Raw genomic sequence first — 228,521 nt, 5'->3', positions numbered from 1 at the left:
GGCCGGCCTCGACGCGGCGACCTTCGTCTTCATGCTGGGAGGCCTGCTGATCACCAATCCGCGGCGGCCGCTCAGGGCCCTGGTCACGGCGGGTGCGGCCACCGTTGTCCTGCACCTGGCCTTCATCAGCTTTCTGGACATCTGGTTTCCGGAACCGACCGCCTGGTCGTGGCTGTCGGGAGACTGACCCGTGGACACCGTTCTCGCCGGCTTCTCCGCCGCCTTCGCGCTGGACAACCTCGTCGCCCTCGTCATCGGCTCCGTGGTGGGCATCATCGTCGGCGTGCTGCCGGGGCTGGGGCCGATGGTCGGCATGGTGGTGCTCTTACCCTTCACCTTCCAGCTGGCTCCGGACGTGGCGCTGTCGCTGCTTCTCGGCGTCTTCTGCGGCGGCTATTTCGGCGGCGCGGTGCCGGCCGTCCTGATCCGTGTCCCGGGCGTGCCGTCCTCCATCGTGACGAGCTTCGACGGCTTCCCGCTGACGGAACGCGGCCAGGCGCAGACGGCGCTGTCCGCCGCGCTCGTCGGCTCGCTCGGCGGCGGCCTCGTCTCCATCCTCATCCTTGTCGTGCTGGCACCGCTGCTGTCGCGGGTCGCCGCCAATTTCGGACCGCCGGAATATTTCGCCGTCGCCGTGTTCGGCATCGCGCTGGTCGCCGTCTCCTTCCGCGAACGGCTCGGCCAGGCCGTGCTGCTGATCGGGCTGGGCTTCTGGCTGTCGACCGTGGGCATCGACGGGCCGACGCTGAGCCCGCGCTTCACCTTCGGCAGCTGGGAGATGCAGAACGGCCTCGATCTGGTGGCGGTCGTGCTCGGCCTGTTCGGCATCGGCCAGGCGCTCCTGCTCCTGGAACAGGGCATCCTCAAGACCGACAGGCTGAGCCTGTCGCGCGGCAGCCTGGACTTCAGCGAGATCGTCAGGGTGCTGCGCTACTGGCGCACGCTGATCCGCTCCGGCGTGGTCGGCACCTTCATCGGCCTCCTGCCGGGACCGGGCTCGGTGCTTGCCTCGTTCGTCACCTACGACCTCGCCAAGCGGCGCTCGAAGCACCCGGAGGAGTTCGGGCGCGGCACACCGGAGGGCTGCGTCGCGGCGGAGGCCGGCAACAACGCCGTACCGGCCGGCGCCCTGATCCCGCTCCTGACGCTGGGCATTCCCGGCGAGGCGCTGAGCGCGCTGCTTCTCGGCGTCTTCACCCTGAACGGCATCTATCCGGGGCCGCTGCTGCTCATCAAGGAGCCCGAGCTGATCTCGACCCTCTACTGGTCGATGCTGCTCATCAACCTCGTCTCCTTCGCCGTGCTGGCCATCTGGCTGCGGCCGTTCGCGCTCATCGTGAAGGTGCCGAAGGAGATCATCGCGGTGGGCGTCATCGCCCTGTCCATGGTCGGCATCTACGCCGTCAACACCCGCTTCTTCGACTGTGGGGTGGCGCTCGCGGCGGGCGTCGTCGGCTATGTGCTGCTGCGCCTCAACTGGCCGCTGGTGGCCCTCGTCATGGGCGTGGTCATCGGCCCGATCATCGAGAACCGGCTGCGGGAGACGCTGAGCCTCGGCGACGGCAGCCCGATGATCCTCCTGGAGCGGCCCATCATCGTCGGCATTCTCCTGCTCTGCGCGGTCATGGTGCTCGCTCCGCTGCGCAAGCGGCTGACCAAACGCGCGGCACCGCGGTCCGGCTGACGCCCCGCGCGGTTCTGCGCACGATCGCGCAGGACTGCGCAATTCTGCGCACGCCCTCCTCTGCGCAGTTTTCGCGCGCGGTTTTGGCCCACCGCCGACGAAAACGACGCCGCTCAACCCGTTGAGCGTTAACCACTTCTTTACCGATTGCTTGGTCGGCCACCCTCCCCGCCCATATTATCTGCTGTCCGCTATCCGTTCGGAGTGCGCGGCGTCGGCGAGGCCCAGACCGCTCCCGGCGAGACCGACTGGAGGCTTTCATGACCCGACTTCTGGCGATCTGCACGGCGTTCATGCTGGCCGGCGGGGTGCAGTCCGCGATGGCGGAGTACGCCCTGAAGCCGCCGGTCGACACCGACAACCGGATGTATCCCGCAGGGTCGTCCCAGCCGGTGCAGAACGCCGCGCCCTGGGGTTATTCGGCCATGGCCGTCGGCGCGGGCGGCCGCAGCTGGATCATCGCGGCCCGCACCGAAGCCGAGGCACGCAGCACCGCTCAGGCCGAATGCCGCCAGTTCGACGACACCTGCAGCACCGTGGTCACCGGCACCGACAGCGGCTTCTTCGTCGGAGGCTATTGCGGCGACACGCCGAAGGTCGCCTACTCGCCCACCGATTTCATGGACGCCCAGGCCCGCTTCTACGGCAATACGGTTCCGGCGGCCTCCGGCCTGATCGAGGAAAGCGGCGACTGCAAGCTGCTCTGGCTCGGTCACCGGGTATCGCCCTCCTGGGGCGATCGCCCCACCTCGCTCGCCCAGCGCTAGAGCCTGCCCCGGGAACCGGACGCCGCATCGCCGGCAGAAGTCCTGACGAAACAGAGGGTTGGAGCTGGCGTCAGGCCTCGCTGGCACGCGCGCGCGCCGGCTTCGGCGCTTCGCCGAGACCGTCGAGGATCAGCAATCCGGCGAACGCGACAAGCGTGAGACTGCCGGCCACCGTCATCGACAAGCCCCAGCCGCCGACGGCATAGGTCCATGCGCCCAGCGCGGCCGATACCGCCCCGGACAGGAAGAAGGCGGTCATGTAGATGCCGTTGAGCCGGGCCCGCACCTCCGGCTGCAGTCCGAAGATGACGCGCTGGCCCATGACCATGGTCCCCGTCATGCCGAAGTCGAGCAGGACCGCGGCGGCGACCAGAATTACGAGCCCGGTCGTCGTTCCGTCAGCGCCCAGATAGGCCATCACGACTGCCAGCCCGCCAATCAGCGTCATGACCGCCGTCGCCTGCCGCGCGAGACCGCGATCGGCCAGGCGCCCGGCCAGCGGCGCCGCGATTACACCGGCCACGCCGGCCAGCGCGAACAGTGCGATTCCGACCTGTGTCAAACCGAAGCGATCCGCCAGGAGCAGCGGCACGGTGGTCCAGAACAGGGTGAAGGCACCGAACATGCAGGCCTGGTAGAGGCTGCGACGCTGCAAGGCAGGCGTCTTCAGGATCAGCCCGCCCATGGAGGCGATCAGCCGGCCATAGGACAGCCGCGCCTCCGGCCTGCGGGTCGGCAGAACGAGACGCAGCACGACGACCAGCACGCTCAAAAGGATGGCGGAAAACAGGAAAACCGCGTGCCACGAGAATGCGCTGGTGATGAGGCTTGCTGTCGGTCTCGACAGCATGATGCCGAGCATCAGCCCTCCCATCACGTCACCGACGACCCGTCCCTGCTGGTGGGGCGGGGCGAGATGCGCGGCATAGGGCACGATGACCTGGACGGCGACGGATGCCACGCCGATCAGAAGCGCGAAGACGAGGAACGGGGCGATGGCAGTGGAGAGCGAGGCGCCGAGCAGCGCCGCGATGGCGGCGAGCAGAAGCACAACCACCAGCCGCCGGTTTTCAAGCAGATCGGCCAACGGAACGACGAAGAACAGGCCGATGCCGTAGCCCACCTGGGTGAGCGACACGATGAAGCCGGCAAGCGCTGTCGGCATGTCGAGCGACGCGCTGATGACGCCCACCAGCGGCTGCGAATAATAGATGTTGGCGGCGCCGAGACCGCAGGTGGTCGCAAGCAGCAGGGTGAGCCAGCGCGGGAAGGTTTCGAGCTCCACGGGCTCATGACCGGCGATGCTGGTGTCCTGGTCCAAGGCAAACTCCAAACGGGAAGCGGGCGGATTGCCCCGGTCTCAGGAAGGATGCGTTCTGGTCTCGGGCCGCAACGCTATCAGCGCGTGGTCCACAGCGGCCAGGAAGGCGTCACGGGAGCGGCCGAGCTTTCCGATCACGCGGAAACCCTGGAGCACGCTCAGGAGATGGAGGGCGGCGGCGTCCGGATCGACCGAAGAATCGATCGTGCCGTCTGCCATGCCCTCCCGGATCAGCGAACCGAGAAGCCTCTCGATTCGATCGATCGCAGCGCCAACGCCGTCCGCCATTTCCGCATCGAAGGTGGAAATCTCGACGGCACTGCCGGTGACGAGGCAGCCGAATCGCCCCTCCCGACCCGCGGAGATGTCGGCGTAGGAGCGCAGCAGCGCCTCGACCTTGCCAAACCCCGTCTCCGCCGGCTCGATGGCCGCCCGGATCTCAGCGTCGCGCACCGCCCTGTAGCGCTCGAACGCCGCCAGGAAGACAGCCCGCTTGCCGGAGAACGCCTTGTAGATGCTGCCGGGCGTCAGCCCGGTCGCCCCGCACAGGTCCGAGAGCGACGCGCCGTGGTAGCCGCGCTGGCGGAACACCACCAATGCGCCGTCGAGGGCGGTGTCCAGATCAAAGGCCCGGGGACGGCCCGGCGCACGGCGCGCGTTCTGAGGACGAGGCATCTGCATGATGCCGCTTTAGAGAATGACCGTTTCCGAATCAAGCAAATGAAATCGATTGCAGGAGGTGGTCGCGACGCGCCGCGGCGCCGCGGAACGACGATAGAGGCAGCGGCGGCCTCACCCCCGGCTGCGCCGTCTCACGCCTGGCTGGGCGGCGCGTCCGACAGCCGGGACATGGCATCGCTCCACATCTGGAAGTAGCGATCGATCTGGACTTCGGAGAGACCGAGGTCGGTCAGGGCCTCCAGATAAGCCTCGTCGATGAGCCAGAGGCGAGCCTGCTCCCCCTCCAGGGACGCATCCAGTCGCGTCTGATCTGCCATTTTCCTCTCCCTACTCACCGTCGGAACCGACCGGCGCGTGCCGTTTCCGTCACTATTCCGACCGCTCGCCGCGAACCCGGTGGGCCAGCTTCCTGCGCCGATTGTGGGATAACGCGATCCCTGCGGTCCGCGCAGTGATCAGCATCACCTTTTGCGTTCTTAGGTAGTGTAACGGTGCCGAAAAAAAGCGGCCGTTTTCCGTCAAAGCGCGGAACGGCCTTCCGGTTCCCACCCGATCATCCGAAAACACGGGGCCGTCTTGTCCGGCGGCGGCCGCTCAGAACCGCAGTCGACCGACGACTTCCATTCCGCCAGGGGCGGTGCGCAGCACCACCGCCTCGCCTTCGCGCGGGTACACGCCGGTCAGCGCCGTGACGTTCACCTGGTGCGAAACGAGAACCAGAGCGCCTGGACCCCGCCACGCCTCGACGAGCTCCCGCGCCGCTGCCGTCTGGGTGCCGCGGGTCGACCGGTTCTGGAAGAAGGAATCCAGGGCAGGCTCGGGTTCCGCCTTGCCGGGAAAGGCCAACTCGGCAGTGTCCCGGGCCCGGCACCAGCGCGAATGCAGCACCCGCTGCACCTCGACGCCCTCGCCGGCAAAGCGCTGGCCGATCGCACGGGATTGGTCCCGACCTGTCTCGGACAGGTTGCGCTGAGTGCTGCAATCGCCCAGCCGGAAGTCGGACGGATCACCGGTACCGGGCGCGCGGGCATGGCGCATCACCGCAACGCCGCCCTCGCGCAGGGCCGCCCAGGCATCGGCCTCGGATGCTGCCGCCGGGGACAGGCCGGTCGCGAAGAAGATGACGGCGAGGGCTAGAAGGCGCAGGCGCATGACGACGATCCTCCAGGCAGCAGGGTTCGTCGTCAGTACGCGGCAAGGCCGCACACGGATCGGCACGCGCCGGTGCAACAGTGTCGGAGAAATCGGTCGGTTGGCTAGCTTCCAGGCGGGCTTCGGGTCAGAATGCGATGCCGCGATCCGAACCCCGTCCGCACAGCCCCCGACTGTCTGGCGGGCTTCGCGCAAGGATCGCGCCGTACACTCGCTCCCTTCCGAAGGCTTCCTCCCAAGAGCCGCAGATTTCGAGCAGTCATGACCGATCATCAGACCGAAGCCGACGTTGCGGTCGATTCCGCCACGGACACCGAAGCCCATCCGAACCGCCGCGCCGGCGACGACCCGATGAAGCCGGACTTCTGGCGCACCCGGATCGTTGCCAAGCTGGTCTACCAGGTGGGCAAGGATCCCGAGCACGCCGAACCGCATGACTGGTACATGGCCACCGCGATGGCCGTGCGCGATCGCATCGTCGACGAGTGGATCCCCTCCACCCGCCAGACCTACGCCCAGTCCTCCAAGCGGGTCTATTATCTGTCGCTGGAATTCCTGATCGGACGCCAGTTGTTCGAGGCGGCCTACAATCTCGGTTTCGACGAGGCAATCGCCGAAGCTCTCGTGACGCTGGGAACCGACCTGGACACCGTGCGCAAGCTGGAACCGGACGCGGCACTCGGAAACGGCGGCCTCGGTCGACTGGCAGCCTGCTTCATCGAGAGCATGGCTTCGCTCGGCATCGCCGGCTTCGGCTACGGCATCCGCTACGATCACGGCCTGTTCCGCCAGGCACTGCCGGACGGCTTCCAGCGCGAGCTGCCGGAAGACTGGCTGGCCAACGGCTCGCCCTGGGAGTTCAAGCGGCCCGAAGTGGCCTACGAGGTTGGGTTCGGCGGCACCGTCGAGGCGCCGCACGACGCCCACCATCTCGGCGCCCGGACCTGGAAGCCGGCCGAGACCGTGCGCGCCGTCGCCTACGACAACCCGATCGTCGGCTGGAGGGGACGCTACGTGGCGACCCTGCGGCTCTGGTCGGCACGCTCCATCGACCCGATCAGCCTCGAGGAGTTCAACCGCGGCGACCACGTCGGCGCCCTGTCGGAACGCGCCAAGGCCGAGGCGATCTCGAAGGTGCTCTATCCGTCGGACTCCACCGACGCCGGCCTGGAGCTTCGGCTGCGCCAGGAATATTTCTTCACCTCCGCCTCGCTGCAGGACCTGATCCGCCGCCACATCCAGCAGGGCCTCACCATCGAGACCCTGGCGGATCACGCGGCGATCCAGATGAACGACACGCATCCGGCCATTGCCGTGCCGGAGCTGATGCGTCTTCTCGTCGACGTGCACGAGGTGCCGTGGGCCAAGGCCTGGGACATCACCCGCGCGACACTCTCCTACACCAACCACACGCTGCTGCCGGAAGCGCTGGAGACCTGGCCGGTACCGCTCATCGAGCGGATGCTGCCGCGCCACATGCAGATCATCTACCTGATCAACGCCTTCGAGCTGGACCACATCCGGGCGACCTTCGGCGACGACGGGGCGCTTCTGTCGGAAGCCTCGCTGATTGCGGAAAATCACGGCCGCGCGGTGCGCATGGGCAACCTTGCCTTTGTTGGCTCCCACAAGATCAACGGCGTGTCGGCGCTGCACACCGATCTCGTCGGTCAGACCATCTTCAACGGTCTCAACCGGCTTTATCCGGACCGGCTCACCAACAAGACCAACGGCATCACCGTGCGCCGCTGGCTGTTCCAGGCGAACCCGGGCCTCACCCGCCTGATCCGCGACGCCATCGGCGACCGGTTCATGGACGAACACGAGGCCCTCGTCGATCTCGTGCCGTTCGCCGACGATGCCGGCTTCCGCGAGGAAGCCCAGCGGATCCGACGCGAGAACAAGGTCGCGCTGGCGAAGATCGTCAAGGAGCGCGTCGGCATCACGCTCGACCCGGACGCCCTCTTCGACGTTCACATCAAACGGATCCACGAATACAAGCGCCAGCTGCTCAACATCCTGGACGCCGTGGCGCTCTATGACGCGATCCGCTCCAACCCGATGCACGACTGGCGACCCCGGGTGAAGATCTTCGCGGGCAAGGCGGCGGCGAGCTACGGCGTCGCGAAGCTGATCATCAAGCTCGCCTGCGACGTCGCCAAGATGGTGAACGCCGATCCGACGGTGCGCGGTCACCTGAAGATCGTGTTCCTGGAGAACTACAATGTGAGCCTCGCCGAGGCGATCATCCCGGCCACCGATCTCTCCGAGCAGATCTCCACCGCGGGCATGGAAGCCTCCGGCACAGGCAACATGAAGTTCGCCCTCAACGGCGCGCTGACCATCGGCACGCTGGACGGCGCCAACGTGGAAATCCGCGACCATGTCGGGGCGGAGAACATCTACATCTTCGGCATGACGGCGGAGGAAGTGGCGGAGCGCCGCTCCCAGGGGATCGACATGGTGGAGACGATCCGTGCGTCCCGCCACCTGTCAGAAGCGCTCGACCAGATCACCACCGGCGTCTTCTCGCCCGACCAGCCGGACCGTTATCGCGATCTGGTCAACGCCATCACCCACCACGACTACTTCCTCGTCAACGCCGACTTCGAGGCCTACCGGGCCATGCAGGTCCATGTCGGCAACGAGTGGAAGGACAAGAACCTGTGGTGGCGCAAATCGGTGCTGAACACAGCCCACATGGGCTGGTTCTCCGCCGACCGCACGATCCGCGAGTACGCCAGCGAGATCTGGAACGCCAACCCCGTGCGCCCGGAGTAGGGCCCGTCATCCGGGCGACATACCGGCACGTTTCGATCGCAGGGGATCCGCGACCCACCGGCCGCGGGTCCGGCAGCGGCCGGCCGCAGCGTCGACGGGGCCCTCACGGGCGGTCCCTGAGCGCTGCATCGTGTGTTTCCCGGCATTTGCGCGGGAACAATGCGGCTGCCATGGTTCTTGGTATCCCGGACCGCACGAGCGGCCGCACTTCAAAACGGGCGTGGCGCCGCGTGCAGGGCGCGGACGCGTGGCCCTAAGGGGGGACGATGTCGGGTTTCGGAGCCAATGCGCCGCTGGCGCGCTCGGCCATGGCCTACGTGCTGGCGGGGGGGCGCGGCAGCCGCCTTCTGGAGCTGACCGACCGGCGCGCCAAGCCGGCGGTCTATTTCGGCGGCAAGTCGCGGATCATCGATTTCGCGCTCTCCAATGCCCTGAATTCCGGCGTGCGCCGCATCGCGGTCGCCACCCAGTACAAGGCGCACAGCCTGATCCGGCACATGAATCGCGGCTGGAATTTCCTGCGGCCGGAGCGCAACGAGGGCTTCGACATCCTGCCCGCCAGCCAGCGCGTGTCTGAGGACAAGTGGTATGCCGGCACCGCCGACGCGGTCTACCAGAACCTCGACATCATCGAATCCTACGCCCCGGATTACCTGATCATCCTGGCCGGCGACCATGTCTACAAGATGGACTACGAGCTGATGCTCGCCCAGCACGTGGAGCTCGGCGCCGACGTGACCGTCGGCTGCGTGGAGATCGCCAGCACCGAGGGTTCGGCCTTCGGCATCATGCACGTGGACGAGCGCGACCGGGTCGTGTCCTTCGTGGAGAAGCCGGCACAGCCGCCGGAAATCCCCGGCCAGCCTGGCCGGTCGCTCGCCTCCATGGGCATCTACGTGTTCAATCGGGAACGGCTGTTCGAATTGCTGCGGGAGGACGCCGCCGACCCGGACTCCAGCCACGACTTCGGCAAGGACGTGATCCCGAAGCTGGTCTCGGGAGGCGGCTGCTGGGCCCACCGGTTCGAGGCAAGCTGCGTGCGCTCCGGCGCCGAGCGCTCCGCCTACTGGCGCGATGTCGGCACCATCGACGCCTACTGGGAGGCCAACATCGACCTCACCGAGATTGTCCCGGAGCTCGACCTGTTCGACCGCGACTGGCCGATCTGGACCTACTCGGAGCTGACCCCGCCGGCGAAGTTCGTGCACGACGCCGGCGAACGGCGCGGCACGGCGATCTCCTCACTGGTCTCCGGCGGCTGCATCGTGTCGGGCGGCTCGGTGCAGCGCTCGCTGCTGTCGTCCAACTGCCACGTCCATTCCTACGCCAACGTCACCTTCTCAGTGGTGCTTCCGGAAGTGGAGATCGGCCGCGGCGCGCGGATCGACCGGTGCGTGGTGGACCGGGGCGTGCGCATACCCGACGGGCTCGTGATCGGCGAGGATCCGGAAGAGGACGCCCAGCGCTTCCGGCGCACCGACCGCGGCATCTGTCTCGTCACGCAGACCATGATCGATGCCTGCGAAGGCTGAGGCCGGCAAGGCCGCGAAGAAGGCCAGGCCGGTGAAGGCGAAGCGCGCGGCTGCGCCATCCGTTGCGCCCCTGCCTGTTCCATCGGGACCGCCGCTGCAGCTTCTCTCCGTCGCCTCGGAGGTGTTCCCGCTGGTCAAGACCGGCGGGCTCGCCGACGTGGTGGGAGCACTGCCGGCAGCGCTTGCCGAGGAAGGTGTCCAGGCCCTGACGTTCGTGCCGGGATATCCGGCCGTGATGGAGGCGCTGGAAGACGGCGAGACGGTGGCCGACCTTGACCCGATCCTCGGCGGCGAGGCCCGGGTGCTGCGCGGCCGGGCCGCCGGGCTCGACCTAGCGGTCCTCGACGCACCGTCGCTCTTCGCGCGTCCCGGTGGTCCTTATTCCATGCCGGGCGGCGGCGAATGGTCCGACAACGGGGTGCGCTTCGGAACCCTGTGCCGGGCCGCTGCGCTGGTGGCGCGGGGCGCCATCGACGGCTACCGGCCGGACGTGGTGCACTGCCACGACTGGCAGGCGGGGCTGACGCCGGCCTACCTGCACTTCTCGCCGGACCCGGCACCGCCCTCGGTGGCGACGATCCACAACATCGCCTTCCAGGGCCAGATGCCGCCGGACATCCTCGGCGAGCTCGGCCTGCCGCCCGAAGCCTACTCCATCGAAGGCGTCGAATATTATGGCAGCGTCGGCTATCTGAAGTCGGCCGTGCGCCTCGCCGACCGGGTGACGACCGTCTCGCCCACCTACGCACGCGAGATCCGCTCCTCGGAATTCGGCATGGGGCTGGAAGGACTGATCGCGGCGCGCGGGGCCGACGTGTCCGGCATCCTGAACGGCATCGATCTTTCCGTCTGGAATCCGGAAACGGATCCATCGCTTGCGGCGCGCTTTTCCCGCACCACGCTGGGACGGCGGTCGGCCAACAAGCCGGCGCTCCTGTCGCGCCTCGGGCTCGATCCGGACAGCAACCGGCCGCTCTTCGGTGTCGTCAGCCGGCTGACCTGGCAGAAGGGCATCGACCTCCTGGTCGAGGCACTCGGCACCCTGCTCGGCCAGGACGCGGACCTCGTGGTGCTCGGCTCCGGCGAACCGGCACTTGAATCGGCGCTGTCGGCGGCAGCAAGCCGGCATCCGGACCGGATCGGCGTCCAGCTCGGCTACGACGAGGCGCTGGCCCACCTGATCCAGGCCGGCGCCGACGCCCTGCTGATCCCGTCGCGCTTCGAGCCGTGCGGACTGACCCAACTCTGTGCGCTGCGCTACGGCGCCATCCCCGTCGCCGCCAGGGTCGGCGGGCTGTCCGACACCATCGTCGACACCAACGAGATGGCGCGCCGGGCGGGCGTCGGCACCGGCGTCCTGTTCTCGCCGGTGGGCCGGGAACCCTTCGAGCAGGCGCTCGTTCGCACCTGCGAGCTCTATCGTTCTCCTGCAACGTGGCGCAGGATGCAGACGAACGCTCTGCGAACCGACGTGGGCTGGGCCGGACCGGCCCGGACCTACGCCGATCTCTTTCGCCAGCTAGCCACGCCCGCGGTGACACAGGCCTGATGACGCTTCGCTTTTCCGTGCAGTCCGGACGGCCCGAGCCGCTCGGCGTGACCGTCGAGCCCGGCGGCCTCAACGTCGCCGTCGTCGCCCCCGACGCCGAGGCGATCGAGATCGTCCTCTACGACGCCAGCGGAGAGACCCAGACCGGATCGGCCATCCTCCCCGCGCAGCGCGCGGGCATCCACCACGGCTTTCTGAAAGGCCTGGGCGCCGGCACCCGCTACGGCCTGCGCGCCTATGGCCGGCACGCGCCGGAGGAGGGCCTGCGCTTCAACCCGGCCAAGCTCCTGGTCGATCCCTACGCGCGCAACCTGGATCGGCCGTTCGTCCACGATCCGATCCTTTGCGGCACCACGGCCGACGGAACACCCGATCCGCGCGACACTTCCGACCTCGTGCCGAAAGCCATCGCCACCGCTCCGGTGCGCGCCACCAGCCGGCCGCTGACCACCAATCGCGCCGAGAAGCCGCCGCTGGTCTACGAACTGCACGTGAAAGGTTTCACGAAGACCCATCCGGCCATTCCGGAGGAGGAGCGCGGCACGATCGCAGCACTGGCGCACCCGGCGGCAATCGAGCACCTGACGAGGCTCGGCGTCACCATCGTCGAGCTGATGCCGATCATGGCCTGGATCGACGAGCGCCACCTCCCCGATCTCGGCCTCACCGACTACTGGGGCTACAACACCATGGCCTTCATGGCGCCGGATCCGCGCCTCGCACCCGGCGGCATCGACGACGTGCGCAAGGCAGTGGCCGCGCTGCACGCGGCGGGCATGGAAGTCATCCTCGACATCGTGCTCAACCACACCGGCGAGAGCGACGAGTTGGGTGCCACGCTGTCCTTCCGCGGGCTCGACAACGCCGGCTACTACCGGCTCGACCCGTCCGACCGCGCCTACTACGTCAACGACACCGGCTGCGGAAACACTGTGGCGCTGGATCGCCCCTTCGCCCTGCGCTTCGCCATGGACACGATGCGTTACTGGGCGATCGCCACCGGCGTCGACGGGTTCCGGTTCGATCTGGCCACCACGCTCGGCCGGCGCATGGGTGGCTATGACCCGGAGGCGCCGCTGTTCCAAGCGATCGAACAGGACCCGATCCTGCGCGGTCTGCGGATGATCGCCGAGCCGTGGGATGTGGGCCCCGGCGGCCACCGGCTGGGCCAGATGCCGGCGCGATGGTCGGAGTGGAGCGACCGCTACCGCGACACCGTTCGCCGCTTCTGGCGCGGCGACGACAGCATTGTCGGCGATCTCGCCACCCGGCTCACCGGCTCCGCCGACATCTTCGCCGGCGCCAGACGACCGCCATCCGCCAGCGTCAACTTCATCGCCGCCCATGACGGCTTTCCGCTCGCCGACGTCGTTGCCTACACCCAGAAACACAACCACGCCAACGGCGAGGGCAACCGCGACGGCCATGGTACCAATCACTCATGGAACCACGGCATCGAGGGTCCGAGCGAGGATCGCGACATCCGCGCCATGCGCGATCGTGACGTCGCCAACATGCTTGTTACCCTGTTCGTTTCACGCGGCCTGCCGATGCTGGCGATGGGTGACGAACTTGGCCGCACCCAGCACGGCAACAACAATGCCTACGCCCAGGACAACGCCACTGCCTGGATCGACTGGTCGACTGCCGACGCAAGCCGCATGGCGCTGGTGGGCATGCTGTCCGAGATTCGCCGCAAGCACCCGGCGCTCGGCACCGATGCCTACCTGACCGGACAACCGCTGGACGCCAGCGGCCTGCCCGACATCGAGTGGCGCACCCTCGCCGGCCACGCGATGACGCCAGCGGACTGGGACAACCCGGCCACCCGCGGCCTGTTGCTGATCGCATATGCCCCGACCGGAGGAGCGACCGGCGACCGTGTCGCGGTGGCCTTCAACGCAAGCGACCGGGAAGATGCGGTGACGTTGCCCACGCCGCGCGACGGCTATGGTTGGCGCGTGCTGGTCGATACCGGTGCGGAAGACCGTATCGCAACGCGCGATGTTGACGGATCGACCCTGACGCTAGTGCCACATACCTCTGCGATTGTTGCCGAGGTGACCCAGCGTGGCAGCCGAGCGGCACCGACCGGGGGCCCGAAGGCCGCGGAAGGTCCGGTTCTTGACCGGTTGTCGGCGGCGGCCGGCATCGCGCCGGAGTGGTTCGGTGTGGAGGGCGACCGCCATGTCGTCACGCCCGAAACCAAGCGGGCACTTCTGGAATCCATGGGGCTTCCTGCGGCAAGCAGCGAAGCGGCCCGGGCCAGCCTGCACACGCTTTCGCGAGCCGGCGCACGCCGACCGCTTCCACCACTGGTGACGGCGCAGCCGGGCGAGCGCGCCGTCGTCGCCATTCCGCGCGAACCGGGCACCCGCCCCCCCGGTGCCCTGCACCTGCGGCTGGAGGACGGGGCGGAAGAAATCGTCCCGATTCCGCTCGACGCCGACGAGGACACGGTGACGGCACCGGACGGTGGAACGGTCCGTCGGATCCTGGTGCGGTTGCCGAAACTGCCCTTCGGCGACCATCGCATCCGCCTCGACGAACGCGAGGAGCGCGACGCGACGGCGCGCCTGATCGTGACGCCAAGGGCATGCTACCGACCGCCGCTTCTGGACGAAGGGCCGCGCTTCGGCCTGCAGGCGAACCTCTACAGCCTCGCGCGTGACGGCGACCAGGGCGTCGGCGACTTCACCACACTGGCGGAACTCGGCGCCAATGCCGGCACGCTGGGGGCGGCAGCCGTCGGCATCAACCCTCTGCACATGCTGTTTCCCGGCGACCGGGAGAGGGCAAGCCCCTATCACCCGTCGGACCGGCGCTTCCTCGATCCGATCTATCTCGACTTGGATGCCCTTGCCGACATCCCGCCCGAGACGCGCGGCAGCGTGCCGCCTGCCGACCTGATCGACTATCCCGCGGTCTGGGCGGCCAAGCGCAGCGCGCTGGAGGCCGGGTTCGAGCGATTCCGCCACCGACCGACCGACGATGCAGAACGCCGCGCCTTCGAGACCTTCCTCACCCGGCGCGGGCGCGGGTTGATCGTGTTCGCAACCTACCAGGTCATCGCCGAAGACCGGCCGGACGCGCCCTGGACGCGCTGGCCCTCGCCGCTGCGCCGGCCGAGCGCACCGGGCGTTTCGGAGGTGCAGTCGCGCAATCCGGGGCGGGTGTTGTTTCATTGTTGGCTGCAATGGTTGTGCGAGCGCCAGTTCGAAGCGGCGGCTCGCCAGGCGGAGGCCGGGGGGCTCGCCATCGGCATCTACCGCGATCTCGCCGTCGGCAGTGCTCCGGACGGGGCCGAGGCCTGGGCCGACCAGGATCACCTCGCGGAGAACGTCTCCATCGGTGCCCCGCCCGATCCCTTTTCCGCGGCCGGACAGATCTGGGTGGCACGTCCGCCCGCGCCGCACCGACTGAGGGCGCTCGGTTACCGGCCGCTTACGGCGCTGCTGTCCGCCAACATGCGCCACGCGGGCCTCTTGCGCCTCGACCACGTGATGGGCCTGTCGCGCCTCTACTGCGTGCCAGACGGCGCACCGGCTGCAGACGGCGCTTACGTGAACTACGCGCTCGACGAGCAGCTCGCCGTCCTCTCGCTCGCCAGTCATCGCCACCGCTGCGGCGTCGTCGGCGAAGACCTGGGCACGGTGCAGGAAGGCCTCGGCGAGCGGCTCGCGGAGGCGGAGGTCCTGTCAACGCGGGTGTTCTTCTTCGAGCGCGAGGCGGGCGGCAGTTTCAGGCCTGCGTCGGCCTACAAGAAGCGCGCGGCGACCTGCGCGGCCACCCACGACCTGCCGCCGATTGCCGGCTGGTGGTCCGGCCGCGACATCGACATCGCGGTGGATCTTGGACGCACGGCGGACCGCGACGGTGCCAAAGCAGCACGGCAGGCGGAGCGCGCGGCGCTGCTGGCGGCGATAGAGGCCGCCGGAATCGATAGGAGCGCCCTGCCCGCGGCTGACGAGGCCGAGCCCGGCATGGCCGCCCTTCAGGCCCTGGTGGATGCTGTCCATGCCTTCCTGGCGGACTGCCCGTCGGACCTTGTGCTCTTGCAGACCAAAGACCTCCTTGCCGAGACCGAGCCGGTCAACGTGCCGGGCACCGACAAAGAGTGGCCGAACTGGCGCCAGCGCCTCGGTCCGGCATTTACCCGCGCCGCGCTGGCGGAGCGTCTGCCTGAGGCGTTTCAGTCGCGGGGTCTGAAGACAGCACCGCGCGAGCCCGGCTCCGACTGAAACGCTTTATTTCCGCCCACAAAGCCAGACGGGAAACCGGTTCCCACTTTTCCTGGCTTTGCTTTGTGTGCGAAGCCAGCGCGCGACCGCGCGCCGGCCGAGATCAACGGACATTCGGTCGAGACCGAATGTCCAAGAAGTTGATCGCTCTCAAGAACGAGCAGCTTGTCTGCGGCCAAAGGGCCGCAGGCTGCTCTCAGGCCGCCCACCCGGAGCCGGTGCGCGAAGCGCACTCGGCGTGAGGAGATTCCTTTAGCCGCAATCCCGGACGGAAAACCGCAAGTGCACTTTTCCTGGGATTGGCTTCTTTCCACCGCAATCCCGGACGGAAAACCGCAAGTGCACTTTTCCTGGGATTGCTCTCGCGCCTACTTGAGCGCCTGCAGGATCGAGACGTAGTTGGCCACGGCGGCGCCGCCCATATTGAAGACGCCGCCCATCTCAGCGCCCTTCACCTGCATGTCGCCCGCCTCGCCGGCGAGCTGCATGGCGGAGACCACGTGCATGGAGACGCCGGTGGCGCCGATCGGATGGCCCTTGGCCTTGAGGCCGCCGGACGGGTTTACCGGCAGCTTGCCGTCCATGTAGGTGGTGCCTTCCTCAAGCACCCGGGCCCCCTGGCCCTGGGGGGCCAACCCCATCGCCTCGTACTCGATCAACTCGGCAATGGTGAAGCAGTCGTGGGTCTCCACGAAGGAGAGATCGTCCAGCGTCAGGTTGGCGCCGGCCAGCGCCCTGCGCCAGGCTTCCGCGCAGCCCTCGAACTGGACGATGTCGCGCTTCGACATGGGCAGGAAGTCCTGCACGTGGGCCCCGCCGCGCACGGCGACCGCCTTCTTCATGCCCAGCGCCGTGGTGGTGTCGGCGAGCACCAGTGCCGCCGCACCGTCAGATACCAGCGAGCAATCGGTGCGCTTCAGCGGTCCGGCGACGAACGGGTTCTTGTCGCTCTCCGCCCGGCAGAACTCGTAGCCGAGATCCTTGCGCATCTGCGCGAACGGGTTGGCGACGCCGTTCTGATGGTTCTTGGCGGCGATCTTCGCCAGCGCGTCGGACTGGTCGCCGTGGCGCTGGAAATAGAGGTCGGCAATCTTGCCGAAGACGCCCGCGAAGCCGGCCGGGGTCTCGCCGTCCTCCGGCAGGTAGGACGCCTTCAGGAGGTTCTGGCCGATCTCGGGAACGGGTGTCTTCGTCATCTGCTCCACGCCGACCACAAGGACGATGCGGGCGGCCTTGGCGGCGATGGACTTCAGGCCCTGATGAACCGCCGCCGAACCGGTCGCGCAGGCATTCTCGACGCGCGTTGTCGGCTTGAAGCGCAGGCCGGAATCGGCCTGGAGCACCAGCGAGGCGGTGAAGTCCTGCGGTGAGAAGCCGGCGTTGAAGTGGCCCAGCACGATCTCGTCGACGTCCTTCGCCTCGATGCCGGCGTCAGCCATGGCACGGCTGGCGACATCGACGACGAGGCTCTCGACGGTCTCGTCGGCAAGCTTGCCGAACTTCGAATGGGCCCACCCCACGATTGCAGAACACATGGTCGACGCTCCTCACGCACTTGTCGCGGCCGGCGGACACGGCCGGCGCGGATCGGTCAGCACCCGGCGGATGGATCTGCATCCGATCGCCGGCTGGCCGTGTTGGGTCAAGATCAGACCAGACCATGGCCCCGCCGCGGAGAAAGAGCAATCCGCCGGGCTCGCCGCTCGGTCATCCGGGCCCATTGGCAGCGGGACCGAGGCCTGGGTTCGCGCCCGCTCAGACGCCGCCAGTAGTCACCGTCGGACTGGTCGGCGCCGTCGTCGGTGTCGTGTCGGGCGCGGTGGGCGGCGTGACGTCGTCCATCTCGATCTGTTCCGGATCCGGCGTGGGTTCCGGAGTTGGTGTCGGCTCCGGGATCGGCTCCGGCTGGGGCGTGGGCTCCGGAATCGGCTCGGGTTCCGGCGTGGGCTCGGGTTCCGGCGTCGGCTCCGGCTGAGGCTCCACGTAGTTGTTGATCGCGTCGCGCCGGTCGATCTGGTCCACATCGTCACGGGAGGGGTCGCGGACGTAGCGTGGCAAATCGTCGAGCTGCAGGTGCCAGCCATAGAGCGGGAAGGACACAGGGCCGATGATCCGCCGCAAGCTACCATCCCAGCGCTTCGGCCCCTCGATGCGGCCGCCGGCGTGGACCAGGAGGTAGGTGCCCGGCCGGACGATGCCGACGCAGCGCGAGCCCACACAGACGTCGCTCGCACCTTCTTCCAGCAGCACGACGGCCATGCCCTGCCGCGCGAAGATGTCGAGGATGGTGCCGCGCACGCCGATCGTCGCGACGGGAGTCTTGATGGAATAGGACTGCGGCCGCGACGAGCCGGAGACGAAGCGCAGCGCGCCGCGCGCCAGCTCAACCGTCATCTCGCTGGCGCGGCCGCCTCCGGCATAGACGAAGCTGTCGAGCACCACGGCCGAGCTGGGCCCGATGTTGAGGCTTGTCTCGTCGAGAAACAGGACCTGGGTGTTGGATTTCGCACCGGTGGTGATCGTCTCGTCGCGGAAGATCCCGTCGCCCACGCCGAGTGCCCGGGTGCGGCCACCGGCATTGCCGCTGACGTCGCGCACGACGGTGGCGGTAACGCCAATCCCTTCCTGCGCCGTGGCGGGACCGGCACCGCCGGCGGCAAGCAGCGCGGCGACGGCCAGCGCCCGAACACGGCCCCCGCGCCAAGGCGAACGATTCGGATTCGGCATCGCTGGCAGCGCTCCCTGATATTTCGCGGGCGGACCCGATGCAAAAGCCGCCTCGTCGCATCACTATTGCAAGGGATCGCACGAAAGTCGTGTGATTATCATCACAATGACCGGCTTTTTTGTCTCATTGACCTGTCGAGCGGGGTGCACCCGCGCGCGAAACCCAGTAGTCTGCATGCGTTCAAGGGAGTTCGCGGCGCTGACGCCTGTCGCGGATTCGGTTTTCAAGACCGGAAGCGCCGATGACGCGTCGATTGGGTCGGATAGTCGTTCGCGTTGCTTCGGCAATGACCTTGACGCTCGCCGTCTCCGGGCTTGCCGCAACGAGCCCGGCGGCCGCCAACGCCCCTTCCGATGAGATGGCCGTGCTGTTCCGCCAGGTGCTGGCCAACCCGGCCGATACCCAGGCGAACCTTGCCTATGCGCGCGCCGCAGAACGCGCCGGCGAACGACGCAAGGCGCTGGCGACCTACGAGCGCATCCTTCTGAACGATCCTGGCAACGCCGAGGCCAGGGAGGGTCTCGCCAGGGTACGCCGGGCGATCGAACCGTCCTGGACCAACATCACGCTCTCCACCGGCGCCGGCTACAACTCCAATCCGTTGCAACGCGCCGACGGGGCGCCTCAGCCCGGCAGCGCCTTCGCCATGATCGATGCGCGGTTCCGGGACGAGCGACCGCTCGGCTGGTGGCGCTGGCGCTCAGAGTTCGCTGCGGGTGGCTGGTACTACGACCGCACCGAGGCAATGAACTCCGGCTACGTGCTCGGCAACATCGGACCGCTCATCCCGGTGCCCGGCAGCCTGGCGCTGCGCCCGGTCGCCATCGCCGGCTATCGCTGGCTCGACCAGACCGACCTCTATGGCGAGATCGGCGGCGGGCTGGAGCTGGAGGGGCGGTTCCAGGGCGCGGTGCAGGCGTTGAAGCTCGCCGCGGTCTACCGCGACTATGGAGAGGACTGGTCGTCGGATTCCGGACCGGTGGTCGACCTGGAAGGCCGGTTCTCCTTCCCAGCCCTGTTCTTCAACTCAGACGCCCTGTTCCTGCGCCCGCGCGTGCGCTGGTCGGATGTCGGATCCGATCCGGTGCCGTTCCTGCCGACCCAGTTCCAGGTGGGCAAATACTGGGAGGTGGGCGGCCGGATCGACTACCGCGTGGCGCTGTCCAACTACATAACCGCCGGTGCTGGGGTCGCGATCTACCAGCGCTGGTTCGCCGATCCGTCGACCGTCGGCGGCGACGACCGCGAGGACACCTATTTCGCGCCGGGCGCCAACGTCACGCTGACGAACCTTCTGACCGACAGCGTCGATCTGAGGGCCGACTACATCTACCAGGTCCAGACCTCCAACGACGCCTCGCGGGAGTTCGACGCCCACCTCGTCATGGGGCGCCTCGTCGGGCGCTTTTAAAGAATGCAGGCGCCCTCCTCCGCGAAGCCGCTGCGGCGCCGGAGGCTGAGGCGAACCGACCGGCGGGCGCGCATTGCCGTCGCGCTGGTGGCGATCGCCATCATGGCGGGAGCGCTGGTGCTGCGGTTCGCCGATCCGTCGCTGCTGACCCATCTGCGCAATCTCGCCTTCGACGAGTATCAGCGCCTGGCGCCGCGCACCTACGACCCGACGCTTCCGGTGCGGATCGTCGCCATCGACGAAGTCTCTCTCGGCACGCTTGGCCAGTGGCCCTGGCCGCGCGAGCGGTTGGCGGAGATCGCCGCCCGCCTCACTGATGCCGGAGCGGCGGCAATCGCATTCGACTTGGCACTGTCGGAACCCGACCGGAGCAGCCCGGCCGTCGTCCTGCGCCGCATGCCGGAAAGCGCCGAGCGCAACCGTCTGCTCGCCGACCTGCCGCCGGAGGGCGACGGTGACCGGCTCCTGGCGGACACGTTGGCAAGCACCCCCACGGTGCTGGGGCTGATCCTCACCAACGCCGAAACCGATAGTCAGGTGCCGGCCAAGAGCGGCTTCGCCAGTGCTGGCGACGATCCCAAACCGTTCCTGCCACACTTCTCCGCCGTGACGGCGCCGCTCGAGCCACTGGCCGACAACGCCGCCGGGCTCGGCGCCATGAACTGGATCCCCGATCGCGACCAGATCATCCGCACGGTGCCGCTTCTGTTCGTGGTGGATGACACGGTGGTGCCGGGGCTGGCGGCTGAGGCGCTGCGCGTGGCCCAGGGCGCGTCGACCTTCCTCGCCCGCGCCTCCAACGCCAGCGGCGAGACGGCCTTCGGCCAGGCAACCGGCGTCAACGCCATCCGGATCGGCGGCATCACCGTGCCCACCGGCCCGCAGGGCACAGTCCGCATCCACTACACGCCCACCACGCCGGAGCGCCTGATCTCCGCCGCCGCCATCGTCGACGGCTCGTTCGATCCCGATGCGGTGGCGGGCCGGATCGTGCTGGTGGGCGCCACCGCGCCTGGCCTGCTCGACCTGCGCTCGACCCCGATCGATGTCGCGGTTCCGGGCGTGGAAGTGCACGCCCAGTTGCTGGAACACGTGATCGGCGGCGGAATGCTGCACCGCCCCGACTGGGCAAGCGGGCTGGAGACGGTGGTGTTCGTGGTGCTCGCCATCGTCATCGCCCTCTCCGCCGCCTACCTGCCGGTCCGGGTCAGTTCCGCGATCGGCGTCGTCGGCATCGCGGGCTGGTGCACTGCGAGCTGGCTTGCCTATACGAATGCCCACCTGCTGCTCGATCCGACCTTTCCGGCGCTCGCAGCAGCGGCGGTGCTGTTCGCCACGGTCGGCTTCGTCGCGTTCCGGGAAGAACGCGGCAGGCGCGAAATACGCTCCGCCTTCGGCCGCTACGTGGCGCCGGGGTTGGTGGAGGAACTGGCACGCGATCCGGAGCGGCTGCGCCTGGGCGGCGAGATCCGGGACATGACCATCCTGTTCACCGACATGCGCGGCTTCACCACGGTGTCGGAAGGCATGGACGCGGAACGGCTGACGGCCTTCGTCAACGCCTTCCTGACGCCGCTGACGGACACCATCCTCGCCAATCGCGGCACCATCGACAAATATATCGGCGACGCGGTGATGGCCTTCTGGAACGCGCCGCTCGACGACCCGGACCATGCCCGCCATGCCTGCAAGGCGGCGCTCGGCATGCTCAAGGCCATCGAACGCTTCAACGCGGCCGACCACACCTACCCGCCCGTCGCCATCGGCATCGGCCTCAACACCGGCGCCTGCTGTGTCGGCAATCTGGGCTCGGAACGGCGCTTCGACTATTCGGTGATCGGCGACGACGTGAACGTCGCCTCGCGCCTGGAGGGCCAGACCAAGGCCTACGGGGTGCCGATCATCGTCGGCGAACAGACGGCCCGCGCCGTACCGGACTTCGCGCTCGTCGAGTTTGACCGGGTGCGGGTGAAGGGCAAGACGGTGCCGATCAGCCTGTTCGCGCTCATGGGCGACGCGACGGAGGCGACGTCCCCCGCGTTCGAGAGCCTCCGCGACGCCATCGCCCGCCTGACGGCGGCCTACCGGGCGGGCGACATCGACGGAGCTGACAAGGCGGTCGCCGATGCGGAGGCAGCAAACGGTAACGGACGCTTCGCCACCATCGTGGCGCTGTATCGGGAGCGTCTCGACACGCTTCGGGGCCACCCCCTTCCGCAGGGCTGGACCGGCATCCACGATCTCGACAAGAAGTAGCGGCTTCGCTTGCTGCCGGCACGGCCGGGAGAGGGGTCAGTCCTCCACGGGGACGACGCCGGCAAGCGGCAGGCGACCGCCATCGGCGTAGACGGTCTGACCGGTGATGTAGCTGGCCTCGTCGGAGGCGAGGAAAGCGACAACCGCGGCAATCTCTGACGGATCGCCGATGCGGCCGAGGGGTGTCCGCGACAGGATTGCCCGACGGCCGTCCGGATCGTCTGACAGTTCCTTCAGCATGTCGGTGGCGATGGAACCCGGACCGACCGCGTTGACCCGGATCCCGTAGGGTGCGAGCGCCAGCGCCGTGGAACGGGTAAGCTGGTTGAGGCCGCCCTTGGAGACCGAATAGGGCACATGCGCGCCGTGCGCCACGACCGCGTTTACGCTGGACATGTTAACGATCGAACCCGGCGATCCGCCCGCCTCAATCTGCTCGACCATCTGCCGCGCAACGGCCTGAGACACCAGGAATGCGCCCTTCAGGTTGACGCACAGGACCCGGTCGAACTCCTCTTCCTCGAGCTCGAGGAAGGATCCACTGCCGAGCACACCGGCATTGTTGACGAGAACGTCAATGTGGCCGAAGGCATCGAGCGTCGCGGCGATCAGGTTGCGCACGTCCAGGCGCTCTCCGACATTGCACTCGATAGGCAGGATTTCGCCGCGCCCGCCAAGATCCTCGGCAGCGGCCTCGACGCTTGCGTCTTCCAGATCGGCGATCACGACGCGCGCGCCTTCCCTGAGGAAACGTCTGGCGACGGCGTAACCGATTCCGCCCGCTCCGCCAGTGACGATCGCGACCTTGTTCTCAAGAAGCATGATCCGACGCGCCCCTTCCTGGCGAGACCGTTGCCCATGCGCCGGGTCGGCGTAGGCGGGGTCGTTCCATCCTAAACCGGAACGCCTGCCGCCGGTTCCCGGACAGGCGGGTGGAAGGTCTCGTCAACAGGACGGCAGGTCAAGCCTTGCCAGCACGGCCTACCCCGCGATGGCGGATTGCGTCCTCGATCTCGTGGATGATGGCCGGGTCGTCGATGGTCGCCGGCATCCGGTAGCTTTCGCCGTCGGCGACGGACCGCATCGTGGCACGCAAGATCTTGCCGGACCGGGTCTTCGGCAGGCGCTCGACTGTCACGACGCGCTTGAACGCGGCCACCGGACCGATCTGGTCGCGGACCCTCTGGACGAGTTCCCGCTCGATTTCTTCCGGGTCCTGCTCGATGCCGGACTTCAGCACGATGAAGCCGCACGGTACCTGCCCCTTCAGCGAGTCCGTCACGCCGATGACGGCGCACTCGGCGACCGCCGGATGCGCCGACAGCACCTCTTCCATCGCCCCGGTGGACAGGCGGTGGCCAGCCACGTTGATGATGTCATCGGTGCGGGCCATGATGAACAGGTAGCCATCCTCGTCAACATAGCCGGCGTCCGACGTCTGGTAGGTGCCCGGAAAGGCGTCGAGATAGGCCTTGCGGAACCGCGCGTCATCCCCCCACAGCGTCGGCAGACAGCCTGGCGGCAGCGGCAGCTTTACCACGATGTTGCCGAGCGTGCCGGCCGGCACAGGCTGGCCGCTCTCGTCCACCACCTGAATGTCGTAGCCGGGCATGGCCACGGTGGGCGAGCCAAGCTTTACCGGAAGCCGCTCGATGCCCATTGGGTTGGCAGCGATCGCCCAGCCCGTTTCCGTCTGCCACCAGTGATCGATGACCGGCACGCCGAGCGCCCTCTCGGCCCACTGGATCGTATCGGGATCGGCACGCTCTCCGGCCAGGAACAGCGTCCGGAACCCGGAAAGATCATAGTCTCCGACGAGCTTCGCCTCCGGATCGTCCTTCTTGATGGCGCGCAACGCGGTCGGCGCGGTGAACAGCGCCGAGACCCGGTTCTCCGAGATTACCCGCCAGAACGCGCCCGCATCAGGCGTGCCGACCGGCTTGCCCTCGAAGACGACGGTCGTGCAGCCGTAGAGCAGTGGCGCGTAGACGATGTAGGAGTGGCCCACCACCCAGCCGACGTCCGAAGCGGCCCAGAAGACCTCTCCTGGCTCCACGCCGTAGACGTTCTCCATCGACCAGGTCAGCGCAACCATGTGGCCGCCATTGTCGCGCACGACGCCCTTGGGCTGGCCGGTGGTTCCGGACGTGTAGAGGATATAGAGCGGATCGGTCGCGGCCACCGGAACGCACGGAACGGCGCGGCCGGCCGTCCTGGCGGCCTCCACGAGCGCGGTCAGGTCGAGATCCCCGGGCCGGTCGAGGGACGCCGCCTGCTGCTCGCGCTGGTGAACGAGGACATTTTCCGGCTTGTGGCGAGCTTCGTCGATGGCCGCTTCGACGAGGGGCTTATAGGCGACGACACGCCCGGGCTCGATGCCGCAGGAGGCGCAGACGATGGCTTTCGGCGTGCAGTCGTCGATGCGGGTGGCGAGTTCGTGGGCGGCAAAGCCGCCGAAGACGACGGAATGAACCGCCCCGAGCCGGGCGCAGGCCAGCATGGCGACCAGCGCCTCGGGGATCATCGGCATGTAGATGATGACCCGGTCGCCCTTGGCCACGCCCTGATCCATGAGCACCGCCGCGGTGGCCTCCACCTCACGCAGGAGTTCCGCGTAGGTGATGGTCCGGCTGTGGCCGGTGATCGGCGATTCGTAGATGATCGCCGCCTGGCCGGGCCTGCCGCGTGCCACATGCCGATCGACACAGTTGTAGCAGGTGTTGCAGGTGCCGTCGGGAAACCAGCGGCCATAGGTGCCGAGGGACGCGTCGAACGCCGTCTCCGGCGGCCGAATCCAATCGATGGCATCGGCCTCCCTCAGCCAAAACCCCTCAGGGTCGGCCATCCAGGAATCGTAGACCGCGCGATAGGCGTTTTTTGCCATGGCTTTTCCTCCCGCACCATTCCGCGGTCAGCGAGAATGGGTTAGACCCTATCCTCCTGACAAGGACTTCCGGCGCCCGCCGGACAATCGTGACGTCTGCCTGGCGCCGTCCGCATCGCACGCGCGAGGTCCGGACCGGGCACCGGCGGAACGCCGATGAAGGCGAAGCTTCCTTGCGCCGGCCTGTCTGGCGCGCGGTTACCCATCAGGGGCGTGCCCGAAACCCGGTTCGCGCGCCTTGCCAAAAATCAAACGCGGCGGCTGCCGGCGCGTCCCTCTCTTCAGATCCCAGTCGCTTCCCCCGCTTCATGATCCTCGACCCCGTCTTCTATCTCGCCGCGATTCCGGCCGTCCTGATCGTCGGGATCTCCAAGGGTGGTTTCGGCGGCTCCATCGGGATCCTGGGCGTTCCGCTGATGTCGCTGGTGACCTCGCCGATCCACGCGGCGGGGATCATGCTGCCAATCCTCATCCTGATGGATTTCATCGCGGTCGCCTCCTACTGGAGCGTCTTCGACCGCAAGGTTCTCATGATGACGATACCGGGGGCGCTGGTGGGTGTTTCGCTCGGCTACCTGATGGCCACCAGCGTGGACGAGGCAATGGTCCTCCTCATCGTCGGCATGGTCGCTGTGGCCTTCACCCTGGACCACTGGCGCAAGGTCTACCTGAGTGGTCGCGCGCCGAAGAAGGCGGGGCACAACTTGATCAAGGGCACATGCTGGGGGCTCGTTTCGGGCTTCACCAGCTTCGTCTCCCACGCCGGCGGACCGCCCTACCAGATGTACACGGTCCCGCTGGGACTGCAGAAACGCATCTTCGCCGGCACGGCGGTCATCTTCTTCTTCGCCATGAACGTCGCCAAGCTGGTCCCCTATTTCCTGCTTGGACAGTTCTCGGCGGAGAATCTGTGGACGTCGGCCGCACTGTTTCCGGTGGCGGCGCTGGCCACGCTTCTGGGTGTGTGGCTGGTGAAGATCGTGCCGCAGGAGCTGTTCTACCGCATCCTGTACATCGTCGTTCTGCTGGTCGGCGTGAAGCTGATCGTTGACGGAATATCCGGCCTTCTGGCCTGACCCTGCGCGCATTCTTCAAGAGGCAGACACGCGCTCGACCCGGCTGGCGATCAGAACCGCCAGCCGAGATTTTGCGCGAGATCAACGCGACGCACCGCGTCGGCGGCTGACGGCCGATGGCCGCCCGCCAGCGCCATGCTCAATGCTTGGTGGGCTGCAGAACCGTCAGGCGGTGGCGTGAATCCCCTCGGGACTCTTGAGACGGTTGATCTCGTCCTTGAGTGCAAGCTTGCGACGCTTGATGGAAGCGATGGCGAGGTCGTCGGTTGCGGGCTGCGTCATCGCGGTGTGCAGCTCCTCCTCCAGCGCGGCATGGCGGCGTTCCAGTTCGGCCACATGCGATTCCATCGTCATCGTCTACCTCCCGAAAGAGCGTTGTCGATCAGTTCAGCGGTTCACGAGCCCATCAGGCCCGTCTCTTAGACTTGGGCTTTTAATCGGGCGAGGGAAGGGTAGCCGGAGAAGAAAAAAGTCCAAATCGACATGCACGTTCTGGCTGCAGTCGACGCCCCTCCCAAGCGGTGCGCCATCCGTGGTATAAAACGCCAGCGCCCGTGCGGCCTCGTCCGCGACGGGCGTTTCGATGCCCGGGCCGTCTTGTGGAGTGTGTCGGTCATGAGTGACGAGGAGGCGGAAGCCGCGCGCGACGAGCTGGTGCGCCTGAAAACGGAGCACCAGGATCTCGATGCGGCGATCGCGGCGATGGCCGGAAGCGGGGTCGGCGACCAGATCCAGATCCAGCGCCTGAAGAAGCGCAAGCTGCAGCTCAAGGACCGCATCTACCAGCTCGAGGACCTGCTCTACCCCGACATAATTGCCTGACCGAAAGCGGGTCGTACCTTGCGCGGACCGCTCCGCTTCGTTAAATCGCGCGCTTCCCGACGGGCCAAGCGCCCCAGCCCCCGTTCGCGACGATCCGACGTCGCCCGTCCTGCAAGAGGAGCCGGCCTCCATGGCATCCGAAACGCCGCCGGTGGCGGTCATCATGGGCAGCCAGTCCGACTGGTCCACCATGCGCCACTGCGTCGAAACGCTGGAGGCGCTGGGCGTCGGCCACGACACGCGCATCGTGTCCGCTCATCGGACGCCCGATCGGATGTATGCGTTCGCCAAGGATGCCAAGGCGCGCGGCGTGAAGGTCATCATTGCGGGTGCGGGCGGCGCCGCCCACCTGCCCGGCATGACCGCCGCGCTCACCACCCTGCCCGTCTTCGGCGTGCCCGTGGAAAGCCGGGCGCTCTCCGGCGAGGACAGCCTGCTCTCCATCGTTCAGATGCCGGCCGGCGTGCCGGTCGGCACCCTGGCCATCGGCCGAGCGGGCGCGGTCAACGCTGCGCTGCTGGCCGCCTCGGTGCTGGCCCTCTCGGACGCCGGCGTGGCCGAGCGGCTGGAAGCCTGGCGGGCGGAACGCTCGGAGGCCGTTGCGGAGGTGCCTGACCGTGACGCGTAACACCGACGACGCGCGCGTGCTCGCCCCCGGCGACACGATCGGCATCCTGGGCGGCGGCCAGCTCGGCCGGATGATCGCCCTGGCGGCGGCCCGGCTCGGCCTCGACTGCCACATCTTCTGCCCGGATCCCGACAGCCCGGCCTTCCGTGTCGCGAAGGACGCGACGGTGGCGGACTACGTGGACGCCGCCGGACTGAAAACGTTCGGCGAGAGCGTCGACGTGGTCACCTACGAGTTCGAGAACGTCCCCGCGGAGACGCTTGCGCATCTGGCGCCGCACACCCCGATCCGGCCGGGCGCACGCTCGCTCGCCGTGTCGCAGGACCGGTTCGACGAAAAGACGTTCCTCTCCGATGCCGGCGTTCCCATTGCAGACTTCCGCCGCATCGACAGCGAGGCCGACATCGCCCCAGCCCTGGCCGAGCTCGGCTCTCCGGCGATCTTGAAGACCCGCCGCTTCGGCTATGACGGCAAGGGTCAGACCACGGTAACCGATGCGACCGACGCGGCCCGTGCCTGGGAGGCCATCGGCGGCGCGCCCGCCGTCCTGGAAGCCCGTGTGCCGTTTCGCATCGAATGCTCGGTGATCGTGGCGCGCGGCCTCGATGGCCATGCCGTCACTTACGACATCGCCGAAAACGCCCACGAGAACCACATCCTCAAATACAGCCGCGTGCCCGCCGGCGTTGCTCCGGCGACCGCCGAGGCAGCCCGCGCAATGGGTCTACGAGTCGCCGAGGCCCTCGGCCACGTGGGTGTCATCACGGTCGAGCTATTCGTGGTGGGCGAAGGCGCCGAGGAGCGTCTCATCGCCAACGAGATCGCGCCCCGCGTCCACAATTCCGGGCACTGGAGCGAGGACGCCACCGTCGCCTCGCAGTTCGAGAATCACGTTCGGGCCGTGGCCGGCTGGCCGGTGACAGAGCCGATGCGTCATTCCGACGTGGAGATGGAGAACCTGATCGGCGCCGACGCCAACCGGTGGCCGGAGCTTCTCGCCGAGCCCGGCGCCCAGCTTCATCTCTACGGCAAGCGGGAGGCGCGGGCAGGCCGCAAGATGGGCCACATCAACCGGCTGAAAGGCCCGGCCAGCGGGCACTGACGCCTGTCAGCCAACCCGCTCCCGAACCTTAGCGAGCGTGGACAGGTCGGCCGCAATCTGGTAGGAAACGCGTCCTGCCGACCCTGTGCCGGCGGTGGTCGCGGCCCCGCAAGGCGTACGCGATCTTGTTTTTTGTGCCCTTCACCGGGCACGCGGCCACGGACGGGCCCACGCGTCCGACCCCGAGAGCAGCCACCGCCGTCTACAAGACGCGGCTCGCTGTTCGCGACATTGGCAGGCGATCCCCGCTCACGCGACACCAGAGGCAATGGCTCGCGGATCCGGGGGCATGGTGACCGAAACAGGGCAGATACGTGCAAGTTCTCGTTCGTGACAACAACGTCGATCAGGCCCTGAGGGCGCTGAAGAAGAAGCTTCAGCGCGAGGGCGTCTTCCGCGAGATGAAGATGCGCGGCCATTACGAGAAGCCGTCGGAGAAGAAGGCGCGCGAGAAGGCTGAGGCCGTCCGCCGCTCCCGCAAGCTGGCCCGCAAGCAGGCCCAGCGCGAAGGCCTTCTGCCCAGCAAGAAGCGCTAAGGCGCATTTCCCCACGCCGCGGCCCGGAACACCGGGGTGCCTGCGGCCGTTCTCCTTTACCTCATGCGACAAGGCGGTTCGCCGATGGAATGGACGAGACGCATGCCGGCCTCATCCAGACGGACAAACGCGGTCGCCGCCTGGCGCGGCCTGATCCTGGCCGGGACGGCCCTCACCCTGGCCGCCTGCCAGTCTTCGGGTGGCGGCAACCAGGTGATCGATCCGCGCGCCGGCTCGGCGGTCAACATCCAGTCTCTGACGACGGTGGTGGAAGCCAATCCGCAGGACCCAACCGCCTACAACATCCGCGGCACCGCGCATGGCCAGGCCGGCGACAACCGCGCCGCGCTGGAAGACTTCAATACCGCGATCCAGCTCAATCCGCGCTACTATCAGGCCTATGCCAACCGGGCCCTGGTCTATCGGCGGATGGGCGATCTCAACAGTGCGCTCAACGACTACAACAGCGCGCTGTCGATCAACCCGAGCTACGACGTGGCGCTCATCGGCCGTGGCAACCTGTTCCGCCTGAACAACAATTACGGACGGGCCCTGCAGGACTTCAACACCGCCATCAGCATCGATTCCTCCGACGCCCGCGCCTTTCACAATCGCGGCCTGATCTACCAGGCGCAGGGCCAGCACCAGCGCGCCATCGAGGACTTCGCCACCGCCATCGGTCTCGGCCCCAACAACCCCGAGCCCTATAATGGGCGCGGTGTGTCCTACCTGGCGCTGAACGACACCGGTGTCGCGCTGGACGACTTCAACCAGGCGCTCCAGCTCGACCGGCAATATGCCGAAGCCTGGGCGAACCGGGGACTGGCGCTGGAGACCCAGGGCGAGCGCAACAAGGCGCGCGCCGCCTACAGCCGGGCGCTGACCATCGACCCCGGCATGCAGAGCGCCAAGGACGGCATCAGGCGGCTGGATTCGGGCAAACCGCCGCTGCGCGGCACCTGAGCCTAAAGAGGCCCTTTGCCCGGCAATCGCCGGGCACCGTCCGACGACAGACACGAAAAAGCCCGCGGCCATCCGGCGCGCGGGCTTTTCCAATTAAGGGGACGGACGGAGGGCGATGCGCCGCCCTGCCCGCTTCTGCAGCTCAGCCGGCGGCCGCGAGCGGCTGGGCAGACGGCTTCGGCTGAACCTCTGCCAGGTAGTCGTTCATGAGCTGCTGGGTGATCTCGCCGACTTCGAAGCGATGCTCGCCGATCTCCGAAACCGGCGTGACCTCTGCCGCCGTTCCGGTCAGGAAGCACTGCTCGAAATCGTCGAGCTCCTCCGGCAGGATCGTCCGCTCGACGACCTCGATACCACGCTTCCTGGCCAGCCCGATGACCGTGTCGCGGGTGATGCCGGCCAGGAAGCAGTCCGGCGTCGGCGTGTGGATGACGCCGTCCTTGACGAAAAACACGTTGGCGCCAGTGGTCTCGGCCACGTGACCGCGCCAGTCGAGCATCAGCGCATCCGCATAGCCCTTCGCCTCCGCCGCATGCTTGGAGAGCGTGCAAATCATGTAGAGGCCGGCCGCCTTGGCCTTGGAGGGCGCGGTGGCCGGATCCGGACGGCGGTAGATCGCATGGTCGAGACGGATGCCGCGCAGGCGCTCGGCCGGGTCGAAATAGCTCGGCCATTCCCAGGCCGCGATGGCCACGTTGATGGAGTTGGACTGGGCCGAGACGCCCATCATCTCGCTGCCGCGCCACGCAACCGGGCGCAGGTAGCCGTCCACAAGGTTCTGCCGGCGCAGGATGTCGCCCTGAGCCTCGTTCAGTTGTTCGGCCGAATAGGGGATGGTGAAGCCCAGCATCTCGCCAGACTTGATGAGCCGCTCGGTGTGATCCTCCAGGCGGAAGATCTCGCCGCCATAGGCCCGCACGCCCTCGAACACGCAGCTGGCATAATGCAGCCCGTGGGTGAGCACGTGAACCTTCGCATCGGCCCACGGAACGAATTCGCCGTTGTACCAGATCAGACCATCGCGCTGATCGAATGCGATGCCGGCCATGACGGGCATCTCCTTATTGCTTGTGTTCTTTTGCCATCCGGCACCATCACCCCGGCAACGCTGAGCCCGGGTCGTGTCGGCTTTGCCTGACGAAGCGAAGCTCGCTAAGGTCGCCGCAGTTTCCGGCGGGATTCGGCAGCTTCGCATCCTCCGCCGCTCATGATGCACGATCGAAGGATTGTTTCGTCAAGACACACCTTCTCGTAACAATCGCAAACGCAATATGTCAATATGGCTGACATAATTTCGCATTCCTTCGATCGACGCGGCGAGGACGCCCGTTCCGGCTCCGACGATGGCGATCTGCCGGAGATCCGCTACGAGCTCATCGAGCTTCTGTTCTTCGCCTATCGCGATTTCGTGGGCGAGGCGGATTCGGTGCTCGCCGAGTTCGGCTTCTGGCGCGCCCATCATCGGGTCGTGCACTTCGTCGACCGCAATCCCGGCATTCGGGTGGCGGAATTGCTGGCGATCCTGAAGATCACCAAGCAGAGCCTGGGCCGCGTCCTGAAGGAGCTGGTCGACAAAGACTTCATCGAGCAGCGTCGCGGCCCCTCCGACAAGCGCCAGCGCCTGCTCTACACCACCGACAAGGGCCGTGCACTCGCCCAGCGCCTGGCCGAGATCCAGAGCCAGCGGATCGCCAAGGCGCTGTCCGACCTGGGCCCGGACGGGGCGGAGATCGCACGCCGCTTCCTCAGCGACCTCGTCGATCCAGACGAGCGGGCGGAAGTGGCGCGCCTGACGGCGAGGAGGCGCGGATCATGACCCAGGCGATGCCAAGCGACGATGCCGCCCACCTGCTGATCGTCGACGACGACAGCCGGATCCGCAGTCTGCTCAACCGCTACCTCACCGGTGAGGGCTACCGGGTCAGCGAGGCGGCCGATGCAACCGAAGCCCGACGCAAGCTGCAGACCTTCGCCTTCGACCTCGTGATCCTCGACGTGATGATGCCAGGCGAGAGCGGCTTCGATCTTTTGAACTCCACGCTCGCCGGCACGGAGATCCCGGTGATCATGCTGACCGCGCGCGGCGAGAGTGACGACCGCATCAATGGTTTCGAGCTCGGCGCCGACGACTATCTGACCAAGCCGTTCGAGCCGCGCGAACTGGTGCTCAGGATCGCCCGTGCCTTGAAGCGCGCCGGCGGGACGCAGAAGCAGTGGCACTCGGCGGTGGCTTTCGGCACCTTCGTGTTCGACATCGAGCGCGAGGAGCTGCGCAACGGCGCCGAGGTGGTGAGGCTGACGGACAGGGAGCGCACCTTGATGAAGGCGTTCTCGCAGCAGCCCGGCGAGACCATCGCCCGTCACCTGCTCATCACCGATGAGGCGAAGATGAGCGAACGGACCGTCGACGTGCAGATCAATCGGCTGCGACGCAAGATCGAAGTCGATCCGGCCAATCCGCGTTACCTGCAGACCATCCGCGGGGTCGGTTACCGGCTGATGGCCGATCCGCGCGACTGAAAGGCGGCACTGCAGGCCGTGTGGGGCGTGCCCGCGAAATCGCCCAGATTGGCTGCTGAATGACAGGTTCGGACGGGTGGACCGGCATGCGTTGCACGCGCCCCGTCCCCCAGACAGCAAGGCGCGCAATGGCCACGCTCGACGACACCACTGAAGCGGATCTGCCGGAACGTCCGCTCTGGCAGCGGGTGCTGCGGTCCGGCGGCTTGCCGCCGCCGGTCGGACGCTGGCTGCGGCGCCAGATGCCCAAGCGGCTGTTCGCGCGTTCGCTGCTCATCGTCATCATTCCGATGGTGCTCCTGCAGTCGGTCGTGGCGTTCGTGTTCCTGAACCGCCACTGGCAGAACGTGACCGACCGGCTGTCTGAGACGACGGCGGCCGAGGTCGCCACCATTGTCGAACTCATCGAGCGCGCGCCGAGCCCATCGGAGGCGCAGGCGGTGGTGGCCACGGCAGCTCGCTCGCTGTTCGTGTTCGCGAGCCTGGAGCCGGACGGCAAACTGCCGCCGCCGATGCCGAAACCGTTTTTTTCGCTGCTTGACCGGACGCTCTCCAGCGCCATCCGCGACCGGGTCGGCAAGCCCTTCGCCATCGAGATCGTCAACGAGGAAAAATTCGTCGAGATCCAGATCAAGCTGAACGCGGGCGTGTTCACGGCGGTGGTCCGGCGTAGCCAGGCCTACGCCACCAACTCCCACATCACGCTGGTGTGGATGGCCGGCACCTCGGTGGTGCTGCTTTCCATCGCTGCCCTGTTCCTGCGCAACCAGATCCGTCCGATCCAGCGGCTGGCCGACGCGGCGGAAAGCTTCGGACGCGGTCGGCCCATCACCGGGTTCCGGCCACGTGGCGCCACGGAGGTCCGGCAGGCCTCGCGCGCCTTCATCGAGATGCGGCGGCGCATCGAGCGGCAGATGGAGCAGCGCACGGCGATGCTGGCGGGCGTCTCCCATGACCTGCGCACCATCCTAACGCGCTTCAAGCTGGAACTCGCCTTTCTCGGCGACGGAGAAGAGACGGAGGCGCTCAAGAAGGATGTCGACGCCATGCAGGCGATGCTGGAGGACTATCTGGCTTTCGCACGCACCGACATCGAGGAAGCGTCCGAGACCATCGACCTGTCGGAGCTTGTCGAGGACCTGGCCGTGGAGGCACGGCGGCGCGGCGCGAAAACGACCGTGCGATTTGAAGGCGACCGTGACATCGAGGCGAAACCGAACGCTTTGCGTCGGGGCATCCAGAACCTGGTGGTCAACGCCGCCCGCTATGGCAAAACGGTGGAGATCTCGGCGCGCAACACGGAAGGCTGGGTGACCATCTCCATCGACGACGACGGGCCGGGCATTCCCGCGCAGTCGCGCGAGGATGTGTTCCGACCCTTTTTCCGCCTCGACACGGCCCGCAACCAGGATCTCGGCGGCACGGGGCTCGGGCTGGCGATCGCCCGCGACACGGTGCGCGGCCACGGCGGCGACATCCTGCTGACGGACTCGCCGCTCGGCGGCCTCAGGGCCCGCATCCACCTGCCGGCATAAGAGGCGGGGTCAGAACAGCTTGCCCCCGTTCGGGACGCGCTTGTCGATGCCGGCGAGAACCACGTTGCCCTCTTCGTCCGGGAAGCCGAGGGTCAGGACCTCGGAGCGGATCGGGCCGATCTGGCGCGGCGGGAAATTGACCACCGCCATCACCTGCTTGCCGACCAGTTCCTCCGGCGCGTAGTGCTCGGTGATCTGAGCGGACGACTTTTTCAGCCCGATCTCCGGACCGAAGTCGATCATGAGCTTGATCGCCGGTTTGCGCGCCTCCGGGAAGGGCGCGGCTTCCACGATGGTGCCGGCGCGCACGTCGACCTTCAGGAAGTCGTCGAAGGAAATCGTGCCTGACGGGGTTTCGGCCTGGCTCATCGCAGCTCCCTTTCCATGCTGTGGCGCGCAGCACATTCCGTGCAAGCGGGAGCCCCGGGGTAGCCGATCCGCCGGCCACGCGACAAGCGCGGCGGCTTCGGCCAAACTCAGATGGGCTCTTCCGTCGCAACGTCCGAGACAACCGGATCCGTGGGACGGCGCTCCGGCCAGCGCCGACGGGGCGGACGCCGCAACACGCGACCGAGACGCTCCAGCCGCTCGAAGGAGCTTTGCGCACGGCGCAGCTCCTTGTCGAGCGCGGCCATGGTGCGCGGCATCCCCTCATCCGCCTCGTTGACGAAGACCCGCAACACGCGGGCGAACGACACCACGAGTCCCTGGGTGACCGCGGCCCCGAGCAACCCCTCGAACCGGATCCCCGCCGCCGTCAGCATCCAGCGTTGGGAGACGAGGCCGATCCGGTTGATGCTGGCGGCAAGCAGCGGGTCCTGCCGCACCGACCGGAACAGACCGTGGAGCGCAGCGCGGTGTGGCCGCAGCACATCCAGCCGCCGCATGAGCACGTCGAACAGGCGTTCGCGCGGCGGCTCGTCGGCCATGTCGGAAACATCCTCGGCGAGCACGGCCTCGTCCACGTCACGGACGAACGCCTCGTAGATCGCAAGCTTGGTGTCGAACATCCCCCGCAGCTCGGCCAGCGACACGGACGCCCGCTCCGCGATTTCGTCGAGTCCGATCTCGGCGAAGGGTTTTTGCGACAGGAGATCGAGGAAGGCGGTGATGACGCTCTGGCGCTGCTGCTTGGTGGCCATGACGAACTCCCTTCTCGCAAGACGGCACGCCGCATCGAGCGGGCCGCGTCTGTTCAATGAGATAGGAACCCGGGCTGTGAATCCAATGCGACAGGCAAGCCCACTCGACCTGGCGGACTAGCTCCCCAGTTCCCGGGCGCGGATCCTGGCGGCGTCAACTGCGGCAACGAAGAGTTTCTCCATCGCTGCGTCGTTCATCAGCACGCCGAGCGCCGCGGCCGTGGTGCCACCGGGCGAGGTCACGTTGCGGCGCAGGGTTTCGGCCTCCGCATCGCTGGCATCGAGCAACGCGCCAGCGCCCGAGACCGTACCCCGGGCAATTCGCATGGCGAGATCTTCCGGAAGCCCGACCTTGCGGCCCGCCTCCGCCAGACACTCCACCATGTGAAACACGTAGGCCGGGCCGGAGCCGGAGACGGCGGTGGCGGAATCGATCAGGCCTTCGTCGTCCACCCACTCGACCATGCCGATGGCGCCAAGCAGTTCGGTGGCCGCCTGCCTTCGCTCATCGTCCACGGCGGCGTTGCCGAAACAGACGGTAACGCCGCGGCCGATCTGCGACGGCGTGTTGGGTATGGTGCGCACCACCGGCCCCTCGCCGAGGGCCGCCTCCAGGGTGGCGACGGTGATGCCGGCGGCAACGGAAACGACGGTCGTGTTCGCGTCGCGCATCGCCGCGAGGGCTGGCAGCACGTCGCCCATCATCTGCGGCTTTACCGCCAGGATCAGAACGCCGGCCTTCGTGTCGGCGGGCGGCTCGGAGGCAAGCCGTGCCCCGAGCTGCGCCGCGCTGGCCGCGACCTCGTCGGAGACGGCCGGATCGACCACCATCACCGGCGCCCCGGGTGGCCTCGCCGCCCAGCCGGCCAGCATGGCGCCGCCCATCTTGCCGGCGCCAACCAGCACGATCGGACGGGTCGCGGTGTCGATCATGCCTCGCCCGCGGTCTCGAACAGGGCCGTGTCGAGCGCCTCGCTGGCGGACTTGCCGGCCCAGACGACGAACTGGAAGGCCTGATAGTGGCGCTCGCACATTTCGATGGCGTGGGCGAGCATGCCTTCAATCTGGGCGGAGGTCGGATGGACCTCGCCGGCGAGAAGCTGGGCGTGCCGGTAGATCACCACGCCTTCCTTACTCCAGAGATCGAAATGGCCCATCCACATGCGCTCGTTCACCAGCGCCAGCAGGCGGACCACCTCGGTGTAGCGCGGCTCGGTCACCTTGAGGTCGAAGGCGGCCGCCAGATGCAGCGCCTCGAACTCGTCCATCCATGTAAAGGAGACGTGGTAGTCGCACCAGTGCCCGGCGATCGAGATGGTGATTTCGTCATCGCCGGACCGGTCGAACAGCCAGTCGTTCGAGACGGCGATATGCTCGATCTGGTCGACCGGGTTGCTTGCGCGCTCCAACTCAATGTCGATGAAGGTCATGACCGATCCTCGCGGGTGCCGTGGCGGGAGAGACGAAGGCGGGTGCGGCCTCCCAGATAGGGGCGCAAACAGGGCTCGTCGGCGGCGGCGCGAAGGCCTCGCGTCCCTTGAGGCGCAAGCTGCGCGACACGCGAATCTCTAACGGTTCGAGTATATCGACGCAAACGCCGCTCGGCGAGCCGGCCTTACTCGGAAGGAGTGGACGGAGCGTCCCCGGAAGGGCCGGAGGCGCCGCCGGAACGAGCCTCCAGCGTGGCGATCCGCGCCTCAAGGGACGCGATCCTCGTCTGCAGCGCCTCGACTTCGTCGCGGGCGCTCGCGGCCATGTGTTTCACGGCTTCGTGCTCGTCGCGCTGGACGAGGTCCATGTCAGACAGGAAGCGCTCCGCCTGGGCACGCATCGCCGTTTCCGCCTCGCGACGGAAGGACTGCGCCACCGCGCCGGCATCGGTGGCCAGCTTGGAGAAATCGTCGAAGAACCGGTTGGATCCCTGGGTCATGGCGCACCTTGCTGTCTGAAACGCATCGCGGAGTCAGCATGACTATGGGGATGGCGGATCGCCGGAACAAGGCCGATCGGTGCGTCTTGACGCGTGTGCGAGCCTCTGCCCACTGTCCGCCCGGCCGACCGGCGCTGCACGCGGGCCGGTCGCGATGCAATCCGCCACGGACGCCCGCCCATGCCCGTTTTCGTCATCCCCTATCCGACGATCGATCCGGTTCTGATCGAGTTCGGGCCGTTCGCCCTGCGTTGGTACGCGCTCGCCTACATCGCCGGCATTCTGCTGGGCTGGTGGTATATTCGAAGCCTCTGCGCCAACAACCGGCTCTGGGCAGGCGCCCAGGCCCGCCCCTCCCGCACCGAGATCGACGACTTCGTCCTGTGGGCAACCGTCGGCATCGTCGTCGGGGGCCGGCTCGGCTTCGTCACGGTCTACAACTCCGCCTATTATCTCGAGCACCCGCTTGAGGCCCTGCGCATCTGGGAGGGCGGCATGTCCTTCCATGGCGGGCTGGTCGGCGTGATCGTGGCGATGATCGCCTTCGCACGGGTCCGGAAGGTCCCGACCTGGACGCTCTTCGACCTCGTTGCCGCGTCCACGCCGATCGGCGTCTTCTTCGGCCGCATCGCCAACTTCGTGAACGGCGAGCTCTGGGGTCGGCCCACCGAAGTGGGCTGGGCGATGGTGTTTCCCGGCGCTGGCCCTGAGCCGCGCCACCCGAGCCAGCTCTATGAGGCGGCGCTGGAGGGCGTGCTGCTCTTCATCGCCCTGCGCATCGCCACCCACCACTTCCTCGCGCTCAAGCGGCCCGGCCTCACCGCCGGCATCTTCATGATCGGCTACGCGGTGGCCCGAACCATCGCCGAACAGTTCCGCATGCCGGACGCCCAGATCGGCTTTCTGCCGGGCGGACTGACCATGGGTGCGGTTCTTTCCATCCCGATGATCGTTGCTGGAACCTGGGCGATCTGGCGCGCCCTCTCTCGTCGGGACGCAGGCGATGCGGCACCCCGCGCATGACCCAGCCACTCGCCGAGCGCATCGCCGCTGAGATAGCCGCGAGCGGACCGATCTCCGTTGCCGACTTTATGGCCCGCTGCCTCGGCGACCCGCAGGACGGCTACTATATGACGCGCGTCCCGTTCGGGGCGGATGGCGACTTCACCACTGCACCGGAGGTGTCGCAGCTCTTCGGCGAACTGATCGGCGCATGGCTGATCGCAACCTGGGAAGCCGCCGGCGCGCCCTCCCCCGTCCGGCTCGTCGAACTCGGACCGGGCCGGGGCACGCTTGCCGCCGACATCCTGCGCGTGGCCGCCCTCCGGCCAGCGTTCCTGGATGCGCTGACGGTGGAGCTGGTGGAAACCAGCCCCGTCCTGCGGCAGACCCAGAAGACCACCCTCGAGGCCTCGCCGCGACCCCTCACCTGGCACGACCAGGTCGAGGATCTGCCTGACGGGCCGATGCTCGTGGTGGCAAACGAGTTCTTCGATGCCCTACCGGTGCACCAGTTCGTCAGGGCACAGGACGCGTGGCGCGAGCGAGTCGTGGGGTTGGACGAAAACGGGCGGCTCGCCTTCGGCATCGGTCCGGGAGCGCTGCCGGAGGCGATGACCGCCGGATTCGCTGACGCTCCGGACGGCGCCGTCCTGGAAGTCCAGCCGGTGGCCGACGCCATCATGGAAACCCTCGCCGGCCGGATTGCCCGCCAGGGCGGCGCGTTGCTCACCATCGACTATGGCTATGTGCGGCCTGGCATCGGCGATACGCTGCAAGCCCTGCGCGCTCACACCCATGTCGACGCCCTCGCCGATCCCGGAGCAGCAGATCTCACCACGCACGTAAATTTCGCAGCCCTCGGTGCAGCGGCGCGTCGTGGTGGTGCGGCTGTGCACGGACCGGTGACCCAGGGTGCCTTCCTGCTCGCGCTTGGCCTTGTGGAACGCGCGCACAAGCTCGCCGCCGGGAGCGACGCCGCGGGCTTCCGGGCGATCGAGGCCGATGTGGCAAGGCTGGCCGCAGTCGATCAGATGGGTGAGCTCTTCAAGGTCATGGCGGTCACGCCAGATACCCTGCTGGCGCCGGGGTTCGGACGGCTCTGACACCTGCTTACGCATCCGCTCTCTTTACGCGGAGGCGAAAATGCGGGGATAGTCGGCATTCGGACAGGCGCATCATCGAACAGCGCGACGGCAGGGCCGCCAAAATCCCGGCTGTCGGCGCCACGAGTGCGCCTTCCGCGAACCGGCCTGGCCCGAATCAGAGCCAGGCCGCCAGACCGATGGACCGGGTGAGGAAGACTGGGATGATCACCGCGCGGGAGCTCGCCGGGTTCGACGACATCCGCCACGGGTTCTTCACCCGCGAAGGTGGCGTATCCGACGGCATCTATGCGAGCCTGAATGTCGGCTTCGGCTCGAAGGACGAGCAGACTGCCGTCGCCGAGAACCGCAAACGGGTCGCTGATCGGCTTGGCGTGGCCGCCGACAGGCTCGTGACGCCATACCAGATCCATTCGCCGACGGCACTAACCGTGGACGGCCCATGGCCGGACGGCGAGCGCCCTCGCGGTGACGCGGTGGTCACCGCGACGCCCGGCGTGGCCGTCGGCGTCGCGACCGCCGACTGCGGTCCCGTCCTGTTCGCCGATCCGGGTGCACAGGTTGTCGCCGCGGCCCACGCCGGCTGGCGCGGCGCCGTTGGCGGCGTGCTGGAATCGACGATCTGGGCGATGGAGGCGCTGGGTGCCCGGCGCGCTGCCACCGTCGCCTCGCTCGGCCCCACCATTTCGCAGGCATCCTACGAGGTTGGCCCCGACTTCATTCAGCAGCTTCTCGACGAAGACCTGGCCAACGAACGCTACTTCGCACCTGCAGCACGTCCCGGGCATGCAATGTTCGATCTTCCCCGGTACATTGAGGATCGCCTGAGGGCCGCCGGCATCGGAACTGTCGGCCGCCTCGACGCCTGCACCTATTCGGAGCCGGATCGCTTCTACTCGTACCGGCGGTCGCAGCACCGAAACGAGCCGGACTACGGCCGGCTGATCTCGGCCATCGCGATCGTTCCGCGCTGAGCCCCGCCCTTTCCGCAACAGAAATGGACACACCCCATGGCGCTGGCCTTCGACCGCGAGGAGTATGACCGACGCAGGGACGCCGTCCTTGCCGAGATGAAAGCCCGCGATCTCGACGCGCTGCTTCTGTTCGCGCCGGAAAGCCACTACTGGCTGACCGGATACGACACGTTCGGCTACTGCTTCTTCCAGTGCCTGATCCTGATGAAGGACGGGCGCTTCGTGCTGCTGACCCGGCTGCCGGACATGCGCCAGGCGCGGCACACGTCGCTGATCGAGGACATCCGGGTCTGGTCGGACGAGGCCGGCGGAAACCGCACCAAGCGCCTCAAGGACCTGCTGTTCGACCTGGATCTGCTGGGCGCCAAGCTTGGCGTGGAGACCAACACCCACGGCCTGACTGCGGCCCATGGCAAGGCGCTGGACGAGGCGCTGCAGTCGTTCGCGGCCGCAGCCGACGTCTCCGACCTGGTGCCGACGCTCCGGGCGGTAAAGAGTCCCGCGGAAATCGCCTGCGTGCGCAAGGCCGCCTCGCTCGCCGATGCGGCCTGGGAGGCCGGCATGGCGGAGATCCGCCCCGGCGCCGACGAGGGCCGCATCCTTGCCGCCATGCAGGGTGCGGTGTTCGAAGGCGGCGGCGACTATCCCGGCAACAGCTTCATCATCGGTTCCGGCGAAGACGCCCTCCTGTGCCGCTACAAGTCGGGACGCCGGACGCTGTCGGAGCAGGACCAGCTCACGCTGGAGTTCGCCGGTGCGTACCGGCACTACCACGCCGCCATGATGGCCACCCTCACCATCGGTCCCGCCACCGATCGCCATCGCGAGCTGTTCGACGTGGCCTCGTCGGCGCTGTCGCGCGTGGAAGGCGCCATGCAGCCCGGCAGCACCTTCTCCGATGTATTCGATGCCCATGCCAGGGTGGTCGACGGCGCCGGCCTGCAGCCCGCCCGCATGAATGCCTGCGGCTATTCTCTGGGGGCACGCTACGCGCCCTCCTGGATGGATCCGCCCATGTTCTACCGCGGCAACAAGACCGCGATCCGGCCGAACATGGTGCTGTTCGCCCACATGATTCTGATGGACGATACCACCGGGACGGCGATGACACTGGGGCGGAGCTACATCACCACCGACGATGCGCCGGAACCGCTCTCGAAGGTGCCCGTCAGCCTCGTGGAGGTGACCTGACCCGCCGTGCCACGGGACATCGGCGCTGCGCGCCAATCCCTTCGCGCACCGCCCGCCCCTCGCCTTCCATCCGGCCGATGGTGCTGCGACCAGGCAAGAAATCGCTCACCAAAACAGTCTTCAGGGCCATTTCCTGTCGATCGGGTGTTTCCACCCGATCGCAAAAGGCTCTAGAGATCGGGCGGGAACCCGACCAGGACAAAGGAGCCCCAGGCTATGGCAGATCCCGCGCGCGCCCGTTCGAGCGGCCACCGGCTGATACTGATGATCGCCGTCGCCGTTGCGGGTCTGACGCTTGCGGCCTGCGGAGGCCCGTCGCGCCTGTCCGGCGTGGTCAACCTGCCGGGAGCGGACGAGACGACGGCTGAGCCCATCCCCAAGGATGAGGTGACCGTTGCGTTCGAACCCTTCACCGGTATCCCCGGCAACATCGCTGATGAGCTTGCCGGGGAGATTGCGGCAGCGGCAGAAGTCAGGAAGATTACGCTGGTCAAGCGGCTGGGTTCCCCCGCGACCTACCGGGTCAAGGGCTTCCTCTCCGCCATCTCGTCCGACAACGCCGCCAACATCGTCTACGTGTTCGATGTGTTCGATGCGAGCGGCAAACGGCTGCACCGCATCACCGGCGAGCGCCAGGCCGGCGTCTATGCCGGTGACCCCTGGTCAGGGGTCGGCACGGCACAGCTGAGCCTCGTGGCCACCGACGTCATATTCCAGCTCGACGCCTGGTTGATGGGCGGCGGGCGCTGACGGCCACTGGCAGTGGATTTCCGGCCTTCGACCGGCACGCGTGTTGCAAACGGGGCGCACCTCATGCGCCACACATGCGGAATGCGCTGCCACGACGCGGCGCGTGTTGCCGCCCGCAAGCCCGGTTGCTAGTTAATCCTCCCATCGGCGGGCCGGATTCCTGAGGACACCCACCCCGCGGACCATTCGACCGCAGCATGGGGCAACGAGGCAGCACATCATGAAGCTCGTGACGGGGAACTCGAACCGCTCGCTCGCCGAGCAGATAGGCGCCTATCTCGAGGTTCCCCTGACGAAGAGCCTGGTGCGGCGCTTCGCCGACCAGGAAGTGTTCGTCGAGATCCAGGAAAATGTCCGTGGCGAGGACGTGTTCGTCATCCAGTCGACGAGCTATCCCGCCAACGACCACCTGATGGAACTCCTGATCCTGATCGACGCGCTGCGGCGCGCATCGGCCAAACGGATTACCGCGGTTCTGCCCTATTACGGTTACGCCCGCCAGGACCGCAAAGCCGGTCCGCGCACGCCGATCTCTGCCAAGCTGGTCGCCAACCTGATTGTCCGCGCCGGCGCCGACCGCGTGCTGACCCTCGACCTGCACGCCGGGCAGATCCAGGGCTTCTTCGACATCCCCACCGACAATTTGTTCGCCGCTCCCGTCATGACCCGGGACATCAAGGAGCGCTACGAGCTCGGCAACATCATGGTGGTGTCGCCTGACGTGGGCGGCGTGGTGCGCGCACGTGCCCTCGCCAAACGCATCGACGCGCCGCTGGCCATCGTCGACAAGCGCCGCGAGCGTCCCGGCGAATCGGAAGTGATGAACGTCATCGGCTCGCCGGAGGGACGGGACTGCATTCTCGTCGACGACATCGTCGATTCCGGTGGAACGCTGTGCAATGCCGCTGAGGCGTTGCTGGCCCAGGGCGCGACCAGCGTCGCCGCCTACATCACCCATGGCGTCCTGTCGGGCGGCGCGGTGGCGCGCATCGCCGGGTCGAAGCTGAAAGAGCTGGTGATCAGCGATTCCATCGAGCCGACCGAGGCGGTCCTCGCCGCCGGCAACATCCGCGCCGTCTCCATCGCTCCGCTGATCGGCGAGGCCATCAGCCGGACCGCGCTGGAGGAATCGGTCTCCAGCCTCTTCGACTAGTCCCCCTCGACACCGGCGAACGCCACAAAAAAGGCCCGCGGAGACCGCGGGCCTTTTTCGTAAGGGTATCTGGACGAAAGCAGGACGGAAAACCGGGACCCACTTTTCCTGGGATTGCTCTACGAGCTCGCCTCGTCCTCGTCGTCCTCGTTGCTCTCACCCTTGCGCCAGGCCTTGAGACCGGAGAACACCGCGTCCGGATCGACGTTCGCGTTGTCGTCTTCCGGCTCCGGAGTGGACGGCGAGAGCGCCTCCTCGACGGAGAGCAGCGTCGCCGGCTCCTGCTGGTCGCTGGCCGCAACGGGCCCCGCTTCGGCGGCAGCCTTCTCCACTTCCAGATCGAGTTCGATCTGGGTGCACAGACCCAGCGTCACCGGATCGGCCGGCTGCAGGTTCGGTGCGTTCCAGTGGGTGCGCTCGCGGATCGCCTGGATGGTGGTCTTGGTGGTGCCGACCAGCCGGATGATCTGGGCGTCCTTGAGTTCCGGATGGTTGCGCAGCAGCCAGAGGATGGCGTTCGGCCGATCCTGGCGCTTGGAGACCGGCGTGTAGCGCGGCCCCTTCCGCTTGGCTTCCGGAACACGGACCTTGGAGACGGAGAGCTTCAGGCGATGGGCGGCATCCTTCTCGCCGGCATCGATCTCGTCGCGGGTAAGCTGGCCGGTGAGGACCGGGTCGAGACCCTTGATGCCCTGAGCCGAATCGCCGTCGGCGATCGCCTTCACCTCGAGCGGGTGCAGCTTGCAGAAGACGGCAATCTGCTCGAAGGACAGCGACGTGTTGTCGACCAGCCAGACCGCGGTCGCCTTGGGCATGAGCGGAGCGTTTTGCCCGATCGCCATGTAAAATCCTCCTGTTTGCTCCCACGGGTTGCGCCGCGAAAGCCCCTCTCTCTTCCAAATGAATGTAGGGGAATGAAGAGCGAGATATAGACCGCAAGCCGGCTCAACGCAAACGTTGCGCGCGCGCCCGGCCATCGCCCGGTCGAGATCGGGATTGCGGTGGCAGGGCGCGACACCGATCTGAAGGGAAGTCAATTTCGGCGGGACCGCCCCGGAAATCGGCGGCAACAGAGGTCAGACCATGAGCACACCCAAGACCAGCAATCCCGGGACGGGCGACAAGGCCGCGGAACGCAAGCATCAGGAGGACGTGCTCGACGAATCGCTGGAGGAGACTTTCCCCGCCAGCGATCCGCCGGCGATCACGGAGCCGAAGCGCAAGCCGGGCCCTCACGACGCCGACTGATCGTCGCGCGCCTACCTCCGAGAGAGCCTGACCTCAGGCGTCGGCGTCGCCGATGGTCAGCACGATCTTGCCGACGTGGCCGGAGCTCTCCATCCGGCGATGCGCTTCCGCCGCCTTGGCCAGCGGGAAGGTGGAATCGATCACTGGCCGTGCCTTTCCCTCGCTCATCAGCGGCCAGACATTGGCCTTGAGCGATGCTGCCAGATCCGCCTTGAACGCCACATCGCGAGCTCTCAGCGTCGACCCCGTATGTGTCAGCCGCTTCATCATCAGGCGGCGAAAATCCACATGCTCGCTAGAACCGCCCAAAACCGCGATCTGCACGATGCGCCCCTCCACCGCGGCAGCCTGCCAGTTGCGCTCGACATAGCTGCCGCCGACCATGTCGAGGATCAGGTCGACCCCGTGGCCGTCGGTCACTTCCTTGACGACGGAGACGAAGTCCGTCGTGCGGTAGTTGATCGCCGCATCGGCGCCGAGTTCGCGACAGGCCGCGAGCTTCTCGTCGGATCCGGCCGTGGTGATCACGAAAGCACCGAAGGCCTTGGCAAGCTGGATCGCGGTCGTGCCGATGCCGGATGTTCCGCCGTGCACCAGGAAGCTCTCGCCGGCCTTCAGCCCGCCGCGGTCGAACACGTTCGACCAGACGGTGAAGTAGGTCTCCGGCACAGCGCCGGCCTCGACAATGGACAGGCCCTGCGGCACCGGCAGCACGTTCTCGGCAGCCGCCAGGCAGTATTCGGCGTAGCCGCCGCCAGGGACGAGCGCCATGACCGGATCGCCGACGGACAGCCCCTCCACGTCCGGCCCGAGCGCGGCGACGGTGCCGGCAACCTCGAGGCCGGGGATCGGCGTGACACCCTTCGGCGGCGGGTAATTGCCCTGGCGCTGGAAAACGTCCGGCCGGTTCACGCCCGCCGCCTTGACGGCGATGAGTACCTCCCCGGCAGCCGGCGCGACGACCGGCATCGTTTCGGGAACCAGAACCTCGGGACCGCCCGGCTCGCGGATCGCGATTGCCGTCATTTTCTCCGGTACAGTCACTGTCACGCTCGCCTCCGTCGCGGCCCAATGCCGCCTTTCCCATACAGCCTCCGGCCCGGCAGTGACAACGCGGATGGGACGTGCCGGGCTCCGACCTTCCCAGGCCGCGCCACCCATGGCGGCCCCTTTTCGTGTCGACGACCACGACATTTGGGGGCCGGATTGTCTCGACGGCCGGTTTTCCGCTAGCCTGCCGGGCTGCGTGCGCCGTTCAGAATGAAGGGCGCATGACCGGACGGACCAGATACGGAGGGGCGAGCCATGGCGATCCACGACAAGGAACACCGTCCGAAGATCGGCGGGCTCCTGGTGGTCGGCGAGGACCTGTCGGCTCAGTCGCTGGAAGATCTCGCCGAACGCAGGGCAGCACTAGAAGCGGAGATCCGGCGTGTCGACGAGGTGGTGCGCGCCAAGAGTGCGACACGCGCCGCCGCGGACTCGCTGTTCAAGAGCTAAGCCGGCCTGCTTCAGTCGCGCCCGGCGAGCATGATCTTGTCCGCCAGGAGCCCGGGATTAGTGAAGCACAGCTCGTGGCTTCCCGACGTCTGGACCAGCCTGAACAGGCCAAGCTTCTCCGACAGGCGCGGATGCCAGCCATGGCTGTGCGGCAGGGCCGTGTCCTCCGTGCAGTTGATGTAGGACTTGGCCAGCCCATTCGCTGCCGGGTTCGTCTTGAGCGCGATCTTGTCGGTAAACGTCGCGTAGGGATGCGGATTGAGCGTCTCGTAGGCTGCCCGCGCCTCGTCCTCGCCAGCATCGTTGATGAAGGCCTCCCGCCAGATCGGATAGGGCAGCATCACCGAATTGTCCGCGCTGGCGGCCGCGATTTCGTCGAACAGGCCGACATAGTGCGGGGGAACGAGATCGTTGAGGGCCTCGCCGTCATAGGGCACGAACGCGTTCCAGTAGACCAGACGGCGGATGCGCTCCGGCACCGCATCTGCGACACCCGTGATGACCATACCGCCATAGGAATGGCCCATAAGCACCACGTCCCGGAGATCCTCGTCTCGGAGAAATCCGACGATGGACCCGATCGCTTCTGCGAGACCGGTGCGCTTGTCGTCACCAGGACGGTTACCGGCGATCGTCGGCGTATGGACCGTGTGGCCGGCAGCCCGGATCGGTTCCGCGAGCGGCTCGAAGTGGTCGCCAGTGTGCCAGGCCCCGTGCACCAGAACGTAGGTTGCCATCGTCATCCCTCCCTCTATCGCCGCCAGCGGCGGCCCCTGTTAACCAGCCATTAAGGTTAATAAAGAATAACCGGGATTATCCAGCCCGCTGGATTAGAGTGGTGATGGCCACTTTGCTTTTGACGCCTCCAAGTCTGACACCTTCACCGCCCCGTCCGGGGCGGTTTTTTTGTGCGCGGACCGACGGCGGGATCAGGCGGCGGGCAGGACGGCCGTGGCCTCGATCTCCACCATCGCCTCTTCCTCGACCAGCGAGACCACCTGGACCAGCGCCATGGCAGGGAAGTGCTTTCCCATCGCGGCGCGGTAGACGGGGCCGAGTTCCTTGAGCGACGCGCGGTAGGCCTCGATGTCGGTGACGTACCAGGTCAGCCGGCCGACATGTTCCGGACCGCCGCCGGCCGCCTCCAGAACCGCTACGATGTTGGCGAGCGCCTGGCCCACCTGGCCGAGGAAGCCCTCGGCAAAGCGTCCCTCGACATCCCAGCCGATCTGGCCGCCCACGAACAGGACTCGGCCCTCGCCGATCATGCCGTTGGCGTAACCGCGCGGCTCGGCCCATCCCGCGGGCTGAACGGCGGACAGCGGCGAGGGCAGACGGGACGACGCAACCTTCGCCTTGTCGTCGCGGACAGCGGTATCACTCACGAATAACCCTCCGTATTCAGGTTGAGGCTCAAGCGGACGCGGTCTCGGCGATCTGCCGGAGCTGGAAGCGCTGCAGCTTGCCGGTTTCCGTGCGCGGCAGTTGCGCCACGAAGTCGATCGCCCGCGGATATTTGTAGGGAGCGGCCTCGGCCTTGACGTAGTCCTGCAGCTCCTTCACGAGCGCCGCATCCCCGGTGAAGCCCGGCTGGAGAACCACATAGGCCTTCACGATGTGGCCGCGCTCGGGATCAGGGGCGGCGACCACCCCGCACTCCGCCACGGCGGGATGCGCCAGCAGCGTGCTCTCAACTTCGGGACCGGCGATGTTGTAGCCCGACGAGATGATCATGTCGTCGGAGCGCGCCTTGTACCAGAAGTAGCCGTCGGCATCGGTCTCGTAGGTATCACCGGTGATGTTCCAGCCATTCTGGACGTAGACCGTCTGGCGGGCGTCGGCGAGGTAGCGGCAGCCGGTCGGGCCGCGCACGGCAAGACGGCCGGGAACGCCGGGCGGGCACTCGTTGCCGTCGTCGTCGATCACCTTCGCCTCGTAGAGCGGCACCGGCTTGCCGGTGGAGCCTGGCCGGATCGCCTCTTCCGGCGCCGCGATGAAGATGTGCAGCATCTCGGTACCGCCGATGCCATCGAGGATCTTCATGCCGGTCTTCTCGTACCAGGCATCCCAGGTGGGCTTGGGCAGCGCCTCGCCGGCCGACACGCACTTGCGCAGGCTGGAAATGTCGGCGTCGTCGAGTTTGCTGAGCATGGCGCGGTAGGCAGTCGGCGCGGTGAACATGATCGTCGCCTTGTGGGTGGCGATCGCGTGCAGGAGGTCATCCGGCCCGGCCCGTTCCAGGAGCAAGGCCGACGCGCCGACGCGGAAGGGGAACAGCACCAGCCCGCCGAGACCGAAGGTGAAGGCCAGTGGCGGCGAGCCAACGAAGCGGTCGTCCGGCCCCGGCTTCAGCACTTCGCGCGAGTAGCAGTCGCAGATGGCCAGCATGTCGCGATGGAAGTGCATCGTGCCCTTCGGCTGACCGGTCGTGCCGGAGGTGAAACCGATCAGGCACACATCGTCGCTGGCCGTGTCGCACGCGGTGAAGGGCTCGTCGTAGGCCGCCATCTGGGCTTCCAGCCCGTCAGCGGCATCGGTGCCGAAATAGAGCACGTCCTTCAGGCGCGGCGCCTGGGTGCGCGTCTTTTCCATCTCCTCCGACAGCTTGCGGTCGCAGATGGCCAGGTTCAGTTCCGGCTTCTCGACAAGATACTTCAGTTCCTTGGCCCGCAGCAGCGGCATGGTCGCCACGACGATGCCGCCGGCCTTGATGATGGCAAAATAGACCGCCGTCATCATCGGGTTGTTGGCGGATCGCAGCAGGACCCTGTTTCCGGGGATCAGCCCGTAGCGGTCGACCAGCACATGGGCGATCCGGTCCACGACGCCCTTGAGCTCGGCATAGGTCCAGGTGATGTCGCCGCCGATGAGAGCAACGCGGTCGCCGCGCCCCTCCTCCACGTGACGGTCGATCAGCTCGACGGCGCAGTTCATGCGCTCCGGGTAGCCGAGCTTCTCCAGGTTCGGGAATTCCGGCCAGAGATCGCGCGGCGGAAGGTTGTCCGCAGCGAAGGTGTCGACGTGCGCGGATTGGGTACCCATCGATCAAGTCCTCTCGGTAGGAAGGTCTTGGTTGTTTCTGCTGGTCCGGACGATCTGGCGCCGCCCTTTCGATCTCGTGCTGTCAGGAGGCCTTGTCCGCGGCGCGCGCCTGCAGCGCCTGACGGGCAATGATGACCTTCTGCACCTCCGACGCGCCCTCATAGATCCTGAGCGCGCGGATATCGCGGTAGAGCTCCTCGACCCGGGTGCCCAAGCGCACGCCGTCGCCGCCGTGGATCTGCACCGACCGGTCGATGACGCGCTGGGCGGCCTCGGTGGCGTAGAGCTTGGCCATGGAAGCCTCGCGGGTGATGCGCGGCGCCCCTGCGTCCTTGGTCCAGGCGGCCCGGTAGACGAGCAGCGCGGCGGCATCGACGTCGAGCGCCATCTCTGCAAGGGCGCCCTGGGTCAGCTGCAATTCCGACAGGGGTGCCCCGAAAAGTTCGCGCCCGCTGGCACGGTCCAGGCCCTCGTCGAGGGCAGAGCGGGCAAAGCCCAGGGCCGCCGCGCCGACGGTGGACCGGAACACGTCGAGGGTCGCCATGGCGATCTTGAAGCCCTCTCCCGGGGCACCGAGGCGGGCCGACTCCGGCACGACAACACCATCAAAGCGCAGGCGGGCAAGCGGATGCGGAGCGATCACGTCGATCCGCTCGGCAATCTCGAAGCCCGGACGGTCGGCCTCGACCACGAAAGCCGAGAGCCCCTTTGCCCCTGGAGCCTCGCCGGTGCGCGCGAAGACGACATACTGGTCGGCAATGCCGCCGTTAGAGATCCAGGTCTTCTCGCCGGTGATGCGAACGTTGCCAGCCCCGTCGGGTTCGGCAACGGTGGCCAGTGAGGCCACGTCCGAACCGGCTTCGGGCTCCGTCAGCGCAAACGCCGCAATGCGCTCGCCGGCGGCGACGGCCGGCAGCCAGGCGGCCTTCTGCGCTTCGCTGCCGTAGAGGCTGATGGAGCCGGTTCCGAGCCCCTGCATGGCGAAGGCGAAATCGGCCAGCGCGTGATGGCGGCCCAGCGTCTCGCGGGCAATGCACAGCGTCCGGACGTCGAGCTTCTCGGCAGCCCCGCCATGCGGAGCGACGACGACATGCTGCAGGAAGCCGGCCTCGCCCAGCGCCTTCACCAGGCGCCGGCAGCTTCCGTCCACGTCGTGATGATCGACCAGGCCGGAGACGTGCTGTCCGGCCCAGTGGTCGAGCTCGGCGGCGAAAGCGCGATGGCTGTCCTCGAAGAACGGCCAGGAGAGGAAGCTCTTGTCGGCCATAGCGTCAGTTCCCCTCGAAGACAGGCGTCTTCTTGGCCGCGAAGGCCTCGAAGGCGCGTCGGTAGTCCTCCGTCTGCATGCACAGCGACTGGGCGAGCGCTTCCGCGTCGATCGACTGATCCACGGACATGTCCCACTCCATGTGCATCATCTTCTTGGTGATGCCGTGGGCGAAGGTCGGGCCCCGGGTCAGCTCCTCGGCAAAGGCCTGGGCCTCGGCCAGCACCGCGTCAGAGGCAACCAGCCGGTTCAAGAAGCCCCAGCGCTCCGCTTCCTCGCCGCGCATGACGCGGCCGGTGTAGAGCAGCTCGGAGGCGCGGCCGAAGCCGATGATGCGGGGCAGGATCCCGCAGGCGCCCATGTCGCAGCCAGCCAGCCCGACCTTGGTGAACAGGAACGCGACCTTGGAACCCTCGGTGCCGAAGCGCACGTCGGAGGCCATGGCGATGATGGCACCTGCACCGACGCAGACGCCGTCGATGGCGGCCACGATCGGCTGCGGACAGGCCCGCATGGCCTTGACCAGATCGCCAGTCATCTGGGTGAAGTCGAGCAGCCCGACCATGTCGCGTTCGAGCAGCGGCTGAATGATCTCGAAGACGTCGCCGCCTGAACAGAAGTTGCCGCCCGCGCCGGTGACGACGATGACCTTCACCTGCTCCTCGTGGCGCAGCGCCCGGAAGGTATCGCGCAGCTCCGCATAGCTCTCGAAGGTCAGCGGGTTCTTCCGTTCCGGCCGGTTGAGGGTGATGGTCGCAACCGGGCCGTCGACGGTCAGCAGGAAATGCTGCGGCGTATAGTCGGACAGCGGCAGCGTGATCTCGAAGCGGTCGCTCACCGGCTCCCCTCCCCTTTGCTTGACTGGTTTTCGACGGACGCCTTGGTACGGGACAGGCGGTCGAGCAGGATGTCGATATCGTTCGACGACAGCGCGCCGAAGAGTTCGCCCACCCACCCCGCGTGCTCGGCGGCCATTTCCGCGAACGCCGAACGGCCCTCGTCGGTGAGGCGCACGAAGGTGGAGCGGCGATCGGTGTCGGAGGCGCGGCGCTCCACCAGCCCGTCCTCGGCAAGGCGCTCCACGAGGCCTGTGACGTTGCCGTTGGAGACCATCATGCGCCGGGAGATTTCGCCCAGGCTGAGGCCGTCGGGCGTCTTGTCGAGTTGCGCCATCAGGTCGAAACGCGGCAGGGTCACATCGAAACGTTCGCGCAACCGGCGGCGGATCTCCGCCTCGATCATGTTGGTGCAGGTCAACATCCGGAGCCACAGGCGCAGCTCGCTGGTGTGGTCGCGGGGGCTTTCCAGCGCCCGTGTCTCCGCGTCGAGGGTGATGGAAGGGACCATGTCGGCCATCACATCACCTCGCCGCCCGCCACCACGATGGACTGGCCCGTGATGGCTCCCGCGGCGGGGCCGACCAGCCAGCGCACGGCATCGGCCACCTCGTCCGGACGGATCAGACGCTTGAGCGGATTGGTGTCCGACAGCGCTGCGCGCGCCTCGTCGGCGCTTCGGCCGGTGGCGGCAACGATCTTCTCGACGCTTTCGGACGTAAGGTCGGTATCGGTGAAGCCCGGACACACCGCATTCACGGTGACGCCGCGGCCGGCCGTCTCCAGCGCAAGCGACCGGGTGAGACCGATCACGGCGTGCTTGGAAGCGGTGTAGGCGGACGTGTAGGCGTAGCCCTTGAGGCCCGCCGTGGAGGCGACATTGACGACGCGGCCGAAGCCCGACTTCAGCATCGCTGGCAGCACCGCCTGGGTGCAGATGAAGACGCCCTCGACGTTGACGCGCCACACGGTGCGCAGCAGATCGAGGTCGGTCTTCACGAAGGGAGCCGTCATGGCGATGCCGGCGGAATTGACCAGGATCTCGACCGGACCGTTCTCCGCCGTGGCCGACGCGACCGCGGCAGAAACCGCTTCGGCGTCGGTCACGTCCGCCTGGACGATGGTCGCACCACCGATGGAACCGGCCGTCTTTTCAAGCGGCTCGCGGCGGCGTCCGAGCAGCGACACGCGGGCGCCTTCCGACTTGAGAAGCGCGGCGATGGCTGCACCGATGCCGGTGCCGCCGCCGGTGACCATGACGTGCCGTGCGACCGCTGCCTCGCCCACTCTGTGCCCTCGTTCCTGGACGCGAAACCGGACGGAAACCCGACACGGGATGCGCGACATGACCGCCCTTGCGGGCACCGAACCGTCGAAGAGCCGCGTCGTTTCATCGCTTGCGGCCGAAATTGTTTCAAGCTTAAAATATCTACCGAAGACGCACAAGAGACGCGTCGTCCGCGCCGTCCTTCACGGCATGACCACACCCGGCTCGGGAGTCGACAGATGAAAATTTCGGTGATGGGCGGCGGTCCCGCCGGCCTCTACTTCGCAATCCTGATGAAGAAGGCGAACCCGTCGACCGAGATCACGGTCTTCGAGCGCAACCGCCCGGACGACACGTTCGGCTTCGGCGTCGTGTTTTCCGACGAGACCCTGCAGACGTTCGAAAAGTACGACTACGAGAGCTACAAGCTCATCACCGAGCACTTCGCCTACTGGGACGACATCGCCATCGACTTCAAGGGCGAAGAGTTCCGCATCGGCGGCAACGGGTTCTGCGGCACGTCGCGCAAGCAGCTCCTGATCCTGCTGCACCAGCGCGCCCGCGAATTGGGCATCGAGCTCCTGTTCGAGACCGAGGTCGCGGACTTCGAGGCGCTGATGCGCGAGTCCGACCTCGTGGTCGCGTCCGACGGCATCAACTCCGTCGTTCGCGAGACCTGGCGCGAGCACTTCCAGCCGGAAGTGGATCTCCGCCCGAACAAATTCGCCTGGATGGGCTCCACCAAACCGCTCGACGCCTTCACGTTCTTCTTCGAGGAGACCGAGTACGGCATCTTCATCGCCCACACCTACCAGTACGAGCCGGGCCTTTCGACCTGGGTGATGGAGACCGACCCGGAGACCTTCGAGCGGGCCGGCCTCGGCAACATGAGCGAGGAGGAATCGGCCAAGTTCCTCGAGGGCGTGTTCGCCAAGGCGCTGGACGGTCACCCGCTGCTGATCAACCGGTCCTACTGGCGCAACTTCCCGATGATCCGCAACAAGCGGTGGACCAAGGACAACATCGTCCTCGTCGGCGACGCCAAGTCCACGGCGCACTTCTCCATCGGTTCCGGCACCAAGCTCGCCATGGAAGACGCCATCGCGCTGTTCGAGGCCTTCCGCAAGCACGGCTCGGTGGATGCCGCGCTGGCCGCCTTCGAGACCGGCCGGCGCGAGGAAGTTGAGAAGATCCAGCACTCCGCCGACGTCTCGCTCGTCTGGTTCGAGCACGTCGACCGGTTCTGGTCGATGGACCCGGTGCAGTTCGCCTTCGGCCTGATGACCCGCGCCAAGGCGATCACCTACGACAATCTGGAGCTGCGTGCGGAGGAGTTCGTCCGCGACGTGGACCAGATGTTCGCCCGTCAGGTGAAGGCGGAAGGGTTCGACGTGAACCTCGACAGTCCGCCGCCGCCGATGTTCCACCCGCTGAAGGTTCGCGACATGGTCGTGCCGAACCGGCTGGTGGTCTCGCCGATGGACACCTACTCCGCCGTCGATGGCATGCCGCAGGACTTTCACCTCGTGCATTACGGCTCGCGGGCGATGGGCGGCGCCGGCCTCGTCTACACCGAGATGACGTGCGTTTCCGACACGGGACGGATCACGCCGGGCTGCGCCGGCATCTACACCGACGAGCAGGAGGCCGCCTGGACCCGCATCGTCGACTTCGTGCACGAGAATTCGGGCTCAAAGATCGCCATGCAGATCGGGCATTCGGGGCGGAAGGGCTCGACCCGGCTGATGTGGGACGGCATGGACCAGCCGCTCGAGGAAGGCGGGTGGGACGTGATCGCTCCTTCCGCGATTCCCTATTTCGAGCACAGCCCCGTCCCGCGCGAGATGACCCGGGACGACATGGACCGGATCAAGGCCGAGTTCGTGGCGGCGGCGGAGCGGGTCAACCGCGCCGGCTTCGACATGCTGGAGCTGCATTGTGCCCACGGCTATCTGCTGGCGACCTTCCTGTCGCCACTGACCAATACGCGCAGCGACGAGTACGGCGGCTCGCTGGAGAACCGGCTGCGCTACCCGCTTGAGGTGTTCGATGCCGTGCGCGAGGTCTGGCCGGCGGCCAAACCCATGTCGGTGCGCCTCTCCGCGACCGACTGGAAGGAAGGCGGCATCACCGGCGACGACGCCGTGGAGATCGCCCGTGCGTTCACCGAGCACGGCGCCGACCTGATGGACGTATCCACGGGTCAGACCGTTCCGGACGCCAAGCCGATCTTCGGCCGCATGTTCCAGACGCCGTTCGCCGAGCAGATCCGCAACGAGGCGAAGGTGAAGACCATTGCCGTCGGCAACATCACCTCGGCCGACCAGGTCAACACCATCCTGGCCGCGGGCCGCGCCGATCTCGTTGCCATCGGCCGCCCGCACCTGACCCATCCGGCCATCACCATGCAGGCGTCGGCGGACTACGGCTTCACCGGCACCTACTGCCCGACGCAGTATTTCCCAGGCTACGAGGCGGACCTGCGCAACGCGCAGCGGACGCGCGAGGAGCTGAAGGAATTGCGGCTGAAGGCCCGACCGAAGCACCAGTACACGAGCGAATCCCGCCAGGCTGCCGAATAGGCCGGCGATCCGGACAGCGATCGGCGGACATCCCTTTCCGCCGGTCGACCATCCACGTCTGGGCGAACCCATCCAGTTGATCCCAGCCCGCGAAACGGGCAGGAACGGAGCCATCAGCGCCCGTCCCTTTCCCAACCCCGATTCGGATGTCCGGCGGCAGGCGCACCAGCCCCGCCGACCGCCAGGAGCCCCCATGCCGCTGCTGCGAACCGCCTGCATCGCACTTGTCGCGCTCGCCACCGCCGCCTGCGTTTCCGCAAACGGCGAGCCCGCCCCGATCCAGGCAGCATCGGGCTCCTCCCGCACCTGCGCGCCGGCCACGGTCCCGGTCCCATCCGACGTTTCCGTGGAGGAGATGGTCGGCCAGCTCCTGGTGGTGGGCTTCCAGGGCTCCACGCCCGGATCGGACTCGGCACAGCGCGTTCGTCAGCAGATCGCCGACGGCAAGGTCGGTGGCGTCCTGTTCCTGCGTCACAACATCGGCTCGGCGGCCGACGTGAAGGCGCTCACGGCAAGCTTCGCCTCTGCCGACGGCCGGACGCTCCTCATGGTCGATCAGGAGGGCGGCAAGGTCGCGCGCCTCACCTCGTCCATGGGCTTCCCCGCCACGCCATCGGCGCAGGAGGTGGCGCGCCGCTACAGCCCGTCGGAGGCACGCGCCGTCTACGCCAGAATGGCGACCGGCCTCCGGGACTGGGGATTCAACGTCAACCTGGCGCCCGTTTCCGACCTCGCGGTGAACCCGAGCAACCCCGTGATCACCAAGCCAGGCCGGGCCTACTCCTCAGACCCGCAGACAGTTGCGGACTACAACCGCGCTTTCGTCACCGCGCATCGCGCGGCCGGCGTTGCCGCCACCCTCAAGCACTTCCCCGGCCACGGCTCTTCCGCCGGCGACAGCCACAACGGCGCCGTCGACATCACCTCGACCTGGAGTGAGGCCGAACTCATTCCCTATCGCGAGCTCATCGGCGAGGGGATGGCGGACATCATCATGATCGGCCATCTGCGGCTCGACCGTTCCGGAATCGGCGACGGCCTCCCCGCCTCGATCTCTCCCGCCGTGGTCGACGGGCTGCTGCGCTCGCAGCTCTGCTACGACGGCGTGGTGATGACCGACGACCTGATCATGCGGGCGATCCGCAACCGGATGTCGGCCACCGATGCGGTGATCGCTGCGATCGGCGCCGGCAACGACCTGATCGTGGTGTCGGGCGACGCTTCCACCGGCCCGTATTTTCCCGAGGAAGTGGCGGCCGCGGTCGCGGAAAGTGCCGCGCGGGATCCTGACTTCATGGCCTCGCTCGCGGCGTCCTACGCCCGTGTCATGGCCCTGAAACGGAAGTTCGCTACCGGCGGCCGGTCGTAGCAACGGCAGGCTAACGCAAGACGCGCGGCATTCCGCGTCGCTCGACCACCCGTAGCGGTTGCCGCCGCGCATCCGCAGCATGTCGACACATTCGTCAGACCGAAAGAAAGCGCTGCTTCACGGTCCCGTCGGCCGCGAGCTCGGCGGAGGTGCCTGTCCAGACCACCTTGCCCTTCTCGATGACCACGTGGCGGTCGGCGAAGCGCGACAGGGCGTCGATGTTCTTGTCGACGATCAGGATGGATTGGCCCTCGCCCTTGAGCGTCACCAGCACCTGCCAGATCTCCTCGCGGATCAGGGGCGCGAGGCCTTCCGTCGCCTCGTCCAGGATGAGAAGCGACGGGTTCGTCATGAGGGCCCGGCCGATGGCGAGCATCTGCTGCTCGCCGCCGGACAGCTGCTTGCCGGAATTGGCCCGGCGCTCGGCGAGGCGCGGAAAGAAGCCGTACACCTCCTTCAGCGTCCACCGCGGCGCGCCGCCTGCCCGGTTGGCCGCAGTGGCGACCAGGTTCTCCTCCACCGACAGGGTCGGGAAGATCTGCCGCCCTTCCGGCACCAGCCCGAGACCGGCCTGGGCGATCCGGTAGGGCGGACGCCCCGTGAGATCGGATCCGGCGAAGCTGACCCGGCCTGCGCGGGCCGGCACGAGCCCCATGATCGTGTGGATGGTGGTGGTCTTGCCCATGCCGTTGCGGCCGAGCAGCGTCACCGCCTCGCCGGCATCCAGGCCGAATTCGATGCCGAACAGGACCTGGCTGTCGCCGTAGGCGGCTTCCAGGCCCTCGACGGTCAGCATGGGTGCGGCGGGCGCAGCCATCATGCCTCCTCCCCGAGATAAGCCTGGCGGACCTTTTGATTCTCTCGAATGGCTTCCGGTGCTCCGGTGGCGATCACCTCGCCATAGACCAGCACCGAGATCCGGTCGGCAAGCGCGAAGACCGCATCCATGTCGTGCTCCACCAGGATCATCGTGTAATCGCTCGCCAGCCGCTTGAGGACAGCAACCAGACGCTCGGTCTCCTCGCGCCCGGTGCCCGCCATCGGCTCGTCCAGCAGAAGAAGCTTCGGCCGGGTCGCCAGCGCGATGGCCAGTTCCAGGCTGCGCTTCTCGCCGTGGGAGAGCGAGCCTGCCCGGGTGCCGGCGCGCTCCAGAAGCCCGACGGTTTCAAGGTGCGCCGCGGCGGCATCCGTCAGCGAACGATCGCGGTTGACCGCCCTGACGAAGCGGAACGAGTGTCCCTGCCGCGCCTGGACGGCGAGCGCGACGTTGTCGAGCACGGTGAAGTTCGGAAGGATGGTGGTGATCTGGAAGGAGCGCGCGAGGCCGGCACGGGCCCGCTGCGCCATGGACAGCCCCGTCACGTCGCGTCCGTCGAAGACGATGGACCCGTGATCGGGCGCGAGCGCCCCGGAGATCTGGCTGATCAACGTGGTCTTGCCAGCGCCGTTCGGCCCGATGATGGCGTGCACCTCGCCGCGCTCCACGTCGAGTGAGAGTTCGTTGGTGACGCGCAACGCGCCGAAATGCTTTGAAAGCCGCTCCAGGCGGAGGATGGGATCAGCCACGGTTGCGCCCTCCCGACAGGATCGAGAGCAGCCGGACAATGCCACCGTGCCCGAAGAGCACGACCAGCACCAGGATCGGGCCGAAGATCAGCCGCCAGTGCTCGGTGAAGTCCTGCAGCACCTCTTCCAGCACCAGATAGGCGGCCGCGCCGATGATGGCGCCGTGAAGCGTGCCCATACCACCGAGCACCACCATGACGATGAGATCGCCGGAGCGATGCCAGCCCATATAGGCGGGGCTCACGAACTCGGTCTGGTTGGCGAGCAGGACGCCGGCCAGGGCACACAGCATGGCGGATATGACGTAGGCCACGAGCCGGTAGCCGTACGGATCGATGCCGACGGCCTGCAGCCTGACCTCGCTCTGCTTGGCGCCGGTCAGCACCCGGCCGAAGCGCGAGGCGACGATCATCCGGCAAAGGAGATAGGCGCCGAGGAGGCAGGCGAAGGTGACGTAGTAGAAGGTCGTGCGGTCATCGAGGATGGCGTGACCGAGAAACTCGGTCCGGCTCCAGATGGTCAGACCGTCGTCGCCGCCGTAGGCCGACAGGCTTGTGGTCGTGTAGTAGGCCATCTGCGCGAAGGCGAGCGTAATCATGATGAAGTAGACGCCGCGGGTCTTCAGCGAGATGGCGCCCGTCACCAGTGCGAACAGCCCGGCTGCGACGAGGGCCACCGGCACCGCAATGAGCCCCTCGTCGGTGCCCTCGGCTGACAGGATGCCGATGCCGTACGCCCCGATGCCGAGAAAGGCGGCGTGGCCGAAGCTGATCAGCGCGCCGTAGCCGAGGATGAGGTCCAGGCTGACGGCGGCGATGGCGAAGATCATCACCCGGATGACGAACAGGGTGAGGAAGGAATCGTCGAGCGCCACGGAGACGGCGGGCATCACCGCCAGGATCGCGAACACGACGAGCGGGATCCAGGTCCCTTCGAGAATCCGGCTCGGCCGCGGCGCGGTGGATGGGGTGGCGGGAGAAGCGGTCTTTGCCATTGCGCCTAGCTCCCCTTCGCCGGGAACAGGCCGGTGGGCCGGAAGAAAAGCACTGCCGCCATGAGGATGTAGATCAGCATCGAGGCCACCGCCGGGCCGACGTCGGTGGCCGCCGACGGCGACAGGAACAGCTTGAAGATATCGGTCATGAAGGTGCGGCCGAGCGTGTCCACCAGCCCGACGATGAGGGCCGCGAAGAAGGCACCACGGATCGAACCGATGCCACCGATGACGATCACCACGAACGCCAGGATCAGCAGGCTGTCGCCCATGCCCGGCTCAACCGAGAGGATCGGCGCTGCCGTGAAGCCGGCGAACCCAGCAAGCATCACGCCGAAGCCGAAAACGATCATGAAGAGCTGGCGGATGTTGACCCCGAGCGCCGACACCATGCGCGCATTCGTTGCCCCGGCGCGCACCAGCATGCCGATGCGGGTTTGGGTGACGAGCAGCCACAGGCCGACGGCCACCGCCAGGCCGGCGACGATCAGGGCGATTCGGTAGACCGGGTAGAGCAGCCCGTTCATCAGGAGCACGGCACCCGACAGCGCCTCGGGAACCGGCACGGTCAGCGGCGACGGGCCGAACAGCACCCGGGCGAGCTCGTTCAGGAACAGGATCACACCGAAGGTCGCCAGAACCTGGTCGAGATGGTCCCTGTCATAGAGGCGACGGTAGATGGTCACCTCCAGCAGGAGGCCGATCAGAAGCGCCGCCGACATGGCCAGTACCAGCGCCATGAAGAAATTGCCGACGAGCGTCGTGAACACAACGGCCAGGTAGGCGCCGACCATGTACTGGACGCCGTGGGCAAGGTTGACGAAGTCCATGACGCCGAACACGAGCGTCAGCCCGGCCGCGATCAGGAACAGGAGCACGCCGAGCTGCAGACCGTTCAGCAGCTGAACGGCAAAGAGGGTCATCGACACGGGATGGCGAACCTCGCTCGTCCGGTGCGGATCGTCGACCATCGGCATGGCGGCGCGCATCAGGACACGCACGCGCCAGCCGTCAGGGGCCGGGCGATCCTGCGGAGATCAAAGACGGTGGTCGGTGTCCCTCAGGCACCGCGCGATGGTGCGCACGATGCGCAGCGGCGATGAGAGGATCGGTCTCGACACCGGCTCCGGATCGTGTCGGCGCCCGCGAGGCACCCGCTCAATCGGTTCATAGCACTCTGTCCCCTTGCCGCAGCTGGAAGCGTGTCTGATTGTTTTTTGTGCGATGCGGCATCTGCCCAAAGAATTTGCCACAGATCGCGCGCACCGGTCGACACGGAGAACATTTTAGGTTTGAAATATCTCCGTTGTGAAGCCCCGCCATGGCGCGCCGGGGATGGAAACGGGCGGCGACCCGAGAGCCGGCCGGTTGGCGCGGCCGTTGCACACGGCTACACGGATCGAGACGCAACCGGACAGAGGGAGATACCGAGCATGTCCGTCCTTCCCACCAAGTTGAAGGCTGCCGCCGTCGCGGCGTTCTGCCTCTCGGCACTCGCCAGCCAGGCGCAGGCCGAGACCGTGCTGCGCGTGTCGAACTGGCTGCCGCCGGGACATCCGCTCGTCGTCGACATTATTGAGCCGTGGGGCGAGAAGGTTGCCGAGGTTACTGACGGCCGCGTCACCGTGGAGGTGATGAAGGCGCCGATCGGCAAGCCGCCGGCCCAGTATGACCTGATCGCCAAGGGCGCCGCCGACGTCGCTTACGGCGTGCACGGCTACACGCCGAACCGGTTCGGCCTGACCTCGCTGGTCGAGCTGCCGTTCCAGTCCAACACCGCCGAGGCGCTCTCCGTCGCCTATTGGCGCGTCTACGAGAAGTATCTGAAGGAAGCCGACGAGCATGACGGCGTGAAGCTCGTCACGCTGTTCACCCACGGTCCGGGCGAGATCTACACGACCAAGGAGGCGGTCACCTCGACCGACCAGCTGGAAGGCGCGAAGTACCGCGTCGGCGGCGGCCTGGCCAACATGGTGGCGCAGCGGCTCGGTATCGTGCCGGTCTCCGCTCCGTCGCCTCAGGTCTACGAGATCCTGTCGAACGGCGTTGCTGACGGCATCCTGTTCCCGGCCGAATCCGTGCCCTTCTTCAAGATCGACACGGTGGTCAAGAACGGCACCAGCGTTAACGGCGGCCTCTACGCCACAAGCTTCTTCGTCATCATGAACGAGAAGACCTGGGACAGCCTCTCCGAGGAAGACCAGAAGGCGATCGACAGCGTCTCCGGCGAAGCGCTGGCGCGCATCGCGGGCCAGGCCTGGGACAACGCCGACGCCGCCGGTGTCAAGAAGATGGAAGCGGAAGGCGTCAAGATCATCGATGCAGACGAGGCCTTCATGGCGTCGCTCCACGAGAAGCTCGACGGCATCGAATCCGTCTTCCTCGACGCCGCCAAGGAAAAGGGCGTCGACGGCGAGGCGGCCCTCAAGATGCTGAAGGAAGAAGTCGCCAAGGAAAGCCAGTGAACGCGAACGACGCGCTTCATCGGACTGCCGCGCGCCGCCCTTGGGCGGCGCGCATCCCCTCCGCCTGCGCGGCCATGCTCAATCTCGTCGCGGGCGTCCTTCTGTTCGCGATGATGATCCTGACCGTCACCGACGTGGTCGGCCGCTACATCTTCACCGCCCCCGTGCCCGGCGCCTTCGAGGCGACGGAAATCATGCTGGTGCTGATCGTCTTCGTCGGCCTGCCCATCGTGACCGGCCGCGGAGAGCATGTGAGCGTGCTGCTCTTCTACGACCGGGCGCCGGCGTTCCTCACGCCGATCCTCCGGATCCTGGCGCGCGTGCTGACCGTGGTCGCCTTCGGCGTGGCCGCCTGGCTCCTCTACGGGGTCGCCGGCGAACTCGCCTCCTATGGTGACACGACGGTGCTGCTTCGCATTCCCCTTGCGCCCGTTGCCTATGCGGCGGCCGCCCTTTCCGCCGTGGCGACCATCGTCGCGGTCATCGCCGTGTTCGCGCGCGACGAAGCGGAGGCATAGACCTTTCCATGGATGCCTGGGTTCCGGGGCTGATCGCCCTCCTCGTCCTCCTGTTCGCGGGCGTGCCGATCGCGGTGGCCATGGGCATCGTCGGCGCCACCGGCCTGACCCTCATTCTCGGCCTGCAGGGCGGGATGGCGATTGTCGGCCAGACGCTGTTCGACACCAGCCTGTCCTACTCGCTGTCGGTGGTGCCGCTGTTCATCCTGATGGGCAACTTCGTAACCCGCGCGGGATTGTCCGACGAGCTCTATGCGGCCTGCCACGCCTGGCTCGGCGCCCGGCCGGGCGGTCTGGCCATGGCAACGGCCGTCGCCTGCGGCGGCTTCTCGGCCGTCTGCGGCTCGTCGCTGGCCACCGCCGCCACCATGGGCAAGGTCGCGCTGCCGCAGATGCGGAAATACCACTACGACGACAGCCTTGCCTCCGGCGTCATCGCCGCAGGCGGCACGCTCGGCATTCTGATTCCCCCGAGCGTGATCCTGGTTATCTACGGCGTGACCACACAGCAGGATATCGGCCGGCTGTTCATCGCCGGCATCGTGCCCGGCCTTCTCGGCATCCTTCTCTACATGGCCGCCGTGCGCGTGGTCTGCATGATGAACCCGGACAGGGGCCCGCCCGGCCCGAAGGTCTCCCTGGCGGAGAAATTGCGCGCCACCCGTGGCGTGCTGGGCATCCTTGCCCTGTTCGTGTTGGTCATCGGCGGCATCTATGTCGGCATCTTTACCGCAACCGAGGCAGCCGGCGTCGGTGCCTTCGGCGCGTTCCTGATCGCGCTCTTCCGGCGCACCCTGTCCTTCCGGGTGGTGGGCGAGATCCTGGCCGAAACCGCGTCCACCACGACCATGATGTTCGCCGTGCTGATCGGCGCCATCGTGTTCGCCAACTACATCAACATCGCCGGCCTGCCGGACGACCTGACCTCGTTCGCCTCCCAGCAGGACGTCGCGCCGTTCGTCATCCTCCTGGGCGTCCTGGTCATCTACCTGCTGCTCGGCATGGTGCTGGAGAGCCTGTCGATGGTGCTGCTCACCGTGCCGATCTTCGCTCCGATGATCGGGGCGCTGGGCTACGATCTGGTCTGGTTCGGCATCGTCGTGGTGATCATGACGGAGATCTCCCTGATCACGCCGCCGGTGGGCCTCAACGTCTTCGTCCTGAAGACGGTGCTGCCGGACGTCTCGATCGGAACGATCTTCAAGGGCGTCACGCCGTTCATCCTGGCCGACATCGTGCGGATGATCCTGCTGCTCGCATTCCCGATCCTCGCCCTCGGCCTGCCGAACCTGATGGGGTAAACGCCACGGGGCGAAGCGGGCCCGGGTTCGGCGTGCGGGCGCGCGACAGGACGCCAACCGGAACCGCTCGGCCCGCCGGCAACCGAAACGCCTCCAGGCCTCAGTGCGGCAGGTCCACCGTGACCTCCGCCCCGCCTAGGCCATGCACGCTGTCGCCGGCGCGCACCGTTACGCGCTCCACGTTGTCGGAAATCGCAACGCCGGACAGGCTGCGGGTGAACGGTTGCTCGTTGACGTGGGGATGGAAAAGCGTGCGCGTCCCGAGCACCGTACCGTCCGGACCGACGATCTCGAACCGGTCGGCGTAGTGGTCCCAGCCCTCGTCGGCGTGGCGGACGGTCACGTCGAACCGGTAGGAACCGCCGTCCTCCGCCGTGACCGAGACGTCGACAACATCCGCCTCGCCGGCCACCGCCGCCGCGGTCAACGCGAGTGCAGCAGCTCCCGCGCAGAGGATGGTCCGGATGCTGGTCATGGCGTGTCTTCTCCTTGTGCCAGGCGACCGCGGCCGCTCACCGGCCCGCACCCTCACCGCATCGCACCACGGCCTGCAAGTCACGAGATCGCGCGCCCGCAGACGATCAGATCGGTGTCACCCGCCTGAGCGTGAGGTTGATCCGGCCGCCCTCCGGAAGAAGTGTGGACGAGCCGGCCAGGATGCGGTCGATGCCGTGGTAGGCCAGCCGGTCCTCGCCGCCGAAGACGATCACGTCGCCCGATGCCAGCCGCAGCGACCGGGTCGGCCCCTTCCGCGTCGTACCGCCGATGCGGAACACGGCCGTGTCCCCGAGCGACACGGAGACGACCGGGGCCCCGAACTCATTTTCGTCGCGGTCCTGGTGCAGCCCCATCCGCGCCTTCGGGCCGTAGAGGTTGACCAGGCAGGCCTCGGGCGGCGCCGCGATGCCGGATACATCCGCCCACAGGTCCAGAAGGAGTTGCGGAATGGGCGGCCAGGGTTCGCCCGTGTCGGGATGCGCCGGCTGGTATCGGTAGCCGTCGATGTCGGCCACCCAGCCCAGCGGCCCGCAATTCGTCATCCGCACGGACAGCGGCTTGCCGGTGCGCGGCATGCACGGCGCAAACCAGGGCGCCGCCTGGACCACCGCTTCGATGTCGGCGAGCAGGGCGCGCTGGGCGGCCGGATCGAAGCGTTCGGGAAGGATGTCGATGGCCATGGCCCTCTCCCTACAGTCGGCCGCAGTCGGCGGCCAGAGGCGCGACCGCAGTTTTGTTCACGCCGCCTTGCTCGCATGCGAACGCGCCAGCCATGCGGGTTTGCATGCCAAATCTGCTCAAAAACGCGTGTTTGGATCGCGTGCGGGCGGCTTGCGGCTCTTTTGGCCCCTTCTTATATAGCTCGCAGCGTTTCGGCCCATCCGCGCCGAAACCGATCCGTTTTGCGTTCGAAACGTCAGGGGGCCGGCCGGCGCGATGTCGGCCTTGTCGGACGCCGTCCTCGGGTCCGAACGGTCTGCCAGAAGGAGAGACAAGAGAATGAGCAAGGTCATCGGCATCGACCTCGGCACCACCAACTCGTGTGTCGCGGTGATGGAAGGCAAGCAGGCGAAAGTCATCGAGAACGCCGAGGGCGTGCGCACGACGCCGTCCATGGTCGCGTTCACCGACGAAGGCGAGCGCCTGGTCGGCCAGCCGGCGAAGCGCCAGGCTGTGACCAACCCGGAGCGCACCCTTTTCGCGGTCAAGCGCCTCATCGGCCGCCGCTTCGACGACCCGATGGTGACGAAGGACAAGGATCTCGTCCCCTACAAGATCGTGCGCGCCGACAACGGCGACGCATGGGTCGAGGTGGACGGCAAGGAATATTCGCCCTCGCAGATCTCCGCCTTCATCCTGCAGAAGATGAAGGAAACGGCCGAATCCTATCTCGGCAGCGAGGTCACCCAGGCGGTCATCACGGTTCCCGCCTACTTCAACGATTCCCAGCGTCAGGCCACCAAGGATGCCGGCAAGATCGCCGGCCTGGAAGTGCTGCGCATCATCAACGAGCCGACCGCGGCGGCGCTGTCCTACGGTCTCGACAAGACCGAGGGCAAGACGATCGCCGTGTATGACCTCGGCGGCGGCACCTTCGACGTGTCGGTGCTGGAGATCGGCGACGGCGTGTTCGAAGTGAAGGCCACCAACGGCGACACCTTCCTCGGCGGCGAGGATTTCGACATGCGCCTCGTCGACTACCTGGCCGACGAGTTCAAGAAGGAGCAGGGCATCGACCTGCGCGGCGACAAGCTCGCCCTGCAGCGCCTCAAGGAGGCGGCGGAGAAGGCCAAGATCGAGCTTTCCTCCGCCCAGCAGACCGAGATCAACCTGCCCTTCATCACGGCCGACCAGTCCGGTCCGAAGCACATGACGATGAAGCTCTCGCGTTCCAAGTTCGAGAGCCTGGTCGATGATCTCGTGCAGCGGACGATCGAGCCCTGCCGCGCGGCCCTCAAGGACGCCGAGATGCAGGCCGGACAGATCGACGAGGTGGTTCTGGTCGGCGGCATGACCCGCATGCCGAAGATCCAGGAAGTCGTGAAGCAGTTCTTCGGCAAGGAGCCCCACAAGGGCGTGAACCCGGACGAGGTCGTCGCCATCGGCGCCGCGATCCAGGCCGGCGTGCTCCAGGGCGACGTGAAGGACGTGCTGCTGCTCGACGTGACGCCGCTGTCGCTCGGCATCGAGACGCTCGGCGGTGTGTTCACCCGTCTGATCGACCGCAACACGACGATCCCGACGAAGAAGTCGCAGACCTTCTCCACGGCCGAGGATGGGCAGACCGCTGTGACGATCCGCGTCTTCCAGGGCGAGCGCGAGATGGCGGCCGACAACAAGATGCTGGGCCAGTTCGATCTGGTGGGCATCCCGCCGGCGCCGCGCGGCGTGCCGCAGATCGAGGTCGCGTTCGACATCGACGCCAACGGCATCGTCAACGTCTCGGCTAAGGACAAGGGCACCGGCAAGGAGCAGCAGATCCGCATCCAGGCCTCCGGCGGTCTATCCGACGACGAGATCGAGAAGATGGTCAAGGACGCGGAGAGCCACGCCGAGGACGACAAGAAGCGTCGTGCGCTCGTGGAGGCCCGGAACCAGGGCGAGGCGCTGGTCCACTCCACCGAGAAGATGCTGGCGGACAACGGCGACAAGCTCGCCGAGGCCGACAAGTCCACCGTCCAGGCTGCCGTCGAGGAGCTGAAGACGGCACTCGCCAGCGAGGATCTCTCCGAGATCGAGGCGAAGAGCCAGGCCCTCGCCCAGGCGTCCATGAAGCTCGGCGAGAGCCTCTACAGCCAGGAGCAGGCTGCTCCGGAAGGTGAAGAGACCGCCGAGGGTGGGCAGGCCCAGGACGACGTGGTCGACGCCGACTTCGAAGAGGTCAAGGACGACGATCAGAAGCGGAGCGCGTAACCGCCCCCGCCTAGACACAAGATGCGGCGCACGGCAGTGTGCCGCATCTTTCGTATGACCCGATTTCAAGCGAGTAGCCCGTTCCCCGTGACGGCCAACGTCAGGCCGCGCGACATCGCACAGGCAGGCCGATCCGCGTTTCGCGGACACGCGGCGACCTGGCGCGCAAGGGCCGGCTCGAACCGTTGCAAGCAGAGTTACGCTCCCCATGGCCAAGCGCGACTACTACGAGGTTCTCGGCGTCCACGCCCAGGTGACCGAAACCGAGTTGAAGAGCGCCTACCGCAAGCTCGCCATGCAGTTTCACCCGGACCGCAACCCGGGCAATGCCGAGGCGGAGGCCAGGTTCAAGGAAGTCAGCGAGGCCTACGAGGTCCTCAAGGACCCGAACCGGCGTGCCGCCTATGACCGGTTCGGCCACGCTGCCTTCGAGGGCGGTATGGGCGGCGGTGGCCAGGCCGGCTTCGGCGGCGACTTCGCTTCCGCCATGTCCGATATCTTCGACGAATTTTTCGGCATGGGGGGCCAGCGCCGGCGCGGCGGCGGCGGCCGTGAGCGGGGCGCGGACCTGCGCTACAATCTGGAGATCGAGCTGGAGGAATCCTTCACCGGCAAGACGGTGGAGATCGAGGTCCCGACCTCGGCGACCTGCGTCACCTGCTCCGGCTCGGGCGCCAAACCGGGCACCTCGCCGACCACCTGTCAGACCTGCAAGGGCGCTGGCCGGGTCCGGGCGACCCAGGGCTTCTTCACGCTGGAGCGCGCCTGCCCAACCTGCCAGGGCCGCGGCACCATCATCACCGACCCGTGCGAGGTGTGCTCCGGCCAGGGCCGCATCTCCGAGGAGCGCAAGCTCTCCGTCAACATCCCGGCCGGTATCGAGGACGGGACCCGGATCCGCCTCGCCGGTGAGGGCGAGGCCGGCGTCATGGGCGGGCCGTCGGGCGATCTCTACATCTTCCTGTCGATCAAGCCGCACGCCTTCTTCCAGCGCGAAGGGGCGGACATTTTCTGCCGGGTGCCGATCTCGCTGACCACCGCCGCGCTCGGCGGCGAGTTCGAAGTGCCCACCGTTTCCGGCGAAAAGACCCGGGTGAAGGTGCCCGAGGGCACCCAGACCGGCCGGCAGTTCCGGCTCAAGTCCAAGGGCATGCCGGTCATCCGCAGTCCACAGTTCGGCGATATGTACATTCAGGTTGTCGTCGAGACGCCACGCAATCTGACGAAACGACAGCGCGAGCTTCTGGAGGCCTTTGAAGAAGAGGCATCTCAGGATAATCATCCAGAATCGCATGGTTTCTTTTCCCGGGTGAAGGACTTCTTCGAAGGCCTGGGAACCTGAGGGTCGGGCCAAGTGGCCTATCCCGCCGCCGCAAGCCGCCAGGGGCGTGCCTGCGGTTCGCCGAATACAACGTAAAGGCCTCTTATGCTCGCCATCGCCCGCACCCATGCCCGCCGGTTCTCAGACCGTTTCACCGATGAAGTTCGGTTCTTGCGAGCCTGGGTCGAGCGACCGCTGACCACCGGCGCCGTGGCGCCGTCCGGCGCAGCGCTGTCGCGACTGATGGCCAGCTTCGTTGACGCCGACTGTTCCGGCCCCATCGTCGAACTGGGTCCAGGCACCGGCGTGGTCACTGACGCCCTGGTCAAGCGCGGGATCGACGAGGCGCGGCTGGTGCTCATCGAGTACAGCCCCGACTTCTGCACCCTGCTGGAAGAACGGTTTCCCCGCGCGACCGTGATCCAGGGCGATGCGTACGCCATGGCGGACGTGGTGGAAGAAGCTCCGGGATCGCTGGCCGGCGTGGTGTCGAGCCTGCCGCTCTTCACCCGGCCGCTGGAAGCCCGACAGAAGCTGATCGAGGATGCGCTGGAGCTGATGACGCCCGGCGCGCCTTTCATCCAGTTCTCCTACGCGCTGGTTCCGCCGGTGCCGGAAGTCGATGGCCGATACGGCGTCACCCGGACCTCCTGGGTGGTCCGCAACGTGCCGCCCGCCCGCGTCTGGCTCTACCGCCGCGTGGTGGAGGACGAGGCCGTCGAGGAAACGGCCGCGTAAGCCCGGCGCCGGTCGCAGACCAGCCGGTCACGTCCCGCGGATTTGCATTCCGCGCCCGGAACCATACATCTCCCCTCGACCCACCGTTTCCGCGCGGCCGCCAGGCGAGACCGCGCATGAGTTCAATCGAGGTGATGATGACGTCCACCGATCCCATTGGCTGGCATGGCACGACCATTCTCGGCGTGCGCAAGGGCAACGAGGTGGTGATCGCCGGTGACGGCCAGGTGTCCTTCGGGCAGACCGTCATGAAGAACAATGCCCGCAAGGTGCGCCCGATCGGCGGCGGCGACGTGATCGCCGGATTTGCCGGCGCCACCGCGGATGCCTTTACGCTGCTGGAGCGTCTCGAGCAGAAGCTGGAGCAGTATCGCGGTCAGTTGCTGCGCGCCTGCGTGGAACTCGCCAAGGACTGGCGTACCGACCGCTACCTGCGCCGGCTGGAAGCCATGATGATCGTGGCCGACAAGGACACCACGCTGGTCCTGACCGGCAACGGCGACGTGCTGGAGCCGGAACACGGCGTGGTCGGCATCGGCTCGGGCGGGCTCTACGCGCTGGCCGCCGCGCGTGCGCTTGTCGATACCGACATGAACGCCGAGGAGATCGCCCGAAAGGCGATGGCGATTGCCGGCGACATCTGTGTCTACACCAACGGCGAACTGATCGTGGAGCGGCTTTCCGGCGACGCCTGATGGCGGCCGGTCACCCCCTCCCCCATTCCCAACGCCTTCCGGAAGGAAGCCATGACCGCGTTTTCCGAATTCGACGAGACGGGCCCTGCGAGCGACAGCGAGAGGCCGCAGGATTCGCAGTCCACGGACCATAGCCCCATGACCAATTTCTCTCCCCGCGAGATCGTTTCCGAGCTCGACCGGTTCATCATCGGCCAGCACGACGCCAAGCGCGCGGTGTCCATCGCGCTCAGGAACCGCTGGCGCCGGCAGCAGCTCGCCGACGACATCCGCGACGAGGTGATGCCGAAGAACATCCTGATGATCGGCCCGACGGGCGTCGGCAAGACGGAGATCTCGCGCCGCCTGGCCAAGCTCGCCAACGCGCCCTTCATCAAGGTCGAGGCGACCAAGTTCACCGAAGTCGGCTATGTCGGCCGCGACGTGGAGTCCATCGTCCGCGACCTCCTCGAGATCGGCATCGCCCAGGTGCGCGAGCGCCGCCGCAAGGACGTGCGCGCCACCGCCCATCTCGCCGCCGAGGAACGCGTGCTCGACGCACTGGTGGGCAAGAATGCGAGCCCGGCGACACGCGACAGCTTCCGCAAGCGCCTGCGGGCCGGCGAACTCGACGACAAGGAGATCGAGGTCGAGGTGACCCAGTCGCCGACGATGCCGAGCTTCGACGTCCCCGGCATGGGCGGCAATGTTGGCGTGATGAACCTCTCCGACGTGCTCGGCAAGGCTTTCGGTGGGGTCAAGAAGACCCGCAAGACCACGGTGAAGGACTCCTACGAGCTGCTTATCAACGAGGAGTCCGATCGGCTTCTCGACGAGGACAGTCTCACCCAGGAGGCCATTGCCGACGTGCAGGGTAACGGCATCGTCTTCCTCGACGAGATCGACAAGGTGACGGCGCGCGGCGGCAAGGTCTCCGGCGACGTCTCCCGCGAGGGCGTCCAGCGCGACCTGCTGCCGCTCGTGGAGGGCACCACCGTGCAGACCAAGCACGGGCCGGTGAAGACCGACCACATCCTGTTCGTCGCCTCCGGCGCCTTCCATGTTTCCAGCCCGTCGGACCTGCTGCCCGAGTTGCAGGGCCGTTTGCCGATCCGCGTCGAGCTGAAGCCGCTCACCCGCGAGGACTTCCGGGCGATCCTGACGGAGACCGAGGCGAGCCTCATTCGCCAGTCGGTGGCGCTCATGCAGACCGAGGACGTCACCCTGGTCTTCACCGAGGACGCCATCGATGCGATCGCGGAGATCGCCGTGGAGATCAACGCCAGCGTGGAGAACATTGGCGCGCGGCGCCTGCAGACGGTGATGGAGCGGGTGCTGGACGAAATCTCGTACACCGCCTCCGACAGGTCCGGCGAGACGGTCACCATCGATGCCGACTATGTCCGAACCAATCTCGGCGAGCTGGCCAAGAACACCGACCTCAGCCGCTTCGTCTTGTAAACACGGTCAGCCTGTCGAGCGAACCGAAAAGGCCGGCGCCCCCAAGGGCGCCGGGCTTTTTTCGTCAGCAGTCAGTTGAACCGCGGACTGGCCGCCCGCCGCGCGGGGACGGGATCAGCTTCCCGCGTCCTCGCCAAGCCGCGTCACCTCGGCCGTCACCGGCCCCTCCAGCGCCTTCAGCTCCACCAGTGTTCCGTCCTTCACGGGCACGCGCACCGCCTCGGCTCCGGTCAGCGTGTAGACCGTGCCGTCGACCCGCATCCGGAACGGCCCGCTGGCATCGACCAGAAGCGCGATGGCGTTGCCGGCGTTGGGATCGGGCACGCTGGTCCACTCGCCCGGCACCTCGAGCGTCTCGGCCTCGCCGAGACGGCTGACCTGAATCGGGCCTGCCCGGAGGAGATCGGCGATGCCCTGCTTGTCGACCCAATAGGCGCCGTAGACGAGCCCCGCCCCAAGAGCGAGAAGCACCACCACGAAGACGATCCAGCCGGCCCGCGCGCCCTTGCGGCGCCGCTCGCGATACTCGGCCGGAACTCCCGCTTCCTCGTCAGAGACCGGCACAAGCGCGCGCCCGTCCGAGCGTCGCCCGCGCGCGCCCTCGGCGTCGCGCATCACATCGTCGATGCTCGGATCCGGGCTCTCGTCGCCATCCGGGACGATCCAGGCCTCTTCCTCGGACCGTTCCGCCCGGGCGCGACGGCGCGCCACCTTGGGCCCGGCGCGTCGGCGTCCGCCGGGTGCCCGCGGCGCCGCTGGCTCGCGAGGCATTGCAGTCGGGGTCTCTACCGATGCCGCTTCCATCTCCCCCTCGTCGAGCCCGGGCTCGCGGGAGGCTGCCCGATCCAGCCGGCTGCCACGGCGGCCGATGGACGGCTCGGCCCGTCGGCGGCGACCGGGTGCCTGCGGCTCCGCACGCCGCGGCTCGGCGGACGGGGCGGCCGTCGGCTCAACCGGCTCGCCGTGGGCCGCTCCACCCGGCGCCGCGTCCAGCCGGGACCGGTCCCGGCGGATCCGGCGCGCGGCCGGCTCTGCGCGCGGCGGCGGCGGAACAATGGCCGGCTCGTCAGGCTCATAGGCGTCGTCATGCGGCTCGGATTCCGCCCCGTGGAGCTCGGCATCCACATAGATCACGTCATCCGGCCTGGCCTGCGGCGCATCGCCCTCGGCCTCTGCCTCGGGGGGCAGCGCCAGCGTTCCATCCTCGAGCGAAATGGCCGAGCGGAAGGCTCCGCAATAGGGGCAGCTCAGAACGGGACGGACCAGCGGCTCTCCGCAGGCGTTGCAGCGATATCGCGCCGTGTTCAAGGACGTGTCTCCGGTAGAGTGCCCGGGCCTGCGGCCCGAAGCGGCGTTCTTTCGGCCACCATCCGGCGGCCCATTGTCGGTCAAGCATCCACCTGCGGATGCGGCTCTTCAACGATTCCTCGCCGAACCTCTACCGCAAAACAGGGAAATGGTGTGGCAAAGCCCGGAATTCTGGCAAGATTCGCCGGGTTGCAGCCGAAATGGCCGGTCTCGGGCGCATACCCCCGATTTCAGTGGCGAAGAACCTCGCGCAGCCGGGCCGGCTCGGGGAGTCCCTTCATCTGGAGTTCCGGGACGTCGCCCGCCGTGTAGACCCGCAAGGTTCCCACGTCGAGGATCCGGTCGAGCAGCGACTGGTCGATCTTCACCGTGCGGATCGAGGACAGTTCGATCTCGGTGTGCTCCTTGGCAAGCAGCCCCTTGTCGAGGCTGATCCGGTCGTCGTCGACAGTCACGGTGGTCGCCCGATTGAACAGCCACCACACCACCAGTGCGACGATGCCGATGACGGCTGGGATCAGGATCACGCAGAGGATGAACAAAAGCGGATGGCTCTTGAACATCGAGGGATGGGCTTGGTAGCGCGGCGGCATCGGCAGCGTCCCTGACTGAGGATGGAACTGGCACAACGTGTCGACGGACGATGCGTTCGACCGATGACACGCGTGCGTCGCCGGCGACGGGGTGGAGGCGGCGACGACTGCCATCCTATCCCCGATCGAAGGCCGCCGCGCCGATCTTTCAGTGGAGGCTCGACAACTGCTCCACCGAGCGCCACTCCCAGCCGCCGACAAGCCGCCGGTAGGCCACCTCCACGGAATGGAGCGGACCGTCCAACTCCCTTTTCCAGAAGTCGAGGAAACGGGTCAGTTCCGGGAAGGCCGGCGCGAGATCATAGTCCTGCCAGAGATAGGTCTGCAGAAGCGCAGGATGATCTGGCAATCGGTAAAGGATCTTCGCTGTGGTCAGGCCGTAGCCATCGAGCTGGCGGTCGAAAGCAGAATCGATCATCGGTCACCTCGGCTGTTGAAAGCACCGACGAAATGGTGCATTGCATCGCCGCCGACGGCAAGCCGACTAAGCAAAAATCTCTTTCTATACAGATACTTACCAGCACTCGATCGACGCGGCTGCTAGCAGGCCGTGGGTCGCGCCCGATGCCTGCCCTGCGCCTCCACCGCAGCGATTGCGCAACGAGGAGGGGGCCAGGCAGCCGATCCCCCCGCGCGGCCTGCTAGCACTTTCCTCTAGCGAGTGCCAAAATTTTGTGGCAGGTATCTTGATACCGGTTACGGGGCATCCCATGTCACCGGCGCACGGCCCCGCGTGCCGGTCCCGGACGCGCGGCCGTGAGGAGGACTATCCAGTCACCGAAATCCGCATCTGGTTCAATTGGAGGAACAGAGCATGACGTTCCGGCCGCTCCACGACCGTGTGGTCGTTCGCCGCATCGAGTCTGACACGAAGACCGCTGGCGGCATCATCATTCCCGACACTGCCAAGGAGAAGCCGCAGGAAGGCGAAGTCGTCTCCGTCGGCCCCGGCGCGCGCAACGAAGCCGGCGAGATCGTCGCCCTCGACGTGAAGGCCGGCGACCGCGTTCTCTTCGGCAAGTGGTCCGGCACCGAGGTGAAGATCGATGGTGAGGATCTCCTGATCATGAAGGAGACCGACATCATGGGTGTGATCGAAGGCGCCGCCGCCGCCAAGGCCGCAGCCTAACCGCCCCGCGCATCCGACAGACGCTGTTTCTCAAAGGAGAACATCACCATGGCTGCCAAGGAAGTGAAATTTTCCACCTCCGCCCGCGACAAGATGCTGAAGGGTGTCGACACCCTGGCCAACGCGGTGAAGGTGACCCTCGGCCCGAAGGGCCGCAATGTCGTCATCGAGAAGTCGTTCGGCGCTCCGCGCATCACCAAGGACGGCGTCACCGTCGCCAAGGAGATCGAGCTTGAGGACAAGTTCGAGAACATGGGCGCCCAGATGGTGCGCGAAGTGGCCTCGAAGACCAACGATCTGGCCGGTGACGGTACGACCACGGCCACGGTTCTCGCCCAGGCCATCGTCAAGGAAGGCGCCAAGGCGGTAACCGCCGGCATGAATCCGATGGACCTGAAGCGCGGCATCGACATGGCCGTAGAGGCCATCGTTGCCGAGCTCAAGTCCAACGCCAAAGACATCGCCTCCAACGACGAGATCGCCCAGGTCGGCACCATCTCCGCCAATGGGGACGCCGAGGTCGGTCGCTTCCTGGCCGAGGCGATGCAGAAGGTCGGCAACGAGGGTGTGATCACCGTCGAGGAAGCCAAGTCGCTCGAGACCGAACTCGAGGTGGTCGAGGGCATGCAGTTCGACCGCGGCTACATCTCGCCCTACTTCGTCACCGATGCCGACAAGATGCGCGTCGAGCTCGACGAGCCCTACCTGCTCATCCACGAGAAGAAGCTCTCCAACCTGCAGGCCATGCTGCCGGTGTTGGAGGCCGTGGTTCAGTCCGGCCGTCCGCTCCTTATCATCGCCGAGGACGTCGAGGGCGAGGCGCTCGCTACCCTCGTGGTCAACAAGCTGCGTGGCGGCCTGAAGGTCGCCGCCGTCAAGGCGCCGGGCTTCGGTGATCGCCGCAAGGCCATGCTGCAGGACATCGCCGTCCTGACGGGCGGCACGGTGATCTCCGAGGACGTGGGCATCAAGCTGGAGAGCGTGACCATCGACATGCTCGGCAAGGCCAAGAAGGTGTCCATCTCCAAGGACGAGACCGTCATAGTCGACGGCGCCGGCGAGAAGTCCGACATCGAGGCCCGCGTTTCCCAGATCAAGGCGCAGGTGGAAGAGACCACCTCCGACTACGATCGCGAGAAACTCCAGGAACGTCTGGCCAAGCTCGCGGGCGGCGTCGCGGTGATCCGCGTCGGCGGTGCGACCGAGGTCGAGGTGAAGGAGAAGAAGGATCGCGTCGACGACGCCCTGCACGCCACCCGTGCTGCGGTCGAGGAAGGCGTTGTTCCGGGCGGTGGCGTGGCGCTCCTGCGCTCGCTGAAGGCGCTCTCCAGCCTCTCGCCGGCCAACGCCGACCAGAAGGCCGGCGTGGAGATGGTCCGCAAGGCCGTTCAGGCCCCGGCGCGTCAGATCGCCCTCAACGCGGGCGAGGACGGCTCCGTCGTCGTCGGAAAGATCGTCGAGAAGGACGAGTTCGGCTTCGGCTGGAACGCCCAGAGCGGCGAATACGGCGACATGTTCAAGATGGGCATCATCGACCCGACCAAGGTCGTGCGCACCGCCCTTCAGGACGCCGCGTCCGTCGCATCGCTTCTCATCACCACCGAGGCGATGGTGGCGGAGAAGCCGAAGAAGGACGGCGGCGCTCCGGGCATGCCGGGCGGCATGGGCGACATGGACTTCTGATCCAGCGCTTCTCCGGCGGGTCTGCCCCGCCGGACATAGAGTTGCGGAAGGCGCGGGAGCGATCCCGCGCCTTCTTGCGTTGCGGCGCCTTCCAGGCCTGCGACAGAAAGGACCGGCGCATGCGATTGCGCGCGCCGGCACCCGCCCCTAGGGTCAATCCAGATACGCGGACGCCCAGCAACCATCTGGAAACGTTCAAATATTTCGACCCGGAGCGAGAGGCTCGGCCGTGATCAGCAGACGAACGTTCCTCGCCGGCAGCGCGCTCGGAGCCTGCGGCGCCGGACTGGGGCTTGCCGGGCTCAGGGCTGTCAGTGCCGCCACGCCGATGGAGCTGACAGCGCACGAGACAGCCGCCGTGCTCGACGGCACCTCGCTCACTGAAGGCGTCATGACGTGGAACGAAGGGCCGCTGCCGCCGGTGATCCGCGTGAGGCGCGACGAGGCCTTCGCCGCACGGCTGGTGAACCGGCTGGCCGAACCGACCACAATTCACTGGCACGGGCTCAGGATCCCGAACGCCATGGATGGCGTCCCCTTCCTCACCCAGCCCTATATCTACCAGGGCGAGACATTCGACTACGCCTTCCGCGCGCCGGACGCCGGCACCTTCTGGTACCACCCGCACTGCAACACGCTGACCCAGATCGGGCGCGGGATGACTGGCCTGTTCATCGTGGAGAACCCGGACGATCCGGCCTTCGACCACGAGATGGCGCTCAACCTGCGCGACTGGCGCCTCGACGAGAAGGGCCGCTTCATTGCCCAGTTCAAGGCGCGCGATGCCGCCCGGACCGGCACCTTCGGCACCGTACGCACGGCCAACTGGCAGGTAGCGCCCCGCCAAGAGGCTCCGGCCGGCGGGCTGATGCGCCTGAGGATCGCCATCACCGACGTGACCCGGATCTACCGCTTCGTGCTGGAAGGGGCCTCGGCGCTGGTGATCGCACTCGACGGCAATCCGGTCGCCGCGCCGTTCCCGCTCGACCGGCTCGAGCTGGGCCCGGGCCAGCGGGTCGATCTTGCCGTCGTCATGCCGGCGGAGGAAGGCGCCGTCGTGCGGCTGAGTAACACGCGCACCACCCACCCCTACGAGATCGCCAGCTTCCGCTCCACAGGCTCTTCCCTCGGTCGCTCGCTCGGCGACGTGACGCCCCTGCCCGCCAATCCGGTGGCAGAGCCGGATCTCGCCGCGGCCAGCGTGATCCCGCTGGAGCTTTCGGCCACGGCCGAGGCCGCACCGGCCGGAGGCAGCATCTGTGGCTCGCTCGGCTACAATTTCTGGGCCATCAACAAGGTGCCGTGGTCGGGCGACACGCCGGAGCCGCATACTCCGATCGACGAGCTCAAGCTCGGTCGCTCCTACGTGCTGGAGCTGGCGAACCGGACGCCGCACGCCCACCCGATCCACCTTCACGGCATGTCGTTCCGGGCCATAGAGTCGACAAACGGCCCCGTCCTGCCGCATTTCACCGACACCTACCTGATCCGGCCGGACGAGCGGGTGCGGCTCGCGCTGGTGGCCGACAATCCCGGCGACTGGGTCTTCCACTGCCACGTCATCGAGCACCAGAAGACCGGCATGACCGGCTTCTTCCGGGTGGTCTGAGCCGGATCAGCGGCAGGCCACCTCGTCCGCGATCCGGCGCAAGGCGTCCAGGTCCGCGCCGGTGATGACCGCATGGTGCGCCTCGATCGCCTCCACCGGCCAGTCCCACCAGCGGATCTCCTGCAACGCCGCGATGGTGGCGTCATCGAACCGCCGGCGCACCGGACGCGCCGGGTTGCCGGCAACGATGGAGTAGGGCGGCACGTCTCTGGCGATCACCGAGCGCGCCGCGCAGATGACGCCGTCGCCGATGGTGACGCCCGGCATCACCATGCAGTCCATGCCCATCCAGACGTCATTGCCCACCACGGTGTCGCCCTTACGGCCGGGTACGTGGAACATCGCCACGATGTCGTCCATCGTGGTTTCCGGCGTCATCATGAAGTTCTGGAACGGATACGTTGAGAAGCCGCTCATGTCGTGGTTGGCGGTCGAGGTGATGAACCGCACGCCGTGCGCGAACTGGCAGAACTTGCCGATGGTCAGCTTCTCCGGACTCGGCGGGAACAGGTACGGGGCCAGGAAGGCGGCATAGTCCTGCAGGATCTCGAAGTTGTGGTAGTAGCTGAAGTCGCCCACCTCGATACGCGGATGGTCGATGACGGCCTTCAGCTGCACCGTCTGCTCGATGACAGTGCCGTCGGGCATGGCCATCGGATGTGTCTTGTTCGGATTGAGCAGCGGCATGGCAATGTCCGGTATTGGCGCCGCTGGAGAGACGCGCGATGGCAGCCAGCTCGAAGGCTGCCTTACGCCGTGTCCGCCGGGCGCGCTTAGTGTCGTTGGGCCGGAGCACCGCGCCCCGGCCAGGTAGGCATTTTCAGTAGAAGCGAAAACGGCCTTAGCGCCGCTTCAGGACGAAGCGCGACAGGGCATTCTTGCGACGGGCGAAGGCGAGCTTGGAATTGCGGAGATAGTGCTCGAAGAAGTCGTACTTCTCCTGATCCCATTCGGCGATGATCACATCCTTCTGGGCCTTCAGATTCTTGATCCACTGGTCCAGCGTCAGGATGTAGTCCTCGCGGCGGTTCTCAAGGTACTCCAGCCGGAACAGCGGATGGCTCGCCGTCACCACCTCGTCGATGAACGGGATATCGGACTGCGGGAACACGGTCTCCGGGATCCAGGTCTTGGCTTCCTCGAAGGTGGGCGTGTCCCAGACGATGGTCTGCAGCGACAGGAAGGCGTTCGGCATCAGGTTCTTGTGGCAGATCTCGAAGAAGCGGGTGTACGCCTCGATCTTCTCCGCCTTGTTCATGGCCGGCCGGGCGAAATGCTCGAACGCGCCGACGGAGACGATCCCGTCGAACGGCCCGTCGAGCTCCGCCTCGTAGACGTCCGCGAGCCGGACCTCGACGCCCTTCAGGTTGCGCGCCTCGATATGGTCGCGCTGGTCCTTGGAAAGCGTCAGGCCGACAGCCCCCCTGCCCTCGTACTCGGTCACAGCGGCGGCCAGCACCGCGCCCCAGCCGCAACCGACATCGAGGATGCGCGCGCCAGGCTTCAGCTGCAGCGCATCGAGATGGAAGCGGATCTTGGCCCACTGGGCGTCGTAGAGATTGTCGAGAACCGGCTCCGCCCGGCTCGGCGCGTGGAAGCGCGCGGCGGAGTAGCAGAGCGTCTCGTGGAGGAACAGCGAGAAGAAACGCGTCTCGTTGTCGTAGTGGTACTGGATCGCCTCGGCCGCGGACAACGTGCCCGCCGTTTCACGATCCACCGGCCGGAATGCCGCACGCTCACTCAAGGCTCACCCCTCCCCGTTCGCTCGCCGCGCCCCCCGGCACGCGAATGCGAACAGAGTATCGCCCCCAAAGGCGGCGCGTTTCAAGGAGGCGAAGCGCCCAAAAAAAGAAGCCCGCGCCGACAGTCGGCGCGGGCCTCGATTGCAGGCTTGGGCTGAAGCCAGAGGGCTTACATGCCCATCGACTTGGCAACACGATCGGAGACCGTGTCGAGGAAGCCGGTGGTGGACTGCCAGCCCTGGTCGGCCCCGACGAGAAGCGCCAGGTCCTTCGTCATGTGGCCGTCCTCGATGGCGCCGACGGTCTCGCGCTCAAGCGTCTCGGCGAAAGTCTTCAGATCGTCGTTGTCGTCGAGCTTCGCCCGGTGGGCGAGGCCGCGCGACCAGGCGAAGATCGAAGCGGTGGAGTTGGTCGAGGTCTCCTCGCCGCGCTGATGCTGGCGATAGTGACGGGTGACGGTGCCGTGGGCGGCTTCCGCCTCGACGGTCTGTCCGTCCGGCGTCATCAGCACCGAGGTCATCAGGCCGAGCGAGCCGAAGCCCTGTGCCACGGTGTCGGACTGCACGTCGCCGTCGTAGTTCTTGCAGGCCCAGACGTAGCCGCCGGACCACTTCATCGAGGCGGCGACCATGTCGTCGATCAGGCGGTGCTCGTAGGTGATGCCCTTGGCGTCGAACTTGTCCTTGAACTCGCTGTCGAAGATCTCCTGGAAGATGTCCTTGAAGCGGCCGTCGTAGACCTTGAGGATCGTGTTCTTCGTGGAGAGGTACAGCGGGTAGCCGCGCATCAGGGCGTAGTTCATGGAAGCGCGGGCGAAGTCGATGATCGACTGGTCGAGGTTGTACATCGCCATGGCGATGCCGGAGCCCGGCGCATCGAACACCTCATGCTCGATGGTCTCGCCATCCTCGCCGACGAACTTGATCGAAAGCGTGCCCTTGCCCGGGAACTTGAAGTCGGTGGCACGGTACTGGTCACCGTAGGCGTGACGGCCGACGATGATCGGCTGGGTCCAGCCCGGCACCAGACGCGGCACGTTGCGGCAGATGATCGGCTCGCGGAAGATGACGCCGCCGAGGATGTTGCGGATGGTGCCGTTCGGCGACCGCCACATCTTCTTCAGGCCGAACTCCTCGACGCGCGCCTCGTCCGGCGTGATGGTGGCGCACTTCACGCCGACGCCGCAGGCTTTGATGGCGTTCGCCGCGTCGATGGTGATCTGGTCGTCGGTCTCGTCGCGCTTCTCGATACCGAGATCGTAATACTGCAGATCGATGTCGAGGTAGGGGTGGATCAGCTTCTTCTTGATATAGTCCCAGATGATCCGGGTCATCTCGTCGCCGTCGAGTTCGACGACCGGGTTGTCGACTTTGATCTTTGCCATATTGAAACGGACCTCGGTGCTAGCCTGAACGGACCGGAACCGGGAGGCGAATGCCTCCGGCGCGCGGTCGCACGCGGAAAATTCGGGGTGCGGCGTCCTTCTAGGTCATGAGACCGGAAATGTGAAGAAAGGACCGTCGCCCCGATGCTTCTTTGGAACGACTGAAGCCTGAGGCAGCCGGTTCAGTCCATCACCTTATCTTTGGTCTCCGGAGTGAAGACCAGGGTCGCCAGCGCCACAAGCGCCGCGGCCACGACATAGAAGGCCGGCGCCATCCGGTCGCCGGTCTCGCTGATCAGCCAGGTGGCGACCATCGGCGTGGTGCCACCGACGATGGCCATCGGGATATTGAAGGCGACGGAGTAGGCGGTCACGCGGACGTGGCGCGGGAACTGCTCCGTCATGGTAGTCGGCAGCGGGCCGGTGAAGCAGGCCATCAGCACCGCGAAACCGAGTTGCCCGAGGAGAATGCCCCACAGGGTGCCGCTGCCGAGCGCCAGGAACAGCGGATAGGCGAACACGGCAACCCCGAGCGCCCCGGTCATCATGACGGGCCGGCGGCCGATCCGGTCCGACAGCGCCGCGAAGAACGGAATGACCAGGCACAGGACCGCTATGACGCCGGTGTTGATGTCCAGTGCCCGGTTCTCGTTCACGCCGTCATAGGTGACGATGTAGGTCGTCAGGTAGACGAAGGCGATGTAGAAGCCGATGCCGTTCAGCACGTTGATGCCCATCACCCGCAGCATGCCCCGCCAGTGATCGCGAACCGCCTCGACGATGGGAAACTCCGGTTCCTGCGGTTCGTGGGGATCGTTGAACTCGACCTCGATATCTTCCACGTGGCTGCGGAAATAGACCCCGGCCAGCCCCAGGAGAACGCCGCACAGGAACGGGATGCGCCAGCCCCAGCTTGCCAGCGCCTCGTCCGGCACCAGCGCGGTGACGATGGCGCCCATCGCCGCACCCAGCAGAATGCCGAGATTGGATCCCACCAGCCCGAACGAGCCGGAAATGCCGCGCTGGTCCTGCGGACCGTTCTCGACCAGGTAGGTGACGGAACCGGTATATTCGCCACCCACCGACAGCCCCTGCACGAGGCGCAGGAAGGTCAGAAGCAGCGGTGCGGCGAGGCCTATCATCTCGTAGATCGGCAGGAACGCCACCAGCGTGGTCGGAATCGCCATCATGGCCACAGACAGCGTCAGCGCTGCCCGACGGCCAAGCTTGTCGGCGACGTGGCCGATCACCAGTCCGCCGAACGGGCGCATGAGGAAGCCCGCTGCGAACACGCCAAAGGTGGCGATCAGGGCGACTTTCGGATCCGTCTTCGGAAAGAACTGCGTGGCGATGATCGGCGCGAAGAAGCCATAGACAGCGAAATCGTACCATTCGAGCGTGTTGCCGATGGCACCGGCCACGGTCTTCTTCGACCAGTGCGAGAACAATGATGCCACGCCGGATCCCCCCAACTCGCTTGGTCGTCGTCCTTTGTCTTTACAGGCAAGGCTAAAGCGTAGAGGTGAACGACCGCAACCCGGGGATGTTCAAGTCGACCCGGCTTGCGCGACCGACGCCGTTCCATGGAAATGTTGCGCGACCCCCGCCTTTCGATTAGAGACTGTTTCATCCGGCGCCTTATGCGCCGCCAATCGGGTCATCAAACCGGGAAGCCAGCGTGCCCGTCGAGCAGACCAGCAAGCTCCGGATCGCACTGAACACGGACGCTCCGCGCGTCCGGACCCTTCTTCTCGGCCGTCTCCTCCTCCTTAGCTGCCCCTGAGCGCTGGCAGCCCGTTCGGGCAGGCTCTCAGGGGAGTACTGACGAGGCGAACCCAGAACACTCTCGGCCCCGACGCTTGTGCATACGCCGTCGCGCGGGCCGCTCCCGAGAAGGACCAGACTCCATGACCACCGAAACGCCGACGATCGCCGATCCCGCCGAGGTGAAAATCTTCGACACGACGCTGCGCGATGGCGAGCAGTCGCCGGGCGCGTCGATGACGCTGGAAGAAAAGCTGCAGGTTGCCGAGGTGCTCGACACGATGGGTGTCGACATCATCGAGGCCGGCTTCCCGATCGCCTCCAACGGCGACTTCGAGGCCGTGAACATGATTGCCCGGCGCGCCGAGAACGCCGTGATTGCCGGGCTGGCCCGCGCCATTCCCGCCGACATCGACCGCGCCGGTGAAGCCGTCCGCGATGCCCGCCGCGGCCGCATCCACACTTTCGTGTCGACCTCGCCGATCCATCTCGCCCACCAGATGAACAAGACCCAGGACGAGGTTCTGGAGATCATCACGGCGACGGTGACCCGCGCACGCAACCTGATCGACGACGTGGAATGGTCGGCGATGGACGCCACCCGCACGCCGCTCGACTATCTCTGTCGCTGCGTGGAGGCCGCGATCCGCGCCGGTGCCACCACGATCAACCTGCCTGACACGGTCGGCTACGCCACGCCGGACGAGTACCGCGCCATGTTCGCCACGATGATCGAGAAGGTGCCGGACGCCGACGCGGTGACCTTCTCCGTGCACTGCCACGACGACCTTGGCCTGGCGGTTGCCAACTCGCTGGCCGGTGTCGCCGGAGGCGCCCGCCAGATCGAATGCACCATCAACGGCCTGGGCGAGCGCGCCGGCAATGCCGCGCTGGAAGAGATCGTCATGGCGATCCGCACGCGCGGCGACGTGATGCCTTACCGGACCAATGTCGATGCGGGCTATCTCACGCGGGCGTCGAAGCTGGTCTCCACGGTTGCCGGCTTCCCGGTCCAGTACAACAAGGCCATTGTCGGGAAGAACGCCTTCGCCCACGAATCCGGCATCCACCAGGACGGCATGCTCAAGCATGCCGAAACCTACGAGATCATGCGGCCGGAAGACGTGGGCGTGAAGGCCACGTCGCTTGTCATGGGCAAGCATTCCGGCCGCCATGCCTTCCGCGAGAAGCTGAAGGAGCTGGGTTTCGAGATCGGTCAGAACGCCTTCGAGGATGCTTTCCGGCGCTTCAAGGATCTCGCCGACCAGAAGAAGCATGTCTACGACGAGGACATCGAGGCGCTGGTGGAGGACCAGATCGCCATCGCCGGCGAGGCCGTGAAGGTTATCTCGCTGACGGTCATTGCCGGTACCGGCGCGCCGCAGAAGGCCATCGTCACCATGGAGGTGGACGGCCGTCACGTGACGGAGGAGGCCCAGGGCTCCGGTCCGGTGGACGCCACCTTCAACGCGATCAAGCAGATCATGCCGCACGATGCGCGCCTGTCGCTCTACCAGGTGCACGCTGTGACGGAGGGCACCGATGCCCAGGCCGAGGTGTCAGTCCGGCTGGAGGACAACGGCCGCATCGCCTCCGGGCGCGGCGCCGATGTCGACACGCTCGTGGCCTCGGCCAAGGCGTATGTCGCGGCACTCAACAAGATCGCCATCAAGCGGATCCATGCCCAAGGCGTGCGCGAGGCATCGTAACGCGCTTCCGCGGCACCAAACGCAGAGAGCCCGCGGTCTCCGGATCGCGGGCTTCTTCGTGAGCGCGGCAAATCGTGGATCGGCCTCGGCGCCGTTCGATCAGGTCGGGTCCAAGCCCCCCGTGAGCAGCGCATAGACGTCCGGCCGGCGCCGGGCGATCACCCGGAGATCGTCTTCCGGCAGGATCAGGAAGCGCGAGGTTCCCGTCGAGACGACGGGTCCCGCCGTCTTGAACCCGCGCATCGGGATGGGGCCGCCGAACATGTCACCCTCCTGGAACACTACGGGCTCCGGCAGCGGCGGATGACCGGAGGAAGCCGCATCTGCGCCTCCGTCTTCCTCCTCGTCATCCAGCCCTTCCGCTTCAAGAACCCCGAAGACCACAATGTGGAGGTCGGCCGGTTCCTCGTTGCGGTGAACGACGATGTCGCCGGGGTGGAAGGTTCGCGCGACCAGGCGCGGCATGATCCGCACGATGGTGGCCGCATCGAGGTTGGCGAAGGCCGGCACCCGGCCGATCATGCCCCAGGTGATGGTGAAGTCGCGCCGCCGGATGACCTCGGCGAAGGACGACGACAGGATCGCCGTGGGCAGCGCGATGAAGGCGAAGCCGACAACCATGGTCACCACGGCGATGGCGCGGCCCAGCGGCGTGACGGGCACAACATCGCCGTAGCCGACCGTCGTGATGGTAACGATCGTCCACCACAGCGATCCGATGACGCTACCGAAGGCATCCGGCTGGGCGGCCCGCTCTGCGTAGGTGATGCTCGACGCCGAGATCAGCACAATGGCGAGCAGGATCACCGCGCAGGCAAGCAGCGCGCGGCGCTCCGCGAACACCGCCTCGCCGAGCGCGGCCATGCCTCCCGAATAGCGGAACAGCTTCAACAGACGGATGATGCGCAGGAACAGGAACGAGGAGAGATCGAGCGCCACGAAGGGGGCGATTGCCAGCGGCAGGATCACCGCCAGGTCGACGATCGCCGCGGGCGTCAGCGCATAGCGAAGCCGCGCCCGCCAGTGCGGCAGGCCGTGGTAGCGGGGATGTTCCACCGCGGACCAGAGCCGTGCCACGTACTCGACCGTGAAGAGAAGCAGGGTGGCGAGTTCGATGCCGACGAGCAGGCCACCGTTGTCGTGGCGGATCTGCGGGTCGGTGGCGGCCAGCGCCACCGCGACGTTGAGAAGAACGACGGCGATCAGGCCGAAGCGAATGGCGATGGCCCACGGGTCCGGTGACCCGTCGCTTTCAAGCAGGAAATAGGCCCGTCGCCGCCATTTTGCGCGCCGGCGCGCGGCGGCCGACAGGACGGCGGCGGGCCGTTTCGGCGAGGTCGGGCGCGTCCGTTGACCGTTCACGCGCCCCTCCCCGGTCCGCTGTGCCTAGCCCGCCGCGGCGACGGCGGCCTCGACCGCCGCGATCGCCTGGGCCGCGTCGGCGGAATTGGGTCCGCCGGCCTGGGCCATGTCCGGGCGGCCACCGCCCCCCTTGCCGCCCAGCGCCTCGGACCCGGCACGCACCAGATCAACCGCGTTGAAGCGGCCGGTCAGGTCCTTCGTCACACCGACCACAATGCCCGCCTTGCCGTCATCGGCGCGGCTGACGATGACCACGATACCCGATTCCAGCTGCTTCTTGGCGTCGTCCACGAGGCCCTTCAGGTCCTTGCCGCCGATCCCCTCGACGGCGCGGCCCATGAATTTCACCGAGCCGACCGTCTTCACCTCCTCGCCGCCGCCGGCTTCCGCCGGGCCCGCGAGTGCCAGCTTGCGGCGCGTGTCCGCAAGTTCCCGCTCCAGACGGCGCTTGTCGTCGGCGAGGGCGGCGGCACGTTCAACCACGTCGGCCACCGACACCTTGAGCACGTTCGCCACCTCCCGCAGGCGGCGATCCTGGTCCTCCAGGTAGCGCCGGGCCTGGTCGGCGGTGAACGCCTCGATGCGGCGAACGCCGGCGGAGACGGCGCTTTCCGAAACCACCGTCACGAGGCCGATCTCGCCGGTGCGCCCCACATGGGTGCCGCCGCACAGCTCCATCGAGTAGGTCTTCTCGCGCCCATCCTCGCCGGGCTCGTGGCCCATGGCGACGACTCGGACCTCGTCGGCATACTTTTCGCCGAACAGCGCCATGGCCCCGGCCTCGACCGCATCCTCCAATGCCATGAGGCGCGTCGCCACCCGGTCGTTCTGCAGCACGATGCGGTTGGAGATTTCCTCGACCTCTGCCAGTTCCTCCGCAGAGATCGGCTTGTTGTGGGAGAAATCGAAGCGCAGCCGGTCGGGCGCCACCAGCGAACCCTTCTGCGCAACATGCGTGCCGAGCACCTTGCGCAGCGCGGCATGGACCAGGTGGGTGGCGGAATGGTTGGCGCGAATGGAAGCGCGGCGCGCCGCATCGATCGACAGATCGACGGCAAGCTCGGGGACTAGGACGCCCTCCTCCACCGTTCCGAGATGAACAAAGACGCCGTCGGCTTTCTTCTGGGTGTCGGTCACCCGGAAGCGGACCCCCGGCGCGGAGATCGTCCCGGTATCGCCGACCTGGCCGCCGGATTCGCCGTAGAAGGGCGTCTGGTTCAGCACCACCGCCCCGCTCGTTCCGGCCTCAAGCCGGTCCGTTTCCTTGCCGTCAGCCACCAGCGCGGTAACGATGGCCTCGGCCGCATCCGTCTCGTAGCCGAGAAAGTCCGTGGCGCCGACCCGGTCCTTGACCGCGTACCAGACGGTTTCCACCGCCGCCTCGCCGGAGCCGGCCCAGGCCTTGCGGGCCTCCGCGCGCTGGCGCTCCATGGCCGCGTCGAAGCTCTCCACGTCCACCGTCAGGCCCCGGCCGCGCAGCGCATCCTGGGTCAGGTCCAGCGGAAAGCCGTAGGTGTCGTAAAGCTTGAAGGCGGTCTCCCCATCCAGCGTACCGCCCTCGTCGAGCGGCTCGGTAGCCTCGTCCAGCAGCGCAAGGCCGCGGTCGAGGGTGCGCCGGAAGCGCTGCTCCTCCAGCTCCAGCGTCTCGGTGATCATCTCCTCGGCGCGTCCGAGTTCGGGATAGGCCCGGCCCATCTCGCGGACCAGCGCCGGGACCAGCCGGCACAGGACCGGGTCACGTGCACCCAGCAGGTGCGCGTGGCGCATGGCGCGGCGCATGATGCGCCGCAGGACGTAGCCGCGGCCCTCGTTCGACGGCATCACCCCGTCGGCGATCAGGAAGCTCGTGGCGCGCAGATGGTCGGCGATGACCTTGTGGCTCACCTCCTGCTCACCGCTGGCCGGCACACCGGTCACCTCCTCGGAGGCGGCGATCAGCGAGCGGAACAGGTCGATGTCGTAATTGTCGTGAACCCCCTGCATCACCGCGGCGATGCGCTCCAGGCCCATTCCGGTGTCGATGGACGGCTTGGGCAGCGGGATGCGCTCGCCGCCCGGCTGCTGCTCGAACTGCATGAACACCAGGTTCCAGATCTCGATGAACCTGTCCCCGTCCTCGTCGGGAGAGCCCGGGGGACCGCCGGGAATGTTCTCGCCGTGGTCGAAGAAGATCTCAGAGCACGGGCCGCACGGGCCGGTATCGCCCATCTGCCAGAAATTGTCCGACGTCGGGATCCGGATGATCCGGTCCTCCGGAAGGCCGGCGATCTTCTTCCAGAGGTTGAAGGCCTCGTCGTCCTCGGCGTAGACGGTGGCGAGCAGCCGCTCCGCCGGCAGGCCGAACTCCTTGGTGACAAGGGTCCAGGCGAGCTCGATCGCCCGGTCCTTGAAATAGTCGCCGAAGGAGAAGTTGCCGAGCATCTCGAAGAAGGTGTGGTGTCGGGCGGTGTAGCCGACGTTGTCGAGATCGTTGTGCTTGCCGCCGGCGCGCACGCACTTCTGGGCCGTGACCGCGCGGGGAATGGCGCGGGTCTCCAGGCCCGTGAAGACGTTCTTGAACTGCACCATACCGGCGTTGGTGAACATCAAGGTCGGATCGTTGCGCGGCACGAGCGAGCTCGATGGCGCGATCTCGTGGCCCTCGCGCGCAAAGTAGTCCAGGAACTGGGACCGGATATCGTTGACGCCGCTCATGAATTCGTCCGTTGGTTCCGGCGCCACGCGCCGGGTCTCCGTTTGGGTTCCGGATTTATAGACCTGCACCCGGTCCTGTCCACAGCGCGCGTTCTGCGCTGTCGCCGGCCGCACCCTCGCCGGAACGGCAAAAAGGGCGCTGACGGAACATCCGCCGCGCCCTTCGTGTCATCCGGTAACGGAATAAAGCGGCCCGGTCAGCCGGCCTCGCCGTCCTCGTCCGGTTCGGCGACGCCGACGATGCGTTCGGCGATCAGGCCCGCGTTCTGGCGGATCGCGGCCTCGATCGTGTTGGCCACGTCCGGGTTGTCGCGCAGGAACTGCTTGGAGTTCTCGCGGCCCTGGCCGAGGCGCTGGCTGTCGTAGGAGAACCAGGCGCCCGACTTCTCCACGATCCCGGCCTTGACGCCGAGGTCGAGCAGTTCGCCGACCTTGGAGACGCCTTCCCCGTACATGATGTCGAACTCCACCTCGCGGAAAGGCGGCGCGAGCTTGTTCTTCACCACCTTCACGCGGGTCTGGTTGCCGACCACCTCATCGCGGTCCTTGATCGCGCCGATGCGGCGGATGTCGAGCCGGACGGAGGCGTAGAACTTCAGCGCGTTACCGCCGGTGGTCGTCTCCGGCGAACCGAACATCACGCCGATCTTCATGCGGATCTGGTTGATGAAGATGACCATGGTGTGCGAGCGCGAGATCGACCCGGTGAGCTTGCGCAGCGCCTGGCTCATCAGCCGCGCCTGCAGCCCAGGCAACTGGTCGCCCATCTCGCCCTCGAGCTCGGCCCGCGGCGTCAGCGCCGCCACCGAATCGATCACCAGCACGTCGACCGCGCCGGACCGCACCAGCGTGTCGGCGATCTCAAGCGCCTGCTCGCCGGCATCCGGCTGCGAGATCAGCAGGTCCTCGATGCCGACGCCCAGCTTGCGCGCATAGACCGGGTCGAGCGCGTGCTCGGCGTCGATGAAGGCGCAGATACCGCCCTTCTTCTGGGCTTCCGCCACCGTGTGCAGCGCCAGCGTCGTCTTGCCCGACGATTCGGGCCCGTAGATCTCGACGATGCGTCCGCGCGGCAGGCCGCCGATCCCGAGCGCGATGTCCAGGCCGAGCGACCCGGTGGGAACGGACGCCACCTCGGCCACCGAACCCGCGCCCAGTTTCATGATGGAGCCCTTGCCGAACGAGCGCTCGATCTGGGAGACCGCCGCGTCCAGCGCCTTGCTTTTGTCCATGGAGGATCCCTCGACCAACCTCAGATTCGCCTGCGCCATTCGTGGTCTCCTATGTCTCACGACGCCCGGAACGTTTCAAACGCGGTGATTGTACGCGTTTTGTTCTTGTTCACAATATGTTCTTTTCAGTGATCTGGCAAGCAACCGATGGCCGGTCCATTCGCTGGGGCCCGTTGGGCCCGCCTGTCCCAAGGCGGCCCGTTGGCATGACTTTTTGGAACGGACCGCATTCGGGCGGATTTCCTCTCTGCATGCGTTAGGATTGGGGCGTCGGGGCTGACCATGGCGCGGCCGCCTGCGCCCGCCAGCCTTCCCAAGCCACCTCAGACCGGGATCGGAACCAGATGCTGACCAAGTGGCAATGGGTGCTTCGCCAGTTCACGAGAAAGCTGTGGGTACGCGCCAGCCTGTTCGCCATGATGGGCGTTCTGGCGGCGCTGATCTCCATCGTGGCCGCTCCGTTCGTTCCGGAGGACCTTGCCGGCACCGTCGGCGGCAAGGCCGTCGACGCGATTCTCAATATCCTGGCCTCCAGCATGCTGGCCGTGACCACGTTCTCGCTGAGCGTCATGGTCAGCCACTACGGCTCGGTCACCAGCAACGTGACGCCGAGGGCCACGCGGCTGCTCCTGCAGGACACCACCGCCCAGAACGCGCTCGGTACCTTCATGGGCTCGTTCCTGTTCAGCCTGGTCGGCATCATCGCCCTGTCCACCGGGCTTTACGGCGACAACGGCCGGGTGATTCTGTTCGCGGTCACCATTCTCGTGGTGCTGCTGATCGTCCTGACGATGCTGCGCTGGATCGATCATCTCTCCAGCCTCGGGCGGATGGAGGAGCCCACCGAGAAGGTGGAGAACGCGACGCGCGATGCGCTCCGTGCCTGGGGCGAGTGGCCCCATTACGGGGCACGACCACTGGGCGCCATTCCCGAGGGGGCAACGCCTGTCTTCCCCGGCGAGATCGGCTACGTGCAGCATTTCGACCTCGGTTCGCTGAATGCGGCGGCCGAAAGCCGGGGCGTGGAAATCCACGTCACCGCCCCGCCCGGCCGCTTCGTCCATCCGCGCGAGGCCCTTGCCTGGGTCAACGGCGAGACCGACGAGGACGCGAAGGCTGCCGTCCGGTCGGCCTTCTCCATCGGCGATGTCAGAACCTACGACAGCGACCCGCGCTTCGGCCTGTCGGTGCTGGCGGAGATCGCCTCGCGGGCGCTGTCGCCCGGCATCAACGACCCGGGAACGGCGATCGACATCATCAGTCGGGGTGTGCGCGTGCTGGCCGAATGGCATGAGGCGCGGCCCAAGGGCACGGACGAGCGGGAGGTCTCCTACCCGCAGGTCCACGTCCCCGGCCTCGACACCGACGACCTGTTCGAGGACGTCTTCACGCCGATCGCCCGCGACGGCGCCTCGCTGGTGGAAGTGCAGATCCGGCTGCAGAAGGCGCTTGCAGCGCTTGCCGATATCGGCGGGCCGGCGCTCGCTCCGAGCGCCCGCAGGCAGTCAGCGCTGGCACTGGAACGCAGCGACAGGGGGCTTGAGCTGGAAGCAGAGAGGCAACGGGTGCGTGACGTGGCGTTGGCGGCCGGTTAAGGCGCCCCCTCGCCGAGAAACGCCTCGTCCAACGGAACCTGCAGGCCGTTGACCAGCCGGTTCGTCTCGTTGGCCGCCCCCACCACGGCCAGGAGCTCCATCAGCTGGTGATCGGACATGCCCTTCGCCCGGGCGGCCGCGGTGTGGGAGCGGATGCAATACTCGCAGCCATTGGTCACCGAGACGGCCACGTAGATCATCTCCTTGACCAGCGAGTCGATGGAGCCGGGCGCCATGACCTCCTTCAGCCCCTGCCAGGTGCGGGCCAGAAGCGCCGGGTCGTTGGCCAGAACCCGCCAGAAATTGTTGACGAAGTCAGTGTTCCGCGTGGCGCGGATATCGTCGAAGACGGCACGGGCCTCGGCCCCCGCCTCCTCGTCGGACAGAACCGGCAAGATCGACATGCCACCCTCCTCAGGCCGCGGGCCAGCCATCGCCCTGGCCGCATCGTCCCCGTCCGGCCTATGAAGGCCGGACGCCCCAGAGTTCGCTCGGTGGTGCCTTAGGCCGGGAGGCGTCCCCGGCCTGCGCGGTGGGCCTAGCGGTAGACCGAGATAGACCGGCCGGCCACTGTGGCACCGTTGAAGCGGTCGGCCTGGGTTGCCAGCAGCGTGGCGACGCTGCCGCCGTCGGCGTTCTTCAGGCTGATCTGCTTGCCGTTGAGCTCCCATGCGGAGATCGTCGAAAGCTCATCACCCTGACAGCCCCGGGTGGAGGCGCGATAGCCGCCGGTCCAGGTGGTCAGCGTCATGAACAGCTGACAGGTCTCGCCCGCCGACGTCACGCCCCAGCCACCGAGAAGGTCGGTGCGTTCCAGGTTCAGGGCGCTGGTCTGATCGGGAAGCGCCGCCACCTGGGTCTCCTCGGTGGTCACCGTCTCCTCGACCACTTCTTCCACCGGCGGTTGGACCGGCTCGATGGGCTGAAGCTGACCGGAGGAAACCGGCTGGCTCGGCGTTGCGGGAAGCGGAGCCGCGTAGCGCGTCGATGTGCTGGAGCAGCCGGCAAGGGCCACGGCGGTCGCCACGATCGCGAATGTCCAGGTGTTGATGGCCATATCGTCCAGATTCCTATTCCGCTTCTTCAGATCAATGCCGGTCTGACAACGTGTTTGGTCGCATAAGGTTTATGCAACCTTGACGAAACACCCCGGATTTTTCGATTTTGTGGCATCCGAAGCCGCCCAAACCCGCCGGTTCGCCCTGTTTGCCCGGATCCGGCGGCAGGAATGCGGCCACGACCGGCGGCGCGCCCACTGACCGGACGCCGGGATCTTCTATCCGCCGGAGCCTGCGCCAGGCTCGCACTCCGGAGCGAAGGCTGCGTGCATGCCTCGGAATTGCCTCCGGTCCGTCATGCCACCGTCCGAGTGTGCAGTGCACAATAAGCATGACAGCGTCCCGGATCGGTCCATTGCGCGAATCCGGGCCGCTGCTTATTCAGGAAAACACAGAAAACTGCCTGGAAACGATACCTGGGAGCGGAGTGGTGTCCACCCATTGGAGCAACCCATGCCGCACCGCAGCAAACCCGCGCACACCCTCGTCGGATCCTACCGCCGGCTGCGCAGAAGCGACGAAGGCGCCTACCGCCTCCACCTGCTGAGGCTGGATCCCCAAACCCGCCGCGGCCGGTTCGGGCTCGGCGTGTCGGACCATTTCCTTGAAACCTACACTAGCCGCGTCATGGCCGGCGACGCCATTCTCTACGGCTATTTCGAGGACGGCGTCCTGCGCGCGGTGTCCGAACTGCATCCGCTCGGAACCGCCAGCCCCGCCTCCGCAGAAGCGGCCTTTTCCGTCGAAGGCGGCTGGCAGGGCCGGGGAATCGGGTCCGCACTCATGGAACGGTCCTTGTCGGCCGCCTGCGCCCGCAGCATCGGGCGCGTGATTGTCACCTGCCAGGCCTCCAACCGCACCATGCGCCGGCTCGCCGCCGGCTTCTCGGCGGAGCTCGAAATCGTCGGTGACGAAGTGGTCGGCCAACTGGCGACACCCCGCGCGACGGCCTTCACCTACGCCCGCGAGGCCATCGACGAGGGTTACGACATCTTCAGCGCCATGTTGGAGGCCGGCCGTCCCTATCCGGTTCGCGGATAGGGCGGTTTTCCGGCGGGCCGATGCTCAGAGCATCGACGGCAGGATGCGGTCCGGCGGGCGGTGGCCGTCCATGAAGGTGCGGATATTGATGATCACCTTCTCGCCCATGTCGATACGCCCCTCGATGGTGGCCGATCCCATATGCGGCAAGAGCACCACCTGACCGGTGCGGGTCAACGCCATGAGCTTGGCGTTCACGGCCGGTTCGTGCTCGAACACGTCGAGCCCGGCGCCGGCGAGATCGCCGCTTTCCAAAAGCCGGATCAGGGCACTCTCGTCGACCACTTCGCCGCGCGCCGTGTTGACGATATAGGCCTCCGGCCGCATCAGCTTCAGGCGCCGCGCGGACAGGAGATGGAAGGTCGCCGGCGTCCGCGGGCAATGAATGGACACCACGTCCATGCGCGCCAGCATCTGGTCGAGGCTGTCCCAGTAGGTCGCCTCGAGGCTTTCCTCCAGCTCCGAGGCAACGCGCCGACGGTTGTGATAATGGATCGACATGCCAAACGCCTTGGCGCGGCGAGCCACGGCGGTGCCGATGCGGCCCATGCCGACGATGCCAAGACGCTTGCCCCAGATCCGCCGCCCCAGCATCCAGGTCGGCGACCAGCCGCCCCATTCACCCGTCTCAATGGCACGAATGCCGTCGACGAGGCGCCGCGGAACCGCCAGCATGAGCGCCATCGTCATGTCGGCGGTGTCCTCGGTCAGGACACCCGGCGTGTTGGTGACGGAGATGCCGCGGTTGTTGGCCGTCTCCACATCGATATTGTCGACGCCGTTTCCGAAATTGGCGATCAGGCGAAGATTCTCGCCGGCCTGGGACAGGACGGAGGCATCGATGCGATCGGTGATGGTGGGGACCAGCACGTCGGCGGTTTTTGCCGCCTCCACCAGTTCCGCCTGGGTCATCGGCCGATCGTCGAGGTTCAGCCGCGTCTCGAAGAGCTCGCGCATGCGCGTCTCGACGGCATCCGGGAGTTTCCGGGTGACCACCACAAGAGGCTTTTTCTTTGCCATCGCGCGCAACTCGCCAGAACCGTTGAAGCTTCCTTTACCCTGACGAGGCAAGCGTGCACCACACGGGTTCGCCCGCCCCCGGGTCAAGGTCTGAACGTCTAGCAGACCGGGCCCGAAACTCAACTCGGCACTGTCGCCGGGACTAGACAACATCGGGGCGGACGACCGATCGCGGCGCCGCCCGCATGACGTTGCAACAGATCGCAAGGAGCCAGACCGTGACGATCCTTTCCCCGGGCGCCCCCCCTCCGCCTGGCCGAAACGATCCCGCATCCAGCCGCGCCGGCCGGTCGTCGGCAATGCCCGCCCAGCCCACTCGGGCGCTGCGCCGCCTGGCACTGGCGGGCATTTTCGCCGTGGCCGCTATCGTGGTGATGGCGCCGGGCGCCGCGCTCGCCCAGTCCGCCGCCACCGTCCAGAAAGGGCCGAGTGGCCTGCCCCTCCCCCGTTTCGTCAGCCTCAAGTCAAACGAGGTGAACGTGCGCGCCGGACCCGGCACCGACTATCCGATGAAGTGGACCTTCAAGCGGACCGGATGGCCGGTCGAGGTCGTGCAGGAATTCGATAACTGGCGGCGCATCCGCGATTCGGACGGCTCGGAGGGCTGGGTCTATCACAGCCTTCTTTCATCGCGCCGGACAGCGCTGATCGCCCCGTGGCGAACCGACCCGGTGCCGCTCTATGCGGAGGCCGACGACCAGGGGCGCGTCGCGGCCTTGCTCGAGCCGAACGTGATGGCCGACGTGGAGAGCTGCGACAAGACCTGGTGCGAAGTCTTCGGCGAAGGCTGGCGCGGCTTCATCTCCCAGAAGACCCTGTTCGGCGTCTATCCCAACGAGACGTTCGACTGAGGCGGCACCCTGCCGCCGCTTCGCGCGGCACCCGCCTCAAACAAAAAATCGGCGCCGCAAGCGGCGCCGATCCGAACATGTCCCGACGGAAAGGTGGAAGCCCGAAGGCCTCAGCGGCCCTCAATCGGGCGAATGCGCACCACCACGTCGACACGCACGATTTCCATCCCCTCAGGCGGGGTCGGCACGTCGTCGATGGACAGGTTGCTGCCCGGGATGTCGATCACCGAGTTGTCCTCTTCGTTGAAGAAGTGGTGGTGGTCGCTGACGTTGGTGTCGAAATAGGTCTTGGTGCCGTCCACGGCGACTTCGCGAAGGAAGCCGGCCTGCGTGAACTGGTGCAGCGTGTTGTAGACCGTCGCGAGCGAGACCGGCACGCGGGCGGAGATCGCTTCCTCGTGCAGCTGCTCGGCGGAAATGTGCCGGTTGCCGTAGCGGTACAGGATGTCGGCCAGGGCGACGCGCTGACGCGTCGGGCGAAGGCCCGCTTCACGCAGCATCGATTTGATGTCGCGCGCAGTCGCGGCCGCATGAAGATGGTCGTGATGCGTGCGGACAACCTGCATCGCTGTCTCCTTGGTCCATCGCGAAGGCCCGAACCGGGTCACCGCGGTCATATGAGTAAAGCCAACGCGTACAGGAACACGCGCAAGCCATTGAGCGCAACATGCGATATTGTTGCGTGTGTAACCGTAATAAAAGCAGATCGCAACAGTCAATTTTTCCCATGTTGCGATCCGTTCGCAGCATCAATGACTCATCTTGCGAATTGATCGCAACATCAAAAGGAGGAGCGGGACATCCTGTCGCAGGCATCCCCCTGCCTGGCAATGCCGCTGCGGTGGCTTTGCGACCCGTAACGCCTGTGTTAGGAACGCGCCCGATGCGCTGCTCCCGCCCGGTGACCAACCGGCGTGCGCGGGCAGCAAGGCTAACAACAACCCGTGCGTCCAACCGCGCCCGAAGCGTGGCCCGGACGGCGCATGGAGTGAAGGGCAGAGGGAATAGTGACCGGCATGGGCACCGAGCAGCGCCGCTCCAGTTTTGAGTACGAGGATCTTCTGGCGTGTGGGCGCGGCGAGTTGTTTGGGCCGGGCAACGCCCAGCTTCCGCTTCCGCCGATGCTCATGTTCGACCGGATTGCCTCCATTTCCGAGGAAGGCGGCGCGCACGGCAAGGGGCACGTGACCGCCGAGTTCGAGATCCGTCCCGACCTGTGGTTCTTCGCCTGCCACTTCCAGGGCGATCCGGTGATGCCCGGCTGCCTCGGCCTCGACGCCCTCTGGCAGATGCTCGGCTTCTATCTCGGCTGGCTTGGCGCCCCCGGTCGCGGTCGAGCCCTGTCCACCGGCGAGGTGAAGTTCACTGGCATGGTTCTGCCCAGCGTGAAGAAGCTCGAATACGGCGTCGACGTGAAGCGCGTGATGCGCTCCAAGCTCACGCTCGGCATAGGCGACGGCTGGGTGAAGGCGGACGGAGAGCAGATCTTCAGTGCCCAGGGCCTTCGGGTCGGCCTCTTCACGGACGAGGCGCCCGTGGCGTGACCCCGGCTCGGCCACGGTCGAAACAGCCGGGCTGCGAACCGCTCGCACACACCTATATGTATCGATCACGGCTCGTGACGCCCGGTGCCAAGCACCGTCCGAGCCTTGACCCGGAGATTTGGACTCGTCGGGAGGTCCTTGAAATGATCAGCTTTCAGGTGAGGACGCGCTTGGTCGGCATCGCCGATACCTGCCGCTCCTCGACCGACGCACCGCTGCGGAGGCATGCATGAGACGAGTCGTCGTCACCGGCATGGGAATCGTGTCGTCGATCGGCAACAACACCGAGGAGGTGCTCTCCTCCCTGCGCGAGGCCCGTCCCGGGATCGTGCGGGCGGAGCGCTACGCGGAACTCGGCTTCCGCTCCCAGGTGCACGGAGCCCCCACGCTGAACCCCGAAGACGTTGTGGACCGGCGCGCCATGCGCTTCCACGGCGGCGGCACGGCGTGGAACCACGTAGCCATGGAGCAGGCGATTGCCGATGCCGGGCTCGAGGAGAGCGACATCTCCAACGAGCGTACCGGCATCATCATGGGCTCCGGTGGCCCGTCGACCCATGCCATCGTGCAGGCGGCTGACACCACTCGCGACAAGGGGCCGCGCAAGGTCGGGCCGTTCGCCGTACCCAAGTCGATGTCGTCCACCGCATCGGCGACATTGGCCACCTGGTTCAAGATCAAGGGTCTGAACCACTCCATCTCGGCGGCTTGCGCCACCACCAACATCTGCATCGGCTCCTCCTACGAACAGATTCAGATGGGCAAGCAGGACATCATCTTCGCCGGCGGCTGCGAGGAGCTGGACTGGACGCTGTCGGTTCTCTTCGACGCCATGGGCGCGATGTCGAGCAAGTACAACGACACGCCGCAGACCGCGTCGCGCGCCTACGACGCGAACCGCGACGGCTTCGTGATCTCCGGCGGCGCCGGCGTTCTGGTCCTGGAAGAGCTGGAACATGCCAAGGCCCGCGGCGCGACCATCTATGCCGAGCTGGTGGGCTACGCGCACACCTCAGACGGTGTCGACATGGTTCAGCCGTCCGGCGAAGGCGGCGCGCGCTGCATGCGCATGGCCGTCGACCAGGCCGGCTGCCCGATCGATTACATCAACCCGCACGCCACCTCCACGCCGATCGGCGACATTAAGGAGATCGAGGCGATCCGGGCCGTGTTCGGCGACACCATTCCGCCCATTTCGGCGACCAAGTCGCTCACCGGGCACTCCCAGGGTGCCGCCGGCGTGCACGAGGCGATCTACTCGCTCCTGATGCTCAACAACGGCTTCATCTGCGAATCGGCTAACATCGAGACCCTCGATCCGGCCTTCGCCGACATGCCGATCGTGCGCGAGCGCCAGGACAACGTGGCGCTGGAGTGCGTCATGTCGAACGCCTTCGGCTTCGGCGGAACCAACGCGTCGATCGTGATGAAGCGGTACGACGGATGACCGACCGGGACGCAGACCGCGACCCGCAGCACCGGAACGACACGCGCACAACGGTGCGGTCGGCTCGAGGAGGTTGATCGAATGGCTGGAGTAATGGCTGGAAAGCGCGGCCTCGTGATGGGTGTCGCCAACAACCATTCGATTGCCTGGGGCATCGCAAAGCGCCTGGCCGACGAGGGCGCCGAGATCGGCTTCACCTACCAGGGCGATCAGTTCGGCCGCAGGGTGCAGCCGCTGGCGGATTCGGTCAACGCGCCCTTTGTCGTGCCGTGCGACGTGGAGGACACTGCCTCCGTGGATGCCGTGTTCGACCGGGTGCGCGAGACCTGGGGCTCGATGGACTTCATGGTCCACGCGATTGCCCACTCCGACCGCACGGAGCTGAAGGGCCGCTACTGCGACACCAGCCGCGAGAACTTCGTGCGCACCATGGTGATCTCCTGCTTCTCCTTTACCGAGGCGGCGAAACGCGCGGCGGACCTGATGCCCAACGGCGGCTCGCTGGTCACGCTGACCTATGGCGGCGCCACCCGCGTCATGCCCAACTACAACATCATGGGCGTGGCCAAGGCGGCGCTGGAATCGTCGGTGCGCTATCTCGCCGTCGATCTCGGCACCCAGAACATCCGCGTGAACGCTATCTCCGCCGGCCCGGTCCGCACGCTCGCGGGCGCCGGCGTCACCGACGCGCGCTTCATGTTCAACTACCAGCGCAAGCACGCTCCGCTGCGCCGGACCGTGACCATCGACGAGATCGGTGGCACGGGGCTTTACCTTCTCTCCGACCTCTCCACCGGCGTGACCGGCGAGATCCACTTCGTGGACTCCGGCTACAACATCATCTCCATGCCGCAGCTCGACGAGCTGAAGGCGGAGGAACGGCGCGAGCAGGTAGAGGAAGAGCTGGAGGCGGCGGGACGGCCGATCCATCCGACCCGCTCCGCGAGCGGATGAGCGCGACCGGCCGCACGCGCGCACCGGCTGACCGCCTGTCGATCAAGATCTGCGGGCTGACGGACGCCGCCGCGGTCGATGCGGCTCTGGACGCAGGCGCCGACATGATCGGCCTCGTCTTCTTTCCGCCGAGCCCGCGTCACGTCGCGATTGCGGACGGCGCGGCGCTTGCCGATCGTGCCCGCGGCCGCGCGGAGATCGTGGCGCTGACGGTGGATGCGGAGGAGGCGACGCTTGACGCGATCGCAAATCGCGTCCGCCCCACCCTTCTCCAGTTCCACGGGCGCGAGACGCCGGACGTCGTCCGCGCTGCCCGCGAGCGGTACGGCATCCCCGTGATGAAAGCCCTCGGCGTTGCCACGGCGGCCGATCTGGATCGCGTCAGTGACTACCGCGACGCGGCGGATCACTTGCTTCTGGATGCCAAGCCGCCAAAGGACGCGACCCGACCCGGCGGCAACGGCGCCGCCTTCGACTGGTCGCTTCTGGCCGCGCTTGACCCTGCCCTGCCCTACATGCTTTCCGGTGGCCTCGATCCCGCAACCGTGGCCGACGCCGTGCGGCAGGTCCGACCGGCTGCCATCGACGTATCCTCCGGCGTGGAGCACGCGCCCGGCCGCAAGGACCCCGCCCTGATCCACGCCTTCGTGACCGCGGCCCGCGCGGCGGACGAAACCGCAGCGACCGACCGGTCCCGCGAGACCGCCTGACCTGGAGAGGCGAACCGACATGACCCTTCAGCCGAACACCTTCCGCTCCGGGCCCGACACGTCCGGCCATTTCGGCATCTTCGGCGGGCGTTTCGTGGCCGAAACGCTGATGCCGCTGATCCTGGAGCTGGAAGAGGCCTATCGCGCGGCCCAGGCCGATCCGGCCTTCCAGGCGGAGCTCGACGGGCTGCACGCCACCTATACCGGCCGCCCCTCGCCGCTCTATTTCGCCGAGCGGCTGACCGAAGAGCTCGGCGGCGCGAAGATCTACTTCAAGCGCGACGAGCTCAACCACACCGGTTCGCACAAGATCAACAACTGCTTGGGCCAGATCCTGCTCGCCCGGCGCATGGGCAAGACCCGCATCATCGCGGAGACCGGCGCCGGCCAGCATGGCGTGGCGACGGCGACGGTCTGTGCCCGCTTCGGACTGCCCTGCGTGGTCTACATGGGCGCCACCGACGTGGAGCGGCAGAAGCCCAACGTCTTCCGCATGAAGCTCCTCGGCGCCGAGGTGATCCCGGTGACCTCCGGCGCGGGCACCCTGAAGGACGCCATGAACGAGGCGCTGCGCGACTGGGTCTCCAACGTCGACACGACCTACTATCTGATCGGCACCGCCGCGGGTCCGCATCCCTATCCGGAGCTGGTGCGCGATTTCCAGTCGGTGATCGGGCGCGAGACCCGCGAGCAGATCCTGGCGGCCGAGGGCCGGCTTCCCGATCAGGTCGTGGCCTGCGTCGGCGGCGGCTCCAACGCCATCGGTCTGTTCCATCCCTTCCTGGACGACGCCGACGTCGGCATCACCGGTGTCGAGGCCGGCGGCGAGGGACTGGGCGGCGAGCGCCACTGCGCCTCGCTGACCGCCGGACGTCCGGGGGTTTTGCACGGCAACCGCACCTATCTCCTGCAGGACGATGACGGCCAGATCCTGGAAGGCCACTCCATTTCCGCCGGCCTCGACTATCCCGGTATCGGCCCGGAGCATTCGTGGCTCAAGGAAACCGGCCGCGCCACCTATGTCCCGATCGGCGACGACGAGGCGCTGGAAGCATTCGCGCTCTGCGCCCGCACCGAGGGCATCCTGCCGGCCCTGGAGCCGTCCCACGCGCTCGCCCAGGTCGCCAAGATGGCGCCCGAGATGGGCAGGGACCAGATCATCGTCATGAACCTGTGCGGCCGGGGCGACAAGGACGTCCACACGATCGCCAAGACCATGGGGTGGGACCTTTGACCGTCTCCCGCATCGACGCACGTTTCGCCGCGCTTAGGTCAGAGGGCCGGGCCGGCCTCGTCACCTTCCTGACCGCCGGCGATCCCGACCAGGCCGCCTCTCAAGCCCTGCTCGACGGGCTGCCGGCCGCCGGCGCCGACATCATCGAGCTCGGCATGCCGTTCACCGATCCGATGGCCGACGGCCCGGCCATCCAAGCCGCGTCGCTGCGCGCGCTTCAGGCCGGCCAGACGGTGCCGAAGACCCTCGACATGGTGCGCGCCTTCCGGCGACACGACGATGCCACGCCGATCGTCCTGATGGGCTACTTCAACCCGATCCACTCCTACGGCCGCGACCGCTTCCTTGCCGACGCGGTGGAGGCCGGTGTCGATGGGCTGATCATCGTCGACCTGCCGCCCGAGGAGGACGACGAGCTCTGCCTTCCGGCACTCGAGGCGGGCCTCGCCTTCATCCGGCTGGCAACTCCCACCACCGACGAAAAGCGGCTGCCGAAGGTTCTCGCGAACACCTCCGGCTTCGTCTACTACGTCTCCATCGCCGGGATCACCGGCACCGCGGCGCCCGACCCCGCCCGCGTCGCGAAGGCCGTGGATCGCATCAAGGCGCACACCCCCCTTCCCGTCGCGGTGGGCTTTGGCGTAAAGACGCCCGAACAGGCCGGCGAGATCGCCGGTGCGGCCGACGCGGTTGTTGTCGGCTCCGCGCTCGTGAGCGCTGTCGCAAATTCGCTCGATAGCGGCGGTAAGGCGACGGCAGCCACGGCGCCCGCCGTGCTCGATCTGGTGCGCACCCTTGCCGAGGGCGTGCGCGCTGCCCGCACCGGCGCGGCCGCCTGAGAGCGCCGTCCACGCATGACCGAGGGGTTTAACCCGTGAACTGGATCAACAGCGTCTTCCGGCCGAAGATCTCTTCCTTCCTCAACAAGCGGGAGGTCCCGGAGAATCTCTGGATCAAGTGTCCGGAGACCGGCGAGATGGTCTTCCACCGCGATCTGGAGGCCAACCAGTTCGTCGTGCCGAATTCCGGCGTGCACATGCGCATCCCGGTCAACCGGCGGCTGGAGCTTCTCTTCGACGAGGGTGGATACGAGACGATCGCGACCCCGTCCGTCGTTGCCGATCCGCTGAAATTCCGCGACGAGCGGCGCTATTCCGACCGGCTGAAGGACGCCCGTGCCAAGACCGGGCGCGACGACGCCGTTGTCGTGACCCGCGGCCGCATCGAGGCACTGGAGACGGTCGTCGCGGTCCAGGACTTCAACTTCATGGGCGGCTCGCTCGGAATGGCCGCCGGCGAGGCGCTGATTACCGGGCTCGACGCCGCGCGGGAGGCCGAACTTCCCTTCGTGCTCTTTGCTGCTTCCGGCGGCGCGCGCATGCAGGAGGGCATCCTGTCGCTGATGCAACTGCCGCGCACCACCGCGGCGGTTATGGCGCTGAAGGAAGCCGGCCTGCCCTACATCGTCGTGCTGACCAACCCGACCACCGGCGGCGTCACTGCCTCCTATGCCATGCTCGGCGACATCCACATTGCCGAACCCGGCGCGCTGATCGGTTTCGCCGGGCCGCGCGTCATCGCCCAGACCATCCGCGAGAAGCTCCCCGAGGGTTTCCAGACGGCCGAGTATCTCCTGGAGCACGGCATGATCGACATGGTCGTGCATCGCCACGAGATGCGGGCGACCCTGGCGCGACTGCTGCGTCTCCTGACCCACCAGCCGGACCCGGCCTCATTGCCAGTGCCGCTGCCGGAGGAGGAGATCGTCATCGAGGCGCCCGTGGAGAGCCCGGCGGACGCCGCCGAGGTTCCCGCGGACAAGACCACGGCCTGAGCCTGCCTCCCATGGACCACACCAATGCCATCCTGGGGCGTCTGCTGACGCTCCACCCGAAGGTCATCGACCTGTCGCTCGACCGGATGCAGCGTCTCCTTAACGCGCTCGGCTATCCGGAAAAGCGGCTGCCGCCGACGATCCACCTGGCCGGCACCAACGGAAAGGGCTCGACGGGCGCCTTCCTGCGCGCCGCCCTGGAGGCGGACGGCAAGGGCGTGCACGTCTACACCTCGCCGCACCTGGTCAACTTCAACGAGCGCATCCGCCTCGCCGCCGAGGGCGGCGGCCACTATGTCGACGACGAGGGCCTGACCGACGCTCTCGAGCGGGCCGAGCGCGCCAACGACGGCGAGCCGATCACCTTCTTCGAGATCACCACGGCCGCTGCCTTCCTGCTCTTCTCCGAGCGGCCGGCCGACGTGCTGATCATGGAGACCGGCCTCGGCGGACGCCTCGACGCCACAAATGTCGTCGACGATCCGTTGGTCTCGGTCATCACGCCGGTGGGTCTCGATCACCAGCGCTTCCTCGGTGAAACGGTCGAGGCGATCGCGGAGGAGAAGGCCGGCATCATCAAGCGCCGCCGTCCGGTGGTGGCCGCGCCCCAGTCCGATGCTGTGACCGCCGTCATCGAGCGCGCGGCCGCGCGGGCCCATGCACCGCTTCATCTCGGCGGCCAGGACTGGACCGCCATCGAGGAGCGCGGCCGGCTGATCTACCAGGACGAAACGGCGCTCTTCGACATGCCGCCGCCGCGCCTGCCCGGCCGCCACCAGTTCCTGAACGCCGGCACCGCCATCGCCGCGCTGCGCACCGGCGGTCTCTGGCCGGGCCTGGACACGGCTGAGAAGGCCCTGGAGCTGGTCGACTGGCCGGCCCGCCTGCAGCGCCTCACCAGCGGGCGCATCGTCGACACGGCGATGCCCGGCGCCGAGATCTGGCTCGACGGCGGCCACAACCCGGATGCCGGAGAGGCGCTGGCCGCCTACATGGCCGACCTGGAAGACCGGGTGTCACGGCCGCTCTTCTTGATCGCCGGCATGCTCAACACCAAGGACCCGGTCGGCTTCTTCCGGCCCTTCTCCGGACTGGTGCGCCACGTCTTCACCGTGCCGGTGTTCGGATCCGAGGCCGCCATCGATCCGGGGCCGCTGGCCGACATGGCCGAGAGCGCCGGCGTCACCGCCGAGCCGGTCACCAGCGTGCGCACCGCGCTGCGGCTCCTGGCGGAAAGCTGGCGCTTCGAGCCACCGCCGCGAATCCTGATCTGCGGCTCGCTCTACTTGGCCGGAGACGTGCTTTCCCAGAACGGCACTCCGCCCACCTGAGCCGGCTGATCGCGGCCTCTCGGCCCGCGAGCCGTTTGGTGACAACGGTCCCCGACCGGCTGACTTCCAGAGTATGATCTGTTCTCGGACATCGTCCGGCTAATCATGTATGGTCGCGCCGCATTCCGGTGGCGGACCAGTCCGCCCGCCCGTTTTCGCCACACCCGCAGAAGGAGATCGCGATGAGCCTCGATGCCGATGTCCTGGTCGATCGCCGTCGGTTGCGCCGGTCGGTCACGATCTGGCGCGCGCTCGCGGTGATTGCCATCGTCGCCGCGATCATCGGGGCGATTTTCGTCTACACCGATGCCAGCGGCCGCAACGCGCCGCACATCGCGCGGCTGCCCATCGAGGGCGTGATCACCGACGATCGCGACACTGTCGAGCTCATCGACGAGTTGGCGCTGAACGACAACGTGAAGGGTGTCATCCTCTACATCAACTCGCCTGGCGGCAGCACCACCGGCGGCGAGGTCACCTACAACGCACTACGAGAGCTTGCCGAGAAGAAGCCCGTGGTCGCCCAGATCGGTACCCTCGGCGCCTCCGCAGGCTACCTGATCGCGCTTGCCGGCGACCACATCGTCGCCCACTACACCTCTCTCACGGGCTCCATCGGCGTCCTGATGCAATACGGACAGGTCCACGACCTTCTCGACAAGCTCGGCATCCAGATGGACATGGTGAAGAGCGGCCCGCTGAAGGCCGAGCCCTCGCCGTTCGACGCGCCGCCCGAGGCCGCCGTCGACATGCTGCAGGGGCTGGTGATGGACTCCTACGACTGGTTCGTCGGCCTCGTCGCCGAGCGCCGCAACCTCGATGACGCCACCGCCCGTTCGCTCGCGGACGGGCGTGTCTTCACCGGTCACCAGGCGCTGCAGGCAAAGCTCGTCGACACGATCGGTGGCGAGGCGGCTGCGGTCGACTGGCTCGGTTCGGAGCGCGGAGTCGATGTCGAGCTTCCGGTGCGAACCTGGAAGACCGGCGACGACCTCGACGATCTTCCCTTCGCGTCGCGCATCGCCCACGGGTTCGCCACCGGCGTTCTCGATACCCTGGGGTTCGGCGACGGGCTTCCCCTTTCCCTGGGCGGACCGGTCCAGCTTGACGGTCTGGTGTCGCTTTGGCACGGTCCCAATCCACCCGAAGACGTTGGGCGACAGAGGCGGGTCCCATGATCAAATCGGAACTGGTGCAGCGGATTGCTGAGCAAAATCCGCACCTCTACCAGCGTGACGTCGAGAACATCGTCAACGCGATCCTCGACGAGATTTCCGAGGCGATGACGCGGGGCGACCGGGTGGAGCTGCGCGGGTTCGGCGCGTTCTCCGTGAAGAGCCGGCCGCCGCGCACGGGCCGCAATCCGCGCACCGGCGAGCAGGTCGAGGTCGACGCCAAGCACGTCCCCTTCTTCAAGACCGGCAAGGAGATGCGCGAGCGGCTCAACAACGGTTATGATGGCGAGTGATCCGCCGGACGGATCGGCGTCCCTGACAGCCGCCGGAGCCTTCTTGGCGGTGATGCGTTAGCCTCTGAACCGCCGATCCCGTCACGACCGACCCGGAGACCGGACTGCCGTGAAGCGCTTCCTCGAGACCCTGATCTTCGTTCCCGTCGCCATCCTGCTCGCGCTGCTGGCCATCGCGAACCGAACGCCGGTCCGCCTCTCGCTGGATCCGTTCCGCCCCACAGAAACGGCGCTGGCCATCACTATCCCGCTCTATTGGGTGATCTTCGCCTGCCTCGCCATCGGCGTGATCCTCGGCGGCGTCTCCGTCTGGGTCCGCCAGGGCCGCTTCCGTCGAGACGCACGCCGTAACCGTCGCGAGGCGCGCCATTTGCGCGAGGAGATCGAGACCGTCCGCAAGGCTCCCGCCGAGCCGGCCGGTCCTGGCCTGCCCGCTCCATCGGGGCGCGGCACCCCGCTGGGCCTCACCCATCGGGCAAGCTGAGACCTCCCCACTCGCGCCGTCCAGACCCGACAACGCAAAACGCCCGCATCCGAAGATGCGGGCGTGGTCATATCCGCTCGGCGAACGGGCGGGGGCGCCTCCCCCGCGCGAGCCTCACATGTGGATGGCGCGCTTGTCGACCGCCATGGCGGCTTCCTTGACCGCTTCAGGCAGAGTCGGGTGCGCATGGCAGGTCCGGGCAATGTCCTCGGCCGAGGCGCCGAACTCCATGGCCAGCACCGCTTCCGCGATCATGTTGCCCACGTCCGGGCCGATCATGTGGACGCCGAGAACCCGGTCGGTCTTGGCATCGGCGAGGATCTTCACGAAGCCGTCCGTGGTGCGGTTCACCTTGGCGCGGCCGTTCGCCATGAACGGGAACTTGCCAACATTGTAGGCGATGCCCTCGTCCTTCAGCTGCTCCTCGGTCTTCCCCACTGAGGCGACCTCCGGATAGGTGTAGACCACGCTCGGGATGGCGTCGTAGTTCACGTGGCCCGCCTGGCCGGCGAGAATCTCGGCAAGCGCCACGCCCTCGTCCTCTGCCTTGTGGGCCAGCATCGGGCCGGCAATCACGTCGCCGATCGCGTAGATCCCGTCGACATTGGTCTTGAAGTGGCCGTCGGTCTTCACCCGGCCCTTGTCGTCGCGCTCCACGCCGACCTCGTCGAGGCCGAGCTTGTCGGTGAACGGACGCCGCCCGACACAGACCAGCACCACGTCTGCGTCCAGCGTTTCCGCATCACCGCCCTTGGCCGGCTCGACGGTCACCTTCAGTCCGTCGCCATCCGGCGTCACGGCAGTGACCTTGGAGGACAGCTTGAACGTCATGCCCTGCTTCTGCAGGATCTTCTGGAACTGCTTGGAGACTTCCTTGTCCTCCGGCGGCAGGATCCGGTCCAGGAACTCCACCACGGTCACCTCGGCGCCGAGCCGACGCCATACCGAGCCCAGTTCCAGCCCGATCACGCCGCCGCCGATCAGCACCAGCTTCTTCGGCACTTCCGGCAGCGACAGCGCGCCGGTGGACGACACCACCTTCTTTTCGTCAATCTCGATGCCCGGCAGGCTGGCGACCTCGGACCCGGTGGCGATCACGATCGCCTTCGTCTCCAGCGTCTGCGCCTCGCCCTCGTCCGGCGTGACCTTGACCTTGCCGGCCGCCTCGATGGTGCCGGTGCCGTGGTAAGCGTCGATCTTGTTCTTCTTCAGAAGAAACTCGACGCCCTTCACGTTACCGTCGACGCCATCGTCCTTGAAGGCCAGCATGGCCGGCAGGTCGAGCTCCGGCTCCGCCTTGATGCCCATGCCGGCGAAGCCGTGACCGGCCTCCTCGTAAAGCTCGGAGGCATGCAGCAGCGCCTTGGATGGGATGCAGCCGACGTTGAGGCAGGTGCCGCCATGGGTGGCGCGCTTCTCGACCACGGCAACCTTCATGCCGAGCTGTGCCGCGCGGATGGCGCAGACATAGCCGCCAGGGCCGGTTCCGATGACGATGAGGTCGTAGCTCGACATGGTGTGCCTCTCTTCAGATCGGTTGGGCAGACGCGCGCCCGCGGGCACGACGCCGGAATGGGTTCAGGGAGCGACGGCCCGTCCGCCGGAAACGTCAAGGATCGCGCCCGTTGTATAGGACGATGCGTCGGAGAGAAGCCAGAGGATCGCTTGCGCGACCTCCTCCGGCAGCCCGACGCGCTTCATGGGGAGTTGGCCGGCGACCCGGACCACGCGATCGGGATCGCCGCCGCTGGCATGGATATCAGTGTCGATGATGCCCGGGCGCACGCCGTTGACCCGGATCCCCTCGCCGATAACCTCAAGCGCAAGGCCGACGGTGAAGCCTTCTACCGCCGCCTTGGCCGCCGCGTAGTCGACATACTTGCCGGGGGAGCCGAGCTTGGCGGACGCCGAGCTCACGTTGACGATCGCGCCGCCCTGTCCTCCGCTTCCGGTGGACATCCGCCGCACCGCTTCGCGGGAGCAGACGATGGGACCGAGCGCGTTGACGTCGAACATGCGTCGCAGCCGGTCGAAGGACATCGCATCGACCCGGGCGGCCAGATCGACGATGCCGGCATTGTTGACGAGGCCGCGCAGGGGGCCCAGCTGATCGGCCTCCTCGAAGAGCCGCACGACGTCCGCCTCGACGCCGATATCGGCTTGGACCGCGGCCGCCCTGCCGCCGGCGGCCACGATCTCCGAGACGAGGCTGCCCGCGGTTGCGGCGTCGGAGGCGTAATTGATCACGACCGCGTAGCCGGACGCGGCCGCAAGACGGCTGGTGGCAGCCCCGATGCCGCGGCTGCCACCCGTCACGATCAGGACACCGTCAGCCACGATCGCCTCGCGACCCCTGCCGTCCGGGCTGCGGATCAGAGATCCAGGACCAGCCGCTGCGGATCCTCGATGGCTTCCTTGACGCGCACCAGGAACGTCACGGCTTCCTTGCCGTCAACGATGCGGTGATCGTAGGAGAGCGCCAGGTACATCATCGGGCGGATGACGATCTGGCCGTCCACCACCATCGGGCGCTGGTCGATGCGATGCATGCCGAGGATGCCCGACTGCGGCGCATTGAGGATCGGCGTCGACATCAGCGAACCGTAGACGCCGCCGTTGGAGATGGTGAAGGTGCCGCCCTGCATCTCCTCCATCTTCAGCTTGCCGTCGCGGGCGCGCTTGCCGAAATCGTTGATCGTCCTTTCGATCTCCGCGATCGACAACTCGTCGGCGTCGCGGACCACCGGCACCACGAGACCCTTGTCCGTGCCGACGGCCACGCCGATGTGGTAGTAGTTCTTGTAGACGACCTCATTGCCGTCGATCTCGGCGTTGACGTTCGGGACGTCCTTCAGCGCCTGAATCACGGCCTTGGCGAAGAAGCCCATGAAGCCCAGCCGCACGCCGTGCTTCTTCTCGAACAGCTCCTTGTAGGACTTTCTCAGCTCCATAACGGCGCCCATGTCCACGTCGTTGAACGTGGTGAGCATTGCCGCGGTGTCCTGGGCGTCCTTCAGGCGGCGGGCGATGGTGGCGCGCAGGCGCGTCATCTTCACCCGCTCCTCGCGGACGCCGTCGTCGGCGTTGGAGGGGCCGCGCGGTGCCTTCGACTCCGTCGCGGTCAGGCCCTTCTCGACCGCCGCCATCACGTCTTCCTTGAGAACCTGACCACGCCGGCCGGAACCGTCCACCTGATCGGCGGCAAGGCCCGATTCCTTCAGGTGCTTGGAAGCGGCCGGCGAAGGCGGCATGCCATCGTCGGAGCCCTTCGCGGCCTTCGGAGCCTCGGCCTTCTCGGCCGGCTTGGCGGACGACTTCGCGGCGCCACCGGCCCCGGCCGTCACTTCGCCCAGGAGCGCGCCGACCTCGACGGTGTCGCCCTCCTTGGCGGAGATCGAAGCGAGCGTTCCTGCGGCGGGCGCCGGAACCTCGACACTGACCTTGTCGGTCTCCAGCTCGACCAGCGGCTCATCGGCGGAGACGCTGTCGCCCTCCTGCTTGAACCACTTGCCGATGGTCGCCTCGGTAACGGATTCGCCGAGCGCCGGCACGGTGATCGATACGGACTCGCCACCGCCGGAGGAGCCTTCCGCCGTCTCTTCGGCCGGGGCCTCGTCTTCCGACGCTTTGCTCTCTTCCTTCGGCGCCTCGGACTTTGCCGGCTTGGATCCGCCCGCGCCTTCCTCGATGGAGCCCAGGAGAGCGCCAACCTCGACCGTTTCGCCCGCTTCCACGGTGATCTCGCCGATGGTACCCGCGGCCGGCGCCGGAACCTCGACCGTCACCTTGTCGGTCTCCAGCTCGACCAGCGGCTCGTCGGCGGCGACGGTGTCGCCCTTCTTCTTGTACCACTGGGCGATCGTCGCCTCGGTGACGGATTCCCCAAGGGCGGGGACGCGGATCTCGGTGGCCATGGCGCCTTTTTCCGTATGCTTGAGATCAGATCATGAGTTGCGAAGGAGGAGGACCGCCTCAGGCGGACGGTCCCAGAGCCTCCTCCAGGAATGCCTTGAGCTGAGCGAGATGCTTGGACATCAGACCGGTCGCGGTGGACGCGGCGGCATGACGGCCGGCATAGCGCGGCGCCGGCTGGCTCGACCCGGCCTGGGCGAGGACCCATTCCAGGTACGGCCGGACGAACGTCCAGGCGCCCATGTTGGCCGGCTCTTCCTGGCACCACACCATTTCGGCGTTCGGGAAGCGCTTGAACTCGTTAAGCACCGACTTCGACGGGAACGGATAGAGCTGCTCGACGCGCAGGAGGTAGACGTCGTCGACGCCGCGCTCCTCACGGTCCTCCAGGAGGTCGTAGTAGACCTTGCCCGAGCACAGAACCACGCGCCGGATCTTGTCGTCGGCCACCAGGCCGCCCTCGCCGCCGAGCTTGCTGTCCCGATCGTCGAACAGGATCCGGTGGAAGCTCGACTCCGGCGTCATCTCGTCGAACCGCGAGACCGCCCGCTTGTGCCGCAGCAGCGACTTCGGCGTCATCAGGATGAGCGGCTTGCGGAAGTCGCGCTTCACCTGCCGGCGCAGGATGTGGAAGTAGTTGGCCGGCGTGGTGCAGTTGGCAACCTGCATGTTGTCTTCAGCGCAGAGCTGGAGATAGCGCTCCAGTCGCGCGGAGGAGTGCTCGGGACCCTGCCCCTCGTAGCCGTGCGGCAGAAGGAGAACGAGGCCCGACATGCGCAGCCACTTGCGCTCGCCCGAGGAGATGAACTGGTCGATCACCACCTGGGCGCCGTTGGCGAAGTCGCCGAACTGCGCCTCCCAGCAGACAAGCGTGTTCGGCTCGGCCAGCGAATAGCCGTACTCGAAGCCGAGCACCGCCTCTTCCGAGAGCATCGAGTTGATGACCTCGTAGCGGGCCTGGTTGTCCGAGACGTTGTTGAGCGGGATGTAGCGCTCCTCGTTCTCCTGGTCGTAGAGAACCGAATGACGCTGCGAGAAGGTGCCGCGTTCCACGTCCTGGCCGGAGAGCCGGACCGGGAAGCCCTCAGCCAGCAGTGACCCGAACGCCAGCGCCTCGCCGGTGGCCCAGTCGATACCCTCGCCCGTCTCGATCATCTTGGCACGGTTCTGCATGAACCGCTTGATGGTCCGGTGGGCGTGGAAGCCCTCGGGGATCTCGGTGAGCTTCTGGCCGATCTCCTTGAGCGCGTCCGTCTCCACATCCGTCTTGCCGCGGCGCGGGTCGTCCGGGCTGTCGGCGATACCGAGACCGCTCCAGCGTCCGTCGAGCCAATCCGCCTTGTTCGGCTTGAAGCTCTCGCCCGCCTGGTACTCCTGCTCCAGCCGATCGCGCCACTCCTGCTTGAGCTGGTCGATCTCCTCAGGGGTCAGAAGCTTCTCGTCGACGAGCTTCTTGGCGTAGATGTCGAGCGTCGGCGGATGCTCCTTGATCACCTTGTACATGAGCGGCTGGGTGAAGGCCGGCTCGTCGGACTCGTTATGCCCGAAGCGCCGGTAGCAGAACATGTCGATGACGACCGGCTTGTGGAACTGCTGGCGGAACTCCGTCGCGATCTTGGCGCAGTAGACCACCGCTTCCGGATCATCGCCGTTCACGTGGAAGATCGGCGACTCGATCATCTTGGCGACGTCGGAGGGATAGGGCGACGAGCGCGCAAAGCGCGGGTTCGTCGTGAAGCCAATCTGGTTGTTCACGATGAAGTGGATCGAGCCGCCGGTGCGATGACCCTTCAGCCCCGACAGGCCAAAACACTCCGCCACCACGCCCTGGCCGGCGAACGCGGCGTCGCCGTGCAGCAGTACCGGCATCACCTGGGTGCGCTCGATGTCCGAGAGCTGGTCCTGCTTGGCGCGGACCTTGCCGAGCACCACCGGGTCGACGATCTCCAGGTGCGACGGGTTCGCGGTCAGCGACAGGTGGACGTTGTTGCCGTCGAACTCGCGGTCGGACGAGGCACCGAGATGGTACTTCACGTCGCCCGAGCCTTCGACGTCATCGGGAGCGAACGAGCCGCCCTTGAACTCGTTGAAGATCGCGCGGTGCGGCTTGCCCATGACCTGGGCGAGCACATTCAGGCGGCCGCGGTGCGGCATGCCGAGGACAATGTCCTTGAGGCCGAGATTGCCGCCGCGCTTGATGATCTGTTCCAGCGCCGGGATCAGCGCCTCGGCGCCGTCAAGGCCGAACCGCTTGGTGCCGGTGTACTTGACGCCCAGGAACTTCTCGAAACCGTCGGCCTCGATCAGCTTGTTCAGGATCGCCTTCTTGCCGTTCTCGGTGAATTCGATGCCCTTGTCTGGGCCCTCGATGCGCTCCTGAATCCAGGCTTTCTCCACAGGGTCGGAGATGTGCATGAACTCCACGCCGATGGTGGAGCAGTAGGTGCGCTTCAGGATCGCCTTCATCTCGCGGATGGTGGCGAATTCCATGCCCAGTACGTTGTCGATGTAGATCGGCCGGTCGAGATCGGCGCCGGTGAAGCCATAGGTCTCCGGCTTCAACTCGTCGTGATCCTCCAGCTGGGCGATGCCCAGCGGGTCGAGATCGGCGTGAAGGTGGCCGCGCACGCGGTAGGCGCGGATCATCATCAGCGCGCGGACGGAATCGCGCGTCGCCCGAAGCGCCTCCTCCTCGGTGATCTCGACGCCCTTCTCCTGGGCCTTCTTCTTGATTTTGTCGCTGACCGCGCTCTCGATCGGACGCCAGTCCGTATCGAACGCCGAGACCAGCTCGCCGTTCATCGGGATCGGCCAGTCCTTGCGCTGCCACGGGGCACCCCGGGCCTCGGCAAGTACCTGATCCTTGTCGTCTTTCAGCGCGGAAAAGAAAGCCCGCCATTCAGCATCGATCGACTCCGGATCGGTCTGATAGCGGGCATAGAGGTCTTCGAGATAGGCGGCGTTGCCGCCATAGAGGAAGGAAGTTTGCCGGAACGCTTGGTTCGGGTCCTGTGATGCCATCTTTCTAACGCTCTTGGGGCCCCGTAGGGCCCCCTCCTTATCCTGCGCCGTGCCGACCGCAAGATGGCGTCACCACCCCACGGGCGCAACATATCCAAACACATCCCGGCCGCGCCTTCGAGGCCCTTACCGAACGAAGGCGCGTTGGGAGGTTGCTCGTCAGCCCTTGAGAACCTCGACGAGCGTCTTTCCGAGCTGCGCCGGCGACGGTGACACCTTGATGCCGGCCGCCTCCATGGCTGCGATCTTGTCTTCCGCGCCGCCCTTGCCGCCTGACACCACGGCGCCGGCATGGCCCATGGTGCGGCCCTTCGGGGCGGTGCGGCCCGCGATGAAGCCGACCATCGGCTTCTTGCGGCCCTTCTTGGCCTCATCGGCCAGGAACTGGGCGGCATCTTCTTCGGCCGAGCCGCCGATCTCGCCGATCATGATGATCGATTCCGTTGCGTCGTCGGCCAGGAACATTTCCAGGACGTCGATGAACTCGGTGCCCTTGACCGGGTCGCCGCCGATGCCCACGGCCGTCGTCTGGCCCAGACCTTCGTTGGAAGTCTGGAAGACCGCCTCGTAGGTCAGCGTACCGGAGCGCGACACGATGCCGACATTGCCCTTGCGGAAGATGTTGCCCGGCATGATGCCAATCTTACACTCTTCCGGCGTCAGAACGCCCGGACAGTTCGGGCCGAGCAGCCGCGAGCTGGACCGGTCGAGCTTTTCCTTCACCCGGACCATGTCCATCACCGGGATGCCCTCGGTGATGCAGACGATCAGGCCGATCTCGGCGTCGATGGCTTCCTCGATCGCGGCGGCCGCGCCTGCCGGCGGCACGTAGACCACGGAGGCGGTGGCGCCGGTGGCTTCCTTGGCCTCGCCGACGCTGGCGAAGATCGGCAGCTCGACGGCGTCGCCGGCGGCATTGCCCTGCCAGGTCTCGCCGCCCTTCTTCGGATGCACACCCGCGACCATCTGGGTGCCGTAGTAGGCAAGCGCCTGCTCGGTGTGGAACGTGCCGGTCTTGCCGGTCAGTCCCTGCACGATGACCTTGGTGTTCTTGTCGACGAGAATGGACATGGGCTTTCCTAGGCGTGACTGGCGAATGAGGGGTCTGAAGCGCGGCGGTCCCGCCGCATCCCGGCGGAATCGGTTCCGTCGGGGAAGACTTCGGGGACGTCGGGGGCGCGGCCTGAAACGGAAGTGGTCAGGGAGCAGGCGGCCGGCAGCCGGACCGTCGTCCGTTCCGTTGCCCGATCGCCCATCCGAACCTCCGTACCCTGCCCGCGCCCTCGGGAAGCGGCCTACTTGCCGACCGCTGCGACGATCTTCTGGGCGGCGTCGTCGAGGTCGTCCGCCGCCGTGATGGCGAGGCCGCTCTCGTTGAGGATCGCCTTGCCCTTCTCCACGTTGGTGCCTTCCAGGCGCACCACCAGCGGAACCTGCAGCCCGACTTCCTTCACCGCGGCGACGACGCCTTCCGCGATGATGTCGCAGCGCATGATGCCGCCGAAGATGTTGACCAGGATGCCCTTCACGTTCGGATCGGCCGTGATGATCTTGAACGCCGCCGTCACCTTCTCCTTGGAGGCGCCGCCACCGACGTCCAGGAAGTTGGCCGGCTCGGAGCCGTAGAGCTTGATGATGTCCATGGTCGCCATGGCGAGGCCGGCGCCGTTCACCATGCAGCCGATGTCGCCGTCGAGCGCCACGTAGGCGAGGTCGTACTTGGACGCCTCGATCTCCTTGGCGTCTTCCTCGGTCTCGTCGCGCAGCGCCTTCATGTCGTCATGGCGGAACAGCGCGTTGCCATCAAAGGAGACCTTCGCGTCGAGCACCCGCAGGTGGCCGTCGGTCATGACGATCAGCGGGTTGATCTCCAGCAGGCTCATGTCCTTTTCGGAGAAGGCCTTGTAGAGGATCGGGAACAGCTTCATGCCGTCCTCGCGGGCCGCGCCCTGGAGCTCCAGCGTGTCGCAGAGCTTCGCCGCATCCGCCTCGGTGACGCCCGCTGCCGGATCGATCGGCAACGTGAGGATCTTCTCCGGGGTCTCTTCTGCGACGGTCTCGATGTCCATGCCGCCCTCGGTGGACGCCACGAAGGCGACGCGGCCGACGGTGCGGTCGACAAGCAGCGAGAGGTAGAGCTCGCGGTCGATGTCGGCGCCGTCCTCGATGTAGAGGCGGTTCACCTGCTTGCCGGCGTCGCCCGTCTGCTTGGTGACGAGGGTGTTGCCGAGCATGTCCTTGGCAAAGGCCTCGACCTCTTCCACCGACTTCGCCAGGCGCACGCCGCCCTTGGCGTCGGGGCCGAGTTCCTTGAACTTGCCCTTGCCGCGGCCACCGGCGTGGATCTGGCTCTTGACCACGTAGAGCGGCCCGGGAAGCTTGCCGGCCGCGGTGGCGGCCTCGGCCGCGTCGGTGATGGCAATGCCCTGGGCCACCGGCGCACCGTAGCCCTTAAGGACTTCCTTGGCCTGATATTCGTGGATGTTCACGTCTGTCTCCCGGCCTCTCGCGGAGCGAAAATCTGAGGGCCGGGCGACCCGGCCCCCGGCATGTTACTTCAGTTGCGGAGCGATGTTCTTGCAGGCGTCCATGAGCCCACGCACCGATTCGACCGACTTGTCGAAGTTGGTCTTTTCTTCGCCTTCGAGCTCGATCTCGACGATCCGCTCGATGCCGCCCTCACCGATCACGGTCGGCACGCCGACATAGAGACCGTCAAGGCCGTAGGCACCTTCCAGGTAGGCGGCGCACGGCAGCACGCGCTTCTTGTCGCGCAGGTAGGATTCGGCCATGGCGATGGCGGACGACGCCGGGGCGTAGAAGGCGGAGCCGGTCTTCAGCAGGCCGACGATCTCGGCGCCACCATCACGGGTGCGCTGCACGATCTGGTCGAGCTTCTCCTGGGTGGTCCAGCCCATCTTCACCAGGTCCGGCAGCGGTATACCGGCGACGGTGGAGTAGCGCACCAGCGGCACCATGGTGTCGCCGTGGCCACCAAGCACGAAGGCGGTCACGTCCTCGACCGAGACGTTGAACTCCTCGGCCAGGAAGTAGCGGAAGCGCGCGGAGTCCAGCACACCGGCCATGCCGACCACCTTGTTGGCGGGCAGGCCGGAGAACTTCTGCAGCGCCCACACCATGGCGTCGAGCGGGTTGGTGATGCAGATGACGAAGGCGTTCGGCGCGTGGTCGCGGATGCCGGTGCCGACCTGCTCCATGACCTTCAGATTGATGCCCAGGAGATCATCGCGGCTCATGCCCGGCTTGCGCGGCACGCCAGCGGTCACGATGACCACGTCTGAGCCGGCGATCGTCTCGTAGCCGTTGGTGCCGGCCATCACGGCGTCGAAGCCTTCGACGGCGGAGGCCTGCGCAATGTCGAGTGCCTTGCCCTGCGGCGTCCCCTCGGCGATGTCGAACAGGACGACGTCGCCCAGTTCCTTCAAGCCGGCGAGGAGCGCGAGCGTGCCGCCGATCTGGCCAGCGCCGATCAATGCGATTTTGGTGCGCGCCATGAGAACCGGTCCCCTTTTTTGATAATGCGAAACGGAGGAAGTATTGAGAGTGGCGCCGGAGGGCGAACCGGGGGTGTCACTACTCCGTTTGGCAGACAGGTTCAAGACAGGAGCCCCTGCCTTTGGCGCGCGTTTTGCCGATCAGGTCAGTGGCATCGTCTCGCAGGCCTCGACATAACTGGCCGATCGCATCTCCACGAGCCGCGACGCGGCGCGCTTGAATTCGAAGGCCTCCGTCCCCTCCTCGCCGGTGAACAGCGCGTCCGGCTCGGCGGCCGCGGACACGATCAGCCGCACGTGCGTGTCATAGAGAACGTCGACGAGCGTGATGAAGCGCTTCGTTTCGTTGCGCTTCTGCGGCGAAAGCGGCGGCACGTCGGTGACGAACACCGTATGATAGCGGTCGGCGATGGCCCGGTAGTCGCTGGCCCCCAACGGCCTCTCGCAGAGATCGGCGAAGGAAAAGCGCGCCAGCCCTCCGGTGGCCAGCGGCACGGACACCGGATGTCCGAGCACGTCGAGCCTCTCCGGCTTCGGGTCGCGCCCCCCGAGAAGCCGGCGCCACAGCCGCTCCATCGCCGCCGTCTCGTCCGCGTCGGCGCTGTCGAAATAGACCGGCGAGCCGGCCAGCTTGTCGAGCCTGTAGTCGGCATGGGCATCGAGACGCGCCACTTCGACGTGGCGCTTCAGAAGGTCGATGAAGCCCAGGAAATGGCCCCGGTTCAGGCCGCCCTTGTAGAGGTCGTCGGGCGCCACGTTGGATGTGGCGACCAGCACCACGCCGCACTCGAACAGCCGGGTGAAGAGCCGGCCCAGGATCATGGCGTCGGCGATGTCGGTGACGGAGAACTCGTCGAAGCAGAGAAGCTCGGTCTCTTCCGCGATCGAGGCGGCCACCGGCGGGATCGGGTCGTCGCCCTTGATGTCGCCGTTCGCGATCGCCTGACGGGTCCGGTGCACCCGCTCGTGCACGTCGGCCATAAAGTTGGTGAAGTGCGCGCGGCGCTTTCGCTCCACCGGCGCGACCTCGAAGAACAGGTCCATGAGCATGGTCTTGCCACGCCCCACCTCGCCCCAGAGATAGAGCCCCTTCACCGTGATTGCGCGGCTGTCGCGGCGCCCGAGCAGGCGCTTCAGGACGGAGCCTGACGACCGTCCGGGCTCCGGCCGCTCCGCGAGACCGTCGCAAAGCTCGCCAAGGCGCTGGGCCACCGCCTCCTGGGCAGGGTCGCGATCGAGCGAACCGGAATCGACCATCGCGTCGTAGCGGTCGAGCACGGAGGCGGTCGGCATGCTTTAGACTCTTCGTGCGGGACGTGTCGGGGCGGGCACCCCTGCCATAGCCGATAGGCTGTCGCGAGGAAACTGCATGGACAACGGTTGGCCGCCGCCGCGGTTTCACTCGCCCGGCCGCTCTCCGCCACCGTCGAAGTGACCTGCGTTCGAGGTTGAAAGCCGGCAGGGCCTCCGATACCGATTCTGCCGGAACGCAACCGATCGCCCGGGCAGCGACTGTCCGGCACCCGGCCGATCCAGGAACCGGATGGCAGGCACCGTGCGCGCCGCCGGCAAGGAGCACCGATGGCTTACGAGACCATTCTCTACGAGACCCGCGGCAAGGTCGCGCTCATCACCCTCAACCGCCCGAAGGCCATGAACGCGCTGAACGCGCAGCTGGTGGACGAGTTGGTCGATGCGCTGCGCCACGTGGAAGCCGACGAGAATCTCGGATGCAGCGTCATCACCGGGTCCGAGCGCGCCTTTGCCGCCGGGGCCGACATCAAGGAAATGGCGTCGCTGGACTTCATCGACGCCTACAAGGGCGACTTCATCGCCTCCTGGGATCGCGTGGCCACGATGCGCAAGCCGGTGGTCGCCGCGGTCGCCGGCTACGCGCTGGGCGGTGGCTGCGAGCTGGCCATGATGTGCGACTTCATCATCGCCGCCGACACCGCCAAGTTCGGCCAGCCCGAAATCACGCTCGGTGTCATGCCCGGCGCCGGCGGCACCCAGCGGCTCACCCGGTTCGTCGGCAAGTCGAAGGCCATGGAAATGGTGCTGACCGGGCGCATGATGGGCGCCGAAGAGGCCGAGCGCTCCGGCCTGGTCTCACGCGTCGTTCCAGCCGGCGAGCTCGTCGGCGAAGCGGTGGCCGCAGCGGAGAAGATCGCCGACTTCTCCCAGCCCATCGTTATGATGGCCAAGGAAAGCGTGAACCGGGCCTACGAGACGACGCTGGCCGAGGGCGTCCGCTTCGAGCGCCGCCTGTTCCACGCCATGTTCTCCACGGCCGACCAGAAGGAAGGCATGGAGGCTTTCGCGTCGAAGCGTTCGCCCCAGTTCAAGAACCGCTGAGGCCGCGATATCAAGCGCGCCGTCTTGCGCGGAGAAGGAAGCCCGCGGTGGCTGTGCCGGGACGCGCCTTACCCGTTGACCGCGGCGCGTCCACGGCGTATAGACGCGCCCTTATCCAAGGATGCCGTGCTGTGAAGGCGGTGTTGAGACGGGCTTTTCGCGAAGCTCCGTTTCGGACCGGGCCAGTGCCGTCCGCGGCAACACCCACGCCGCATCAGGAACACCGGATCGGCTCGTCGCGCCCCTGAAGCGGATGACCGATCCTCCACCGAACCGGAACGGCCGGCGGCGAACCAGCGCCGCGTGACGGTTCCGACCACGCGAACGGGATCGCTCGACGGGAGCCATTGGGGCCCCTTCCAGCGATCGGAACAGGACAGGAGCTTCGATGGCCAACACGCGATCGGCTAAGAAGATGACCCGCAAGATCGCGCGCCGCACGGAAGTGAACAAGGCGCGCCGGTCCCGGATGCGCACCTTCGTGCGCAAGGTTGAGGAAGCCATCACTGCCGGCGACGCCACTGCGGCGAAGGCGGCCTTCACCGAGGCGCAGCCGGAGATCATGCGCGCCGCCTCGAAAGGCGTCATTCATCGCAACACCGCCTCGCGCAAGGTTTCGCGCCTGGCGCAGCGCATCAAGGGCCTGCCCGCCTGAGCGGCAGTCGCCTGTATCCTACGCAATTTCTGCAGAAACGGGCCCGGCGACACCTCGCCGGGCCCGTTTCCGTTTCATTCCCGTGGCCGGATGCAACGCCCTTAGGTGGTTTTCACCGCTGTCCACATGGCTTACCCGGCTAATATAATTGCCCGCGAAGGCAGCTTCTGCGAGCGCCGGGAAGTGTCGCAAAAAACCAAAATATATCAAAGGGTTGGATACACGTTGCGGCCAGGACCTTTGCGGCGGGGGCACCTCCAGAGAGTCAAGTAGGCTGCAATTTTTTTTTTTGCCGCCTTCGTTCCGGCACGACTTTTCCCAACCGCCGTTCCGGGAATCCATTGAGTCGAAATGGCTTGTCCCGATTGGCCGCGTCTGAGCTTGGCAAGAGGCACCCGCGAACCATCCCCACGTTTACGATTTGGTCATTTCTGGCTGTTGCAGCCCACCGGGGGGCTGTGTATCTTCAAGTCATCGGCGGGGCCCACCCTGCGTAATAAAAACAATAAATCAAAAATTTGTAGTACATCCAGAGTTTAAGACTGCAATTCCTTAGTCGAGAGGATTGATAGTTGACGCCATTGCCTCTTGAGAACGCTTCGTTCTAACCATCCAATACTGAAGCCGCTGCTGACCACGCCAGTGGTCTGAGGGCGGCTGTGTCCATCGAATAAGACGCGTGTGCGGCGCCACCTTTCCGGATGGCGGCTTGAGGGATTTTGTGTCGATGACGGCCGACGGAACCTATGCGGGCGATCTCAACAGCACCGATGCCTGGCAGCGGCTCGCCGATGATGAGCATGCCGTGCTCATCGACGTGAGAACACGCGCCGAGTGGACCTTCGTTGGCGTTCCTGATCTGCAGCCCGTCGGCAAGGTGGCGGCTCTCGTCGAGTGGCAGAGCTTCCCGTCGATGGACGTGAATGCCGGCTTCGTCGACCAGGTCGCCGAGGCGATGCGCGAGCGGGGCGCGGCCACCGACACCCCCGTTTTCTTTCTGTGTCGATCCGGCGCGCGCAGCCGTGCCGCCGCGATCGCCATGACGTCGGCCGGACTGAGTGCGGCCTACAACATTTCCGACGGCTTCGAAGGCCCGCAGGACGCCAGCCGCCACCGCGGCAGCGTCGCGGGCTGGAAGGCCGCCGGCCTCCCCTGGGTTCAATCCTAGCAACGAGCGAGGGACGACCGATTTTGCGGCACGCAAGGCCGCAAACTACATAGCTGGCTCATAAAAGAAACGCACACAGTGCGGCGATGTGGGCCAGTCACGAGGCGGACGACAAAGACAAGCGGAGAAGGAGAAAACACGATGACGACGGCCGAAATCGAACCAGCACAAGACCAGCGATGGGGACGCGTGAAGGCCCGTCTGCGGTCTGAGCTGGGCGAGGACGTCTATTCGAGCTGGTTCGCTCGGATCATGTTCGAAAGCAGCAAGGCTTCCGTGGTCCAGCTGTCCGTGCCAACTCCGTTCATCCGCCAGTGGGTGCAGAACCACTACGGCGACCGGATCATGCAGCTTTGGGAGAAGGAGACGTCAGAGGTCCGCCGCATCGAGTTCGTGGTGCGCAGCGCCGTTCGGCAGCCGTGCTCCGCGGATCGGCCGAGCCCCGCGACCCCGAAAGCCCGCGCAGCCGCAGCGCCCCGGACGACCACTCCTGCCCCCAGCATGACCACGCCTGCTCCGCGCGTGGCCGACGACGCCGGCAGCGCCCTGGACGGATCTCCGCTTGATCCCCGCTTCACCCTCGATTCCTTCGAAGAGGGTCCGTCCAACATGCTGGCGCTGGCCGCCGCCAAGCGCGTGGCGATGGCGCCCTCCGGCGAGAAGGCTGCCTTCAACCCGCTGTTCATCCACGGGGCCGTCGGCTACGGCAAGACGCACCTTCTGCAGGCGGTCGCCGCTGAGGCAAGGGAGCGCGCCCCGCGGCGCGTACTCTATCTGACAGCTGAACACTTTATGTACAGATTTGTCGTTGCGCTCCGCAACCAGACGGCGCTCGCCTTCAAGGAACTGCTGCGCGACATCGACCTGCTGCTGATCGACGACCTGCAGTTCCTGCACGGTGGCAAGGTGCAGGAGGAGTTCTGCCACACCCTCAACTCGCTCGTGGACGGTGCCCGCCAGGTGGTCATCGCCGCCGACCGCCCCGCCGGTGAGCTAGACGGTCTGGAACAGCGGGTGCGGTCGCGCATCGGTGGCGGCCTCTCCGTGGAGATTGGCGCCCCCGACCTCGACCTGCGCACGAAGATCCTGACCCGCCGCATCGCCGCCCAGACGGCTGCATTCCCCGAGCTGGAATTCCCGGAGGAGGTCCTCGATTTCGTCGCCCGCTCCGTGACCACCAACGGCCGCGACCTCGACGGCGCCATCAACCGCCTCGTGGCCCACAATCAGCTCACCGGCGCTGCGATCACGCTCCAGATGGCCGAAGGCGCCCTCAAGGACCTTTTGCGGGCCCGCGAGGGCCGGCGGCCCAAAATCGAAGACATCCAGCGCGTCGTGGCGCAGCATTTCAACGTCTCCAAGGCCGACCTGGTGTCGGCCCGCCGGACCCGCGCCGTGGTGCGCCCGCGGCAGGTTGCCATGTATCTGGCCAAGTCCCTGACCCCGCGCTCGCTGCCGGAAATCGGCCGCCGTTTCGGAGGCCGCGATCATACCACGGTCCTCCACGCGGTGCGCAAGATCGATAGCCTGATCGGCTCCGACGGCTCTCTGAAGGAAGACGTCGAAACGCTGAAGCGGCTCCTCGACGCCTGACCGGATCCAAACTCAGATCCTATCACCCCGGCCCGCCCCAGCGTGCCGGGGTTTTCTTTTCTGCAGTCCCTGCCACCTGCCGTGCGCGAGCCTTACCGACCCGAACGGATCCACCTAACCCCCGCCGGACCCGCCGAAACCCTGCCCTTCTCGTCTTTTTCAGTGGCCGAACCCGGCCCGGGGCTTGCATCCAGCCCCCCGAGACGGCACTTTCGCTCCCCCGCAGGCACGCCGGTCGGACCTCTCCGGCCCCACCCGCCTCGGGCGGCCGGGCTTTCAGGCGCCGGTCGTTTCCAAGACAACAGCATTTCGGACGTCTGACGGCCATGCGCGCGACATTGGAACGGGCCCATCTCCTGAAATCGCTGACCCACGTGCATCGCGTGGTCGAACGGCGCAACACGATCCCGATCCTGTCCAACGTGTTGATCCGCTCCGACGGCAGCGCGCTGAACCTGAAGGCGACGGATCTCGACATCGAGGTGACCGAGCAGGTTCCGGCGATGGTGGAACAGGGCGGCGCCACGACGATCCCGGCGCATATGCTGCACGACATCGTGCGCAAGCTGCCGGAAGGCGCCCAGGTCGTGCTGGAGACCAACTCCGACGGCGCCACGCTGACGCTCTCGGCCGGCCGCTCGCGCTTCTCACTGCAGATCCTGCCGGAAGCCGACTTCCCGGACATCACCGCCGGCGCCTTCACCCATTCGTTCACGCTGAAGGCGGGCGAGCTGAAGCGGCTCATTGACCGCACCCAGTTCGCGATCTCCACGGAGGAGACCCGCTATTATCTGAACGGCATCTACCTCCACTCGGTGGAGGGCCCGGACGGCGCCATGCTGCGCGCGGTCGCAACCGACGGCCATAGGCTCGCCCAGGCCGAGATTCCGGCGCCCGAGGGCTCCACCGGCATTCCCGGCGTGATCGTGCCGCGCAAGACCGTCAGCGAGATCCAGCGGCTCATCGAGGACGGCGACGAGGCCGTGAAGATCGAGCTGTCCGACGCGAAGATCCGCTTCACCTTCCAGACCGTCGTCCTCACCTCCAAGCTCATCGACGGCACCTTCCCCGACTACGGCCGGGTGATCCCGCAGAACAACGACAAGTCGCTGCACGTGGACCGCCAGGAGTTCGCCGCCGCCGTCGACCGCGTCTCGACCGTGTCCAGCGAGCGTGGCCGCGCGGTGAAGCTGTCGCTGCAGCCGGGCAAGCTGACCCTCTCGGTCAACAACCCCGATTCCGGCAGCGCCACGGAAGAGCTCGTCGTTGAGTATGACGCCGATGCCCTCGATATCGGCTTCAACTCGCGCTACCTGCTCGACATCGCCGCCCAGCTCGAGACCGAAACGGCCGAGTTCATGCTCGCCGACCCCGGCTCGCCCACGCTGGTGCGCGACATCGGCGAAGCCCGGACGCTCTACGTCCTCATGCCGATGCGGGTGTGACCCGGCAGGACACACTGATGACGGACGAGGCCGGCCCGTCCGTTGCCCGCGTGGCGCTGACCGCCCTCACCCTGACGGACTTCCGCAACTACGGCCATCTCGCCGTAGCCCTTGACGGGCGCTCCGTCGTGTTCGTCGGCGCCAACGGCTCCGGCAAGACCAACCTGCTGGAAGCCGTGTCCTTCCTGTCGCCTGGCCGGGGCCTGAGGCGCGCCACCTACGATGCCGTCGCCCGTGTCGGTGGCAGCGGCGGCTGGACCGTCCACGCAACCGTTGCCACCAACGGCGACACTGTCGCCATCGGCACCGGACTGCAGCCGGATCCGGGCGGCGGACCGCGCTCGCGTCGCATCCGCATCGACGGCGACGACGCCGGAACCTCCGACGCCCTGCTCGCCCATCTCGACGTGCTCTGGCTGACGCCCGCGATGGATGGACTTTTCACCGGCCCCGCCGGCGACCGGCGCCGCTTCCTCGACCGTCTCGTCATGGCGCTCGACGCCGGCCACGGCCGCCGGGTCTCCGCCTACGAGAAGGCCGTGCGCCACCGCAACCGTCTGCTGGAGGATTTCGGCGCCGATCCCGCCTGGCTCGATGCCATCGAGCAAGAGATCGCCCGCCATGGCGCCGAGATGGCGGCCGCGCGCGCCGGTCTTGTCTCCCGGTTCGCGGAAACCATCGCCGCGCTTCCCTCCGATGCCTCCGCCTTTCCGCGCGCCGAGCTCGCCCTCGACGGCCCGGTGGAAGCGCTGGCCGCGGAGCTGGCGCCCGCAGCCCTGACGGAGGACTTTCTCCGCCTGCTGCGCGACGGCCGCCCGCGCGACCGGGCCGCCGGCCGCACCCTCACCGGCCCCCACCGCACCGACCTCGTCGTCACCCACGCAGAAAAGGCGATGCCCGCCGCCCAGGCATCCACCGGCGAGCAGAAGGCGCTCCTGATCGGCCTGGTGCTCGCCCACGCCTCGCTCGTCGCCCGCGCCGGCGCCCGCGCCCCGGTGCTGCTCCTCGACGAAATCGCCGCCCATCTCGATCCGGGCCGGCGCGCCGCCCTGTTCGACCGGCTCGACGATCTCGGCGGCCAGACCTTCATGACCGGCACCGACCCGATCCTGTTCGAGGCGGTGGGCGACCGCGCCCAGACTTTTTCCGTCCGCGACGGCCGGCTCGAACTTTGATCGGGACTTGTCACATCGTCTTCGCGGGCTCTTGATTTCTGTTGTCCGGTTGAAGAGCGTTTGGTGGCAATGTCGCGGGCAGCCTCGCCCCGACGAGAAGGCCCGCAAACGGCAGGAATGGAGAACCCGACAATGACCACCGCGAAGAGCTTCACCGCCGCAGGCCTCGCCGGCGCCGTCGCCACCGCGATCGCCGCCGCCACCAGCCCGGCCGCGGCCGCGGACCAGGTGAAGTGCTACGGCGTCTCGCTCGCCGGCGAGAATGACTGCGCCGCCGGCCCCGGTACCACCTGCGCCGCCACCTCCACCGTCGACTATCAGGGCAACGCCTGGACGCTGGTTCCCAAGGGCACCTGCACCACCATGGACCTGCCCGGCGATCGTCACGGCAGCCTCGAGCCGCTGGACCGCGACCTGCCGGAAAAGTCGTAGTTCTGGCGCACGGCCGCCCGGACCGGACGGCATGGCCCGCACGTCACCCGATCACGTGACCACGGCGATCCCGGCGCGAGCCGGGGTCAGCCTCAAGCTCGACCACGTGGGCGAGATCCTCAATGGCGCCGATATCGGCTTCTTCGAGATCCACGCGGAGAACTACATGGGTGACGGCGGTCTGCCGCACCGGATGCTGGAGCGCATCCGCGAGCGCTTTCCGGTTTCCGTCCACGGCGTCGGCCTGTCCATCGGCGGCGACGGCCCGCTGGACGGCGCGCATCTCGCTCGGCTCAAGGCCGTGGTGGATCGCGCCGATCCCGGCCTCGTCTCCGAGCACCTGGCCTGGTCGACCCACGATCACACCTATGTGCCCGACCTGCTGCCGCTGCCCTACACGGAGGCGACGCTCGCCACCGTCGCCGAACATGTGGCCCAGGTTCAGGACATGCTCGGCCGCCCGATCCTGATCGAGAACCCCTCCACCTACCTCGCTTTCGCCGAGACCACGATGGAGGAGACCGACTTTCTGGCGGCACTTGCGGCGCGTACCGGCTGCGGCCTGCTTCTCGACGTCAACAACGTCATGGTGGCCTGCACCAACCGCGAGGCCGACCCGGACGCCTACATCGCGGCCTTTCCGCTCGACCGGGTCGGCGAGATTCACCTGGCCGGCCACCACGAGGACCGCGACGCCGCCGGGCGGACACTCCTCATCGACACCCATGACCGCGCTGTCGCCGATCCTGTCTGGGCGCTCTACGAGGCTACCATCGAGCGGGCCGGCCGGCCGATCCCCACACTCGTGGAGTGGGACAGCGACCTGCCCGACTGGCCGGTCCTTGCCCGCGAGGCCGCCCGCGCCGAGGAGATCCTGGCGCGCCTACGCCCGGCCAAGGAATTGCGCCATGCGGGATGACACCGTTTCACGGGCAGCATTCCTGGCCGCCGTCTCCGACCGCTCCGCCGCCGTGCCCGCTGGCCTCGTGGGTCCGGACGGCGCGCCGGACGCCCTGCGCTTCCAGGTCTATCGCAACACCGTTGCCTCCACCCTCACCGAGGCCCTGGCGGCGAGCTTCCCGGCGGTGGTCCGCCTCGTCGGGGATGCATTCTTCGCAGCCGCGGCGATCGACTACAGCGCACGCGAAAAGCCCGCATCGCCGCTTCTCTTCCGCTACGGGGCCTCCTTTCCGGATCATATTGCGGGCATCGCGAGCCTCGCTGCCTACCCCTACGTTCCGGACGTCGCGCGCCTGGACTGGGCCTGGCTCCAGGCCTACCACGCCGCAGACGCCGCTCCCTTCGGCGCCGACGATCTCGCTGCAGTTCCACATGACGCACTCGCCGGTCTGCGGCTTTCTCCCCACCCCGCCATGCGCACCGTCATCTCTGATTATCCCGTGGTGAGTATCTGGGCCGCCAACCGGGCAGACGAGACCGAAGCGGCTGCGCTGCCAGATCAGAGCGAGGACGCGCTCGTCACCCGCCCCGACATCGAGGTCCTGGTCCATCGCCTGCCGCCGGGTGGCGCGGCCTTGGCCGAGGCCCTCGCTTCGGGCCGAAGCCTGGAAGAAGCCGCCGGGCACGCCGCATCGATCGGCGGATTCGATCTCGGCGAGAGTCTGTCCGTCCTGCTCCGGGCGGGGGCATTTGCGAAACCGACGCCCTGAGCCTTCCCCGCGGGGCCTCCTGTCGACAAGGCAGGAGCCATGGCCGCCCCCTTCACCTTCGGCCGCCCGGCGGCCGCACCCACGACGCCCGATCGGGTCCCAACGAGAAGACCGAAGCCGATGTCCTTCCTGATCCACACCCACAATGCGATCTTCAAGACCCTCGACCGGCTGCTGGGCGGCTGGTTTCTCGGGCTCGCCGCGCGGTTCGTGTTCGCCGGCGTCCTCTTCGTCTACTTCTTCGCCAGTGCCATGACAAAGGTGGGCAGCGGCATTTTCGGCTTCTTCCAGCCGTCCGTCGGGGCCTACGCCCAGATCCTTCCGAAGGTCATGGAGGAGGTCAGCTACAACACTTCCGCGATCGCTTTCTTCCCCTACAAGCTGATCGTCTATGCCGGCACCTACATGGAGTTCCTGCTGCCGATCCTGATCGTGATCGGCCTGTTCACCCGCCTCTCCGCGCTGGCCATGATCGCCTTCATCGCCGTGATGACCTATACGGACATCACCGGCCACGGCGTCGACGCCGCCACCATCGGTGGCCTGTTCGACCGTGACCCGAGCTCCCTGATCACCGACCAGCGCACCCTCTGGGTATTCGTGCTGCTGGTTCTGGTGCTAAAGGGCCCCGGGTTCATCTCCGTGGACGCGCTCCTGGGCCGGTGGGCGCGTCGCTGATTGCGCGACGGGAACCCCGATGAATTTCGCGAGCGACAACTGGGCGGGCGTCAGCCCGAAGCTGGCGGCTGCCCTCACAGAGGCCGCGGCGGGCCTCGCCCCCGCCTATGGCGGCGACGACCTGACGGCGAGAGCCACCACGGCGCTGAGGGACCTCTTCGAGACCGATCTCGAGGTCTTTTTCGTGGCCACCGGCACCGCTGCCAACGCGCTGTCTCTGGCGGCAACCTCGTGCCCCGGCGGCATCGGCTTCTGCCATGCCGACGCGCACATCGCCAATGACGAGGGCGGCGCCCCCGCCTTTCTGGGTCGCGGGCTGACGCTCATCACCATGCCGGGCGCCAACGGCAAGATCACGCCGGACGCCCTCTCCGCCAGCCTGAGCCACTACCCGCAAGATCCCGGCCAGCGCGGCACGCCGCGCGTGGTCAGCCTTTCCCAGGTCACCGAGGCCGGCACCGTCTACACGCCGGAGGAGATCGCCGAGATCGGCTACGTGGCGCACGGCCGGCGCATGGCCGTCCACATGGACGGCGCACGCTTCGCGAATGCGGTCGCACATCTCGATGTCCGCCCCGCGAAGATCACCTGGGAAGCCGGCGTCGACATCCTGTCGCTGGGTCTTACCAAGACCGGGGCCTGGTGCTGCGAGGCCATCGTCGTCTTCGACGAGGCGAAGGCCGCTCACGTTGCGGCCCACCGCAAGCAGGCCGGCCACCTCTTCTCCAAGAGCCGGTTCGTGGCGGCCCAGATGCTGGCCATGCTCGACGACGGGCACTGGCTGGAGCTGGCCGGTGCGGCCAATGCCGCTGCCGCGCGGCTGGCCGCCGGCATCGAGGCCTCACAGAATGCCCGGCTCGCCTGGCCCTGCCAGTCCAACGAGGTCTTCGCCCACATGCAGACGGAGACGTTGAAGCGGCTGCAGGAAGCCGGCGCGACCCTCTATCCCTGGACGGCCCGCGGCACCACGGTCGACGAAGTTCCGAAGGAGGGCGAGACGCGGGTCCGGATGATCGCGAACTTCGCCACCACCGACGCGGACGTGGACGCCTTCCTCAGCGCGCTCGGCTAAAGCGCGTCCAGGCGAAGGGAAAACCGTTTCGCCGTTTGGAAAGGCGTCGGGCCACATCGGCTCGAGCCGCTCAGCGTCCTGTTGATATATGCGCCCACCATTGCACGGCAGCCCCGTCAATGGGCGTCCTCGAGGATCATCGCAGCGCCCTTCTCCGCGATCATGATCGTCGGCGAGTTGGTGTTCGCCGACACGATGCGTGGCATCACAGACGCGTCGACCACCCTCAGGCCGTCGATACCGCGTACCCTCAGACGCTCGTCCACCACCGCCATGGCATCGTCGGCGGTGCCCATCTTCGCGGTGCCCACAGGGTGGAAGATGGTCGTGCCGAGGTCGCCGGCAGCCTTCAGAAGGTCTGCGTCGCTCTCCACCGCCGGGCCGGGCAGATGCTCCTGAGGCCGGTACCGCGCCAGCGCCGGCTGCGCCACGATCCGGCGCACCAGCCGCAGCGAATCCACCGCCACCTGCCGATCCGCGTCGGTGGAGAGGTAGCGCGGGGCGATGAGTGGCGTCGGCCTGCCGTCTTCGGTCCGGCCGAGATGAATCGACCCACGGCTGGTCGGACGCAGGTTGCAGACGCTAGCGGTGAACGCATCGAACGGGTGCAGCCCGTCGCCCCACTTGTCGAGCGACAGCGGCTGGAAGTGGAATTCCACGTTCGGCGTCTCGAAAGCGTCCGAGGTTCGGGCAAATGCGCCGAGTTGCGATGGCGCCATGGTCAGCGGCCCGGTCCGACGGAGAGCGTATTCGATGCCCATCATCGCCCGGCGGAAGAGGTTCGCGTACATCCCGTTCAGGGTCTGGATCCCCTCCACCTGGTAGACTGGCCGGATCTGCAGATGGTCCTGCAGGTTCTCGCCGACACCAGGAAGCGCATGGACGACGTTGATGCCGTGACCGGCGAGCTGTTCCGGATCGCCGATGCCCGAGGCTTCAAGGATCAGCGGCGACCCTACCGCGCCGGAAGCCAGCACGATCTCGCCCGAGGCCCGCGCCATGAACTCCGCCCTGTCGCGCTCGAACACGATGCCGGTGGCTCGGCCCGCCTCCAATGTCAACCGGTGAACGTGGACGTCCGTTTCCACCCGCAGGTTCGGGCGCGACAGCACCGGCTTCAGGAAGCCCCGCGCCGCGCTCCAGCGCCGCCCGGTCTTCTGGTTTACCTGGAAGTAGGTGGAGCCCTCGTTGGTGCCGGTGTTGAAATCGTCCACCTTGGGGATGCCGACACCTGCCGCCGCCTCGCGGATCTCGTCGAGGATCTGCCAGCGCATGCGCGGATGCTCGACCCGCCACTCACCACCGACGGAATGAAAGGCGCTCGTCCCGTCGATGTGGTCCTCGTGCTTCAGGAAGAACGGCAGCACGTCGTCCCAGCCCCAGCCGGGCAGGCCGAGCTGGCGCCAGCCGTCATAGTCCGCAGCCTGCCCGCGCAGGTAGAGCATGGCATTGATAGCCGAAGAGCCGCCCAAGACCTTGCCGCGCGGATAGGCGAGCGTGCGGCCGTTCAGGCCGTCTTCCGCCTGGGTGGTGAACATCCAGTCGGCGCGCGGGTTGCCGATGGCGAACAGGTAACCGACCGGAATATGGAACCAGATCCAGTTGTCGCGGCCGCCGCGTTCAAGCAGCAGGACCCTCGTCTTCGGATCGGCGGACAACCGGTTGGCCAGCACGCAGCCGGCCGATCCGGCGCCCGCAATGATGTAGTCGTACTCGCCCAGGTCCTGCACCGTTCAACCTCCCGCTCCCGCTTCCGCCTTCTGGCGCCGGGTCACTCGGGTCCGCATGGCGGTTTGTCAGACCCTATCAGTGGACGGTCGGGGCCGTCAGGTGCAACCCTGTCGCGCGACACATCGGCCGGTGCGTGGGACGGGAGAAGCCGGGATGACGGTCTACGTGGTGAGCATCGGTGACGAGGCGAGCGAGACGCCGGGCCAGGCGATCGACTTTCCCGGCGAGGCGGTCGCACTGACCGCCAGCCTCTTCGTCTGCGAGACCGGCGCGTCGCAATCCCGGCTCTACCATGACGTGAAAACCCAGCTTCCCGCTGGCACGCCGCTCTTCGTCGGCGCGCTTGCCGACATCCCCAAGTTCATGGGCATGGCCGAGGGATCGACCAAGGCCGTCCGCCGCATCTTCGGCAAGGATTGAGACAGGACCCGTATTCACATGCAGACCGACCATCGTCTGGAATCCCCTTCCGCCGCCCGCAACCGGGACCCGATCCTGAAGGAGCTGCAGCGCCTGCTTCCGTCCGAGGGCCTGGTTCTTGAGATCGCCAGTGGCACGGGCGAGCACGCCGTCCATTTTGCCGCCGCGCTGCCCGGCCTTGTCTGGCAGCCTAGCGAGCCGAAGGAGGACATGCGCGCCTCCATCGTCGCCTGGCGCGACAGCGAAGGCCTCGCAAACGTTCGCGATCCGCTGGCGATCGATGTCCTGTCCGAGGCGCCCTGGCCCATCGACGCGGCCCGCGCGATCGTCTGCATCAACATGATCCACATCGCGCCGTGGGCAGCGACACCGGCGCTGATGGCCGGCGCCGGCCGGGCTCTGGCCGACGGCAATCCGCTGATCCTCTACGGTCCCTACAGGCGCGCGGGCGTTGAAACCGCCGCCTCCAACGAGGCCTTCGACGCCTCGCTGAAGGAACGCGATCCGTCCTGGGGTCTCAGGGAACTCGAGACGGTGGAAGAGGAAGCACGAAGGGCAGGCCTCGACCTCCACGAAGTGATCGAGATGCCTGCCAACAACCTCATCGTGGTGTTCCGCAAGGCGTCCGCAGGCTGAGCCGCGGCTCCGACATGGCCCGCACTCATGCAGAGACGGTACCCAGTCTTGCCGGCCTCGATAGCCATGATGGCGACCTCCCCGTCGATCTCGGCGACGTTGAACCGGTTGTTTACAGGCGGCGATGTGCCTTTCCGCGATCGTGCCCAGGCGCCAAAGAAGATGCAGAGGCCAGCCACCTTAAGGCAAACGTCGCCGGCCTGTCGCCCGCGCTTCGCAATCCATCACTAGTGTGCAAGGCAGGCATTGCGGGATGGCTGTCAAAAATCCGCATAGAGTTTCGGCAACCACTGCCTGTATCCTTTACGCAACACTCTCCCGTATACGTCACCCTGGCGACGTTTAGGGCTATTCCAACGGCACACAGTGAATAGGATCGAGGGCGTTCAAAAAAGATTCCGGTGCCGAGACTCGCTCTCCAAACGCCAGTCTCACCAGAAGGCATCGCCCCAGGAGGAAACAATGCAGCGTAGCGTCCTTTTCACTCTGGTCCTCGCCACGACCGCTCTCACCACGAGCGGAGCCGCAATCGCCGGGTCGTTCGCCCTGCGCGAACAGAGCACCAGAGGTCAGGGCCTTGCCTTCGCGGGCGTAGCCGCGGGCAGCGCGGGTCTCTCGTCCATCTACTGGAACCCGGCCTGGATGTCGGGACGCGAGGGCATGCAGTTCGAGGCCAACGCCAGCGCGATCCTGCCTTACAGCAACGTCACGCCGCAGACAGGAACGAGCCCTCTTCTGCTGGGCCTCGGCGGTACCGGAGAGACCGGCGATATCGGCAGCGACACGGTGCTGCCGTCGCTCTACGCCAGCTACCAGCTTGGCGAGAAGGCGTGGCTCGGCCTCGCCACCAATACCCCGTTCGGGCTTTCGACGAAGTATGAGGATCCGTACGCCGGCCAGATCTACGCCAAGACCTCCCGGGTGTTCTCCTTCAACGTCAATCCGAGTATCACCTTTGCGGTCAACGACTGGCTCTCCATCGGCGCCGGCATGCAGGTGATGTACTTCTCGACCGACCTGTCGCGTTCCCTCTCGCCAGTGCCCTATGCGCCGACAGCCCAGCTGTCGGGTGACGATGTCGGCTTCGGCGGCACCGCCGGCATCACCATTACCCCGTTCGCGGGCACCGAGATTGGTCTCGGCTACCGCTCCCCGGTCGGCCTCAACCTGACCGGAGACCTCAACCTTCAGGCGAGGTCCGGAGCTCTTCCCGCCGGCACCTACCCGATCGAGGCCGACATCACGCTGCCGGAAATCGTCACCTTCGGCCTGCGCCAGCAGGTGACGGAACAGCTGGCGCTGAATGCCGGCTTCGAGTGGACCAACTGGAGCCGGCTCGGCACGATCCCGGTGAAATCGGCTTCCGGCCCGTTGACCGGTGCAACGCTGACCAACCTCTCCTTCGATTACAACGACGGCTACTATGCCTCGGTCGGTGCCGAGTTCGACTTCAACGAGCGCTGGTCGATGCGCGGTGGCCTGGCTTACGAGTGGTCGCCGATCACCACCGCCAATCGCGATCTGCGGCTGCCGGATTCCGATCGTGTCCATGCCGCGGTCGGCGCCTCCTATACCTGGAAGGACAAGCTGACCATCGACCTCGCCTACACCCACATCTTCACGGTGGGCGACGGCGACGTGGAGCTGACCCCCGGCAATCCGAGCTACATCGCTGGCCTGCCCTTCGTCGGCTCGGTGGACTCCCGCGTCGACCTGATCTCGATCGGTGCCAGCTACAAGTTCTGACGCAAAGAAACCGGCCGCCTTGCGGGCGGCCGGTTTCGGACAGTCTTGGGCCGGCGGCAAGACCGCCGGCTTTTTCGTGCCTACTCGCCTTCCAGCAGACCGGCGAGCTTCAGGGCAACGCCCTGCGACCCCTCTACCTTCAGACGTCCGGTGGAGAACGCCACCATCGGGTTGAGCCGGCCTTCGATCAGCTTCATCAGATTGTCCGAGCTGAGCTTGAGGACGGTGTCCGCTTCGCCCGTTCCTTCCCTGATTTCCACCGGTGAGGCAGTGCCGTCGAGAAAGACGCTGCCCCCGTCGGTCAGGTCAAACCGGATCCTGTAACCGAGCCCTTCCAGCCCTTCGGACCTTTCGTCGAGCGCGTCGACGATCTCCTGCTTGTCGGCCATAGCCCTCTCCCGTTCGAGACGTACGCACCCGAAAGGGTGTGGTCAGAATGCGTCGGCATCGAGCGCCATCATGGCGCCCTTGCCGGACCGGATTGCGCCAACGAGACCCGCGGCCTGGGGCAGGATGCGTCCCATGTAGAACTCCGCCGTGGTGATCTTGGCCTTGTAGAAGGCCGGATCGGACGGATCTTCGGCAAGTGCGGCGTGCGCCACCTTGGCCATCCGAAGCCACATGTAGCCGAGCGCCACCAGGCCGAACAGGCGGAGATAGTCGGTCGCCGCGGCGCCGGCCTCCTCCGGATCCTTCAACCCTTTCTGGGCGATGGTAGCGGTGGCCAGTTGCAGACCGCCGAACGCCTTGGCGAGCGGCTGGGCCAGGTCCTCCAGCTTCTCGTCCTCCAGCGCCTCGTCGATGAAGGCGAGCACCGGATGGAAGAAGGTGCGCAGGTAGCGGCCGGTGTGCGCCGGCAACTTGCGGCCGACGAGGTCGAGCGCCTGAACGCCGTTGGTGCCCTCGTAGATCATCGAGATCCGGCTGTCCCGGACGAACTGCTCCACGCCGTGGTCGCGGATGAAGCCGTGGCCGCCATAGACCTGCATGCCGATATTGGTCGCCTCGAAGCCGAAGTCGGTGAACAGCGCCTTCACGATCGGCGTCATCAGGGCGGAGAAATCCTCCGCCTGCCGGCGCACCGCCGCATCGGGGTGGTGCTCCATCATGTCGAGGCTGCGCGCCACCCAGGAGCCCAGTGCCCGGCACCCTTCGTTGTAGGCGCGGATTGTCATCAGCTGCCGGCGCACGTCGGGATGCACGATGATCGGGTCAGCCGGCTTGTCGGGCGCCTTCACGCCGGACAGCGAACGTCCCTGCAGCCGCTCGCGGGCGTAGGCCACGGCACTCTGGTAGGCGACCTCTGCGGCGCCAAGCCCCTGGATACCGACGGACAGGCGCTCCGAGTTCATCATCGTGAACATGGCGCGCATGCCCTTGTGCGGCTCGCCGACCAACCAGCCCTTCGCATCGTCGAAGGAGAGCTGACAGGTGGCCGAGCCGTTGATGCCCATCTTGTGCTCGAGCGCGCTGCACACGACACCGTTGCGGGCACCCGGCCGACCATCCTCGCCGGGCAGGAATTTCGGCACGAGGAACATTGAGATGCCCTTCACGCCGGGGGGCGCGTCGGGCATCCGGGCCAGCACGAGGTGAACGATGTTCTCCGTCATGTCGTGGTCGCCGGCGGAGATGAAGATCTTCGACCCGGTCACCAGATAACTGCCGTCGTCCTGGGGGACGGCCCTGGTGCGCAGCAGGCCGAGATCGGTGCCGCAATGAGCCTCCGTCAGGCACATGGTGCCGGACCAGACGCCCTCCACCATCTTCGGCAGATACTGCTCCTTCAGCTCCTGGGACCCGTGGCTTTCCAGAGCCTTGCAGGCACCATGGGTGAGGCCCGGATAGAGCGAAAAGGCGAGGTTCGCCGAGCAGATCATCTCCTCGATGAACTTGTTCAGCGTCTCCGGCAGCCCCTGACCGCCCCATTCCGGATCGGAGGCCATGGAGGTGAAGCCGGTTTCGCGGAAGGCCTGGTAGGCCTCCTTGAAGCCGGTTGGCGTGCGCACCACGCCGTTCTCCAGCACGCAACCCTCCGCGTCGCCGGAGGCGTTCAGCGGCAGCAGGCGCTCGGTGGTGAACTTTGCCGCCTCTTCCAGGATGGCGTCGATCACATCCGGGGTGACGTGCTCGAAGGCGGGCAGCGAAGAATACTCGGCGTTGTCGTGCAGCTCGTTTAGCACGAAGCGCATGTCCCTGAGCGGGGCCGAATAGGTCTGCATGATCAGTTCCTCACGGGCTTGCCGGTCTCCAGAACGCTTTCAAAGCGGTCCAGCGTCGCCGACGTTCGCACCAGGCGCATGAAGCTTTCCCGCTCCAGTTCCAAAATGGCGTCTTCCCCGACTTCGTCGAGCAGATCGCAGTCGCCGCCGGCCAGCACGTTGGCCAGTTCGCCGGCCACCACCAGGTCGTGCGGCGTGGCGATGCCGCGGCGGGCAAAGCCGGCGGCCGCCATTTCCATGGCCAGCCGACCAGACGGGCCGGGAAGCTGATAGGTGTGGGGCTCCGGGGGGCGATAACCGTCAACGAGCTCCAGCGCCCGTGCCTTGGCATCGGCGAGGAGCCGGTCCCTGTTCATGGTGATGCCGTCGTCGGCACGCAGGAACTTCAGGCCCTTCGCCTCTTCCGCCGACTTGGCGACGGTCGCCATGGAAACCGTTTCGAACACCTTGGAAGGGGCCGGCATCGGACCGCCCGGAAGCGCGCCGGGCTCCTGCCAGCGGGCCAGCATCTCCTTGCAGCCGCCCCAGCCCGGCACGATGCCGACGCCGCACTCCACCAGGCCGATATAGCTCTCCGCGTGGGCCTGGACGGCATCGCTGTGCAGCAGGATCTCGCAGCCGCCGCCAAGCGCCATCCCCGACGGCGCACTGACCACCGGGAACGGGGCGTATTTCAGCGCCGAATAGGTCTTCTGGCCGAGCGCGACGAGCCGCTCGATCTCGCCCCAGGCGGCAATGTTGGCGGCAAACAGGGCCAAACCCAGATTGGCGCCGACGGAGAAGTTGCTGCCCTCGTTGTAGACGACCAGGGCCTTGTGGTTGCGCTTCACCAGCTTGATGGTCGAGGCGAGCAGCGAGACGACCTCCTCGTCGAGGGCGTTCTGCTGCGAGGTGAACTCGAAGCAGACGATGCCGTCGCCGATGTCCCAGGCCGCGGCCGAACCGTTGCGGATGAGCGGCTCCGAGGCGAGCTTGATGTCGGCAAGCAGCAGCACACCCTCGGCCCGCACGATGTCGGCGTAGCTGCCGTCGGGCTGCAACACCTGTCGGCGGCCATCCTCGACCCGGTAGAAGGTGCGCTCGCCGAGCGTCTCCAGGATTTCGGGAACCGGCTCGCCGGCCTCCTCGAGGCGCTTCGCCAGGTAGGCGCCGCCGATCCGATCGATCAGCTCGAACGGGCCCCATTTCCAGTTGTAGCCAAGCCGCATGGCCTCATCGATGGCGGCGATGTCGTCGCTCGCCTCGCCGACCAGCCGGGCGGCATAGGCCAGCGTGCCGCCCATGACGGCGAACGCGTAGCGGCCGATGCGGCCGGTATCGTCGAACACCTGGCGCGGATTGCGGACGCCTTCCAGCTCGGCGAGCCGCGGCCGCCGGGCGGGGCCGTAGCGGCCGGTGGACAGGTCGATGGCTTCCTTCTGCCGGCCGCCGCCCTCACGGTTGAGCCGGTAGAAGCCGCCCTTCCCCTTCCGGCCGGTGTAGCCATCGGCGATCATCTTCTCGATCAGCGGCAGCTCGCGGCGGGAGGTGTGGAAGGCATCGCCCTCCGGCAGCGCCGCCGCCAGGCTAGCGCCCACGTGAGGCATCAGGTCGAGGCCGACGAGATCGAGCAGGCCGAAGACCCCGGTCTTGGGGATGCCGAACGGCCGGCCGATGACGGCGTCGGCCTCCTCGACTGTCAGTTCCTGCTCGAACGCCTGGCCGACGGCAAGCTGGATCCAGGTGACGCCGAGACGGTTGGCGATGAAGCCCGGGCTGTCCTTGGCCGCGATGACGCTCTTGCCGAGCCTGCGGTCGGCAAAGTCGGCCACCCGGCCGGCAATGTCGGTATCGGTCGACGGGCCCGTAACCAGCTCCATCAGCCGCATGTAGCGTGGCGGATTGAAGAAATGGGTGATCATGAAGGCGCGGGCGAATGCCTCCGACTGGCCCTCCACGAGCGTCGCCAGCGGGATCGTCGAAGTGTTGGAGGACACCGCGGTCTCGGGCCGGCGCACGGCATCGATCTTCGCGTAAAGCGCCTGCTTGATGTCGGTTCGCTCGACCACCGCCTCGATGATCCAGTCGGCTTCGGCGAGCTTGTCCAGATCGTCCTCGAGGTTGCCCGTCTCCACGAGCTTGGCCGCGCGCGGCGACATGAACGGCGCCGGGTCGGCCTTCTTCATGCGGGCCACGGCCCCCTCTGCGAGCGCGTTGCGGTTCTCCGCGCCCTCGGGAACGATGTCCAGGAGCAGCACCTTCACCCCTGCGTTGGCCACGTGCGCCGCGATGCCGGCGCCCATGACGCCGGCGCCGATGACCGCGACCTTGTCGATGCCCGCCATCACATGCGCTCCATGATCGTGGCGATGCCCTGGCCACCGCCGATGCACTGGGTGGCGAGCGCGTAGCGGCCGCCCTCGCGGTTCAGCAAGGATGCCGCCTTGCCGAGGATGCGCGCGCCGCTGGCGCCGAGCGGATGGCCGAGCGCGATGGCGCCGCCGTCGAGGTTCAGGGTTTCCTCGCGAATGCCGAGCTCACGGACGCAGGCAAGCGCCTGGCTGGCGAAGGCCTCGTTGAGCTCAACCACGTCCATGTCCTTGATGTCGAGGCCGGAGCGGGCGAGCACCTTGCGGGTCGCCGCCACCGGGCCGATGCCCATCACGGTCGGATCGCAACCGGTGACGGACGCCGACACGACACGGGCGAGCGGCGTCAGGCCGGCCCGCTCGGCATAGTCCTCGCTGCACACCAGGACCGCCGCGGCGCCATCGGTGAGCGGCGACGAGGTGCCGGCGGTGACGGTGCCGCCTTCCAGGAAGGCGGGCTTCAGCTCCGACAGACTTTCCGCGGTGGTGTCGGGACGGATGCAGCCATCCTCGCTCACGCTGGCACCATTCGCCGGTATTGCAACGATCTCGTCGGCGAGCCGTCCCTGGTCGCGGGCTTCCGTCGCCAGCCGGTGGCTGCGGACGGCAAACGCCTCCTGGTCCTCGCGGGATACCTGCCAGCGCTGGGCGACATTCTCCGCAGTATCGCCCATGCTGATATAGGCGCCGGGGTTCTTCTCGTAGAGCTTCGGGTTCGGCATCGGGTTGAAGCCGGTCATGGGCACCCGGCTCATGCTTTCCACGCCGGCGCAGACGAAGACGTCACCCGCGCCCATCGCAATCTGGCCGGCCGCGATGTGAACCGCGTGCATCGAGGACCCACAGAAGCGGTTGATCGTCATACCCGCCACCGTCTCCGGCAGTTCGGCGATCTGGCCGATCAGACGCGCCACGTTGAAGCCCTGTTCGGCTTCCGGGAAGGCACAGCCGACGATCAGGTCCTCGATGTCCTCCGGCTTGACGCCCGAGCGCGCGATCAGGTCGCGAACCACGGCGGCAGCGAAATCGTCGGGGCGAACGCGCGCGAGCGCGCCCTTCCTGGCAAGCGTGAACGGCGAGCGCGCGTAGCCCGCGATGACGGCCTTCGTCATGGCGATGTCTCCTGGAGATGGAAATTCTTGTCGGGGGACGGGCGAGGCCCGTCGATCAGCTGGCCTTGCTGCGCTCGAACCTGGCGAGCGCTTCGCTGGCCTGCTGTTCGATGTCCTGCAGCTCCGTCAACGTCGTCTCGAGCGCTTCGCGCTGCTCCTCCAGACGCTGACGGCGTTCGCTCACGCCGGCGAGCAGCCGCTGAAGCTGCTCCTTCTGCGTGCGATCCAGATCGTAGAGATCCAGATATTCCTTGATTTCCTGGAGCGAGAAACCCAACCGCTTGCCGCGCAAGATGAGGATCAGGCGTGCCCGATCGCGCGCCGTATATATACGGGTCGCGCCGGCCCTGCCCGGCGACAGCAAACCCTTGGCCTCGTAGAAGCGAACGGCGCGCGGTGTCACGCCCAGTTCGTCTGCGAGCTGGGTAACCGTGTAAAAGTTGCCCGTCACCTGCAGCCCCTGCAGCGGCCCATGGTCTGTCATGCAGCCGACAATGTGGTGTAGCTATCATAGCCGATCCGGGTCAGGAAGCCGTGGACATTTTGGCGCGCGCCTTCTCTTCCTCGACGAGTTCCTTCTTTGAGAGCTTGCCAACCATGGTCCTCGGCAATGTGGTTCGGATTTCGAGGCTCGACGGCATCTCGATCTTCGATACCCGCGTCGCGAGAAATGCCAGGAGCTGTTCCGAGGTGGTTCCCGCTCCCTCGCGCAGCGTCACGAACGCTTTGGGCGTCTCGCCCCGGTAGGCGTCTGCAACGCCGATGACCACCGCTTCCGACACGTCCTCGTGTTCGTAGAGCGCATCCTCGATCATGCGCGGATACACGTTGTAGCCGCTGCAGATGATGAGGTCCTTGATGCGGTCGACCAGGAACAGATAGCCGTCGTCGTCCAGGTAGCCGATATCGCCGGTCCTGATCGCGCCCTCCACCATGACCGCCTCGGTCTCCACCGGGCGGTTCAGATAGCCGGCCATCACCTGGGGACCACGAATGCACACCTCGCCCTTCTCGCCCTGCGGCAAGAGACGGTGCGGCTCGTCAGGGTTACGGATCTCGATGATCGTTTCCGGCAACGGCAAACCGGCGGAGCCGTCACGATTTTCGCCCCCTGCGAGCAGATTGCACGATACCACCGGAGACGTCTCCGTCAGACCGTAGCCCTCCGCCAGCCGGCAGCCGGTCAGGCTCTCGAAGCGCGTCCGGATATCCGCCGGAAGCGGTGCTCCGCCGGAAATGCAGGTGCGGATGGACGACAGGTCCAGGGTGCGCGTCTCGGCAGCTGTGGCGATGGCACCGTAGAGGGTTGGCACGGCCGGCAGCACGGTCGGGCGCCGCCGCGCGATCGTCTTCAGAAGATCCTCGAGCTTGAACTGCGGCATCAGCACCATCTCGCCGCCGATGACCACGGCGAGGTTCAGAGCCACCGTCAGCGCGAAAATGTGGAAGAAGGGCAGGACGCAAAGGACCCGCTCCTCGCCTTCGCGAAAGGCGGGCCCGCCATGGGCAACCACCTGACGCACGTTGGCGACGAGATTGCGGTGCGTGAGCATGGCGCCCTTCGGCGTGCCCGTCGTGCCGCCGGTATATTGGAGAACCGCAAGATCCTCGGGGGCGATTGTTACCGGCCTGAACGCCCCACCTGCCTGCACGAGGGAGGCGTAGCCGACATGGCGGGCATCGGCGGGAACGCGGGCGCGCTCACGCCGCTTGAAGAGGCGGAACAAAAGCCCTTTCACGGACGGCAACGCGTCGGCCATCGGACAGACGATCAGATGCGCAAGCCCCGCCCGCTCCGCGATCGATGCGGTAGGCCGGTAGATCCGCTCCAGATCCATCACCACCATGACGGTGGCGCCGGAATCGCGAACCTGGGCCTCGATCTCGTGGGCCGTGTAAAGCGGATTGAAGTTGACGACGGTGGCGCCGGTCTTCAGCACGGCGAAGTAGAAGATCACATAGTAGGGTGTGTTCGGCAGGCAGAGACCGACGCGCGATCCGGGACCGACACCAAGCCCCTGCAACCCGGCCGCCGCCCGGTCAACGCATTCGCCGATCTCGCCAAAGGTCCATGTGCGCCCGAGAAAATCGATCGCGCGCAGACTGCCGTACGACGTCACCGCCCGGTCAAACAGCTCCGGCAGCACCGCACGCTCGTCCGAGATCGGATGCGCGTGCCCTTCCTCGACGGCGGCGACCTTTACACGGTCCTCCATGGTGCCTCCCAAACTGGCTTCCGCGAGCATGCCGGCCACCAGGCCACCGGCAATATGACGTTTACGTCACTTCTTTTCCCTTATCGTCCATTCATATCGGCAACCCGGCCGATCGCGCAAGAGGCGAACCGACTTGAGATCGCGCAAGAATGCGCGCCGGTCACCTTTAGATGGTGTTGATATCGGTTGGGTCACAAGGGCAGGCCGGAGCGTTGTCGCCGGTCCCATTCGAAGCGATACAAAACCCTATCTCCGGACCCCAAAGGTGTGAGATCCAGCAGGGGTGGCATCTGGACACAGGAAAGGCAGTGGCGATGGCGAAACAGTTCAACCGGATCCTCATCACCGGGGCGGCAGGCAGCCTGGGCACCCAGTTGCGCCGCGGCCTGGCACCGCTCGCCGATACGCTGCGGCTGGCCGACCGGGTGGAGATCGAAGATGTTCAGCCGCACGAGGAAGCGATGGTGTTCGACCTCGCCGACGAGGCTGCCACCATCGAGGCCACCCGCGACGTGGATGCGATCGTCCACATGGGCGGGGCCGCGGTCGAACGCCCCTGGCAGGACGTCCTGGATTCCTCCATCCGCGGCTCCTACCACATCTACGAAGGCGCCCGGAAACACGGCGTAAAGCGCATTGCCTACGCCTCGTCCGTCCACGCCATCGGCTTTCACAAGCTGACCGACCATATCGATGCCCAGACTCCGACCAGGCCGGACACGCTGTACGGCGTGTCCAAGTGTTTCGTGGAATCCCTGTCCAGCCTCTATTGGGACAAGTTCGGCATCGAGACGGTATGCGTCCGCATCTTCTCTTGCTTCCCGGAACCAGCGGACCGTCGGCATCTCTGGTCGTGGCTGTCCTTCGATGACTGCGTGCGCCTGTTCTCGTCGGCGCTTACTGCCCCCTCCGTCGGCCACACGATCGTATTCGGCATGTCCGACAACACGGTGAAGCCCGTTGACAATTCGCTGGCCGGACACCTCGGGTTCCAGCCGCAGGATTCCGCCGAGCCATTCCGGGCCGCGGTCGAGGCGCGGGTGCCCGTAGCCGACCCGATGGCATCCGCCACACGCTGCTATGGCGGCGCCTATGTCGACTTTCCGCATCCCGACGACGAGGCCCAATGAGCCCGTCGCGCCCCGCCTCTCTGCAACGGAGCTGACAGAATGGCGCGGCCGATGGCCGGCAGCAGCCTGTGGAGCGCCACCTGCCGGGAGGAGGCAGGTGCGATTGCGCTCGACCGGGACCTGGATGTCGATCTTGCCATCGTGGGCGGCGGCTTCACCGGCTGCTCGGCGGCGCTAGAGGCTGCCCGCCTCGGCGCCAGCGTCGCCCTTCTGGAGGCCCACGACATCGGCCACGGCGGGTCGGGCCGCAATGTCGGGCTCGTCAATGCCGGTCTCTGGCTGCCGCCCGACGACATCGCTGCCGCACTTGGCCAGGAGGCGGGGGAGCGGCTGGTCGCCACCCTCTCCGAGGCGCCATCGCGCGTATTCGATCTGATCGAGCGGCACGCCATCGACTGCGAACCCAGGCGCGCCGGTACCCTGCACTGCGCGCACGCACCGAGCGGCGCACGCGACCTGGAAAACCGCTTCCGACAGGGCAACAGGTCGGGCGCTCCGCTGACACGTCTCAACGCCGACGAGACCAGAGCGCGCACTGGCGCCAAGGGTCTTCATGGCGCGCTTTTCGATCCGCGCGCCGGCACCATCAATCCCCTCGCTTACTGTCGCGGCCTGGCGCGCGCGGCGTGCGAGGCCGGCGCACGCCTGTTCGCCCCCGCCCCGGTGACGCGCCTTGAGCGGCAGAGCGACTGCTGGGTGCTCTCGGCGAACGGTCAGACCGTGCGAACCAATGCGCTGCTGATCGCCACGAACGCCTATCACGAAGGCCTCGAAGGTCCCCACGCGCCACGCTTCGTACCCTTCTCCTTCTCGCAATATGCAACCGGCCCGCTGCCTGATGCGGTCCGTTCCGACATCCTGCCGGGCGGCGAAGGCTGCTGGGATACGGCAACCGCCATGACCAGTTTCCGTCTCGATGCCGAAGGCCGCCTCATCGTCGGCAGCGTCGGCAACCGGGAGGGGGTCAGCGGCCGGATCCACACCTCCCACGCCCGCCGGATGGTGCGGAGCCTCTTTCCGGCAGCCGGCGAAGAGCCGTTTCGCCATGCCTGGCACGGCACCATCGCCATGACCGGCGACCATCTGCCGAAGCTGCTCGCCTTCGGCCCCAACGCGCTGACCAGCTTCGGCTACTCGGGACGCGGCATTGCGCCGGGCACGGTGTTCGGGGCCGCGGCGGCACGGGCCCTCGTCACCGGTGACGTGGACAGCCTGCCAATGCGTCCCGTCACGGCCCATGCCGAACGCTTTGCCCGCACCCGGGCCTTCACCTGCGAGTTCGGCGCCGCTCTCATCCACGCATGCGGCCCCGGCAGCCGATAAGACGCACATCGCTGGAGCCGGGTCCCTGCGCGACGATGCCCGCCGCATGCGGTCGCTGCTTGCTCCGCCTCCGATTCCGCAGGACGAATACGCAATAATGATTTTCCACACAGCGACATTTCGTCAGAAATCATTGTCGCTTACCTTCAGCGCGCAGCTGACAAGGAGGCCTGCATGACGTCCCACGCGACGATTGAAATGGATGAAGTCGATCCGCTGGTCTACCGGCGTACGGTCGGGACATTCGCAACGGGCGTCGCTGTGGTGACCGCGCTTCACGACGGCGAGTATCACGGCATGACCATGAACTCGCTGACCTCCGTTTCACTCGACCCGTGCATGCTGCTGGTCTGTCCCCGCCACGGGAGCGCAACCGGCAAGGCCATTGCCGACAGCGGCGAGTTCGTCATCAACCTGCTCGGAGCCGATCAGGAAGACTTCTCCGCACGGTTCGTCGGCCAGTTCGAGGACCGGTTCACGGGGGTGGACGTTGAGCACACACCCACCGGCACTCCGTTGATCGCCGAGGCCCTGGCTCACATCGGGTGCAGCGTTGTCGATATCCACCGCGCAGGCGATCACGACATCGTCGTGGGCCGGGTCCGGTTCTGCAAGGAGCGCTCGGGCGAGCCGCTCGTGTTCTTTAAGGGACAGTATGGCAGCTTCGTCGCGCGCGGCGACTAGCTACGCCGCCATCTCGGACAAGTTTTCAAAGATATTTGTCGATTTCAGACGTTTTTGAACGCCCGCCGCCTCCCTATCCTTCTCGCCAAGCCGAAAGCGGAGATGCGAGACATCCGCCGCAAGAGAAGATACCGGAGGATCGAGATGCGACTGGGCTATTTCACCATGCCTATGCATCCCATGGAGCGGAAGTGGCACGAAACCCTGCAGGAAGACCGTGAAGCGGTCATCCTGGCGGACAAGCTCGGCTTCCACGAGGCCTTCATCGGCGAGCACCTGACGGATCGCTGCGAGAATATCACCAACTCCATGATGTTTCTTGCCTCGCTCGTCTCCGACACGTCGCACATCAAGCTGGCCACAGGCACCTCGAACCTGTCGCAGATGCACCCTGTTCTGATTGCATCGAACGCGGCAATGCTGGATCACCTCTCCCAGGGCCGCTTCATCCTCGGCATCAGCGCCGGTGCCCTGACGACGGACGCGGAAGCGCTCGGAATCCTCGACGAGGATCGCAACAAGATCTTCGCGGAGGCGATTGACGTCATCCTGGAGATCTGGGAGCGCGAACCGCCCTATGACATCGACTTGCCGGACAACCGCTTCAAGGTTTCAACTGCCAGGACCCAGGCCACGCATCTCGGCCTCGGCTATCTTCCCAAGCCTTTCCAGCGGCCACGCCCGGAGATCGTTGGCACCGTGCTCGCTCCCTACTCAAAGGGGGTGATCGAGATGGGCAAACGGGACTTCAAGCCACTTTCGGCCAACTTCCTGCTGCCGAAATGGGTCAAGACCCACTGGCCGAACTACGCGGATGGCAAGGCAGCAGTCGGCGAAACCGCAAATCCGTCGGACTGGAAGGTCGCCCGGACGATCTTCGTCGCCGACGACGATGCGACCGCGCGGCGCTACGGGCGCGAGGACGCCAACAGCCCCTACGGCTTCTACTACAACCAGATCCTGAGGAAGCTCCGTCGCTCCAAGCGCCTCTTCGTCATGAAGGAAGACAAGGATCAGCCGGACGAGACGATCACTCACGATTACGTGATGGACAATCTCGTCATCCACGGGAGCGTCGAGAGCGTCGTCGACCAATTGCTCGCGCTCCGCGACGAGATCGGTGACTTTGGCGAAATCGTCTACGCCGGCATGGACTGGGTCGACCCGGCGCTCGCCAAACGCTCCATGCAGCTCATGGCGGAAGAGGTGATGCCGCGTGTCAACGCGGCGATCAAGGCGCAGAACGCCGCCTGAATCCGCGGAGATAGTAGCCATGAGCGCAGAGGACGCGCACGGCTGTGCCCTCGTCACCGGGGCGGCAACTGGGATCGGACGCGCCATTGCCCTGGCACTCGGCGACGCGGGCTATACGGTGGTCGCCGCCGATCGCGACCGGGAAGGATTGACCGAAACGGTTGCCGCGGCAGTCACGCCAATGCACCCGGTCACGCTCGACCTTGCGTCCGAAACCGGCATCATGGCGGCCTTTGATTCGGCCGTCGGGCAGTTCGGCGAGGTCACGTGCCTGGTGAACAACGCCGGCATCGCGCTCCCGAAACCGGCGACCGAGGTAACCTGGGAGGACTGGGACGCCGTTATGGCCGTGAACCTCAAGGCGGCGTTTTTCCTCAGCCAGCGGTTCGCGGCCCGGCGCATGGGGAAGGGCCTGCCGGGTGCCGTGATCAACATCGGCTCCACCCACGGCATCGTCGGGGTTTCCGACCGGTCCGTCTACGGCATCTCGAAGGCAGCCATCCTGCATATGACGCGCATGCTCGCGATCGAATGGGCCGGTGCCGGCATCCGCGTCAACGCCGTTGCACCTGGCACCGTCATGACACCCTCCCGAGAAGCGATCCTGGAGGATCCAGACGCCCGGGCGCGGGCGCTCGACCGGATCCCATCCGGTCGTTTTCCGACCCCCGAGGAGGTGGCCGCCGCTGTTGTTTACCTTGCCGGTCCTTCGGCGCGCTCCGTGACGGGCCATGTCCTGGTGGTCGACGGCGGAACCACGGTCTGCTGACCGAATGGCGGAGACGGGCACAGCCCGCCCCACCGCTTGGCGCGGCCCAGTCGCGGCCGTCATCCTGCTGCAGACGGCGGCCGCCTTCATCCTCCACAGCCTGCCGACCACGGGGCCCGCGCTGATCGCACTGCACGGCTGGTCGGAAAGCGTCATCGGCTACCTGATGGCCCTCGCCATGGCGAGTTCGATCGTCTTCATGCTGGCGAGCGGCGGTGCGGTCCACCGCTTCGGACCAATCCGCTGCGTCCAGGTCTGCCTCCTGGTGAGCGCGGCCGGTTTGGCCCTGCTGCCCTTTGCGACATGGACAGCACCCGTCGCCACGGCCGTGCTGATCGGCTTCGGGTACGGTCCCGCAACACCCGCTGCCAGCGACATCCTGCAGCGGTTCTCACCACCCCGGCACCGGGCGTTCATCTTCTCGCTCAAGCAAGCCGGTGTCCCTCTCGGTGGGGTGGCGGCGGGCCTCCTGCTCCCGTGGCTTGTCACCGATTACGGCTGGGCCGGCGTGACGGCATTGACCGGAGCGGTCGCTGTGGCAGCAACCTTGTTCGCCCAGGTTTCGCGCGCTCGGTCAGATCTCCCCCGCCCGTCCTCCGGCGCGCCATCGACAGGCCGACGGCGGGTAAGGCTCGTGGAGCCGATTCTCACATTGCGCAGCGGCCCAGGCCTGCCGGTCCTTGCCGGCGTCGGCGGGTGCCTGGCCGTGACGCAGGGCGTGTTCAACGCATTCCTGATCGCCTATCTGACGATCGATCTCGGCCTCGCCTTCTCCGTCGCTGGAGCCGTTTTCTCCGCCATGCAGGCCGGCGGCTTCATCGGCAGGCTCGCCTTCGGGTGGGTCGCGGACCGGCTCGGATCGGGAATTGCTGTGGTGCGCATCGCGGCCGCGGGGTCAATCGGCTCGGCACTTGTGCTCTCCGTGGCCGAACCCGAATGGGGCACCACGATCCTGATTGGTCTCGGAGCGACAATCGGCATTGTCGGCGCGGGCTGGAACGGCGTTCAGCTTTCTGAAATCGCGCGCCGGTCCCCCCCCGGGGCCGTCAGCGAGACCGCTGCCGGCGCTACTACATTCGTCTTCGCAGGCTTCGTTTGCGGTCCCGCGGGCTTCGGGCTGGCATTGGCCCAACTCGGCAGTTTTCCAGCAGTGCTGGCAGGCCTCGCCGTCGTGCCGGCGTTGGCGCTGGCCCTGTCATTCTCCGTACCGCGCCACACGCCCAATCAGGGCCCTTCAGTCTTTCCCTGAAGCACTGGAGCGCACAGGCCGCTCGGAGTGACACGTTTCCGGACGGCGAACCGGTGCCCACTTCGCCTGAAGCGCTTTAGCGCGTCTTGGTGATCGCCACGAGGAAATCGATAAACACCCGCACCTTCTTCGGGATGTGCCGGTTGGCGGCATAAAGCACCGAAATCGGCGCGCCATCGATGGTGTAGTCGGTCAGGATGGAGTGCAGTGCCCCGCGCTCCAGATCCTTGCGGAACAGCCACCAGGTACCCTGGACGATGCCCAACCCACAGACCGCTGCCTCGCGAAGCGCGTCGCCGCTCTCGATGGTGCTGTTGCCATGCACCTTCACCGTGATTGCCTCACCCTGACGGTCCAGGAAGCGCCATTCCGGTGTGATCCGGCTGCCGATGATGCAGTTGTGCTGGCCAAGATCGGAGGGTTGCTGCGGAATACCGTGGCGCTTGAGATAATCCGGCGATGCAACGGTCACTTGGGTGCTGCGCGTCAGCAGTCGCGTCACCAGCCGCGAGTCCGACACGTTGCCCGTCCGCACGGCGACATCCAGCCCATCGCGGATCATGTCGATCGGCATATTGCTGTCGCTAAAGCTCAGGTCGAGAGCCACATCCGGGTATCGCTCGAAAAAGGCGGGCAGCTCGGGAACGAGGGTCACCCGTCCGAACGACAGCGGCACCACCGCCCGTACCCGCCCCCGGGGCGTGACGTTGCCCCGCTGCAGTTCGAGCTCGGCGTCTTCCAAATCGGCGAGGATCCGGACGCACCGTTCATAGAACTCCTGGCCGTAGTCGGTCGTGCTGAGCTGTCGCGTGGTGCGGTTGAAAAGCTGCGTTCCGAGTTCGTCTTCGAGGCGGGCAACGGTCTTGGTGACGGCGGACACCGACATGCCGAGTTTGCGCGCAGCGGCAGTAAAACCGCCATTTTCGGCCACTCGGGTGAACACGGAAATCGCCAGGAACTTGTTCATGGGCCCTCCCGACCGGGTCCCCCGGCCCTTTTCTTTCCTCTTGGTCAACGACTCTATCAGGATTATGTCCTGAAACGCACGAAGTGTAAGACACAAGGGAAATAATCAATTTCCCAATCCGGACATTATCACCCTCAAACGCCGTTGTTACCGTTTGCAATCAACAAGGACGTCCCTGCCAAGAGCTCGACACGAGCCACGGGGCGCCAAAAAATAAGTTCCGGGGAGGAACGCATGGAGCGAGTGAGCAACGGCTCCCGCTTTCGGTGCCTGCTTGAAGGCCCCGAAGACGCATCCTGCGTCGTCTTGAGCCACGGCCTCGCAACCGACCTCACCATGTGGGACGGCCTCGTTCCGCTGCTGACGCAGACCCACCGGGTCCTGCGCTACGATTCGCGCGGTCACGGCGAGAGTGCCGCAACGCCTGGCGACTACACCCTCGAGCAGCTCGGCGCCGACGTGATCGGCCTTCTCGACGCCTGCGGCCTCGAGAAGGTCCACTTCGCCGGCCTTTCGATGGGCGGTATGGTCGGCATGGGCCTTGCGCTGCACCACCCGGACCGTCTGCTCAGCCTTGCGGTCTGCGACGCGCGCGGCGAAGCCCCGCCCCAGTATCGCGACGCCTGGGCCGAACGCGCCCGCAAGGTGCGCGCCGAAGGTATCGAAGCCATAGTAGAGCCGAGCGTCACGCGCTGGTTCACCCGATCCTTCCAGACCGACCAGCCATCGCGCATGGACGCAATGCGGTCGATGATTCGCAGAACCTCGGTCGACGGCTACGCCGGCTCTGCCGCAGCCCTGAGAGAGCTCGATTATGAGCGTCACCTCGGGAAGCTGACCGTGCCCTCGCTTTTCCTGGTGGGCAGCGACGATGCCGGTGCGCCGCCGGACGTGATGCGACGCATGCAGTCCGCGACCCCTGATTCGCGCTTCGTGGAGGTCGCCAACGCCGGCCACCTCTCCGCGGTCGAAAAACCGCAAGCGTTCGCGCACGCGCTTCTTGATTTCCTGTCCGACGTCGACGGTCGCCCCCCGGCCACCCAGGGCATGGCCCCAGTCCGATGAGAGTCCCGCATGACACGCGTTCCGCCGCTCGTTCGCGACCAGCTGACCCCCGCGCAGCTCGAGGTCTACAACTCCATCGCGGCCGGAGCGCGTGGCGGAGTCCGCGGACCGTTTACCGTGCTTCTACACAGCCCGGAGCTGGCGCGTCGCGTCGAGCAGCTGGGCGTCTATTGCCGCTTCCAGTGTGCCGTTCCGCATCGGCAGCGCGAGCTCGCGATCTGCACCGTCGCTGCTCACTGGAAGGCCGACTACGAATGGTATGCCCACGCGGCGTTGGCACAGAAGCAGGGCATTGCCGAGGAGACGCTTGCAGCGATCGCGGACGGCGGAGTTCCGGATCTGGAGGAGGCGGACGACCAGGTGGTCTACGCGTTTTCGCGCGAGCTGCTTGGCACCGGCCGGGTGAGCGACGCGACATACGCGGCGGTTACGGATCGGTTCGGCGACGCGGGTGCGGTCGATCTGTCCGGCCTGCTTGGCTACTACACATTGCTCGCCATGACGCTGAATGCCTTCGAGGTCGACGTCCCCGAGGATGCGGAGGTCCCTTGGTCGCGCTGACCGTCCGCTGCCATTTCGACGATCTGGAGACCTGTCTTGGCCACTGACGCGATGGCACACTCGGACCCAAGTGGGCGAACGGCGCGGCGCAGCCGCTTCTGGCGCCCGCAAGTGATCGTTCCGCTGGTGGGCGTCGTGATCGGCATACTGCTGATCATTGGCCCGTTCCTGGCAACGCTGATCCGCAGCGTGCTTGTCTGGGGTGAGGAAGGTGCTGCGGTCTCGGCCGCCAACTTCACCTCGCTTCTGAGCGACCCGCACTTCTACCAGGCAATCGGCAACACGCTGATCTGCAGCACCGGCGCCATGGTGCTCAGCTGCCTCTTGGGCTTCAGCCTGGCCTGGGTGGTTTCGCGCACCGACATGCCGGGACGCGGCTGGTTCGAGATCGCCAATCTCATTCCCTTCTTCCTGTCGCCCTATGTCGGGGCGATCGCCTGGACCTATCTCTGCGCGCCCAACAGCGGGCTGATCCAGAACTTCTTCTCAGACACCTTCGGCATCTCCCTCGCCTTTCTCGATATCTACAGTCTCGGCGGGGCGATCTGGGTGCTGACGCTGTTCTACACCCCCTATGTCTACCTGTTTGTCATCGCACCGCTCCGCCGGATGGACGCGGCCCTGGAGGACGCGGCGCGCGTCCACGGCGCCTCATTCGGGTACACGATGCGCCATATCGTGATCCCGCTGGTCATGCCGGCCATCCTGTCGGGCGCGCTCATCGTCTTTGTGACCAGCGCGGGCCTGTTCGACATCCCGCTGGCACTTCTGAGCCCGCGCGGCATCCGGACCATGCCAACCGAGATCTACAGCGCGGTCCAGTATCCGGCCGATTTCGGGCGTGCCGCCGCCTTCGGCGTTCTGGCCATGATCGTGACGGTCATCTTCACGCTCATGCAGCGGCGCTACCTGGGCCGGCGCAACTACGACATCGTATCGGGCAAGGGATACCGGCCGCGGGTCATCCAGCTGCGCCCGGCCGGCCGCGTCGCCGCGCTCACGCTGGAGATCGTTTATATCGGCTCCGGAGTCGTTCTGCCGATCATTGCGCTCCTGATGGTGTCCTTCTCCAGCATCTGGACCGGTCGCTTCAACAGCAACTTCCTGACAATGGAAAACTACAATTACGTGCTGTTCGGTTACGACCTGACCCAGCGCGCCATCGTCAATTCGATCCAGCTCGCCCTGGTCGGCGCCACTGTCGGCGTGGTGCTGGCGGTGTTGCAGGGCTACTTCCTGAACCGTGGCCCTGCCCGGTGGCGGGCGTGGATCGATGCAGCCCTGTCGCTGCCACTCGGCATTCCGGGGATCATTCTTGGGCTTGGCTTCCTCATCCTCGCCATCCGCACGCCCCTTTATTCAACCTTGGCCATCGTGCTGATCGCCTACGTGGCGCGCTTCTTCCCGTTTGCCACGCGCACCGTTTCTTCCATGTTCCTGGCCATAAACCCCGAGCTGGAACAGAGCGCGCGCTCCAGCGGCGCGAGCTGGGGCCAGACCATGCGGCTGGTGCTTTTGCCGCTGCTCAAGCCATCGCTGGTCGCAGCCTGGCTGATGCTGTTCGTCATCTTCATCCGCGAGCTCGGCGCCACGATCCTGCTCTACGCCCAGGGGACGGAAACGATCAGCGTGGCGCTCGTGCTCCTCAGCGAGCGCAGCTTCGGCTACGTCGCGGCGCTTGCCGTCATCCAGCTGTGCCTCCTGCTTGGCGCGTTCGTCGTTTTCCGCCTGAGCCGAGCCTCGCTCGCCCAGTCGTGATCATGGAGCCCCCGGTGTCCCCATCCCCCAGCCATTTCGTCCGCATTGAAGGCCTGAAGAAGCGCTTCGGCGATTTCGTCGCGCTCAACGGCGTCTCCTTCGATGTCGACGACGGCAGCACGCTCGCGCTTCTGGGTCCGAGCGGCTGTGGCAAGACGACGATGCTGCGCTGTATCGCGGGCCTGGAGACCGCCGAGGAAGGCTATATCGAGATCGGCGGCAAGGTGGTCTTCGATTCCAGCAGTCGGGTGAACCTGATGCCCGAGCAGCGCGAACTGGGCATCGTCTTCCAGTCCTACGCAGTCTGGCCGCACATGACCGTGGCGGAGAATGTCGGCTTCCCGCTGAAGGTCCGGCGGACGCCCAAGGCTGAAATCCGAGAGCGCGTGACCCGCATCCTCAAGCTGGTCGGCCTCGGCGACTGGTACGACCGCCCCGCCACCCAGCTCTCCGGCGGACAGCAGCAGCGTGTGGCGCTGGCCCGCGCGTTGGTCCACGAGCCGCGCCTGGTTCTATTCGACGAGGCGCTCTCCAACCTTGACGCCCAGCTGCGCGAGCAGATGCGCATGGAACTCAAGATCCTGCAGGACCGGCTCAACTTCACTGCCATCTACGTCACCCATGATCAGGCGGAGGCCTTTGCGCTCGCCGAGCACGTGGTCGTCATGAACCGGGGTCATATCGAGACCGTCGGCCTGCCGCGCGACGTGTTCCACCGCCCACAGACGCCGTTCGTCGCGCGCTTCCTCGGTCTGAACGTGCATTCCGGCACCGTCCTCTCGGTTGGCCGCGTTCCCGATGTCGCAAACCACGAACCGCTGGACGCGGACGATGTCTATGCCCAGGTCCGCCTGCCGGACGGCGAAACGCTGTGGGGCCGGATCGGCCAGGACAGCCCGCCCCGGCCGGGCGACGACGTGTTGGTCTGCCTGCGCCGGGAGCATCTCGGCCTCAGTGCGCCATCGGTGAGCGGCGGAATTGCAACCCAGGCCCTGGCCGGCCGCAACGGCTTCATCGGAACCATCCGTGCGTCCTCGTTCCTCGGGCTGACAGAGGAATATGTCATCGACGTTTCCGGTGGCGAACTGAGGGCGATCCAGCCCGTCTCAGGGCTGGACGCCGGAGACCCGGTCGCCGTCACGGTCCGTCCCTGCGACTGCATCATCCTTTCCGAACACCGGACGTTGAAGGCCACGCAGAGGGCCGATCTCAAAAAGGCAGGCTGACCGACGGTCGGCCAACAACGGGAGGAGAATGAAATGAGATTCTCAGCACGACTGCTTGCCGCGGGAGCGGCCCTGAGCATGCTTGCAATCGGCGGGGCGTCCGCCCAGGACATTCCCGCCTTCAAGGGACTGAGCGACGATCAGGCAAGCGATCTCAAGGCCATCATCGAGGCGGCTAAGGAAGAGGGCAGCGTCAGCTACTGGGATACCGTCATTCAGCCGACCACGAACGACGAACTGTCCAAGGCCTTCCAGGACTATTACGGGCTGCCCGGCTTCAAGATCAACTACACCTTGTCGTCGACCAGCAACCTGATCACGCGGGTGGATCAGGAGCTGTCGGCCAACAAGATCACCATCGACGTGGCCTCCATCGCCTCGCCTCCCTGGACCCTGGAGCGGGCGGCCCAGGGCGACATCGTCGAGTATCACTCCCCCCAGTACGAACACTACGGCCAGATCTTCGAGGCCGGCCTCGGCAAGGATGGCTACTTCGCCTTCAACGGCGGCTACATCTTCGTGCCGATGTGGAACGCCGACAATCTCGACTTCGAAGGGACCTCGCTTAAGGACGTGATCGGCGCCGTCGATCCCGGCCGCATCAGCCATGGCGACGTGGCGAAATCCTCGTCCTATCTCGCCACCTTCATCGGCCAGCGTCAGGTTATGCCCGAATCCTTCTTCGAGGACCTGGCCAAGATGGAGCCGGTATTCATCCTGCGCTCCGAGCAGATCGCGAGCGGTCTCGTCACCGGCGAGCAGCTGATGGCCTATTCGGGCATGCCGACCCGCGCGTTCCAGTACAACAGCAAGGGCGCCAACCTGAAGTTCATGCTGCCGGAAGAGGGCGTGGTGCTTTTGCCGCAGAACACGTTCATCCTGCGGGATTCGCCAAATCCCAATGCTGCCAAGCTTTGGGTGAACTTCATTCTTTCCGAAGAAGGCCAGACGATACTGGCGGCAAACGAGGCCCTGATTTCAGGACGGTCCGGCTTCCAGACCCCGCTGCCGGAGTATTCGCCCGCCATCGACACGCTGAAGCTGATCAAGGTCGACTGGGCGTCCATAAACACGGACGACCTCCAGGCGGCGCGCAAGGACTGGGTCGGGATCTTCAATCCGTAAGCCGCCCGCCCGCTTCAGCAAGGATCCTGCAGAGGGGCGCGGCCGGCACCGGCCGCGCCCTTCCCTCATGTCGAACCGGATCAGCCGGGTCTTGGTGGGCACCTGTCCGACTCATCCGGCTCAGAGGTTCACCCGGTCGATTGGCGCCTGCGTCGGCGCGATTCCGGGCGTCGGTGAAAGGGTCGTCGCATTCCTTGCCTATTTCTGTCACCGGACAAATCTCATCGCATCCTAAGACGTAGGCAAGGGGCGACCTCAAAGGCATCATCGCACTGGGGCGCGCCAACAACGCCTCCGCGGCCGCGAGTCCTTCATTTTCTGCAGTGAAAAGGCCGGCCAGCTCTTCAGCTCCTTATCAAAGGCATCCTTCTGGTCCCGGTCCACGGCTACATGAAACCGCGAGCACGACGGTGGGACTCGACATGTTCCTTGCCGGGATCGGAGACCACGGCCCGATGTGGTCCAGTATCCGGGCGAGATCTGCCACCAGATGTTGCGACCGTCGATTATGTCGCGCGACTGAACCTGGCCGGGACAGAGTACGGCTCAACGGGTCAACCGGCCCCTCAAGGCCCATTTCGGCATTTAATGCTATGCCGCTGAGGAGCTTGTCGCCGAGCTTGGAGCGGCCTTCCTCTGCACCGACCTTGAGATCAGCCTGGAGCCCCGCCCCAATCACGCGGCCTTCATCGCGATCTGGCTCAAGATCCTCAAGAAAGATACCCGGGGGCAACGCAGGGGAACTCAGAACCGATGCGGCCACCGAACAGGTGGCCGCATCGAGGCGGGGTCAGAGGCCTTCGAAGACAAAAGGCTCTGCGGGCTCAAAGGCGCCGGTCGCGTTCCCCGCGTAGATATGCGTTTGTTCCGGTCCCAGATCCAAACGCATGACCTCTCCTGACTCGGCAGAGAAGTCGATCTCGTGGATGTTCACCCAGAACGTGTTTGGGGTTCGCGCCGATTCAAAGAAGTAAAGTCCGCGCTTGTGATCGACGACTGTCCGCCAGCGGGTCGAGCTGATCTCCGGGCGTTCCGCAGTGCCGATGCCAAGCGGCACCGAGGCATTCCGGATCACGCCAAAGACGCTGGCCAGTGCGCGGTCAGGATCGGTGTCCTGCGGGACGGCGTTCACGTAGAAGGACGCACGGGCAAAGCGGTCAGCTGCGCGCGATGTGCCGGGAAGCATCACCGCTCCGCCAATTTCCTTCCAGTAGGAATTCAGCGCAAGCTGCTTCTCGAAGCGCGGCGAATTGGTCATGACCTGATACTGCCGGCCGTGATGAACGATGGGCTTGCCGCCGATATACTCCACGATTGCGCTGTCGCCGGTGGCATCCGACAGGGACAGGTGCAGCGTCGTCAGGCGATCCTGACCCGGCACGTTCGCCGACACCAGGGTGAAGGGCGGATCCCGCAGCACCTCGACCGCCTCGGACACCGTCGCAAAGTTGTCGAGCACGTATTGCGCCCAGGCGGCGATGGTCAGGCCGGGCTTCGAGCCTTCCGTAAAGTCCGGGTACTCCGACTCTGCCAGCCAGAGAAGATTTGCCGCCAGTCCCGCTTCGTTTAGCCCGTCAGTGCTCGAAACATCGTACCCCGTTGCCACCACCGACCCGTACTTCGCGACCCATTGCAAAGAATTGGGGCCGGCCTCGCCGCTTCGCTCCATCCCCCGCGGTAGCGCGTAGAGATTGGTCAGCATGGGCTCGCTCCAATCCATGGAGCGCGCGGTGATGATCATGTCGTTCGCGCCCAGATAGACCACGCGGGTGCATGCCTCAGCCAACGGCGCAGGGACCAGAAGCAGTACCGTACAGAACAGGCAGACGACATGGCGCAAACGGGAAAGACGGTTCATCCGGGCACCTCCAGTGGGATTTCAGTGAGGTCGGTATGGGGCAGTCTCCGATCTCACGCGTCTGGCCGACGCCCCGAGTCACCCCTCGTTTGAGGGACCGAGGCTTCGGGTCTGACCAGCAGCCAGCCTGCCCAGACAACGAATGCGAGAATAAGGATCATCAACAGGGCACGGTCCGGGTGAGGATTTATGCCCTCATTGTGGAGAGTGACCTGGGGGGTGAGCGCAGGGGCACGGCGGAGGTGAGGGTCGACCGCGGAATGCGGCCCGAGATTTTCATTGATAGCCACGACGCTCTGCGACTGGAGAGGGCGGACTTCCTCAAACAGCGATGCAGGTCCATCCCGCCCCAAGGCGAAGCCGTCGGGTGTCGCCGGTCCGAACAGAACGATCTGCGTCGCCAGGGTGGCGACCGGCTGGTCCAGCCCGCTGTAGACGTCTGTGTTGATCTGGGCGGGACGCATCACCGGCAGCGTAAGTTGGGCCGGGCCGCGCCACCAACCGTCCGCATCAACAAGCGTGATATCCCCGGAACGGGACAGCAGGCTGTCAAGCTCGGCCTGGCCGGGGGTGGCAAAGACCAGTGCGACTTCGGCGCGCCCGTCGCGCAGCGCTTCAGCCGCTTCCTGCGGGCTTCCCTCGACGAGAGGCACGAGAGTGATCCCGTTGCGCGAAGTGGCAATCGCGTCACCGAGCCGGTAGGTGGCGGACCCCGCCGGGCCGGTCGCGATGGTCGTCGCATCCATCGGAGACACGGGGCTTCCTGCCAGCGACAGGGCGTGCAGGACGGTCGAGCCGACGGCTGCGATTGCCTCGAAGCGGTTGTCACGGACGACCTGGCCATCATTGGCGACGAAGGCCGAGACGGCGGGTGTTAGCGCCAGGCGCGCTGTCTGCCGCGACACCGCCTCCAGCGGGGCGGCGCTGTCTGCATAAACGACTTCGCGTCCCCGCAGTGCCCGGCGAACCGCCCGCAACGTGTCGATCGCGGTTTCGGTACCGGCCATGGTCTGGGCGGTCGCAATGGCCAGCACCGGTGTGCGATCGCGCGGCGGCTTCGTCACAAGACCGAGGTCGAACAATGCCTGGCGGGCGACCCGGTTGATGGAACGGCCATAGAGGCGGACAGCACCATTGAGGTCCTGCATCATCTCGTCGTCGATGCGTCCGGCAAGTCGGGCCGTCACGTCGGCGACTTCGGGGACCCTGAGAAGCGCGGCTTGGGATGTAAGCGGCGCCGCTTCGTAGACAGGAAAGAAGTGGGAATCGTCGGCGAGTGCGAACAGATCATAGTCGGCGATCTCAGGGTCCGTCGTCACACCCATCACCACGTCAACCACCCCGTCGACGAGCGAATCGTACAGCTCGTCCTGATCGTTCCGGGGGAAGATCTCGGTGGCAGCGAAGGACAAGCCGAACCGATCGAGGAATGGTTCGAGCCCATCGCGCGGGCGCTCGGCAAATGACTCCGTGACACCGAACCGCAACCGATCATCGACTCTGGCGAGATCGGAAATGGTCGCGAGGCCGTGGTCTCGGGCCAGGTCGGGACGCACCAACACCACGTAGCCCGATTCAAAACCGAGCGGGTCCAGCAATACCAAGCCATTCTCGGCGAAAACCCGGGCGGCGAGTGTGAAACTGTCGGTCTCGGCTTCTGATCGGGGACTCCCGAGAAGAGCAAGGCCGGTGCCGGTATACTCCGGGTAGAGGTCGATGGTGCCACTGGTTAGCGCGTGGAACACCACGGCAGTCCCGCCAAGATCGGGATGGCGCTCAACCGCGACGCCCTCTTCTTCGAGAAGGATCGCGAACATCTCCGCGAGAATGCGGCTTTCAACCGTATCCTTCGAGCCGACCCGAACGCTGTCGGACCAGCACCCGCCGAGGAGCAGGCCGAACAGAACGACGCACAACGCCCTCATGACTGCACCTCTGGCGGCAGCGCTTCCCCATCGGAATGAACGCGCGACGGGTCATTCCTGAGCCGACGCAGGAAGCTCACGACTTGAAGGACCAGGATCGCGGAAAATGGAATGGCGCCCAGCGTGGCCATGGCCCTCGCGACATCCACGGAGCCTGCAAGCAGCGTCGCGGCGGTCAGGACTGCAACAATGCTCCCCCACAGTATTTTCGACGCCGCCGGCGGATTGAGGTTGCCGCCGGATGTCATCATCGACAAGACGAACGTGCCGCTGTCCGCGGATGTGACAAGAAAGATCACGATTAGGATCAGTGCCCCGACGCCCAGAACCGCCGAGAACGGGAAATGGTCCAGAAACGTGAACAACGCTGCGGCAACGTCTTCGGTGATGATCGATGAAAGGCCGCCGGGCCCATACATTTCAATGTAGATCCCGGCTCCGCCGAAGATCGAGAACCAGAGGATGGAAAATGCCGACGGCAGCAAGATAACGCCCATGCAGAACTCACGAATCGTCCGCCCCCGCGAGATGCGCGCGATAAAGACCCCCACGAAGGGCCCCCAGGCCAACCACCAGATCAGGTAAGTCAGCGTCCAGTTTGCAGACCACTCGGTCAGGCCTTCAAACGGGTAGAGGCGAAACGAAAGTTCCACAAACTGCGATAAGTAAGAGCCTATCGTGTTGACGAAAGTCTCAAGAATAAACGCGGTCGGGCCGAAAATCAGGATGAAGGCCATCAACGCCAGCCCAAGGGCCATGTTGATGTCGGACAAAAGCTTCATACCTTTCTCGACGCCGGTCAGGGTCGAGATCATGTACATCGCATAAAGGACGGCAAGGACGATCAGAGAGACAATGGTCAGCGGCGGAATATTAAACAGGGCCCCAAGGCCGGAGCGCACCTGGAGAGCTCCCATGGCTAGGGAGCCGGCAAGGCCGAACACGACAGCAACGACGCCGAGCACGTCTGCGGCGATGCCTGCAAACGGCCCCGCGCCGCCACGAAACAGGTCCCTCAGCGGTGTCGAGATCAAGGGCGGCTTGCCTAGTCGAAAGGTGAAATAGGCGATCACCAGGGCGCAGACGCCGTAGATCGACCAGGCATGCAGCCCCCAATGAAGATTGGTGACGACGAGCGCCTGCCGGGCTGCGGCAGGGGTCCCCCCTATTCCGCCGGGAGGATGTTCGAAATGGACGACCGGCTCGGCTACTCCCCAGAAGAGAAGGCCGGCGCCCATACCTCCGGCAAAAAGCATGGCGATCCAGGACGTAAAGGAGAACTCGGGCTTCTCGTCATCCTTCCCGAGGCGGATCGATCCGAAGGGGCCGAAGGCGAGCCAGCCGGCAAGCACGACGAAAAGCGTGCAGAGCAGCAGCCACCACCAACTGGCGCCTATCATGAAATAGCTCGTAAACCCGAGGATGCTTTGAGCCATCTGTTGAGGCTCGACTACTCCCACAAGCCGATCGGCGCGCAAATAATAAGTGATAGAAGAGAGACTTTGTTTAAAACCTTCAAGATCTAACTCGCGCCAAACAATAGATATAGATCGCCAGAAGCGTTCGGGCCATATTCATTACTTGAAAATACCCCCATCAAGCGATGGGGCGACCGTCGCATGATCTAGGTGTATAACGCAACACAAGCCGCCCCCTGAAATCTGCGAAGAGCATCCGTTCTCGCACGATCAACGAGCGATCCTGCAGCTTCCCTTGAGGCGGGACCGTGTCACGCACATCTGCAGGGTGAGCCGAGGCCATAGATGATCGGGCCAGAGAGGACATGACCGAGACGGAAACGCGTATCATTCCGGTCACGGAACAGGGCAAACCGGTCGCCTATTCGGGCGGCCCCGCCACGCCCCGTTTCGCGGTCGCACCGATGATGGATTGGGTACAGGGTTCGATTTTCTGGTTGCACACCAACGCCCTAGAAAGGCGCCGCAACTGATGTTGGACCAACCACGCTACAACATTCTTACCAATGCAGATAAAGTTCTAGATGGACGCCCTTCCCCTGTGACGCCGTCGAAGGCGGTGATACCACCCGATCCCGCTGCGCTGGCTAGTCTCTTAGACCTTGTCGCAGGCGGCCGTGTCGCGCCAGTCGTCAAGCGGACGATGCCCCTCGCGGTCGGCGGATTTCCGCTATAGTCCCTAGCCTAGCAGCAGCGCTCATCAGGCAAGCAGAAATGCAGCTATCATTTGAAAAACTACAATTACCTTTCAAATGGCTCAACGCTGCATATGCGAAACGCCAAACCTCTCTAACGACCGGAACGCGTGGCAGACGGCTGCCCGCCTTGCAGCGTGATCTCGGGCGCGTCCAACCCCGGCACAGGCACCGTCTCGATCGTTGGGGCTTCGATTTCGAAGGACGGCTGTAAGAGTTGGATGTCGGGAAGGTCCGATCCGCCCGGGCTACCAGCCCCGGCGAGTGGCGGCAGCCGGATCTCCGGCATGGTGGGCGGCGCCGGTGGCCGGGCCCAATTGGCGGCGCCGCCGGCGAGGTTAGCACCGACACCGTAGAGATCGAACGCGTCGTGCGTCGCTGCGGCGGCTTTCTGAGCGCCGAGAAGATTCGCCTTCTGGGCAAGAGCGCCCGCCCATCCCGTGTTCATGGTGTCCGTCAAGGCCGCGTGTAGCTCCTTTTGGACCTGACGATAGCGCTTGGTGAGAAACTTCGCCGGCGTACCGAGAAATTCCGTCAGCGCAGCGCTCGTCTTGGGATCCAGCTCCTGCGCCAACAGGGCGGGGTTGGTCTTGGCCTTCGTCCAGAAGTCTTGAGCGATGCCCCGAAACCCCTTCGTCCGGGAGGCTTGCGTTGCCGAACCGTAAGTCTTGCGCAGAGTATCGGCGTTGGAAAGCAGGGTCTGTGCGTTGTAGGCCTTGTAAAGATCGGCTGCGCCCAACAGCCCGCCGGACAACTGCACAAGGGTTTCAAACCCCCGGTAGAAGTTGGAGGTGGTCGTATCCTCGACCGCCTTCAGATAATCCGCACCGAAGAGATAGGCTGCTCCCTCGGCGAAATCGAGGCGCGTGGCATCCCGGGTAGCCCCGCAATAGGCGTCGTAGCAGGTCGTGACGGCATCGAAGCCCTCCGCCAGCTCAGACACGACCAGCGCCCCGTAGGCAAGCGAGGAGGCTTCGAATGCGGCGGCATAGAGACCGGCGCCGGCCGAGATCACCGACGCGCTTGTCTTGATCCAAAGCCAGATTTCGTCGACCAGCGCGACCTCCGCGGCGTAGCGGCGATGAAGCGCTGACACGGCCTCCAGTTCGCGCCGGCCCACCACGTCCGGCTGCCGACGCTTGATCCCGTCACGCCGGTATGTCTCCAGTCGCGTGACCCGCGCCTGCAGCAGGTCGACGATCGGGTCGAAGCCGATCGAGGTCAGGAGCACCAGGGTGGGAAGGTCGCAGTCCCCAGCTGAGCGCGCCACGGTCATGGAGGCATCGAGATCGGCGCGGGCCCATCGCAGCCAGCGGTGGACATGGCGCACGTCGTCTTTGCTGATCCATGCCCGGGTTCCAACACCGGCATCGCCGTCGCCCATCACAACCGCAGACCGAAGCCCGCGCCGGCGGGCAACCGCGTCGGCAAGTGACTCTCCACTGCGGTCCTCCAGGGTCGACAGGTGGGAGTTCTCGCCGAGCCACAGGTCCTCTGTCAGACGCCAGAGGCGGGCGTTGGTCTCCGGCAAAGAGGCGTAGGTGTTGAGCTGGGCGAGAACGGGCGAGGCGATTTCCACGTAGGCGTCCCGCATCATAATCATTGCGGCGTGCTGGCCGAGCGTCGTCGCGATGTCCTGGCCAAACCCCACCGCACTGGTCACGAGGCTGTCGCTCTTGCCGCGGGCAAGGTCGAACTCCTCTGCAAGCGACAGCCCATCCCAGTCGGCCTTAACCGGAGACCTCGCGCATGCGGCCGCGCGCTTGAGCGCCTGGATGAAGTCTCCCTGGACAGCACGCGCGCGCCGCACCGGCGCATCGGGAAACGGCCGAGCCGTCATCCGTGATGTCAGGCGCGGCCGCAGCGGTGTGTCGTTCGGCCACGCAAGCGACCGTTCGACGGGAATGTCGGCATAGTCGTCGGCCGGCTCTCCGTCGGATGGGTCGGCGTCGGCGGCCGCCTCCACGACGAGGTAGGGCTTGGAGCGGAACCGCTTGGGGTCATCCGGCACCCGCGAGAGGATCAGCGACGAGTCCCGCTCGGCGCCGACGCCGGAGCCTTCGCCCCCACCCAGCAGCGACAGAGCGACCGACTCCGCCTCGATCTCCTCGTCGAAGGTCGCCTCAAAGACGATCTCGTCGCGGAAGAAGACCGGGTCTGCCGTCTCCTCGGTGGTCTGGCGCGGCTTGGCTGCCGCCTCCGCCCGCGGCTCCTTCGCGCCGAGGCGGAGCGTCTTTTCGAAGGTATCGGGGGCGGGAACGCCGATGCGGACGATGGCGATCTGGCCATTGTGATCGCCGAACAAGAGCGGCCACTGGCCGCTTTCTCCGTCGATCTTCAACAGAACCGGTTGGGCCTCGACCGGGCCCTCTATGGCCGCCCCCACATGCAGCACCGTCAGCGACGGGTCGCGGCGCAGGGCCAGGTTCACCGCCTCTAGGCTGTTCTGCGACGGGGCGTTTCCGTCGTACCCTGCAATCAGGCTTGCGCTGTCTGCCGGATCGACCTTGCGAAACCGCCCATAGGAAACGGCCGCAAGATTGCCCAGCGGTGAGCGCCCCTCCCAGACGTCCAGGTCCCGCCCGACAACAAGAATATCTCGGAAAAAGGCGCGACCATCCTTGGCGGCGGACATCGCTTCGCCGGTCTCCCCCGGCCATGGATAAAGGACGGTCCCGTCCTCCCCGCGCGCCTCTTGAGCATTCAAGACGACAATGTCCTCGACATAAGGCTTCGCCCCCCAGATGACCGGGTTTCCGTCGGCCGGCGAACCAGTGGCCTGCACCGTCCTGCCCGCTTCAATCGTGTCGGTCTCCACGCGCCAGGACCAGAGGATGCGCGAGCCGTTCTCGCGGGGCGTGTGCAGAACAACGGCTGCGCCCGGCAGCTCCCGCTGACTGATCGTCCGGGTAACGTCGCGAGTCACGGGCGTCTGGACAAACTGGGGAAACCTAATTTGGCCCGACTGCACCTCCTTGAATTCCTGGCGCAAGAATTCGGCCGGGAAGGTGTATTCGCCGACGATCAGCTCCGGCGCGGGGCGCAGCAAATCGTCAAGCTCCGCTACCGCATCTGCGCCGGCAAGGGAGCGGATCAGAGCCAGCAGTCCCCGCCGCCGCTGCGCCTGGATGACGATGGGCGCAAGAATGTTGTCGATCTCGGCGACGCGCTCGCCGTTCTCGTATCGACCGAGCTTGAGCGCGGGGTTCTGGATGTAGCGGTTGTGGCCTTCGGCGGACAGGGTCCCCCGGTACATGTAGTCGACCGACGGCTCGTCGTTCTGCAGCCACAGCGTCATTTCGACTTCCGCCGCAACCGGCCGGCGCAGGGTAGTTCGTGGAACCTCGAACCGGATCTCCATGCCAGGATCGAGCGCTGCGGGAAGGCGGGACGGATCGAGCAACACGACCCCTGTTTCCGAGCCGAAGACGGCCGGGCTGTCGTGCGTCGACCGGATGTGGCTTCGATGGGCGATGGGGAACGCGCCGCCGGAGGGCCGTCCCTCGCCGTCGAGCCGCTGCCGGGATTTCAGGACGATCTCATAGACCCCGCCGCGGAAGGTGACGTCGCCGCTCGTCCGCGTCCGGGATCGCAGATCGTCGGCGGTCATCGCCCACTGCCAGTCCGGCGCATCGCGGCCGATAGGCGCCGCGTCACCGCCCGTTGCCGCCGTGGTGGGGACGTCCTGAGCCGATGCAGCAGCCGGGACAGCGAAAGACAGCGCAAGCGTCGCGCGGCATAGAAGCCGAAGAACCCGGCCACGCCGGGCGGCAGCGGCGGATCTGCCGTGGCAGCCGGTGAACCCTTCTCTCTCGATGGAGCCCTGTCCCTTCATGCCGCCACGTTCCTTTCACAAGAAACCAACTCGATCCGGATCGATTTCTGATCGATCGAACATCGCCCCTCGATCGGAGGAGACCTACCCCGCCAGGATGTTGACCCAATTCATGTGGATCCAGCCGCGTCGCCCAGGGTGAGGCGGCATGCGCGTCTTGTCGATCGGTCCGCACGCCACGAGCTCCACGTCGTAGATCACGCCGACCCAATCGCCGCGCTGGTCAAACAGCCAGACACGGTCGCCGTTCTTCAGCTGATCGAGTTTCCTGTGGTCGGTGCCCGGACCGGCGCGCACCGCCAGGAACCCGTCGCCGCCGGGCTTCAGGTTCGCCACTTCGCCGAGGGCACAGGTATCGAGGTCACCGGAAGAGCGCTCCAGGATCGGGACGTCGAGATCCTGGGCGGACACCGACGGTGCGCCGGTGCCCAGTGCGATGCCGATCAGGAGGGCGAGCGCCAGCGGCGCCCACCCGAATGCCCGCGCACGGCGCACCTCACTCGACCTTGTTGATGACGAAGGAGTCGATCATGAACAGGACTTCGCCATTCACGTTGCTGCGCTGGATCCGGTCGATGGTGAAGCCGAGTTCGCCGGGCGAGCGCAGCGACGTGAACTTGTCGGTCTCCACCACGTATGGATTGCCGTCCGGATCGAGCAGGCCGAGCATCTCAACCTTGGCGGTGTAGGCGCGGCCGCGCTTGGAGATCGTCAGCTTCACCGGCTGTTCCAGATGCTCCGCCACGACCTGCTCCCAGGCCTCCGCTCCGAGCGGCTTCTGGGCATAGCACTGTCCGTCGTTTGAACGATAAAGACGACGCTCATGCTCCGCCGCACCCTTGGCCATCTTGGTCAGTGCAAGCTCGGTCTTGATACATCCGGTCGCGGTGGCCAGGCTGTAATAGTTGGCCGAAATGAAATTGCCCTCATCCTTACGCAGCCCGATGATCAGCCGATCGGAATTGGTGGCGTATTCGCCGGTGAAGGTGAGTTCCGCGTCCCAGTCGCCCTTTGGCAGCGGACGGGCGAACATGACCAGGTTCTGCGGCTCGTCGTCTTCGAACCCCGAGGCACGAGTCGACAGCATCAGCAGCGCACCGTCCTCGACCAGGAAGGCGTCCGGATCGGCGCCGATCACCGACCAGTCCTCGCTCAACTCGCTGCCGTCGAAATCGTCGCGGAAGAATTCCTTCGTGGTCGGACCCGCCGGTTCCGCTTTCGGCTCGGCAGCCGGTTCCGCCTGGGCGACCTGGATTACGCTTGCCATGGCTTCCTGGAAGCCGGCCGGATTGGCGGCATCGAAGTAGCGGCCGCCACCGGCGTCAGCGATGCACTCCAGTTGGCTGCGCGCCTGCGCATCGACGTTGAAGCCGACCACGTGCACCTTCATAGCGACGCCCGCGCTCATGGCGAGGTCGGCCACCGAACAGGGATCGCCGTCGCAGGTCTCGATCCCGTCAGAGACGAGAACGAGGGCCTTCTGCACATCGGCCGGCTCGGTTTTGGCTAGCGCATCGATGCCCATGGTCAGCGAGAGGTCGATCGGCGTCTTGCCGAGCGGCGTCAGGTCGGAGATCGAACGCTCGACGTCGGCGCGCGGCGCACCGACCGGATTTAGCAGGGCGACGTCGGTGCAGCTTTCCTTGGACGTCGTTCCGTAAGTCATCAGGCCGATCCGCGCATCAGGCGATGCCTCGCGAACCAGCTTGGTCAGCGTGGCCTTCGCAGTCTCGATCTTGGCCGTTCCCCCGACCTGCCCCCACATGGAGCCGGAGCCGTCGAGGACGAAAAGTATATCGGTTTCCGCCGCCGCTGCCGGCGTAAGAAGAGCACAAAATACCGCTGGAATCGCAATCTTGCGAAGAATTCTCAAGATTTCCCCCCTCAGTAAAAAACTAAGCCACCCATTGCTTCGGCTAGCAGATTTTCATTACAGAAACGAGTCAAGAGGGTTTGCTCGCATTCTAGTCACATCCGACGGCACTCCCGATCGGCGGAGCAAGCTGCGCTCGCTGCCAGAAACCTATCATCGGTTACTGACCGAATATGATTGCGAAATTTTGTAAACTCGAAGCTAGGATTAAAGGTCACCGTTGCGTCGAAGCCACATAGGACGAGTATTCGGTTGCGTTCTTCTAAACGGCCGAACTGATCAGATCACCCTTGAGATTGTTGCGGGGTCCCGTTCGTCCGCCGAGGCAGAAAGTGCCAACAGCCGCTTCAGGAAGAAGCCGATCTCCAGCTCGTCGGTAAACCCGATGGCGCCATGCATCTGGATCGCCTCGTCGCATGCAAGCTGCGCGGCATCCAGTGCGCGGGAGAAGGTCGCATCTGCCGCAAACGCCTGCCGGTCCGTCCCGAACGCGCGCACTGCCTCGTAGAGCAGCGCTTCCGCCGAGGTAAGGCGGACGTGGATCGTCGCGGCGCGGTGCTGTAGCGCCTGGAAGCTACCGATGGGGCGGCCGAACTGGCTGCGGGCACGCAGATAGTCGAGGGTGCGCGCAAAAGCTTCCTGGGCGAGGCCGACTGCCTCCGCGGCGCGCAGCAGCCGGAGCAGAACGCGTGCGTCGGCGGCTTCGCGTTCGGCGTCCGAGCCGGACCCGAGCGCGGTGCCCTCGGCCCCGTCGAACCGGACCGTTCCGACTGTTCCGCCGTCGTGGGTGGCGTGCGCCTCGACAGTCTTGTACGGGCTCTTGCAGGAGACCAGAAACAGGCCTGTCTCCGTCCCGTTGCACGACACTACGAACCAGTCGGCCGACGCGACGTCCGCCGTCTGCGGGCTTTCGCCGGAAAGCCGGGTTCCGTCCCAGTCGAGGCCGGTGCCGTCGAGCGGCAGGGCAATCGCCTGGCCGGAGAGCACATCGTCCAGAATGGCTGGGGGAGCATCGATTCTGCCGAGCAAGCGGGCCGCGACGATGGCGGCAGAGAACGGCTCGAACGGCACGCTGCGCGCCGCCGTCTGCATCAAGAGCGCCGCGGAGCGGACCGGCATGTCGAGTCCGCCGGCCGTCTCGGGGGCGAGGATACCGATCCAGCCCTGCTCGGCGGCGGCGCGCCACGTCTCCGGGTCGCGCGTCGCGCCTTCGTCGCGAAGCCTGCGCACCCGCGCGATGCCGCCGTTGCGGGCGAAGAACGCGGCAACGCTGTCGACGATCTGGGCGTCTTCTCCGTCGAATACGGGCATCGTCAGCGTCCCCCCAGGCCAAGGACCTGGCGCGCGAGGATGGTGCGCTGGATCTCGTTGCTGCCGGCATAGATGGTCAGGCGGCGCGACTGCAGCGCCATCTCGTTGAGGTCCAGGCGGCGGTCGCCGTTCCAGGCGGGATCGACCTGCGCGGCCAGCGGGCCGGCGGCGCACCGGGCGATCTCGAGGATCTCCTGGGTCGCCTCGGTGGCGAGGATCTTCAGGAAGGCGCTCTCGCCCGCCGGCGAGCGGCCGGCCTCGAACTTCTCGTGGGTGTCGAGGAAGGCCGCCGTGACGGTCTCCGTCAGCACCTCGGCATGGGCGAGGCTGTCCGCCCACGCGTCGCGGTCGCCCTCCGGCATCGCCTCGACGAGGCCGCGCAGCCGGGTGAGGGCGCGGTTGGCGTGCAGCGGCGAGCCGATGTGCAGCCGTTCCTGATCGAGAAGCGAGGTCGCCACCGACCAGCCGGCGCCGATCTCGCCGACCACGTTGGCAAGCGGCACCCGGACCTCGTCGAGGAAGACCTCTGCGAACTCGTCGTCGCCGGCGATCGTGCGGATCGGCCTGCGCGTGATGCCCGGCGTGTCGAGATCGAGGAGCACGAAGGTGATACCGCGCTTGCGGTCGTCGCTGGTGCGCACCAGGGCGAACATCCACTGGGCGTGATGGCCCCATGTCGTCCAGATCTTGTGGCCGTTGACGACGATGGCGTCGCCGTCGATGCGTCCCGTCGTCTTCAGCGAGGCAAGGTCGGATCCGGCGCCGGGTTCGGAATAGCCCTGGCACCAGATGCAGTCGCCGCTGAGGATCGGCGGCAGGTGCCGGGCCTTCTGCTCCGGCGTGCCGCGCTCGATCAGCATCGGCCCGATATGGTTGAGCCCCTGGGAGGGGATGTCCGGCGCGCCGGCGCGCGCGAACTCCTCCATCAGGATCGCCTGCTCGACGGCCGAGGCGCCCATGCCGCCTTCGTCGCGCGGCCAGTGCGGCGCGATCCAACCCTGGCGGGAGACCGCCCGATACCAGGGCATGATCTCCTCCGGCCGGGGGCGGAAGGTGAGGTGCCGCAGCTCGCGGGGCAGGTTGTCCTCGAGCCAGGTCCGGACACTGTCCCGGAAGGCGGTTTCCTCCGGGCTTTCCTGCCGGATCACGCGGCTCCTCCCGACACCGCCGCGCGGGCCGGCGCGTCCCGCGCCGTCAGATCGCCCCGGGCCTCCAGCTCCTGGCGGGCCAGGGTGGCGAGATCCTGTTTCAGGATCTTGCCCACGGCATTGCGCGGAAGCTCGTTCCTGTAGAACACGAATTTCGGCTTCTTGTAGCTGGCGATGGTCTCCCGGCAGTGGGCGATGATCGCTTCCGGGCTCGGCCCGTCCGCACCGTCCTCGATCTCGACGAAGGCGGCCACCGCCTCGCCGTATATCGGGTCGGGAACGCCGACCACGGCCACGTCGATCACGCCCGGAATTGCGGCGATCACCAGCTCCACCTCCTTGGAGTAGATGTTGAAGCCGCCGGAGAGGATCATGTCCTTCTTGCGGTCGACGATGTAGAGGTAGCCGTCTTCGTCCCGGGTGGCCATGTCGCCGGTGTGGAACCAGCCGTCGCGCAGCGCTTCCGCCGTCGCCTCCGGCCGGTTCAGATATTCCTTCATGATGGTAAAGGCACCGGGCCGGCCGCATCGCACTAGAAGCTCCCCAACGTCACCGGTTGCGCGCTCCTCACCGGTCTCCGGGTCGGCGACCCTGACCTCCACGCCGGGTGCGGCGCGACCTACGGAGCTGGGATGCGTGAATTGTTCGGTCTGGGACAGGTTGGTAACGCATCCCGCCTCGGTCATGCCGAAGAAGGAGACGAGCTCCACCCAGGGAAGCAGCTCTATGAGCCTCTCCTTGAGCGGCACCGGGAAAGCCTCGCCGGTGACCACGATCCGCTTCAGCGAGCGGCATCGCTCCGGCGCCTTCTCCAGGGCCGGCATGATCATCCGGCAGACGGTTGGCACCATGCCGAAGACCGTCACGCCGGCCGCGTCGATGGTGTCGACGACGCGGTCGGCGTCGAAGGTGCGGAAGATGTAAAGGGTGCCCCCGAGCATGGTGGCGTTCATCAGCCGGCCCAGACCGGAGCGATGCGCCATCGGCGTTACGACCAGATAGCGGTCGTCGGCGCCGATGCGCCACTCGACCCCGTTCATGAAGCCGTGCTGGATCAAAATGTTGGCGTGAGTGAGCACGACACCCTTCGGCCGGCCGGTGGTGCCCGAGGTGTACATCACCATGCCCTCGTCGTTTTCCAGGGCGATGGCCGGCAGCGGGGCGTCCGGACCGCGCAGGGCGTCGAACGCCTCGAGACCGGGCCGCGCCGGCCCGGTCTCCACGCCGCCGAGCGCCGGGCGGGCCGCCACGATCTCCGCGACCCCCTCCGCCTGCTCGGAATCGCAGACGACGATGCGGGCCGCGCTGTCGTCGCAGAAATAGGCGAGCTCCTTGAACGTCAGGCGCGTCGTCACCGGCACCGCCATGGCGCCAACGGCAAAGCAAGCGAACAGCGCCTCGACGAGCTCGATGCCGTTGGGCAGGTAGAGCACCACCCGGTCGCCTGATCCGACGCCGCGCGCCAGAAGCCCGTTGGCGACGGAGCGGATGCTCCGACCCAGATCACCGAATGAGAGGCTCCTGTCGCCGCACACGAGGGCGATCTTGTCCGGGGTTCGCTCGCAATGATCAAGCAGGATCTTCTCAAGCCGCATCGTGCACTCCGCTACACAGCAGTTGGCCGGCCGGCATCTTCGGGACGCCGGCCGGGCCGTCAGACGAGTTTGAACGCCGGGTAGAAATTTCCGTCCTCCAGCGGGTCCCACGCCACTTCCACGCGGGCGCCCACCTTGATCGCCTCAGGGTCGCTTTCGACGATATTGACGATCATCCGCACGCCCTCGTCCAGTTCAACGGTGGCGACAGGGAGGGGAATACGCCCCTCCATGCCCGGTCCGGGAATGCGGACCGTGGTGTGGGTGTAGATCGTGCCTCTGCCCGAGACCGGCTTCCAGGCGAGGTTGCGCGAGCCGGTATAGAGCGACACCGGCCGCGGATAGTGCTGGAAACGGCCGGTGTCCTGGCACTGCTGCAGAACAAGCTCTTTGCGCGCCGCCGCCTCCCAGAAGGGCGACGTGTCGACATAGACGTTCGGCTTCGGAGCCGGCCGGGTGGCTGTGGTTTCGCTCATGCTCAGGCCTCCAGGATCATGGCGGCGCTGGTTCCCCAGTTCCGGCCGTAGGGAATGACGCCGATGCCGGTGACCAGCGCGGTCTTGGGATCGTCGATCTGCCGGCCGCCGCCTTCGCCGAAGAGCTGGCGCACGGCTTCGGCGAGGTTGAGCCCGCCGCTCGCAAGGCCCGGCTGGCCCGCCGAGATCTGGCCGCCTCCGGTGTTGAGCGGCAGCGTACCGGTGTAGGAGAGGTCGGTCTCAAGAACGAAGTCGCTGCCTTCGCCGCGCCCGCAGAAGCCGAAGTCCTCGAACTGCATCAGGACGGCGATCGTAAAATCATCGTAGGGCTGGAAGCAGTCTATGTCGGCCGGCGTCATGCCCGCGTCTGAGAAGAGCTTCGGCGCGATCTTGGAGAAGCCCGTCTCGGTGATGTCGGCGCACGGGTCGGAGCCGTTGACGTTGGTCAGCTCGCCATAGGCCACCGGATGCACCATCTTGCCGATGCCGAGTTCCGCGGCGCGCCTCTCGGTGGTCACTAGGAAGGCGTTGGCGCCATCGCAGAACATGACGGAGTCCAGGAGCCGCAGCGGATCGGCAACCACGCGGGAGGCGTAGTAGTCCTCCATCGTCAGCGGCTTCTTGAACTTCTCCAGCGCGTTGTCGTTGTGGAGCGCGTGCTCGCGCTGGGTGACCGCGATCTTGCCCAGCGCCTCGTCCTTGAGCGGGTACTGGGCCGCGTAGCGGTTCATCAGCAGGCCGAACATGGCCGGCGGCCCCTGGACACCCACCGGATCCTGGAATTCGCCGCGGAAGGCGGCGTAATTCGTCCGCCAGCTGGTGCTCGGCGCGTCCGACGACAGCACCACCGCGACTTCGCAGTAGCCGTCGCGGATGGCCGACATGGCGCGCGCCACGCCGCCGGTCGCCGAGCAGCCGCCGATGCCGCCATAGTTGAGCCAGGTGGGCGAGATGCCGAGTGCCTCGCACATGTAGACCGAGAAGAACGGGTTCGGAGACTCGCTGAGCGGCGTGGTCACCGACAGGCCGTCGATGACGCCCTTCTCGATGCCGGTGCTGGAGAGCAGGCCGGCAAGCGCTTCACCGGCGAAGTCGTAGGCGCTCCGGCCGGAGCGGAACAGGACCGGCGTTTCGGAATAGCCGGCAATGACGAGATCTGATCTGGCCATGGGTCTTACTCTCCCAGGAACTCGGGGCTGCGCTTTTCGCGGAAGGCGCTCAGGCCCTCGTTGCGATCGCGGGTGAAGTAGAGAAGGAAAGAGACGTCGGCCTCGGAGATCATTCCGTCGGCCAGCGCCATGTCGAGGCCGCGGTCGATCACCCCCTTGGTGAACATGACCGGCAGCGGCGCGTTGGCGGCGATGGAGGCGGCGAGCTCGCGCGCCTTCTCCACCGCACCGCCGGCCGGGGCAACGTGGTTGACCAGGCGGAACTCCTTGGCCTCCTCGGCGGTGATCCGCCGGCCGGTCCACATGAGCTCCTTGGCGAGCGGCTTACCGATCAGGCGCGGCAGCGTCTGCGTGCCGCCGCCGCCCGGCATCATGCCGAGGCGTATTTCCGGCAGGCCGAACTTGGCCGACTCGCTGGCGACGATAATGTCGCCGCACAGCGCCAGTTCCAGCCCGCCGCCCAGTGCGTAGCCCTCGACCGCGGTGATGATCGGCTTGGTGTAGTCGGGCAGTTCTCGGAACAGTCGGTTCACCTTCCGGGCGCGCCGACGCAGCCGGTAGAAGTCAAAATACTCGTTGTCGGCAATTTTGAATTCGCTGGTGTCGATGCCGGTGCAAAAGGCCTTCTCCAGCCCCTTCAGCACGACGGCCCGGCAGTCACGGTCGAACTCGGCCTCGGCAAGCGCCGTCAGGATCTCGTCGGCCGTCGTCTCCCGGATCGAGTTCATCTTCTCGGGCCGGTTGATCTGGATCTCGACCCAGCTCTCGACCTTTTCGACGATGACGTCTTCATACGACATGGGGTTCTCCACTACGCGCGAGCGAGGTCGGGCTGACCTGCCTCGCTCCCTTCCATTGTTCCGGCGATCCGGTCGTGCAGTTCGTGAACGGTGGCGGAATCGGCCCGCATCTCCGGGGTCATGACGAGTTCGAGGCCGACGCCGGCGCCCGGCTTGAGCACCAGAATGCGGTCCGCCATCTCCAGTGCGTCGTCGATGCGGTGGGTGACGAACAGGCAGGTCTTGCCGAACTCGCGCACCAGCTTGGCGAAGTCGGCCCTGAGCGCCATCGAGGTCACGTGGTCGAGCTGGCTGAACGACTCGTCGAGGAGCACCAGCTCCGGATCCACGCAGAGCGCCCGGGCGAGCGATACGCGCTGGCGCATGCCGCCGGACAGCTCGTGGACGTAGCGGTTCTCCGCTCCCGCGAGGTTCACCCGGGCAAGCCAGGTGGTGGCGATCTCCCGGGCCTCGGCCGTCGGCTTGCCCAGAATGAGAAGGCCGAGCTCGGCGTTCTCCACCGCGGTGCGCCAGGGCAGGAGCCGGTCGGTCTGGAAGCTGACCGCCATCTTCCCCCGCAACTTAATGAACTCGTTGTAGGGATCGTGGCCGGCGACGCGCACCGTTCCGGAATCGGCCGGGATGTTGCCCATGACCATGTTCAGGACGGTGCTCTTGCCGGCGCCGGTCTGGCCGAGCAGGGCGACGATCTCGCGGCGCTGGACGAGGAGGTCGAGATTGTCGGCGACGCGGTTGGTGCCGAAGGACTTCGTGACGCCGCGCAATTCGATGATGGTGTCGGTGGGGCTGATCATCGGACCTTGGTCTCCGGACGCCACTTGAGGAGCAGCTTTTCGCTGGCGTTGATCAGGGCCTGGAGGCCGAGGTTGAAGATCACCAGGATCAGGGTCCAGCCGAGCACCAGGTCGATGCGGAACATCGACTGGGCGAGGCTCATCCGTGAGCCGATGCCGATGGCCGAGGCGACCAGTTCGGCGAAGATGGCCATGCGGATCGCGTAGCCGATCACCGCCTTGGTGGTGGTGATGATGGCGGGCACGATGTGCGGCGCCACAAGGTAGCGCAGCACCTGCCAGCGGTGCGGCCGGAAGCTCTCGATCATGTCGACCCAGTCACGCGGCAGGGCGCGGATCGCGTCATAGATGTTGAGCGCGTAAAACGGGATCAGGATGACGGAGAGGATGAAGAAGATCCGGATCTCCGGCTCGGAGAACCAGAAGATCGCCAGCAGCATCCACGACAGCGCCGGAATGCCCGTGTCGATGATCACCAGAGCCTGCAGGTAGGGTCGCACCCGGGGAATCACCCCCATCACGACACCCAGCAGAACGCCCACCGTCATGGCGAACACCACCGCCACAAACAGACGCAGCGCGGTGACCCCGATATGCGACATCTGGGTCGACAGGATCTCCCACGTCGCCGCCAGGATGGTCAGCGGCGCCGGCATGACGAAGGGCGGCAAGACGTAGCTGCCCAGCTGCATGGCGAGCGCGAGGATCGCAACCACCACCAGGGTGGGGCCGATATCGTTGAGCCGGCTTAGGCCGACTTTGCCAAGGGACGACGGCGGCGGTCGCGTCCCGGTGGCGGATTGCGGGCTTTGTTCCATGACCTTCTGCATCCTCGTTCCTCCCATGCGGTATCGGACGCCGCCGCCGGTCACGGCAGCGTCTCACCGCTTAACGTGTGCGTGGGTCAGGACTGGACGAGGAAACCGGAGCCCGGGACCTCGGGCAGAAGCCCGTTCTTGACGAAGAATTCGGCCGCAGTATCGAAAATGGCCCGGCCGCTTTCGTCGGACATCGATGCGAACGCGAAGCTCAGGCGGCCTGACGAGATCGCTTCCTTGAGCACGGCCGGCTTGTAGCCTGTACGCTCGCCGACGATTGCAACGGCGGCATCGACGTCACCGAGGATACCGTTGATGCAATCCTTGAAGACGCCGTTCAGCTTGGCCCCGATACCCGGATCGCGTTGTAGCAACTCATCGCGAACGGCGACGCCGAAGTAGGGCAGCTTGGCGTCGGTGTTCTTCGTATATGTGTCGCCGACATTCAGCAGGATCTGCAGCCGGTCGTCCTCGTAAAGGCCGTTGGTGACGTTCGGCTCCCAGGTCAGGGCCGCGTCCGCGCTCCCCGCCCTGAGAAGCGCCACGGAGGCGGCCGGGTTGGTCACGTTCTGGACGGTGGCTTCCTTTTCCAGATCGATCCCGAGGAACTCCTTCAGAACCGCAAGCGTCACCCGGTAGGTGCCGGTGGACTGCGGCGCAGCGATGGTCTTGCCGCGGATGTCGTCGATACTGGTGATGCCATCCTTCTTGGAAAGGATGTTGATCATCTGACCGGTGGTGATCGAACACACATACCGGATCGGAACGCTGCCCAGATAGCGGACGGCAAAGCTGTCCCAGCTGCCGATGCAAACGTCGTAGTTGCCGGAAACGAAGTCGCCGTAATAGGTCGGCACCGAGGTGTAGACCTGCGGCGGCGCCAGCGTGAAACCGTTCTTCTCATCCAGCTTGTGATGCCGGATGAACTCGGTGATAAGCACCGTGAAGCCCGGCTGTAGCGAAGCCCAGCTGACCGGCTCGCCCGCGGCGAGAGCCGGCGACAGCCCGATGCCCGGAACCGTGGCCGCCGCGGCCAGCCCCAGGCTCCCTCCCAGAAAATGACGGCGATTGATCGTGCCGATCATGATTAAGTCCTCCCCGATCTTGCTTCTTGCAGTTGTTGTTGTTGGCCCGGCCTTGTTGATTTTAGCCTGGTGCATGAAGGGATCGTACGAACTGGCCGAAAACCGCAGAAGACCTCAATTCGCTACCGGTGCGTTCCAAAAATGGAACGCATAAGCCGCATAGAGGCAGTTGCGAGTGCGGGCTCCCGATCGGGCAGCGCGAGAGGCGAGACGGCCGGGTTGGATCGGCGCGACGGTCCGCAGTAGGAGCGACGGAGGAGCCGCTCAGGCGTCCGTCATCAGATGGTGAGAGAGGAAGTCCATGAAGACCTTCGTTTTCCGCTGTACGCGGCGACGGCCGAGATAGGTGGCACACGCCTCGACCGGCGGTCCGTTCCATTCCGGCAGCAGCCGGACCAGCCTGCCGGCGGCGACGTCGTTGCGGCACATGACGTTCGGCAACATGCCGATCCCGAGGCCATCGACCACCACTTCACGGGCAATTCCGATATTGTTAACCTGCACACGGGGCTCAATCTCGATCGGCTCGCGATCCTCCGGGCGCCCCAACCTCCAGACGCCTTCCTCGAACTGGTGAGCGGTCACGACGCACTCGTGCTTGCGCAGATCCTGGAAGATCTCGAGCGGGCCCTCGCGGTCGATATAAGAGGGGCTGGCATAGAGGCCCCGGGTCAGTGAGGAGAACTTGCGCATAGGCAAATCGATGTTGCGCGGCTGGCCCAAATTCACGGCAACGTCGTAGGGCTCCTCGGTCACGTCGATCCACCGGTTGTTGATGTCGACGACGAGCTTGATCTCGGAATGCTGAACGGAGAAGTCGGCGATGAGCCGGCTCAGCCAAGAGATGCCGAAATCGACCGGTAGGCTGATACGGAGCACGCCGCTCAGCTCTGATTGCATCTGCGAGGCGTGGAAACCCGCGTCCTCGATCTCCGAGATGATGCGCTGGGAGTGATCGTAGAGGACTTTGCCGATCTCTGTGAGCGAGGTGTTCCGCGCCCCTCTGCGCAGCAGGGTCGCGCCAACCTGCGTCTCCAATGACTTGATCTTCCGGCTCACCGTGGATTTGGGCAGGCGCAGCTTGGTGGCGGCCGACGACAGGCTCTGGCAGTTAGCCACCTCGTAGAAGAGCACGAGGGCGTTTAGGTCCATCTTCTTCGACATCGCCTTCTCATCAGACAGGGCTCAGAACCTGCGCCACCCGCCTAGAGCAGCGTGGCCAAATCCATGAATGTTAGCGCTGAATCCTGGGGCGCTAGTATCCTACGGAAGCGGTCCAGTCGGACACTCCACGTGGGACAGTAAATCGCCAAGCGGACGGGCGCACTGGCTATGGCGAACGCAGAGCAGATCAATCAAGCGCCCCACTTTCCAAGTTGGCCCTGCCACGCTCGCGAGGCTGTGCAAGATTCGGAGAACGTCGTGGGAGCAAGCGAATTGACGTTGCCCACGAAGCCTGCAATTCGTACGATAAACAGATCAGTGGCCGAGATTATTTCACCATGCCGAACAACGTGAATCTGCGGCAGCTGCGCGCTTTCGTCATGGTGGCGGACAAGGGGAGCTTCGTGAAGGCCGCAGCGGCGCTGAACCTCTCCCAGCCCGCGCTTTCACAATGCATCCGACAGCTCGAGGAGCATATCGGCAGCCAGCTCTTCAACCGCACGACGCGCTCCGTTTACATCACGCCGCTCGGGCTGGGGTTCGTACCCCACGCACGCGACATTCTCACCCGCTTCGACACGCTGATGGCCGACGTGCAGGATGCGGTCCAGCGCCGTCACGGTCACGTCACCGTCGCCTGCCTCCCGTCTGTTGCGTCCCGGCTCATGCCGCGGGTCCTTGCAACGAACGAAAAGCAGCTCCCAGACATCCATGTGACCATCCGCGACAGCAACATGAAGGGCGTGGCGGCAATGATCCTGGCGGGCGATGCCGACTTCGGCATCGGAAGCTCAGTCACCGCACACAGCGACCTTGATCACTGCGTCTTCGCCCGTGACATGATGTGCGTCGTCGTTCCCGTCACATCCCCTCTTGCCCGCCGGCGCACCATCCGCTGGACCGATCTCGACGGAGAGCCTTTCGTCGCCATGTCACACGAGACCGGCATTCGCGACCTGGTGGACGAGACCGTCGAGAAGCTCGGCATTTCACTGAAGATCGTGGCCGAGATATCCAATCTGGCCACTCTCTCCGGCATGATCGAGGAAGGGCTCGGCCTTTCCGCGGCGCCGGACCTGGCGCTGCCACGCGAGAACCAATCGCTTATCCGCAGACGTCCCCTTTCCGAGCCGACGATCCGCCGCTCGATCAGCCTGTTCTGGAAGAAGGGCCACGGACTGTCCCCGGCTGCCGCCGCGATCTTGGCCTCGCTGCACCAGTGCATCACCAGTGGTGAGATGCAGGCGCACTTTCCGAACGTCGAATGGGACGCGCGAGCACTGGAAAAGCGGGCCCTCTTCTAAGGCGCCCGCCACGAAAAATGATTATCGATTCGATCGATTATAAATCATGCCCAAATAATCGATCGGGTCATTCGATTTGTTCGAGTCTCCGGCACGCCTCTATAAATGCTTGAAAATTCGATCCAAGCAGGAGGTGGCGCGTGTCTTTCGGCCCTGACGACAACCGAGTCTATCTCGTACCCCTCATAGACGTGAACTGGCTCGTCTTCGCGCCCTTCGATCCCGGCCGCAATTATCGCGTCGACCCGCCCAACGTGCCGCAGTCGATCATCGACACGCGCCAGCTGATTGCCGAAATGCAATCGCTGACCGACGGCAAGTTCATTCTCACGCCCCACTCCGGCACCTACTGCCGGACAGGCTACTATGAGGGTGAAATGCTGCAGGTCTACCGCGAGGCCGTGCAGATGGGGGGCGAGCTTTCGGTTCACCTTCACGAGGAGATCAAGGGCCAGGGCACGCGCTTCGCTGAAGCCGAGCATATGGGCGAAATGTTTCGCGACTGCCAGCGCAGGTTGGAGGACGCAGGCATCAGCCCTGTAGCCTATCGTGGCGGCCACTATGCCTACCACCCCCTGATGAACAACCTCATGGAAACGCAGGAGGTCCTTGTCGACTATTCCTGCTGCCCCGGCATGAACAAGCCGGACCGCGAGGCGGTCTGGACCCACGCCTCGCTGAGTGCCGATTACATCCCGCAGCATCCGCGAGAGCCCTGGGAAGGGCAGCCGCGGACCCGGATCCTCGAGATTCCGATCGGCTCCGACGGCGCGGGTGAGGCCTACGACAACGTGCTGCATGTCGAAATGAGCGAACTCGACAATCTCGAGCGCATCTGGGCATCGATCGTGGATCGTGCAGAACGCAACGGCCGTTCGCAGATCGTGCACTGCCTGTTCCACACCGCGTCGGTCGGCGTCCCGGAGTGGCTGGAGCGCTACCGCCGGTTCCTCGAGATGGTTCCCAAACGCAAGGGCCAGTTCGTCACCACGGCCGAAGCCCGCGCTCTGCACGATCGGTTCGCGCTCGAGGGCGCAGCATGAAGTGTCTCCTGATCCAGCCAATCCACCCCAGCGGCATCGCTCTTCTGGAGGGCGCAAATGTAGAGGTTGTGCAAGCCAGCGCAGCGGACATGGTCACGGTGGCCCGGGAGATCGCCGACGCGGACGCTGCCATTACGCGCAATGCCGGCCTCGACCGGACAGCGATGGAGGCCGCAACGAAGCTGCAGGTTCTCGGCAACCATGGCATCGGTGTAGATCCCGTCGATGTCGACTTTGCCTGCGAAATCGGCCTGCCCATCGCATTCACCCCATACGCGAACGTCCAGTCGGTCGCGGAACTCGTCATCGCCCACATGCTGGCCATCGCCAAACGCGTGCGCGAGGCCGATGCCGCAGTTCGTGAGGACCGGTTCGACTACCGCTATACGCGCGACTTTCGCGAGTTGAGTGGCAAGACGCTTCTGATCTGCGGATTTGGCCGCATCGGCAGGCGAACGGCGGACATCGCACACGCCGCGTTCGACATGCGCGTGCTGGTGCATAGCCCTTCAATCGCTTCTGAGGACATCGAGGCTGCAGGCTTCGTGCCGGCTCGCAATCTCGATGCAGCGCTGGGCAGCGCGGACTACGTGTCGCTGCATCAGACACTCACACCACGGACCCGGGGGCTTTTCGACCGAGACCGCCTGTTCGCCATGAAGAAAGGCGCCGCCCTTATAAACACCGCCCGAGGCGCGTTGGTCGACCGTGACGCCCTCGTGGAGGCCGTCGAAGGCGGCCACCTGCGAGGCGCCGCTTTCGATGTGTTCGAGGCCGAGCCTCCTCCCGCCGACCACCCCTACCTGCAATCCGAAGGTGTGCTGCTCTCTCCGCATATCGGCGGCTCCAGCGAAGAGGCTGCCGAACGGACCGCAGTGCAGGTCGCCGAGGCGGTTCTAGCCGTACTCGCGGGACGTCGGCCAGAGCATCTAATCAACCCCGACGTCTGGGACCGCAGGCGCCAGTGCGCCTGAATCTCCGCCCGTAGTCCGAGAAGGAAACGAGATGATCAAGTCCAACCCCGTCAAGAAGCTATGGGCCGAGGGCAAGCCGGCATTCGGAACCTGGATCACATTGTGCCCGCATCCGCGTGTCGTAAAGATCTTGGCAGTGTCCGGTTTCGACTTCGTGCTTATCGAAATGGAGCACACGGACTTCTCTGAACAGACCGTCGGCACCCTGGCCATGTACGCGCGCGAATGCGGACTGACCCCCATCGTGCGGCCGGCCGGCACCCTCAAGCCGCACGACCTCACCCGCCCCCTGGATGCCGGCGCCCAAGGTCTTCTCCTCCCGTCCATCGACGACGCCAGCCAGCTGGAGAAGATCATCGGCCAGACCAAGTATCATCCGATGGGCAACCGCCCCATGAACCTGAAGGGTCCGCACACGGACTACTTCGTCGCGCCGCCGAACGAGGTGATCGCCCATCTGAACCGCGAGACGCTGACCGTCGCGATGGTGGAGACCCGCAAGAGCATCGACAATCTCGACGAAATCCTGAAAGTCGAGGGCCTCGACGCGGTCATGATCGGCCCGGACGATCTCAGTCAGGATCTCGGCGTACCCGGAGACCTCCAGGCAAAGGTGCTGCACGAAGCCTACGACGAGGTCTTTGCTCTCTGCAAAAAGCACGGAGTGCCTTACGGCCTGTCAGCGCAGTCGCCCGAAATGGCTGGAGACTGGATCTCGAAGGGCTGTACCTGGATCCCGTATCAGAATGACGCCGCAATGGTATTCAACACCGCCCGTGCAGCGGTGCCAAAGCTCCATGAAGTGGCCGGACGCTGACCCTCTCATGCCCTCCATCGACCTCGAGAGCGCCAAGGCCCTGGCCGGGCGCCTGTTCGATGCCCTCCTGGCGCGGACACGTGACGACCCGGGCGTCACAAGGATCGCCTACGGAGATGGCGAACAGGCCGCGTTCGCACTCGTCGCAGAGGCGGCTTCCGCCTTCGGCGCCGAGCGCACGGTCGATGCAGCAGGAAACCAGTATTTGACGCTGCCGGGGCAGGACCGATCACGTCGGATCGTGGTCGGCAGCCATCTCGACAGCGTGCCCCACGGCGGCAACTTCGACGGTGCAGCGGGTGTGATTATGGGAGTAGCGGCTCAGTCCGCGCTCGCGGCCGCCGACCGGTCACCCGCATTCGACGTCACGGTTGCCTGTCTCAGGGCGGAAGAGAGCTGTTGGTTTCCCCATTCCTACATCGGATCCAAAACGGCGCTCGGATGCCTGGAAGAAGGCATCGTCGACAGCGTTTGCCGGTCCGATAGCGGAGACACGCTTGCCGCACACATCGACGCGCTGGGCTTCGATGCGGAAGGGGTGCGAGCCGGCGCCACCTGGCTCTGCCAGGAAGAGCTCCTCGCCTATATCGAGCCGCATATCGAACAGGCTCCCGCGCTCGTCGATGCCGGCCTACCAATGGCTGCTGTTTCCGCGATCCGTGGCAGTTTCCGTTACCGCGACATGGTTTGCCGTGGCGAGTATGCCCACTCCGGAGCGATGCCGCGCCATCTCAGACGGGACGCAGCCGTTGCTTCGGCCCGTCTGATCGTAGCCCTGCAGGCGCTCTGGGAGCGACTGGAGGCAGAGGGTGCCGACTTGACTGTGACATTTGGTCAGGTGGGCACGGATCCCGGCAGTCATTCCTTCTCCAAGGTCGCGGGAGAAGTGCGACTGTGTCTGGACGTGCGAAGCCGGGACGAGGCAACACTCGCGCGCGTGGAGGACGAACTCCAGTCGATGGCCGTGGCCATTTCCACCGAGACCGGAACTCAGTTCGAGTTCGGTCCCCGGAGCGGTAGCCGGCCGGCCACGATGGCCCCGCACCTCGTGAGCATGGTGAATGATGCCTGCCGCAGCCTGAACCTGCCAGTGCATACGATGGCAAGCGGCGCCGGTCACGATGCAGCAACCTTCGCCAATGCCGGAGTTCCCAGCGTCATGATATTCATTCGTAACACTAACGGCAGCCACAATCCGGACGAGGCGATGGCCATGGCAGATTTCGAGGCTGCCCTTGCCGCCCTGATCCGAATGCTCTCCAGGCCCGCGTCAGACTGGACCCCCGAATGACAGTGTCAACGGACGAGACCGTCGGCCTCGACGAGGCAACGCTGCGATCCCACTGCGTGTCGCTCCTCACACATGCAAGAGTGTCCGAGCCAGACGCGCAACAGACCGTCGACGTTTTCCTCCAGGCTGAACTGATGGGGGAGGAAAGCCACGGTCTGCGCCTCCTCTGCCAGGTGGTGGAACGCGTCCGCGCCGGGGGTGATCGCGCGGAAACAACCATCACCGTCCTATCGGAACGGCCCTCCGTTGCGCATTGGGACGCCAATCGCAGCCTCGGCCAGGTGACGGCGGCGCGTGCCATGGAAACCGCAATCGCCAAGGCGCGCGAGACGGGTGTGGGCATCGTCGCTGTCCGCAATGGCAACTCGCTAACGTCCGCCAAATACTATCCGCTGATGGCGGCGGAAGCCGGCATGGTCGGTGCCACCTTCACCAACACCTCGCGCAAGCTGATGGCGCCGCCCGGAGGACGGACACCAGTACTGGGCAACAATCCCGTCGCCTATGCCGCTCCAGCAGGCCGCTACGGAGCGTTTGCACTCGACATGGCCTGCACGGCTGCGGCCGTGGAGCGTATCGTCAAGGCCAACGAGCGCGGTGAACAGATCCCTCCGGGATGGGCCCTCGACCGGGAAGGCCGCGAGACCCGCGATCCGGCGATTGCTCTGGAGACGCTCTCCTTGCAGCCGTTCGGTGGCTACAAGGCTTTCAACCTGGCAGCCGTCCACGAAATCTTCTCCAGTGTACTCGCCGCCGGAGAGCTATTTGCCGGCTCGTCCACCGGGTTCCGCCCATACGATGGGCCCATGAACACCAGCTTCACGATGCTTGCCATCGACATCGCTGCATTTCGGCCGCGCGACGAATTCGAGTCGACGATGGAGCGGATGATCGAAACGATGAAGTCGGTTCCCCTTGCTCCCGAGGCGACCGGTATCAGCTTTGCCGGCGAGCGCAGCCGCCGCGAACTCGAACGCCGCAAGGTCGAGGGCATTCTGCTGGCACGCTGGACGTTCGACCGCCTCAACGCTCTTGCCGCGGAGGCCGGCCTGCCTCGACTGCCTTAGATCGCGCCGAGTGCGGCGAGGATGCGCGGAGGCGTCAAGGGCAGGGTGAAGACCGCCGCTGCGCCTGTTCCGGCAAGGGCGTCGTTCACGGCGTTCAGCAGGGCAGCGCCAGCGCCGACCGTACCGGCCTCGCCGACACCGACGATGCCCAGCCCGTCATCTGTGAAAGTGGGATGACCGGCGTGCACGAGTTCGATGTCAGGCAGGTCCACCGCCATGGGAACCTGGTAGCGCGCCAGGGAGGTCGCTTCCGCTCGCCCGTCCTCGGCATAGGCGCAATGCTCGAAGAGGGCTGCTCCAAGGCCTTGTGCAACGCCCCCCCGGATCTGACCGTCGACCATCAGCGGGTTCACGACACGCCCGGCCTCGTGCACGACAAGATGGCGTAGCGGATGAACCGCGCCCGTTACTGGATCGATCTCGATCCTGGAAAGCTGGATACCCGTCCCGGCGCGGAATGGCTGGTCGAGGGGACCGTATTCTGCGGAGGCGGAGAGCTGCGGCTGCCGGTCGGCGCCGAACCGATAAGGCTGAAAATGCGCCATGGCCGCCAGCTCCGACAGACTGATGATCGTGAGGCCCGTCTCCCGTTCGACGATGGCTCCCTGCAGCAGGTCGAGCGCTTCCGGCGAGCGCTGCGACAGGCAGGCGGCCAAGCGTAGGATTTCGCAACGCAGGGACTGCGCGGCGTCCCAGGCAGCCTGTCCACCAATCGCCATGCCACGCGAACCCCAAGTGCCGCCGCCGTGCGGTGTCACAGCAGTGTCCCCGGTAATTATCTCGATCGCGTCGCTGCACACTCCCAATGCGCGCGCCACCAGCTGCCGCACGCCTGTTTCGGTGCCCTGCCCCTGTTCCGTGACACTTGACAGGCAGCGGATCGTGCCAGACGGCTCCAGTCGCACCACGGCGCCATCCCGACTGGACACCGACTGGCCGCCGTGCCCATAGAAGCCCGGGCCTCGGGCGGTCTGCTCGATGAAAGCAGCAACGCCCCATCCGGCAATGCGTCCCCGGGCGCGGTCTTTGGCCACCTCAGCCTCCAAAACGTGAAGGTCGACGGCCTTCTCGAGCGCCTCGAAACACTCCGCGAAGGCGAGACGCTCGAACAGAACTCCGGTCGGGGACCGATGGGGCAACTTCCGCACCAGCTGCGCCTTTCGAAACGCAATCCGGTCATGGCCAGAGACCCGCGTGGCCTCGTCCACGAGCGCCTCGGTTACGGTACAAGCCAACGGATGGCCGACACCCCGATAATGTCCGGCCATCGCCTTGGTCTGGAAAACGATGTCCGCCGTGCCGAAAAAGCAATCGAGGACGTATGGAGCACCAACAAGGCTCAGAAGAGCCCGGCTTTCGCCGAGATTGGAGCGCGGATACTGGAGATAAGGACCTATCGCGTGGGTATCTTCAATCGAGAAGCCAAGCATGCGGCCATCCGCATCCAGGGCTAGCCGGGCCGTTACCAGATGCTCGCGTGCCTGTATGTCCGTCAGCATCGCCTCCGCCCGGTCCGCAACAAAGCGAACGGGGCAGCCGAGCAGAACCGCCGCCGCGCAGACGGCCACGTCCTCGCCATAGAGCTGCTGCTTCACGCCGAAAGCGCCACCAACGTCCGGCGTAACAATACGCACCCTGTGCTGCGCAAGACCGAGAAGGCGCGCGAATTCCACTTGCATCTGGTGAGGACACTGGTGGCTCATCACGATCTCGAGCCGACCTTCGCAGGGCTCGAAATCGGCGACGATCGATCGAGCCTCCAGCGGCACACCGGTGTGACGGTTAAACGCGAAACGTCTCTCAATCACGCGGTCGGCAGCGGCGAGGATCGCCTCGGCCCCTTCGCTCGCCTGCTCCAGATGCAGTGCGATGTTTGTGTCGAGTTCGGGATGAAGTGGCGGTTCATCCGCCGCGGAGCCGGGATCGCACAACGGCGGCTGAGGCGACCACTCGACCGAGATGGCCGCAGCAGCGTCCTCAGCTCGGGCACGGCTTTCCGCGACCACAATTGCCACCGGTTCGCCGTGAAATCGTGCTGTCTCGACGGCGAGCGCATGCTGGAGTGGAACCTTCATCTCCGGGTGAACAGCGGTGCGTGCCGCGTAACCGTTCACCCGCGCCAAAAGCTCCTTGCCCGTCCACACTGCGGCTACCCCCGTCATGGCGCGGGCCGGTTCTGTGTCCATCGACAGAATGTGGGCATGCGCATGCGGCGAACGGAGAAATGCCGCGTGCAGCGCCTTGGGATTGGCAACGTCTGCCGTATACCGGCTCCGACCCGAGGCGAGGCGCCTGGTGCAGATCGCCGGCTCGGCATCACCCAGCGTGGCGGGCAATAGCTCGTCAGTCACTGGCAGCGCTCCGCGCTGCGCCGATATCGGCAATGGCATCGACAATCGCCTGGTACCCGGTGCACCGGCAAATGTGGCCAGTCAGCCCAGCCCGAATATCTGCCCGCTCCAGAGCATTGCCCTCGCTCAGCATCGCGTCCGCAGTCAGCAGGATCCCCGACGTACAGAATCCGCACTGAAGGGCGCCACGGACGTGAAACGCCTCCTGCAGGTCCGCCAACCGGCCGCTCGTATTCGCTCCCTCTATCGTCTCTATGACCGTCCCGTCCGCCTGAACCGCCAGCAGGAGGCAGGCGCGCACCGTCCTTCCGTCCGATAGGACCGTGCAGGCGCCGCACTGCCCTTCCTCACAGCCGAGATGAGTCCCTGTGAGCCCAAGCGTCTCGCGCAGGAAGTCAGCAAGGCTCGTACGAACCGGAACCGTCGCCGTTCGAAGCCCGCCGTTGACGGTACAGGTGATCGTGCGGACGGGTTCAGCGTCGGACATGGCTGGTGAATTCCTCGTAGGCACGGGCTGCACGCCTGAGCAAGGCCAGGGCGAGGTGAAGCCGATAGGAGCGTTCCGAGGTCGGCAACCGGTCACCGACTTCGTCCTCCAGAAGCGATCGAACGGCCCGCCAGTCGGGGTTGGGCATGAACGCGGCGAGAGCCGCATGCTCTAGAAGGATCGGTCGATCAGCAACGGCTCCTAGGGCGACCCTGAACTGTCCTTGCCCTGCTGACGCAACCGCCACGCTGGCCAGCGCCGGAGCAGTGGGCCGTGCGGAGATCTCGTCGAAATGCGCGAAGCGAGGAAGCGGAGACACCGCCCGAATGATCAGTTCGTCTGGCCTGCAGTCCGTCTGGAAGGCTCCGTGCAAGAAATCCTCTGCAGCCACCCGCCGCAACCGCGAGGTGGAGGCGAGTTCCACAGTGCCACCAAGCGCCACGAGGCAGAGCGGCCATTCCGCGACGGGATCGGCAAAGGCGAGAGAGCCGCCAAACGTGCCGCGATTGCGAATTGCCCGATTGCCAATCGACCTGCCGGCATGCGTCAGCATCGGCAGCGCGCTCACCACGGACCGGTCCACGATAACATCGGCGTGGCGGGCGAGCGCACCGATCGAGAGATGACCTTCTTCGTCGTGGATTGTCGCATACTGTGCCCCAATCCGCGCAATATCAATGAGGACCCGGGGCGTACGGACCCGACTGGCAAGGAGCGGCATCAGGCTCTGCCCGCCGGCGATTACCTCCGCTTCGCCACCATATCGCGCCAAGACCTCCAACGCTTCTTGGAGACTGTCCGGGCGGACATAGTCAAAAAGCGCCGGCTTCATTCTCTAGTGCCCGGTGAAGAGGCGGTTTCCGCCAACATTGGCAGCCCAAATGCGCCGATGCGCCTCGTCCAGGTAGGGTCGCAGCTTCTCCACCCGGCGTTCGATCGCTTCGTAATCCGAGCGAAATTGTGGAACCACGGCCATGATCTGCTCCAGAAGTCGGTCCTGGTCCATCGTAGCCAGCCTTCCACCATCGATGACCACACGGCCATCCACCACGACCGTGTGCACGCCACGGCCACCCTCCGTGTAGACAATCTGACGCACGGCGCTGTTGAGCGGGACATAGGACGGGTCTGACAGGTCGAAGAGAACCAAGTCACCGCGCGCGCCCGGCCGGATACGGCCGAGATCAGCATCGCGATTGACCGCATGTGCACCGCCGGTGGTTGCCGCCGCGTAAGCTGCCTCCGCTTGCGGGGTCTGGTCGTGGGCGTCGCTGATATGAGCCATCAGCCCGAAGAGCTTCATGGCCTGGAAGATGTTCTGCGCATCGCTGCAGGAGCAGTTGTCGCATCCGAGCGCGAGTGAGACACCCGCCCGCTCGAGTTCCAGGATGGGCGGAATTCCGCTCTTGAGCTTCATGTTGCTCAGCGGATTGATGACGACATTGGTGCCCGTCTCTGCGAGAAGCGCAATTTCCTGATCCTGCAGCCAGACGGAATGAGCAAGGTTGAGCCGAGGACCCAACAGCCCCTCCGCCTGCAGGCGTCGGATCAGCGACCCTCCGTGCTCGGGATATTCCAACCGCGCCTGCAGGGCCATGCCCTTGGACTCGTAGATGTGGGTGAAAATCGGCAGGTTGTAAGTTTCCGATAGGCGCACCGTCCGCTCGACGAGCTTGCTCGTACAGCGCTCGGGCGCCGACGGGCCAAGTGCCCAGGAAATGCGTTCGAACCGGCTAGGCGTTTTGAGGAAGGTGTCCTCGAAGTAGGCGAGCTGATCGATCCTGGCGTCGGGTTCGGCCGCGGTGGACAATTGGCCATGCAGTTCCTTCGGAAACACCTCCTTCCAGAACGGGATCGTCTCGATACCCTTGATATCGGCGTACTGCAGAGCCACCACGGCCCTGAGACCAATCTCGTCGTAGGCTTCCAGAACGGCGTCCAGATGCTCTTCGTCAAAGGGATAGAGTGTCACCATGTCCTGCACGGTGGTCATGCCGGAGCGCAGACACTCCAGCGCACCAAGCAGCGTGCGGGCTTTTATCTCCTCCCGGCTGCGCTTGGGATATTGCGGCGGCAACGCCAGCAGCCGCCATGTCTCCAGCGGCTTCTGCTCCAAGAGCCCCTTCGCCAGGGTGTCATGCGAGTGGTAGTGCGCGTTGATGAAGCCCGGCGTGACCAGCCTGCCGGCTGCATCGAGCACGGCAATATCGGGCCTCGCGTCCGCCATCGTCTTTGCCTCACCTCCGATGGCGGTGATCACGCCGTCGGAGATGAGGATATCGGCGCGAACGGGGGTATGCGGCGACTGCCCGTCAAGAAGAGCAAGACCGTTGCGAACAAAGAGTGAGAAACCGGCCATTCGGGCAGGGCTCCATTAAACCGGTGGCGATGTGCCTGCGATCAGCGTGACTTTGCGTGGAGTGTCAGCCGCCTCTCCAGCAGGCCGACGATCTCAACCAGCACGAAGCCGAGCGAGAATACGACCAGCACCAGCGCCCAGAACCGGGTCATCTGGAAGGTCTGCAGGTAAGTCTCGAACAGCGCGCCGAAGCCCACCAGTGCGATGATGATCTGGCCGATGATGACCCCTTTCACGCCCCGCACCACGCCCAGGCGGACACCGGTCATCACTTCCGGCATGGCTGAAGGAAGCAGGATCTTTCGAAACATCTGCCAGCGTGTCGCGCCGTTGGAGCGGGCCATTTCCACCAGCGAAGGGCTGACGCCCCTGATGCCCTCCCTTGTATCGATGATGATCACCCACACGGCGAACAGGAAAACCGTCGCCACGACTGTTGTTTCGCCAATTCCGAGCAGCGGCATCAGCGCGGGCACCACCGCCGTCAGCGGCGCCGAAATGAAGATGTTCACCCAGACATTCAGGATGCGGTCCGCGGTGTCGAACCGCCCCATGAGTGCGCCCACCAGGATTCCGACCACCAGCGCCAGGCCGAGACCGATGGCAAAGGCCCGCGCAGTGACGACCAGTGCCGTCTGGAACGACTTGAGCTGCACCACATCACCGATGGTTATGATGATGGCGCTCAGCGGCGGAAACATCGTGCTACCGGCAATCCGGGTCGACAACTCCCAGAAAAGAGCCCACGCGAGCAGCGACAGGAAGACGGGAAGACGGCTCGACATAGTTCAGCTCAGATACTGCTTGAGCTGCGACCAGATATCGTCCACCGCATCGAGGTAGCGCTGGTCGCGGCGAACCGCCTCCGGACCGGCACCCCGATCGAATCCGGGGCGGATCGACTTGACCACGCGCCCGGGATTGCGGGTCAGGAGCACCACCTGATCGGAGAGGTAGACCGCCTCCTCGATGGAGTGGGTTACGAAGATGACGGACTTTTGCTCTTCTCGCAGCAGTTCAAGCAGATCCTCCTGCAGCTTGCGGCGCATCTGCTCGTCAATGGCGGAGAAAGGTTCATCCATCAGCAGCACGTCGGCGTTGACGGTCAGGGCCCGCGCGAGCCCGGCCCGCTGACGCATGCCGCCGGACAGCTCGCTGGGAAACTTGTGCTCCGCACCGGCAAGGCCGACGCTCTTGATGTAGCGCCGCGCAATATCTTCGCGCTCCGCCTTTGGCGTTCCGCGAAGTTCCAGGCCGAATGCGACGTTGCGCAGCACGCTTGCCCACGGCATCAGCGCGAAGTCCTGGAAAACGAACGCGCGCTCCGGCCCGGGGCCGTAGACGGTTCGATTGTCTACTCGGACTTCGCCGCCGGACGCCGGAAGCAGGCCAGCGATGATTTTCAAGAGCGTGGTCTTGCCACATCCCGAAGGGCCCAAAAGCGTCGTTAGCTCACCACGACGGAACTCGATCGTGACGTCCGACAGGGCTTGCGTCCCGTCGCCGTAGCGTTTCGAAATATCGACCGCCTTCACGATGATGTCGGCGACTTCAACAGGCTCCGCCATGCGGATGGCAGTCACGGATGTCATCGGAGGCTTCCCTGTCCGAGGGCCTTGAAGATGCGTCGTTCCACGACCTGAAGCCCGGTGAGAACCAGGGTGGCGAGCGCGATGATCGAGAAGATCGCAGCGAACATTTCCGCGTATCGGGCTACCGATCGGTAGTAGCTGATGATGTCGCCGATACCGGTCGGCGTGATCAGGAGTTCGGCCAGAACAATACCAATGAAGCCACCGGAAATGCCGAGCCTAAGACCGGCGAAGATCATGCCACTGGCATGCGGCAACATGATCTTGACCACCTGCTGACGCCGCGTGCCCATGAACGACCGGGTCATCTCCAGCAGCGAGTCGCTCGTGTAGCGGATGCCGTTGTAGGAATTCAGCGTCACCATTGGGAGACTGAGGATCACCACCGCGATCACCTTCGCGGTCAACCCGATGCCGTAGGCATAGGTGATCAGCGGGATGATCGCCGCCATCGGCGCCGTCTGCAGGATGATCATCGGCGGGAACAGGGCCCATTCAGACGTCCGCGACAGGCCCATGGCGACCCCGAAGCCCACGCCGAAGACTGAAGTAATAGAGAGCCCGATTAGGAGTGGTGGCAGGGTGCGCCCGTAGGCTGCGATAAGCTCTCCGCTGGAGATAAGCCCGAAGAGCGCGACAACGACGTCGCCGAAGGGCGGAAACGCAAGGCTGATGGGTATCCTGCCGGCCAATTCCCAAAGGCCGAAGAAGAGAGCGAAGGAAAGCAGCTTCCAGACGATCGGCGGAAGGTCACCAACCCGATCCTTCAGCCCCATACCGGGTTCGGAGGACGCGGACGGATCGTGGGAAAGAGTCTCGGCGGACATCAGGTTTCGTTTGCCCCTTGGGCGAAAATCATAGGGTGCCCGCAAACAGGGGGCACCCCTTCTGCATGGCGCGTTCTACTGGTCGCCGTCAGCTACCTTCAGCGCGGCATCGAGCGGTCCGAAGTCCCAGACCTTTTCGAGTTTCTCCGCCATGGCAGGGTCGAGTTTTCCGGCCTGCGCCAGGAACAGGACGTCGGAGGTGGCAGCGGCCTCACCGCCGCCGTCGGTCGGGAAGATGCCGGCAGCAACCGCAGCCTCGAAATAGGGAGTGATGTCTGCGACCTCCTCGTCACTCAGATCGGGAAGCAGCCCGAATTCTTCACGCTGGGCGGCGGGCCAGGACGGATCGGCGACCGTCGCCTTGGCCGACTTGAGGAGCTCCTCAAGCAAGATCTGGACCGCCTCCCCGTTCTCGGCGAGAAAATCCGCGTTGACGTAAAGCGTGGAGTCGGAGGCATCGACGCCGTCCATCGGCAGGCGCCCGAAGCGCTCCGGATCGCTATCGATCAGCACCTTGGAGGACACCATGTCGAGAAACGTCGCCTTGATGTTGCCCTGCTGCATGGCAACGACGCGAACCTCGGACCCCGGCACGTAGGAGATTTCACTGAACTCGATCCCCTTGGCGGTGGCAACGATCTCCGCGAGCGTCTCGGTCCCAGAGCCGCGCGCATGAACCACGAACGCTTCGCCATCAAGCGCTTCCCAGTCGGGATAAAGCGTCTTATCTGCCACCGGAATGTAGGCAAGCTTGCGGATTTGGTAGATGTTGCGGACCGGCGCATCGAGGTTGACGATTGGCTCGTAGGAGTCACCCACGCCCATGTCGACCTGACCGTTCAGGACCGCCTGGAAGACGATATCGTCTGCCCGCAGCGAAGAGAGTTCGATCTCCACTCCCCGCTCTTTCGCGCGTTCGTAGGCGATAAGCTGAATCAGGTCCTCGCCAGAAAACGTATCGGCTTCCGCGATACGGATGGTTCCCACCTCCTGGGCCTGGGCACCTAAGGCTGTCATCGCGAGAAGGGCGGCAATGCCGATTGGCTTGATCATGTTCATTCGGATCTCCATCGAACTTCTAACCGCGAGCGAGACCTGCGGCTCGAAGACAGCGTCGCATGTGGCGGATTAATCAGACCAATGAAAAGATCGAATAAACTATGTGATTACAGTTATAATTCCTGTTTGCCTTTCTCAGGAGCGGCGTGCCGGCGATCACCGGGGCCAGCGGCCGACCTGAGGAATTGCACGAGCTCGGCGAGCAGCGGCGAGGCGGCGGCGGCGGGACGTGACACACACCAGTAACTTGCGCCTGTGCGCCATGCGCTTCCCGGCACCGCGATGAGGCGGCCGACGGCGAGATCGTCCCGGGCAAGAACCTCCGGCAGTAACGCCACCCCTAGGCCTGCTCGGGCCGCTTCCAACACCATGAAGAAGTGCTCGAACGCCAATTGGCTCGCATGATCTGAGACAAGCGCCACGCCATGCCGGTCGGCCCAGCGGTTCCAGGCGAGGGCACGCGTTGTGTGGGTAAGGCGACGGACACGAGCGAGTGCGGCCGGTCCTTCGAGGCCATGCTGGGCGACAAATTCCGGCGCCGCGGCCGCGAGCATGGTTTCCGGCATCAGGCGCTCCGACGCCAACGGCGCCCAACCGCCTCGCCCCCAGGTCACGGCCACGTCCACCGCACCCGGATCCCAGCTGATCGGGTCCTTCCGGTCTGTCCCGAAGTCTGCATCAATGGTGACGAGTTCGACCGATGCTCCAGGACTGTTCTCTAGGAAAGCACCGAGCCTGGGCGTCAGCCAAAGCGCTCCGATGGATGGCAGCGTGCCTATGCGCAACACGCCGGGCGTCGTATGAGCGAAATCTGCCGTCGCCGCTTCGAACCCACGCATGGCCTCGACGGCGAAGCTGCGCAGGCGCTCCCCATCACGTGTCAACGCCAAGCGACGCCCCTCACGCAAAAACAGCACGGCTCCAACCTCCGCCTCCAGCGCCTGCATGCGCCGGCTGACGGCACTCTGGGTGAGGTCGAGGTGCCGGGCGGCCCTCGTAAAACTGCCGAAGCGGGCACACGCCTCGAAAAGCGGCAGCGCGGCGAGCACCCGGGCAGATCGAGTGTGCAACATATGCCATCTCATGAGTTTCTCGAATGCATAGATGATGATATCGCAATTGATCTCATCTGCAGAGCCGGCGTCTCATGCCTCTTGCACAATCCGGAGGAAACCGCATGACCGTTCAGGCCACCGCACGCCCGTTTCATCTCGCATTCCCCGTGACCGACCTCGAGGCGGCGCGCGCCTTCTATCGCGACGTTCTCGGGTGCGCGATCGGCCGTGAGGACCCAGGCAACTGGATCGACTTCGACCTCTACGGCCACCAGATGTCGGCGCATCTCCGCCCCGCCTCGCTGACAAGCGGCGAAACCGGTACCGTTGGAGGGGACGCGGTTCCCATCCCCCACTTCGGCGTGGTCCTCACGATGGACCAATGGACCGACCTTGCTGACCGGCTGAAGGCGGATCCGGAGACGCGCTGGGTGCTCAAGCCGAAGGTGCGCTTCGAGGGTGAACCCGGCGAACAGGCAACGCTGTTTGTATTGGACCCGTCCGGGAACCCGCTCGAGTTCAAGGGCTTTGCATCCGACGCAGCCCTTTTCCAGGCATAGCGGACGCCGCAATCGATCATTGCGGGCGCTCGGCTCTGGGCTCGACTGGGCGCCGGGGAGAGTATCGATCTCACGCAGTTCGCCACCCGTCTAACGCGAGCCTGCGAAAATGACCGCAAGTCGCCCCACTGGCATTTCAAACGCGCGCCATGAAGGCCAATTCGTGAGGCAGGATCTCGCACCTGATGCGGCGCCGGATCTCCGGATCGATGCGCTCGTCATCCTCAGCATAGAGGTCGCAGCCGCGCATGGCCTGGCGAAGGTCGATGTCCTGACCAAGATACTCCATCACCACCCGGTAGCAGGCGATCTCGCGCCCGGACGACCGTGTCACGCCCAGGGTCAGGCCCTGGAGCAGCTGCGGCTGATCCTGCTCGTAGGGATAAAGAATGCTCAGCCAGGGCGCCCGCCCGATCGTCGATTCTCGCTCGAACATGACGATCTTGTCCCCGGTATGGACGAAGATCCCGTTGTACTTCTTCACGCGCACCCGGGGATCACGCGGATAGCGCTCGACGTTGCGGCTGACGATGAAGCCGTTCTGTTCGTAGACATGGCACAGGCCGCGCAGGATGCAGCCCGGATATTCCAGCGGCATGAAGTAGTTGTGGTAGTAGCCGACCTGCTTCAGCAAAGGCGCCACGCTGTCGCTGGTCAGGAACAGCGTCTTGCGGATCTCGTCCGATAGGTCGGAGATGTTCGGCGCGATTGGCCGGCGGATGCTCACCAGCTTCCGAAACGCGTCATGCTCCATCAGCAGCTCGTAGTCCTCCAGGCCGAAATGGTCGGCGATGCGGCGCACGTTGGACAGGCCCGGCTGTGAGGTCCCCGCCATGTACTTTGTGAACTGCTGACGGTTGATGCCAATCTGGCGGCATACCGCCGTGATGGACCGCCCATAGCTACACAACAGGCGAAGATTTGCGGGCAGATCCGCGGCACTCATCCACACAGCTCCGATCTGACGCGATTTGACGCGACTTATGCCACAAGTCGCGTCCAGAAGCGACGCGCCACGGCATTGTGATTGTGCACTGCACCCCGATAGGCTCGCCGCAAGAAACACAGCCGCCACTCTCGGCCGGCATCAATCAGCCTCCAGAAGCATGGGACAGACCTGATGAACCAGCTACCTCGCGCACCGCGCCGCGTGCTTGCAGCCAGCCTCCTTGCGCTGACATTTTCGGCGACCACTGTCAGCGCCCAGGAACTGAATATCCTGACGTGGGAGGGCTATGCTGAGGACGCCTGGATCGACCAGTTCGAGGAAGAGTACGGCGTCGCGGTCAACCCGACCTATGTCGGATCCAACGACGAGTACATGGCAGCGCTTGCGGCCGGCGACACGCGCTACGACGCGGTAGTGATCGTTTCCTCCCTCGCCCAGCCCGCGATCAAGGCCGGCTTCGTCGAGCCGCTCGATCTCTCGCTCATTCCGAATTTCGAGAATATCTCGCCGGAGTTCCGCAAGCTTGAGTTTCTGAAAGACGGCGACACGCAGTATGGCGCGCCCAATTTCTGGGACATCCAGCCGGTGACTTATCTGGCCGACGAAGTGGCGGAATGCAGCTTCGACGTGCTGTTCGACGAGAAATACCGCGGCAGGATCGCCATGTGGGACGATGTTTCCACCATCGGCGATGTCGCCAGCTACATGGGTTTTGAGAACATCTGGGACCTGAGCGACGACGAGCTTGAGCAGGTCAAGCAGAAGATGATCGAGCAGAAGCCGCTGATCCGCCGCTACTGGTCGACCGGTGGCGAAATCATCGAGCTGATGACCAGTGGCGAGGTCGTGGCGACCAACAGCTGGAGCTACGTCACCGAGGCGCTGAAGACCGAAGGCGTGAACGCCGAGCAGTGCGCGCCGGAGCGCCCGACTGCCTGGGTCGACTCGCTGTTCATCGTGAAGGGCACGAAAAACCTCGAGCTCGCGCACACATTCATCGACTTCATGCTTCGGCCGGAGGTCGCCGCGAAGGTCTACGACGTGAGCGGCTTCAGCTTCACCGTCCGCAGCGCCGAGGAGCTCCTTCCCGAAGGCACGCTCGACGGCACCAACCTCTCAGAGGGCCCCGCGTTCGTCGAGAATCTCTCCTTCTGGGGCGAGATCCCCCGACGTGGCCGCTATCTGGAGATCTGGAACGAGGTCAAGGCCGCGACCGTCGAATGAGCGAGACCTCTTTTCTGCGATTGAGCGGGGTCACCAGGCGCTTTGGTGACCTCGTGGCCGTCGACGGGATCGATCTCGACATCCGGCAGGGCGAGTTCATGACCCTGCTCGGCCAGAGCGGGTGCGGCAAGACGACCACGCTGCGTCTCGTGGCCGGCTTCGAGCAGCCAACTGCGGGCGAGATCACTCTCGACGGACGGCGGATTGACCAGGATCCGCCGTTCCGCCGGCCCATAAACACCGTCTTCCAGAGCTATGCCCTCTTTCCCCACATGACGATCGGCGACAACGTCGCCTACGGCCTCCGGTTCGACGGGGTCGGTAGGCGGGAGCGCCGGACGCGGGCCGAGGCGATGCTCGACAGGGTTGGCCTGGCCGATCGGGCCGGCCAGCATCCGTCCATGCTGTCGGGCGGGCAGATGCAGCGCGTCGCGCTGGCGCGGGCGCTCATCAAGGAACCGTCCGTTCTTCTTCTCGACGAACCGCTCTCGGCGCTCGATGCGCAGCTTCGCAAGGAGCTGCAGCTGGAGCTCAAGCGCGTCCAGCGTGAGACCGGCGTCACCTTCATCTATGTCACCCACGACCAGGAAGAGGCAATGATGATGAGCGACCGGATCACGGTGATGAGCCGTGGCCGGATCTGCCAGACCGCCACGCCCGAAGAGGTGATCACATCGCCGGCGACGCGGTTCGTCGCCGAATTTGTCGGGCGCTCGAACAAGCTGGACGGGACCGTAGCGGCCGCCGAGGGCGAACGCGTCCAGGTTCGGCTCGCGTCGGGCGAAACCATTAATGTCGCGCCCGCCGCGGCCGCGCCGGCGGTTGGCGCCGCGGTGCGGCTCGTCTTGCGCGCCAGGGACATGTCCGTCGCCACCGAAGGCTGCGGACCGGTCACGGCAACGCTGCGGGACGTCATCTTCCTCGGCGACGTCCGCAAGCTCATCCTGTCCCTGAAGGACGGCACCGAGGTGGAGATCGACGAGCCTGCCGAGGCATCAGCGCCCCGCGCACCCGGAGAGGCGCTCGGCCTCGCCTTCACCGACGGGCCGGTCCACGTTTTCGAGGCCGACCGTGACTGAGGCATCCGGAGCCCAAAGGACCCGCCGGTTCGCTCGCCCATCGCTGACGACCCTGGTGTGCGGGCTCGCCGCGCTCGTCTACGTCGCCGTCTTTATCGCCTACCCCTACGCACACGTGGGCGTGTTCAGCTTCTGGGAGAAGGATCTCTATTCGATCCGGCCCGCTTTCATTCTCGACAACTACGCACGCATCGTGGAGCGGCCGCTCTACCTGCATGTGATCGGCAATTCGCTGCGGATCGCCGCCTTCGTCACCCTCATCTCCGCCGTCCTCGGCTATACGCTCGCCATGTTTCTCGAGCGGTACGCGGGACGCTGGAAGACACTCCTCTTCTTCCTGCTCATCGTGCCGCTGTGGACCAGCTTCCTGCTGCGCGCCTACGTCTGGAAGATCATTCTCGGCCGCAACGGGCTGATCAGCGGCATCCTCGGCCAGTTCGGCATTCAGCCAGACGACATCGGCTTCATGCTCTACAGCGAGGTCTCGATCGTCATCGCGCTTGTCTACATCTTCGTGCCGTTCGTCGCGATCCCGGTCTTCGCGGCGCTGGAGAAGATCCCGCCCTCCTACCGAGAAGCCAGCGCGGATCTTGGCGCCCGGCCGTTCCAGACGTTCCTCGACGTCGTGTTTCCGCTGACCGTCCCGTCGCTCCTCGCCGGATCTACCATCGTGTTCTGCCTGTCGTTCGGCGACTTCATCACGCCGGCGCTGCTTGGCGGCAGCGACAACATCATGATCGCCAACATTATCATCGGGCAGTTCGGAGCGGCCTTCGACTGGCCGTTCGGCAGCGCGCTGGCGATCGTCGTCCTGGCAACGGTAATGCTTGTAGTCACCACCGCGGCCTGGATCGGCAACCGAGTGGCGGAAGGACGGTGATGGCAAACGGCAAGCCCCCCCGCCTCGCCTTCGGCGTAGCTGCGTTTCTGATCTACGCTTTCATGTACGTGCCGATCGCGGTACTGGTCGGGTTCTCCTTCCAGGAGAGCCGAGTCCTCTCCTGGCCGATCGAGGCGTGGTCGCTGCGTTGGTACGCGGCCCTGTTCGAGAACCGCCAGCTGCTGGAGGCCCTCGTCAACAGCCTCCAGGTGGCCACCGCCTGCGTGGTCGTGACCAGCCTCGTCGGCGTGCCGCTGGCCCTGGCGCTGAGACACTTCGACCATCGCTTCGTCGCGCTGCTGGAACGCACCATCCTGATGCCGCTGATCGTGCCGCCGCTGATCACCGGCCTCGCGATCCTGCTGATCCTCAACCGCGCCGGCATCCAGCTTTCTCTGGCCACCATCATCCTCGGTCAGAGCGTGGTGTGGATGCCGATCGTCGTGACGCAGGTCTATGCCCGCCTGCGCAGCCTCGACAAGGAGCTGGAACACGCCAGCATGGATCTCGGTGCGAACCGGCTGCAAACCTTCTTCCACGTGACGCTTCCCTCGATCCGCACATCGGTCGTCGGCAGCGCCCTGCTCGTCTTCACCCTCTCCTTCGACGAGCTTCCCGTCACCTTCTTCCTCACCGGCTCGGAAAACACCCTGCCGATGTTCATCTGGTCGATGCTGCGGATCGGCATCACGCCCGAGATCAACGCGATTGCCTCGCTGACGGTCCTGGCTTCGATACTCCTGACCCTCGCCGGCATCCGCCTCCTCCTCAAGAAAGACAAGGTTAGGTAAGGCCATGCATCAGGGACTGAACGAAATGGGCGGCATGATCCCCGCCGTCGACCTGTCCAAGCGCGACCGGATCGCGCTGATGATCATCGACATGCAGTATCACGATGCCTCGCCGGACCACGGCATGACACGCGCCTGGGAGGCCGCCTACCCCGGTTCGATGAGCTATTACAACGACCGGCTGCGCGACGTGACCGTGCCGTCCATCCGCAGGTTGCTGGACTATTTCCGGCAGGAGGACCTGGCGATCGTCCACGTTGTCATCGGCTCGCCCTACCGGGATCTCCGCGACTGCCCGCCCCGTTTCCGTGTCTGGACCCGCAACATGGAAAAGGCGGTCGGAATCGAAGACGTCTGGTGGACCGAAAACCCGGACTTCGCGGTGATCGAGCCGCTTGCCCCGCACCCCGGCGAAACGGTCGTGCGCAAGACCACCAACGGTGCCTACAACGGCAGCGAGATCGACGCGACCCTGCAACGCATGGGCATCTCCGGCCTCGTCATCACTGGGTGCGTAACCAGCGCCTGCGTTGAGACGACGGCGCGCGACGCGGCCGACCGCGGCTATGACTGCGTCCTCGTCTCCGATGCGTGCGCCGACTACGACCCCGACATGCACGCCGCCACGCTGAAGGCCTTCGGCCTCTATTTCGGCAGCGTCGCGACCAGCGCCGACGATGTCATCGGGGCCGTCAGTACCGGATCCTCAATCTGAACCAGGACAACGGGGAAGGCTTGCGCGGTCGGACACGCCAAGGCCGTCCTTTGGCCTGCTGCCGGTTTTTCGGACACGCAGTTAGGCTACCATAGCTCGTTGCTCGAACTCGACGGGGCTCAGATAGCCCAGTGTCGAGTGTCGACGCCGAGGATTGTAGAAGCGCGTTCGCGGGACTTTGAGGTCACTGCCATACGCTTCGCGACCTTGAAGGCGTCCTTCATCGGCTGATCGTCGAGCCGGTAGCCCCAGGCAGGGCGTGCGACTGAAAATACGGCAGCAAGGTGCGACAGGTAGTTTGCAACGGTTTGCGGTTGCCGGGTTTCCGCAAGCTCCTGTGCAAACCCGAAGATGTCGCCGCTTGTGATGTTGGGGCACGACATTTTGGCGATGTCGAAACCCGTGATCGAACGGAGGACCTGAGCCTTCGTCCTTCCGATCTCGCGCACACTGTCGTTCACGTACCGATCGATGGCATGAGCGAGCGTGGGCGAACCCGATCGGAGGCGAGCACGCTGTTCCGGATCGCGTTCCTCCTTCTCGCGTCTAGCATTCCAGGCGACCGCGGCGGCGCGACGGCCGAAAGTCCGATCCTTCCGCAGAACGGTGACCCCGTTTTTCCGAATGCCGATCTGCGCTACGTACTCCCATCGCCATGCCCGTGCGCACGCCGCCCCCCTCCTTTGCCTTGAGGCGGGACCGTGTCGCGCACAGCTGCAGGGTGAGCCGAGGCCAACGATGATCGGGTCAGAGGAACATGACCGAGACGGAAACGCGTACCATGCCGGTCACGGGACAGGACAAACCGGTCGCCTATACGGGCGGCCCCGGCACGCCCCGTTTCGCCGTCGCACCGATGATGGAGTGGACGGACCGGCACTGCCGCGTCTTCCATCGCCGGCTCACGCGCCATGCTCTTCTTTACACCGAGATGGTAACCGCCCAGGCCGTCGTGCACGGCGACCGCCAGCGCCTGATCGGCTATTCGCCCGAAGAGCATCCCCTCGCGCTGCAGCTCGGCGGCAACGATCCCGACCTGCTCGCCGAGGCGGCCCGCATTGCCGAGGACGTCGGCTACGACGAGGTCAACCTCAATGTCGGCTGCCCGTCGGACCGGGTAAAGGACGGCTTCTTCGGCGCCTGCCTGATGGCCGATCCCGACCTCGTGGCGCGCGGCGTCGCTGCCATGAAGCGCGCCGTCTCCCTCCCCGTCACGGTCAAGTGCCGCATCGGCATCGACGACCAGGATCCCGAGACCGGCCTCGACCGCTTCGCCGACGCCGTGGTCGACGCCGGCACCGACGCCCTCTGGGTGCACGCCCGCAAGGCCTGGCTGCAGGGCCTGTCGCCGAAGGAGAACCGGACCGTTCCGCCGCTGGACTACGACCGGGTCTACCGGCTGAAGCAGCGGCTGGGGCCGCTGTTCGTCGGGATCAACGGCGGTATCGAGAGCCTCGACGACGCCGCGGCTCACCTCGCCCATGTGGACGGGGTGATGCTCGGACGCGCCGCCTATCACATGCCGGGCCTGCTTGCCGGCGTCGACCGGCGCTTCTACGGCGCCGGCGGGCCGGATGCGGATCCCGTCGAGATCGCTCGCGCCATGGTCCCTTACCTGGAAGGCATCGTGGCCGAAGGCTGGCGTCCGGCCGCCCTCACCCGCCACATGCTCGGCCTGTTTCACGGCGCCCCCGGTGCGCGCGCCTGGCGCCGTGCGCTTGCGGAGCAGGCGGCCCGGTCCGGCGCGGGCGCCGAGGTGCTTGTCGAGGCTCTCGCCGGCATCCTCGACGCAGGCGCCGCGCATGCCCGCACCCAGGCGGCCGACCGCCCGCCGGCGGAAGTCACCCTTTCCTGAGCGCCCTCCGGCCAATCCCGATCGCAAACCTCTGTCCGCGCCGGCCTCGCCCGGGGCCGGGCGCCTCCCAGCGCGCCGTCTCCACGTTGATCTTTCACAACTCCTGTGCGGCCATGAGACGCTAGTGTCGCGGGCGACGGGCGGGTCAACCGCTAACAGCCGATGCAGGAGACGGCCACCGATGACGCCAACGGACGCGAGGGAGGGGCACCAGTGACCGACGGAAGCCTCAATGCCGCCACCGGACCGGATGGCCTCGCCGGCGAGCGGGATCCCATGGTCCGCGCCGTCACGGCCGCCGACGTCCGCGACGCCTTCGCGGCCGGCATGGCCGACTGGCGCGAATGCCCGCTTTACGGGCTGGCGTTCGGAGCCGTCTATGCCGGCCTCGGCATGGTGATCCTCACGGTCCTTCTCGCCGGTGATCTCACCACCCTCATTGTTCCCGCTCTGTCGGCCTTCCTGCTCATCGGCCCCGGCATCGCCCTTGGGCTTTACGAGATCAGCCGGCGGCTGGAAGCCGACGAGCCGATCCGCCCCGGGCCGATCGTCACGGCCGGACTGCGCCATGGCGGTGGCCAGGTTGCCCTGTTCGGGGCCGTTTTGGTGGCCATTGCGCTCGTCTGGATGGGCGCGGCAGAGTTGATCTCGATCGCGCTTGCCGGCGACCGCGGCGGTTCGGTGGCCGGACTGCTCAGCTGGGTCGCCACCACCGGCGACGGGCTGCGCTACGCGCTCGTCGGCACGATCGTCGGCGCCGTATTCGCCGGCGCCACCTTCCTGATCGGGGTCGTCGCCGGCCCGATGCTCTTGGATCGTGATTTGAGTGCGGTCCAGGCCTGCCGGACCAGCGCACGGGCGGTCGGCCGCAGTCCCGGAGCCTTCCTGCTCTACGGCCTGCTGGTCACCATCATCATCGCGGCGGGAATGGCTGCCTTCCTGGTCGGGCTCCTGGTCGCCCTGCCGGTCATCGGCTTCACCACCTGGCACCTCTACCGGCGCGCGGTCGGCTGACAGCGGAGACGAGGGCACAAGCCGCGGCGTCCTTCAGGCCGCTTCGGCCTCCGCCGCTTCCGGCTGGTCCTGGCACCGAACGGACCCGTATCGCAGCCGCTCCTTCGCCGGGCCATCAGGCGGGGCCGCCGCTCGCCGCCTCGTCATTGGCCGCGCCCTCGAGCCTGAGCCGCTGTTCCATGCTGGCGGAGGGCATCGGCTTGCCGAACAGGAAGCCCTGGAACTGGCCGCAGCCCAGCTGGCGCAGCGTCGCGAACTCCTCGTCGCGTTCGACGCCCTCGGCCTGGATGGTCAATCCCATCTTCTGGGCGAGAACCACCATCAGCTCGCAGATAGCGTACTTCTCCACAGACGTGTCGATGTTCGTTACGAACGAGCGGTCGATCTTGATCTTGTCCACCGGCATCTCGTGCAAGCGCTCCAGCGACGACGAGCCGCGTCCGAAATCGTCGATGGCGATCTTCACGCCGAGCCCTTCCTTGAGCCGCTTCAGCAGCCGGTCCCCCCGATCTCCGGAGTGCATCAGCGCCGTCTCGGTGACCTCGATCTCCAGCGCCTCAGGCGGCAGTCCCGAATATTCCAGCGCCGAGCGGACCGTGGTTTCCGTTTCGTCCAGGATCAGCTCGCGCGGCGACAGGTTGACCGAGATCACCCCCGGCTGAAGCATCCGCGTCTGCCACAGGCGCATCTGCCGGCAGGCCTCGAACAGCACCATCCGGTCGATCTCGAAGATTAGCCCGGTCTCCTCGGCTATGGGAATGAACTCGCCGGGCAGCACCAGCCCGCGGTCGGGACTGCGCCAGCGCACCAGCGCTTCCATGCCGATGGTCCGGCCGCCCGACACGTCCACCACCGGCTGGTAGTAGATGACGAATTCGCGCTTGGAGAGCGCGCCGCGGATCTTCGCCTGAACGTCGAGCCGCTGGGCGGAGGCGCGGGTAAAGGCGCCCTCGTAGAACTGGTAGCTGCCCTTGCCGCTGCGCTTGGCCTGGTAGGCTGCCGCATCGGCATGGCCGATCAGCTCCAGCGCGTCGCTGCCATCGTCCGGAAAGCGGCTGATGCCGATGGAGGTCTCAACGAAGATCTCGTGATCCCTGTCGATCTCGATCGGCTTCTCGAAACAGGCGCGAACCCGCTCCGCCAGCGCCGTGGACTGCAGCTTAGAGCGCACGGACGGCTGCATGATCAGGAATTCGTCCCCGCCGAAGCGCGACACAACGTCGGAATCGCGCAGCACCGTCCGGAGCCGCTGCCCGACTGCGACCAGCAGCTTGTCGCCGATCTCGTGGCCGTAGGTGTCGTTGACATATTTGAAATCGTCGAGGTCCAGGAAGTGGACCGCCACGCCGTCGCCCTCCCGGCCTGCGGCCGTGAGCGCCGTCTTGAGCTCGCTCACGAACTTGCGCCGGTTGGGCAGGCCGGTGAGCTCGTCGTTGTGGGCCAGGTCGACCAGCCGCTGCTCGGTCTGCTTGAGCCGGGTGATGTCGGTGAAGACGCCGACATAGTTGACGACTTCCTCTTTCTCGCCGAGCAGCATCGTCACCGAGCACAGGAGCGGGATCAGGCTGCCGTCCTTGCGCCGTCCCCAGGTCTCGCCCTTCCAGAATCCGCGTTCGCGCACCGCGCGCCGGATCTCGCCGATCAGTTCCGGCGTGGCCTGCACCGGTGGAATGCGGCGAAGATTCTGGTCGACGACGTCGGCCTGGCTGTAGCCGGTGATGCGCTCGAAGGCCTGGTTGACCGTCACCACCTTCAGCGTCGCGTCGAGAACGAACACGCCGTCGCGCGTGGCCTCGAAGACCGCCGCGAGCAACCGGATGCGCTCCAGGCGCTTCTTGTCGTCGGTGATGTCCCGGCCGATGGACTGGATCTCGGTGAGGGTGCCGTCCTCATCGAAGATCGCGCGATCCGTCCACTGGTGCAGCCGCCGGCCTCCGCCGCGCACCTCAACGGAGTGTTCGAAAGTCTTCCAGGGCTCCTGCGCCGAAAAGCTGTTGTAGTGCGCCAGCACCACGTCGCGCTCGTCCTGCGGAACCCGGTCGGCAAACCGGTGACCGACCACCTGCTCGATCGGGAGGCCGACGTGGCGTCGGTAGACCTCGTTGGCAAAAGTCACGGTGGTGTCCGGAGTAAACCGGACGATCATGTCGAGGTGCTGCTCGACGATGGACCGGTACCGGGCCTCGCTCGCACGCAGTTGTGCCTCGATGCGCTTGCGATCGGTCACGTCGCGGCCGATCGACTGGAACTCGATCAGGTCGCCGTCGTCGTCGAAGATCCCGCGGTCCGTCCACTCCTGCCACCGCATTTCGCCGCCCGGCAGGCTCACCCGGTACTCGAATGAGCGCACGGAATCGGTGGGCGTGACCCGGCCGAGATGCGCAAGTGCGCGCGCCCGGTCCGACGTCGGAAGGAAGGCGATGAACGGCCGGCCGACAAGTTCGTCGACAGACCGGCCGAAGGCATGGGCATAGGCGGGGTTGACGTAGGTCAGCGTGGTGTCCGGCTTGAACCGGCAGATCAGGTCGACCTGGTCTTCCACGATCGAGCGGTAGCGCGCCTCGCTCGCCTTCAGGTCCGCCTCGATCCGCAGCCGCTCGGTAATGTCGCTCACCACGGCCGTATAATAGGATCGCGATCCCGGCGCGCGCTGGACCTCCGATAGGGTGACTTCGGTCCAGACCGTTCCGCCATCCGGACGCTTCAGACGCAGACGGATCGGAGCCTGCGAGGGGCTTTCGGACGCCGTTGCAACAAGCTGCCGGAAGTGCTCGGCGGACGCCTCGTCGAGGAAGGCCGTCAGCGGCTTGCCGCGCATCAGCCGTCCCGGTTCGCGCACCATCGCGTCGAAGGCGGAGTTGGAATAGACGATGGCGTGTTCGCCGCGCTCGGAATCGAGAATGACGATCCCGGTGTCGGAGGCGTCCATGGCGGTGGCTTGCACGCGGATCCGGTCAACGAGTTGCCGGTGCTCGGTCGTCTCGCGCGCCGCGCCGTGCCAGATCACGCCGCCTTCGGCGCGGCGCTCCGGGGTGGCGTGGGCTTCCACCCAGATCTCGCCCTTCACCGGATGCTGGACGCGGAATTCCTCGCTCCACTCCGCGAGCGCCTCCGCGTCCCGGCGCATGGTCTCCTTGACCCGGTCGCGGTCACGGACATCGACACAGTCCAGCATCGGCTCGCAAGAGGTCGCGACATCGTCCGGCGCGATGCCGAACACGTCGCGGATCCCGTCGCTGGCATAGGTGAAGTAGCCGGTGCCGTCGCCGCGCCAGACGCACTGGTAGATCACGCCGGGCAGGTTGGCCCCGATCTTGGTCATCGTCGCGGCGTTCTCGCGCATCTGGGCGTTGATGCGATCGCGGTTGAAGCGGAGCTCCGTCGCCTCGAGCAGGGTGCGATAGTTGTTCAGGCACAGGACGCCGAGCAGCGCGCCGTAGAGCGACAGGATGCCCGCCAGCCCATAGGCCGCGCTGGTGCCGAGGGCAACAAGCTCGACGACGAGCGGACCGAGAGCCAGGGCAGCGAAGGCCACCACCGAAAGCGGGCTCGCCGAGCGCGAGGCGGCGTGGCCTCCGGCGAACCCGGCAAGGACGAAGGGCACCAGTAATCCCGACAGGCCCTGGTCCAGTTGCGGGCGGAACAGGACCACGGCGGCAACGCCCCACAACAGACCGTAAAGCGCGTCACCGGCAACGAACCAGGCATGCCACTGGTCGGCACGGCTGCCCCGTGTCGGGGACCGCCGGAAGCGCAGCACCAACAGGATGTTGATGCAGGCAACGACGACGGCGAACAGGAACAGGAGCGGAAGCGTTGGCGCGCGCGGTCCGTAACCGAGCACAAAACCAAGGATCAGGATGGCAAGCGGGTGAAGCAGGGCCTGGAACGGCGTTGCGCTGCGCGCCACGAGTTCGTTGAACGAACGACGGATCGCACGAGCCATCTCGTCCCTGCCCGGTCCCTTGGACCGATCGGTTGCCGCGGAGCGCCTGGTCATCGTGCCGTGGTCTTTGCCGCCATGAAGCCGGCAGTCGCGGCTGCGAAACACGCCACTGCCCGAATTCGGCAATCATATCATCGAATTGCCATACAAGACATCATACGACCTCAACGCGTGTCGCCTGGCAACCGCCGCTCAGGGTTTGGGACATGCTGGAGCGCACTTTTTTCACGATTTCGTGAACGATAAAGACAGGGCGTGGCAATCTGGCCACTCAGGCACGGTCCAGGATGTGGATGTAGGAGCCGCAGACCGTCCCACGGACGGCCCCTGCTGGCGGAAGATCCGAGCCGGCCGCGTCTTGCAGCCTGAAGAGCGGTGCGGTGGCCGGCGCCACGGTCTCCACCGAGTAGTGGAATTCGTGCCCTTTGAGGCGCGTTGACCAGGGCAACGGCCCCGCATGGTCGGCCACCCGGTAGCCGAGGCTGCGCCTGCGCTGCGCAAAGCTTGTCACATGGTCGAGAAGACCGGTCATGGCGTGCGTTGTCCCGTCGGCATCCACCAGCGCCCGGCCGAGCGCCATGTAGCCGCCGCACTCGCCGTAGACGAGATGACCCGCTTCCGCATGGTCCCGCAGCCCCCGATGAAACGCCGTCGCCGCCGCCAGCCGGGCGCCGTGCAACTCCGGGTAGCCGCCGGGCAGGAACACTGCATCCGCCGCCTGGTCGGGTGCCTCGTCGGCGAGCGGCGAGAAGAAGACCACCTCCGCACCGGCCCGCCGCCAGCCATCCAGGAGATGCGGGTAGGAAAAGGCGAAGGCCTCGTCGCGGGCCACCGCGACGCGTTGGCCCAGCGGCTGCAGCGGGTCCGGAGGTGGCCCGCCCGCCGGCTCGGCCGCCGCCATCATCAGCGCGTCGAGGTCGACGCCCTCCGCCACGGCGCGACCGGCCGCCGCAACGAAAGCGGCGAGATCGGGATGCTCGCCCGCCTGCACCAGGCCCAGATGACGCGAGGGGATGGCCAGTGCGGGGTCGGTGTGGACACAGCCATAGCAGAGCTGTCCCGCCGCCTCGATGGCGGCGCGCAGCATCGTCTCGTGCCGGGCGCTCGCCACCTTGGTCAGGATGACCCCGCTCACCTCGATGGTCGGATCGAAGCTGGTGAAGCCATGCACCAGCGCCGCCACCGAGGCGCTCTGGCGCGATGCATCCACGGCCAGCACGACCGGCAGATCGAGATGCCGTGCCAGGTCGGCGGTCGAGCCCCTTCCCTTCGCCGGCCCGTCGAAGAGCCCCATCACCCCTTCGATCAGCAGCACATCGGAGCCTGCAGACGCCTCGCCTGCGAGCGCGCTCACCAGGTTCGGCCGCATGGCCCAGAGATCGAGGTTCGGCACCGGTCGAACCGAGGCGGCATCGTGGAAGCGGGCATCGATATAGTCCGGTCCGGTCTTGGCGACCGCAACGGCGTGTCCGCGCTCGCGCAGGGCAGCGGCAAGCCCCAGGGTCAGGACCGTCTTGCCGGATCCCGACGACGGGGCGGCGATCAGGAGACCTGCCGTTTCGCCGTCCTCATCCGACATCACCGATCCCCATCTGCTCGACATAGCGGCCGACATCCGCCCGCAGGCTGACCGTCGGCCCAACCACGACGATGGCCGGAGTCGTGAGCGCGCCCGCAGCGGCCAGCTCGCCAACCGCGCCGAGAGTGCTGTCCACCACCGACTGTTCAGGAAGCGTGGCGTGGGACACCACGGCCACCGCGTCGTCGGGCGTCCGCCCCCCATCCATCAGCTTCTCTGCGATGGCCGGCAGGTTCTTCACCGCCATATACATGACCAGCACCGGCGCGGCCGTGGCCACCGCCGCCCAGTCGACGCCGGCCGGCACGGTCCCGGAGGAATCGTGGCCAGTCAGGAACAGGACGCTGTGATTGGTGTCGCGATGCGTCACCGGGATGCCCGTATAGCCGACCCCGCCAATGCCGGCGGTGATCCCCGGCACGATGCGGAACGGCACGCCCGCCGCCGCAAGGGTCTGGCATTCCTCGCCGCCGCGTCCGAACATGAACGGATCGCCGCCCTTGAGTCGCAGCACCCGCTTGCCAGCGCGGGCCAGGTCCACGAGGCGGGTAGAGATGTCGCTCTGGTGAGCCGACGGCTTTCCGCCGCGCTTGCCGGCATATTCGAGAAGCGCCCCTTGCGGTACCCACTGAAGGATCTCGGTTCCCACCAGCGCGTCGTAGATCACGGCGTCGGCTCGGGTGAGCGCGTGGTAGCCGAGGAGCGTCAGGAGACCTGGTGCGCCTGGTCCGGCGCCGACCAGCCACACGGTGCCGGGATCGAAGCTCGGAAAGCCGACCCGGTCGAGCGCGGCGAAGGACGGGGTCTGTGGACTGTCGCTCATGCCAGCCCTCCCGTCTCGATGGCGGAAGCCGGCCGATGAGCCGGCCGTCCGCTTCCGAACGCGGCGCGTTGCGCCGCGGCTGGACCACGGGCGCCTGCGCCACGGCGGCCACCAAGGCCGCCTACACAGCGCTCGTCACCGGCACCTTCCCCGACCCCGTTGAAATCCTGCTGCCCAAAGGCGAACGCCCTGCCTTTGCTCTTGCCCGCGAGGACAGTGGCCCGGGCTGGGCCCAGGCTGGCATCGTCAAGGACGCCGGCGACGATCCGGACGTCACGCACGGCGCGCTCATTGTGTCCACCGTCCGACCGGGTGCGCCGGGCACCGGCATCGTCTTTTGCGCCGGACCGGGCGTGGGCACAGTGACCCGCCCCGGCCTTCCGGTCCTGCCCGGCGAGCCGGCCATCAATCCGGTGCCGCGCGCGCTCATGCGCGCCGTCATCGACGACGCATCGGCAGCCCTCGGCGGGCCGGCCGACGTGGAGATCGAGATCTCGATCCCCTCCGGCGAAAAGCTCGCGGCGAAGACCTGGAACCCGCGCCTCGGCATCGAGGGGGGCCTGTCGATCCTCGGCACCACCGGCATCGTTCACCCGTTCTCCTGCTCGGCCTGGATCCACTCCATTCATCGCGGCATCGACGTGGCCCGCGCCACCGGCCTGGGCCACGTCGCGGGGTCTACCGGATCGACCTCGGAAGCGGCCGTGAAGGCCTTTCACGACCTGCCGGACACGGCCCTCTTGGACATGGGCGACTTCGTCGGCGGCATGCTCAAATATCTGCGCAATCACCCCGTCGACCGTGTCACCGTGGCCGGTGGGTTCGCCAAGCTCACCAAGCTCGCCCAGGGCTTCCTTGACCTGCACTCCGGCCGCAGCCAGGTGGATTTCGAGTGGCTGGCGCAGGCTGCGCGGACCGCAGGTGGAAGCGAAGCCGTGGCGACGACCATCCTCGGCGCCAATACGGCGGCCGAGGCCCTGTCGATCGCGCGCGCAGCCGACATCGATCTCGCGGCACCCGTGGCGCTTGCGGCCCGCGAGCGTGCGGTGCGCGTCGTCGCCGGTCGGCCGATCAGGGTCGACGTTCTGGTGGTGGACCGTCAGGGAAGGATCATCGCCCATGCCGGCTAACATCCTCGTGCTGGGCGGAACGACGGAGGCCCGGGCGCTGGCCGACCATGTCGCCGACGATGGCCGCCACGCCGTGGTGACGGCGCTTGCCGGCCGCACCGCCGAGCCAACGCCGCGCAAGGGCACGGTGCATCTCGGCAGCTTCGGCGGGACCGACGGTCTGCGCGACCACCTGCTGGCGGAAAACATCGACCTGCTGGTCGATGCCACGCACCCGTTCGCCGCGCGCATATCGATTGCCGCAAGGCAGGCTGCCCGGTCGGCCGGCCGCCCCTATCTGCGGCTGGAGCGCCCCGGCTGGGTCGAGACCGAAGGCGATCGCTGGACGCGGGTCGCAAGCCTTGCCGAGGCGGCCGAGACGCTCGCCCCCGGCGCCAACGCCTTCGTTACCGTCGGTCGACAGGAACTCGGACCATTCCTCCGCCGACCGGACGCAACCATCGTCGCTCGCACCATCGAGAAGCCCGAGCATCCCCTGCCGGAGCGCATTCGCCTCATCCTCGACCGGCCACCCTACGCGCTGGAAACGGAACTCGTCATCCTGGCGCGCTACCGGATCGACGTGCTGGTCACCAAGAACTCCGGCGGCGACGCCACCGCGGCGAAGCTCGTCGCCGCCCGCCAGGCCGGGCTTCCGGTGATCATGATCGACCGGCCCGGCGGCCAACCGCCCGCCGACGCCGCCGACGTGAAGAGCTGCCTGGCGCTCATCGAGCGGCATCTTCACTCTCCTTGAGCTTCTTCTTTTTCTTCTTCGGCCGCAGGATGTGCTTGTGGGTCGGGTCGTAGAGCCTGGAATCGGTGAAATCACTGGCGTCGAGCACACGACCGACGAGCACCAGCGCCGTCCGCGTTAGCTTGGCCTCCTTCACCTTCCCCGCGATGTCGGAAAGCGTGCCACGCAGGATCGCCTGGTCCGGCCACGTCGCGCGATAGATCACCACCACCGGGCAGTCCGCGCCGTAGAACGGCGTCAGCTCGCGCTCGACGTGGCGCAGATTGCGCACCGAGAGATGGATGGCCAGCGTCGCCCCGGAACGCCCCAGCGTCGCCAGATCCTCGCCCTCGGGCATCGCCGACGACTTCATCGTCGTGCGTGTCAGGATGACCGTCTGCGAGATGTCGGGCAGCGTCAGTTCCTGACCGAGCTCGGCCGCGGCGGCCGCGAACGCCGGCACGCCGGGCGTGATGTCATAGGGAATGCCCAGCGCCTGCAGCCGTCGGATCTGCTCGCCGATGGCGCCATAGATCGACGGATCGCCGGAATGCACCCGCGCTACGTCCTTGCCATCCGCGTGCGCCGCCTCGATCTCCGCCAGGATCTCGTCGAGGGTCATCGGTGCGGTATCGACCACCCGGGCGTCCTTCGGCGCCGCCGCCACGACCTCTTCCGGCACCAGCGAGCCGGCATAGAGGCAGACCGGGCAGGCCTCGATCAGTTTCAGGCCGCGGACGGTGATGAGATCCGGCGCGCCGGGGCCGGCGCCGATGAAATGGACCGTCATGCCGCCCCCCGCTTCGCCTCGTAGCCGCGTGGCGTGTAGACCCGGACCGATCCATCGCCGCGCGTCAGAGTCCGCGTGGCCGTGGAGCCGACCACCACCAGAGACAGCATGTCCACCGTTTCCGGGTCGAATTCGGAAAGCGTCGTCACGCTCAGCCTTTCGCGCGGACGCCCGAGGTCGGCGGCCACCATCACCGGCGTGTCGGCCGGGCGATGCTCTGCCAGGATCGCAAGGGCGCTGGGCAATTGGTCTCGGCGGCGCTGGGAGCGGGGATTGTAGAACGCGATAACGAAATCTCCTTCGGCGGCGGCGCGCACACGGCGCTCGATCGCCGCCCACGGGGTGAGCAGGTCGGACAGGGAAACGCAGCAAAAATCGTGACCGATGGGTGCGCCGAAGCGCGCGGCGGCGGCCTGGACGGCGGAAATGCCCGGAGCCACAACCACCTCCACGCGGCGCTCCGCGTCGCTGGCGGAGGGCTCGGCGAGGCACTCAAAGACCAGCGTCGCCATGGCGTAGATGCCGGCGTCGCCCGACGAGATCAGCGCCACGTCGCGCCCTTCGGCGGCCAGCGCCAGCGCGTGCTGGACCCGGCCGATCTCGGCGCCGAGGTCGAAGCGATGGTCGGCCTGGCCGTGGGCAAGATCGCCGACGAGATCGAGATAGAGGCCATAGCCGACCCAGTCGGTCGCCTCCTCCAGAAGCATCGTCGCCTCGCCGCTGCGCCAGGCCTCCTGGCCGGGACCGATGCCCACCACCGAGAGACGCCCGCGAGGCCGGCCAGTGGCCTCGATGGCGATGGGACCGGGCGCCACGGCCACCGCGCAGGTGGCGCGCTGCGTCTTGGTCTTCTCCACAAGCAGTCGACCGTCTGGCCCGGCGGCCGCCAGGGCCGCGCCTTCCGCGACGCCCGGCACACCCACCTCCGACAGCACCACCTCCGACGGGTTGGCAAGCCGGCCGGATACGGCGCCAAGCTCCTCCTGCGTGAAGAAGCGGGCCGGCACGCCGAAATGGGTTGCAAGTGCGTGCACGGCCGGCTCGTCGGCCTTGCGGTCGAGCGAGACGATGCAGGCGACCGCCTCGCGGGCAACGCCTGCCTCGTCCAGCACGTCCTCGGCCAGGCGGATCAGGTCATCGGGCGGGCAACCGCGGTCGGTGCCGACGCCGAGCGCCAGCGAGCGGGGACGGTAGACGAGCGTGGTCATGCGCCCCTCATCTGGTTCGGGAAGATCTTTGACGATCGAGGACACAAGCCGGACGTCGCCGAACGCCCAGCGCGGCAAGCGAGCATCGGACAGCCAGTCGAGCGCCGGATCCACGACGGCGGACGCGCCATCGAGAAGTGCGGCCATCGCCGCCTTGGCGTCTTCTGGGTTGGCCAGGCTCCAGCCCGCCGGGGGATCGTCCAGCGCGACGCCGAAGCGCAGGTCGCCAGCCGTGGTCACGGCAGCGACGCCACCCAGCTCCGCCGCGATCCGGCGGGCGAGATCGTTGGCACCGTGATGCCCGCCCAGAACCGGCACCACGGCGGATCCGTCCTCCGCCACGGCCACCACCGGCGGGTCGTCCTGTTTTCCGCCGATGACCGGAGCCAGCAGCCGAACGACGATCCCGGTGGCACAGATTCCAATGACCGGCCGGCCGGCCTGGAAGGCTGTACGCATCTCGTCGCCGAACCGGCCGGCCGCCGCTTCCTGCCCGGCGGCGGACGGACCGGCCACGACCGAGCATTTGCCGAGGACACCGCGCACCCGTTCGGCGGTCTCCAGCCCCCGCTCCGTCAGCACGAAGAGGGCGGGCGTCATCGCCATTCTTCATCTCCCCGGTAGACCAGGATCGTCGAGAAATAGGGACGCGCCCCCTCCGGCAGCGCGTCCAGCCGCGTCACCGCCTGGTCCGGCGCCGTCGCGCGCTCCACCAGCACCGAGGACGCCTCGAGCCCCTGCGCGCGCAAAACGCCGCGCACGGCGTCGATGTGCCGGCCGACCTTGACGATTGCCGCGGCATCGCAGGTGGCAAGCTCGGCGGCGAGACGCTCGGGGTCGAGAGGCGCCGGCAGCACCTTCAGCACCTCGTTGCGTGCCGCGAGCGGCCGCCCGGCTTCCGCGGCACACGCCGTCAGCGAGGTGATGCCGGGGACGACGACCGTCTCGAACCGCTCCGACAGCCGGGCGAACAGATACATCGCGCTGCCGTACACCATCGGGTCGCCTTCGCAGAGAAGCGCCAGGGAGCTGCCCCGCGACAGCTCCGCCGAGATCCGCTCCGCCGCCTCGTCGTAGGCCGCCCGGCCCGGCCCCCGCTCCACCTTCATCGGCATCAGGAAGCCGATCTCGCGCGCGTCCGGCGCGATGTGGGCGGCCGCGATCTCGCGCGCCTTGGCCCCGCCGCTTTCGGTGGTCGGATAGGCCACCACGTCGGCCTCCGCGATGATGCGCGCGACCTTGAACGTGATCAGCTCCGGGTCGCCGGGCCCGACACCGACGACGTGAAGGCGGCCGCTGGTCATGGCTTCACCACCCGCCACTGCAGCACGCTCATGCGCGGCCGCATCGCCCGGAAGCGGCCGACCGCATCCTGCTCCGACACGTCGATGCGGACCAAATCACCGCCGTGGCTCGCCTGGCGCTCGATCAGCGCTGCGTCGCCCTCAAGCGTCACCGCGTTGGCCACCATCCGACCGCCGGAGACGAGCCGGTCCCAGGCCTGCGCGAACACCTCCGGATCGGACACCGCGCCGCCCAGGAACACCGCGTCCGGCGCCGCCCGTCCCTCCAGCGTCGCCGGCAGCTCGCCCGCCGCGACACCCAGGCCCGGCACGCCGAGCGCAGTTCGGTTGGCCTCGATCATCGCCAGCCGGTCTTCCGCCCGCTCGAAGGCCACCGCCTGCGCTCCGTGCGCGGCCCGCATCCACTCGATGGCGACGGATCCGCAGCCGGCCCCCAGGTCCCACAACAGAGCCCCCGGAGCGGGGCCGAGCGCGGCCACAGTGACGGCCCGGACCTCGCGCTTGGTCAGCTGCCCGTCGTGGGCGAACGCGTCGTCGGGAAGCCCCGGCACCGTGGCGAGCGGCGTCGCGCCCGGCTCGGCGCGCACCACGATCGCCAGAGTGTTCAGGTCGTCGAAGCCGCCGCCGACGATGTCGGTGGGGCCGATCTCGGTGATCCGCTCGCGCTCGGTGCCCATCGCCTCCAGCACGATCAGCTCGCTCGCGCCGAAGCCGCGGCTGCGCAGCAACTGCGCGACCGACGCGATGGTCTGCGCACCGCTGGTCAGCGCGATGATGCGCGTTCCGTGCGCGATCGTGCGCAGAAGTGCGTCCTCGGACCGGCCATGCAGCGATACGCACGTGACTCGGTCCAGCGGCCAACCGAGGCGCGCCGCGGCCAGCGAAAAGGCCGAAGGCGCCGGCAGCACCACCATCTCGTCGGCCGGCACATGGGCCGCCAGCGTTGCGCCGATGCCGAAGTGCATCGGGTCGCCGGTGGCCAGCACCGCCGTCGGATCGTCGCGCCGGGCAAGCAGCGCATCCAGGCCATCGGAGAAGGGCGTCGGCCACGGCCGGCGCCGCTCTTCCGGCACACCCGCGGCCTCCAGATGGCGGGCCGCACCGTAGACCTCCTTGGCCTCGTCCAGGGCGGCTCGGGCGCGCTCGGGTTCGGCGAGCCGGCCGTCGGGGTGCATGCCGATGACGGTCAGCCAGGCACTCATGATTTGATCTCCGCAAACAGGGCGCCGTTGAGGGCGCCACCGGCAATGGCGCTGCCGCCGCGCCGGCCGAGCAGCGTCGCGAACGGCACCTCGCCGGCATGGGCGACCAGCGCCTCTTTGGATTCCGCCGCGCCGACGAACCCGACGGGAAAGCCGAGGATCGCGGCCGGGCGCACGCCTTCGTCGAGCATCAGCTCCAGAAGGGCGAAGAGGGCTGTCGGGGCATTGCCGATGAGGGCCACGCCGCCGTGCAGCGCCTTCCGGGACAAGACGATTCCGGCCGCCGACCGGGTGGTGTCCAGCCGCCTCGCCTCTTCCTCCACGCCGGGAAGATCCAGGCCGCAGACGACCTGCGCGCCCTCTGGCAGGGCGGTGGAATGAATGGCGTTGGCGGTCATCCTGCTGTCGACCACGATCGCCCGCCCGTCCGCCACGGCCCGACGTGCCGCCCCGGCCAGGTCGCCGCCGAAGCGCAGGTCGGCGACCACCTCCGGCATGCCGCACGAATGCACGACCCGCGTCGCAATGGCCCGTTCGCCGGCGGCCAGGCCGTCCAGATCGCAGGCCTCGTCGACCATTTCGAAGGAGCGCCGGTAGATCGCCGCGGGATCGCGGAGATAGTCGAACCGGGCTTGGCCGCGCGTCACGTGTCCGGGCCGGCCTTGCGGCGCGACAACACGCTCACCGGTCCGAGCGGATGATCGGCGTGCGGATAGGGATGATGGTGGTGGTCGTCATGGGCATGGTCATGCCCGTGATGATGCCCATGCCCGTGGCCATGATCGTGGGAATGGCCGTGGTGGTGGCCATGCGCATGATCGTGGCCATGCGCGTGGTCGTGATAGTGATGGTCGTGGCCGCCCTCCGCCAGCCGGCATTCGCCGGTGCAGAACGTGTCGCACAGGGCGCAGTCGGCCACCGACGATCCCGGCGCGGAGGCGCCCATGCCCTCCACGTGGTGGTGATGGCTCTCCTGCGGCAGCCCGACCTCCGCCTCGAAACCGAGAACCGCCTCGCGGTACTTGCACAGGGCGCAGTTCATCAAATTCTGGCCCTGAAGGATTTCGCGCACCCGTTCCGCCAGCGTGTCCACCACCAGCGGATGATCGTTGAGATAGGGTGCCTTGACCCACTCGATTCCGGGATGGCGCGCAGCAACGGCGTCGGTGAAGCCGTAAATGCGATCGACCAGGATCCCTGTGAACAGGAAGTAGGGGAACACGATCACGCGCTTGAAGCCGAGCTTCGCGACGTGCTCCAGGCCCGGCTCGACCAGCGGGAAGGTCACGCCGGAATAGGCCACCTCGGCCCAGCCGAAGCCGAACCCTTCCCACAGGAGGCGGGCGATCTTGGACACGTTGGAGTTTGCATCCGGGTCGGAAGCGCCGCGGCCCACCACGACCAGACAGGTCTCGTGAACCGGCCGCGGCCCGTGCACGCGGTCCGCCTCTTCCAGGGCGGCGCGGATGCGATCGCCGGCGGCGCGGATCATCTTCGGATCGATGCCGAGCTCGCGGCCGTAGTCGATGCGGATCCCGTTCGCCGCGGAATAGGTGTTCAGCACCGACGGGATGTCGTTCTTGGCGTGACCGGCGGCAAACAGCATGCCCGGCACCGCCAGGATACGCGAGGCACCCTTCTCGCGCAGACGGTCGAGACCGTCACGGATCACGGGATTGGCGAACTCCAGGTAGCCGTATTCCACCGGCCAGTCGGGAAAGCGCGTTGTCAGTGCCTGCGCGACGTTGGCGAACTCGGCAACGGCCGGCCCGGAGCGCGAGCCGTGACCACAGATCATAACGCCGAGCGCCTGCGCGTCGGAGCCGGTCATCGGAATACCTTTCAAAATCAGAGACCGCCGGGCCGGTAGGCCGGCCCGGCGATACGTTCGCGAGCGGCCTGTCAGCCCAGGAGGACGACGAGACCGAGCGCGGCAATGGCACCACCGCCCGCCTGTCGGGCCAGCACGCCGGTGCGGCCAGAGAGGAAGCCCGTGGACAGGCCGATGCCGAGACCCGCGGCGTGCAGGAGCGCGGTGGCGGCCACGAAGCCGGCGCCATATTCCAGCGCCGCGACGGAAGACGGCATCTCGGTGCCGTGGGCGTGACCGTGGAACAGGGCGAACACGCCCACGAGGGCGGCCGCCGCAACGCCGGTGACGTTGGCGCCGAAGACGATGGCAAGGCCGAGGACCACGACCGAGCCCTTGATGCCGAGCTCGACCAGCGGCAGCGGCGCGCCCGCCAGGCCGGCAATGCCGCCCACGACCATCACCCCGAGGAAGGCTGCCGGCAGGGCCCACATCCAGCGTCCCCCGAGAGAGGCGCCCAACAGGCCGACGGCGATCATCGCCAGCATGTGATCGAGGCCACCCATGGGATGGGCGAAGCCGGCCGCGAAGCCGGATGCCGGACCGGCGCCCGTGTGTGCGAGGGCGGGAGCGGCAGCGGCGAGAAGCGTAGCGAGTGCGATGAGGGCGCGAGCGGCCATCGGTGTCTCCTTGTCGAATGCGGGGCAACGATCCGATCAAGGATGGGCGGCGCCACGGGGAGGCGTGGTCCGTCACACTCGTCATCGGCAGCCACGGCGTAGGCCCCCGAATTGGGTCGGCCGCACCGCAATCGCTTTCAGTTCCTTGGGGAACGCTGCAGGTCTAACGCGGCGAGACTATCGAGTGCGCCCCTCGCCCACAAGGGCGGCCTGCGGGACAATGCGCCGATCAGGACGCCAACCCTGTCGCGATGGCTTCACGCAAGATTGACGCTTTATGCAGGCAGTCAGCGGCAGCGATCCGACTTTTCGGATGCAGACTGCCTGCGGTGCCGTCGAGCACTGATGGGACAGGGCCGAACAACCGGCGATGAAACGCCTCAACCACACTTGGCGCCAGATTGCAGGCGTCGTCGCGATCGCTCTGCTCGGCGGTCTGGTGAGCGCGTCCGCCTATTATCTGCTGATGCAGCTTGCCGCCGACGAGCGGATCCGCTGGGAAACGGACGCCGTCTTCTCCCGCGCGGAAGGAATCGCCGCGAGCAACATTGCCGTGTTCGAGCGGCTGAACCAGTCGCAACATCCTGCTTGCAGCGATCCCGACCTCCACGAGCTCCGTCAGATTGCCCACGACACCATGTATCTCGCCGATGTCGGCAGGATCATCAACGACAAGCTGGCCTGCACCGCCCTCTGGGGCATCCTGGACTCTCCCCCGCTTCTGCCGCAAGCCGACGCCGTCGGGCGTGCCCACGGGTCCTCACTCTGGTGGAACAAGGTCGGCCTCGTACCGCTGGAAGAGCCCGTCAATCTTGCCGCGCTCGGCACCAGCATCGTGGTCATCTCGCCCTGGATCTTCCAGAACTACGAAAATCTGGAGCCGGGAATCGGATTTGTCATCGAGGACCGGGCCCGGACGCGCGTGCAGCGCGAGATCGGCGACACCGACGGGCTCGCCGGTGAAGCCGCCGAAACGTCCGCTTGGTACCTTCCGAACCGGGCTCGACACGTCCGTTTGTGCAGCGACGGGTACGATGTGTGCGTTGTCGGGCGCTTCCGGATGCCGAACCCTGTCCTTGCCGATCCGCTCGGCTTTGCTGCAACCGGGCTGGCGGGCGTGCTGGGCGGCGGATTGCTCGGTCTGACCCTCCTCTTCCTGCTGTACAAGCAGCTTCCGATGCGGCAGCAACTGTCCAAGGTTATCCGGGAAGACCGGCTGGTTGTCGTCTACCAACCGATCGTCAGCCTGGATGACGGCACCCTCCGGGGCGCGGAGGCCCTCGTCCGGCTCGTCGACGTCGACGGCCAGTGGATCTCGCCACAACGGTTCATTGCGGCGGCGGAAAATCTGGGCCTGATCGGCCTCATCAGCCGTTCCGTCGCGCGCCGGTCCTTGCGCGACATGCGCGACTATCTGCGGCACGACGATTTCTATCTGAGCATCAACCTGTCGGTACCGGATTTCCTGGATCCCGAGTTCCTTCCCTTCATCGAGGCGGAGGCTGGGGCCCACGGCATCGATCGCCACAGGATCGCCCTGGAACTGACCGAGCGGCAGACCGCGGATCACGATGTGCTGGCCGAAGCATTGGCAAAGTACCGCAGCGCCGGTTTCCAGATCCTGATCGACGACTTCGGAACCGGCTATTCAAGCCTCGCCTATCTCCAGGAATTGCCGATCACCGGGATCAAGATCGACAAGATGTTTGTTCAGGGACTTGGTGAAAGCACGATCGGCTGCGAAGTCGTGAAGCAGGTGCTGGCGCTTGCCTCCGCGCTGGACGTCGAGCTGATCTGCGAAGGCGTGGAGACGGAAACCCAGGCAGTCTTGCTGAGGTCGATGCAGCCGGGCCTTTCGGCGCAGGGATGGCTCTACAGCAAGGCGGTCGAGGCGCACGTTTTCCGGGAGCGCTTCGCGACAGCGGCGACCATCCGGCCCGATCCTGGGCCGGGCGCCTGAAACGGTCGACGGCCGAGACCGACCCGCAGGTTCGCGCAAGCCACCCCGACTACGGAAAACAATCCCCGCGCGCTCCCCAGACTCGGCTCTGGCATTCCATTGGGCGCACGATAGGCTGGTGTAAGTCGACGCAAGATTTTTCGATATCCGCAAAGTCACCATGCGTTTCTATAGCTCACTCTCCCGCGTTCGCGGCCTGAACTATCCCGCCAAGATTCTTTTGGTCACCTTTCTCGGCATCCATCTCCCGCTGATCAGCGTGGTTGCGGTGGCCCTGGTCTTTTCCCTTGCGGACTGGGGGACGGTCCTGCTGATTCTCGCGGTCCTGCTGGCGGCGACGCTGATCGGCACGGCCTGTACCCTGCTCGTACTCTACGACCTGCTGGCCCCAATCCTGGCGGCCTCGCGCGCCCTGCGCGATTATCGGCAGAGTGGTCGGCTGCCGGTACTGCCCCTCGATTTCGACGACGAGGCCGGCACGCTGATGCGCGATACCGACAGCACCATCCGGGAACTGGACGAGCTGGTCCGGAAGCTGACCGATCTCGACGCCGAATCGGGCCTGCCCAATCGCAACCGCCTGCGCCAGCTCATCGACGACCAGCTGGCGGCGCGGAAACGCATCGCCGTGGTTTGCCTGCTCGTGCAGAACCGGTCGGAGATCGACTATTTCTTCGATGTGCCGACCGGGAGGGAGTTGCTGGCGGCGTTCGTCGAGCGCCTCCGGGACGAGCCGTCGGTCCTCGAGGTGGGCCGCGTGGCGCCGGGCATCATCAAGTTCTCGATGCCGCTGCAAGAGCGCAGCGATCTTGAGGACGCCCTTTCCGCCCTGTCGGAGCGCCTGAGCCGTCCCCTCACGTCCGGCGACTACGCCTTTTACCCCAGGCTCCTGTTGGGTGTGGCCCGGCCGCCCGAAGACGGGGCACGGGCCGATGCCCTGATGTCGGCCGCCATGACGGCGACGAAGAACGCCGAGCCGGACGCCGAATCGAACGTCCTGTTCTACTCGGCGGAATCGCAGCGGTCGGCACGGCGCCTGTTCGAGATGGATCAGGAGATCCGGACGGCCATCGAGACCGGACAGTTCGAGCTCCATTATCAACCGATCGTGGAGTTCGACCGCCGGCGGGTGGTGAGCGCCGAGGCCCTGATCCGCTGGCGCCACCCCGAACGTGGGCTGATCCCGCCGAACTCCTTCATTCCGCTCGCCGAAGGGGCAGGGCTGATCATTCCGCTCGGGCAGTGGATCCTCGAGACGGCGTGCCGGCAAGCCGCCGAGATGGGTCGCTCGCTGGTGGAAACCCCACGCTTGTCCATCAACATGTCAGCGCGCCAGTTCAGCGACCCAGACCTTCTGAGCACCCTGGATCGCGCGGTCGAAGCCGCCGGCATCGCGCACGATGCCCTGAAGTTCGAGATCACCGAAACGGTGGTGGTGACGGACCTGAAGCAGGCGCGGCGTACGATTGCCGCGCTGAAGGAACGCGGTATCGCCGTCGTGCTCGACGACTTCGGCGCCGAACACTCAAACCTTCGCTACATCGCCAACATCGACTTCGACGAGATGAAGATCGATCGGCAGTTCGTCAGCCATATCGACGCCGACAGCCGACTGAAGGCAATCTGCACGTCGATCCTGACCCTCGCGGAGGGGCTTGGCGTGCCCGTGGTGGCCGAAGGGGTGGAACGCCGCGAGGAGCTGGACACGCTCCATCGATTGGGATGCCGCCAATTCCAGGGTTACCTGTTCTCCAGGCCGATCCCTGCCGGACAGTTCCCCGACGCCGTGCGCACGCTGGTGACCGAAATCGCCGACCCCGGCTTTGCCATGGCGCCCTCCCGCTGATCCACACGGTGGCCTGGTCGCCGGACGCCCCATCGGGGCTGGCGTGCCCGATCAGGGTGCGATCATGCCGTGCGTGATGCGGTGCGGATCGAACGGGAACACCACGTGCGGGTCGCCGTCGACCACAGCGTGATCCTTGTCGTCGTAGTCGAGCCGCGACAGGAGGTCCCGGATCAGGTTGATGCGGGCCTGGCGCTTCACGTCGGCCCGAACCACGGTCCAGGGCGTGATCGGGGTGTGGGTGCGGGTCAGCATTTCGTTGCGGGCCACGCTGTAGGCGTCCCAGTGTTCTGCGGCGACGGCATCGATCGGGCTGATCTTCCACTGCTTCAGCGGATCGGTGCGGCGCGCCTCCAGGCGCTTGATCTGTGTCTCAAACTCGATGTCGAGATAATATTTCATCAGCGTGATGCCGGAGCGCACCAGCATGTGCTCGAAGTCGAGCACCGTTTCCATGAACCTCTCATACTCCTCGTCTGTGCAGAACCCCATGACCCGCTCCACGCCGGCGCGGTTGTACCAGCTGCGGTTGAACAGCACGAACTCCTGCCCGGCCGGGAGGTGCGGCACGTAGCGCTGGAAATACCATTCCGTCTGCTGGCGGTCGGAGGGTTTGCCGAGGGCCACGACCCGGGTCTCGCGCGGGCTGAGGTGTTCGGTGATGCGCTTGATCACGCCGTCCTTGCCGGCCGCGTCGCGCCCCTCGAGGATCACCAGGATCTTGTCGCCGTTGCGGATGTAGTGGCGCTGCAGCTTCACCAGTTCGATCTGCAGCGCGTAAAGCGCCTCGCGGTAGGTGTCGCGGTCCATCTTCGGGATGGGCGGTGCGCTGTGGTCCGTGTCCTTCGCCATTCTCGACCTCTTCCTTGCCGGCGACAGCCCGGCTTGCCCCAGCCTAACCGGTTGCGGCCCGAAGGACACCTCCGCCGGAAGGCCTGCACCCACGAAAAGGGCCGGCTTGCGCCGGCCCTCCTCATCATGCGGTCGACGTTCGGCCCGGTCAGGCCGCCTGGGGCGGCTTGCCGGTCTTGGCGTGCGCCTCGCGGGTGCGCTCCTTGAGCGCCCGCAGTGTCTCCAGCTCCAGTTCGGTGGGCGCCGGGGTCTCCTCAAGCGCGTCGGCGAACTTCACCGTCCAGCCGCAGGTCCCCTGCACGTCCTCGCGGGTGACGCCGGGGTGCAGCGAGACGACCGTGAACTCCTTCGTCTCCGGATCCGGTTTCCAGACGGCGAGGTCGGTGATCAACCGGGTCGGCCCCTTGGTGGTGACGCCGATGCGCTGGCGATGATCGCCGCCCTCGCCGTGGCCGAAGGAGGTGAAGAAGTCGATCTTCTCCACCATGCCGCGCAGCGACTGCTTCATGGTGATGAAGATCTCGCCGCAGGAGGACGCGATCTCCGGCGCGCCGCCGCCACCAGGCAGACGGACCTTCGGATTGTGATAGTCGCCGATCACGGTGGTGTTGATGTTGCCGAACCGGTCGAGCTGGGCTGCCCCCAGGAAGCCGATGGAGATGCGTCCGCCCTGCAGCCAGTAGCGGAACATCTCCGGCACGGAGACGGTGGTCACGGCGGTCTCGCAGAGCTCGCCGTCGCCGATGGACAGCGGCAGCACCGAGGGTGCGGTGCCGATGGTGCCGGATTCGTAGATCAGCGTGATGTCCGGCGCATGGGTCAGCCGGGCCACGTTGCAGGCGGCCGACGGCGCGCCGATGCCGACGAAGCAGACATCGTCGTTGGACAGCGACCGCGCCGCGGCGATGGTCATGATTTCGTCGGGGGTGAAGCCGAGATCGCTCATGCCGCGCTCCTCAGGTACCGGGTGCGTTCCTCGTAGACGTCCGGACCGGCGTCCAGCACGTTGGCCTTCATCCAGGCAGCGAAGGCCTCGCGGTCCGACGACACCTTGTCCCATTCCAGGTAGGTGGCGTTGTCGCGGTCGTAGTAGCCCTGGGTGTAGGACGGGTGCGCCCCGCCCGGCACCACCGCGATGGCAGAAACGGTCCAGTCCGGAAGCACGCAGGCGTTGGGGCCGGCGTCCAGATCGTCGACGACCTCCTCGACGGTGACCACCGAGCGCTTCGCCGCGAGAACGGCTTCCTTCTGGATGCCGACGATGCCCTCGATCAGCACGTTGCCCTTCTTGTCGGCGCGCTGGGCATGGATCACCGCCACGTCCGGCCGGATCGCCGGCACGGCGGCCAGTTCCTCGCCGGTGAAGGGGCAGTTGATCGACTTGATGTTCGGATTGACCTTGGCCAGATCGGCGCCCTTGTAGCCGCGGAACACCGCACACGGCAGTCCGGCCGCGCCCGCCTCGTAGGCGTTGGCCATGGCGGCGTGGCTGTGTTCCTCGATCTCCACCGGGTTCGGCCAGTGGTTCTCCACCGCGTCGCGCAGTCGGCGCAGCAGGCCGACGCCCGGATTTCCGGCGTAGGAGAAGATCAGCTTCTTCACCATGCCCATGCCGACCATCTGATCGTAGATGATGTCCGGCGTCATGCGGATCAGCGTCAGGTCCTTTCGGCCTTGGCGGATGACCTCGTGGCCGGCGGCGTGGGGAATGAGGTGGGTGAAGCCTTCGAAGGCTGCCACGTCACCGTCGCGCACATTCTCGGCGATGGCGTCGTGCAAGGACAGGAACTTTGTCATTATCGCTCGTATTTGGTTCGACTGAGCCCGCCGGCACGTTGTAGCGGCTCACGCCCGATGCGCAAGCTGGGCGGCACTGGCGCATTCTTCAAAAAACATCGTCGGAACCGTCAAGGATATCCTCCCACCCGCTCCCGCGCGGGAGCGGGTGGGAAACGGCCGAACGGAAAAAGGCCCTCCGGATATCGCCGACGGGCCTTCTTCCTTATTCCGCGGAAATCAGACGTCTGTTCAGCCGGCGACAGACCGATAGGCCTTGCGGGCGGAGCGGCGCAGGCGCCGGCGCTTCGGCTCGGTCGACACCAGGTACCAGGTCCCGGCAAGCACCACGGCAGCGGCCCCTATGCCAAGCGCCATCAGCGCGGCATCGCGGTTGTCGCGCGGGCGCAGGCGCTCCGGCAGCGCCCGCTCCGGCAGGTGCTCCATCAGGTAGCGGCCACCGCCGGACAGACGGCGACGGGCTTCTTCGTAAGTCTCGCGCGGATAGTGCATCTGGAACCCCTTGATCTCGGCCCTCCTCCGCATCGGACCCGGCTCGTCCGGCCCCGGCGGTGCAGGCACGTCGCGGGAGGAACGGCGCGGCGGGCGGGAACGTTCCGCCTGCCGCTCCGTTCGCGATCTCAGAGCGTCGCCAGCGTCACGCGCAGCTTGTCGACGATCTCGTCGATGTGGGCCTTCTCCGCGATCAGCGGCGGGGCGAGGATCGCCGTGTCGCCGGTGAACTTCACGTGCAGGCCGTTCCAGAAAAGCTTCTTCTGCAGCGCGTTGCCGCGCAGGCCCGGCGCGCCGTCCGGCGCCACCTCGACGCCCGCCATGAAGCCGTAGCCGCGCAGATCGACCACGCAATCGAGATCCTTGAGGCTCCACACCGCGTCCAGGAAATAGTCCGACAGCGCGGCGGCGCGGGCGAAGAGGTCTTCCTCCTCGTAGATCTCCAGCGTGGCGAGGCCCGCGGCGCAGGCGGCCGGGTGACCGGAATAGGTGTAGCCGTGGAAGAACTCGATGGCGTCTTCCGGGGCGGCGTCGACGACGGTGTCGTAGATCTCGTCGCGCACCGCCACCGCGCCCATCGGGATAGCGCCGTTGGTCAGCGCCTTGGCCATGGTCATGATGTCGGGCACCACGCCGAAGGCATCCGCCGCGAACGGCGTGCCGAGCCGACCGAAGCCGGTGATGACCTCGTCGAACACGAGCAGTATGCCGTGCTTGTCGCAGATCTCGCGGATCCGCTCGAGATAGCCCTTCGGCGGCACCAGCGTGCCGGTTGAGCCGGCCACCGGCTCGACGAAGACGGCGGCGATGGTGCCGGCGCCATAGGTGTCGCAGAAGCGCTGCAGGTCTTCCGCCATCTCCGCGCCGGTCTCCGGCTGGCCACGCTGGAAGCGGACCTTCGGATCCCAGGTGTGGCGCATCAGCACGACGTTCGGCAGGGTGACCGGGAAGCCCTCGCGGTTCTTCACCAGGCCGGACAGCGAGGTGCCACCCATGTTGACGCCGTGATAGGCGCGCTCGCGGGAGACGAAGCGGATTCGCTGGCTCTCGCCGCGCGCCCGGTGATAGGCCATGGCGATCTTCAGCGCCGTGTCGACGGCTTCGGAGCCGGAGTTGACGAAGAAGACGTGGTTGATCGGCTCCGGCAGGATCGCCGCCAGCCGCGAGGCCAGCTGGAAGGCGCCGGGATGGCCGAGCTGGAAGGAGGGCGCGTAGTCGTTCGCCTGCATCTGGGCATAGACCGCGTCGGCGATCTTCCTGCGGCCATGACCGGCGGCCACGTTGAACAGCGCCGAGGACCCGTCGATGACCTGGCCGCCGCGCTGGTCCCACAGATATACGCCCTCGCTCTTGGTCACGAGACGCGGATCGCTCTTGAAGTCGCGGTTCGCCGAGAACGGCATCCACTGCTCTTCGAGGGAATTCGGGACGGTCTGAAGCAACGCTGCGGAGCTCATGGCGAACCTGCGGACTGCGGAGAGGATTGGGAACCGGCGGCCGTCAGGCGGCCGTCGCGCGGTACTCTAGGGGATGCGCCGGTCGTTGCGAAGGGGAGGAATGCCGCTCACGCCCCGGCGCACGAATCGCCGCGCCGCGCTATGATGCCGCCAGCCACGCAGCCGACGGGAGCACCATGACGGAAAGCCACGAGGAAAGCCGCGTCCGCGTCGACCTGACGGCGGTGGTCGTCGCGGTGCGTGCCGGCGACCCCGTGGTGCTGACGGTGTCGCGCAGCGCCGATGCCCCCGTGGCGCTGCCCTCCGGCCCGCTGGAATCCGCCCACCGCACCCTGCAGGCCGGCCTGCGCAACTGGGTGGAGATCGAGACCGGCTTCCGGCTCGGCTACGTGGAGCAGCTCTACACGTTCGGCGATCCGGCCCCCTCCAAGTTCGAGCATTCCGGCCCCGATGCCGACCGGGCGCTTTCCATCGCCTACCTGGCGCTGGTTTCGCCGCCGGGCCCGGCCCTGCCCCACCAGGGAGACTGGCGCTCCTGGTACGCCTTCTTCCCGTGGGAGGACATGCGCGCCGGCGAGCCCGCCGCCCGCGAGCCGCTTCTCGACCGGCTCACCAAGTGGGCCGCCCGATCCGGCGTGGCGGGAGACCGGGAAGTCGCCGACCGCATCCGCCTCGCCTTCGCCGGCAACGGCGCGCCCTGGGACGAGGAGCGCACGCTGGAGCGATACGAGATGCTCTACGAGGCGGGCCTCGTTCCGGAAGCCTTCATCGACCGGGGCGACGCATCACCGGCCGGCAGCACCGTCCCCGGCCTCGCCATGCACGCCGACCACCGGCGGATGCTGGCCACGGCGATCAGCCGGCTGCGTGCCAAGATCAAGTACCGGCCGGTTCTGTTCGAGCTGATGCCGCCGGCCTTCACCCTGTCGGAGCTGCAGCGCACCGCCGAGGCGCTGTCCGGCATCGTGCTGCACAAGCAGAACTTCCGCCGCCTGATCGCCCAGCAGGATTTGGTGGAGGAAACCGGCGAGGTGGCTACCGATACCGGCGGCCGGCCGGCCAAGCTGATGCGCTTCCGCCGCGAGGCGACGCTGGAGCGCCCGGCCCCCGGCGTGCGGCTCTCCGCCACCCGGCGCGCCGGCTTCCCTTGACTCCGGCTCAATACCTCTTATGCTCTAGCTGAGCATAAAGGGCCGCTGCACCCAGCCCTCTTTTTGTCGGAATGAAATGCTCAAACTGAGCAAAAGGAGGTCACAGTGACCGCAGTCTTGGCAGAGGCGCTGGAGCGCCGTGCGTTCACGCCGGAGATCGAGGCGCGCACCGCGTCCATCTACGAGAAGGTCAAGGCGCACGTGCCGCGCGCCGAGTGGCAGCTCCTCGCGCCCGAGATCGACGCCATCAACCGGCTGAAGCGCGAGAAGAACGCCATCGTACTGGCCCACAACTACCAGACGCCGGAGATCTATCACGGCGTCGCCGACATCGTCGGCGACTCGCTGGCGCTGGCGCGGCGGGCAGCGGAAACCGACGCCGACGTCATCGTCCAGGCCGGCGTCCACTTCATGGCGGAGACGTCGAAGCTCGTCTGCCCGGACAAGACGGTGCTGATCCCGGACGCCCGCGCCGGCTGCTCGCTCGCCTCCTCCATCACCGGCGCCGACGTGCGGGCGCTGCGCGAGCGCTATCCCGGCGTGCCGGTGGTGACCTACGTGAACACCTCCGCCGACGTGAAGGCGGAATCCGACATCTGCTGCACCTCCGGCAACGCGCTGAAGATCGTGAAGTCGCTGGGCGTGCCGCGGGTCATCATGATCCCGGACAAGTATCTGGCGAGCTTCGTCGCCAGCCAGACCGACATCGAGATCATCACCTGGGAGGGCGCCTGCGAGGTGCACGAGCGCTTCTCCGGCGACGAGATCCGCGAATACCGCGACGCCATCGACGGCCTCACCGTGATTGCCCACCCGGAGTGCCCGCCGGACGTCATCGAGGCGTCGGACTTCGCCGGCTCCACCGCGGAGATGATCTCCTACGTCAAGGACCGGCAGCCCGAGCGCGTGCTGCTCGTGACGGAATGCTCCATGAGCGACAACATCGCAGCGGAATCGCCGGGCACGGAGTTCATGAAGCCGTGCGGCCTCTGCCCGCACATGAAGCGGATCACGCTGTCCAACATCCGCCGCTCGCTGGAGACGATGACCACGGAAGTCACCGTCGACCCGGCGGTCGCCGAGCGCGCCCGGCTTGCCGTGGAACGCATGCTCGCGGTCAGGTAAGATCGGAGGACGTCGCCCGTGCGGCGGCCCCTCCCCGCATCCCGCAGCCGACCGAGATCAGACATGTCCGACTTCGCCCTGCCGGCCCTCATGGTCGAGCCCATCGTGCGCGCCGCGCTCCTGGAGGATCTCGGCCGCGCCGGCGACCTCACCACCGATGCCATCGTGCCCGCCGACCTCACCGCCGAGGCGGTCATCGCCGCGCGCCAGCCGGGCATCGTCGCCGGCTGCCAGGTGGCGGCGCTCGCCTTCCGGCTCGTCGACCCGGCCATGACCGTCACGGTCGAGCGGCCGGACGGCAGCCGGGTCGCCTCCGGTGACGTGGTGATGCGCATTGCAGGCTCCGCCCGGGCGCTCCTGACCGGAGAACGCACCGCCCTCAATCTCCAGTGCCGGCTGTCCGGCATCGCCACGGCAACGGGCGAATTGGTAGACGCGGTGCGCGGCACGGAGGCTGCCGTCACCTGCACCCGCAAGACCACCCCCGGCCTTCGCGCGCTGGAGAAAGCCGCCGTTCGCGCCGGCGGCGGCGCCAACCACCGCTTCGGCCTCGACGATGCCGTCCTCATCAAGGACAACCACATCGCGCTCGCCGGCTCCGTCACCGCGGCGATCGAACGGGCCCGCGCCCGCATCGGCCATCTCGTCAAGATCGAGGTGGAGGTCGACACGCTGCAGCAACTGGAAGAGGCGATGACGGCCGCCCCCGACGTGGTGCTCCTCGACAACATGGGGCCGGAGACGCTGGCGAAGGCCGTTGCCTTCGTCGACGGGCGGGCGATCCTGGAAGCCTCGGGCCGGATCACCAGAGAGACGGCCCGGGCGATCGCGGAGACCGGCGTCGACATCGTCTCCGCCGGCTGGCTGACCCACAGCTCCAAGGCCCTCGACCTGGGGCTGGATATCGGGGTTTAGGGCCGTCGGCATCTACCCGACGACCCCCTCCGCCTCGATCTCCACCGCATAGTCACCGACGAGATCGCCGCGCTGGCAGCGGCGGTGCCGGAGAAATGCGGCCCGGAAGGTGACCTCTACGAGGTGGAGCGCGACCGCACCGGCCGGCGGCGCTTTTTCGTGGGCTATTTGGCCAGCACGCAGGCAACCCCGCCGTTGCGCTCGATCCAGGCGAGCTCGCCGCGCCGGATCAGCCGGTTCACGTGGGCATGGGTCTCGCTGAAGGCGAACGAGAGCTGATGCGGGTCGAGCGGCCGCTGAAACACCACCGGCACCAGCTCGGCCACCGACTTCGGCCCGTCGGCGCAGGCCTCGGTGATCATCCGGCACCGGTCCTCGTGGTGGTTGACGATCTGCCGGCAGCGCTCCGCGAGCCCGTAGAACGGAAGCTCGTGG

Annotated in this window: 204 protein-coding genes and 1 pseudogene (2 of these 205 running past the window's edge); 102 read left to right on the top strand and 103 right to left on the bottom strand. The window is 66.4% G+C overall.

Annotation, left to right across the window (positions count from 1 at the left end):
* From C507_RS0109535 to C507_RS0109525, 3 genes are all read left to right on the top strand, one after another.
* Positions 1 to 187 carry the 3' end of a tripartite tricarboxylate transporter TctB family protein gene (locus tag C507_RS0109535; protein ID WP_018699462.1) on the top strand. It extends 332 nt beyond the left edge of the window, so only the last 187 of its 519 coding nucleotides appear in the window; the start codon falls outside the window, past its left edge; it ends in the stop codon at positions 185 to 187.
* Between the two features lie 3 nt (positions 188 to 190).
* A complete protein-coding gene (locus C507_RS0109530) occupies positions 191 to 1,684 on the top strand; it encodes a tripartite tricarboxylate transporter permease (RefSeq protein WP_018699461.1) in 1,494 nt (497 codons plus the stop codon).
* A gap of 260 nt (positions 1,685 to 1,944) precedes the next feature.
* Complete coding sequence (locus C507_RS0109525) at positions 1,945 to 2,451, top strand: hypothetical protein (RefSeq protein WP_018699460.1); 507 nt, start codon at positions 1,945 to 1,947, stop codon at positions 2,449 to 2,451.
* A gap of 70 nt (positions 2,452 to 2,521) precedes the next feature.
* On the opposite strand, the gene C507_RS0109520 is transcribed toward C507_RS0109525, so the two are convergent.
* From C507_RS0109520 to C507_RS0109505, 4 genes are all read right to left on the bottom strand, one after another.
* A complete protein-coding gene (locus C507_RS0109520; protein WP_018699459.1) occupies positions 2,522 to 3,772 on the bottom strand; it encodes an MFS transporter in 1,251 nt (416 codons plus the stop codon).
* Positions 3,773 to 3,811: 39 nt separating this feature from the next.
* Positions 3,812 to 4,453 carry a TetR/AcrR family transcriptional regulator gene (locus C507_RS0109515; protein WP_018699458.1) on the bottom strand — a complete coding sequence of 214 codons (642 nt, stop codon included), beginning with the start codon at positions 4,451 to 4,453 and terminating at the stop codon, positions 3,812 to 3,814.
* A gap of 131 nt (positions 4,454 to 4,584) precedes the next feature.
* The gene (locus C507_RS0109510) at positions 4,585 to 4,770 is read right to left on the bottom strand and encodes a hypothetical protein (RefSeq protein WP_018699457.1); all 186 of its coding nucleotides are present in this window, start codon (positions 4,768 to 4,770) and stop codon (positions 4,585 to 4,587) included.
* Positions 4,771 to 5,047: 277 nt separating this feature from the next.
* Positions 5,048 to 5,605: a histidine phosphatase family protein gene (locus C507_RS0109505; RefSeq protein WP_018699456.1), complete on the bottom strand. Its 558-nt coding sequence runs from the start codon at positions 5,603 to 5,605 to the stop codon at positions 5,048 to 5,050.
* A 261-nt stretch (positions 5,606 to 5,866) separates the two neighbouring features.
* Between C507_RS0109505 and C507_RS0109500 the strand changes: the two genes are divergently transcribed.
* The 4 genes from C507_RS0109500 to glgX all read left to right on the top strand — a co-directional run bounded on the left by C507_RS0109500 (position 5,867) and on the right by glgX (position 15,708).
* Positions 5,867 to 8,386 (top strand): glycogen/starch/alpha-glucan phosphorylase, encoded by a 2,520-nt coding sequence (locus tag C507_RS0109500; RefSeq protein WP_018699455.1) that lies wholly within the window; start codon positions 5,867 to 5,869, stop codon positions 8,384 to 8,386.
* Positions 8,387 to 8,652: 266 nt separating this feature from the next.
* Positions 8,653 to 9,918, top strand: a complete 1,266-nt coding sequence (gene glgC, locus C507_RS0109495; RefSeq protein ID WP_018699454.1) for a glucose-1-phosphate adenylyltransferase — start codon at positions 8,653 to 8,655, stop codon at positions 9,916 to 9,918.
* Positions 9,902 to 11,467: a glycogen synthase GlgA gene (gene glgA / locus C507_RS0109490; RefSeq protein WP_018699453.1), complete on the top strand. Its 1,566-nt coding sequence runs from the start codon at positions 9,902 to 9,904 to the stop codon at positions 11,465 to 11,467. The genes glgC and glgA overlap by 17 nt, the downstream gene beginning before the upstream one ends.
* On the top strand, positions 11,467 to 15,708 hold the full coding sequence (gene glgX / locus C507_RS20895) for a glycogen debranching protein GlgX (RefSeq protein ID WP_018699452.1): 4,242 nt from the start codon (positions 11,467 to 11,469) through the stop codon (positions 15,706 to 15,708). Before glgA ends, glgX begins: the two co-directional genes overlap by 1 nt.
* 368 nt (positions 15,709 to 16,076) lie before the next feature.
* Here the strand turns inward: glgX and C507_RS0109480 are convergent, their stop codons facing one another.
* Positions 16,077 to 17,243 carry an acetyl-CoA acetyltransferase gene (locus tag C507_RS0109480; RefSeq protein ID WP_018699451.1) on the bottom strand — a complete coding sequence of 389 codons (1,167 nt, stop codon included), beginning with the start codon at positions 17,241 to 17,243 and terminating at the stop codon, positions 16,077 to 16,079.
* A 220-nt stretch (positions 17,244 to 17,463) separates the two neighbouring features.
* Positions 17,464 to 18,435 carry a FecR family protein gene (locus C507_RS22340; protein WP_051089734.1) on the bottom strand — a complete coding sequence of 324 codons (972 nt, stop codon included), beginning with the start codon at positions 18,433 to 18,435 and terminating at the stop codon, positions 17,464 to 17,466.
* 287 nt (positions 18,436 to 18,722) lie between these two features.
* Between C507_RS22340 and C507_RS0109470 the strand changes: the two genes are divergently transcribed.
* Together C507_RS0109470 and C507_RS0109465 are read left to right on the top strand one after the other, a co-directional pair.
* Positions 18,723 to 19,847: a tetratricopeptide repeat protein gene (locus tag C507_RS0109470; RefSeq protein ID WP_018699450.1), complete on the top strand. Its 1,125-nt coding sequence runs from the start codon at positions 18,723 to 18,725 to the stop codon at positions 19,845 to 19,847.
* Between the two features lie 3 nt (positions 19,848 to 19,850).
* Positions 19,851 to 22,103, top strand: coding sequence for a CHASE2 domain-containing protein (locus C507_RS0109465; RefSeq protein ID WP_051089733.1), 2,253 nt, complete (start codon positions 19,851 to 19,853; stop codon positions 22,101 to 22,103).
* A 36-nt stretch (positions 22,104 to 22,139) separates the two neighbouring features.
* On the opposite strand, the gene C507_RS0109460 is transcribed toward C507_RS0109465, so the two are convergent.
* Together C507_RS0109460 and C507_RS0109455 are read right to left on the bottom strand one after the other, a co-directional pair.
* Positions 22,140 to 22,925 carry an SDR family NAD(P)-dependent oxidoreductase gene (locus C507_RS0109460; RefSeq protein ID WP_018699447.1) on the bottom strand — a complete coding sequence of 262 codons (786 nt, stop codon included), beginning with the start codon at positions 22,923 to 22,925 and terminating at the stop codon, positions 22,140 to 22,142.
* A gap of 139 nt (positions 22,926 to 23,064) precedes the next feature.
* Positions 23,065 to 24,987 carry a propionyl-CoA synthetase gene (locus tag C507_RS0109455; RefSeq protein ID WP_018699446.1) on the bottom strand — a complete coding sequence of 641 codons (1,923 nt, stop codon included), beginning with the start codon at positions 24,985 to 24,987 and terminating at the stop codon, positions 23,065 to 23,067.
* Between the two features lie 308 nt (positions 24,988 to 25,295).
* On the opposite strand from C507_RS0109455, the gene C507_RS0109450 reads away from it, so the two are divergent.
* Positions 25,296 to 26,063 (top strand): sulfite exporter TauE/SafE family protein, encoded by a 768-nt coding sequence (locus tag C507_RS0109450; RefSeq protein WP_018699445.1) that lies wholly within the window; start codon positions 25,296 to 25,298, stop codon positions 26,061 to 26,063.
* 165 nt (positions 26,064 to 26,228) lie between these two features.
* Here C507_RS0109450 and C507_RS0109445 read toward each other — a convergent pair whose 3' ends face one another.
* Complete coding sequence (locus tag C507_RS0109445) at positions 26,229 to 26,417, bottom strand: YdcH family protein (RefSeq protein WP_018699444.1); 189 nt, start codon at positions 26,415 to 26,417, stop codon at positions 26,229 to 26,231.
* 261 nt (positions 26,418 to 26,678) lie between these two features.
* Between C507_RS0109445 and C507_RS0109440 the strand changes: the two genes are divergently transcribed.
* The 5 genes from C507_RS0109440 (at position 26,679) to C507_RS0109420 (ending at position 30,114) form a co-directional block, all read left to right on the top strand.
* Entirely contained in the window at positions 26,679 to 26,885 is a 207-nt protein-coding gene (locus C507_RS0109440; protein ID WP_018699443.1) for a YdcH family protein, read from the top strand.
* 130 nt (positions 26,886 to 27,015) lie between these two features.
* The gene (purE, locus tag C507_RS0109435; RefSeq protein ID WP_018699442.1) at positions 27,016 to 27,513 is read left to right on the top strand and encodes a 5-(carboxyamino)imidazole ribonucleotide mutase; all 498 of its coding nucleotides are present in this window, start codon (positions 27,016 to 27,018) and stop codon (positions 27,511 to 27,513) included.
* The gene (locus tag C507_RS0109430; protein ID WP_018699441.1) at positions 27,503 to 28,615 is read left to right on the top strand and encodes a 5-(carboxyamino)imidazole ribonucleotide synthase; all 1,113 of its coding nucleotides are present in this window, start codon (positions 27,503 to 27,505) and stop codon (positions 28,613 to 28,615) included. The genes purE and C507_RS0109430 overlap by 11 nt, the downstream gene beginning before the upstream one ends.
* Positions 28,616 to 28,929: 314 nt before the next feature.
* Positions 28,930 to 29,151, top strand: coding sequence for a 30S ribosomal protein S21 (gene rpsU, locus C507_RS20885; protein ID WP_018699440.1), 222 nt, complete (start codon positions 28,930 to 28,932; stop codon positions 29,149 to 29,151).
* A 102-nt stretch (positions 29,152 to 29,253) separates the two neighbouring features.
* Positions 29,254 to 30,114 (top strand): tetratricopeptide repeat protein, encoded by an 861-nt coding sequence (locus C507_RS0109420; protein WP_018699439.1) that lies wholly within the window; start codon positions 29,254 to 29,256, stop codon positions 30,112 to 30,114.
* A 142-nt stretch (positions 30,115 to 30,256) separates the two neighbouring features.
* On the opposite strand, the gene C507_RS0109415 is transcribed toward C507_RS0109420, so the two are convergent.
* Positions 30,257 to 31,162 (bottom strand): branched-chain amino acid aminotransferase, encoded by a 906-nt coding sequence (locus C507_RS0109415; protein WP_018699438.1) that lies wholly within the window; start codon positions 31,160 to 31,162, stop codon positions 30,257 to 30,259.
* A 231-nt stretch (positions 31,163 to 31,393) separates the two neighbouring features.
* On the opposite strand from C507_RS0109415, the gene C507_RS0109410 reads away from it, so the two are divergent.
* From C507_RS0109410 to C507_RS0109400, 3 genes are all read left to right on the top strand, one after another.
* A complete protein-coding gene (locus tag C507_RS0109410; RefSeq protein ID WP_018699437.1) occupies positions 31,394 to 31,930 on the top strand; it encodes a MarR family winged helix-turn-helix transcriptional regulator in 537 nt (178 codons plus the stop codon).
* Positions 31,927 to 32,634 (top strand): response regulator, encoded by a 708-nt coding sequence (locus C507_RS0109405; RefSeq protein ID WP_018699436.1) that lies wholly within the window; start codon positions 31,927 to 31,929, stop codon positions 32,632 to 32,634. The genes C507_RS0109410 and C507_RS0109405 overlap by 4 nt, the downstream gene beginning before the upstream one ends.
* A gap of 128 nt (positions 32,635 to 32,762) precedes the next feature.
* On the top strand, positions 32,763 to 34,169 hold the full coding sequence (locus C507_RS0109400) for an ATP-binding protein (protein ID WP_018699435.1): 1,407 nt from the start codon (positions 32,763 to 32,765) through the stop codon (positions 34,167 to 34,169).
* 9 nt (positions 34,170 to 34,178) lie between these two features.
* On the opposite strand, the gene C507_RS0109395 is transcribed toward C507_RS0109400, so the two are convergent.
* The 5 genes from C507_RS0109395 to C507_RS0109375 all read right to left on the bottom strand — a co-directional run bounded on the left by C507_RS0109395 (position 34,179) and on the right by C507_RS0109375 (position 37,241).
* Positions 34,179 to 34,538 (bottom strand): tRNA-binding protein, encoded by a 360-nt coding sequence (locus tag C507_RS0109395; RefSeq protein WP_018699434.1) that lies wholly within the window; start codon positions 34,536 to 34,538, stop codon positions 34,179 to 34,181.
* A 107-nt stretch (positions 34,539 to 34,645) separates the two neighbouring features.
* Positions 34,646 to 35,311, bottom strand: coding sequence for a hypothetical protein (locus C507_RS20880; RefSeq protein ID WP_018699433.1), 666 nt, complete (start codon positions 35,309 to 35,311; stop codon positions 34,646 to 34,648).
* Between the two features lie 117 nt (positions 35,312 to 35,428).
* Positions 35,429 to 36,244, bottom strand: coding sequence for a pyrroline-5-carboxylate reductase (proC, locus tag C507_RS0109385; protein WP_018699432.1), 816 nt, complete (start codon positions 36,242 to 36,244; stop codon positions 35,429 to 35,431).
* On the bottom strand, positions 36,241 to 36,741 hold the full coding sequence (locus tag C507_RS0109380; protein WP_018699431.1) for a type III secretion system chaperone family protein: 501 nt from the start codon (positions 36,739 to 36,741) through the stop codon (positions 36,241 to 36,243). The genes proC and C507_RS0109380 overlap by 4 nt, the downstream gene beginning before the upstream one ends.
* Positions 36,742 to 36,926: 185 nt before the next feature.
* Positions 36,927 to 37,241 carry an accessory factor UbiK family protein gene (locus C507_RS0109375; protein WP_018699430.1) on the bottom strand — a complete coding sequence of 105 codons (315 nt, stop codon included), beginning with the start codon at positions 37,239 to 37,241 and terminating at the stop codon, positions 36,927 to 36,929.
* A gap of 180 nt (positions 37,242 to 37,421) precedes the next feature.
* On the opposite strand from C507_RS0109375, the gene lgt reads away from it, so the two are divergent.
* The 6 genes from lgt (at position 37,422) to C507_RS0109345 (ending at position 43,414) form a co-directional block, all read left to right on the top strand.
* Positions 37,422 to 38,264: a prolipoprotein diacylglyceryl transferase gene (gene lgt / locus C507_RS0109370; protein WP_018699429.1), complete on the top strand. Its 843-nt coding sequence runs from the start codon at positions 37,422 to 37,424 to the stop codon at positions 38,262 to 38,264.
* On the top strand, positions 38,261 to 39,346 hold the full coding sequence (locus tag C507_RS0109365) for a class I SAM-dependent methyltransferase (protein ID WP_018699428.1): 1,086 nt from the start codon (positions 38,261 to 38,263) through the stop codon (positions 39,344 to 39,346). The genes lgt and C507_RS0109365 overlap by 4 nt, the downstream gene beginning before the upstream one ends.
* 203 nt (positions 39,347 to 39,549) lie before the next feature.
* Entirely contained in the window at positions 39,550 to 40,320 is a 771-nt protein-coding gene (pgeF, locus tag C507_RS0109360; RefSeq protein ID WP_018699427.1) for a peptidoglycan editing factor PgeF, read from the top strand.
* A gap of 36 nt (positions 40,321 to 40,356) precedes the next feature.
* A complete protein-coding gene (locus C507_RS0109355; protein WP_018699426.1) occupies positions 40,357 to 41,511 on the top strand; it encodes a M24 family metallopeptidase in 1,155 nt (384 codons plus the stop codon).
* A gap of 216 nt (positions 41,512 to 41,727) precedes the next feature.
* A complete protein-coding gene (locus C507_RS0109350; RefSeq protein ID WP_018699425.1) occupies positions 41,728 to 42,261 on the top strand; it encodes a hypothetical protein in 534 nt (177 codons plus the stop codon).
* Positions 42,262 to 42,481: 220 nt separating this feature from the next.
* Positions 42,482 to 43,414: a ribose-phosphate pyrophosphokinase gene (locus tag C507_RS0109345; protein WP_018699424.1), complete on the top strand. Its 933-nt coding sequence runs from the start codon at positions 42,482 to 42,484 to the stop codon at positions 43,412 to 43,414.
* Positions 43,415 to 43,533: 119 nt separating this feature from the next.
* Here C507_RS0109345 and C507_RS0109340 read toward each other — a convergent pair whose 3' ends face one another.
* A complete protein-coding gene (locus tag C507_RS0109340) occupies positions 43,534 to 44,256 on the bottom strand; it encodes a DUF1013 domain-containing protein (protein WP_018699423.1) in 723 nt (240 codons plus the stop codon).
* 241 nt (positions 44,257 to 44,497) lie between these two features.
* Here C507_RS0109340 and C507_RS23260 point away from each other — a divergent pair, with 241 nt between their 5' ends.
* Positions 44,498 to 44,662: a hypothetical protein gene (locus C507_RS23260; protein ID WP_018699422.1), complete on the top strand. Its 165-nt coding sequence runs from the start codon at positions 44,498 to 44,500 to the stop codon at positions 44,660 to 44,662.
* Between the two features lie 33 nt (positions 44,663 to 44,695).
* On the opposite strand, the gene C507_RS0109330 is transcribed toward C507_RS23260, so the two are convergent.
* Positions 44,696 to 45,688: an NAD(P)H-quinone oxidoreductase gene (locus tag C507_RS0109330; RefSeq protein WP_018699421.1), complete on the bottom strand. Its 993-nt coding sequence runs from the start codon at positions 45,686 to 45,688 to the stop codon at positions 44,696 to 44,698.
* Positions 45,689 to 45,967: 279 nt separating this feature from the next.
* On the opposite strand from C507_RS0109330, the gene C507_RS0109325 reads away from it, so the two are divergent.
* Positions 45,968 to 46,162: a DUF1192 domain-containing protein gene (locus C507_RS0109325; RefSeq protein WP_018699420.1), complete on the top strand. Its 195-nt coding sequence runs from the start codon at positions 45,968 to 45,970 to the stop codon at positions 46,160 to 46,162.
* A gap of 11 nt (positions 46,163 to 46,173) precedes the next feature.
* Here the strand turns inward: C507_RS0109325 and C507_RS0109320 are convergent, their stop codons facing one another.
* From C507_RS0109320 to C507_RS0109290, 7 genes are all read right to left on the bottom strand, one after another.
* The gene (locus C507_RS0109320) at positions 46,174 to 46,899 is read right to left on the bottom strand and encodes an alpha/beta hydrolase (protein ID WP_026318973.1); all 726 of its coding nucleotides are present in this window, start codon (positions 46,897 to 46,899) and stop codon (positions 46,174 to 46,176) included.
* Positions 46,900 to 47,091: 192 nt separating this feature from the next.
* Positions 47,092 to 47,547: a RidA family protein gene (locus C507_RS0109315; RefSeq protein ID WP_018699418.1), complete on the bottom strand. Its 456-nt coding sequence runs from the start codon at positions 47,545 to 47,547 to the stop codon at positions 47,092 to 47,094.
* Between the two features lie 28 nt (positions 47,548 to 47,575).
* On the bottom strand, positions 47,576 to 49,204 hold the full coding sequence (locus C507_RS0109310) for a benzoate-CoA ligase family protein (RefSeq protein ID WP_018699417.1): 1,629 nt from the start codon (positions 49,202 to 49,204) through the stop codon (positions 47,576 to 47,578).
* 82 nt (positions 49,205 to 49,286) lie between these two features.
* Positions 49,287 to 50,471: an acyl-CoA dehydrogenase family protein gene (locus C507_RS0109305; protein ID WP_018699416.1), complete on the bottom strand. Its 1,185-nt coding sequence runs from the start codon at positions 50,469 to 50,471 to the stop codon at positions 49,287 to 49,289.
* 4 nt (positions 50,472 to 50,475) lie between these two features.
* A complete protein-coding gene (locus C507_RS0109300; RefSeq protein WP_018699415.1) occupies positions 50,476 to 51,309 on the bottom strand; it encodes an enoyl-CoA hydratase family protein in 834 nt (277 codons plus the stop codon).
* A complete protein-coding gene (locus C507_RS0109295; protein ID WP_018699414.1) occupies positions 51,306 to 51,827 on the bottom strand; it encodes a MarR family winged helix-turn-helix transcriptional regulator in 522 nt (173 codons plus the stop codon). The genes C507_RS0109300 and C507_RS0109295 overlap by 4 nt, the downstream gene beginning before the upstream one ends.
* Complete coding sequence (locus tag C507_RS0109290; protein ID WP_018699413.1) at positions 51,827 to 52,594, bottom strand: SDR family NAD(P)-dependent oxidoreductase; 768 nt, start codon at positions 52,592 to 52,594, stop codon at positions 51,827 to 51,829. The genes C507_RS0109295 and C507_RS0109290 overlap by 1 nt, the downstream gene beginning before the upstream one ends.
* A 219-nt stretch (positions 52,595 to 52,813) precedes the next feature.
* On the opposite strand from C507_RS0109290, the gene C507_RS0109285 reads away from it, so the two are divergent.
* Positions 52,814 to 55,156 (top strand): bifunctional salicylyl-CoA 5-hydroxylase/oxidoreductase, encoded by a 2,343-nt coding sequence (locus C507_RS0109285; protein ID WP_018699412.1) that lies wholly within the window; start codon positions 52,814 to 52,816, stop codon positions 55,154 to 55,156.
* Positions 55,157 to 55,349: 193 nt separating this feature from the next.
* Positions 55,350 to 56,525 (top strand): glycoside hydrolase family 3 N-terminal domain-containing protein, encoded by a 1,176-nt coding sequence (locus tag C507_RS20875; RefSeq protein ID WP_018699411.1) that lies wholly within the window; start codon positions 55,350 to 55,352, stop codon positions 56,523 to 56,525.
* 94 nt (positions 56,526 to 56,619) lie between these two features.
* On the opposite strand, the gene C507_RS0109275 is transcribed toward C507_RS20875, so the two are convergent.
* The 4 genes from C507_RS0109275 to C507_RS0109260 are packed head-to-tail and all read right to left on the bottom strand — an operon-like array spanning position 56,620 to position 60,008.
* Entirely contained in the window at positions 56,620 to 57,321 is a 702-nt protein-coding gene (locus C507_RS0109275) for an ABC transporter ATP-binding protein (protein WP_026318971.1), read from the bottom strand.
* A gap of 20 nt (positions 57,322 to 57,341) precedes the next feature.
* Positions 57,342 to 58,091: an ABC transporter ATP-binding protein gene (locus tag C507_RS0109270; RefSeq protein ID WP_018699409.1), complete on the bottom strand. Its 750-nt coding sequence runs from the start codon at positions 58,089 to 58,091 to the stop codon at positions 57,342 to 57,344.
* Positions 58,084 to 59,085 (bottom strand): branched-chain amino acid ABC transporter permease, encoded by a 1,002-nt coding sequence (locus tag C507_RS0109265; RefSeq protein ID WP_018699408.1) that lies wholly within the window; start codon positions 59,083 to 59,085, stop codon positions 58,084 to 58,086. Before C507_RS0109265 ends, C507_RS0109270 begins: the two co-directional genes overlap by 8 nt.
* Positions 59,086 to 59,090: 5 nt before the next feature.
* Positions 59,091 to 60,008 (bottom strand): branched-chain amino acid ABC transporter permease, encoded by a 918-nt coding sequence (locus C507_RS0109260; RefSeq protein ID WP_040400931.1) that lies wholly within the window; start codon positions 60,006 to 60,008, stop codon positions 59,091 to 59,093.
* A gap of 510 nt (positions 60,009 to 60,518) precedes the next feature.
* On the opposite strand from C507_RS0109260, the gene C507_RS0109255 reads away from it, so the two are divergent.
* From C507_RS0109255 to C507_RS0109245, 3 genes are read left to right on the top strand one after another with little or no spacing between them, the layout of a single operon-like run.
* The gene (locus C507_RS0109255) at positions 60,519 to 61,550 is read left to right on the top strand and encodes a TRAP transporter substrate-binding protein (protein WP_018699406.1); all 1,032 of its coding nucleotides are present in this window, start codon (positions 60,519 to 60,521) and stop codon (positions 61,548 to 61,550) included.
* Entirely contained in the window at positions 61,547 to 62,068 is a 522-nt protein-coding gene (locus C507_RS20870; RefSeq protein WP_018699405.1) for a TRAP transporter small permease, read from the top strand. Before C507_RS0109255 ends, C507_RS20870 begins: the two co-directional genes overlap by 4 nt.
* Positions 62,069 to 62,076: 8 nt before the next feature.
* The gene (locus C507_RS0109245) at positions 62,077 to 63,369 is read left to right on the top strand and encodes a TRAP transporter large permease (protein ID WP_018699404.1); all 1,293 of its coding nucleotides are present in this window, start codon (positions 62,077 to 62,079) and stop codon (positions 63,367 to 63,369) included.
* Between the two features lie 100 nt (positions 63,370 to 63,469).
* Here C507_RS0109245 and C507_RS0109240 read toward each other — a convergent pair whose 3' ends face one another.
* Complete coding sequence (locus tag C507_RS0109240; protein WP_018699403.1) at positions 63,470 to 63,844, bottom strand: hypothetical protein; 375 nt, start codon at positions 63,842 to 63,844, stop codon at positions 63,470 to 63,472.
* A 106-nt stretch (positions 63,845 to 63,950) separates the two neighbouring features.
* A complete protein-coding gene (locus C507_RS0109235) occupies positions 63,951 to 64,547 on the bottom strand; it encodes an alpha-ketoglutarate-dependent dioxygenase AlkB family protein (RefSeq protein ID WP_018699402.1) in 597 nt (198 codons plus the stop codon).
* Between the two features lie 256 nt (positions 64,548 to 64,803).
* Here C507_RS0109235 and dnaK point away from each other — a divergent pair, with 256 nt between their 5' ends.
* From dnaK to hslU, 5 genes are all read left to right on the top strand, one after another.
* The gene (gene dnaK / locus C507_RS0109230; RefSeq protein WP_083923431.1) at positions 64,804 to 66,780 is read left to right on the top strand and encodes a molecular chaperone DnaK; all 1,977 of its coding nucleotides are present in this window, start codon (positions 64,804 to 64,806) and stop codon (positions 66,778 to 66,780) included.
* A gap of 208 nt (positions 66,781 to 66,988) precedes the next feature.
* Complete coding sequence (dnaJ, locus tag C507_RS0109225; protein ID WP_018699400.1) at positions 66,989 to 68,122, top strand: molecular chaperone DnaJ; 1,134 nt, start codon at positions 66,989 to 66,991, stop codon at positions 68,120 to 68,122.
* Between the two features lie 84 nt (positions 68,123 to 68,206).
* The gene (locus tag C507_RS0109220) at positions 68,207 to 68,839 is read left to right on the top strand and encodes a class I SAM-dependent methyltransferase (protein ID WP_018699399.1); all 633 of its coding nucleotides are present in this window, start codon (positions 68,207 to 68,209) and stop codon (positions 68,837 to 68,839) included.
* Between the two features lie 116 nt (positions 68,840 to 68,955).
* Positions 68,956 to 69,534: an ATP-dependent protease subunit HslV gene (gene hslV, locus C507_RS0109215; protein WP_018699398.1), complete on the top strand. Its 579-nt coding sequence runs from the start codon at positions 68,956 to 68,958 to the stop codon at positions 69,532 to 69,534.
* A 138-nt stretch (positions 69,535 to 69,672) separates the two neighbouring features.
* Positions 69,673 to 70,974: an ATP-dependent protease ATPase subunit HslU gene (gene hslU / locus C507_RS0109210; protein ID WP_026318967.1), complete on the top strand. Its 1,302-nt coding sequence runs from the start codon at positions 69,673 to 69,675 to the stop codon at positions 70,972 to 70,974.
* A gap of 114 nt (positions 70,975 to 71,088) precedes the next feature.
* Here hslU and C507_RS20865 read toward each other — a convergent pair whose 3' ends face one another.
* From C507_RS20865 to C507_RS0109195, 3 genes are all read right to left on the bottom strand, one after another.
* Positions 71,089 to 72,282 (bottom strand): hypothetical protein, encoded by a 1,194-nt coding sequence (locus C507_RS20865; RefSeq protein WP_040400865.1) that lies wholly within the window; start codon positions 72,280 to 72,282, stop codon positions 71,089 to 71,091.
* Between the two features lie 230 nt (positions 72,283 to 72,512).
* Complete coding sequence (locus tag C507_RS0109200; protein WP_018699396.1) at positions 72,513 to 72,875, bottom strand: PH domain-containing protein; 363 nt, start codon at positions 72,873 to 72,875, stop codon at positions 72,513 to 72,515.
* Positions 72,876 to 73,023: 148 nt separating this feature from the next.
* Positions 73,024 to 73,293 carry an usg protein gene (locus C507_RS0109195; RefSeq protein WP_018699395.1) on the bottom strand — a complete coding sequence of 90 codons (270 nt, stop codon included), beginning with the start codon at positions 73,291 to 73,293 and terminating at the stop codon, positions 73,024 to 73,026.
* Positions 73,294 to 73,689: 396 nt separating this feature from the next.
* On the opposite strand from C507_RS0109195, the gene groES reads away from it, so the two are divergent.
* From groES to C507_RS0109180, 3 genes are all read left to right on the top strand, one after another.
* Positions 73,690 to 74,004 (top strand): co-chaperone GroES, encoded by a 315-nt coding sequence (groES, locus tag C507_RS0109190; protein WP_018699394.1) that lies wholly within the window; start codon positions 73,690 to 73,692, stop codon positions 74,002 to 74,004.
* Between the two features lie 48 nt (positions 74,005 to 74,052).
* The gene (groL, locus tag C507_RS0109185; RefSeq protein WP_018699393.1) at positions 74,053 to 75,687 is read left to right on the top strand and encodes a chaperonin GroEL; all 1,635 of its coding nucleotides are present in this window, start codon (positions 74,053 to 74,055) and stop codon (positions 75,685 to 75,687) included.
* A gap of 229 nt (positions 75,688 to 75,916) precedes the next feature.
* Entirely contained in the window at positions 75,917 to 77,296 is a 1,380-nt protein-coding gene (locus C507_RS0109180) for a multicopper oxidase family protein (protein ID WP_018699392.1), read from the top strand.
* Between the two features lie 6 nt (positions 77,297 to 77,302).
* Here the strand turns inward: C507_RS0109180 and C507_RS0109175 are convergent, their stop codons facing one another.
* The 4 genes from C507_RS0109175 to C507_RS0109160 all read right to left on the bottom strand — a co-directional run bounded on the left by C507_RS0109175 (position 77,303) and on the right by C507_RS0109160 (position 81,879).
* Complete coding sequence (locus tag C507_RS0109175; RefSeq protein WP_018699391.1) at positions 77,303 to 77,983, bottom strand: CatB-related O-acetyltransferase; 681 nt, start codon at positions 77,981 to 77,983, stop codon at positions 77,303 to 77,305.
* A 154-nt stretch (positions 77,984 to 78,137) separates the two neighbouring features.
* Positions 78,138 to 79,040 carry a class I SAM-dependent methyltransferase gene (locus C507_RS20860; RefSeq protein ID WP_083923429.1) on the bottom strand — a complete coding sequence of 301 codons (903 nt, stop codon included), beginning with the start codon at positions 79,038 to 79,040 and terminating at the stop codon, positions 78,138 to 78,140.
* A gap of 167 nt (positions 79,041 to 79,207) precedes the next feature.
* Entirely contained in the window at positions 79,208 to 80,422 is a 1,215-nt protein-coding gene (locus tag C507_RS0109165; RefSeq protein WP_018699389.1) for an NADP-dependent isocitrate dehydrogenase, read from the bottom strand.
* A 182-nt stretch (positions 80,423 to 80,604) separates the two neighbouring features.
* Complete coding sequence (locus C507_RS0109160) at positions 80,605 to 81,879, bottom strand: MFS transporter (RefSeq protein WP_156829236.1); 1,275 nt, start codon at positions 81,877 to 81,879, stop codon at positions 80,605 to 80,607.
* A 450-nt stretch (positions 81,880 to 82,329) separates the two neighbouring features.
* Between C507_RS0109160 and C507_RS0109155 the strand changes: the two genes are divergently transcribed.
* A complete protein-coding gene (locus C507_RS0109155) occupies positions 82,330 to 83,895 on the top strand; it encodes a 2-isopropylmalate synthase (protein ID WP_018699387.1) in 1,566 nt (521 codons plus the stop codon).
* 99 nt (positions 83,896 to 83,994) lie between these two features.
* Here the strand turns inward: C507_RS0109155 and C507_RS20855 are convergent, their stop codons facing one another.
* The 3 genes from C507_RS20855 to recA form a co-directional block, all read right to left on the bottom strand.
* Positions 83,995 to 85,257, bottom strand: coding sequence for a cyclic nucleotide-gated ion channel (locus C507_RS20855; RefSeq protein ID WP_018699386.1), 1,263 nt, complete (start codon positions 85,255 to 85,257; stop codon positions 83,995 to 83,997).
* Between the two features lie 24 nt (positions 85,258 to 85,281).
* Positions 85,282 to 87,951 (bottom strand): alanine--tRNA ligase, encoded by a 2,670-nt coding sequence (gene alaS / locus C507_RS0109145; RefSeq protein ID WP_026318965.1) that lies wholly within the window; start codon positions 87,949 to 87,951, stop codon positions 85,282 to 85,284.
* Between the two features lie 197 nt (positions 87,952 to 88,148).
* Entirely contained in the window at positions 88,149 to 89,222 is a 1,074-nt protein-coding gene (gene recA / locus C507_RS0109140) for a recombinase RecA (protein ID WP_018699384.1), read from the bottom strand.
* Positions 89,223 to 89,527: 305 nt separating this feature from the next.
* Here recA and C507_RS0109135 point away from each other — a divergent pair, with 305 nt between their 5' ends.
* Positions 89,528 to 90,778, top strand: coding sequence for a DUF2254 domain-containing protein (locus tag C507_RS0109135; RefSeq protein ID WP_018699383.1), 1,251 nt, complete (start codon positions 89,528 to 89,530; stop codon positions 90,776 to 90,778).
* On the opposite strand, the gene C507_RS0109130 is transcribed toward C507_RS0109135, so the two are convergent.
* Positions 90,775 to 91,182 carry a carboxymuconolactone decarboxylase family protein gene (locus C507_RS0109130; RefSeq protein ID WP_018699382.1) on the bottom strand — a complete coding sequence of 136 codons (408 nt, stop codon included), beginning with the start codon at positions 91,180 to 91,182 and terminating at the stop codon, positions 90,775 to 90,777. The two genes, C507_RS0109135 and C507_RS0109130, sit on opposite strands and share 4 nt — an antisense overlap.
* 134 nt (positions 91,183 to 91,316) lie before the next feature.
* The gene (locus C507_RS0109125; protein WP_018699381.1) at positions 91,317 to 91,835 is read right to left on the bottom strand and encodes an AprI/Inh family metalloprotease inhibitor; all 519 of its coding nucleotides are present in this window, start codon (positions 91,833 to 91,835) and stop codon (positions 91,317 to 91,319) included.
* 454 nt (positions 91,836 to 92,289) lie between these two features.
* Between C507_RS0109125 and C507_RS0109120 the strand changes: the two genes are divergently transcribed.
* Entirely contained in the window at positions 92,290 to 92,877 is a 588-nt protein-coding gene (locus C507_RS0109120) for a GNAT family N-acetyltransferase (protein WP_018699380.1), read from the top strand.
* Positions 92,878 to 92,901: 24 nt separating this feature from the next.
* On the opposite strand, the gene C507_RS0109115 is transcribed toward C507_RS0109120, so the two are convergent.
* On the bottom strand, positions 92,902 to 93,897 hold the full coding sequence (locus C507_RS0109115; RefSeq protein ID WP_018699379.1) for a 2-hydroxyacid dehydrogenase: 996 nt from the start codon (positions 93,895 to 93,897) through the stop codon (positions 92,902 to 92,904).
* A gap of 299 nt (positions 93,898 to 94,196) precedes the next feature.
* On the opposite strand from C507_RS0109115, the gene C507_RS0109110 reads away from it, so the two are divergent.
* Positions 94,197 to 94,748 carry an SH3 domain-containing protein gene (locus tag C507_RS0109110; RefSeq protein WP_018699378.1) on the top strand — a complete coding sequence of 184 codons (552 nt, stop codon included), beginning with the start codon at positions 94,197 to 94,199 and terminating at the stop codon, positions 94,746 to 94,748.
* Positions 94,749 to 94,858: 110 nt separating this feature from the next.
* On the opposite strand, the gene irrA is transcribed toward C507_RS0109110, so the two are convergent.
* Entirely contained in the window at positions 94,859 to 95,314 is a 456-nt protein-coding gene (irrA, locus tag C507_RS0109105; RefSeq protein ID WP_018699377.1) for an iron response transcriptional regulator IrrA, read from the bottom strand.
* 450 nt (positions 95,315 to 95,764) lie between these two features.
* Between irrA and fabA the strand changes: the two genes are divergently transcribed.
* The 11 genes from fabA (at position 95,765) to C507_RS0109050 (ending at position 105,754) form a co-directional block, all read left to right on the top strand.
* Positions 95,765 to 96,292 carry a 3-hydroxyacyl-[acyl-carrier-protein] dehydratase FabA gene (fabA, locus tag C507_RS0109100; RefSeq protein WP_018699376.1) on the top strand — a complete coding sequence of 176 codons (528 nt, stop codon included), beginning with the start codon at positions 95,765 to 95,767 and terminating at the stop codon, positions 96,290 to 96,292.
* 229 nt (positions 96,293 to 96,521) lie between these two features.
* Positions 96,522 to 97,739 (top strand): beta-ketoacyl-ACP synthase I, encoded by a 1,218-nt coding sequence (gene fabB / locus C507_RS0109095; RefSeq protein WP_026318961.1) that lies wholly within the window; start codon positions 96,522 to 96,524, stop codon positions 97,737 to 97,739.
* Positions 97,740 to 97,820: 81 nt separating this feature from the next.
* The gene (fabI, locus tag C507_RS0109090) at positions 97,821 to 98,693 is read left to right on the top strand and encodes an enoyl-ACP reductase FabI (RefSeq protein ID WP_040400863.1); all 873 of its coding nucleotides are present in this window, start codon (positions 97,821 to 97,823) and stop codon (positions 98,691 to 98,693) included.
* On the top strand, positions 98,690 to 99,403 hold the full coding sequence (locus C507_RS0109085) for a phosphoribosylanthranilate isomerase (protein WP_018699373.1): 714 nt from the start codon (positions 98,690 to 98,692) through the stop codon (positions 99,401 to 99,403). Before fabI ends, C507_RS0109085 begins: the two co-directional genes overlap by 4 nt.
* A 19-nt stretch (positions 99,404 to 99,422) precedes the next feature.
* A complete protein-coding gene (gene trpB / locus C507_RS0109080; RefSeq protein WP_018699372.1) occupies positions 99,423 to 100,637 on the top strand; it encodes a tryptophan synthase subunit beta in 1,215 nt (404 codons plus the stop codon).
* Positions 100,634 to 101,476 carry a tryptophan synthase subunit alpha gene (trpA, locus tag C507_RS0109075; protein ID WP_018699371.1) on the top strand — a complete coding sequence of 281 codons (843 nt, stop codon included), beginning with the start codon at positions 100,634 to 100,636 and terminating at the stop codon, positions 101,474 to 101,476. The genes trpB and trpA overlap by 4 nt, the downstream gene beginning before the upstream one ends.
* Before the next feature lie 35 nt (positions 101,477 to 101,511).
* On the top strand, positions 101,512 to 102,471 hold the full coding sequence (accD, locus tag C507_RS0109070; RefSeq protein WP_018699370.1) for an acetyl-CoA carboxylase, carboxyltransferase subunit beta: 960 nt from the start codon (positions 101,512 to 101,514) through the stop codon (positions 102,469 to 102,471).
* 11 nt (positions 102,472 to 102,482) lie between these two features.
* Positions 102,483 to 103,802, top strand: a complete 1,320-nt coding sequence (locus C507_RS0109065) for a bifunctional folylpolyglutamate synthase/dihydrofolate synthase (protein ID WP_018699369.1) — start codon at positions 102,483 to 102,485, stop codon at positions 103,800 to 103,802.
* A gap of 182 nt (positions 103,803 to 103,984) precedes the next feature.
* A complete protein-coding gene (sppA, locus tag C507_RS0109060; RefSeq protein WP_018699368.1) occupies positions 103,985 to 104,980 on the top strand; it encodes a signal peptide peptidase SppA in 996 nt (331 codons plus the stop codon).
* Positions 104,977 to 105,270, top strand: coding sequence for an integration host factor subunit beta (ihfB, locus tag C507_RS0109055; RefSeq protein WP_018699367.1), 294 nt, complete (start codon positions 104,977 to 104,979; stop codon positions 105,268 to 105,270). The genes sppA and ihfB overlap by 4 nt, the downstream gene beginning before the upstream one ends.
* Positions 105,271 to 105,379: 109 nt before the next feature.
* A complete protein-coding gene (locus C507_RS0109050) occupies positions 105,380 to 105,754 on the top strand; it encodes a lipopolysaccharide assembly protein LapA domain-containing protein (RefSeq protein WP_018699366.1) in 375 nt (124 codons plus the stop codon).
* Positions 105,755 to 105,868: 114 nt separating this feature from the next.
* Here C507_RS0109050 and lpdA read toward each other — a convergent pair whose 3' ends face one another.
* The 8 genes from lpdA to zapE all read right to left on the bottom strand — a co-directional run bounded on the left by lpdA (position 105,869) and on the right by zapE (position 117,495).
* On the bottom strand, positions 105,869 to 107,269 hold the full coding sequence (gene lpdA, locus C507_RS0109045; protein WP_018699365.1) for a dihydrolipoyl dehydrogenase: 1,401 nt from the start codon (positions 107,267 to 107,269) through the stop codon (positions 105,869 to 105,871).
* Positions 107,270 to 107,332: 63 nt separating this feature from the next.
* Positions 107,333 to 108,091 carry an SDR family oxidoreductase gene (locus C507_RS0109040; RefSeq protein ID WP_018699364.1) on the bottom strand — a complete coding sequence of 253 codons (759 nt, stop codon included), beginning with the start codon at positions 108,089 to 108,091 and terminating at the stop codon, positions 107,333 to 107,335.
* A 35-nt stretch (positions 108,092 to 108,126) separates the two neighbouring features.
* Positions 108,127 to 109,668, bottom strand: a complete 1,542-nt coding sequence (gene odhB, locus C507_RS0109035; protein ID WP_018699363.1) for a 2-oxoglutarate dehydrogenase complex dihydrolipoyllysine-residue succinyltransferase — start codon at positions 109,666 to 109,668, stop codon at positions 108,127 to 108,129.
* Between the two features lie 58 nt (positions 109,669 to 109,726).
* Positions 109,727 to 112,687, bottom strand: coding sequence for a 2-oxoglutarate dehydrogenase E1 component (locus C507_RS0109030; protein WP_018699362.1), 2,961 nt, complete (start codon positions 112,685 to 112,687; stop codon positions 109,727 to 109,729).
* A 159-nt stretch (positions 112,688 to 112,846) separates the two neighbouring features.
* Entirely contained in the window at positions 112,847 to 113,758 is a 912-nt protein-coding gene (gene sucD / locus C507_RS0109025; RefSeq protein WP_018699361.1) for a succinate--CoA ligase subunit alpha, read from the bottom strand.
* Positions 113,759 to 113,982: 224 nt separating this feature from the next.
* Complete coding sequence (gene sucC / locus C507_RS0109020) at positions 113,983 to 115,176, bottom strand: ADP-forming succinate--CoA ligase subunit beta (protein ID WP_018699360.1); 1,194 nt, start codon at positions 115,174 to 115,176, stop codon at positions 113,983 to 113,985.
* Positions 115,177 to 115,239: 63 nt separating this feature from the next.
* Positions 115,240 to 116,202: a malate dehydrogenase gene (mdh, locus tag C507_RS0109015; RefSeq protein WP_018699359.1), complete on the bottom strand. Its 963-nt coding sequence runs from the start codon at positions 116,200 to 116,202 to the stop codon at positions 115,240 to 115,242.
* 141 nt (positions 116,203 to 116,343) lie between these two features.
* Positions 116,344 to 117,495, bottom strand: coding sequence for a cell division protein ZapE (zapE, locus tag C507_RS0109010; protein WP_018699358.1), 1,152 nt, complete (start codon positions 117,493 to 117,495; stop codon positions 116,344 to 116,346).
* Positions 117,496 to 117,783: 288 nt separating this feature from the next.
* Here zapE and C507_RS0109005 point away from each other — a divergent pair, with 288 nt between their 5' ends.
* The 11 genes from C507_RS0109005 (at position 117,784) to C507_RS0108955 (ending at position 128,445) form a co-directional block, all read left to right on the top strand.
* Positions 117,784 to 118,557, top strand: a complete 774-nt coding sequence (locus C507_RS0109005; protein WP_018699357.1) for an enoyl-CoA hydratase — start codon at positions 117,784 to 117,786, stop codon at positions 118,555 to 118,557.
* A gap of 388 nt (positions 118,558 to 118,945) precedes the next feature.
* Complete coding sequence (gene rpsT / locus C507_RS0109000) at positions 118,946 to 119,212, top strand: 30S ribosomal protein S20 (RefSeq protein WP_018699356.1); 267 nt, start codon at positions 118,946 to 118,948, stop codon at positions 119,210 to 119,212.
* 727 nt (positions 119,213 to 119,939) lie between these two features.
* Entirely contained in the window at positions 119,940 to 120,380 is a 441-nt protein-coding gene (locus C507_RS0108995) for a rhodanese-like domain-containing protein (protein WP_018699355.1), read from the top strand.
* Between the two features lie 141 nt (positions 120,381 to 120,521).
* Entirely contained in the window at positions 120,522 to 121,973 is a 1,452-nt protein-coding gene (gene dnaA, locus C507_RS0108990) for a chromosomal replication initiator protein DnaA (RefSeq protein WP_018699354.1), read from the top strand.
* A 326-nt stretch (positions 121,974 to 122,299) separates the two neighbouring features.
* Positions 122,300 to 123,418, top strand: a complete 1,119-nt coding sequence (gene dnaN / locus C507_RS0108985) for a DNA polymerase III subunit beta (RefSeq protein WP_018699353.1) — start codon at positions 122,300 to 122,302, stop codon at positions 123,416 to 123,418.
* Positions 123,419 to 123,435: 17 nt separating this feature from the next.
* Entirely contained in the window at positions 123,436 to 124,593 is a 1,158-nt protein-coding gene (gene recF, locus C507_RS0108980; protein ID WP_018699352.1) for a DNA replication/repair protein RecF, read from the top strand.
* Positions 124,594 to 124,725: 132 nt separating this feature from the next.
* Entirely contained in the window at positions 124,726 to 125,025 is a 300-nt protein-coding gene (locus C507_RS0108975; RefSeq protein WP_018699351.1) for a BufA1 family periplasmic bufferin-type metallophore, read from the top strand.
* Positions 125,026 to 125,056: 31 nt separating this feature from the next.
* Positions 125,057 to 125,944 (top strand): MNIO family bufferin maturase, encoded by an 888-nt coding sequence (gene bufB, locus C507_RS0108970; protein WP_018699350.1) that lies wholly within the window; start codon positions 125,057 to 125,059, stop codon positions 125,942 to 125,944.
* Positions 125,934 to 126,695, top strand: a complete 762-nt coding sequence (locus C507_RS0108965) for an HvfC/BufC N-terminal domain-containing protein (RefSeq protein WP_018699349.1) — start codon at positions 125,934 to 125,936, stop codon at positions 126,693 to 126,695. Before bufB ends, C507_RS0108965 begins: the two co-directional genes overlap by 11 nt.
* Before the next feature lie 120 nt (positions 126,696 to 126,815).
* The gene (locus C507_RS0108960) at positions 126,816 to 127,373 is read left to right on the top strand and encodes a DoxX family membrane protein (protein ID WP_018699348.1); all 558 of its coding nucleotides are present in this window, start codon (positions 126,816 to 126,818) and stop codon (positions 127,371 to 127,373) included.
* Positions 127,374 to 127,392: 19 nt separating this feature from the next.
* The gene (locus C507_RS0108955; protein ID WP_018699347.1) at positions 127,393 to 128,445 is read left to right on the top strand and encodes a threonine aldolase family protein; all 1,053 of its coding nucleotides are present in this window, start codon (positions 127,393 to 127,395) and stop codon (positions 128,443 to 128,445) included.
* A 116-nt stretch (positions 128,446 to 128,561) separates the two neighbouring features.
* On the opposite strand, the gene C507_RS0108950 is transcribed toward C507_RS0108955, so the two are convergent.
* Complete coding sequence (locus C507_RS0108950; RefSeq protein WP_018699346.1) at positions 128,562 to 130,175, bottom strand: GMC family oxidoreductase; 1,614 nt, start codon at positions 130,173 to 130,175, stop codon at positions 128,562 to 128,564.
* A 154-nt stretch (positions 130,176 to 130,329) separates the two neighbouring features.
* On the opposite strand from C507_RS0108950, the gene C507_RS0108945 reads away from it, so the two are divergent.
* From C507_RS0108945 to C507_RS0108935, 3 genes are all read left to right on the top strand, one after another.
* Positions 130,330 to 130,596: a hypothetical protein gene (locus tag C507_RS0108945; protein WP_018699345.1), complete on the top strand. Its 267-nt coding sequence runs from the start codon at positions 130,330 to 130,332 to the stop codon at positions 130,594 to 130,596.
* A gap of 18 nt (positions 130,597 to 130,614) precedes the next feature.
* The gene (locus C507_RS0108940; protein WP_018699344.1) at positions 130,615 to 131,232 is read left to right on the top strand and encodes a DUF938 domain-containing protein; all 618 of its coding nucleotides are present in this window, start codon (positions 130,615 to 130,617) and stop codon (positions 131,230 to 131,232) included.
* Positions 131,233 to 131,694: 462 nt separating this feature from the next.
* Positions 131,695 to 132,978 (top strand): OmpP1/FadL family transporter, encoded by a 1,284-nt coding sequence (locus tag C507_RS0108935; RefSeq protein WP_018699343.1) that lies wholly within the window; start codon positions 131,695 to 131,697, stop codon positions 132,976 to 132,978.
* A gap of 80 nt (positions 132,979 to 133,058) precedes the next feature.
* Here C507_RS0108935 and C507_RS0108930 read toward each other — a convergent pair whose 3' ends face one another.
* From C507_RS0108930 to C507_RS0108905, 6 genes are read right to left on the bottom strand one after another with little or no spacing between them, the layout of a single operon-like run.
* Entirely contained in the window at positions 133,059 to 133,367 is a 309-nt protein-coding gene (locus C507_RS0108930) for an SCP2 sterol-binding domain-containing protein (RefSeq protein WP_018699342.1), read from the bottom strand.
* A gap of 42 nt (positions 133,368 to 133,409) precedes the next feature.
* Positions 133,410 to 135,200, bottom strand: a complete 1,791-nt coding sequence (locus tag C507_RS0108925; protein ID WP_018699341.1) for an acyl-CoA dehydrogenase C-terminal domain-containing protein — start codon at positions 135,198 to 135,200, stop codon at positions 133,410 to 133,412.
* Between the two features lie 2 nt (positions 135,201 to 135,202).
* Positions 135,203 to 137,524, bottom strand: coding sequence for a 3-hydroxyacyl-CoA dehydrogenase/enoyl-CoA hydratase family protein (locus C507_RS0108920; RefSeq protein ID WP_018699340.1), 2,322 nt, complete (start codon positions 137,522 to 137,524; stop codon positions 135,203 to 135,205).
* The gene (locus tag C507_RS0108915) at positions 137,524 to 138,660 is read right to left on the bottom strand and encodes a thiolase family protein (protein WP_018699339.1); all 1,137 of its coding nucleotides are present in this window, start codon (positions 138,658 to 138,660) and stop codon (positions 137,524 to 137,526) included. Before C507_RS0108915 ends, C507_RS0108920 begins: the two co-directional genes overlap by 1 nt.
* Before the next feature lie 55 nt (positions 138,661 to 138,715).
* On the bottom strand, positions 138,716 to 139,144 hold the full coding sequence (locus C507_RS0108910; RefSeq protein WP_018699338.1) for a MerR family transcriptional regulator: 429 nt from the start codon (positions 139,142 to 139,144) through the stop codon (positions 138,716 to 138,718).
* Between the two features lie 40 nt (positions 139,145 to 139,184).
* Positions 139,185 to 140,876, bottom strand: a complete 1,692-nt coding sequence (locus C507_RS0108905) for a long-chain-fatty-acid--CoA ligase (RefSeq protein WP_210162115.1) — start codon at positions 140,874 to 140,876, stop codon at positions 139,185 to 139,187.
* Positions 140,877 to 141,190: 314 nt separating this feature from the next.
* Here C507_RS0108905 and C507_RS0108900 point away from each other — a divergent pair, with 314 nt between their 5' ends.
* From C507_RS0108900 to C507_RS20850, 6 genes are all read left to right on the top strand, one after another.
* A complete protein-coding gene (locus tag C507_RS0108900; RefSeq protein ID WP_018699336.1) occupies positions 141,191 to 142,006 on the top strand; it encodes an NAD-dependent epimerase/dehydratase family protein in 816 nt (271 codons plus the stop codon).
* A 51-nt stretch (positions 142,007 to 142,057) separates the two neighbouring features.
* Positions 142,058 to 143,329, top strand: a complete 1,272-nt coding sequence (locus C507_RS0108895; protein ID WP_040400922.1) for an NAD(P)/FAD-dependent oxidoreductase — start codon at positions 142,058 to 142,060, stop codon at positions 143,327 to 143,329.
* Between the two features lie 174 nt (positions 143,330 to 143,503).
* Complete coding sequence (locus C507_RS0108890; protein ID WP_018699334.1) at positions 143,504 to 144,013, top strand: flavin reductase family protein; 510 nt, start codon at positions 143,504 to 143,506, stop codon at positions 144,011 to 144,013.
* Positions 144,014 to 144,157: 144 nt separating this feature from the next.
* The gene (locus tag C507_RS0108885) at positions 144,158 to 145,267 is read left to right on the top strand and encodes an LLM class flavin-dependent oxidoreductase (protein ID WP_018699333.1); all 1,110 of its coding nucleotides are present in this window, start codon (positions 144,158 to 144,160) and stop codon (positions 145,265 to 145,267) included.
* 19 nt (positions 145,268 to 145,286) lie between these two features.
* Positions 145,287 to 146,036, top strand: a complete 750-nt coding sequence (locus tag C507_RS0108880; RefSeq protein WP_018699332.1) for an SDR family NAD(P)-dependent oxidoreductase — start codon at positions 145,287 to 145,289, stop codon at positions 146,034 to 146,036.
* Complete coding sequence (locus C507_RS20850; protein WP_083923427.1) at positions 145,999 to 147,285, top strand: MFS transporter; 1,287 nt, start codon at positions 145,999 to 146,001, stop codon at positions 147,283 to 147,285. Before C507_RS0108880 ends, C507_RS20850 begins: the two co-directional genes overlap by 38 nt.
* Positions 147,286 to 147,361: 76 nt before the next feature.
* Here C507_RS20850 and C507_RS0108870 read toward each other — a convergent pair whose 3' ends face one another.
* Complete coding sequence (locus tag C507_RS0108870; protein WP_018699330.1) at positions 147,362 to 148,252, bottom strand: LysR family transcriptional regulator; 891 nt, start codon at positions 148,250 to 148,252, stop codon at positions 147,362 to 147,364.
* A gap of 234 nt (positions 148,253 to 148,486) precedes the next feature.
* On the opposite strand from C507_RS0108870, the gene pcaD reads away from it, so the two are divergent.
* The 6 genes and pseudogenes from pcaD to C507_RS23655 all read left to right on the top strand — a co-directional run.
* Positions 148,487 to 149,317 (top strand): 3-oxoadipate enol-lactonase, encoded by an 831-nt coding sequence (pcaD, locus tag C507_RS20845; RefSeq protein WP_018699329.1) that lies wholly within the window; start codon positions 148,487 to 148,489, stop codon positions 149,315 to 149,317.
* 9 nt (positions 149,318 to 149,326) lie between these two features.
* Positions 149,327 to 149,878 (top strand): carboxymuconolactone decarboxylase family protein, encoded by a 552-nt coding sequence (locus C507_RS0108860; RefSeq protein ID WP_018699328.1) that lies wholly within the window; start codon positions 149,327 to 149,329, stop codon positions 149,876 to 149,878.
* Between the two features lie 111 nt (positions 149,879 to 149,989).
* Positions 149,990 to 151,636, top strand: coding sequence for an ABC transporter permease (locus tag C507_RS0108855; protein ID WP_018699327.1), 1,647 nt, complete (start codon positions 149,990 to 149,992; stop codon positions 151,634 to 151,636).
* A 14-nt stretch (positions 151,637 to 151,650) separates the two neighbouring features.
* A complete protein-coding gene (locus C507_RS20840) occupies positions 151,651 to 152,862 on the top strand; it encodes an ABC transporter ATP-binding protein (RefSeq protein WP_169508962.1) in 1,212 nt (403 codons plus the stop codon).
* Between the two features lie 33 nt (positions 152,863 to 152,895).
* Complete coding sequence (locus C507_RS0108845) at positions 152,896 to 153,987, top strand: ABC transporter substrate-binding protein (protein WP_083923425.1); 1,092 nt, start codon at positions 152,896 to 152,898, stop codon at positions 153,985 to 153,987.
* Positions 153,988 to 154,591: 604 nt separating this feature from the next.
* Positions 154,592 to 154,888 (top strand): annotated as a pseudogene (locus C507_RS23655) (zincin-like metallopeptidase domain-containing protein); the annotation flags it as partial.
* Here C507_RS23655 and C507_RS0108840 read toward each other — a convergent pair.
* The 3 genes from C507_RS0108840 to C507_RS20835 are packed head-to-tail and all read right to left on the bottom strand — an operon-like array spanning position 154,778 to position 159,206.
* Positions 154,778 to 155,845: a linear amide C-N hydrolase gene (locus tag C507_RS0108840; RefSeq protein WP_026318956.1), complete on the bottom strand. Its 1,068-nt coding sequence runs from the start codon at positions 155,843 to 155,845 to the stop codon at positions 154,778 to 154,780. The pseudogene C507_RS23655 and the gene C507_RS0108840 overlap by 111 nt on opposite strands.
* 53 nt (positions 155,846 to 155,898) lie before the next feature.
* On the bottom strand, positions 155,899 to 157,770 hold the full coding sequence (locus tag C507_RS0108835) for a glycine betaine ABC transporter substrate-binding protein (protein ID WP_018699323.1): 1,872 nt from the start codon (positions 157,768 to 157,770) through the stop codon (positions 155,899 to 155,901).
* Positions 157,767 to 159,206 carry a BCCT family transporter gene (locus C507_RS20835; RefSeq protein WP_018699322.1) on the bottom strand — a complete coding sequence of 480 codons (1,440 nt, stop codon included), beginning with the start codon at positions 159,204 to 159,206 and terminating at the stop codon, positions 157,767 to 157,769. The genes C507_RS0108835 and C507_RS20835 overlap by 4 nt, the downstream gene beginning before the upstream one ends.
* A gap of 347 nt (positions 159,207 to 159,553) precedes the next feature.
* Here C507_RS20835 and C507_RS23060 point away from each other — a divergent pair, with 347 nt between their 5' ends.
* On the top strand, positions 159,554 to 159,721 hold the full coding sequence (locus C507_RS23060; RefSeq protein WP_018699321.1) for a hypothetical protein: 168 nt from the start codon (positions 159,554 to 159,556) through the stop codon (positions 159,719 to 159,721).
* A 316-nt stretch (positions 159,722 to 160,037) separates the two neighbouring features.
* On the opposite strand, the gene C507_RS0108820 is transcribed toward C507_RS23060, so the two are convergent.
* From C507_RS0108820 to C507_RS0108760, 13 genes are all read right to left on the bottom strand, one after another.
* Positions 160,038 to 163,553, bottom strand: a complete 3,516-nt coding sequence (locus C507_RS0108820) for a hypothetical protein (RefSeq protein ID WP_018699320.1) — start codon at positions 163,551 to 163,553, stop codon at positions 160,038 to 160,040.
* Positions 163,554 to 163,862: 309 nt separating this feature from the next.
* Positions 163,863 to 164,273, bottom strand: coding sequence for an SH3 domain-containing protein (locus C507_RS0108815; RefSeq protein WP_018699319.1), 411 nt, complete (start codon positions 164,271 to 164,273; stop codon positions 163,863 to 163,865).
* Between the two features lies 1 nt (position 164,274).
* Positions 164,275 to 165,651: a vWA domain-containing protein gene (locus C507_RS0108810; RefSeq protein WP_281167838.1), complete on the bottom strand. Its 1,377-nt coding sequence runs from the start codon at positions 165,649 to 165,651 to the stop codon at positions 164,275 to 164,277.
* 279 nt (positions 165,652 to 165,930) lie between these two features.
* Positions 165,931 to 166,962, bottom strand: a complete 1,032-nt coding sequence (locus C507_RS0108805) for an acyl-CoA dehydrogenase family protein (protein WP_018699317.1) — start codon at positions 166,960 to 166,962, stop codon at positions 165,931 to 165,933.
* Between the two features lie 2 nt (positions 166,963 to 166,964).
* The gene (locus C507_RS0108800) at positions 166,965 to 168,110 is read right to left on the bottom strand and encodes an acyl-CoA dehydrogenase family protein (protein WP_018699316.1); all 1,146 of its coding nucleotides are present in this window, start codon (positions 168,108 to 168,110) and stop codon (positions 166,965 to 166,967) included.
* Positions 168,107 to 169,705 (bottom strand): class I adenylate-forming enzyme family protein, encoded by a 1,599-nt coding sequence (locus C507_RS0108795; protein ID WP_018699315.1) that lies wholly within the window; start codon positions 169,703 to 169,705, stop codon positions 168,107 to 168,109. The genes C507_RS0108800 and C507_RS0108795 overlap by 4 nt, the downstream gene beginning before the upstream one ends.
* A 59-nt stretch (positions 169,706 to 169,764) precedes the next feature.
* Entirely contained in the window at positions 169,765 to 170,181 is a 417-nt protein-coding gene (locus tag C507_RS0108790; RefSeq protein WP_018699314.1) for a Zn-ribbon domain-containing OB-fold protein, read from the bottom strand.
* A gap of 2 nt (positions 170,182 to 170,183) precedes the next feature.
* Positions 170,184 to 171,350: a thiolase family protein gene (locus C507_RS0108785; protein WP_018699313.1), complete on the bottom strand. Its 1,167-nt coding sequence runs from the start codon at positions 171,348 to 171,350 to the stop codon at positions 170,184 to 170,186.
* Between the two features lie 5 nt (positions 171,351 to 171,355).
* Positions 171,356 to 172,150, bottom strand: coding sequence for an enoyl-CoA hydratase/isomerase family protein (locus tag C507_RS0108780; RefSeq protein WP_018699312.1), 795 nt, complete (start codon positions 172,148 to 172,150; stop codon positions 171,356 to 171,358).
* Between the two features lie 11 nt (positions 172,151 to 172,161).
* On the bottom strand, positions 172,162 to 172,944 hold the full coding sequence (locus tag C507_RS0108775; protein ID WP_018699311.1) for an ABC transporter ATP-binding protein: 783 nt from the start codon (positions 172,942 to 172,944) through the stop codon (positions 172,162 to 172,164).
* Positions 172,941 to 173,774: an ABC transporter permease gene (locus tag C507_RS0108770; RefSeq protein ID WP_018699310.1), complete on the bottom strand. Its 834-nt coding sequence runs from the start codon at positions 173,772 to 173,774 to the stop codon at positions 172,941 to 172,943. The genes C507_RS0108775 and C507_RS0108770 overlap by 4 nt, the downstream gene beginning before the upstream one ends.
* A gap of 74 nt (positions 173,775 to 173,848) precedes the next feature.
* Entirely contained in the window at positions 173,849 to 174,847 is a 999-nt protein-coding gene (locus C507_RS0108765) for an ABC transporter substrate-binding protein (protein WP_018699309.1), read from the bottom strand.
* Between the two features lie 264 nt (positions 174,848 to 175,111).
* Entirely contained in the window at positions 175,112 to 176,011 is a 900-nt protein-coding gene (locus C507_RS0108760) for a LysR family transcriptional regulator (RefSeq protein WP_018699308.1), read from the bottom strand.
* A 212-nt stretch (positions 176,012 to 176,223) separates the two neighbouring features.
* On the opposite strand from C507_RS0108760, the gene C507_RS20830 reads away from it, so the two are divergent.
* The 6 genes from C507_RS20830 (at position 176,224) to C507_RS20825 (ending at position 182,507) form a co-directional block, all read left to right on the top strand.
* Positions 176,224 to 177,315, top strand: a complete 1,092-nt coding sequence (locus C507_RS20830) for a LysR family transcriptional regulator (RefSeq protein WP_169508961.1) — start codon at positions 176,224 to 176,226, stop codon at positions 177,313 to 177,315.
* 140 nt (positions 177,316 to 177,455) lie between these two features.
* Positions 177,456 to 178,358, top strand: a complete 903-nt coding sequence (locus C507_RS0108750) for a polysaccharide deacetylase family protein (RefSeq protein WP_156829233.1) — start codon at positions 177,456 to 177,458, stop codon at positions 178,356 to 178,358.
* Positions 178,355 to 179,332 carry a hydroxyacid dehydrogenase gene (locus C507_RS0108745; RefSeq protein WP_018699305.1) on the top strand — a complete coding sequence of 326 codons (978 nt, stop codon included), beginning with the start codon at positions 178,355 to 178,357 and terminating at the stop codon, positions 179,330 to 179,332. Before C507_RS0108750 ends, C507_RS0108745 begins: the two co-directional genes overlap by 4 nt.
* A gap of 31 nt (positions 179,333 to 179,363) precedes the next feature.
* Positions 179,364 to 180,149 carry an HpcH/HpaI aldolase family protein gene (locus C507_RS0108740; RefSeq protein ID WP_018699304.1) on the top strand — a complete coding sequence of 262 codons (786 nt, stop codon included), beginning with the start codon at positions 179,364 to 179,366 and terminating at the stop codon, positions 180,147 to 180,149.
* Between the two features lie 7 nt (positions 180,150 to 180,156).
* Positions 180,157 to 181,440: a hydantoinase/carbamoylase family amidase gene (locus C507_RS0108735; protein ID WP_018699303.1), complete on the top strand. Its 1,284-nt coding sequence runs from the start codon at positions 180,157 to 180,159 to the stop codon at positions 181,438 to 181,440.
* On the top strand, positions 181,437 to 182,507 hold the full coding sequence (locus C507_RS20825) for an Ldh family oxidoreductase (RefSeq protein WP_018699302.1): 1,071 nt from the start codon (positions 181,437 to 181,439) through the stop codon (positions 182,505 to 182,507). The genes C507_RS0108735 and C507_RS20825 overlap by 4 nt, the downstream gene beginning before the upstream one ends.
* Here C507_RS20825 and C507_RS0108725 read toward each other — a convergent pair.
* The 9 genes from C507_RS0108725 to C507_RS20815 form a co-directional block, all read right to left on the bottom strand.
* Positions 182,504 to 184,858 carry a xanthine dehydrogenase family protein molybdopterin-binding subunit gene (locus tag C507_RS0108725; protein ID WP_018699301.1) on the bottom strand — a complete coding sequence of 785 codons (2,355 nt, stop codon included), beginning with the start codon at positions 184,856 to 184,858 and terminating at the stop codon, positions 182,504 to 182,506. The genes C507_RS20825 and C507_RS0108725 overlap by 4 nt on opposite strands.
* Complete coding sequence (locus C507_RS0108720) at positions 184,851 to 185,345, bottom strand: (2Fe-2S)-binding protein (protein WP_018699300.1); 495 nt, start codon at positions 185,343 to 185,345, stop codon at positions 184,851 to 184,853. The genes C507_RS0108725 and C507_RS0108720 overlap by 8 nt, the downstream gene beginning before the upstream one ends.
* Positions 185,332 to 186,177, bottom strand: coding sequence for an FAD binding domain-containing protein (locus C507_RS20820; RefSeq protein WP_018699299.1), 846 nt, complete (start codon positions 186,175 to 186,177; stop codon positions 185,332 to 185,334). Before C507_RS20820 ends, C507_RS0108720 begins: the two co-directional genes overlap by 14 nt.
* Positions 186,178 to 186,180: 3 nt before the next feature.
* Positions 186,181 to 187,704, bottom strand: coding sequence for an amidohydrolase family protein (locus C507_RS0108710; RefSeq protein ID WP_018699298.1), 1,524 nt, complete (start codon positions 187,702 to 187,704; stop codon positions 186,181 to 186,183).
* A 41-nt stretch (positions 187,705 to 187,745) separates the two neighbouring features.
* Positions 187,746 to 188,489 carry an ABC transporter permease gene (locus tag C507_RS0108705; RefSeq protein ID WP_018699297.1) on the bottom strand — a complete coding sequence of 248 codons (744 nt, stop codon included), beginning with the start codon at positions 188,487 to 188,489 and terminating at the stop codon, positions 187,746 to 187,748.
* A gap of 3 nt (positions 188,490 to 188,492) precedes the next feature.
* Complete coding sequence (locus C507_RS0108700) at positions 188,493 to 189,296, bottom strand: ABC transporter ATP-binding protein (protein ID WP_018699296.1); 804 nt, start codon at positions 189,294 to 189,296, stop codon at positions 188,493 to 188,495.
* Positions 189,293 to 190,123: an ABC transporter permease gene (locus tag C507_RS0108695; RefSeq protein WP_018699295.1), complete on the bottom strand. Its 831-nt coding sequence runs from the start codon at positions 190,121 to 190,123 to the stop codon at positions 189,293 to 189,295. The genes C507_RS0108700 and C507_RS0108695 overlap by 4 nt, the downstream gene beginning before the upstream one ends.
* Before the next feature lie 75 nt (positions 190,124 to 190,198).
* Positions 190,199 to 191,182, bottom strand: coding sequence for an ABC transporter substrate-binding protein (locus C507_RS0108690; protein ID WP_018699294.1), 984 nt, complete (start codon positions 191,180 to 191,182; stop codon positions 190,199 to 190,201).
* A gap of 113 nt (positions 191,183 to 191,295) precedes the next feature.
* Positions 191,296 to 192,267: a LysR substrate-binding domain-containing protein gene (locus C507_RS20815; RefSeq protein ID WP_083923424.1), complete on the bottom strand. Its 972-nt coding sequence runs from the start codon at positions 192,265 to 192,267 to the stop codon at positions 191,296 to 191,298.
* 92 nt (positions 192,268 to 192,359) lie between these two features.
* Between C507_RS20815 and C507_RS0108680 the strand changes: the two genes are divergently transcribed.
* Entirely contained in the window at positions 192,360 to 192,797 is a 438-nt protein-coding gene (locus C507_RS0108680; protein WP_018699292.1) for a VOC family protein, read from the top strand.
* 136 nt (positions 192,798 to 192,933) lie between these two features.
* Here C507_RS0108680 and C507_RS0108675 read toward each other — a convergent pair whose 3' ends face one another.
* A complete protein-coding gene (locus C507_RS0108675; RefSeq protein ID WP_040400857.1) occupies positions 192,934 to 193,743 on the bottom strand; it encodes a helix-turn-helix domain-containing protein in 810 nt (269 codons plus the stop codon).
* A gap of 174 nt (positions 193,744 to 193,917) precedes the next feature.
* Between C507_RS0108675 and C507_RS0108670 the strand changes: the two genes are divergently transcribed.
* The 5 genes from C507_RS0108670 to C507_RS0108650 are packed head-to-tail and all read left to right on the top strand — an operon-like array spanning position 193,918 to position 198,435.
* On the top strand, positions 193,918 to 194,970 hold the full coding sequence (locus tag C507_RS0108670; RefSeq protein WP_083923423.1) for an ABC transporter substrate-binding protein: 1,053 nt from the start codon (positions 193,918 to 193,920) through the stop codon (positions 194,968 to 194,970).
* A complete protein-coding gene (locus tag C507_RS0108665) occupies positions 194,967 to 196,049 on the top strand; it encodes an ABC transporter ATP-binding protein (RefSeq protein ID WP_018699289.1) in 1,083 nt (360 codons plus the stop codon). The genes C507_RS0108670 and C507_RS0108665 overlap by 4 nt, the downstream gene beginning before the upstream one ends.
* Positions 196,042 to 196,929, top strand: coding sequence for an ABC transporter permease (locus C507_RS0108660; protein WP_156829232.1), 888 nt, complete (start codon positions 196,042 to 196,044; stop codon positions 196,927 to 196,929). Before C507_RS0108665 ends, C507_RS0108660 begins: the two co-directional genes overlap by 8 nt.
* The gene (locus C507_RS0108655; RefSeq protein WP_018699287.1) at positions 196,929 to 197,720 is read left to right on the top strand and encodes an ABC transporter permease; all 792 of its coding nucleotides are present in this window, start codon (positions 196,929 to 196,931) and stop codon (positions 197,718 to 197,720) included. Before C507_RS0108660 ends, C507_RS0108655 begins: the two co-directional genes overlap by 1 nt.
* 4 nt (positions 197,721 to 197,724) lie before the next feature.
* Entirely contained in the window at positions 197,725 to 198,435 is a 711-nt protein-coding gene (locus tag C507_RS0108650; RefSeq protein ID WP_018699286.1) for a cysteine hydrolase family protein, read from the top strand.
* Positions 198,436 to 198,554: 119 nt separating this feature from the next.
* Here C507_RS0108650 and C507_RS23700 read toward each other — a convergent pair whose 3' ends face one another.
* Positions 198,555 to 198,896 carry a hypothetical protein gene (locus C507_RS23700; RefSeq protein WP_018699285.1) on the bottom strand — a complete coding sequence of 114 codons (342 nt, stop codon included), beginning with the start codon at positions 198,894 to 198,896 and terminating at the stop codon, positions 198,555 to 198,557.
* A 320-nt stretch (positions 198,897 to 199,216) separates the two neighbouring features.
* Here C507_RS23700 and dusA point away from each other — a divergent pair, with 320 nt between their 5' ends.
* Together dusA and C507_RS20805 are read left to right on the top strand one after the other, a co-directional pair.
* Positions 199,217 to 200,290: a tRNA dihydrouridine(20/20a) synthase DusA gene (gene dusA, locus C507_RS0108640; RefSeq protein ID WP_051089747.1), complete on the top strand. Its 1,074-nt coding sequence runs from the start codon at positions 199,217 to 199,219 to the stop codon at positions 200,288 to 200,290.
* Between the two features lie 213 nt (positions 200,291 to 200,503).
* Complete coding sequence (locus C507_RS20805; RefSeq protein WP_018699283.1) at positions 200,504 to 201,304, top strand: DUF2189 domain-containing protein; 801 nt, start codon at positions 200,504 to 200,506, stop codon at positions 201,302 to 201,304.
* A gap of 115 nt (positions 201,305 to 201,419) precedes the next feature.
* Here C507_RS20805 and C507_RS22330 read toward each other — a convergent pair whose 3' ends face one another.
* The 3 genes from C507_RS22330 to cobA all read right to left on the bottom strand — a co-directional run bounded on the left by C507_RS22330 (position 201,420) and on the right by cobA (position 207,652).
* Positions 201,420 to 205,250, bottom strand: a complete 3,831-nt coding sequence (locus C507_RS22330; protein ID WP_169508960.1) for a PAS domain S-box protein — start codon at positions 205,248 to 205,250, stop codon at positions 201,420 to 201,422.
* A gap of 271 nt (positions 205,251 to 205,521) precedes the next feature.
* Complete coding sequence (locus C507_RS0108625) at positions 205,522 to 206,829, bottom strand: cobyrinic acid a,c-diamide synthase CobB (protein ID WP_018699281.1); 1,308 nt, start codon at positions 206,827 to 206,829, stop codon at positions 205,522 to 205,524.
* Positions 206,819 to 207,652 (bottom strand): uroporphyrinogen-III C-methyltransferase, encoded by an 834-nt coding sequence (cobA, locus tag C507_RS0108620; RefSeq protein WP_018699280.1) that lies wholly within the window; start codon positions 207,650 to 207,652, stop codon positions 206,819 to 206,821. The genes C507_RS0108625 and cobA overlap by 11 nt, the downstream gene beginning before the upstream one ends.
* Positions 207,653 to 207,687: 35 nt before the next feature.
* On the opposite strand from cobA, the gene C507_RS0108615 reads away from it, so the two are divergent.
* Together C507_RS0108615 and C507_RS0108610 are read left to right on the top strand one after the other, a co-directional pair.
* Positions 207,688 to 208,782 (top strand): cobalt-precorrin-5B (C(1))-methyltransferase, encoded by a 1,095-nt coding sequence (locus tag C507_RS0108615; RefSeq protein ID WP_018699279.1) that lies wholly within the window; start codon positions 207,688 to 207,690, stop codon positions 208,780 to 208,782.
* On the top strand, positions 208,772 to 209,518 hold the full coding sequence (locus tag C507_RS0108610) for a cobalt-precorrin-6A reductase (RefSeq protein ID WP_018699278.1): 747 nt from the start codon (positions 208,772 to 208,774) through the stop codon (positions 209,516 to 209,518). Before C507_RS0108615 ends, C507_RS0108610 begins: the two co-directional genes overlap by 11 nt.
* On the opposite strand, the gene cobM is transcribed toward C507_RS0108610, so the two are convergent.
* From cobM to C507_RS0108575, 7 genes are all read right to left on the bottom strand, one after another.
* On the bottom strand, positions 209,490 to 210,287 hold the full coding sequence (gene cobM / locus C507_RS0108605) for a precorrin-4 C(11)-methyltransferase (protein WP_018699277.1): 798 nt from the start codon (positions 210,285 to 210,287) through the stop codon (positions 209,490 to 209,492). The two genes, C507_RS0108610 and cobM, sit on opposite strands and share 29 nt — an antisense overlap.
* Positions 210,284 to 212,101, bottom strand: a complete 1,818-nt coding sequence (gene cobJ, locus C507_RS0108600; RefSeq protein ID WP_018699276.1) for a precorrin-3B C(17)-methyltransferase — start codon at positions 212,099 to 212,101, stop codon at positions 210,284 to 210,286. Before cobJ ends, cobM begins: the two co-directional genes overlap by 4 nt.
* A complete protein-coding gene (gene cobI / locus C507_RS0108595; protein ID WP_018699275.1) occupies positions 212,092 to 212,799 on the bottom strand; it encodes a precorrin-2 C(20)-methyltransferase in 708 nt (235 codons plus the stop codon). Before cobI ends, cobJ begins: the two co-directional genes overlap by 10 nt.
* Positions 212,796 to 214,001, bottom strand: a complete 1,206-nt coding sequence (gene cbiE / locus C507_RS0108590; RefSeq protein WP_018699274.1) for a precorrin-6y C5,15-methyltransferase (decarboxylating) subunit CbiE — start codon at positions 213,999 to 214,001, stop codon at positions 212,796 to 212,798. Before cbiE ends, cobI begins: the two co-directional genes overlap by 4 nt.
* Complete coding sequence (locus C507_RS0108585; RefSeq protein WP_018699273.1) at positions 213,998 to 214,648, bottom strand: precorrin-8X methylmutase; 651 nt, start codon at positions 214,646 to 214,648, stop codon at positions 213,998 to 214,000. The genes cbiE and C507_RS0108585 overlap by 4 nt, the downstream gene beginning before the upstream one ends.
* Positions 214,645 to 215,832, bottom strand: coding sequence for a sirohydrochlorin chelatase (locus tag C507_RS0108580; RefSeq protein WP_018699272.1), 1,188 nt, complete (start codon positions 215,830 to 215,832; stop codon positions 214,645 to 214,647). The genes C507_RS0108585 and C507_RS0108580 overlap by 4 nt, the downstream gene beginning before the upstream one ends.
* A gap of 71 nt (positions 215,833 to 215,903) precedes the next feature.
* Complete coding sequence (locus tag C507_RS0108575; RefSeq protein ID WP_018699271.1) at positions 215,904 to 216,491, bottom strand: HupE/UreJ family protein; 588 nt, start codon at positions 216,489 to 216,491, stop codon at positions 215,904 to 215,906.
* Positions 216,492 to 216,861: 370 nt separating this feature from the next.
* On the opposite strand from C507_RS0108575, the gene C507_RS0108570 reads away from it, so the two are divergent.
* The gene (locus tag C507_RS0108570; RefSeq protein ID WP_018699270.1) at positions 216,862 to 218,451 is read left to right on the top strand and encodes an EAL domain-containing protein; all 1,590 of its coding nucleotides are present in this window, start codon (positions 216,862 to 216,864) and stop codon (positions 218,449 to 218,451) included.
* A 220-nt stretch (positions 218,452 to 218,671) separates the two neighbouring features.
* Positions 218,672 to 220,297 (top strand): putative bifunctional diguanylate cyclase/phosphodiesterase, encoded by a 1,626-nt coding sequence (locus C507_RS0108565; RefSeq protein ID WP_169508959.1) that lies wholly within the window; start codon positions 218,672 to 218,674, stop codon positions 220,295 to 220,297.
* Positions 220,298 to 220,348: 51 nt separating this feature from the next.
* Here the strand turns inward: C507_RS0108565 and ppk2 are convergent, their stop codons facing one another.
* From ppk2 to aptA, 5 genes are all read right to left on the bottom strand, one after another.
* Positions 220,349 to 221,149, bottom strand: a complete 801-nt coding sequence (gene ppk2, locus C507_RS0108560) for a polyphosphate kinase 2 (protein WP_018699268.1) — start codon at positions 221,147 to 221,149, stop codon at positions 220,349 to 220,351.
* 148 nt (positions 221,150 to 221,297) lie between these two features.
* On the bottom strand, positions 221,298 to 222,095 hold the full coding sequence (locus C507_RS0108555; protein ID WP_018699267.1) for a CoA-transferase subunit beta: 798 nt from the start codon (positions 222,093 to 222,095) through the stop codon (positions 221,298 to 221,300).
* On the bottom strand, positions 222,092 to 222,946 hold the full coding sequence (locus C507_RS0108550) for a CoA transferase subunit A (RefSeq protein WP_018699266.1): 855 nt from the start codon (positions 222,944 to 222,946) through the stop codon (positions 222,092 to 222,094). Before C507_RS0108550 ends, C507_RS0108555 begins: the two co-directional genes overlap by 4 nt.
* Before the next feature lie 231 nt (positions 222,947 to 223,177).
* On the bottom strand, positions 223,178 to 223,471 hold the full coding sequence (locus C507_RS0108545) for a hypothetical protein (protein ID WP_018699265.1): 294 nt from the start codon (positions 223,469 to 223,471) through the stop codon (positions 223,178 to 223,180).
* 95 nt (positions 223,472 to 223,566) lie between these two features.
* A complete protein-coding gene (gene aptA / locus C507_RS0108540) occupies positions 223,567 to 224,895 on the bottom strand; it encodes an omega-aminotransferase AptA (protein WP_040400855.1) in 1,329 nt (442 codons plus the stop codon).
* Between the two features lie 176 nt (positions 224,896 to 225,071).
* On the opposite strand from aptA, the gene C507_RS0108535 reads away from it, so the two are divergent.
* The 3 genes from C507_RS0108535 (at position 225,072) to nadC (ending at position 228,086) form a co-directional block, all read left to right on the top strand.
* Positions 225,072 to 226,046 carry an NUDIX hydrolase gene (locus C507_RS0108535; protein WP_018699263.1) on the top strand — a complete coding sequence of 325 codons (975 nt, stop codon included), beginning with the start codon at positions 225,072 to 225,074 and terminating at the stop codon, positions 226,044 to 226,046.
* A 117-nt stretch (positions 226,047 to 226,163) separates the two neighbouring features.
* Complete coding sequence (nadA, locus tag C507_RS0108530) at positions 226,164 to 227,171, top strand: quinolinate synthase NadA (protein WP_051089745.1); 1,008 nt, start codon at positions 226,164 to 226,166, stop codon at positions 227,169 to 227,171.
* Positions 227,172 to 227,234: 63 nt separating this feature from the next.
* Entirely contained in the window at positions 227,235 to 228,086 is an 852-nt protein-coding gene (gene nadC, locus C507_RS0108525) for a carboxylating nicotinate-nucleotide diphosphorylase (RefSeq protein ID WP_018699261.1), read from the top strand.
* A 164-nt stretch (positions 228,087 to 228,250) separates the two neighbouring features.
* Here the strand turns inward: nadC and C507_RS0108520 are convergent, their stop codons facing one another.
* On the bottom strand, positions 228,251 to 228,521 hold the end of the coding sequence (locus C507_RS0108520; protein WP_018699260.1) for an MBL fold metallo-hydrolase. 773 nt of this gene lie beyond the right edge of the window; the window shows 271 of its 1,044 coding nt (coding positions 774-1,044); the start codon falls outside the window, past its right edge; it ends in the stop codon at positions 228,251 to 228,253.

The organism is Amorphus coralli DSM 19760, from assembly GCF_000374525.1.
In the GTDB taxonomy this organism is placed as follows: Bacteria; Pseudomonadota; Alphaproteobacteria; order Rhizobiales; family Amorphaceae; genus Amorphus; species Amorphus coralli.
Note: the sequence above shows the minus strand (reverse complement) of the source record. Positions and strands in the feature narration are given on the sequence as shown.

What these genes read in the sequence shown, in the direction of transcription:
- rpsT (WP_018699356.1), top strand. Translation starts at nt 118,946, where the DNA reads ATGGCCAACACGCGATCGGCTAAGAAGATGACCCGCAAGATCGCGCGC.
- C507_RS0108930 (WP_018699342.1), bottom strand. Translation starts at nt 133,367, where the DNA reads ATGGCCGACAAGCAGGAGATCGTCGACGCGCTCGACGAAAGGTCCGAA.
- C507_RS0108700 (WP_018699296.1), bottom strand. Translation starts at nt 189,296, where the DNA reads ATGACATCCGTGACTGCCATCCGCATGGCGGAGCCTGTTGAAGTCGCC.
- cbiE (WP_018699274.1), bottom strand. Translation starts at nt 214,001, where the DNA reads ATGAGTGCCTGGCTGACCGTCATCGGCATGCACCCCGACGGCCGGCTC.
- C507_RS0109265 (WP_018699408.1), bottom strand. Translation starts at nt 59,085, where the DNA reads ATGGCAAAGACCGCTTCTCCCGCCACCCCATCCACCGCGCCGCGGCCG.
- C507_RS0108705 (WP_018699297.1), bottom strand. Translation starts at nt 188,489, where the DNA reads ATGTCGAGCCGTCTTCCCGTCTTCCTGTCGCTGCTCGCGTGGGCTCTT.
- C507_RS0109330 (WP_018699421.1), bottom strand. Translation starts at nt 45,688, where the DNA reads ATGACGGCAATCGCGATCCGCGAGCCGGGCGGTCCCGAGGTTCTGGTT.
- C507_RS0109130 (WP_018699382.1), bottom strand. Translation starts at nt 91,182, where the DNA reads ATGTCGATCTTGCCGGTTCTGTCCGACGAGGAGGCGGGGGCCGAGGCC.
- glgX (WP_018699452.1), top strand. Translation starts at nt 11,467, where the DNA reads ATGACGCTTCGCTTTTCCGTGCAGTCCGGACGGCCCGAGCCGCTCGGC.
- C507_RS0109305 (WP_018699416.1), bottom strand. Translation starts at nt 50,471, where the DNA reads ATGGCCGACAAGAGCTTCCTCTCCTGGCCGTTCTTCGAGGACAGCCAT.
- C507_RS0108955 (WP_018699347.1), top strand. Translation starts at nt 127,393, where the DNA reads ATGAATTTCGCGAGCGACAACTGGGCGGGCGTCAGCCCGAAGCTGGCG.
- C507_RS0108870 (WP_018699330.1), bottom strand. Translation starts at nt 148,252, where the DNA reads ATGAACAAGTTCCTGGCGATTTCCGTGTTCACCCGAGTGGCCGAAAAT.
- C507_RS20820 (WP_018699299.1), bottom strand. Translation starts at nt 186,177, where the DNA reads ATGAAGCCGGCGCTTTTTGACTATGTCCGCCCGGACAGTCTCCAAGAA.
- glgC (WP_018699454.1), top strand. Translation starts at nt 8,653, where the DNA reads ATGTCGGGTTTCGGAGCCAATGCGCCGCTGGCGCGCTCGGCCATGGCC.
- C507_RS0109260 (WP_040400931.1), bottom strand. Translation starts at nt 60,008, where the DNA reads ATGACCCTCTTTGCCGTTCAGCTGCTGAACGGTCTGCAGCTCGGCGTG.
- C507_RS0108570 (WP_018699270.1), top strand. Translation starts at nt 216,862, where the DNA reads ATGAAACGCCTCAACCACACTTGGCGCCAGATTGCAGGCGTCGTCGCG.
- bufB (WP_018699350.1), top strand. Translation starts at nt 125,057, where the DNA reads ATGGCCCGCACGTCACCCGATCACGTGACCACGGCGATCCCGGCGCGA.
- C507_RS0108920 (WP_018699340.1), bottom strand. Translation starts at nt 137,524, where the DNA reads ATGGCGGGCATCGACAAGGTCGCGGTCATCGGCGCCGGCGTCATGGGC.
- C507_RS0109440 (WP_018699443.1), top strand. Translation starts at nt 26,679, where the DNA reads ATGAGTGACGAGGAGGCGGAAGCCGCGCGCGACGAGCTGGTGCGCCTG.
- C507_RS0109415 (WP_018699438.1), bottom strand. Translation starts at nt 31,162, where the DNA reads ATGGCCGGCATCGCATTCGATCAGCGCGATGGTCTGATCTGGTACAAC.
- C507_RS0109405 (WP_018699436.1), top strand. Translation starts at nt 31,927, where the DNA reads ATGACCCAGGCGATGCCAAGCGACGATGCCGCCCACCTGCTGATCGTC.
- fabB (WP_026318961.1), top strand. Translation starts at nt 96,522, where the DNA reads ATGAGACGAGTCGTCGTCACCGGCATGGGAATCGTGTCGTCGATCGGC.
- cobA (WP_018699280.1), bottom strand. Translation starts at nt 207,652, where the DNA reads ATGAGCGACAGTCCACAGACCCCGTCCTTCGCCGCGCTCGACCGGGTC.
- sucD (WP_018699361.1), bottom strand. Translation starts at nt 113,758, where the DNA reads ATGTCCATTCTCGTCGACAAGAACACCAAGGTCATCGTGCAGGGACTG.
- C507_RS0109410 (WP_018699437.1), top strand. Translation starts at nt 31,394, where the DNA reads ATGGCTGACATAATTTCGCATTCCTTCGATCGACGCGGCGAGGACGCC.
- C507_RS20825 (WP_018699302.1), top strand. Translation starts at nt 181,437, where the DNA reads ATGACAGTGTCAACGGACGAGACCGTCGGCCTCGACGAGGCAACGCTG.
- irrA (WP_018699377.1), bottom strand. Translation starts at nt 95,314, where the DNA reads ATGCAGGTTGTCCGCACGCATCACGACCATCTTCATGCGGCCGCGACT.
- C507_RS0108745 (WP_018699305.1), top strand. Translation starts at nt 178,355, where the DNA reads ATGAAGTGTCTCCTGATCCAGCCAATCCACCCCAGCGGCATCGCTCTT.
- C507_RS0108625 (WP_018699281.1), bottom strand. Translation starts at nt 206,829, where the DNA reads ATGTCGGATGAGGACGGCGAAACGGCAGGTCTCCTGATCGCCGCCCCG.
- C507_RS0108785 (WP_018699313.1), bottom strand. Translation starts at nt 171,350, where the DNA reads ATGGCCAGATCAGATCTCGTCATTGCCGGCTATTCCGAAACGCCGGTC.
- C507_RS0108615 (WP_018699279.1), top strand. Translation starts at nt 207,688, where the DNA reads ATGAGCCGGCCGTCCGCTTCCGAACGCGGCGCGTTGCGCCGCGGCTGG.
- C507_RS0108690 (WP_018699294.1), bottom strand. Translation starts at nt 191,182, where the DNA reads ATGAACATGATCAAGCCAATCGGCATTGCCGCCCTTCTCGCGATGACA.
- C507_RS0109255 (WP_018699406.1), top strand. Translation starts at nt 60,519, where the DNA reads ATGTCCGTCCTTCCCACCAAGTTGAAGGCTGCCGCCGTCGCGGCGTTC.
- C507_RS0109220 (WP_018699399.1), top strand. Translation starts at nt 68,207, where the DNA reads ATGCTCGCCATCGCCCGCACCCATGCCCGCCGGTTCTCAGACCGTTTC.
- C507_RS0109365 (WP_018699428.1), top strand. Translation starts at nt 38,261, where the DNA reads ATGACCCAGCCACTCGCCGAGCGCATCGCCGCTGAGATAGCCGCGAGC.
- zapE (WP_018699358.1), bottom strand. Translation starts at nt 117,495, where the DNA reads ATGCCGACCGCCTCCGTGCTCGACCGCTACGACGCGATGGTCGATTCC.
- C507_RS0108805 (WP_018699317.1), bottom strand. Translation starts at nt 166,962, where the DNA reads ATGCCCGTATTCGACGGAGAAGACGCCCAGATCGTCGACAGCGTTGCC.
- C507_RS0109400 (WP_018699435.1), top strand. Translation starts at nt 32,763, where the DNA reads ATGGCCACGCTCGACGACACCACTGAAGCGGATCTGCCGGAACGTCCG.
- C507_RS0108680 (WP_018699292.1), top strand. Translation starts at nt 192,360, where the DNA reads ATGACCGTTCAGGCCACCGCACGCCCGTTTCATCTCGCATTCCCCGTG.
- C507_RS0108550 (WP_018699266.1), bottom strand. Translation starts at nt 222,946, where the DNA reads ATGACAAAGTTCCTGTCCTTGCACGACGCCATCGCCGAGAATGTGCGC.
- cobM (WP_018699277.1), bottom strand. Translation starts at nt 210,287, where the DNA reads ATGACGGTCCATTTCATCGGCGCCGGCCCCGGCGCGCCGGATCTCATC.
- C507_RS0109275 (WP_026318971.1), bottom strand. Translation starts at nt 57,321, where the DNA reads ATGCTGACCGTCGAGGGCCTGGAAGCCGCCTACGGCGACAGCCAGGTC.
- C507_RS20835 (WP_018699322.1), bottom strand. Translation starts at nt 159,206, where the DNA reads ATGGCTCAAAGCATCCTCGGGTTTACGAGCTATTTCATGATAGGCGCC.
- C507_RS0109445 (WP_018699444.1), bottom strand. Translation starts at nt 26,417, where the DNA reads ATGACGATGGAATCGCATGTGGCCGAACTGGAACGCCGCCATGCCGCG.
- C507_RS0109295 (WP_018699414.1), bottom strand. Translation starts at nt 51,827, where the DNA reads ATGGCCGACATGGTCCCTTCCATCACCCTCGACGCGGAGACACGGGCG.
- C507_RS0108915 (WP_018699339.1), bottom strand. Translation starts at nt 138,660, where the DNA reads ATGACGAAGGCCGTCATCGCGGGCTACGCGCGCTCGCCGTTCACGCTT.
- lpdA (WP_018699365.1), bottom strand. Translation starts at nt 107,269, where the DNA reads ATGTCGAGCTACGACCTCATCGTCATCGGAACCGGCCCTGGCGGCTAT.
- hslU (WP_026318967.1), top strand. Translation starts at nt 69,673, where the DNA reads ATGACCAATTTCTCTCCCCGCGAGATCGTTTCCGAGCTCGACCGGTTC.
- C507_RS0109285 (WP_018699412.1), top strand. Translation starts at nt 52,814, where the DNA reads ATGAAAATTTCGGTGATGGGCGGCGGTCCCGCCGGCCTCTACTTCGCA.
- C507_RS0108650 (WP_018699286.1), top strand. Translation starts at nt 197,725, where the DNA reads ATGCATCAGGGACTGAACGAAATGGGCGGCATGATCCCCGCCGTCGAC.
- C507_RS0109175 (WP_018699391.1), bottom strand. Translation starts at nt 77,983, where the DNA reads ATGCCGCTGCTCAATCCGAACAAGACACATCCGATGGCCATGCCCGAC.
- C507_RS0108760 (WP_018699308.1), bottom strand. Translation starts at nt 176,011, where the DNA reads ATGTCGAAGAAGATGGACCTAAACGCCCTCGTGCTCTTCTACGAGGTG.
- C507_RS0108935 (WP_018699343.1), top strand. Translation starts at nt 131,695, where the DNA reads ATGCAGCGTAGCGTCCTTTTCACTCTGGTCCTCGCCACGACCGCTCTC.
- dnaK (WP_083923431.1), top strand. Translation starts at nt 64,804, where the DNA reads ATGTCGGCCTTGTCGGACGCCGTCCTCGGGTCCGAACGGTCTGCCAGA.
- C507_RS0108925 (WP_018699341.1), bottom strand. Translation starts at nt 135,200, where the DNA reads ATGCAGACCTATTCGGCCCCGCTCAGGGACATGCGCTTCGTGCTAAAC.
- C507_RS0109395 (WP_018699434.1), bottom strand. Translation starts at nt 34,538, where the DNA reads ATGAGCCAGGCCGAAACCCCGTCAGGCACGATTTCCTTCGACGACTTC.
- C507_RS0108885 (WP_018699333.1), top strand. Translation starts at nt 144,158, where the DNA reads ATGCGACTGGGCTATTTCACCATGCCTATGCATCCCATGGAGCGGAAG.
- C507_RS0109340 (WP_018699423.1), bottom strand. Translation starts at nt 44,256, where the DNA reads ATGGCGATCGGGCAAAACGCTCCGCTCATGCCCAAGGCGACCGCGGTC.
- C507_RS0108720 (WP_018699300.1), bottom strand. Translation starts at nt 185,345, where the DNA reads ATGTCCGACGCTGAACCCGTCCGCACGATCACCTGTACCGTCAACGGC.
- recA (WP_018699384.1), bottom strand. Translation starts at nt 89,222, where the DNA reads ATGGCGCAGGCGAATCTGAGGTTGGTCGAGGGATCCTCCATGGACAAA.
- C507_RS0108790 (WP_018699314.1), bottom strand. Translation starts at nt 170,181, where the DNA reads ATGAGCGAAACCACAGCCACCCGGCCGGCTCCGAAGCCGAACGTCTAT.
- C507_RS0109325 (WP_018699420.1), top strand. Translation starts at nt 45,968, where the DNA reads ATGGCGATCCACGACAAGGAACACCGTCCGAAGATCGGCGGGCTCCTG.
- C507_RS0108765 (WP_018699309.1), bottom strand. Translation starts at nt 174,847, where the DNA reads ATGATCGGCACGATCAATCGCCGTCATTTTCTGGGAGGGAGCCTGGGG.
- C507_RS0109345 (WP_018699424.1), top strand. Translation starts at nt 42,482, where the DNA reads ATGAAGCTCGTGACGGGGAACTCGAACCGCTCGCTCGCCGAGCAGATA.
- C507_RS0108880 (WP_018699332.1), top strand. Translation starts at nt 145,287, where the DNA reads ATGAGCGCAGAGGACGCGCACGGCTGTGCCCTCGTCACCGGGGCGGCA.
- C507_RS0108960 (WP_018699348.1), top strand. Translation starts at nt 126,816, where the DNA reads ATGTCCTTCCTGATCCACACCCACAATGCGATCTTCAAGACCCTCGAC.
- C507_RS0109155 (WP_018699387.1), top strand. Translation starts at nt 82,330, where the DNA reads ATGACCACCGAAACGCCGACGATCGCCGATCCCGCCGAGGTGAAAATC.
- C507_RS0109030 (WP_018699362.1), bottom strand. Translation starts at nt 112,687, where the DNA reads ATGGCATCACAGGACCCGAACCAAGCGTTCCGGCAAACTTCCTTCCTC.
- recF (WP_018699352.1), top strand. Translation starts at nt 123,436, where the DNA reads ATGACGGACGAGGCCGGCCCGTCCGTTGCCCGCGTGGCGCTGACCGCC.
- C507_RS0109460 (WP_018699447.1), bottom strand. Translation starts at nt 22,925, where the DNA reads ATGCTTCTTGAGAACAAGGTCGCGATCGTCACTGGCGGAGCGGGCGGA.
- C507_RS0108580 (WP_018699272.1), bottom strand. Translation starts at nt 215,832, where the DNA reads ATGACCGGCTCCGACGCGCAGGCGCTCGGCGTTATGATCTGTGGTCAC.
- C507_RS0109125 (WP_018699381.1), bottom strand. Translation starts at nt 91,835, where the DNA reads ATGGCCATCAACACCTGGACATTCGCGATCGTGGCGACCGCCGTGGCC.
- dusA (WP_051089747.1), top strand. Translation starts at nt 199,217, where the DNA reads ATGCCGGTCACGGGACAGGACAAACCGGTCGCCTATACGGGCGGCCCC.
- C507_RS0108670 (WP_083923423.1), top strand. Translation starts at nt 193,918, where the DNA reads ATGAACCAGCTACCTCGCGCACCGCGCCGCGTGCTTGCAGCCAGCCTC.
- C507_RS0108840 (WP_026318956.1), bottom strand. Translation starts at nt 155,845, where the DNA reads ATGAACCGTCTTTCCCGTTTGCGCCATGTCGTCTGCCTGTTCTGTACG.
- C507_RS0108740 (WP_018699304.1), top strand. Translation starts at nt 179,364, where the DNA reads ATGATCAAGTCCAACCCCGTCAAGAAGCTATGGGCCGAGGGCAAGCCG.
- odhB (WP_018699363.1), bottom strand. Translation starts at nt 109,668, where the DNA reads ATGGCCACCGAGATCCGCGTCCCCGCCCTTGGGGAATCCGTCACCGAG.
- C507_RS0109505 (WP_018699456.1), bottom strand. Translation starts at nt 5,605, where the DNA reads ATGCGCCTGCGCCTTCTAGCCCTCGCCGTCATCTTCTTCGCGACCGGC.
- C507_RS0109500 (WP_018699455.1), top strand. Translation starts at nt 5,867, where the DNA reads ATGACCGATCATCAGACCGAAGCCGACGTTGCGGTCGATTCCGCCACG.
- C507_RS0108895 (WP_040400922.1), top strand. Translation starts at nt 142,058, where the DNA reads ATGGCCGGCAGCAGCCTGTGGAGCGCCACCTGCCGGGAGGAGGCAGGT.
- C507_RS0109480 (WP_018699451.1), bottom strand. Translation starts at nt 17,243, where the DNA reads ATGTGTTCTGCAATCGTGGGGTGGGCCCATTCGAAGTTCGGCAAGCTT.
- mdh (WP_018699359.1), bottom strand. Translation starts at nt 116,202, where the DNA reads ATGGCGCGCACCAAAATCGCATTGATCGGCGCTGGCCAGATCGGCGGC.
- C507_RS0109115 (WP_018699379.1), bottom strand. Translation starts at nt 93,897, where the DNA reads ATGGCAAAGAAAAAGCCTCTTGTGGTGGTCACCCGGAAACTCCCGGAT.
- C507_RS0109110 (WP_018699378.1), top strand. Translation starts at nt 94,197, where the DNA reads ATGCCCGCCCAGCCCACTCGGGCGCTGCGCCGCCTGGCACTGGCGGGC.
- C507_RS0109525 (WP_018699460.1), top strand. Translation starts at nt 1,945, where the DNA reads ATGACCCGACTTCTGGCGATCTGCACGGCGTTCATGCTGGCCGGCGGG.
- C507_RS0109165 (WP_018699389.1), bottom strand. Translation starts at nt 80,422, where the DNA reads ATGGCAAAGATCAAAGTCGACAACCCGGTCGTCGAACTCGACGGCGAC.
- C507_RS0109135 (WP_018699383.1), top strand. Translation starts at nt 89,528, where the DNA reads ATGCTGACCAAGTGGCAATGGGTGCTTCGCCAGTTCACGAGAAAGCTG.
- C507_RS0108775 (WP_018699311.1), bottom strand. Translation starts at nt 172,944, where the DNA reads ATGATCAGCCCCACCGACACCATCATCGAATTGCGCGGCGTCACGAAG.
- C507_RS0109085 (WP_018699373.1), top strand. Translation starts at nt 98,690, where the DNA reads ATGAGCGCGACCGGCCGCACGCGCGCACCGGCTGACCGCCTGTCGATC.
- C507_RS0108545 (WP_018699265.1), bottom strand. Translation starts at nt 223,471, where the DNA reads ATGCGGAGGAGGGCCGAGATCAAGGGGTTCCAGATGCACTATCCGCGC.
- C507_RS0108695 (WP_018699295.1), bottom strand. Translation starts at nt 190,123, where the DNA reads ATGTCCGCCGAGACTCTTTCCCACGATCCGTCCGCGTCCTCCGAACCC.
- ppk2 (WP_018699268.1), bottom strand. Translation starts at nt 221,149, where the DNA reads ATGGCGAAGGACACGGACCACAGCGCACCGCCCATCCCGAAGATGGAC.
- groL (WP_018699393.1), top strand. Translation starts at nt 74,053, where the DNA reads ATGGCTGCCAAGGAAGTGAAATTTTCCACCTCCGCCCGCGACAAGATG.
- C507_RS22340 (WP_051089734.1), bottom strand. Translation starts at nt 18,435, where the DNA reads ATGCCGAATCCGAATCGTTCGCCTTGGCGCGGGGGCCGTGTTCGGGCG.
- cobI (WP_018699275.1), bottom strand. Translation starts at nt 212,799, where the DNA reads ATGACCAGCGGCCGCCTTCACGTCGTCGGTGTCGGGCCCGGCGACCCG.
- C507_RS0108975 (WP_018699351.1), top strand. Translation starts at nt 124,726, where the DNA reads ATGACCACCGCGAAGAGCTTCACCGCCGCAGGCCTCGCCGGCGCCGTC.
- C507_RS20850 (WP_083923427.1), top strand. Translation starts at nt 145,999, where the DNA reads ATGTCCTGGTGGTCGACGGCGGAACCACGGTCTGCTGACCGAATGGCG.
- C507_RS0108675 (WP_040400857.1), bottom strand. Translation starts at nt 193,743, where the DNA reads ATGAGTGCCGCGGATCTGCCCGCAAATCTTCGCCTGTTGTGTAGCTAT.
- C507_RS0109065 (WP_018699369.1), top strand. Translation starts at nt 102,483, where the DNA reads ATGGACCACACCAATGCCATCCTGGGGCGTCTGCTGACGCTCCACCCG.
- C507_RS0109515 (WP_018699458.1), bottom strand. Translation starts at nt 4,453, where the DNA reads ATGCAGATGCCTCGTCCTCAGAACGCGCGCCGTGCGCCGGGCCGTCCC.
- C507_RS0109245 (WP_018699404.1), top strand. Translation starts at nt 62,077, where the DNA reads ATGGATGCCTGGGTTCCGGGGCTGATCGCCCTCCTCGTCCTCCTGTTC.
- sppA (WP_018699368.1), top strand. Translation starts at nt 103,985, where the DNA reads ATGAGCCTCGATGCCGATGTCCTGGTCGATCGCCGTCGGTTGCGCCGG.
- C507_RS0108910 (WP_018699338.1), bottom strand. Translation starts at nt 139,144, where the DNA reads ATGACAGACCATGGGCCGCTGCAGGGGCTGCAGGTGACGGGCAACTTT.
- hslV (WP_018699398.1), top strand. Translation starts at nt 68,956, where the DNA reads ATGAGTTCAATCGAGGTGATGATGACGTCCACCGATCCCATTGGCTGG.
- C507_RS23060 (WP_018699321.1), top strand. Translation starts at nt 159,554, where the DNA reads ATGACCGAGACGGAAACGCGTATCATTCCGGTCACGGAACAGGGCAAA.
- C507_RS0108995 (WP_018699355.1), top strand. Translation starts at nt 119,940, where the DNA reads ATGACGGCCGACGGAACCTATGCGGGCGATCTCAACAGCACCGATGCC.
- ihfB (WP_018699367.1), top strand. Translation starts at nt 104,977, where the DNA reads ATGATCAAATCGGAACTGGTGCAGCGGATTGCTGAGCAAAATCCGCAC.
- C507_RS0108610 (WP_018699278.1), top strand. Translation starts at nt 208,772, where the DNA reads ATGCCGGCTAACATCCTCGTGCTGGGCGGAACGACGGAGGCCCGGGCG.
- C507_RS0109200 (WP_018699396.1), bottom strand. Translation starts at nt 72,875, where the DNA reads ATGCCGCCGCGCTACCAAGCCCATCCCTCGATGTTCAAGAGCCATCCG.
- C507_RS23260 (WP_018699422.1), top strand. Translation starts at nt 44,498, where the DNA reads ATGAGCACACCCAAGACCAGCAATCCCGGGACGGGCGACAAGGCCGCG.
- C507_RS0108575 (WP_018699271.1), bottom strand. Translation starts at nt 216,491, where the DNA reads ATGGCCGCTCGCGCCCTCATCGCACTCGCTACGCTTCTCGCCGCTGCC.
- lgt (WP_018699429.1), top strand. Translation starts at nt 37,422, where the DNA reads ATGCCCGTTTTCGTCATCCCCTATCCGACGATCGATCCGGTTCTGATC.
- C507_RS0108555 (WP_018699267.1), bottom strand. Translation starts at nt 222,095, where the DNA reads ATGAGCGATCTCGGCTTCACCCCCGACGAAATCATGACCATCGCCGCG.
- C507_RS0108820 (WP_018699320.1), bottom strand. Translation starts at nt 163,553, where the DNA reads ATGACCGCCGACGATCTGCGATCCCGGACGCGGACGAGCGGCGACGTC.
- C507_RS0108890 (WP_018699334.1), top strand. Translation starts at nt 143,504, where the DNA reads ATGACGTCCCACGCGACGATTGAAATGGATGAAGTCGATCCGCTGGTC.
- C507_RS0108735 (WP_018699303.1), top strand. Translation starts at nt 180,157, where the DNA reads ATGCCCTCCATCGACCTCGAGAGCGCCAAGGCCCTGGCCGGGCGCCTG.
- fabA (WP_018699376.1), top strand. Translation starts at nt 95,765, where the DNA reads ATGGGCACCGAGCAGCGCCGCTCCAGTTTTGAGTACGAGGATCTTCTG.
- trpB (WP_018699372.1), top strand. Translation starts at nt 99,423, where the DNA reads ATGACCCTTCAGCCGAACACCTTCCGCTCCGGGCCCGACACGTCCGGC.
- C507_RS0109450 (WP_018699445.1), top strand. Translation starts at nt 25,296, where the DNA reads ATGATCCTCGACCCCGTCTTCTATCTCGCCGCGATTCCGGCCGTCCTG.
- C507_RS0109120 (WP_018699380.1), top strand. Translation starts at nt 92,290, where the DNA reads ATGCCGCACCGCAGCAAACCCGCGCACACCCTCGTCGGATCCTACCGC.
- C507_RS0109350 (WP_018699425.1), top strand. Translation starts at nt 41,728, where the DNA reads ATGGCAGATCCCGCGCGCGCCCGTTCGAGCGGCCACCGGCTGATACTG.
- C507_RS0108535 (WP_018699263.1), top strand. Translation starts at nt 225,072, where the DNA reads ATGACGGAAAGCCACGAGGAAAGCCGCGTCCGCGTCGACCTGACGGCG.
- C507_RS0109375 (WP_018699430.1), bottom strand. Translation starts at nt 37,241, where the DNA reads ATGACCCAGGGATCCAACCGGTTCTTCGACGATTTCTCCAAGCTGGCC.
- C507_RS0108655 (WP_018699287.1), top strand. Translation starts at nt 196,929, where the DNA reads ATGGCAAACGGCAAGCCCCCCCGCCTCGCCTTCGGCGTAGCTGCGTTT.
- alaS (WP_026318965.1), bottom strand. Translation starts at nt 87,951, where the DNA reads ATGAGCGGCGTCAACGATATCCGGTCCCAGTTCCTGGACTACTTTGCG.
- C507_RS0109455 (WP_018699446.1), bottom strand. Translation starts at nt 24,987, where the DNA reads ATGGCAAAAAACGCCTATCGCGCGGTCTACGATTCCTGGATGGCCGAC.
- C507_RS0109195 (WP_018699395.1), bottom strand. Translation starts at nt 73,293, where the DNA reads ATGATCGATTCTGCTTTCGACCGCCAGCTCGATGGCTACGGCCTGACC.
- dnaN (WP_018699353.1), top strand. Translation starts at nt 122,300, where the DNA reads ATGCGCGCGACATTGGAACGGGCCCATCTCCTGAAATCGCTGACCCAC.
- C507_RS0109355 (WP_018699426.1), top strand. Translation starts at nt 40,357, where the DNA reads ATGGCGCTGGCCTTCGACCGCGAGGAGTATGACCGACGCAGGGACGCC.
- C507_RS20875 (WP_018699411.1), top strand. Translation starts at nt 55,350, where the DNA reads ATGCCGCTGCTGCGAACCGCCTGCATCGCACTTGTCGCGCTCGCCACC.
- cobJ (WP_018699276.1), bottom strand. Translation starts at nt 212,101, where the DNA reads ATGGCGATGACGCCCGCCCTCTTCGTGCTGACGGAGCGGGGGCTGGAG.
- C507_RS0108940 (WP_018699344.1), top strand. Translation starts at nt 130,615, where the DNA reads ATGCAGACCGACCATCGTCTGGAATCCCCTTCCGCCGCCCGCAACCGG.
- fabI (WP_040400863.1), top strand. Translation starts at nt 97,821, where the DNA reads ATGGCTGGAGTAATGGCTGGAAAGCGCGGCCTCGTGATGGGTGTCGCC.
- glgA (WP_018699453.1), top strand. Translation starts at nt 9,902, where the DNA reads ATGCCTGCGAAGGCTGAGGCCGGCAAGGCCGCGAAGAAGGCCAGGCCG.
- aptA (WP_040400855.1), bottom strand. Translation starts at nt 224,895, where the DNA reads ATGAGCTCCGCAGCGTTGCTTCAGACCGTCCCGAATTCCCTCGAAGAG.
- C507_RS0108945 (WP_018699345.1), top strand. Translation starts at nt 130,330, where the DNA reads ATGACGGTCTACGTGGTGAGCATCGGTGACGAGGCGAGCGAGACGCCG.
- C507_RS0108900 (WP_018699336.1), top strand. Translation starts at nt 141,191, where the DNA reads ATGGCGAAACAGTTCAACCGGATCCTCATCACCGGGGCGGCAGGCAGC.
- C507_RS0108780 (WP_018699312.1), bottom strand. Translation starts at nt 172,150, where the DNA reads ATGTCGTATGAAGACGTCATCGTCGAAAAGGTCGAGAGCTGGGTCGAG.
- dnaA (WP_018699354.1), top strand. Translation starts at nt 120,522, where the DNA reads ATGACGACGGCCGAAATCGAACCAGCACAAGACCAGCGATGGGGACGC.
- C507_RS0108770 (WP_018699310.1), bottom strand. Translation starts at nt 173,774, where the DNA reads ATGCAGAAGGTCATGGAACAAAGCCCGCAATCCGCCACCGGGACGCGA.
- C507_RS0109470 (WP_018699450.1), top strand. Translation starts at nt 18,723, where the DNA reads ATGACCTTGACGCTCGCCGTCTCCGGGCTTGCCGCAACGAGCCCGGCG.
- C507_RS0108905 (WP_210162115.1), bottom strand. Translation starts at nt 140,876, where the DNA reads ATGGAGGACCGTGTAAAGGTCGCCGCCGTCGAGGAAGGGCACGCGCAT.
- C507_RS0109320 (WP_026318973.1), bottom strand. Translation starts at nt 46,899, where the DNA reads ATGGCAACCTACGTTCTGGTGCACGGGGCCTGGCACACTGGCGACCAC.
- C507_RS20880 (WP_018699433.1), bottom strand. Translation starts at nt 35,311, where the DNA reads ATGGCCACCAAGCAGCAGCGCCAGAGCGTCATCACCGCCTTCCTCGAT.
- C507_RS0109310 (WP_018699417.1), bottom strand. Translation starts at nt 49,204, where the DNA reads ATGGGTACCCAATCCGCGCACGTCGACACCTTCGCTGCGGACAACCTT.
- purE (WP_018699442.1), top strand. Translation starts at nt 27,016, where the DNA reads ATGGCATCCGAAACGCCGCCGGTGGCGGTCATCATGGGCAGCCAGTCC.
- C507_RS0109005 (WP_018699357.1), top strand. Translation starts at nt 117,784, where the DNA reads ATGGCTTACGAGACCATTCTCTACGAGACCCGCGGCAAGGTCGCGCTC.
- groES (WP_018699394.1), top strand. Translation starts at nt 73,690, where the DNA reads ATGACGTTCCGGCCGCTCCACGACCGTGTGGTCGTTCGCCGCATCGAG.
- proC (WP_018699432.1), bottom strand. Translation starts at nt 36,244, where the DNA reads ATGATCGACACCGCGACCCGTCCGATCGTGCTGGTTGGCGCCGGCAAG.
- C507_RS0108665 (WP_018699289.1), top strand. Translation starts at nt 194,967, where the DNA reads ATGAGCGAGACCTCTTTTCTGCGATTGAGCGGGGTCACCAGGCGCTTT.
- dnaJ (WP_018699400.1), top strand. Translation starts at nt 66,989, where the DNA reads ATGGCCAAGCGCGACTACTACGAGGTTCTCGGCGTCCACGCCCAGGTG.
- C507_RS22330 (WP_169508960.1), bottom strand. Translation starts at nt 205,250, where the DNA reads ATGGCTCGTGCGATCCGTCGTTCGTTCAACGAACTCGTGGCGCGCAGC.
- C507_RS20815 (WP_083923424.1), bottom strand. Translation starts at nt 192,267, where the DNA reads ATGAGATGGCATATGTTGCACACTCGATCTGCCCGGGTGCTCGCCGCG.
- pcaD (WP_018699329.1), top strand. Translation starts at nt 148,487, where the DNA reads ATGGAGCGAGTGAGCAACGGCTCCCGCTTTCGGTGCCTGCTTGAAGGC.
- C507_RS0108845 (WP_083923425.1), top strand. Translation starts at nt 152,896, where the DNA reads ATGAGATTCTCAGCACGACTGCTTGCCGCGGGAGCGGCCCTGAGCATG.
- C507_RS0109240 (WP_018699403.1), bottom strand. Translation starts at nt 63,844, where the DNA reads ATGACCAGCATCCGGACCATCCTCTGCGCGGGAGCTGCTGCACTCGCG.
- C507_RS0109380 (WP_018699431.1), bottom strand. Translation starts at nt 36,741, where the DNA reads ATGACCTTCATCGACATTGAGTTGGAGCGCGCAAGCAACCCGGTCGAC.
- C507_RS0109465 (WP_051089733.1), top strand. Translation starts at nt 19,851, where the DNA reads ATGCAGGCGCCCTCCTCCGCGAAGCCGCTGCGGCGCCGGAGGCTGAGG.
- C507_RS0109510 (WP_018699457.1), bottom strand. Translation starts at nt 4,770, where the DNA reads ATGGCAGATCAGACGCGACTGGATGCGTCCCTGGAGGGGGAGCAGGCT.
- nadC (WP_018699261.1), top strand. Translation starts at nt 227,235, where the DNA reads ATGTCCGACTTCGCCCTGCCGGCCCTCATGGTCGAGCCCATCGTGCGC.
- C507_RS0109235 (WP_018699402.1), bottom strand. Translation starts at nt 64,547, where the DNA reads ATGGCCATCGACATCCTTCCCGAACGCTTCGATCCGGCCGCCCAGCGC.
- pgeF (WP_018699427.1), top strand. Translation starts at nt 39,550, where the DNA reads ATGATCACCGCGCGGGAGCTCGCCGGGTTCGACGACATCCGCCACGGG.
- C507_RS0109420 (WP_018699439.1), top strand. Translation starts at nt 29,254, where the DNA reads ATGCCGGCCTCATCCAGACGGACAAACGCGGTCGCCGCCTGGCGCGGC.
- C507_RS0108835 (WP_018699323.1), bottom strand. Translation starts at nt 157,770, where the DNA reads ATGAGGGCGTTGTGCGTCGTTCTGTTCGGCCTGCTCCTCGGCGGGTGC.
- C507_RS0108710 (WP_018699298.1), bottom strand. Translation starts at nt 187,704, where the DNA reads ATGGCCGGTTTCTCACTCTTTGTTCGCAACGGTCTTGCTCTTCTTGAC.
- C507_RS0108860 (WP_018699328.1), top strand. Translation starts at nt 149,327, where the DNA reads ATGACACGCGTTCCGCCGCTCGTTCGCGACCAGCTGACCCCCGCGCAG.
- C507_RS0108965 (WP_018699349.1), top strand. Translation starts at nt 125,934, where the DNA reads ATGCGGGATGACACCGTTTCACGGGCAGCATTCCTGGCCGCCGTCTCC.
- C507_RS0108795 (WP_018699315.1), bottom strand. Translation starts at nt 169,705, where the DNA reads ATGCGGCTTGAGAAGATCCTGCTTGATCATTGCGAGCGAACCCCGGAC.